The sequence below is a fragment of the Phenylobacterium sp. GW823-FHT02A09 genome (assembly GCF_058797775.1).
Genome location: NZ_JBXAJZ010000001.1, coordinates 326287 through 546850, shown reverse-complemented (window position 1 = coordinate 546850; position 220564 = coordinate 326287). Strand labels below are relative to the sequence as shown.

The following is a 220564-nucleotide window of genomic DNA, read 5'->3' as shown; positions in this document are numbered from 1 at the left end:
CCCGGCCTGCTCCAGGCGCAAGGCGGTCAGCAGCCCCGACATGCCGGCCCCGATCACCAGCACATGCAGCCGGCGCGCGACGGTCTTCAGCTCCGGCGACCAGTTCGGATCCTTCGACGAATGGCCGTCCAGCGCCAACTCGTCGGTCAGGAAATCGCCATAGCCGTCGGGAATGTCGGCGCCAGCGACGAAGCTCATCATCTCGCGGACCATCTCAGGGGACGGCGTCGACGCCATCGGGACCTTGCCGGTCAGGTAGTCGCTGATCGCCGCCTTGGCGAGCTTGCGCATCTTGGTCTGCTCGACCTCGGGTACGCCGGTCTCCCCGCGTGACAGCGGCGTATAGGCTGGCCGCCACTCGGGCCGCAGCCAACTGGGATCGCCGGTGAGGTGCACCAGCGCCGCAGACAAGGCCGGCAGGTGCGCCGTTTCCAACGCCTGGTCGAGAGGCCCGAGGTCCACGGCCATGACACGTCTCCACCCTGGTTATCGTTGTTATGCGAGAAGACTACGCCTCTCGCGGCCCAGGGAAAGGGCGCCGTCGCGTCAGCTAGGCATGAATGCGGACCGGCAGCGTCTCGTAGCCCTTCACGAAGCTGGAGCGCACCCGGCGCGGCTCGCCGACCACCTCCACGTGCTTGAAGCGCTTGAGGATTTCCTCCCAGACGATGCGCAGCTGCATCTCCGCCAGGCGATTGCCGACGCAGCGGTGGATGCCGAAGCCGAAGGACAGGTGCTGGCGCGCGCGCTCGCGGTCGATGACGAAGGCGTCGGGGTTGGCGATCACCTCGTCATCGCGGTTGCCCGAGACGTACCACATCACGACCTTGTCGCCCTTTCGGATCGTCTTGCCGCCGACCTCGATGTCCTCCAGCGCGGTCCGCCGCATGTGGGCCAGCGGCGTCTGCCAGCGGATGATCTCCGAGACCATCGACGGGATCAGGCTTTGGTCGGCCTTCAGCTTCTCGTACTGCTCCGGGTTCTGGTTCAAGGCCAGCAGCCCGCCGCTGATCGAATTGCGGGTGGTGTCGTTGCCGCCGACGATCAACAGGATGATGTTCCCGAGGTACTCGTCCGGGCTCATGTTCCGCGTGGCCTCGCCATGCGCCAGCATCGAGATCAGATCGCCGGACGGCGGGGCGTTGACCCGCTGGTTCCAGAGCTCGGTGAAGCTGGCCAGGCACTCCATCAGCTCGGCCTGCCGCGCCTCCTCGGTTTCGCAGAGCGCCCCGGGCATCGGGATGGTGGTCGCGACGTCCGACCAGCGCGTCAGCCGCCGGCGTTGCTCGAACGGATAATCGAACAGCGTCGCCAGCATCTGGGTGGTCAGCTCGATCGACACCCGGTCGACCCAGTCGAAGGTCTCGCCCACCGGCAGCTCGTCGAGAATCCGTCCCGCCCGCTCGCGGATGATCGGCTCCAGCACCTGCAGGTTGGCCGGCGACACCACCGGGCTGACGGTCTTGCGCTGCACGTCGTGCTTGGGCGGGTCCATGGCGATGAAGCTGGGGCGACGCAGGTCCGGCCGCGCATCCCGGATCGTGATCCCGCCCAGCGCCGCTTCCGAAGAGAAGACGCCGTGGTTGGTGTCCACGGCCATGATGTCGTTGAACTTGGTGATCGACCAGTACGGCCCGAACTCGCTGTCGCGGCACCAATGCACCGGGTCCTCGCGCCGCAGCCGCTCGAAATACGGCCAGTGCGTGTCGGTGCGGAAGAGATCGGGATCGCCGGGGTGGAACTCGTCCAGCGGCAAGGAATAGGCCCTGGCCTTGGCCTCGTCGGCCAGCTTCATGGCGCCGTCAGCCATCGCGCGATCTCCCTATGTGATCGACGCCTGGTCGCAGCTGCCGCCCGGCGCCGTTGAGCCGATGAAAGCTCAATCTGCACGCGGTCACAACAACCCTTTGAATCCAAACTAAGTTCGGTTTTCAGCCATCCCGGCGCGCTTTCCAGAGCGCATAGAGCGACGGCCCCTCGCCCGAGATCGGCTGATGGGCGATGTCGATCGCCTGCGCCTCAAGGGGCTGGGCCATCTGGGCGTACACGGCCGCGGTCGAGAGGCCGTAGGGCTCGCCGTCTTCGTTCGAGTAGCAGAAGCGCACCCGGCGCACGCCGGTCATGTGCATCGCCGCCAGGCACATCGGACACGGCTGGCCGCTCGCATAGACGACGCAGCCGTCCAGCCGCGGCGCGCCCAACGCCTGGGCTGCGCGCCGTATCGCCGTCAGCTCGGCATGAGCTGTCGGATCGCCGGTCGCGCCGATCTCGTTGACGCCGACGGCGATCACCTCGCCGTCCTTGACCACCAGCGCCCCGAACGGCCGGCCGCCGTTGTCGAGGACGTTGGCCATCGCCAGATCCACGGCCTGGCCCAGGAAATCGGCATCGCTCCGCATCGCCCTACTCCAGTCCTTGCGCCCGCCGGATCCGCGCCGACACCGCCGGCGACAAGCTCATGCCAGAGGCGGCCAGATTGTCGATCAGATGCGCCATCCGCGTCGTGCCGACAACGGCGCAGGACACGTTCGGATCGGCGAGCACATAGGCCAGCGCCGCCTGAGCCGCCGTCATATCGTCGAGCTGCCGCAGGAAACCGAAGCGCGCGCCCTTGGCGACGTCGGCGCGATGGTTCTTCAGCGCCCGCAGCGCGTACCAGACGTCGCGCGGCGCACGCAGGCGCAGCACCTGCCCGTTGGCATGCCCCATGGCCAGCGCCATGCCCGCCAAGACGCCTTTGCCCTGTTGAGCGGCCTGGGCGATCAGGGCGGCGCGCTCGGGCCGCAGGACGTTGTAGTCGACCATCACGACGTCGAAATCCGGCAGGCCGATGATGTGCTCGATCACCGCCGGATCGAAACTGTTGGCGCCGACCGCGCCGATCAGGCCGCGGCGCTTCAGCGACGCCAACGCCTCCAGCGTGTCATGGTCCAGCTCGGCGACCGCCGGCCCGTGCAGTTGCAGGAGCGGCAGGTGCTCCAGGCCAAGATTGCGCAGGCTGCGCTCGACGCTGGCGATGATCGCCGACGGCCGGAAGTCGCGCGCCACGCGTGCGCCGTCGTGATAGGTCCCGGCCTTGGTGGCGATCACCACGCCATCCAGCGCCCTGCCCTTCAAGGCCCGCCCCAGCCGCGGCTCCGCCTCGCCGCCGGAATAGGCCGCGCCGGTGTCGAAGAAGGTGACGCCGCGATCCAGCGCCGCGTGGACCAGGTTCGTCGCCTGACGCTCGTCGAACGCTTTCTGGCCCCACCAGCTGGCGCAGCCCAAGCCGATCTCGGAGACGGCCAAACCGGTTCGCCCAAGGGCGCGGTAGCGCATAGCGTTGGTGGTCGATTGCAACATCACGTCCGGGACGACGCCTAGAGATCGCTGTGGCGCACGCAACGCCCGCGTTAGTCCCCGCCTGCCTAGCCGCACGCATGACTCCGGCGCAAGTCCAGGCGCGCTCCGAAACGTCGAGTCCTCAACGGTTTGCGCGTTCCACCCTAGCGTCGACAAGCTAGGCTAATGCGTTTTAATTCAAGTTATAGTGGCACCATTACCACGACGATTGAATATTCGATCAATACCGCACTCAATATTTCGCCTTAACTTATATTAACAAGCGAGACTATTGGGCAGGCCCATTTCATCCGATTCTGACGCGCACGTCACGCTTACCTCAGGTCGAAACCCCACGACACCATCGTTCGCCTTGAATACGCAAACCGCAGGTAATAGTAACAGCGTTATCCGACATCGGCACACCCATGCCGCAGCGTCGGAAGGGGGAGAGGAAAGGACGAGGGCCTGTTGAGCCTTCGCGGTGTGGAGGGCTACCCCCTATGCGAGACGTGTTCCCGGACGCCGTCATCGCGCTGATCCCGATGATGCGCGCCTATGCCATGAGTCTCACACGCTCCAGACCGGAGGCCGACGACCTGGTGCAGGACACGCTCGTCCGAGCGTGGCGATTTCGCACGGCCTATGAGCCAGGAACCAACCTCAAGGCCTGGCTCTACAAGATCCTGCGCAACATCTTCTATTCGAACCACGCCCGGCGCCGCCTCGTGGTTCAGGACGTCGATGGAAAGCTGACGGCCCAGCTCGCCTGCACCCCCGACCAGGAATGGCAGGTCGAGTTCGGCGACCTGCTGCGGTCGCTGGATCGCCTGACGCCCGACACCCGAGACGCCCTGCTGCTGATTGTGGTCGCCGGCCTCAGCTATGAGGAAGCGGCCGAGGTCTGCGGCTGCGCGACCGGCACCCTCAAGAGCCGCGTCAGCAGGGCCCGCGCCCGTCTGGCCGAACTGCTCGACTACGACCTGCCCGCCGCACGCCGACATCTTGCGCGCCGCCCCGCGCCGGCGCCCCAGGCCTCGGGCGCATGATTGAACCCTCCAGCCGAGCCTGCCGTTTAGTCGGCGGCCGATGGGTCTCCACAGTCCGGATCGAGCAGATGACCACATCACCATCTCGCGCCCTGCGCCGCCTGACTATCATCGGCGCAGCGGTCGTCAGCCTGGCGATCAGCGCCCCCGCTCACGCCCAGGAAGACATCTCTTCCAAACTCGAGCGTATCGAGGCCCTGCTCGTCGACCAGTCGTCCCGGCTCTCCGCCCAGGAACGCAAGCTCGCCGAGCAGGCCGTGCTGATCCAGCAACAGGACCTGGAACTGCGGGCGCTGCGCGCGACGCGCGACGACCCCCTCGGAGAGATCCGCGCCGGGCGCACCGCCGCGCCCCAGCAGGCCGCGGCTCCGCTCAACCCGCCTCTAGGGCCGGCGGCGACGAGCGCCTCCGCCCAACTGCCGTCACGGCCGGTCGGCGAGGCCCCGCCGCCGGCGACGACCGAGCAGAAGGCCCGGGAGGTCGCCGCCATCCCCGAACGCCTGGGCGTCCTGACCCCACCGGGCCGCTTCGTGTTCGATCCCACGGTCGAATACGTGCGCGCCAGCACCAATCGCCTGACGTTCCGGGGGGTCGAGATCGTCCCGGGGATCAATCTCGGCCTGATCGAGGCCGGTGATGCGGACCGCGATTCCGTCGTCGGCACGCTCGCCGCGCGCTACGGCGTGACCAACCGCCTCGAGGTGGAGGCGCGTGTTCCCTACGTCTATCGCCACGACCGGATCACCACAGTGGCGGCCGCCGACCGGGCCGTCACCCGCACCATGGAACTGGACGCCAACGACCTCGGCGACGTCGAGGTGTCCGGCCGCTACCAACTCAACAGCGGCGACAACGGCTGGCCGATTTTCGTGGCGGGGCTTCGGGTCAAGTCCGACACCGGCGTCGGCCCCTATGACGTCGACTTCGACGACTTCGCCGTCGCCAAGGGCCTGGCGACGGGCTCCGGCTTCTGGGCGAGCGAACTGGGCCTGACGATGCTCTATCCCAGCGATCCGGCGGTGATCTACGGCGGGATCAGCTACCTGCACAACTTCGCGGGCAACGTAGACAAGGCTGTCGGCAACAACATCTTCGTCGGCGAAGTGGACCCCGGGGACGGCATCAACGCCAGCATCGGCTTCGGCCTGGCGCTCAATCCGAAGTTCTCAGTCTCGTTCGGCTACCAGCACCACTACATCTTCCCGACCGACACCGAGATCAACGGCACGACGCAGAGCTCGAACAGCCTTTCGATCGGCGCCCTGCAGATGAGCCTGTCGTATCGGCTGAACCGACGGATCACGCTGATCAACAGCTTCGAATTCGGGGTGACGAGCGACGCGCCCGACATGCGGCTGACCGTGCGGGCCCCCTACTCCTTCTGAGGGTCAGCGTCGCGCGGCGTCGCCGAGCGCCGCGCCGACCGACTCCATCATCCGCATGTTGGCGCGCTCCTGGATCGCCGACTGCTGGAACTGGGTCAGTTCCGGTATCTTCAGGTCGATCTGGACCTCCTGGCGGATGTCGCGATTGTTGGCCGTGTTGACGACGACATTGGCGATCCTCGCGGCGCTCAGTTCGTGCAGCACCACGGTCGAGCCGCCATCGCCGCTCACAGTCACGCCAGGCAACTGCGCAGCCCCGTCGGACAAGGTGATCTGGCCGGTCTGCCCCTGGCTTGCGAGCGCGGGAGCCGCCTCGGACTGCATCGCGCCCTGGTCAGTCCAGACCAGCTTGGTCTCCAGCACCAACGCGCCGTCGACGAAGGTCCGCACCGAGGCGCCGAAGCCGACCTCCATTCCACTCGGCAGCTGGATTCCCCCGCGTTCGACGGCCAGTTCCTCATCGCTCAACGGCGCGCCGAACGCCGGCTCGGCGCTCGCAGCTCCCACGCTGGCGATGAAACCCAGGAAGAGCGCAGCGATGAACGAGACATACCGCATGGCGTCAGAAACCGGCCGCAGGCCGGTTCTCCCAGACCACCTGATAGAGCGGCGGCAACTGCATCGTGAGGGCGGCCAGCGAGTCGTCGGTCATCGGCTGGCCGAACAGCGAGGTGGTGGCCGCAGCCCATTCGTTATCGGCGTTGTAGAGGCCACGGCCGGGCCCGGAGTGGATCCCGAACACGATCCCGTTCCAGACCTTCTCGAACTCGGCCTGCCGATAGGACTTCAGGCCCAGCGCCGGGTCGCCGACGAGTATCCGCCCGTCCCCGGCGCCCTTGACCACCACGAAGTGCTTGTAGGTCCCGACTGTGATCACGGCGATCGACGGCCACTTCGCATGCACCAGAGCGTCGGCGTCGATGCGATAGCCGTCGGCCTTGTATCCGCGGGCCGCCAGGTAGCGCTTCATGTCGAGCAGCGAGAAGCCGACCTTCTGGATCTGGGCCTGATCGCCCCCGGCGTACATCGCCTTGAAGATGTCGCCCTCGGTGACGTCGACGCCGTAGTGGTAACGCAGCAGCGTCGCCAGCGCCGCCGAGCCGCAGCTGTAGTCGTACTGCTGGCGCACGACGGTCTTGAAAGGCATGTCGCGGAAGGTCGTGACGCGGTCTAGCGCGAACAGCGATCCGCCGTCAGTGAAGGCGATCTGGGCGGCCGCCGGGCTCCCCGACGCGCACAGCGCCACGATCGCCGCGGCCAAGACATGTCGACCCCGAGGCGGCATGGCGCTCTGCCTACGGTCCGCCCAGCGTGGCGATGTTGACGCTGATCACGCCCTGGAGGTTGTTGTTGTTGCCGGTGTTGACGACGAAATTGCCGATGCCGGAGTAATCTCCTGTCGAGAAATCGACGTTGCCGGTGGCCACTTGATTGGCCTCGATCGAGCCGGAGTTGCTGGCCGAGAGCTGCTGGTTGGAGAGCGCTTCGACCACCACCGCCTGCCCGCCGCTGATCGCTCCGAGCTCGGCATCTCCGATCGGAGTCGCGTCCGGCGTTCCAGTTGCCGCCGGCGCGGTCGTGGCGGGCGCCTCTTGAGCCATGGCTACGCTGGAAGCGCCCAAGGCCGCCAGAATGAGGCCGCCGAACATCCACCTCGACATCGCTCCCTCCATATCCCCAAAACCTCGAATGCGAGTACGGGCCGGCGCCCGAAGACGCCGGCCCGGGTACGCTTACGGAGCGCCGAAGCTGATGTTGGCGTTCGCCGACAGCGACGTCGCGGCCTGGCCTTGAGCGTTGATGCCGGAGTTGGCGTTCGCGGTTTGGATGCCGCCGAACGCTGCGCCGTCGAACGACGCGTTGCCGGTCGTAATGGAGCCAGTCGCGCCATCGCCGCCGTTGGTGGAAACCGGAGCGCCGGTGACCGTGCCGCTGAGCGTCTGCGTGGACACCGCGGTGTAGGTCGCCGTCGTCGAGTTGTCCGAGTTATCCGAGTTGTCGGAGTTGTCGGTCGTCGAACTGTTCGAATTGTCCGAGCTGTTCGAGTTGTCCGAATTATTCGAGTTGTCCGAGTTGTTCGAATTGTCCGTCGTGGAGTTGTTCGAATTGTCGGTGGTCGAGTTGTCGGAGTTGTCCGAATTGTCCGAGTTGTCGGTTGTGGAGTTGTTCGAATTGTCGGTGGTCGCTTGGGTCACCGTCGCCGTCGACGCGTTGTCGGTCGTCGTATTGTCGACCTGCGCGATAGCCATGGTGCTCATGCCGAGGCCGATCACCAGCGCGGCAGCCGATGTGAGAAGCTTGGATTTCATAAGGTCACCCTCCCAGGGTCGCTAAGAAACTGGAGGCGCCTTGTCCTCCGGCCGCCAGAACCGCTGGAGCGCTGGGAGAGTTCGGATCACATGACCGTGAACCGCATTTGGTGGGGAATGAGGCGTCCCACCGAAGGGAGTGGTGGGCGGCGAGGGGTTCGAACCCCCGACCCCCTGGGTGTAAACCAGGTGCTCTGACCAGCTGAGCTAGCCGCCCTCATAGAATGCGAAAAAGGGCGACCTCCACGTCGGGAGGCCGCCCTCGAACGAAAGCCGCGATGGCGGTCCTTAGTTCAGCGAGCCCTTCAGGCCTTCGCCAACGCGGAAACGCGCCGTCTTCGAAGCCGGACGGCTCACGGTCTCGCCGGTGCGCGGGTTGCGCGCGGTGCCCGCGGCGCGGGTCACCGGCACGAAGCTGCCGAAACCGACGAGTCGAACTTCTTGGCCCGCCTTCAGCGACGCGGTGACGCTGTCGATGAACGCTTCCAGAGCGTCTTTCGCCTGCGCCTTATTGAGGCCCGCCTTGTCGGCGATCGCCGTGACGAGTTCGGCCTTGGTCATTTCTTGTCTCTCCCAGCCCGTTATCTCAAACCGCGAACCTCTCGCGGAAGCGCGAGGCTGCTTCGCGTTGCGCGATTATGGCGGTCGATTCTCGCCCGTCAAACAAAGGCGGCGCGGGGAGGCCCCGCGCCGCCTTATTTTTTCTCAGTTTTCCACCGTTTAGTGGGTGATCATGGCCTCGTCAGAGCCGTCGTCAGCCGCAACCGATACCGCCGGTTGCTCGGCGGGGTTCCATTCGATCGGCGTCAGGGGCTGAATCAGCGCCCGGGCAAGGACTTCATCGACATTGGAGACCGGCACGATCTCGAGCGCCGATTTCACGTTGTCCGGGATATCGGCCAGATCTTTCACGTTTTCCTGCGGGATCAGCACGGTCTTGACGCCGGAACGCAGCGCCGCGAGCAGCTTTTCCTTCAGGCCGCCGATGGCCGTCACCCTGCCCCGCAGCGTGACTTCGCCGGTCATGGCGATGTCCTTGCGGATCGGGATGCCGGTCAGCACCGAGACGATGGCCGTGGCCATGGCCGCGCCGGCGGACGGACCGTCCTTGGGCGTGGCGCCGTCCGGCACGTGGATGTGCACGTCGGTCTTCTCGAAGACTGGCGGCTCGATGCCGAAGTGCGTCGCCCGGCTGCGGACATAGCTCGCCGCCGCCTGGATCGACTCCTTCATGACGTCCTTCAGGTTGCCCGTGATGGACATCCGGCCCTTGCCCGGCATCTTGACCGCTTCGATGGTCAGGATGTCGCCGCCGAACTCGGTATAGGCCAGGCCGGTGATGATCCCGACCTGATCTTCCTCGTCCGTCTCGCCGTAGCGGTACTTGCGCACGCCCGCGTACTTGGCCAGCCGCTCGTCATCGACCGTGATCGAGGTGACGCTTTCACGGCCGAGGTCCCGCACCGTCTTACGCGCCAGGTTGCCCAGTTCGCGCTCGAGCGAGCGGACGCCGGCTTCCCGCGTGTAATAGCGGATCAGATCGCGGATGGTCTCGTCCGGAACGATGAACTCTTCCGGCTTCAGGCCATGGTCCTTGGTCTGCTTGGGCAGGATGTGGCGCTTGGCGATCTCGACCTTCTCATCCTCGGTGTAGCCGGGGATGCGGATGATCTCCATGCGGTCCAGCAGCGGCTGGGGCATGTTGAGACTGTTGGCCGTCGTGACGAACATCACCGGCGAGAGGTCGTAGTCGACCTCCAGATAGTGGTCGCCGAACGTCGAGTTCTGCGCCGGATCCAGGACCTCGAGCAACGCCGAAGCCGGGTCGCCGCGATAATCGCTGCCCATCTTGTCGATCTCGTCGAGCAGGAAGAATGCGTTGGTGGACTTCGCCTTCTTCATCGACTGGATGATCTTGCCGGGCATCGAGCCGATGTAGGTCCGGCGGTGACCGCGGATCTCGGCCTCGTCGCGCACGCCGCCCAGGGAGACGCGCACGAACTCACGGCCGGTCGCCTCGGCGATCGACTTGCCCAGCGAGGTCTTGCCGACGCCCGGAGGACCAACGAGGCAGAGGATCGGGCCCTTCAGCGAGCCGACCCGCGCCTGCACGGCGAGGTACTCAAGGATCCGCTCCTTGACCTTTTCCAGGCCAAAGTGGTCGCGGTTCAGCACCTCCTCGGCCTTCACCAAGTCGATGGTCTTGCCCTTGGTCTTGCCCCACGGAATCGAGAGCAGCCAGTCGAGGTAGTTCCGGACGACGGTGGATTCCGCCGACATCGGGCTCATGTTGCGCAGCTTCTTCAGCTCGCCCTCGGCCTTGGTGCGGGCCTCCTTGGAGAGCTTGGTCTTCTTGATGCGCTTTTCGAGCTCGATCAGCTCGTCGCGCTGATCGTCTTGTTCGCCCAGCTCACGCTGGATCGCCTTCATCTGCTCGTTGAGATAGTACTCGCGCTGGGTCTTCTCCATCTGCCGCTTCACGCGGTTCCGGATCTTCTTCTCGGTCTGCATGACCGAGATTTCGCCCTCCATCAGGGCGTAGACCTTCTCCAAGCGCTTCACGACGTTGAAGATCTCGAGCAGACTCTGCTTCTCGGCGATCTTCACCGACAGATGGCTAGCGATGCGGTCGGCCAGCTCGCCGGGCGCGTCGACCTGCGGCATCGAGGCCAGGGCCTCGGGCGGCACCTTCTTGTTCAGTTTGACGTAGTTCTCGAACTGCTCGACGACCGCGCGCGACAGCGCTTCGGCCTCGGGCGAGGCCGCGCCGTCCTCGGAAATGAAGGCGATCTCGGCTTCGTAGAACTCTTCCTGCGCGGTGAAACGGGAAATGCCGGCGCGCGCCTTGCCTTCGACCAGCACCTTCACGGTGCCGTCCGGAAGCTTGAGCAGCTGCAGAACCGTCGCCACGACCCCGACGTCATAGATGGCCTCGGGCGACGGATCGTCGTCGTCCTTGTCCTTCTGGGTCGCGAGGAGGATCTGCTTGCCTTCACCCCGCATCGCCTCTTCGAGCGCGCGTACGGATTTCTCCCGGCCCACGAAGAGCGGCACCGGTTGATGCGGGAACACCACGATGTCCCGCAGCGGTAGAATGGGAAGGGTCTTAATCTCGGACATGATGCGTTCTTAACTCCTGCCGGCCTGTTGGGGGATCAGGCTCGGCCCCCGGACCGCGGTCACTTCAGACGATGCGTCTGAGTCGGACGGCCCGTCCGCCTTTGAAGGCGGCTTATCGGCTCATTTATGTGGACGCTTCCGACCGTCATTCAAGCGCAGCCGCAAATATGCACGCCATCCATCTAGGGAAGATGACGCGCGATACTCAAGCGCCACCAGAGCGGGCGGCGGCTTCTGCCGTAGTTTTCAACATTTCATCCAGAGCTTTCCGATCGAAATATTGCCCCTTGAGCACCACGCCGCCGATCGCGCGCGTGGCGGTGATGTCGGCGAGCGGGTTGCGATCGAGGATCAGGATGTCGGCGGCCTTGCCTCCGGCGATCGCACCGTAGCGGTCGGCGTGGCCCAGGAACCGCGGGCCGTTGATCACTGAGGCCTGCAGCGCGTGCAGCGGCGAGAGGCCGGCGTCGACATAGATCTTGAGCTCGTCGTGCAGGCCGATGCCCGGATAGTTGAACGAGTTGAGGAAGCCGGCGTCGGTTCCCGCCAGGATCGACACCCCGGCGGCTTGCAGCATCGGCACGAGCGAGGCGTTCTTCTCGTAGATCGCGTGACGCCGCGCGATCGCCGCGGCGTCGTCCTTCGACGCCCGCTCGACCCGCCAGGCGTAGGTCGCCTGAAGGCCCTTGCCGATGTAGGCGAGGTAGGGGTCGTTCTTGTGATCGTCCTGGTCGAGATAGGCCGTGGCCTTGCTGCCGTTCAGGGTCGGCGAAACATAGGTTCCCCGCGCGGCCAGCCGGCGGAAGCCGGCCATCGCCGTCGCCTCGTCGAACGTCGCCAGCGTCTGGATTGTGGCCTGCGCGCCGGTAATCTTGCCGCTCGCGACGTCGCCGGCGATCTGCGCCTCCTGCGGCGAGCCCATCCGCAGCGCATAGCCCATGTGCTCGATCGAGCTGAGACCGGCCTCGCTGGCCATGTCGACGGTGATCGCCGCCGGGATGTGGGCCGAGGTGATCAGGCCGCGCGCCTTGGCCTGCTTGACGGTGTAGACGAACAGCTGCGGCGTCAGGGTGTTTTCGGTGATCTTGACGAAGTCCACCTTGAGGCCTTGCAGCTTGTCGAGCGCCGCGTCGGCCTCAGCCTCGGTCCCGACCTCGATGGTCCCCTTCCACATCGGCTTCACGCCTTCGATCTTCGGACCGGAGGAGAAGATGGTCGGACCGAGCAAGGCGCCCGACGCCACCTCCCCGCGCCAGGCCAGGACCTGTTCGGGCAGGTCGCCCGAGGCGTCCCGCACGGTGGTGATCCCGTGGGCGACGTAGAGCGGCAGCAAGGCCTTGTTCTCGCCGATGAGCTCCGGACCGCCGCCGAAATGCACGTGGTTGTCCCACAGGCCGGGCATCACGAAGCGCCCCTTGGCGTCGATCGTTCGCCCGGCGCTGAACTCCGCCTTGGCCTTGGCCGTCGGCGTCACCGCGACGATCGTATCGCCCCGGACCGCGACCGCCGCGCCCTTGTCCAGCTTGCCGCTCGCCACGTCGATCACCGTCGCATCGACGATCAGCAGATCGACCTTCTCGGCCGCATAAGCCGCGACGGAGCCGCCCATCAGCAGGGCGACGGCGAGTGGAGCTGCACGTGAGAGGTTACGCATGGAGGCCTTCCGGAAAACTGAAGGCGTCGTGTAGCCGCTCAGGGCGCCCACGTCCTCGACATATCGTCGCGCGTCATCCCGTCTTGGGCGCGTACATGAACGTCCCGCAGAGCTCGGCTTCCGGCGATGTCGCGCCAGGCGCCGCCGCGCCGCTGAAGGCGATCACGACCAGCGCCGGCGCCCCGCTGCTGTCGGCGCCGATATCGGCTACCAGATAAGTTGTCGGCGTAGCTCCGCAGAACCCCCCGTTGCGAGCCGTGCCGGCGTCCTGGGCGACAACCTTGAAGACCAATAGGTCCGAGGTCTCCGGCACATTGATCAGACTAGCGAAGCTGGCTTTAGTCGATGCATAGGCGCTCGCCGCCTTAATGGTGGAAACGCCTTCGACGCTGTACGTCTGTCCCTGCGCGAACTTCAGCGTTCCGGCGGAGGCTGTTAGGTCGCCGGTGACACCCATCGCGGTGTTGGAGATCGCGTCAAAGGCTCCCTCTGGCGCCGGGATCGTCACCGCTAGCGTCACCACGGGCGGCGTCTCGCCCTGAGCGCTGGCGGAAGCCGCAGGCTTATCCGTAGCCGGCTCAGCCGGCTTGCGGTCACAGCCGGCCGCCAGCAGCAAGCCCGCACAGGCCAGGACCGCGGCGCGCATCAGTTCAGCTCCACATTGGCGTAGCGGCCGTCGTAGTCGCAGTTGAAGCTGTAGGTCACGCTCCGCGGGCCGACGTCGGCGGCGACATAGCCCTGGACCGAATAGCCGCGCCCCTGCGGCCGCGCATAGGTGATCCGGTCGATGCGCGCCCGGCTGCCGTATCGCGAAGCCTGGTTCATCGCTTCGTTGGAACAACTGTCGACCGCCTGGCGCGAGTCCGCCGACGAACCGCCGCTGCTGTTGTCCTTGGAGCCGGCCGCCAGCGCGCCCAGCAGCAGCCCGCCCAGCAGCAGCCCGCCGACGACCGCCGCGGTGTTGTCCTTGTCCTTCTTGCCGTTGTCGCCGCCGTAACGGTCCTCGACCCGGAAGCGGCCGCGGCAGCCGCGGTCGACCCAGACCCCTCGGCCATCCCAGCCCCAGGTCTGGTTCTCGATGCAGGCGCCGTTGTTGTTGCTGTACTGGTAGTCCAGCCAAACTCGCCCGCGCGAATTGACCGGGCAATAGTTGCGTCCGTAGCCCGACGACGAACAGTCGATGTACGAGTCCGCATAGGCCGGCGTGACCGGGGCGGTCCAAAGACCAAGCACCGACGCCGCGATCATCAAGCCGACACGCATCCCCGACCTCCGATGACTTCCAGCGTCACCCTAACGCCAACAACTCTCCGTTGAGAATAGCGCTTGTCATCGGCCGACAATGGAATTCTCATCGAGACCGTAGCCAGGAGGGGTGATCGACATGCGACGCGGCTTGGTGATGGGCGTAGTCCTCGGCCTCCTCGTAGGCGCCGCACCGGCGTTGGCCGACACCCTCGACGACGCGGCCAAGCGCGGCGCCCTGAAGATCTGCGTCGTGGAAGGCGCGCCCTACGCGCTCAAAACCCCGTCGGGTCGCTGGATCGGCCATGAGATCGACATCGGCCAGCGGCTGGCGACCGACTTCGGGCTCGCGCCGGACTTCGTGTCCGCGTCCTACGCCGACGTGATCGGCCGGCTGAACAAGGGCGAATGCGACCTGATCGCCGCCTCGCTGGCGATTGAACCGGACCGGCTGCGCCAAGCCTGGTTCACCACGCCCTACAGCGAGACCGACGTTTCGATCGTCGTCGCTCAGAAAGGTCCGGTCCGGATGGCCGACCTCGACAAACCCGGCGTGGTCATCGGCGCGGTCGCCGGCGCGCCGGCGATCCTGCTGGCCAAGTCGAAGCTGCCCGCCGCGACCGTCGAGGTGTTTCCCGACCTGCTCGCCGCCGAACGCGCGCTCGAAGGCGGCGCGGTCAACGGATTGGCGCACAAAGCCCCAATTCCCCGGTTGGTCGCCGTGAAGGAGCCCGAAAAGTACGCGGTGGTCGAGGGCGAGCCCCTGGCCCGCACTGCCGACGCCTTCGCCGTCCGCAAGGGCGACGCTGATCTGCTGAACACGCTGAACGGCTGGGTCGAGGCCCGCAAGCGCGACGGGTTCCTCGACCGAACCAACAGCTATTGGCTTTCGACCCTCGACTGGACCGAACGACTGAAGCCGCGCACGGCCGCTGCGAAGTAGCCTAGCGGTCCTCCGCCGGCCCCATCGCGAGGGCTCCGACCAGCCCGGCCGCCGCCGCCGCGCAGGCCGCCGACGCCATGGCGATCTGGTAGGCCTGGGTCATCGTGGCGCCGCTAGCTTCGCCCGGCGCCAGGGCGAAGCCCGCGAGGGCGACCGCCAGCAATCCGCCGACCCGCGCCGTGGCGTTGTTGATCCCTGACGCGGCGCCCTCGTAGGCGCTGGGCACGGCGCCCAGCACCGCATCGGTCAGCGGCGCCACCGCCACGCCCATCCCCAAGGCCAGCAAGGTCAGGCCCGGGAAGACGCCGGTCCAGTAGGCCCCATCCTGCGCGCTCCAGGCGAGACCGGCGAAGCCCGCAGCCGCCAGCAGTGGACCGATTGTCAGCATCGCGCGCACGCCGATCCGGGCCGACAGAATTCCGGCGAGCGGCGAGAGCGCAGCCAGCCCGATCGATAGCGGCAGCAGCGCCGCGCCAGCCTCCGTCGCCGGATAGCCGTGGCCCCGGATCAGCTGAAACGGCAGCAGGAACAATGCGCCTCCGAACGCCGCGTAGAGCAGCAGCGTCAAGACGTTGGCCCCTGAGAAAGCGGCGCTACGAAAGAGGCCCAACGGCACCATAGGGCTAGCGGCTCGATGCTCGATGCGCAGGAAAAGCGCCAGCAGCACGGCGCCCGCCGCGCCTAGGGTCCACACCGCTGTTGATGCGCCGGCGCTTGAGGCCTGCGTCAGGCTCCAAGTCAGGGCGCTGAGCCCCAGGGTGGCGCAGGCCGCGCCGCTCCAGTCCACCGGGCCTGCGGCCGGCTCGCGGCTTTCCCGAGCGCCGGCCAGGATGAACCAGATCGCCAAGGCTGCGAGCGGCAGATTGACTAGGAACACGACCCGCCAGGAGACCGTATCGGTCAGCCAGCCGCCCAGCACGGGACCTAGGGCGCTCATCAGGCCGCTGGCGCCGGCCCAGACGCCGACCGCCCGTCCCCTGCCCTTCTCGTCGAACGAAGCGCCCAGCAAGGCCAGGCTGGCCGGAACCAGCAGCGCAGCGCCAACGCCCTGGAGCGCCCGGGCCATGATCAGCAGCGCCAGGTTGGGCGCCGCGCCGCAGAGCGCCGAGGCCGCCGAGAACAACACCACGCCGACGACAAAGACCCTGCGCCGGCCATAGCGATCGGCCGCCGCGCCGCCGGCCAGCACCAGCGCGCCGAGCATCAGCGCATAGGCGTTCATGATCCACTGCGCGCCGGCCGCGTCGCCGCCGAGCTGCTGTTGGATCACCGGCAGGGTGAGATTTACGGCCGATCCGTCGATGAAGGCCAGGCTCGAGCCCAACACCGTCCCGGCCAGCACGAGCCGCCCGTTCAACGGCCTCTCGGCAGGCTCGGTCGCCGCCACCACGCCGCGATCGCAGGGCGCTGCGCCGATCTGGCTCAGGGCCGCCCCCAAAACGAAAGGGCCCCGCGGCGCATGTCCGCGGGGCCCATGATCATTGGTCGCTCAACCGCCTCAGGCGGCGCCGCCCTTGTCGCGGCGCTCGGCGTAGATGACCAGCGGCTGGGCGCGGCCTTCCACGACCTCGGCGTTGACCACCACTTCCTCGACCCCGTCATAGGTCGGCAGCTCGTACATGGTGTCGAGCAGGATGCCTTCCAGGATCGAGCGCAGGCCGCGCGCGCCTGTCTTGCGCTGGATGGCCTTGCGGGCCACGGCGCTGAGCGCGTCGTCGGTGAAGGTCAGGCCGACATTCTCCATGTCGAACAGACGCTGATACTGCTTCACGAAGGCGTTCTTCGGCTCGGTCAGGATCTTGACCAGGGCGGCCTCGTCGAGGTCGTCCAGGGTCGCGATCACCGGCAGACGGCCGATGAACTCCGGGATCAGGCCGAAGCGCAGCAGGTCGTCCGGCTCCACCTGGCGGAAGATCTCGCCGGTGCGGCGGTCGTCCGGGTCCGACACCTTGGCGCCGAAGCCGATCGAGGTGCCCTGACCGCGGGCCGAGATGATCTTTTCCAGGCCGGCGAAGGCGCCGCCGCAGATGAACAGGATGTTGGTCGTGTCGACTTGCAGGAATTCCTGCTGCGGATGCTTGCGGCCGCCTTGCGGCGGCACCGAAGCGACCGTGCCTTCCATGATCTTCAGCAGGGCCTGCTGGACGCCCTCGCCCGACACGTCGCGGGTGATCGAGGGGTTGTCCGACTTGCGGCTGATCTTGTCGACTTCGTCGATGTAGACGATGCCGCGCTGGGCGCGTTCGACGTTGTAGTCGGCGGCCTGCAGCAGCTTCAGGATGATGTTCTCGACGTCCTCGCCGACATAGCCGGCTTCGGTCAGGGTCGTGGCGTCGGCCACGGTGAACGGCACGTCGATGATTCGAGCCAGGGTCTGGGCCAGCAGGGTCTTACCCGTACCGGTCGGACCGATGAGCAGGATGTTGGCCTTGCCCAGTTCGACGTCGTTGTTCTTCGTCGCGTGGTTCAGGCGCTTGTAGTGATTGTGGACGGCGACCGAGAGCACCTTCTTGGCGTGGTCCTGGCCGATCACGTAGTCGTCGAGGACTTCGCGGATCTCCTTCGGGGTCGGGACGCCGTCCTTCGACTTCACGAAGGAAATCTTGTGCTCTTCGCGGATGATATCCATGCACAGCTCGACGCATTCATCACAGATGAACACCGTCGGGCCCGCGATAAGCTTGCGGACCTCGTGCTGGCTCTTGCCGCAGAAAGAGCAATACAGCGTGCTCTTGGAGTCTCCGCTCGCGGCCTTGGTCATGCTCTTTTCTCACTCTCTCGACGCCGCCGACCGAAGTCTTCGCCGTCGTTCGGCCCTGGGGCGTCCCTGACGCCATCAGTGCAGGATACGTGCCCGGGGTTGTCTAATCCTTGACATTCCCCGATCCGAGCCACGATCACAAGCCTCTGACATACTTCAGTGACATTTGGCGGCGGGGCGCCCGATGGCGGGCATGTCCGAATCCCTAGATGGGATTGTGTTCAAACGGCGCAAGTGAGACGCCCTGGCGCGCTATCCGCCCCTCCCACAACGGCCGGACCAACGCCAGACGCGATGACTTGAGTTGACACGTCACAGAACGCGGCGTGTTGGGGGATCTATGGCTAGACGACAACTGCGGCGCATCGGCGCCTCGCAGGCGGAATCCTTGGACGAGCAGATTGAAGACGCGGGCGTGGTCGCCTTCGACTTCGACGGCACCTTGACCACCCACGACAGCTACACCGCCTTCCTGAAGTGGCGCGCCGGGCCCACGCGGTACAATCTCGGTCTGGCCAAGTTGGCGCCGTCCGCCCTTTCCTACCTCGCGCATCGCAACCGCGGGCGCATCAAGGCGGCGGCCACGCGCGAGTTCCTGGCCGGCGTCTCGCGCGAGCGGCTGGAAGCCGACGCCCGCGCCTTCGCCGAATTGATGGCCCCGCGGATGCTGCGCCCGGATGCGCTGCGCACTTGGCGGCGCTGGGGCCAGCGGCGCGCAAAGCTGGTTATCGTTACCGCCTCGCCTGAAATCGTCGTCGCGCCTTTCGCCCGCGGCCTGGGGGCCGACCTGCTGATCGGCACCGAACTCAAGTTCGACGCCCGTGACCGGGTGATCGGCAGCTTCGACGGCCCCAACTGCCGCGGGCCGGAAAAGGTGCGCCGACTGCAGGAGGTGTTCGGCCCCGACGTGCGGTTGCGCGCGGCCTATGGCGACACAAGCGGAGATCGTGAGATGCTCGCGATCGCCGACGAGCCCGGCTACCGGGTCTTCCAGGAGAAGCCCTGAGCCGCCTGACCACAGGAGGATCCATGACGTCCGTCGTCTCCGGCGCCCAGATCGCCGCCGCCCGGGCCCTCACCGGGGTCAGCCAGGCCAAGCTGGCCCTACGCGCCGGCCTTCAAGTAGGCGCGCTGCAAGCCCTGGAAGGCGCCGGCCATGCGCCGCTGGACCTCACGCTTGAGCTTGAGAAGCTGCTGCTGGCGCTGGACTCCTTCGGCGTGCTGCTGATCGACGATGGGGACGGATTTGGATCGGGCGTCCGCCTGAAGTTCGGCCGCAAGCAGGCCCAGGCCATCGGCGCCTGGGAGGACGAAGGCGGCGTGGTCGGCGACGACGACGTCCCCTGACCATGCGCTTCCGCGTCCAGAAGCTGATCCGCGACCGACTGCCTGAGATCATGCGCGGCCAGGGGCTGGCGGTGTTCGACCGCCAGCTCGACGACGCCGAGTACGTCGCCGCGCTCGGCGAAAAGCTGGTCGAGGAAGCTCACGAGGCCCGCCTGGCCGGTCCCGACGAGATCGCCTGGGAACTGGCCGACGTCCTGGAGGTCGTCTACGCCCTGACCCAGGCACATGGGCTGACCCTGCATGACATCGAGGCCGCGCGGCTGGCCAAGCGCGCCGAACGAGGCGGATTCGACGCGCGGGTCTACAACGCCGCTGTGGAGGCCGCGGACGGTCTGCCCGCGGCGGAGTACTATCTGGCCCGCCCCACCCAGTATCCTCGAGAGGACTAGCGCCGTGAAGCACGCCGGCCGCAGCACGCTCGACGACCTTGAGCCGCTACTGGCGCAGCTGCGCGGCTTGGCCGGCATGGTCGAGAAGAAGCGCGGCGTGTTCTACCGCAAGAGCCAGGCCTTCCTGCACTTCCACGAAGACCCGAAGGGCCTGTTCGCCGATCTGCGCGCGGCGGAGGGGTCGGATTTTGACCGTTTCGACGTCACCGCCCCCGAGGGCCGCGACCGATTGCTGATCGCGACGGCCTCGCGGCTCAAGGCCTAGCCGACCAGGGCGCCACCTGACCAATGACGATCATCGGCCGGTCGCTTCGGACCGCATCGAGCACGCCGTTCGAGATCTCATCGTTGCTCAGCCAGCGCGAGCGGCCGTCGACCACGCGAAAGCCGAGGACCACCTGGCGCAGCCGGCAGTCTGCCAAGCCATCGGCCACGGCCGCCGCCGTCGCCAACCGGTGCGGATGAGCCGGATCGGCGACGCCGCTGCCCAGCACCTGGACCATCCGCCCCCTCACCTGCTCGGCCAGCATCCGCGGCGCGGCGATCTTCAGGGTGTGGAACCAGGCGACCGCCAGGTCGATCGGCCCGTTGCGCTCGATCGCCGCCGCGAGCGCCCGCCCGAAGGCTGCGTCGTCGTGATAGTCGCAGTCGAAGCCGCCTGGATGCTGCGAGGCGCGACGCGACAAAAGCGAAAGGCGCCCGCCGTCGCCGGCGAGCGCCTCCACAAGTCCTGTCAGCATGCCGGTCCCGCCCACGACGAGGACATGGCCGGGCATGGCTGCGCCCTTAGTCTTCGGCGCGACGCTCGATCACGTGGTCGACCAGACCCCACTCCTTGGCCTCTTCCGGGGTCATGAAGGTGTCGCGGTCCAGCTTTTCCTCGACCTCTTCGTACGAGCGGCCGGTGTGCTTGGCGTAGATTTCGTTCAGGCGACGCTTGGTCTTGATGATGTCCTCGGCATGGCGCTCGATGTCCGAGGCCTTGCCCGAGTAGCCGCCCGACGGCTGGTGCACCATGATCCGGCTGTTGGGCAGCGCGATGCGGTTGCCCTTCTCGCCGGCCATCAGCAGGAACGAGCCCATCGACGCGGCCATGCCCATGCACAGTGTCACGACCGGCGAGCGGATGTACTGCATGGTGTCGTAGATCGCGAGACCAGACGTCACCACCCCGCCAGGGGAGTTGATGTACATCTGGATCTCTTTCTTGGGGTTCTCGGCCTCGAGATAGAGCAGCTGGGCGCAGATCAGCGCCGACATGCCGTCTTCCACCGGGCCGTTCAGAAAGATCACGCGCTCCTTGAGCAGGCGCGAGAAGATGTCGAAGGCGCGTTCGCCGCGGCTGGTCTGCTCCACCACCATGGGCACCAGGTTCAGCGCGGTGATCTGCGGGTCACGCATAAAGGGAAGCCTCTCTCATTGATCGACTCTGCGCGCAGAGCCGCGTTCCCCTCCGATATCGCGTGGCGGAGGGGCCAGCGCAAGGTGACCGATAGTCCTAAAGAAAATCCCTCCCGTTTCCGGGAGGGATTTCTGCGTCCTGCCTAGGGGCCGATCAGCGCTTAGGCGCTGTAGCCTTCCGGCATGTCGTCTTCCTTCAGAAGGTCGTCCTTGGAGACCTTCTCGTCCGTCACGGTGGCCTTTTCGACGATCAGGTCGACGACCTTGTCCTCGAAGATCGGGGCGCGCAGCTGAGCCTGCATGCCGGCGTTCTGGCGGAACATGTCGAAGATCTGCTGGGCTTGCTGGCCGTAACGCATGGCTTCCTGGCGCATGGCGTCCAGCAGTTCCTGGTCGGTGACCTGCACGTTGTTGATGCGGCCGATCTCGGCCAGCACCAGGCCCAGGCGCACGCGGCGTTCGGCGATCTTGCGGTACTCGGTCTGCAGCTGGTCGTCCGACTTCTCGGCGTCTTCCGGCGGCAGGCCGCCACGTTCCTTGTCGGCCTGGACTTGTTGCCAGATGGCGTTGAACTCGGCTTCCACCATCTTCGGCGGCAGCGGGAAGTCGTGCTTCTCGTCCAGCACGTCCAGCAGGGCGCGCTTCAGCTTGAAGCGCGACGCGCCGGTGTACTGCGACTCCAGGTTCTGCTTCAGCAGTTCCTTGAGCTTCTCCAGGCTCTCGACGCCCAGACGCTCGGCCAGGGCGTCGTCGGCCTTGGCGTCGACCGGGGCGCGGACTTCCTTCACCGTGGTGGTGAACTCGGCGTCCTTGCCGGCCAGGTTGGCGGCTTGATAGTCGGCCGGGAAAGCCACCTTCACGATGACTTCGTCGCCCGGCTTGGCGCCGACCAGTTGGTCTTCGAAGCCCGGGATGAACTGGCCCGAACCCAGGGTCAGTTCCGAATCCTCGGCGGTGCCGCCCTGGAAGGCTTCACCGTCGATGCGGCCGACGAAGTCGATCAGCAGCTGATCGCCGTCCTTGGCCTTCAGCGACTTGCCGGTACGCGGCTCATAGGTGCGGCTCTGCTTGGCCAGCTCGTCCAGCGCTTCGTCGACTTCGGCGTCGGTCGGCTCGTAGACCGGGCGGGTCAGGGCGATCTTCGACAGGTCGGTCGGCTCGAACTCCGGCATGATCTCGAGCGAGATCTCGTAGGAGAGGTCGGCCTTGCCGTCGATCACCTGGGCGATGTCGCCTTCCGGCTTCAGGTCGGGCTCGCTGGCCGGACGCAGCTTGTTGTCTTCCAGCACCTTCTGGGTGGTTTCCGAGATGGTCTGCTCGACCACTTCAGCCATCAGCGCCTTGCCGTGCACGCGACGGACGTGGGCGGCCGGGACCTTGCCAGGACGGAAGCCCTTGATGTTGAGCTGCGGCATGATCTCGACGATCCGCGCCTCGAGCCGCTCGTTCAGGTCCGCGACCGGGACGGTCACGCCATAGACGCGGCTCAGGCCTTCGCCCGACTTTTCAACGATCTGCATCGACATTCTCGAATTCCGGAGTGCGGCGCGGGCTCGCGCCGGCAGTTCCGCCCTAGGGTGAAAAGGTGGTCGCCGCCGAACAAGCGGCGGCGAGCGGGCGCTCTTATGTCATTTCGCAGGCCCTAGTCCAAGCGCAAAGACGGCTCCGCCCGCCGCGGCAAGGCCTAGCCGGCGCTCGCGGTCTGCGCCACGGCCTCGCCGCCGCGGAGCCGCAGGGCGCCTGGCGACACGCCCAGGTGCCGCTTGAAGGCGCGGCTGAACGCCGGCCCGGACTCATAGCCCAGCCGCCCGCCGACCTCGGCGATGCTCAGTCCCTGCTCGGTCAGCAGCCCGCTCGCCAGGTACATCCGCCAGCGGGCGATGTAGCGCGCCGGCGACACCCCGAGCACGCGGGTGAACCGCTCGGCGAAGATCGACCGCGACAGGCCCGCCGTCCGCGCCAGGATCTCGATCGACCAGTTGTGGGCGGGATCCTGATGAATCGCCGCCAGAGCGCGACCGATCTTTGGATCGCGGATCGCCGCCATCCAGCCTTCGGCCTCGCGGCCGCCGTCGCGCACCCAGGCCCGGATGAGCCGGGTGATGACCACGTCGGCCAGCCGCGACAACACCGTCGCCGCGCCGATGTTCTGGTCGAGCACCTCGTCCGCCATCGCCCCCAGCAGGGCGCCGAGCGTCGGGTCGCTGCGGCCTCCGGCGACTGAAACCACCACCGGCATCAGATCGAGCAGCGGATTGAGGCAGGGCTCGCGGAAACGCACGCTGCAGCAGGCCAGGACGACGTCGCCCTCCCCGTCGCCGTCGAGCTGATAGACCCGGTCGCCGATGGACCGAACCGGCATCTGCGAAATGCAGGTCGCCCGCCCCTCCTCCGTATCGCTCAGGCAGTGCGTCGTGCCCTTGGGCAGCAGCACCGCGTCGCCCGCCGAGAGCGGGATCGGATCCTGTCCCTCCACCCGCAGCCAGCATCGGCCCTCGACCACGAAGTGCAGCCGGGCCGCGCCGTCCTTCGGAAAATTGACGCCCCAGGGCGCTGTCAGGCGGCAGCACCCGTAGGAAACGCCCACGATCCTCAGGTCGCGCAGGATCCGGCTGAGCGGATCTTCGTCCATCGCCCGATGCAGGTCCGAGACCGGCGGACTGAGTTGAGCCTGCAAACTGGCGGCGCCCACGCGACGTACTCCCAAGACTTCCGGCGACGATGAGAGATGTGGGCTCGCGGCCGGAAGAACCATGCCCGGGTCTCCACTTTTCTGTGCCGATCGTCCGGGATCGCCGACTTAAGCGGCGCAGGCGGCCGCCTGCGCCAGGCGACGCCGGCGCAGCGTCAGCACTAGGCAGACCCCGGCGGCGGCCGCCGTCCCGCAGTAGACCGAAGCGCTGAGCACCCCGAAGCGGTCGACCAGCAACCCGCCCGCCACCGCGCCGCTGGCGATCGCCACCTGGAACGCCGCGGTCAGCAACCCGCCGGCCAGTTCCGGCCGATCGGGCACGTCGGCCACCATCCAGGCCTGGAACCCGACCGGCAGCATCGCGAACGCCAGCCCCCACAGGGTCAGCGCGATCGCCGCCAGCCAAGGCGTCGCGCCAAGCAGCACGAGGGCGGCCATGGCTGCGGTCATCAGCGCCGAACCCGTGATGATCGCGAACTTCGGATCGCGCTCGGCCAGGAAGGCGCCGACGAAATTGCCGATGAACCCCGCACAGCCGAAGGCCAGCAGGATCAGCGAGATGGCCGCGACGTCGAGGCGCACCACCTGCTCCAACACCGGCCGGATGTAGGTGAAGCCCGCGAAGTGACCGGAGATCACCACCAGGACCGAGGCCAGCACGAGCATCGCACGCGGCCGCACGGCCACCTCAGCCAAATCCTTCAGGTTCGCCGCCGCGCCGGGCTTCAGCTTCGGCAGGGTGAACCAGAGGCAGGCCAGCGCCGCCACGCCGACCAGCCCAGCGATCAGGAAGGTCGCCCGCCAGCCTAGGAGGTCTCCGACATAGGCGCCGACCGGCGCGGCCGAGACCGTGGCGACCGTGACCCCGGTGAAGACGATCGACATCGCGCGCGGCAACACCGGCATCGGCACCAGCCGCATCGTCGTCGCCGCAGCCATCGACCAGAAGCCGCCAAGACTGACGCCGAGCACGACTCTCGCAGCCAGCAGCATTGGCAGGTTGACCGCCGCGGCGGTCATCAGATTGGACACCCCGAGCAGCAAGAGCAGGCCCAGCAGCACCAGTCGTCGGTCCCAGCGGCTGGTGACGACAGGCACGAGCAGCGCCGCGAAGGCGCCGACCACGGCCGTGGCGGTGACGGCTTGCCCCGCCGCGCCGAGGCTGACGCCGAGATCGTTCGCCAGCGGCGTCAGCACGCTCGGCGGCAGGAACTCGGCCGTGACCAGACCGAAGACGCTGAGCGAGAGCGCGGCGACGCCGCTCCAGGCTGGCCGGTCGGGCTGGGCGAGGTCTTGGTCGGCGGGATGGGCGTCAAGCATGCGGTACTCCGGTTCAGCGCCCCGAGGTAGGCGGCGGCGACCGGCGTCTCAATGTCAGGATATCCGGAAGAACTGGCCGTTCGTCCGGCCCGGCGACGACGCGCGGGCCGGCCAATGAATGGTGCGGGCGAGAGGACTCGAACCTCCACGCCTTGCGGCGCTGGAACCTAAATCCAGTGCGTCTACCAGTTCCGCCACACCCGCAACGCCCGCTGCATAGGGCGTAGCGCCCTGCGAAGGCAAGCCCTGCCCGCAAGCCCGCCCGCGCGCATTGGGCGCAGGCCGAAGGGCGGAAGTCGGGTGGCCGCCCGGACGCGATCGGGCTATCGACGTGGCGGGGGCGCGTTGCGCGTGGGTCAAGTTTGGCCCGGCGGCGAGTAGCCGGCGCGCGTTCTGACGGAGTTTTCCATGTCCGGGATCGAGCGTCTTGAGGCGCGCGCCAAGGCGCGCCAGAGCCGAGTTGCGCCCCGCACAGCAGTGATCCTGGCTTTAGTCGGCTTTCTCGCGATGTGCGCCGCCCTTGAACTGGCTGGTCATGGTCAGGCCCCGCCGATCGACGGGCAACAGCCGCAACCCGCCACAGCGGAGTAGATCGGAACACCGGCCCCGGACATCGCGTTCAATCTGCGAACCGGAGCCGGACCATGGAAACCGTCAAAGAGCACCGCGGAGCCTACGAGAAGACTGGACGCAGCACCGAGCACGCCGTGCTCCTCGTGCTTCTGCTCGCCTTTTCGGGCCTATTCGCAGGATTTTCGGTCGCCACCTTCATCGGCGTGCTGTCGGGCGCGGGCTGATCGCCCGCGCCCTTCTCGTCAGTAGGTCGCCCGCAGCGAAAGGATGACGCTGCGCGGCTCGCCGTAATAGTTGCCGCGCCCGACGCCGCTGATCCGGGCGTAGTAGATCGTGTCGAAGAGATTGTTGACGGACAGGCGCAGGAGCATCTGCTCGTTCACGCGGTAGCCGACATTGAGGTTCGCGACCGCATAGGCCGGCTGGCGAACCGAGATCGGCGGCGTTCCGCCGACCATCTCGCCGTAGGCGCTGATCCCCGCGCCCACGTCGAAGCCCTTCAGGGCTCCGTCGGTGAACTTGTAGTTCGTGTAGAGCTTGGCGCTGTGCTCGGGGCTGATCAACGTGAATGGCTTGCCGCCGTTGGTCGCGTCTTTCTCGTATTCGTTCTTGTTGTAGGCGTAGCCGGCGCTAAGGCTCCAGTTGTCGCTGATGCGGCCGGTGGCCTCTAGCTCGACGCCCTTGGAGACCACCTCGCCGGTGGCGATGTAGAAGCCCTCGTGGTCGGGATCGGCCTGGGCGCGATTGACCTGATTGATCCGATAGATAGCGGCCGAGAGCAGCAGCCGGTTGTCCAGCACCTCGCCCTTCACGCCGGCCTCGTACTGCCGCCCGACGATCGGATCGAGGAAGTCGCCGTCCACGGTGCGCGAGCTCTGCGGCGTGAAGCTGTCGGCGTAGCTGGCGTAGATCGACCAGTTTTCGCTGACGTCCTGCACAATCCCGACGTAAGGCGTGAACTCGTGCTCGACCTCGTAGGTGCTCCAGGCGCCGTAGGTCCAGGGCTGCGGCGGGTTGGTCGGCGTCGCCCGCGTGCCGCCCGAGCGGCTGGAGTTCTCGTACCAACTGAAGCGGCCGCCCAGGATCACCGTCGTGCCGTCGAACGGCCGCAGGCGGGCGTTGGCGTAGACCCCGTACTGCTCGATCTCCGACTGGCCGCCGCCGTTCGGCTTGTAGTCGGGCTCCGGCACGTTGGTCACCGGATTGAACACGTCGATCCGCGCGAACGAGCTGTGGCGCCATTCGACGTACTTGTTGGTGTAGGTCTGGTAGTCGGCCCCGATCAGCAGGTCGTGGGTGCGGCCGAACAGGTTGACCGGCCCGCCGACGTTCACGTCGAAGCTGTTGCGGCGGGTGAAGTTCTCGCCCCAGTACGCGATCTGGTTGGTCCAGCCGTTGGTCGGGGTCACCGCGCCGTTGCCGACATAGGCGTACTTGTCCATCCGCTCCTGCTGGCCGGTCTGGGCCGTGGCGCGCAGCCGCCAATCGTCGCCCAGGTCATGCGCCAGCTCGACGAAAGCGACGGTGTCCTTGGTCTGGAAGCGGTTCCAGTCGGCGCCGAGGAAGGTCGAGCGACGGACCTTCAGCAGGCCGCCGGTGGTGTAGCCCGGCAGACCGGTCTGGTTGGCCGGCTGGAAGTCCTGGTAGTGCGCCCCGACCGTCAGGGTGGTGCTCGGCGTCAGGTCGTAGGCCAGCGCGCCGTACACGATCGCCCGGCTCTTGTGCGCCACGTCGTAGAACATGTCCTGGTCCTGGTAGGAGGCGACAAGCCTCCCGCGCAGACGGCCGTCCTGGGCCAGCGGCCCGGAGACGTCGCCCTCGACCCGGTAGTTGCTCCACGACCCGACCAGCGCCGCGCCGGAGGCCTGGAATTCGGCCGTCGGCCGCTTGCGCACCAGATTGACGCTGCCGGCCGGGCTGGCCGTGCCGCTGTACATGCTGGCCGCGCCACGCAGGACCTCGACCCGTTCGTAGATGGCCAGGTCCGGAGTCGAGCCGGGATAGCCGATGCCCGCGACGCCATCGATCAGATAGGCGTCGATCGAGAAGCCGCGCGACAGGAAGGACGGGCTTTCCGGCGAGATGCCCGTGGTCGTGATCCCCGGGGCCTGGGCCATCAGGTCCTCGAGGGTGAAGAGGTTCTGCTCCTCGATCCGCTCGCGCCCGACGACGGTGACCGTTTGCGGGATCTCCTTGATCGGCGTGGCCGCCTTGGCGCCGGCCGCCGAGTCCTTGGCGCCGACCAAGACCAGCTCCGACACCGTGTGCACGGCCTCCTCGGCCTCCGCCCGCGCCTCGCCCGCCGCCAGACTGGCGGCCAGCACCCCGGCGCCGACCAGGGCGCGGTTGAATCGTCCAAATTGTTGCATTGCACAAACCCCGAGAAACTTGGCCGCGGGCTCTACCTGGAGTCATATGCAGTTGCAACTCATTTGCATTTATGAGTGAACACGATCACGCGGTCACCCGACATAACCCTATTCTTTCATGACCTTAGATCGGTCGCCTTCCGCGCCGGCCGAAGCCGGCGCGGCCGTCATTAGCGGCCAGCGAACAGCTCCAACGCCACCGGCACGAGCGACAGAACCAGCAGCATGGCCATGCCGACATTGAATGCGCGCAGCACCGCCGGACGATCGAGGAAGCGGCGCAGGCCGACCCCGAACCCCGTCCAACTGGCGACGCAAGGCAGATTGATCGCGGTGAAGATGACCGACACCACCAGGATGTTCGTCATGTGGCCGTCGCGGGGCGCATAGGCCGTCACCGCGCCAAGCGCCATGGCCCAGGCCTTGGGGTTCACCCACTGGAACGCCGCCGCCTGCAGGAAGGTCTGCGGCCGGGCGCCCGCCTCCCCCATCCCCAGGCCCGAGGATGTCGCGATCTTCCAGGCGAGCCAGAGCAGGTAGAGGCCGCCGGCGACCGCCAGGATGTCATGCAGCTCCGGATATGCGGCGAACAACCCGCCCAGCCCGAGCCCGACGGCCACCACGAGCAGCAGGAAGCCCCCCGACACGCCCATCATGTGCGGGATCGATGCGCGGAAGCCGAAGTTGGCGCCCGAGGCCATCAGCATCGTGTTGTTCGGTCCCGGGGTGATGGAAGAGACGAAGGCGAACAGCGCCAGCGCCGCCAGCAATTCAGGGGTAAGCGAGGACATGGGAGGCTCCATCGGATGGCGATCCGGCGGCGGACAAGGGCCTCAAAAGCAAAACCCCTCCCGTCGCCGGGAGGGGTTTTCTGCTGCGTCAGGTCCGGTATCGAACCCTATACGCCCCTGCCCTCCCATACGCGCATGATCACCCGTCCGGCGATTACCGGACGGCCGATAGCCACGATGGCGGCGGCGCGATGGAGGTTCGAGGTCATCACGACGGGCGTTAGCACGACCGCCAGGGGCTGACCACCGCCTAGCCGAGGCGTCCTTCGTAAAGCCGGCGCAGGACGCTGGGCGCCAGGCCCGGCAGGTCCTCGGCGATCAGGCCCGGCCCATGCAACTCGGCCGCCTCCGCGTGAATCCAGGCGCCCGCACAGGCGGCCTCGAAGCTCTCCATGCCCTGGGCGATCAGCGAGCCGATGAAGCCGGCCAGCACGTCGCCCGAACCGGCCGTCGCCAACCACGGCGAACCGTTGGTGTTGACGCAGGCCCGCCCGTCGGGCGCTGCGATCACGGTGTCGGCGCCCTTGAGCAGCACGATCGCGTCAGCCTGCTGCGCCGCCCGGCGGGCCGCAACGATGCGGTCCGGCGCCTCCTTCAGCAGCCCTGGGAACAGCCGGTCGAACTCGCCCGGATGCGGGGTCAGCACGTCGTCGACGTCGAGAACCGAGAACAGCTCCTCCGGATCGTCGCGGAAGACGGTGATGGCGTCGGCGTCGATGACCAGCGCCGCACCGGTCCGCGCCAGGGCCATGACGTTGACCAGGGTGTTCTCGGTCACGCCGGCCGCCGGACCGATAATCGCCGCATCGACGTCGGCGGCGGCCTGCTCCAGCTCGGCCTCGGTGTCGAAGCCCTTGAGCATCACCGCTTCCAGGTGCGCGGCGTTCACCGACAGCGCCTCACTGGGCGACAGCAAGGTCACCAGGCCAGCACCCATCCGCAGTCCGGCGCGCGCCGACAACCGCGCCGCGCCGGTGTTCCAGGCCTCGCCCGAGACCACCACGAGGCGGCCCCGAGCATGCTTGTGGGAATTGGGCTTGGGCCAGGGGAAATGGGCGAGCCAGGCTTCCGGGCCGTTCTCAATCAGATCGCCGCCCGGTTCGGCCAGGCCGATGTCGGCGACCACGACCTCGCCGCAGAGCTCGTGGCCCGGCTGCAGCACGTGGGCCGGCTTCTTAGCGTGGAACGTCACGGTCAGGCCGGCGACCACCACCGGCCCGCGCGGATCACCGGTGTCGCCTGGCAGGCCAGACGGAACGTCGATCGCCACCACCGCCTCGGGATGAGCAGCCAAATACGTCGCCATGACCGCAGCTTCGCCGCTCAGAGGACGCGTCAGGCCGGCGCCGAACATCGCATCGATAAACAGGCGCGCCTCGAGCGGCGCGGTCCAGGCGGTCAGGCCGCCGTCCCACAGCGCCGCCGCGGCCTTGGCGTCTGCGCTCTGCGGCGCGGCCAGCGCCCGCACCTCCACCGGCCAGCCTCGCGCCTTGAGCAACCGGGCGACGACATAACCGTCGCCGCCGTTGTTTCCCGGTCCGCACAGCACGCAGACCGACCGCTGTGAGAAGCGCTCGGCGATGGCGTCGGCCACAGCCGCCCCGGCGCGTTCCATCAGCTCGACGCCGGGCGTGCCCGCCGCGATGGCCGCACGGTCGGCCGCAGCGATTTCCGCGACCGTGAGAATCTTGCGCGCAGCCACGGCCGCTCCTCGTCTGACCTTAAAGGACCTGCGTAGAGGCTTCGCGCCCCCGCTCCACCAAGGTCAAGCGCTCGCCATCGGTTTCGAGGGTCGAGATCGAGGCGTGATCCGGGCGGAAGACGAGAACGCGCTCGTCGCCTTCCAGATGCGAGATCACCGCGTTGATCGCCACATAGTGCGAAAACACAGCCGCCCCGCCCTTGGCCTGCAGCGCCTTCACGACGTCGCCGCGCCAGGCGTCGTAGTCGAGATCCCCTTCGACGTCCTTCCAGCGGCCCTGGAACACGCCCCGCAGCCAGGCCGGCCGCTCTTCGGCGCTCAGCGCCTTCGGAGTCGGGATCTCGCCGACGAAGGGGTCGATCTCGACCTCCACGCCCAGCGCGGCGGCCGTCGGCGCCGCCGTCTCGCGGCAGCGGCGCAGCGGCGAGCTGAACACCCGCTTAGGGCGCTCGGCCTCCGGTAGGCTCATCAGATGGTCGCGCGCGGCCTCGGCCTGCGCCTGACCCGCCGCGTCGAGACCGGGGTCCTCGTCGGCCTCGCCCCAGACGGCGGCCGGCTTGCCATGGCGGATCAGGTACAGTCGGGACATCAGATCAATCCGGTACGAAGATGTTGCGGCTTCCGTCTTCGGAACGGCTGACGGTTCCGGTGCGGCCGACCGCTTCCTTAGCCTCAAGTCCGGCCAACGTCGCCTCATCCGTCGGCGTATTGGCGACGAAACGGCGGCCTTCGGAGTCGCGGCCGACGACGATCCCCATCATGTAGCCCTCGCGCCCGTGCACCACCGTATAGGTCTCGATAGTGGCCGCGCCGTTTGGCTGTTCGATGACAGCCGGGTGCGGCAGAGCGTCGATCTGCGCCTGGATGATCTTCGGATCCTGCCGATCGAACGGCCCCTTCGGCGGGGTGGTCGAATAGACGCCCGTCGACTGCTTGGTCAGGAACCAGCCGTTCGCCGTCACCAGGCCGTAGGCGCCCGGATCAGCGCGCAGCCGCTGCATCATCACGGCGATCGAGTGCATGGCGTAGTTGTTGCCCGGGCCGCCCATGTACGGCAGACCGCCAGTCACCGTCAGGCCGCGCGGATCGTCGAGCGCCAGGCCCAGTTCCTCGGCCCCGACCTCCACCGCCACCGGGAAGCACGAATAAAGGTCGATGTGGCCGATGTCGGCCAGGCTCACGCCCGCCATCTCCAGCGCCCGCTTGCCGGTCAGCCGCATGGCCGGGCTGGAATGGAAGTTCTGGCGGTCGAGCGGATACCAGAGGTCCGAGGCGTCGGCGCAGCCGTGCAGATAGACCAGCTTGTCCTCGGGGACCCCGAGCTCGCGCGCCGTCTTCAGGCTGGCCACCAGCACCCCGGCGGACTGGTCCACGTCCATGATGGCGTTCAGGTACTTGGTGTAGGGAAAGCCGACCATGCGGTTGCGATCGCTCACCTCGACCAGTTCCTGCGCCGAGCGCTCGATCGGGAACCAGGCCTCCGGGTTCTGGGCCGCGACCTTCGTAAAGGGCGCGAACAGCTCGCCCAGCCGCATCTGGTGATCGGGGATCGAGCGGCCGTCCCGCGCCCGCAGCGCGTTCTCGAAAAGCGGGTAGCAATTGATCGGCCGCCCCAGCCCGTGCTTGGCCTCGTACGGCGTCACCCCCGGGCGCGGATCGCCGATCCGCTCCGGCTCGGGCAGTTCCTCGGCGTCGTCCCAATCGGCGAAGCCCAGGCCCTTGGTGAGTCGCTTGGTGGCCGAGCCGAGGAACTCGCAGCCGACCACCAGGGCCAGGTCCGTTTCGCCCTTGGCGATCCGCTCGCTGACGATGTTGATCAACTGCTGCGGGCTGTTGCCGCCCATGTGGGAATAGACCGCGTGCTTCGGCTCGGCGCCGATGCGCTTGGCCAGGGTCGCCGGCGGATTGGTCGAGTGCGGCACCATCCGCCCGCCCCCTGGCGCGTCGATCGTAAAGCCGACGACGGCCAAGGTATCGATCTGCGACAGCTTTTCCGGGGCCAGGCCCGCATCCTGCGCGGCGCGTTCCGCTGCAATCTTCAGCAATGCCGTCGGGGAAGGCGAAGAGCCAGGATCGCCCCGATAGGTGAATTGGCCCGCTCCGATGAGAACTGGGGTCCGCTCGTCCATCATTTCCCTCCCCTCGGCGATCGTTCGGCGACACGGGGGCCGCCGAACAGACGCGAACAGTATGTTTCCGGCAATGATCGTGATTTGGGCGCCGGGCGCCTAAAAAGGCATCATTCACATCATCGCACGCTCCCGCGACGGAACCGCAAGCCCATCCCTCTTGTGACTCCGCTCCGGACCGTGCTCGTAGCCGCCAACCGCTTCGGCGGCGCCGCGCATCAAGTGAGGCCAGTGAGCTTGGAATGAAAAAGATCGAAGCCATCATCAAGCCGTTCAAGCTGGACGAAGTGAAGGAGGCCCTGCAGGAGCTGGGCGTCCAAGGCATGACCGTGATCGAAGCCAAGGGCTACGGTCGCCAGAAGGGCCACACCGAGCTCTACCGCGGGGCCGAGTACGTCGTGGACTTCCTGCCGAAGATCAAAATCGAGGTCGTCGTCGCCGACGACCAGCTCGAAGCCGCGCTCGAAGCCATCGTGGGCGCCGCCCGCACCGGCCGGATCGGCGACGGCAAGATCTTCGTCTCGGAAATCACCGACGTTCTGCGCATCCGCACCGGTGAGACCGGCGCCGCAGCCGTCTAACGAATTTATCGCTATCGGACTTCTTCAAGGGGATTAGACCATGGCCACGACCGCCAAGGACATTCTGGATCAGATCAAGGAAAAGGACGTCAAATACGTCGACGTCCGCTTCACCGACATTCGCGGCAAGATGCAGCATGTCACCTTCGACATCGACCTGGTGGACGAAGAGTTCCTGACCGACGGCACCATGTTCGACGGCTCGTCGATCGCCGGCTGGAAGGCCATCAACGAGTCGGACATGAAGCTGCGTCCGGACCTCGAGACCGCGATCATCGACCCGTTCTATCAGCAGACCACCCTCTGCCTGATGTGCGACATCGTGAACCCGGACACCGGCACCCCGTACAACCGTGACCCGCGCTCGATCGCCAAGGCCGCGCTCAACTACGTGAAGGCCTCGGGCATCGGCGACACCGTGTTCTTCGGCCCGGAAGCCGAGTTCTTCATCTTCGACGACGTGCGTTGGAACACCCAGCCGCACAACACCGGCTATTCGTACGACTCGAGCGAGCTGCCGGCGAACACCGGCAAGGAATATCCGGAAGGCAACATGGGCCATCGCCCGGGCCCGAAGGGCGGCTACTTCCCGGTCAACCCGGTCGACAGCTGCCAGGACCTGCGCGGCGAAATGCTGGCCGTCATGGGCGAGCTGGGCATGAAGCCGGAAAAGCACCACCACGAGGTGGCGCCCGCCCAGCACGAGCTCGGTCTGAAGTTCGACACCATGATCGTCATGGCCGACCGGATGCAGCTCTATAAGTACGTCATCCACAACGTGGCCGCGGCCTACGGCAAGTCGGCCACCTTCATGGCCAAGCCGATGTTCGCCGACAACGGTTCGGGCATGCACGTCCACCAGTCGATCTGGGCCGACGGCAAGCCGCTGTTCGCCGGCGACAAGTACGCCGGCCTGTCGCAGATGTGCCTGTGGTACATCGGCGGCATCATCAAGCACGCCAAGGCGATCAACGCCTTCTCGAACTCGACCACCAACTCCTACAAGCGTCTGGTGCCCGGCTACGAAGCCCCGGTGAAGCTGGCCTACTCGGCCCGCAACCGTTCGGCCTCGATCCGCATCCCGCACGTCGACTCGCCGAAGGCCAAGCGCATCGAAGCCCGCTTCCCGGACCCGATGGGCAACCCGTACCTGACCTTTGTCGCCCTGCTGATGGCCGGCCTCGACGGCATCATCAACCAGATCGACCCGGGCGCGGCCCAGGACAAGAACCTCTACGACCTGCCGCCGCGCGAGCAGAAGAAGGTTCCGGAAGTCTGCGGCTCGCTGCGTGAAGCCCTGGAAAACCTCGATAAGGACCGCGCCTTCCTGAAGGCCGGCGGCGTCATGGACGACGACTTCATCGACTCCTACATCGAGCTGAAGATGCAGGAAGTGATGCGCCTCCAACTGCATCCGCACCCGGTCGAATTCGACATGTACTATTCGTGCTGATCGAAGCCGCCTGAGGCGATCTTAGAGGGGGCCGCGGAGCAATCCGCGGCCCCTTTTCGCTGGGCGGCGAAGCTTCACATTGACGAACTACGTTCGGTTGTTTCGTCATCCCGACACACCCCGCGAGTCGAAGCGGGGATCAGTTCGGGGAAACGCCATGAAAAAGCTGCTTCTGAGCACGGCCGCCTGCGCGCTGGCCGCGGGACTCGCCTCCAGCGCCGCCGCCTACGAGGCGCAGATCGTGCGCACCAAATACGGCATCCCCCACGTGACCGCGAAGGACTTCGCCGGGCTCGGCTATGGCCAAGCCTACGCCTTCGCCCAGGACAACCTCTGCCTGCTGGCCGACAAGATCGCTACCGTGAACGGCGAGCGGACCAAGCACTTCGGTCCGGACGCGACCAACGTCGTGGCCTTCACCGACATCAAGAACCTTGAGAGCGACTTCTTCTTCCGCTCCAACATCGATGTCCCGGCCCTGCGCGCCAAACTCGACAAGGGGCCGGCCGACTATCGTGATCTGGTCCGGGGCTACGTCGCCGGCTACAACCGCTATCTGGCCGATACGCCGAAGGACAAGCGCCCGGCCGATTGCCGCGACGCCGCCTGGGTGCGGCCGATCACCGTCGACGACGTCGTGCGCCTCAACGAGGAGCGCATGATCCAGGCCAGCGGCGGGGCGTGGCTGCGCCAGACCAACGCCGCCGCCCCGCCCGCGGCGGAGGCTCCGGCCAAGGCCGCATCCAACGTCGGCCTGCCGAACATGGCCGAGCAGATCGGCCTGGGCTCCAACGGCTGGGCGTTCGGCCGCGACGTCACCACCAACAAGTCCGGCCTGCTGCTCGGCAACCCGCACTTCCCGTGGGAGACGACCAACCGCTTCTACGAGGCGCACCTGACGATCCCCGGCAAGTTCGACGCCATGGGCGTGACCATCGCCGGCGCGCCGGGCCTGTCGATCGGCTTCAACAAGGACGTCGCCTGGACGCACACCGTCTCCACCGATCGCCATTTCACCCTGTTCGAGCTGGCGCTCGATCCGGCCGACCCGACCGCCTACCTCGTCGACGGCAAGCGCCACGCGATGGAGCGCAAGTCGGTGAGCATCGACACGTCGGCGGGGCCGCAGACCCGCACCTACTACACGACGCTCTACGGCCCGGTGGTGGTGATGCCGCAGGCGGGCCTGGCCTGGACCAGCAAGACCGCCTACGCCCTGCGCGACGCCAACAAGGGCAACAGCGCCGCGGCCGGGACCTGGCTGGACATCGCCCGCGCCAAGTCGGTGGGCGAGATCCAGGCGACCATCACCAAGTCGCTGGGCATTCCGTGGGTCAACACCATCGCCGCCGACCGCCACGGCGATGCGCTCTATGCCGACATCACCGCCACGCCCGACGTCTCGGCCGACAAGCTGAAGACCTGCGCCCCCAGCCCGGCCGCCGCCAAGCTGGCCGCCGCCTCGCGCGTCTATGTGCTCGACGGGTCGCGGGCCGCCTGCGACTGGGGCTCGCCCGGGCTGATGGCCGGGGCGACCATGCCCTCGATGATCCGCCAGGACTACGTCGCCAACAGCAACGACAGCTACTGGCTGACCAACGCCAAGGCCCCGATGGCGGCGGTCTCGCCGATCGTCGGCCTGACCGACGTGCCCCAGAACCTGCGCACCCGCTCGGGCATCGTCGAGATCGACGCGCGGCTGGCCGGAACGGACGGCCTCCCCGGCAAGGGCTTCGACCCGACGGCGGTGAAGACCATGCTGTTCTGGAACAAGAACCACGCGGCCGAGCTCTTCCTCGACGATACGCTGAAGGCCTGCGGGACCGGCGGCGCGGTCGCCTTGGCCGACGGTCAGAGCGTGGACCTCACCGCCGCCTGCGCGATCCTCGCCAAATGGGACCGCCGCATGGACAACGACAGCGTCGGCGCCCTGCTGTGGATGGAATACTGGCGCCAGGCCCAGAAGATCACCGGTGTCTACGTGACGCCCTTCGACGCCGCGGACCCGGTGCACACGCCCCGCGGCCTGAAGACCGACGCCGACACCGTCGGCAAGCTGCGCCAAGCCCTGGCCGGCGCGGTGCAGCTGATGGCCAAGCAGAACATCGCGCTGGACGCCCCCTACGGCGCCTATCACTTCGCGATCCGCGGCGAGCAAAAGATCCCGGTCCACGGCGGCGAAGGCTCCGACGGGGTGCTCAACGCCCAGCAGGCGCACTTCAACGCCAAGGCGGGCGGCTACGTGCCCTATCACGGCTCCAGCTACATCCAGGTCGTGACCTTCGACGACAAGGGTCCGGTGGCCGACGCGGTGCTGTCCTATTCGCAGTCAACCGACCCGGCCTCCCCGCACTACGCCGACCAGACCTGGCTCTATTCCAAGAAGGGCTGGCACCGCCTGCCCTTCCATCCCGCCGACATCGCCGCCGACGAGCCCAGCGCGCCGCTGGTGCTGAAGGGGAACTGATCGCGGCCACGGGCCAGGCCCCCGCGCCTGGCCCGTTTCGGCACATCCGCGCCGCAACGACGCGCACGCCGCACCCGGCGCATCGCGACAACGCCCATAAAATACGGCCACTTACGGTGACATCGAACTGGCCCGCGCCTTGCTCCCTTCGGCCCGAGGGACAGATGCGCCGCAGGACGGCGCGTTGGGGCAGGACGGGGCCGTATGCGCAAGTCGTCGAGAATAACCAAGAGGACGCTTTTCGGGCTGATGGTCGCGACCATCGCCCTGCCGTTGCCGGCGATGACGCCGGGCCTGCTGTCGAGCGCGATCGGCGCCATGGCGCTGGTCGGCGTTCCCAGCACGGCGCCGTCCGCCACCCCGATGGTTCCAGTCTACTTCAAGCCCGCCCGCGGCCGCCCGGCCAAGGCGATGACGCCCGAGCATGAGCTGGCGCGGCTGGCCGAACCGCGCCAGGCGCTGTTCGAAAACGTCGCCGAGCCGCAGACGCCGACCGAAGACCTCAAGCTGATCGCGCTCTACGACATCCAGCCGCGCATGCCGACGCCCTGGGACTGGCTGATCGCGCCCGACGAGCCGGTCACCACGGGCGTTCGACGGCCGCTGCCGCGGAGCGCGACGCCGGTGCCCGAGCCGTCGACCTGGGCGATGATGATCACCGGTTTCGGCCTGGCCGGCGCGTTCATTCGCCGCCGTCGCCACGCCGTGACGATGACCGGCCCGCAGGTCGCATTGATTTAGAGGCCGTCGCGATTCATATGGGGCGGTCTCGAATCGTTCCATTTTCAGGTCGCATGTCCCAGGCCTCTACTCCCCAAGCTTCCCTCTTCGACGACGCTCTCAACCCCGCGCCGGCCGCGCCGCTGGCGCAGAGCCATGAGCCACGCCCGGATCCGGCGGTGCTGACCGAGAAGCCGGGCGGCGGCTATTCCGCCAAGGACATCGAGGTTCTCGAAGGCCTGGAGCCGGTCCGGAAGCGGCCCGGCATGTACATCGGCGGCACCGACGAACGTGCGCTGCACCACCTGTTCGCCGAAGTGCTCGACAACGCCATGGACGAGGCCGTCGCCGGTCACGCCAAGATCATCGAGGTCAAGCTCGACGCCGACGGCGTCCTGAGCGTCAAGGACGACGGCCGCGGGATTCCCGTCGATCCGCACCCGAAGCATCCGGGCAAGTCGGCCCTGGAGGTCATCATGACCGTCCTGCACTCGGGCGGTAAGTTCTCGGGCAAGGCCTACGAGACCTCCGGCGGTCTGCACGGGGTCGGCGTCTCGGTGGTGAACGCGCTGTCCGAGCGCGTCGACGTCACCGCCTGGAAAGACGGCTTCGAGTGGCGCCAGTCGTTCAGCCGCGGCAAGCCGCTGGGCTCGATCGAAAAGCTCGGCGCGACCCGCAAGAAGGGCACCGCCATCGCCTTCCTGCCGGATGAGCAGATCTTCGGCGAAGGCTGCGCCTTCAAGCCGGCGCGCCTCTACCGGATGGCGCGCTCCAAGGCCTACCTGTTCGGCGGCGTCGAGATCCGCTGGAGCTGCGATCCCTCGCGCATTCACGACCAGACCCCGGCCGAGGCGGTGTTCCGCTTCCCCAACGGCCTGGCCGACTTCCTGGCCGAACGGGTCAAGGACATCGAGACCGTCACGACCGAACCGTTCGCGGGCCGCTACGAGCGCCCCGGAGAGACCGGCAAGGTCGAATGGGCGGTCACCTGGACTCCCGCCGGCTTCGGCGAGGCCGACAGCTTCATGCAGTCCTACTGCAACACCGTGCCGACCCCGGAAGGCGGCACGCACGAGGCTGGCTTCCGCGCCGCGCTCACCCGCGGCCTCAAGCAGTACGCCGAACTGACGGGCGAGAAGCGTGGCGGCCTGATCACCGCCGAGGACGTGGTGGCCCAGGCCGGCGCCCTGGTCAGCGTGTTCATCGCCAACCCGGAGTTCCAGGGCCAGACCAAGGAAAAGCTCTCCTCGTCGGACGCCCAACGCCTGGTCGAGAACGCCCTGCGCGATCCCTTCGACCACTGGCTGACCGCCCAGCCGAAGTCCGCCAGCCTGCTGCTGCAGTTCGTCATCGACCGGGCCGAGGAGCGGCTGAAGCGCCGCCGCGACCGCGATGTCCAGCGCGCCTCGGCGACGCGCAAGCTGCGCCTGCCGGGCAAGCTGGCCGACTGTTCGGGACAGGCCACCGACGGCACCGAAATCTTCCTGGTCGAAGGCGACTCCGCCGGCGGCTCGGCCAAGCAGGCGCGCAACCGTCGGACCCAGGCGATCCTGCCGCTGCGCGGCAAGATCCTGAACGTGGCGTCGGCTTCGGTCGACAAGCTGGTCGCCAACAAGGAACTATCCGACCTGCTGCTCGCCCTCGGCGTTCAGCCCGGCAAGAAGTTCAAGGAAGAGGACCTGCGCTACGAGCGCGTGGTGATCATGACGGACGCCGACGTCGACGGCGCCCACATCGCATCGCTGCTGATCACCTTCTTCTATCGCACCATGCCGGACCTGATCCGCGCCGGCCGGCTCTATCTCGCCCTGCCCCCGCTCTACCGCATGAGCCACGGCGGCAAGACCATCTACGCCCGTGACGACGCGCACCGCGAAGAGCTGCTGCGCACCGAATACAAGGGCAAGAAGCCCGAGATCGGCCGCTTCAAGGGTCTCGGCGAGATGATGCCCGGCCAGCTCAAGGAGACCACCATGGATCCGGCCACCCGGACCATGGCTCGTGTCACCCTGCCGCGCGCCGAGGAGACGGTCGAGGACCTGGTCGAGGCGCTGATGGGCCGCAAGCCGGAACTGCGCTTCCGCTTCATCCAGGAAAACGCCGAGTTCGCCGCCGACGACCTCGACGTGTAGCGCCCAACCGCGGCCTGGACGCACCTTCCGGAACCTCTCGCGGCCCCCCATATCGCGGCGCGAAGCTCTCCGCTCAGGCTGCGACACCCAAAGCGCAGCCTACGAACTTGCGTGAAGCTTACGCCTCCCCTTGAACTGCAAGGGGCAGAACGCGTTTGACTTGACGCTATGTCTCCGTATCTTCCGCGTCGCGCGACGATCGCCGTCCGCGCCGCCGCGGTTCGCTAGCTCGTCTTCGGGCGAGCCCCCCGCCCCCATTGCTGCTGAATGACCGAATTTTCCGAACTGGGCCTGTCGCCCGCGACGCTCCAGGCAGTTGCCGACACCGGCTACACGACCGCTACGCCGATCCAAGCCCAGGCCATTCCTGTGGCGCTCCAAGGTCGCGACGTCCTCGGCATCGCCCAGACCGGCACCGGCAAGACCGCCGCCTTCACTCTGCCGATGATCGATCGCCTGGCGGCTGGCCGCTCGAAAGCGCGGATGCCGCGCTCGCTGGTCATCGCCCCGACCCGTGAGCTGGCCGACCAGGTCGCCGCCTCGTTCGAAAAGTACGCCAAGGGCCAAAAGCGCACCCTGTCGTGGGCGCTGCTGATCGGCGGCGTCTCGTTCGGCGACCAAGAGCTGAAGCTCGATCGCGGCGTCGACGTCCTGATCGCCACCCCGGGCCGTCTGCTCGACCATTTCGAACGCGGCAAGCTGCTGCTGACCGGCGTTCAGATCATGGTGGTCGACGAAGCCGACCGCATGCTCGACATGGGCTTCATCCCGGACATTGAGCGCATCTTCAAGCTGACCCCGGCCAAGAAGCAGACGCTGTTCTTCTCGGCGACCATGCCGCCGGAAATCACCCGGCTGACCAAGCAGTTCCTCAACGATCCGCAGCGGATCGAGGTCGCGCGCCCGGCGACGACCGCCGACACGATCACGCAGCACCTGGTCCGTCTGCCCACGTCCGACCCGAAGGCCAAGCGCACCGCCCTGCGCATGCTCATCGAAAAGGCCGAGGTCGATACCGGCATCGTGTTCTGCAACCGCAAATCCGAAGTCGATATCGTCGCCAAGTCCCTGAAGAAACACGGCTTCGACGCCGGTCCCATTCACGGTGATCTGGATCAGGCGACCCGGATGCGGACGCTGGAAAGCTTCCGCAAGGGCGAGCTCAAGCTGCTCTGCGCCTCCGACGTCGCCGCGCGCGGCCTCGACATCCCGGCCGTCAGCCACGTCTTCAACTACGACGTCCCGCACCACGCTGACGACTACGTGCACCGCATCGGCCGGACCGGCCGCGCCGGCCGGTCCGGCGAGGCGTTCATGATCGTCACCCCGGCCGACGCCAAGAACATCGACAAGGTGCTCAAGCTGATCGGCAAGACCCCGGAAGAGGTCGTGCTTGAGGGCGTCGACTTTGCCGCCATCAAGGATGAGCGCCGCGCCGGCAGCAGCGGCAGAGACCGCGGCGGTTCGCGTGAACGCGGCGGCCGCAGCGAACGCGGGTCCCGCGAGCGCTCGCGTCCGATCGCGCCGCATGGCGAGGTCGCGTCGATGGAGCCCGTCGTCGCGGCCCCGGCGAGCGAACTGGGCGAGGCCGAGGCGCCCAAGCGCCGCAGCCGCGCCCGCGCCGAGGCTCCCACCGAGCCGAAGGCGGCTTCGAAGCCCGCGCCGAAGGCTTCGCCGCCCGCTCCGACCCCGGCTGCAGCCGAACCGGCGCGTCGCGATCGCCCGCGCCGCGACAACCGGGACCACCGTGACAACCGAGAAGACCGCGACAGCGTGGTCGGCTTCGGGTCCGACATCCCGGCGTTCCTGCTGCGCGCGCCCCCGCGCTCGACGACGCCCGAATAGTCGACTTTACATTTTTAACGGCTCGTTCGGCTCTCCCCGGTAACCTTCTCCACGGGACATGAGTGCTGCTGCGAAAAATTCGCGGCGCCTTCGAGGATTCGGGGAAGACAGTATGTCGGGCGACATCGAAACCAAGCTGCGGGGTCCGGGCGCCTATGCCCTGGCCCGGCAGACCATGGACGCCATGGAGGCGAACAAGGTCTGGCCGACTGCGGTGAACTTCGAGCTCTGGACCCACTTCATCGCCGCGCCCGACAGCGCCCTGGGCCGCGAGATCGCCCGGATGCTCTCCACCGGGGAAGCGTTCACCGACAATGTCGCCGACGAACTGGCCGCCGCCTACCTGCCTAAGGCCAAGCTCAACGATCAGATCCGCGACGCCGGCGACGCCCTGACCAAGGAACTCGCCGCCGTCAGCCGCGCCATCGAGACCGCCCAGAAGTCCAGCGAGGCTTACGGCGAGACCCTGGCCGACGCCTCCAAGACCCTCACCGCCGCCGGCAGCGCCGCCGACCTCAAGGCGACCGTCGAGACGCTCGTCACCGCCACCAAGCGCGTCCAGCGCGAGAACAAGTCTCTCGAGCGCCGACTGAGCGAATCCACCGATCAGGTCTCCAAGCTGCGCGAGCACCTTGAGCAGGTCCGCCGCGAAGCGACCACCGACGGCCTGACCAACCTTGCCAACCGCAAAGCCTTCGACGAAGAGCTCGAGCGCGCCTGCGCCGACGCCGAGGAACAGGCCCAGAGCCTGACCCTGGCCGTCATCGACATCGACCACTTCAAATCGTTCAACGATACCTGGGGACACCAGACCGGCGATCAGGTCATCCGCTACGTCGCCAGCGTCATCGGTCGCGTCGGGGCCCCGCCTCGCTTCGCGGCCCGCTACGGCGGCGAGGAATTTGCGCTGATCTTCCCGCGTGAGCGCGCCGAACTGGCGGCCATCGTGCTGGAAGAAATCCGCGAGGAAGTCTCCTCCCGGATGCTGAAGCGTCGCTCCACCAACGACGACCTCGGGGCGATCACCGTCTCCGCCGGCCTAGCCGAACTGCGGCCCGGAGAAAGCGCCCACGGCCTCATGGAGCGCGCCGACAGCGCTCTCTACGTCTCCAAGCGCTCGGGCCGGAACCGGGTGACCAGCGCCGAGTCCGTCGCCGCCGCGGCCTGACCCGGGGCGTTTTTCCCCTAGCCTGACGCGGCGACATCCCTCTTTAAGTTCCGCCAGGACCTTGAGGGAGGACGCCATGGCCTATTCGAAGATCAAGACTTCGGTCGCGGACGGGATCGGCGTCATCACGCTGGCGGACCCCAGCACGCTGAACGCGGCAGGACTCGACCTCATGGACGAGTTGCAGCAGGCGTTCGACGGCATGAAGGCCGACGCGTCCGTTCGCTGCGTGGTGCTGACCGGCGAAGGCCGCGGGTTCTGCTCGGGCGCCAACCTCTCCGGCCGCGGCGGCGCGGCTCCCGCCAACCCCGATCCGGAGGGGCCGGACGCCGGCGCGGCGCTTGAGAGCGTCTACAATCCCTTCGTGAAGTCGCTCCGCGACTACCCCCTGCCGATCGTCACCGCGGTGAACGGCGTGGCCGCCGGCGTCGGCTGCTCGCTGGCTCTGATGGGCGACATCATCGTCTGCGCCGAGAGCGCCTACTTCCTGCAGGCGTTCCGCCGCATCGGTCTGGTCCCGGACGGCGGCTCGACCTACCTGCTGCCGCGCCTCATTGGCAAGGCGCGGGCCATGGAGATGGCGCTGATGGGCGAGAAAGTGCCCGCCAAGACCGCTGTGGATTGGGGTCTGGCCAACCGGGTGGTGCCTGACGACCAACTGATGGCCACGGCCATGGAGTTCGCGCAGAACCTGGCCACAGGTCCGAAGGCCCTCGGCGCCATCCGCAAGCTGATGTGGGAGAGCCTGGACGCCGAATGGGCCGACCAGCTCCAGGCCGAGCGCGTCGCGCAGAAGCATGCCGGCCGCACCGAGGACAACCGCGAGGGCATCCTGGCCTTCCTTCAGAAGCGCCCGGCCCTGTTCAAGGGGCGCTGACGCCCTGCAGCTCGCGGCGCCGCCAGAACGACTCCCAGGCGGCGACCGCGAACATGATCAGCGACGCCGCCAGGCTGAGCATTGCAGGCGTCAACCGCATGGACACCGGCGCCAACAGGGCGAGCGCCAGCAGACCAGCCAGATGCGACCGCGGCGTGCCGCTGTCGGTCGTCCGGCGGAACAAGAGGTCGCCGGCCAGATAGAGCGCGGGGCCCGTCAGCAGCACGATAGCGGTCTTCAGCTCCATGTGCCCGTCGGGATGGGCCAGGGCGAGCTCGTCGCCGACCGCGCTGACCACGATGCCGGCCACGAGCGGCACGTGCATGTAGGTGTAGGCCAGGCGCGCCAGCCGTCCTGGATCTTCCGAGGCGGCGATCAGCCGACTGGCGCGCTCGGCGCCGGCGTCGAAATAGATCCACCACATGGCGACGCTAGCCAGAAATGCGGCGCCGAAGGCGGTCAGGACACCAGGGCTCATCGGAAGTTCGGCGAAGGTCGCGCCGGTCACCAGGATCGATTCCCCCAAGGCGATGATCACGAAGAGGGCGTAGCGCTCGGCCATATGCGCGCCCTCGACGTCCCAGTCGGTGGTCACCGAGCGGCCCAGCCCAGGTGTCCAGAACCCCCAGGCCGGCGACCCAGCCTCCAGCGCCACGGCGACGGCCCAGAAGGCTAGCCGCGCGCCCTCGCTCGCCAACCCGCCGGCGATCCAGAACACCGCCGACAGGGTCAGCCAGGCGGTGATCCGCAGGTAATTTCGGTAGTTGCGAAGATTGTAGGGCCGCAGGGCCCAGAGCATGAACAGCGAACGGCCGACCTGCATGCTTACGAAAGCGGCGGCGAAGATCAGCCCCTTGTCGCCGAATGCGTCCGGCAGCGAGGTCGACATCAACAGGCCGGCCAGCATCAGCACCAGCAGCATCAGACGGACGGCGCGCTGCTCCGGATCGATCCAGTTGGTCAGCCAACAGGTGTAAGTCCAGACCAGCCACACCGCCAGAAACAGCAGCCCGGTCTCGACCGCGCCCATCGGCGTGAGATGCTTGAGCAGGCTGTGCGACAGCTGGGTGACGGCGAAGACGAACACCAGGTCGAAGAACAGCTCGACATAGGTGACGCGCTCATGGCCCTGGCGCGTACGCTGCAGGTCCACCCGCGATCCAATCATGCTCGCGCCTCCGTTCCCTCTGCCGACTAGGCCGCCGCCGAGGGCTTGCGTCCACTTCCTTACGGTGTAAATTTACAAGACGTGCAAGGGGGCTTTTGATGCTGACCGTCCATCACCTGAACAACTCGCGCTCGCAACGCGTGCTCTGGCTGCTGGAGGAGTTGGGCGTTCCCTACGAGATCAAGCCCTACCAACGCGACGCCGCGACCATGCTGGCGCCGCCCGAACTGCGCGCCGTCCACCCGCTGGGCAAGTCGCCGGTGGTCAGCGAGGGCGACGTGACGGTGGCCGAGACCGGCGCCATCGTCGAATGGATCCTCGAGCGCTACGGCCAGGGCCGGTTAGCCCCACCGCCAGGCTCGGCCGAGCGCCTGCGCTGGACCTACTGGCTGCACTACGCCGAGGGCTCGGCCATGCCGCCCCTGCTGCTGAAGCTGGTGTTCGGCCGGCTGCCGAGCAGCGCCCCTGGCCTGCTGCGCCCCATCGTCAACGCCATCGCCGGCAAGGCGCAGGCGAGCTTCATCGACCCCAATCTGAAGACGCATTTCGACTACTGGGAAGCCGAACTCGGGAGGTCGGAATGGTTCGCCGGCGACCAGCTCAGCGCCGCCGACGTAATGATGAGCTTTCCCGTCGAAGCCGCGGCCGATCGCGCCGGGGCCCTGAACGGACGCCCTCGCCTCGCCGCCTTCCTGCAAAAGATCCACGCCCGCCCGGCTTATCGCCGGGCCCTGGAGCGTGGCGGGCCGTACGCCTACGCCGACTAGGCGTCGGCGGGCTTGGCCGGCTCGATCGTCACGCTCTCGCCGCAGCCGCAGGCGTCGGTCTCGTTCGGATTGCGGAACTGGAACTTGGCCGAGAGCTTGGTGGTCACATAGTCGATCTCGGTGCCGACCAGGAACAGCACGGCCTTGGGCTCGATCAGGATCGTGACGCCCTTGTCCTCGACCACCTCGTCCAGCGGACCGGCTTCCTCGGCATATTCCAGGATGTATTCCTGGCCGGCGCAGCCGCTGTTCTTCACGCCGACCCGCAGGCCGACATAGGGCTTCTCGGACTTCGCCATGATCGCGCGCACGCGCTCGGCGGCCGCATCCGTCAAGGTGACGACCTTGGGCCGCGGACGGCGCGCCCGAGGCGCGGGTGTCAGGTTCAGATCGCTCATGCTCCCCTCCATATGGGGTCAGAACATGTTGAGTTGAAGCTTGGCCTCGTCGGACATCCGCGAGGAGTCCCACGGCGGGTCGAACACCAGCTCGACGGTCACGTTGCGGATGCCGGGGATCTCGCGCACCGCGTCCTGCACCCAGCCCGGCATGTCGCCGGCCACCGGGCAGCCGGGCGCGGTAAGCGTCATGTCGATCGCCACGTCCTTCTCGTCGGACACGTCGACCTTGTAGATCAGGCCCAGCTCGTAGATGTCGACCGGGATTTCCGGGTCGAACACCGTCTTCAGCTTCTCGATGAGCTGATCGGTCAGGGCGTCCAGCTCAGCTTGCGAAAGCGGCGTGGTCGCGGTCGGCTCGATGGCGGCGGCGTCGTCCATGTTCAAACTCAAGCGAAGAAGGCCTGGGTGCGGGTCAGCGCGTCGACGAATGCGTCGGCCTCCCCTTCCGTATTATATAGGGCGAAAGAAGCTCTGGCGCTCGCCGTCAGGCCGAAACGCCGCATCAGCGGTTCGGCGCAGTGGGTGCCGGCGCGCACGGCGACGCCATAACGGTCGAGAATCTGAGCCACGTCGTGAGCATGCGCGCCATCGACGGTAAAGGCCATGATCGCGCCCTTGCCGGGCGCATCGCCGATCACCCGCAGCCAGTTGTAGCCCTTCAAGCCCTCGCGGACGCGGGCATAGAGCCTGGCCTCGTGCTCGGCGGCGGCCTTGCGGTCGATGGTGTTCAGCCACTCGATCGCCGCGCCTAGCCCGATCGCCTCGATGATCGGCGGAGTGCCGGCCTCGAACCGATGCGGCGGGTCGGCGTAGGTGATCGCCTCGAGGCGCACTTCGCCGATCATCTCGCCGCCGCCCTGGTAGGGCGGCAGGGCGGCCAGCGCCTCTTCCTTCCCGTAGAGCACGCCGATCCCGGTCGGGCCGTAGAGCTTGTGGCTGGAGAAGACGTAGTAATCGACGTCCAGCGCCTTCACGTCGATGTCCAGGTGGACGACGCCCTGACATCCATCGACCAGCACCTTGGCGCCGGCCGCATGCGCTATGCGGGCGATCTCGGCCACCGGGTTGATCGTGCCCAGCACGTTCGACATCTGCGTCAGGGCGACGACCTTGGTGCGGGGCGTCAGCAGATCGGGGATCGCGGCCAGGTCCAGAGACCCGTCGTCCAGCACCGGCACGAACTTCAGCACCACGCCCTTGCGCTCGCGCAGGAAGTGCCAGGGCACGATGTTGGCGTGATGCTCCATGACCGTCAGGAGGATCTCGTCGCCCTCTGCCAGGCTCGCGCCCAGGCCCGACGCCACAAGATTGATCGCCTCGGTGCCGCCCTTGGTGAAGACGATCTCGTGCTCGCCGGCGTTGATGAACTTGGCCACCGACTTGCGGGCCGCCTCGTAAGCGTCTGTCGTCTCGTTGGCGAGGGTGTGCAGGCCGCGGTGAACGTTGGAGTACGAGCCCTCCATCACCGCGGTCATGGCGTCGATCACCGCCCGCGGCTTCTGGGCCGAGGCGGCGCTGTCCAGATAGACCAGCGGCTTGCCGTTCACTTGGCGGCTGAGGATCGGGAACTGCGCCCGCACCGCCTCGACGTCGAAGGCCATGGTCAGACCTCCAGCCGCTGGGCGGCCCAGGCTTGGGCGGCCTCGCGCACGGCGGCGTGCTCGATGCGCTCGATCACCTCGCCGACGAACGCGGCGGTCAGCAGCGCGCGGGCCAGGTCCTCGGGCATGCCGCGCTGCTCGGCGTAGAACAGCGCGTCCTCGTCCAGCGCCCCGACCGTATTGCCGTGCGCGCACTGCACGTCGTCGGCGAAGATCAGCAGTTCCGGCTTCGCGTCGATCTCGGCCTTGTCCGACAGGATCAGCGCGTGGTGGCCCATGCGCGCGTCGGTGCGGTCCGCGCCCTCGGCGACGACGATGCGGCCCTGGAACACGCCGCGCGACTGGTCGCGCACGACGCCCTTGGTCAGCTGGCTGGTGACACCGTCGACGCCCAGATGCTCGACCACGGTGGTCAGGTCCGCGTTGTGCTGGCCTTCGAGCAGATAGGCGCCGTCCAGCCGGACCTGCGCATGCGCGCCCGGATGGGCCACCCGCGTCTCGATCCGTTGACGGCGCGCGCCGGTGGTCAGCACGGTCTGCGCATAGTTCGCCTCGGCGGCCAGTTCGACGGTCGCATCGACCACGCACACGCCCTCGGCGTGATCGGCCGCAAACACCACCCGTTCGACGCGGGCGCCCTTGGCGAGGCGGAAGTTGAGGTTGGCGTTAGCCAGATAGCCGCCGGCCGCGCCTTCGTAGCTCTCGACCAGGGTTAGGACCGCGCCCTCGCCCACCGAAACCCAAAGCTCGGCGGTGTGAGAACCGGCCTCGGCGCTCGACAGGAAGCGATAGGCGACCAGCCGCGTCTCGCCCGCCGGCACGTCCAGGTCGCTCGGCCCGCGGCCGTTGACGATGTCGACGGCCTCGACACTCTGCGCCAAGGGATGATCCCAGCCCCACGCCTGGCCCTGCGGCGAGGCGGCGGGCATCTGACGGATCAGGCCGCGCAGGTCGGTCCAGCGCCAGTCCTCGTCGCGCCGTCCCGGCAGCAGGCCGGCGTCGCCGGAACTGATGGCCTCGGTGACGCTCACGCGGCCCTCGCGTACTTGTCGTAGCCTTCGCGCTCGAGTTCGAGCGCCAGCTCCGGCCCGCCGGATTCCACGATCCGCCCGGCCGACAGCACGTGCACCCGGTCGGGTTTGATGTAGTCGAGCAGGCGCTGATAGTGGGTGATCACCAGCATGCCGCGCTCGGGCGAGCGCATCGCGTTGACCCCGTCCGACACGATCTTCAGCGCGTCGATATCCAGGCCGGAATCGGTTTCGTCCAGGATCAGGAAGCGCGGCGAAAGCATCGCCATTTGAAAGATTTCCATGCGCTTCTTCTCACCACCTGAGAAGCCGACGTTCAGCGCACGCTTGAGCATGTCGAAGTCGATCTTCAGCGACGCAGCGGTCGCCTTGGCCAGCTTCAGGAACTCCGGGGCGCTCACCTCGGGCTCGCCGCGCGCCTTGCGCTGGGCGTTCATCGCGGTGCGAATGAAGGTCAGCGCCGGGACGCCTGGAATCTCCAGCGGATACTGGAACGACAGGAACATGCCCTTGGCAGCTCGCTCGGCCGGGTCGAGGCTCAGCAGGTCCTCGCCGTTCAGGGTCGCAGCCCCGCCGGTGACGTCATAGCCGTCGCGGCCGGTCAGCACATAGGACAGCGTCGACTTGCCGGCGCCGTTCGGCCCCATGATCGCGTGCACCTCGCCAGCCGGAACTTCCAGCGACAGGCCCTTCAGGATCTCGTTGCCGTCGACTTCGGCGCGCAGGTTGGAAATCGAAAGCATCAGTCGGTCTCGTCGGCCAGGAACTGGGCCATCACATCAAGGGCTTCGTCGGGGGTGTTCACGAACTGCTGTTTGCGCGGCGCGGCGGTGGAGGTCGTCGCGGTGCGCTTGTCGGCCGAGCGCACGTTGATGCTCCCGGACTCGAAGTAGGCGTCGATCAGGAAGTCGTCGTGGTTGAGCGTGACCGTGTAGCGGCGCAGGCCCAGCGTCAGCCCCTTCTCGCGCAGGAAACTCTCGTCTTCGGCCAGCGCGTCATAGAGCTGCTGGGCGCGCGCCAAGTCCTCTTCCTGCTGCTTGCGCTCGGCCTCCTCGCGGGCATGGCGAACCGCGTCGCGGCGGGCGTGCTCGGCGTCGAAGGCGCGGCGAAGGGACATGGAGCGGGTCTCTGAGCTGAGAAGGGTCATCCGACGGAGCCCTCAAGGGAGATGGCGACGAGCTTCTGGGCTTCCACGGCGAATTCCATGGGCAGCTCCTGCAGTACGTCCTTGACGAAACCGTTGACCAGCAGCTGCACGGCCTCTTCCTGCGAGAGCCCCCGCTGCATGGCGTAGAACAGCTGGTCTTCGGACAGCTTTGTGGTCGTGGCCTCGTGTTCGAACACGCTGCTGCCGTTGCGCGCCTCGACATAGGGCACGGTGTGGGCGGCGCAGGCCTTGCCGATCAGCAGGCTGTCGCACTGGGTGAAGTTGCGCGAACCCTTGGCCTTCGGGTGCGCCGAGACCAAGCCGCGATAGGTATTCGACGACTTCCCGGCGCTGATGCCCTTGGAGATGATCCGCGACCGCGAATTGGCGCCCAGATGGATCATCTTGGTGCCGGTGTCGGCCTGTTGGCGGCCGTTGGTGATCGCGATCGAATAGAACTCGCCGACGCTGCCCTCGCCGCGCAGCACACAGGACGGATACTTCCAGGTGATCGCCGAACCGGTCTCGACCTGGGTCCAGGAGACCTTCGAGCGGTCGCCGCGGCAGTCGGCGCGCTTGGTGACGAAGTTGTAGATGCCGCCCTTCCCGGTCTCCGGATCGCCGGGGTACCAGTTCTGCACGGTCGAGTACTTGATCTCGGCGTCGTCCAGCACGATCAGCTCGACCACCGCGGCGTGCAGCTGGTTCTCATCGCGCATCGGCGCGGTGCAGCCTTCCAGGTAGGAAACGTAGGCGCCCTTGTCGGCGATGATCAGCGTGCGCTCGAACTGCCCGCTGTTCTCGGCATTGATGCGGAAATAGGTCGACAGCTCCATCGGGCAGCGCACGCCGGGCGGCACGTAGACGAAGCTGCCGTCCGAAAACACCGCCGCGTTCAGGCAGGCGTAGTAGTTGTCGGAGACCGGCACCACCGAGCCCAGGTACTTCTGGACCAGCTCCGGGTGCTCGCGGATCGCCTCGCTCATCGAGCAGAAGATCACCCCGGCCTCGGCCAGCTCCTTCTTGAAGGTGGTCACCACCGAGACGCTGTCAAACACGGCGTCGACGGCGTAGCGCGGCGCGCCCTGCACGCCGGCCAGCACTTCCTGTTCGCGCAGCGGAATGCCCAGCTTTTCATAGGTCGCCAGGATGTCGGGATCGACTTCGTCCAGGCTCTTGGGGCCGTCCTTGCCCTTCGGCGCGGCGTAGTAATATGAATCCTGGTAGTCGATCGGCGGGAAGTCGACCTTGGCCCAGGTCGGCTCGTCCATCGCCTGCCAGCGCTCGAAGGCGTCCAGGCGCCATTGCAGCATCCACTCCGGCTCGTCCTTCTTGGCCGAGATGAAGCGCACGATGTCGGTCGACAGCCCCTTGGGCGCGAACTCCTGGTCGATCTCGGTGACGAAGCCGTGCTTGTACTTTTCCAGGCTTTCGACGTGTTCGACGGTCTGCTTGACGGCGGCCATACTCTTACCTCCTCACGCCGCCGGCGCGCGGCGACGCGCGGCGTGACGGGACTGAACTTGCTCCCAGGCGGTCGCGAACGCCGCCCAGTCTTCTTCCTTGGTGGCCCAGCCGCCCGAGACGCGGATCGCGCTTCCGGCGAGGTCGGTCAGGCCCATGGCGGTCAGCACGTGACTGGCCTTCACCTTGCCCGATGAACAGGCCGATCCGGCGCTGACCATGATCCCGGCCAGGTCCAGCGCCATCACCTGCAACTCCGCGCCCCAGTCGGGGGTCGCCACGCAGAGGGTGTTGGCCAGCCGCGGCGCGGCCTCGCCGATCACCACGGCGCCGGACGCCTTCAGGCGCTCGGCCGCGGCGTCACGCCAGGCGGCGTCGATGTCGCGGTCGCGCAGGGCGGCCAGGGCCGCGGCGCCGAATCCGGCGATGCCGGCGACGTTCTCGGTGCCAGCCCGACGCCCACGCTCCTGCCCGCCGCCGTGCTGGCGGCGCACCAGGGTGGCGCGCGGCCCGAAGGTCAGGGCGCCAACGCCCTGCGGCCCGCCCAGCTTGTGGGCCGACGCCACGAGGGTGTCCGCGCCCAGAGCGCGGCTGTCGGTGATGATCTTGCCGGCGGTCTGGATCGCATCGACGTGCAGCCAGCCTTCGGCGCTGCGCACGATCTCAGAAGCCTCGCGCACCGGCTGGATGACGCCGGTCTCGTTGTTGGCGTGCATTAGCGCGACAAACGGCCGCCCGTCAGCGGCGTCCCAGCGCCCCAGGCGCTCCGCCAGCCACGCGAGGTCGGCGACGCCGTCCGCCGTCACCGGCAGATGTTCGACCGCCGCGCCGCTGGCCTTGGCGCTCTCCAGCACGCTGTCGTGCTCGATGGCGCTGACGATCAGGCGCTTCGATCCGGTCGCCACGGCGCTGTCGATCGCCAGGGCATTGGCCTCGGTCCCGCCCGAGGTGAACACCACCGTGGAGGCCGGACCGCCGATCAGGGCGGCGACGGCGTTGCGGGCGTCCTCGACGATGGCGCGCGCGGCGCGGCCGCTGGCGTGAACGGAAGACGGATTGCCGCCGACCGCGAAGGCGCGCGCGACCGCGTCAGCCGCCTGCGGGCGCACCGGCGCGGTGGCGTTGTAATCCAGGTAAACCCCGCTCATGCAGCGGCCTCGTGCGGCGCAAAGCGGCCGTTCACCAGGTCGGCCAGGCTGACCGAGGCCAGATAGCTGTGCAGGTGCCGGCCCATGTCCTCCCAGAGGTCATGGGTGATGCAGCGCTCGCCCTTCAGCATGCAGCCCTTGCCCTGCACGCCGCAGCGGGTGGCGCGCAGCGGCTCGTCGACGGCCAGGACGATGTCGGCGATGTTGGTCTCTTCGGCGCTCTTGGCGAGGCGGTAGCCGCCGCCCGGACCGCGCAGGCTCTTGACCAGCCCCCGGCGGCGCAGACGGGCGAACAGCTGTTCCAGGTACGAGAGCGAAATCTGTTGCCGGGCGGCGATTTCAGCCAGGGTGACGGCGCGATCGCCTTCCGCCAACGCGGCCTGACGGCGCGCGAGGTCGGCCATGGCCATCACCGCATAACGTCCCTTGGTCGAAAGGCGCATAGCGCTCCTTGAAGCTCTCAGCAGCCCGATTGCTTTTTTTCGAGCATTTGCCGGGTCCCATATGTTACAGGCCCCCGCTTGCACGGGGCTTGTCGCCGGAACCGGCCGACGGTCGCGACTTAGGAAGACCGAGCGCGTTAGTCAAGTATTCGGACGCCGCGCCTGACGAGAGGAATGGCATGCCAGAAGTGGTTCTGACCGGCGCGGCCGGGCGGATCGAGGGTCGATACACCCAGGGCAAGAGCCCGACGGCGCCAATTGCGCTGATCCTGCACCCGCACCCCAAGGCTGGCGGGCAGATGAACCACCCGGTGGCGGTGCAACTCTTCCACCTGTTCATGAAGCGCGGCTTCTCGACCCTGCGGTTCAATTTCCGCGGCGTCGGCCGCAGCCAGGGCGAGTTCGATTCGGGCATCGGCGAGCTGGCCGACGCGGCCACCGCGCTCGATTGGTTGCAGTCGACCAACCCCGCCGCCTCGCAGTGCTGGGTCGCCGGCTACTCGTTCGGCGCCTGGATCGGCATGCAGCTGCTGATGCGCCGGCCTGAGACCGACGGCTTCATCAGCGTCTCGCCGCCGACCAACATGTACGACTTCAGCTTCCTGGCGCCCTGCCCGGCCTCGGGCCTGATCCTGCACGGCGGCGCCGACACCGTCGTCCCGCCGGTCGAGGTCGAGCGCGTGGTCTCCAAGCTGCGCACCCAGAAGGGCATCGTCATCGACCACGAGGTCGTCGATGGGGCCAGCCACTTCTGGGCCGAACACCTTCCCGAGGTCGAAAAGCGCGTCGGCGCCTATCTCGACAAGCGCATCGAGGCCGACCCGATCTGATCGGGCGCCCAGCGCAGAAAGTTCAAAGGCCGGAGCTCACGCCCCGGCCTTTTTCTTTGGCTACTTCGCCGCCAGGTAATCCAGCGCCAGCAGCGCCTGGGCGCGCACGCCGGTCTCCATCGCCTTCTCGTCGACGTCGAAGAACGGCGAGTGGTTGCCGCCCTTCGGGTTGCCGACGCCGAGGTGGTAGAAGAACCCCGGCACTTCCTTCTGGAAGTATGAGAAGTCCTCGGCCCCCATGATGTAGTCGATGTCGTCGGCGACCTTGCCCTGAGCGGCGCGGGTCAGGGTCGGCTTCATCTGGGCCGAGAGCGCGCGGTTGTTGTCGGTCACCGGGTTGGGCTGGCCCCAGTCGATCTTACCGCTGGCGCCGTAGCGCTCGGTGATCGAGGCCACCGCCTTGTCGGCGCGGGCCATGACATCGGTGCGCATGCCGGGATCGAAGGTCCGCAGCGTCCCGGTCATGGTCATGTCTTCGGGGATGATGTTGTAGCGCATGCCGCCCTGCAGGGTGGCGATGGTCAGCACCGTCGGCGTCTTCGAGACGTTGATCTGCCGCGAGGTGATCTGGTTGAAGGCGGTGACGATGTCGGCGGTCAGCGACGACATGTCGATGCCCTGCCACGGCATCGAACCGTGCGCCTGCTTGCCCTTCAGATGGATCTCGAAGCGGTCCGAGGCGGCCATCATCGGGCCCGGACGCCAGACCAGCATGCCCACCGGGCCGGGGAACGCGTGCAGGCCGAAGATCGCGTCGACCTTCGGGTTGGTCAGCACGCCTTCCTTGACCATCAGCGGCGCGCCGCCCTCCTCGCCCGGGGGCGGGCCTTCCTCGGCCGGCTGGAAGATGAAGACCACCGTGCCTTCGATCTGGTCCTTCATGCCGGCCAGGATCTCGGCCGTGCCCATCAGGATCGCCACATGGCTGTCATGGCCGCAGGCGTGCATCACCGGCACCGTCTGGCCGAGATACTTGCCCGTCGCCTTCGAGGCGAACGGCAGGCCGGTCTGCTCGGCCACCGGCAACGCGTCCATGTCGGCCCGCAGAGCGACGACCTTGCCGGGCTTGCCGCCCTTCAGGATGCCGACCACGCCGGTCTTGCCGACGCCGGTGCGGACTTCAAAGCCCAGCTTGCGCAGATGGTCGGCGACGATCTTGGCGGTGCGGACCTCGCTGTTGGACAGCTCCGGATGCTCGTGGAAGTCCCGCCGCCAGGCGATCACCTTCGGCTGCAGCGCCGCGGCCTGGGCGAACACCGCCGCGTCGTAGGGCTTGGCGGCCGGCGCTTCCTGAGCCGACGCAGTCCCCGTCATCGCCACCGCCGCGGCGACGCCCGCCAGCCAAACCCGTTTCGACATGTAAGCTCCTAAACTCTAGCGGTTCGGGCGGACGATACGCCCGCCAGTCATCGGCGCAGCGACGCCGGTGGTCTTGGGAAATGAGATCGGCAGCCCCCGCGCGGTGCGCGCCGCCAGATAGGCGAAGGCCTCGGCCTCGATCGAGTCGCCGCGCCAGCGGTGATCCTCGGCCGTGGTCACCGGCACGTCCAGCCGCTCGGCGAACGCCGCCATCAGGGTTGGATTGCGCCGCCCGCCGCCGCAGACGATCAGCTCGGTAGGCGATCCGCCCATGACCCCGAAGCCGAGCTTCAGCGCCTCGGCCGTGAACGCCACCAGGGTCGCGGCCGCATCCTCCAGCCGCAGCGGCTCCAGCGGCTCCAGCGAGAAGTCGTAGCGGTCCAGCGACTTCGGCGGCGGGGCCTGGAAGTAGGGATGCGCCAGCAGCCCGCTCAGCACCACCTCGTCCGCCTTGCCGACGCTCGCGTACTTGCCGCCCTCGTCGAAGCGGCCGGCGCCGCGCGACTGCATCAGCAGGTCGATCATGCCGTTGCCGGGGCCGGTGTCGAAGGCGGCGATGTCCTCGCCGCCCGACCAGAAGGTGACATTGGCCACCCCGCCTACGTTCAGCACCGCCAGCGGCGCGGACATACCCGCGCTCTGGGCCCGCGCCAGGTGATAGATCGGCGCCAGAGGCGCGCCCTCGCCGCCCGCCGCGACGTCCGCGGTGCGGAAGTCGAACGCCACCGGCACGCCGCTCGCATCGGCCAGCCACTGGGCGTCGCCCAGTTGCACCGTGCGCCCGACGGCGCCGTCCTGCGGCCGCTCGTGCAGCACCGTCTGGCCATGCATGCCGATCAGGTCGATGTCGGACCAAGTCAGGCCGTTCTGCGCCAGGAATTCCTCGGCCGCGGCGAAGTGCTCGCGCGCCACCGCCTCGGCCGCCGGCGCGAACGAGTCCGGCTCCGGCTCGCCCCGCTCCCAGGCCATCGCCGCATGGGTCGCCTCGAGCACCGCCGCGCGGGTTTCCTCGCTCAGCTTTCGCTCGCCGGCCGGCCCGAAGGCGAAGATCGTCTCGCCGTCGGTCTCCAGGATCGCCATGTCGCAGGCGTCGAGGGACGTGCCGGTCATGAAGCCTAGAACTCGCATGCCAGCTTGACTGCCACGGCGTGCGGGCCGTAGCTAGAGCCCATGATCACCCGCGCATCCATCGCCGGCCGCTATTACCGCCTGCCCTAGAGCAGGCGCGGAACGATCTCTTGCGCCACCCGTAACGGTCGGCGCCCGCACCCAAGGAAAAGACGGTCTCCGGCCAGCAGCCGCCTAGGAGCCTGTCAGATGTCCCTCGAACTTGCAGACAATCGCGTGCTAGAGCGCGCCTCTGAATCCCCGACGCCAGAAGAACGCCCCATGTCCGAACAGCCGTTCAAGTCCGAGTTCCTGCGCACCATGCAGGAGCGCGGCTACATTCATCAGATCACCCACCCGGCCGAGTTGGACGAAGCGGCCGCCAAGGGCGCGATCACGGCCTACATCGGCTTCGACGCCACCGCCGCGTCGCTGCACGTCGGTCACATGATCCAGATCATGATGCTGCGCCGGCTGCAGCAGGCCGGGCACAAGCCGATCGTGCTGATGGGCGGAGGCACCACCAAGGTCGGCGACCCGACCGACAAGGACGGCCAGCGCCCGCTGCTCACCCACGATCAGATCCAGGACAACATCGCCACCATCAAGGGCACCTTCCAGCGCTTCCTGACCTTCGGCGACGGGCCGACCGACGCGGTCATGCTCGACAACGACACGTGGCTGTCCAAGTTCGGCTATGTCGAATTCCTGCGGAACTACGGGGTTCACTTCACGGTCAACCGCATGCTGGCCTTCGACAGCGTCAAGGCGCGGCTCGAACGCGAGCAGCCGATGACCTTCCTCGAGTTCAACTACATGCTGATGCAGTCGGTCGACTTCCTGGAACTCGAGCGGAGCCACGGCTGTCTGCTGCAGATGGGCGGCTCGGACCAGTGGGGCAACATCGTCAACGGGGTGGAGCTGATCCGCCGCGTCGACCAGAAGCCGTCCTTCGGCCTGACCACACCGCTGCTCTCCACCGCCTCGGGCCAGAAGATGGGCAAGACGGTCGGCGGCGCGGTCTGGCTCAACGCCGACATGCGCAGCCCGTACGACTACTGGCAGTTCTGGCGCAACACCGAGGACGCCGACGTCGGCCGCTTCATGCGCCTGTTCACCGACATGCCGCTGGACGAGATCGCCCGCTACGAGGCGATGCAGGGCGCCGACATCAACGAGGCCAAGAAGGCCCTCGCCAACGAGACCACGCGGATGCTGCACGGCGAGGAGGCCGCCGCCGCCGCCGCCGAGGCCGCGCGCGTGGCCTTTGAGGTCGGTTCGGTGTCCGGCGACATGCCGACCCACGAGGTGCCGGCCGCCGAGCTCGAAGCCGGGATCATGCTGGCGGCTCTGGCCACCGACGCCGGCTTGGCCGGATCGCGCGGCGAAGCGCGCCGCCTGGCCCAGGGCGGCGGCCTGCGGGTCAACGACAAGGCCGAGGCGGACGCCGGCCGCATGATCACCAACGCCGACCTCGTCGACGGCGTGGTCAAGCTGGCGGCCGGCAAGAAGAAGATCGTCCTGGTGAAGCCGGTCTAAGGAGCACCGTCATGTCCGCACTGACCGAGGGCGCAAGCGCCCCCGACTTCGAACTGCAGGGCGCCCAAGGCCCGGTGAAGCTGGCCGATTTCGCCGGCAAGCCGCTGGTCGTCTATTTCTATCCGAAGGACGACACCTCCGGCTGCACGAAGGAGGCCCAGGAGTTCACCGTCCTGGCCGCCGACTTCGCCAAGGCCGGCGTCGCCCTGCTCGGCGTTTCCAAGGACAGCGTCGCCAGTCACGCGAAGTTTACAGCCAAGTACGACCTCGCCGTGCCGCTGGCGTCGGACCCCGAAGGCGCGATGATCGAGGCCTACGGTTCCTGGGTCGAAAAGAACATGTACGGCCGCAAGTACATGGGCATCGAACGCTCGACCTTCCTGGTCGGCGCGGACGGCAAGCTGGCCCGGATCTGGCGCAAGGTCCGCGTCCCGGGCCATGCCGCCGAGGTGCTGAAAGCCGCTCAGTCCCTTTGATTGTTAAGCTTGACGCGCTGCGGCCGCTCGCCGCAGCGCGACGCCCTGACACGCGGGAGCGACGGAACCGCCGGCCTCGCCCGCTGTTGTAGATTTGTCGCGCCGACCCTTTATCCAGCCAAGGTTCGGAGCCTCCCATCCTCGTGATCTAGCGTGGCCGTTCAGGCCCTGTTAACCACGATCAGCGAAACTTGTTCGCCGCTCGGCCCGCGTACGTTGCAGCGTGAAGACGCTTGCACGCGCGCCAATTCTCATTGCATATCGCGCCGTTCCCCCGAGTTCGTAGCCGATACGGTGAGAATGACACGCTTCGCGCGCCTTCGCCGATCGCTTGTAGAGCTGTTCCCAGAGCGGCACCTCTACATCCGCTCTGGCGGTGAAATGCGTTCCTTCGTCCTGACCACCGGCCGCCAGATGGCGATCGCCGGCGGGGTCGCGGCCGGCGCCCTCTGGATGGGCGTCAGCACCGCGGCGATGATGGTCAACGCCATGGCTGTCTCCAGCCATGACCAGCAGCTGGCCCGCATGCAGGCCAAGTCCGAACGCCTCGTCGCCGACCGTGAAGCGCGCCTGAACAGCGCCATGGTCCAGCTGAACCAGGCCGAGGGCGGCATCGGCGCCCTGGCCGCCAGCGTCGAGAACCGCCACGCCGCGCTCGCCATGCTGCTGACCGAGTTCAAGGGCCAGCCAGGCGCTCAGGCCGCCCTCGCCCCGGCCATCGCCAAGGCCACCAGCGCCTCGGCCGAAGTCGGCCCCCTGCGCCGCATCGAACTGGTGCGCGCGGGCCAGGAACGCCTGATCGACGCCGCCGACGACTTCGCCAAGACCCGCGCCGACCGGCTGCGTCTGGCCTTCCGCCTCGCCGGCCTGACGCCGTCCTCCTACGTGCCCAAGGGCGGCTCCCTGGGCGGCCCCCTGATCGAGGCCAAGGATCCGCGCGCCCTGGCCGCCGTGCTCGACGTCGACGAAGACTTCGCCGAACGTATCCAGCATGCGGCGACCAATCTTTCCGAGGCCGGCGCGCTGGTCGACGCCGCCGCCAAGCTGCCCTTTGCCCGCCCGACCACGGCCGCGGCCCAGACCAGCAGCTACGGCGTGCGGTTCGACCCGTTCACCCGCCGCCCCGCGTTCCATTCGGGCCTCGACTTCGCCGGCCCGACCAACACGCCGATCTACTCGACCGCGCCGGGCGTGGTGTCGTTCACCGGCGTCCGCTCGGGCTACGGCAACACCATCGAGATCGACCACGGCCGCGGCTTCAAAACCCGCTACGCCCACTTGCAGGCCATCGGCGTGCGCCCGGGCGAGCGCGTGACCGTCGGCAGCCGGATCGGCGGCATGGGTTCCACGGGCCGGTCCACCGGGCCGCACCTGCATTACGAGGTCTGGGTCAATGGTAGGGCCCAGAACCCGTCGCGTTTCGTAAAGGCTGGCGATTATGTTCTCCAAGGCGGCTAAGCCCGAGAAGACTTCCGACGCGTCCCTGTCGGCGACTAGCGAACGCAAGGCCCCCAAGCCCGCCTCCCTCATCAGCCAGGACCTGACCCTCGAAGGCGGCATCGTCGGCGAAGGCGAACTGCACGTCGACGGCGTGATCCGCGGCGATGTGCGCGTCGGCCGCCTGACCCTGGGCGACACCGGCCATATCGAAGGCTCGGTCCAGGCTGAGAGCGTCGACATCCGCGGCCGCATCATCGGCACCGTCAGCGCCAAGCAGGTTCGCCTGTTCGGCACCGCCTATGTCGACGGCGACATCACCCACGAGCAGCTGTCGGTCGAGACCGGCGCCTTCTTCCAGGGCCGCAGCCTGAAGTTCCAGCGCCCTGCCCCGGTCGCCCTCGCCGCGCCCGAGCCGGAAGTCCAGAGCGCCTGACGGCTAGGCGACGTTCTCGTAGGCGCCGTTCTTCAGCAGCGGCGTGCAGTGGCTGACGTTCAGCTCGGCGGCGATATCGACGTCGAGCGCGTGTTCCTTCTCGATCAGCTCCACGCCAGAGCGGCAGGTCCGCAGGGTCGCTTCCAGGTGCGGGCGCGCGCTCAGGAACGCATGGCGTGCGACGACCGCCTCGGGTTCGCCGTCGAAGCCGATCGCCTCGATCACCGCCCCGGCGCCCAGCAGGTCCTCGATCGCCGGGCGCAGCGAACCGTCAGGCCATAGCTCTCCGGCCGGGATGACCGCGATGTCCCGCCCTTCGGCGAGGCTCACCGCCTTGGCCGCCACCGCCGCGGCGTTGCGCAGGCAGCCGGCCATCACCGTCGCCCGGCCGCAGGCCAGCGACAGCCGCGAACCGTTCGGCGACGGCAACAGCAGCCGCTCGCCCGGATTGAGCTTCATCAGGCTGGCGGGCGAAAGGCTCAGCTGCCCGCCAGCCTTGCGGCTGGCCGCCAGCCGTGCGCCCACCCGCTCGGCCTCGGCCCGGGCGGCGTCCTCGTCGCCATAAGGAAAGGGATGGATCCGCGCCTGACGATGGACCGCCACATCGACCGCCGTCGAGAACGACAAGACATCGACGATCACCACGACTGCGACGCGGTCGCGCAGCAACTCGACGCCCTTCAGCCCCCACTCGCAATGAACCTTCTGCATCACGCGCCTCCGTTCGCGATCGAACGCCGATCCGTGCGCGAATGCAAACGTCGCCGTGCGGCGGACGCCGGAGAGCGGGGGAAGAAGAGGCGGGAGGGGGCTAGGCCCCCGCCCCCTCGCGGGTGTTGCCGACGCGCTGCGCCAGCGAGGCGCCCATGAACTCGTCGAGGTCGCCGTCCAGCACCCCTTGGGTGTCGGAGGTTTCGACGTTGGTCCGCAGGTCCTTCACCATCTGATACGGCTGCAGCACGTAGCTCCGGATCTGGTGACCCCAGCCGATATCGGTCTTCTGCTCGTTCAGGGCGGCGGCCTCGGCCTCGCGCTTCTGCAGCTCCAGCTCGTAGAGCCGCGCGCGCAGCATCTTCCACGCTTCTTCGCGGTTCTGGTGCTGCGAGCGGCCGCTCTGACAGGCCACCACCACGCCGGTCGGGGCGTGCGTCAGGCGAACGGCCGAGTCGGTCTTGTTGATGTGCTGACCGCCCGCGCCGGAGGCGCGGTAGGTGTCGGTGCGCACGTCGGCCGGGTTGATCTCGATCTCGATGGTGTCGTCGACCACCGGATAGACCCAGACCGAGGCGAAGCTGGTGTGGCGCTTGGCGGCGGCGTCATAGGGTGAAATCCGCACCAGGCGATGGACCCCGGCTTCGGTCTTCAGCCAGCCATAGGCGTTCGGCCCCTTGATCTGCAGGGTGACCGATTTGATGCCGGCCTGCTCGCCCGAGGTCTCTTCGAGGAAATCGACGCTCATCCCGTGAGCGGTGGCCCAGCGGGTGTACATCCGCATCAGCATCCCGGCCCAGTCGTTGGACTCGGTGCCGCCGGCGCCGGAGTTGATTTCCATGAAGGCGTCGTTGCCGTCGGCTTCACCGGACAGCAGCGCTTCCAATTCGGCGCGTGCGGCGCGCTCCTTGATGGCCTTCAGCTGTTCGCGGGCCTCGTTGAGGGTGGCTTCGTCGCCCTCCTCGTCGGCCATTTCGGCGTAACCGATCGCATCGGCTAGGTCGCGCTCAAGCGACTGCACCGCCTCGACCGAGGCGGCCAGCTTGGATCGTTCGCGGGTGATCGCCTGGGCGGCGGCGGCGTCGTCCCAGAGGGTGGGGTCTTCGACGCGCGCATTCAGCTCATCGAGCTTTCTTAGGGCCGGTTCCCAGTCAAAGTCGCCTCCTGAGCAGTTCGATCGACTGCTCGATGTCGGCCTTGGAGGCCTCGACATCCGCTCTCATGGGAATCTCCGAACCAGAAAAATTCTGGAAGTCGCGGCAGATAGCGCGGGCGCGCCCGCCTGACAATGGCGGGCGGCTAGTAGAGCCCGCTCATGTCGTCTTGCTTCTTCGGCGGCGGGGCGGCCGCCGGCGCAGGGCTGGTCAGCTGTCCGTCCGGCCAGACCTGGTTGTAGGGCTGGGGTCCGTCGACCGGCATCCCGCCCGCCGGCGCCAAGATCACCTTCGGTTCAGTGCCCGGGCGGAACGCTTCGCGGATGCCGCGCACGGTCGCGAACTTGGCGTTCTTCGGCGCCTTGAACTCGTCCTTCGGCAGGTCCCTGGTCGCCGCCTGCATGAACTCGATGAAGATCGGCACCGCGGCCTGGGTGCCGGTCTCGCCCTCGCCCAGGCTGCGGTTGTCGTCGAAACCGACGAACACGCCGGCCACGATCTGCGGCGTGAAGCCGACGAACCAGGCGCTGCGGTACTCGTTGGTGGTCCCGGTCTTGCCGCCGACCGGGCGGTTCAGCACCAGGGCCGAGGTCGCCGTGCCGCGCTGGACCACGCCCTGCAGCATCGAGGTCACCTGATAGGCGGTGATCGGGTCCATGACCTGCTCGCCGCCGGGCGCGATCCGCGGGCTCTCGTCGCCGTTGAAGCCGGCCAGGCAGCGCGGGCAGTCGCGTTTGTCGGCGCGGAAGATGGTCTCGCCGTTACGGTCCTGGACCAGCTCGATCAGGTGCGGATCGATCCGTCGGCCGCCGTTGACGAACGACGCATAGGCCGCCGTCAACTTGAACGGCGTCGTCTCGCCGGCGCCGAGCGCCATGGCCAGCACATTGTCCATGCGCTTGGCGACGCCCATCTTGACGGCTAGGTCGCTGATCTTGCGCATGCCGACGCCCTGAGCCAGGCGCACCGTCATGGCGTTGCGCGACAGCTCCAGGCCGCGACGCAGGGTCAGGGCGCCATAGTAGCGGCGGTTGTAGTTTTCAGGCGTCCAGTTCTGGCCGCCGGCGCCGCGCAGGGTGATCGCCGAGTCCATCACCACGCTCGACGGCGTGTAGCCGTTCTCCAGCGCCGCGGCATAGACGATCGGCTTGAACGCCGAGCCGGGCTGGCGCATCGCCTGGGTCGCACGGTTGAAGTTCGACAGCGAGAACGAGTAGCCGCCCACCATCGCCAACACGCGGCCGGAATAGGGCTCCATCGCCACTAGCGCGCCGTTGACCGCCGGAATTTGCCGCAGCCGCAAGCCAGAACCGCCCTCGACCGGTTCGACATATACGAGGTCGCCGGACCGCAGGCCCTTGCCGGCCCGCGCCCAGGCCACGTCCTGCCCGACGATCGAGCCGGTGGTCCCCTCGCCGGCCACGCGCACCCGGACGTTCCCGCCCGAGACGTCGGTGACCAGCGCCGCACGCCAGCCGCGCCGTTCCGACGGCGGGCTCTTCTGCTTGGCGACCGCTTCCCAGCCCTCGGCGGTGTCGACGTGGCCCCAGGCGCCGCGCCAGCCATGGCGACGGTCGTACTGTTCCAGGCCGTTCATCAGCGCCACCCGCGCAGCCGTCTGCAGCTGCGGATCGAGGGTGGTGCGCATGTAGTAGCCGCCCTCGTTCAGGCGTTGGCCCATCGTCGCCAGGCCCCGCCGGCGCACTTCCTCGACGAAGAAGTCGGCGTCGCGGTACTTGGCCCGGGTCGGCGCCTTTTGAACCTTCAGGTCCTCGCGCTTGGCGGCCTCGGCCTCGGCGCGGCTGACCCAGCCCAGTTCGGCCATCTGGTCCAGCACCCAGTTGCGGCGGGCCATGGCCTGCGCCTTGCGGCGGATCGGATGGTAGTTGTCGGGGCCCTTGGGCAGCGAGGCCAGATAGGCGCATTCGGCCAGGGTCAGGTCGCTGATCGACTTGCCGAAGTAGTTGTAGGCGGCCGCACCGACCCCATAGGAGCGATAGCCGAGCCAGATCTCGTTCAGATAGAGCTCGAGGATCTGCTCCTTGTTCAGCGTCTGCTCCAGACGCCCGGCAAGGATGGCTTCCTTGAGCTTGCGCCCGACCGTCGCGTCGCTGGTCAGCAGGACGTTCTTGGCGACCTGCTGGGTGATGGTCGAACCGCCCTCGAGGCGGCGGCCGTTCACCGCGTTCATGACGTTCTTCATCATCGCCCGGGTCAGGCCCATGGCGTCGACGCCGCCGTGGCTGAAGAAGTTGCGGTCCTCAGCGGCCAGAAACGCCTGGGCCAGCTGCGGGGGCATGTTGTCGTACGGCACGTAGATGCGGCGTTCGCGCGAAAACTCGCCGATCAGCACCCCGTCCCAGGCGTAGGCGCGCGTCGCCGTGGGCGGACGATAGTCAGCCAGGTCCGAGGCGTCGGGCATGTCGTGGAACAGCCAGGCGGCATAGATGGCGATGGCGAATCCGGCCAGCGCAACTGCGCTCAGCACGGTCACCCCGGCGATCGCGATCCATCTCTCGGGGGGCTTCAAACTGACCGACCTCCGCGGGGCGCGCCCCGTCCGCTCAGGCTGGTCTAGCGTGCATCGCGCCGGGCGCCAACGGCCCTGCGTCGGCGTGGCGCGGCGCCGTTAGTTCGAGGCGAGCTTGGTGGGCTGGCCGAAATAGTCGTCGATCGCTTCGGCGACCGAGCCCATCAGCCGCGTGCGCTTGCCCGGATCGCGCAGCACCGCCTCGTCGGCGGCATTGGTCAGGAAGCCCATTTCCAGCAGCACGGCCGGAACGTCCGGGGCCAGCAGCACGGCCAGGCCCGCCTCGCGGTGGCTGCGGCGCAGCAGCGGCTGATGGTCGCTGACCCGCTCGAGCAGCACCTCGGCGAAGGTCGCCGAGCGGTTGCGGGTCATGCGTTGAGTCAGGTCCAGCAGAATGGTCGAAACCCCATGATCGCCATGGCTCCCGGCCTGCATGAACCAATCGTCCTTGCTGACGAACTTGGCCGAGCGGGAGGTGGCGCGGTCGGCGAGCGTGTAGACGCTCGCGCCGCGCAGCGACGGGTCGGTGCCGGAATCGGCGTGCAGCGAGATGAACAGGTCCGCATCGGCCCGGCGCGCGATCTGCACGCGCACGGCGTGGTCGACATAGACGTCGGCGTCGCGGGTCATGACGACCTTGTAGCGGCCGCTCTTTTCCAACTGACTCTTCAGCGCCCGCGCCGCGGCCAGGGTGACGTCTTTCTCGTTGCCGTCGGCGCCCTTGGTTCCGGGATCCTTGCCGCCATGGCCGGCGTCGATGACGATGACCTTCTTGAGCGGCAGCGCGGCCTTGGTCGACTTGACCGGCGCGGAGATGAAGCGCGGACCGGCCGACGCCTGGGCGACCTTCGCGGTCGACGGCGCCTTGGAGGCCAGATCGATCACATAGCGATAGTTGGCGACGCCGTCGGCCGGCGGCAGCAGGAAGCGGCGCTTGATCACCGCGTCTTCGGCCAGATCGATGCGCAGGCGCGCGCCGCTGGCGGCGTCGTCCACGACCCAGGCCTTCACCAAACCGAGTCCGCCGCCCTGCAACTGGCTGTCGACGGAGACGCCGGGCAGGTTCACGACGACTCGCCGGTCGTCCTGCCCGTCGGAAGCGACCTTGCCGGTCGCCGACTTGTCGAGATCGATGACGATGCGGGTTTCGGCGCGGTCGCCGCCCAGGCGCACCTTGAGAATGTCGGCCTTGGCCCCTGCGGCCTGCGCTCCGGCGACGATCGCCAGGCAGCAAACCACCGCGCCGACAGCCGCCAGCACGCTTCGTCCGCCGATCCTGAACCTGCCGCCCATACGCGCAGCCCCGTTACACATTCTATACAGTCATACCCATATAGACGGCAGTGGCGTGGACAAACGGTTAACCGTCTCCTTACGCTATCGCATTGCGGCGCGGCGGCTTTCCTTTTCGCCTCCAGTGTTGCAATGTCCGCCCGCGCTGGACCGTGCGCGCCTTGCGTCGCAAGGTTGCGGCCCGCGCGACACAACCCCGCGTCGGCTTCGCCACTTTCGGCGACCACGCGCCATCCGATCCGCGCTTAACGTTAGGCGCGCCTGGGAACACACCAATGGGCAGCGCCGCTCGAGCCCAATTTCGGCCTACCGCCCGCCTTGCCGGTTTCGGCATTGCGATGGGCGGTGGCGTGCGCGCCCTCCTGACAGACCGGCGGCGCCCGAGCCGAGAGCTCGCGGCGCGCCTCGGAGACGTACTTGATGTCCAAGAAGATGTTGATCGACGCCGCACACGCCGAAGAGACGCGTGTCGTGGTGGTCGACGGACCGCGTGTTGAAGAATTCGATTTCGAGAGCCAGAACCGCAAACAACTCAGAGGCAATATCTATCTCGCCAAGGTGACGCGCGTTGAGCCGTCGCTGCAGGCTGCCTTCATCGAGTACGGCGGCAATCGCCACGGCTTCCTGGCCTTCAACGAAATCCACCCCGACTACTACCAGATCCCCGTCGCCGACCGCGAAGCGCTGATGCGCGAAGAGGCCGACGATGAGGACGAGGTCGAATCGCGCGCCCGTTCGGGCGACGACGAGGACGAAGACGCCGTCGACGCCGACGACGACGACGTCATGGAAGAAGAAGTCGCGCGTCGCCGCCGCCGGCTGATGCGCCGCTACAAGATCCAGGAAGTGATCCGCCGTCGGCAGATCATGCTGGTCCAGGTCGTCAAGGAAGAGCGCGGCAACAAGGGCGCGGCCCTGACCACCTACCTCTCGCTGGCCGGCCGCTACGGCGTCCTGATGCCGAACACGGCCCGCGGCGGCGGTATCAGCCGCAAGATCACCGCGGCCACCGACCGCAAGCGCCTGAAGGGCGTGGTCCAGAGCCTGGATGTGCCGGACGGCATGGGTCTGATCGTCCGCACCGCCGGCGCCAAGCGCACCAAGGCCGAGATCAAGCGCGACTACGAGTACCTCCTGCGCCTGTGGGAGAATATCCGCGACACCACCCTGCATTCCGTGGCCCCCGCCCTCATCTATGAGGAAGAGGATCTGGTGAAGCGGACCATCCGCGACCTCTACGACAAGGACATCGACGAGGTCTGGGTCGAGGGCGAGGCCGGCTTCAAGGAAGCGCGTGAATTCATGCGCATGCTGATGCCGTCCCAGGCCAAGAAGGTTCAGCCGTACCGCGAAGCGACGCCGCTGTTCGTCAAGCACCGGGTCGAAGACCACCTCTCGCAGATCTATTCGCCGGTCGTGCCGCTGCGCTCGGGCGGCTATCTGGTGATCAACCAGACCGAGGCCCTGGTCGCCATCGACGTGAACTCCGGCCGCGCGACGCGTGAGCGGAACATCGAGGCCACCGCCCTCAAGACCAACATGGAAGCGGCCGAAGAGGCCGCCCGCCAGCTGCGCCTGCGCGATCTGGCCGGCCTGATCGTCATCGACTTCATCGACATGGATGAAGGCAAGAACAATCGCGCCGTCGAAAAGAAGCTGAAAGACGCGCTGAAGGACGACCGCGCCCGCGTCCAGATGGGCAAGATCTCGACCTTCGGCCTCATGGAAATCAGCCGCCAGCGCCGCCGCTCCGGCGTGCTGGAAGGCACCACGCACGTCTGCGAACATTGCGCCGGCACCGGCCGCGTGCGCTCGGTCGAGTCGAGCGCCCTGTCGGCCCTGCGTGCTGTCGAGATCGAGGCCCTGAAGGGCGGCGGCGAAGCCACCCTGAAGCTGCCGCGCGCCGTCGGCCTCTACATCCTCAACGAGAAGCGCAACCACCTGGCGCGCATCCACGAGAGCCTGGGCCTCTTCATCACCATCGTGATCGACGACGCCCTGGCCCACGCCGATCACGAGATCGAACGCACGGCCAGCGAGACCCGGCCCGAGCATGCGGCCGTGCATCACGTCCCGCTGCAGCCCTATCAGCCGGTTGAAGACGACTTCGACGACGAAGCCTTCGAGGACGAAGAAGACGTCGAGGAAGACGAAGAAGACGCCGATATCGAGCGCGAGGCCACCGACGACGACGAGGCCGAGCAGCGCTTCCAAGACCATGAGGCCGAAGGCGACGATCGCAACGGCCGTCGCGGCCGCCGCCGCCGCCGCCGCGGTCGGCGCGACGGCGAGCCGGTCGAAGCCCGTGAGGGCGGTGAACAGCCGCCTCGCGAGCCCCGTGAGGCGCGCGACGAGGCCGACGACGGCGGACGCCGTCGTCGTCGTGGTCGCCGCGGCGGTCGCCGGATGCGCGACGACGGTCGTCCGGCGGACATGTTCGCCTGGACCCGGCCCTGGGTGCCGTATGGCGACGATCCCTTCGTCTGGCACGACCCGTCGGAAGACTTCCCCTCGGCCCGTGCTCCGGCTCCCGCGCCGGCCAATGACGTCGCTCCGGCTCCGGCCGCCGCGGCCGAGGCGCTCGCTCCCGCGCCCAGCGTGAGCGACGACCAGCCCCACGTCGAACTGGACGTTTGGGTCGAACTGCCTGCGGTCGAGGACAAGCCGAAGAAGAGCCGCTCGCGCCGTGGTCGCGGTCGCGGCAAGGCCGAGGCGGCCGAAGCCGAGGTCGCCGCCGAAGCGCCCGAGGCGGTCGAGGTCGTCGAGGTCGTGGAGGCTGTCGCCGAACCGGAACCCGTCGCCGAGCCTGTCGCCGCCGAGCCGGAGGCCAAGCCCGCCAAGAAGCCGCGCGCGCGTCGCACCAAGGCCGCCGCCGCGGCTGAAGCGGCCGCCGCCGAGCCGGTGATCGAGTCCGCCCCGGTCGAGATCGCGCCGGTCGAAACCGTCGTTGAAGCCGCGCCCGAACCCGCTCCGGAGCCGGAATCGGCGCCTGCGCCCGTCTCGCGTGAGCCTGATCCGAACGAGATCGTCGCGCCGCCGCCCGTCCCGAAGAAGGGCTGGTGGCGCCGGGGCTAACCCTGGGCTGTGACAAAGGAAACCGGCTCGCGCCCAGCGAGCCGGTTTCCAGTCCGTCGGAAGCGCGTTAGGCTTCGAACACTGGGGCTTTGCGGGGGGCGCTTGGAGTTGTTCGGCATGGTGTCCCCTGCCCGTTCGGTCTCGAGAATCGCTCTGGCCGCTGTGACGGCGCTAAGCCTGACGCTGCAGGCCGCGCCGGTCCGGGCCGAAGAGAGCATGTCGCTCATTCGCGACACCGAGATCGAAGAGATTCTCCGCAAGGACTCCGAACCGATCTTCAAGGCCGCCGGCGTCGATTCCAAGTCGATCGAGATCCTGCTGATCGGCTCGAAGGACCTCAACGCCTTCGCCGGCCCGGGCACCATGGGCGTCTTCACCGGCCTGATCCTCGAATCGGAAAATCCCAATCAGCTTCAGGGCGTCATCGCCCACGAAGTCGGCCACTTGGCCGCCGGCCACTCGGCCCGCTCGGGCGAGATGACTTCGGCCGGCATGAAGCCGTTCCTGCTGACCATGGGCCTGGGCGTGCTCGCCGCCCTCGCCGGCTCGGGCGAAGGCGCCGCCGGTCTGATTGGCAGCGCCAGCTACTTCGGCACCCTGGGCGCCATGGGCTACAGCCGCGAACAGGAAAGCCGCGCCGACCAGGCGGGCGCTGCGATCCTCGAACGCGCCGGCCTCTCTGGGAAGGGCCTCGTCGAGTTCTTCGACAACTTCCGCTACCAGGAAGTCTTCCAGGAAGCGCGCCGCTTCGCCTACTTCCGTTCCCACCCGCTGTCGTCCTCGCGGATCGAGGCGCTTCGCCACCGGGTCGAACAGAACGCCCACTACGACACTCCGGACACGCCCGAAGCGATCTCCGAGCACGCGATCATGAAGGCGAAGCTCGACGGGTTCATCAACCCGACCATCGCCATCACCAAGTACGACGAGAAGGACAAGTCCTATCCGGCGCGCTACGCCCGGGCGATCGCCTACTATCAGATGAAGCAGCCCGATCAGTCGGTGAAGCTGATCGACGCCCTGCTCGCCGAGCAGCCGAACAACCCCTACCTCTGGGAACTCAAGGGTCAGGTGCTGTTCGAGTTCGGTCGCGCCCAGGAGGCCGAGGCCCCGCAGCGCAAGTCGGTCGAACTGAAGCCCGACGCGCCGCTGCTGCGCATCAATCTCGGCCAGACCCTGATCGCGCTCGAGGACAAGGCCAAGGTCGAGGAAGGCGTCGGCGAACTGCGCAAGGCCCTGACCCAGGAACACGACAACGCCACCGCCTGGCGGATCCTGGCCCAGGCCTACGACAAGCAGGGCAAGGAGGGCCTCGCCCGCCTGGCCACAGGCGAATACTTCTTCGCGACGGGCGATGCGACCCAGGCGCGGGTCTTCGCCATGCGCGCCCGCGAAAAGCTCGACAAGGATACGCCCGAATGGCGGCGCGCCACCGACATCGTCCTGACATCCAACCCGAGCAAGGACGACCTCAAGGACCTGGCGTCCGAGGGCTCGATCAACCGCCGCTCCTCGCGTTGACCGGGCCGAAAAGCCTTCGCAAAGCCACGCTTCTCACCTAATTGGCCTGACATGACCAAGATTTCCCGCGGCGTCCTCGTCGCCTGCGCCGCCCTCGCACTGCCCCTCGCCGCCTGCCAGAAGCAGGAGGACGACTTCGGCCAGAAGGTCCGCGCCTACCTGCTCGCCCACCCTGAGGTGATCGAAGAGGCGGTCGTGAAGCTGCAGGAAAACAAGCAGGCCGCCGCCCAGGAGGCCGCCAAGGCCTCGCTCGGCAAGTTCCGCGACCAGCTGGAACGCGATCCCCGCGACTTCGTCGCCAATCCGAACGGCACGGTCACGGTCGTCGAGTTCTTCGACTACCGCTGCGGCTACTGCAAGGTCAGCGCGCCCGAGGTGCTGAAGCTGATCAAGGAGAATCCTGACGTCCGCTTCGTGTTCAAGGAGTTCCCGATCTTCGGGGCCGAGAGCAACATCGCCGCCGAGGTCGCCCTGTCCCCCGCGGGCATGCCCAAGAACATCGAGCTGTTCGAGCGCTTCATGGCCGAGAAGGCCCTCGACGAAGCGGCGATCGACCGACACCTGCGGGCCGTCGGGGTGGATCCGGCCGCGGCTCGCGCCGGCGGCGCCAGCGCCGAGGTCAAGAAGCACATCGCCGACACCCGCGCGCTCGCCCAGGCCCTGGCCATCGAGGGCACGCCCGCCTTCGTCGTCGGCGACCGCATCATCCCGGGCGCCGACATCCCGGCCCTGCGGGCGGCGATCGCCGAAGCCAAGACCGGCAAGCTCAAGACCGTCCCCTCGCCGCAGATCGACAAGGGCTAAACCCCCTCGCCAAACTCGGGCTTGCGCCGCACCGCGACGCAGCTAGGCTCCTCAAGAGTGCCTTGAGAGTCTGTCCGTCCGACTACGGCGAGCCGAATGCACGAGCGAGTGCTGATCATCGGAGCTGGTATCGGCGGCCTGTGTTCGGCGCTGGCCCTGGCGCCGACCGGCCGCGATATCGTCATTCTCGAACGTGATCCGGCGCCGCCGCGCGGCGACGCCGATCACGCATTCACCGATTGGACCCGCCGCGGAGTCGGCCATCTGCGCCACAGCCACGCCTTCCTGGCGCGGCTGCGCACCATCATCCGCAACGAACACCCCGAACTGCACGCCGACCTGCTGGCCGCCGGCTGCCGCGAGCTCGGCTTCGAGCGAATGCTCACCGACGTCCACCGCCAGGATTACCGGCCCCAGCCCGCCGACCGCGACTTCGTGGTTCTGACCAGCCGCCGCACGACCCTCGAACTCGTCATCCGCCGCTATGTCGAACGCTATCCGAACGTGCGGATCGATTCGGAGACCTTCGTCCGCCGTCTGCTGACCCAGCGCGACCCGCAGGGCCTGCGCGTGGTCGGGGTGTCCGTGGCCGACGCCGCCGGCGCGCGCGACATCATCGGCGATCTGGTGATCGACGGCGGCGGCCGCACCTCGTCCTGCATCGAGCAGCTCATCGAGGAAGGCGCGAGCATTCCGGAGGAGAGCGAAAGCGCCGGCATCGTCTACTTCACCCGTCACTATCGCCTTCGCCCTGGCGCTCAGGAACCGCAGCGCACCAAGGCCGGCGGCACAGGCGACCTCGGCTTCCTCAAGTTCGGGCTGTTTCCGGGCGACAACGGCTGCTTCTCGATCACCCTCTGCACGCCCGAGCCCGAGCTTGAGCTGCGCAAGGCCATCGTGCGGCCCGAGGTGTTCGACGCCATCTGCGCGCGCCTGCCGGGCCTGGCGCCCTGGGTGGATCCAGCCGTCGCCGAAGGCGTCAGCCGCGTGTTCGGCATGGGCGAACTGCAAAGCCGTTGGCGTGAGATCGCTGGCGAGGGCGTTCCACCGCTGCTGGGCTACTTCCCGGTCGGCGACGCCCTGGTCCGCACCAATCCGCTCTATGGCCGCGGCTGCTCATTCGCCGCCGTCACCGCCTACGCCTTGCGCGACGTGCTCGTCTCGACGGGCGATCCGGCTGACCGCGTGCTGGCCTTCCAGGCCAAGGTCACCGACGAACTGCGGCCCTACTATCTCAACATGCGCGACCAGGACCGCGCCGCGATCCGTCGATCGCGCCAGCACCTCACGCCCGGCTATCGTCCCAGCCTGCGCAGCCGGGTGATCAAGAGCTTCCTTGAGGACGGCGTGAACATCGCTATCCGCTCGGACGCCAACCTGCTGCGCGAGGCCCTCCGGGGCTTCCATATGCTGGAGCATCCGTCCGCTTGGCTGAAGCGCCCCGACAACCTCGCCAAGGTGCTGCGCTACTGGGCCACCGGCCGGGACCGGAAGGCGCACGTCTATCCGCCGACGCCCGGGCCGAACCGCGCGGATATGTTCCAGCAGCTGGGCCTGCCGGCCGAGGCCGACATGATCCCTAAGGCGGCGCGTTGAACAGCCCGCCCTGGGCCATCTGATCGCGCACCGCTTCCGGCGTCAGGGTCGCGGCCTTGTCCAGTTCGACCAGTTCCGGCGGCACGTACCAGTGCAGCTTGTCGGCGTGGTAGGCCGCCCAGACCGCCTTGGCGACTTCCACCGGCGGGATGGCTCGGAACATGCCCTCTTTGGGCGCCGCCTCGGCCACGCCCGGCGGCAGGATCGGCGTGTCGATCACCCCGGGCAGCACGTCCGCCACCCGCACCCCATAGGCCTTGAACTCGACCGACAGCGCCTCGGACAGACCCTTCACCGCATGCTTGGTGGCCGAATAGACCGCGATGTTGGCCATGCCGAAGGTCGCCGAGGACGACGAGGTCGTGAAGCACAGAGAGTTGGGAGTCGCCTTGAGCAGCCCGATCGCCTCATGGATGCCGATCAGCACGCCTATCAGGTTGACCTGCACGACCGCGATCACGTCCTCGAACGGCTGCTCGGCGAACGGGCCGCCGCGGCCGATGCCGGCGTTGTTGTAGAGCAGGTCCATCTGCCCGCCGGTCGCCTCGGCGAAGCCTGCGAGCGCCGCGCGGTAGTCATCACGGTCGGTGACATCCAGCCGGCGGACCACGCAATTGTCGGGGCCAAGCTCGGCCTTCAGCGCCTCCAGGCCCGCCTCGTTGACGTCGTAGCCGCCGACGAACCAGCCCTGGCCGGCGAACAGCCTGGCCGTCTCGCGGCCCATGCCCGAGGCCGCGCCGGTGATGAAGATGGACTTGCGGCCGTTGGACTTGCCCATGCGCCCCTCCCGTTTTCCGGGAGCCTAGAGCGCCTTCCGTCACGGAACGCCGCTGAATTTTTCAGGCGCGCTTCTGCAGGCCGCGCTGCTTCATGCGCCACACCAGCACGTCGAAGCGATCCTGACCGAAGAAGGGCTCGCCGTCGAAGACCATGGTCGGCACGCCCCAATGGCCGCTCTCGCGGTGGGCGACCTGGTTGGCCTCGATCTCGGCGGCGATCTCGTCCTGCTTGCCGGCGGCCTCGGCCTGCAGCTGCGCCATATCCAAGCCCGCCCGCTCGATGGCCCGCGCCAGCTTGTCGCCCTCGTTCCAGGGCATGTCCTGGCCGTTCCAGATCAGCCGCGAGACCTCGTCATAGAAGGCCAGCGCCTGCGGCTTGTGGGCGGCGATCGCGCCCAGCGGCATCAGCAGGTCCAGGTGCGGCTGCTCCGCCGCCCCGTTCAGGTTCTGCCCGATGACCACGGGGTCGGGGTTCGGCCAGACCAGCGGCAGGCCCAGGAAGTCCCCGAGCCGCCGAACGTCGCGTACCAGATAGGGCACGAACAGCGGGTCCTGCTTGGTGAAGAAGCCCTCCGAGCGCACCGCCAGCGGATAGACCGGCCGCATCCGGACGTCGACGTCGTAGGTCTCAGCCAATTCCCGCAAGCGCGGGACCACCAGGTAGGAATAGGGGCTGCGGAAGGACCAGTAGACGTCGACGCCAAGGCTCATCAGATCAGACCGGATAGCGGGGATGATGGCTCAGCATACATACGTTTTGGCATACGTCCTGCCAAAAATGCTTCCCGCCCCGCGATCACGGCATGCTTCATGGCTACGGCCATGCGGATGGGGTCTTTGGCCCCGGCGATGGCGGTGTTCATCAGCACCGCGTCGCAGCCGGTCTCCATCGCCAGCGTGGCGTCCGAGGCCGTACCGACCCCGGCGTCGACCAGCACCGGCACCTTGGACTGCTCGATGATCAGCCCCAGGTTCAGGAAGTTCTGGATGCCGCGGCCGGAGCCGATCGGGGCCGCCGCCGGCATGATCGCCGCCGCGCCCGCGTCCTCCAGCTTCTTGGCGTAGACCGGGTCGTCGCTGCAGTAGACCATCACCTGGAAGCCGTCGGCGACCAGCAGCTTCAGCGCCCGCAGGGTCTCTTCCATGTCCGGCAGCAGGTGCTTGGTGTCCGACAGCACCTCCAGCTTCACCAGGTCCCAGCCGCCGGCCTCACGCGCCAGGCGCAGCGTGCGGATGGCGTCCTCGCCGGTGAAGCAGCCCGCGGTATTGGGCAGGAAGGTGAAGCGGTCGGGCTTCACATAGTCGACCAGCATCGGCTGGTTCGGATCGGACAGGTTCACGCGGCGCACCGCCACGGTGACGATTTCCGCGCCTGCCGCCTCGGCCGCGGCGGCGTTCTCTGCGTAGTCCTTGTACTTCCCCGTCCCGACGATCAGCCGCGAGGTGAAGGTCCGGCCCGCCACGCTCCAGGTGTCTTCCTTGTGGGTAGACCCGTCCATGTCAGCCGCCTCCGATAAAATGCACAATCTCGATGCGGTCGCCGTCGGCGAGCGCGGTCTGTCCATAGGCCGATCGCGGTACGATCTCCAGGTTGCGCTCCACCGCCACCTTGCGCGCATCCAGGCCCAGTTCCGCCACCAGGGCGGCCACGCTCGACACCCCGCCGAAGGCCCTTTGTTCCCCGTTGATGGTCAGCGTCATGACGCCCTCGTGAAGCTTGGAGTTTCCGAATGCTTGTGACCCCCGCCGCCGCCCGTTACAAGACGGCGGAATCGACGGCGGAGCCGAATGTCGAAACCGATCTATGTGCTTAGCGGGCCCAACCTCAACCTCTTGGGGGTCCGGGAGCCGGAGATTTACGGAAAGGAGACGCTGGAGGACGTCCGCACTCGTTGCGAACGCCGCGCCGGCGCCCTCGGTCATGCCGTGGTCTTCCGCCAATCCAACCATGAAGGCCAGCTCATCGACTGGGTGCAGGAAGCCCGGACCGAGGCCTGCGCCGTCGTGATCAATCCTGCGGGCTATGGTCACACGTCCGTGGCCCTGCTGGACGCCCTGAAGACACTCGATATTCCTGTCGTCGAATGTCACCTGTCCAACCCGGCGGCGCGCGAAGCGTTCCGTCGTGAAACCTATGTGTCCCTCGTCGCCACCGGGGTCGTCTCCGGCTTCGGCGGGGCGAGCTACGAACTGGCCGTCGAGGCCGCCGCGGGCCTGGCCCGTCAAAGCCAAAACTAAGGATTATCAAATGGCTAGCAGTCCGAAGGCCCCCGCCGATCCGATCGACGCGCGGCTGGTGCGCAAACTGGCCGACATTCTCACCGAGACCGGCCTGACCGAGATCGAAGTCGAGCACAACGACCTCAAGATCCGCGTCGCCAAGACCGCCGCCCCGGCGGCCGTCCAATACGCCCCGGCTCCGGCCGCCTACGCGGCCGCTCCGGCCGCCGCTGCGCCGGCCGGCGAAGCCGCGCCCGCCGCCGTCGAACGCAAGGGCGATGTCGTGAAGTCGCCGATGGTCGGCACCGTCTACCTGCAGCCGCAGCCCGACGCTCCGGCCTTCGTGAAGGTCGGCGACACGGTCACCGCCGGTCAGACCCTGCTGATCGTCGAAGCCATGAAGACGATGAACCCGATCCCCGCCCCGCGTGCCGGCAAGATCGTCGAGATCATCGTCCAGGACGCTCAGCCGGTCGAATTCGGCGAACCGCTGATCGTCATCGAGTAAGTCGATGTTCGACAAAATTCTCATCGCCAATCGCGGCGAGATCGCCCTGCGGGTCCACCGGGCCTGCAAGGAAATGGGCATCTCCACCGTGGCGGTCCATTCCGAGGCCGACACCGGCGCCATGTGGGTGCGGCTGGCCGACGAAAGCGTCTGCATCGGCCCGGCCCCCGCCGCCAAGTCGTACCTGAACATCCCCTCGATCATCGCCGCGGCGGAGATCACGGGCGCCCAGGCGATCCACCCGGGCTACGGCTTCCTGTCGGAGAACGCGCGCTTCGCCGAGATCGTGGCCGCGCACGGCTTCACCTTCATCGGTCCGACCGCCGAGCACATCAAGATGATGGGCGACAAGATCACCGCCAAGCAGGCGGTGAAGGAAGCGGGCATCCCGGTGGTGCCCGGCTCCGACGGCGCCGTCACGACCGAAGAAGAGGCCTTCGCGGCGGCCAAGGAAATCGGCTTCCCCGTGCTCATCAAGGCCGCCGCCGGCGGCGGCGGGCGCGGCATGAAGGTCGCTCAGACCGAGGAAGACCTCTACGAGGCGGTCTCCACCGCCCGCGCCGAGGCCAAGGCCGCCTTCGGCGACGACGCGGTCTACATGGAGCGCTACCTCCAGACTCCGCGCCACATCGAGATCCAGGTCATCGCCGACAAGTTCGGCAATGTCTGCCATCTGGGCGAACGCGACTGTTCGCTGCAGCGCCGTCACCAGAAGGTGCTCGAGGAAGCCCCCTCGCCCGTCATCGACGCCGCCGGCCGCGCCAAGATCGGCAAGGTCGTGGTCGACGCCATCAAGGCCATCGGCTACCTCGGCGTCGGCACGATCGAGTTCCTGTACGAGAACGGCGAGTTCTTCTTCATCGAGATGAACACCCGCCTGCAGGTCGAGCACCCGGTCACCGAGGCCATCACCGGCATCGACCTGGTGCGCGAGCAGATCCGCATCGCCGCGGGCCTGCCGCTGTCGTTCAAGCAGGAAGACGTCGTGTTCGAGGGCCACGCCATCGAATGCCGGATCAACGCCGAGAACCCGAAGACCTTCATGCCGTCGCCCGGCCTGGTCACGGACTTCCACGCGCCCGGCGGCCTGGGCGTGCGCCTCGATAGCGCGCTCTACGCCGGCTACTCGATCCCGCCCACCTACGACAGCCTGATCGGCAAACTGATCGTCCACGGCCGCGACCGCGAAGAGTGCATCGCTCGCGTCAACCGCTGCCTGAACGAGATGGTGGTCGGCGGCATCGAGACCTCGATCCCGCTGTTCCAGGAACTGCTGCACCAGCCCGACTTCCTCGCCGGCGACTACAACATCCACTGGCTCGAACGCTGGATGAAGTCGCAGCAGGAAGAAGCCTGACCCTGACATCCTCCTCCGCTAGCGCGGGGGAGGAAAGTCCCGGCCAAATCCAATAGACTGCCGCCATGAAACGCTTCGGCCCCCGCGAGCTCCTTGAGTGCTACGGCCGCGGCGTGTTCCCCATGGCCGATGCGCGCGAAGACGACCGGGTCTTCCTGATCGATCCCGAAAAGCGCGGCGTCGTCCCGCTCGACGGCTTCCACATCTCGCGCCGCCTGGCCCGCACCGTGCGGGGCGATCCCTTCGACATCCGCATCGACACCGCCTTCTCGCGCGTGGTCCTCGAATGCGCCGCGCCCAAGCCTGGCCGCACCGAGACCTGGATCAACGGGGTCATCGAGGACCTCTACGCCCAGCTGTTCGAGATGGGCCACGCTCACAGCGTCGAGTGCTGGCTCGGCGACGAACTGGTCGGCGGCCTTTATGGCGTCTCGCTCGGCGCCGCCTTCTTCGGCGAGAGCATGTTCAGCCGCCGCACCGACGCCTCCAAGGTGGCGCTGGTGCATCTGGTCGCGCGGCTGCTCAGCGACGGCTACCGGCTGCTCGACGCCCAGTTCATCACCGACCACCTGTCGACCTTCGGGGCGGTCGAGATCCCGCGGGCGGAGTATCACCGCCGCCTGGCCCGCGCGCTTGAGGCGCAGGCGTCGCTTCAGCGCGCCGCGGTCGGAACCGGCGCAGCCGCCCTGCAGGTGATCAGCCAGGCGTCGTAGATCGGGTGTTCCAACGGGTTCAGGCCCGGCGAGGACGCGTACATCCAGCCGCGGAACGCTTGGCGCGGTGGCGGGGTCGGCTTCCCGGGCGCGGCGCGCGGCTGGGATTCCACGGTCACATGCGCGACCGAGTCCTCGACCGCCTCATCGGCCGCCGAGCGTTCGCAGGCCTTCACCGTGAAGACGAGGTTCTTGTAGCGCACCGGCCGGCCGACAGCGGCCTCGAAGCGCATGGATTCCGCCGAGACCTTGTCCAGCGCCTGGATGACGGCGACGTCGTAGCGGGCGCGCTTGGCCGCCTCGGCGGGCTTGGCCGCGACCTGAGCCTTCGGCGGCGGCGCTTCCTCGACCTCTTCGGCCGCGATCGGCGGGGCCGCGACGGGCGGCGGCGGGGCCACCTGGGCGGGCGGAGCCTCCTCGCGAACGGGCGGCGGCTGCGCGACCGGCGGCGTTGCGGTTCCATTGGGGGCCTGCGTCGGCGGGGGGGCCGGCGGCGGCTGCAGCAGCGGCGGTTGGGCGGGCTGCTGGCTCGGAGATGTCGGCTGCGCGCGCACCACGCCGGCGCCCGCCAGGGCGCTCAGCACCGCCAATCCGGCAAGGGTGCGGCCGCGCGACATGCCTATTCGGGCCGCCAGGCCTCGTAGTCGCCCGACGCCTTCTGACGCTCGCCGCCCCGGGCGATCGAGCCCTGCGGCTTCCAGGCGTGCACGGTGCCGGTCAGGTTCGGCAGGTGATCCTTTTCCCACTCCTGGCGCTTCAGCGGCGCCGTGGTCGGCGGTTCGTCGAAGGTGTAGTGCAGCCAGCCGTGCCAGTCGGCCGGGACCTTCGAGGCCTCGGCATAGCCGTTGTAGATGACCCAGCGCCGCTTGCGGCCCTTGTCGTACGACTTCCGATCGTCCCGGGCTTCGTAGTAGCTGTTGCCCAGCTCGTCCTTGCCGATGAACACGCTGCCGCGAACCGTGTTGCGGATGCCGATGGTCGCGCCGTTCCACCAGGTGAAGATATTCTTGAGCACGTTTGGGAATTCCAGACAGACAGGAAGCGGCCGGACTATAGGCGCCCGGCGCTTCACCGTCCAGCCGCACGAAATCCGCAATATGTTGGGGATAGGCGCCCCACGAACCGCAACATCTATTGCCCGCGTTAACGACGCTGCTAGACTCGCCCGACGGGAGAGCCGGATATGGGTGCAGAAGCGGCAAGGATCGAACGGCGGACGCTCGAGCGCGCGTCCAGCGTAGCCGACGTTCTGGCCCCCGCGTCATGGACCGACGCGCGGGTCGAGGCCTGGCTCGACTGGCTGGGCGAGGACGCCGACCTGCCCGCCGCCGTGTTCCGCTTCGCCGAAGACCTCGTGCAGCGCGGCGATTCGGCGGCGCTGTTCGAGACCGCCCGCGCCCGGGCCGCCTTCCGTCGCGATCTCGGCGCGGCCATGTTGGCTGGCCAGATCGCCATGTCCTGGCCGCGGGTCGACGCGGCGACGCCCGTCGTCAAGCTTGGCGACGCCTGCGCGCCAGCGCTGTCCGCCCTGCGCGCCCAGCGCCGCGGCCGCGCGATGGCGCGCGCCGCCGCCCGCGAGATGGGCGCCCGACTCCAAGCGGTCATGGACTCTATCCTGCGCTGCGAAGGCGATCCGGCCGCCTGCGCCGACCTGCGCGCCAACGCCAGCCTCGCCCGCAGCGCCGAGGCCGCCCGTCCCGCCGGCGCCACCGATGCGATGATCCTCGACGCCATCGCCCTGGCCAAGGCCGGCGAACTCGAATGGGCCGCCGCCGATCCGGATTTCGGCGCCGTCGAGGACCTGGAACTGATCTGTGTCGCCGCTGGCGCGCCCGAGCCGTCGCTCGCCGCGGCGGCCTGGGAGACCGGCGCCCTCGCCGTCGCCATCACCCCCGATATCGCCCACGGCGTCGCCCGCGCCTGGGGCGGCGCACGGGGCGCCGTGAACCTGATGAGTTTCGGGTCGGGGCCAGACTTCGACGCCGCCGCCTTCGCCTCGGCCGTCGCGCTGTTGGCGGCCGCATTGGCCGCGGTCGGCGGTGAGCGCCCCGCGTCGCTGGGCCTGGCCGGTGTCGCCGACTGGCTCGTCGCCCAGGGCCTGACCTACGACTCCGACGCGGGCCGCACGGCCGTCCGGGACCTATACCGGCACGCCGCCTCCGCATGCGTCGCCTCAGGCGCCAAGCTCAACGGCGGCCTGGCGATCTTCGACGATCCGGATCTCGCCCTGCGGCTCGGCGGGGCCAGCGCCTCGGCCGCCCCCTGGCTGGGCCCCGTCACCGTCGCCCAGACCGAGGACGGCGTGCTGACCCGGGTGATGACCGAGTCCGCGCTCAGCGGCCTGGCCGCGCTCGGTGCGGACCTATCCCAGGCGCGCGCCTGGCTGCTTGGCGGCCAGGACCTCTCGGAGGCCCCCGGCGTCGACCACGCCGCCCTCGCCGCCCGCGGTTTCACCGATCACGAGATCGCCCAGGCCGAGGCCGCCCTGCCCTTCGCCGCGACCCTCGCCGAGGCCTTCTCCGCCATCGACGCCGGCTTCCTCTGCGACGTGCTCGGCGCCACCGACGCCGATCTCGCCGATCCGGGCCTCAATGTGCTCAAGCTGGCCGGCTTTGGGGACGAGGAGATCGCCCAGGCCGAGGCCTACGCCATGGGCTCCGGCGCGCTCTCGCAGGCCGACTTCCTCACCGCCGCCCAGCAAGCGGTGTTCGAAACCGCCGACGAGTTGGGGCCCGAGCCCTACTTCGCCGTGCTGGCCGTCATCGCCCACGCCCTCGCTGTGCCGGCCATGGCCGACCTGGAGCTGGAATGGGACACCACCCCGGCCGACGCCGCCGGCGTGATCGCCATGGCTGTCCACGCCAAAGCCCCGGCTCTGCGCATGCGGCGCGCCGCCGCCCCGGCCGACATGGTGCTGGACCTGCCCAAGGCGAGCGAGCCGCCGCCCCGCACGGTCCGCGAACCAGAGCCCGAGGCCCGCGCCCCGCAACCCGAACGGATCGTCGAGCGCATCGTCGAGCGCGACCGCACCCGCCGCAAATTGCCCGACCGCCGCAAGGGCTACATCCAGAAGGCCAGCGTCGGCGGCCACAAGGTCTACCTGCACACCGGCGAATACGAGGATGGCGAGCTCGGCGAGATCTTCATCGACATGCACAAGGAAGGCGCCGCCTTCCGCTCGCTGATGAACAACTTCGCCATCGCGATCTCGATCGGCCTGCAGTACGGCGTGCCGCTCGACGAGTTCGTTGAGGCCTTCGTCTTCACCCGCTTCGAGCCGGCCGGCCCGGTCACGGGCAACGACTCCGTGCGCTCGGCGACCTCGATCCTCGACTACCTGTTCCGAGAGCTCGGCGTCTCCTATCTGGGCCGCAACGACCTGGCCAACGCCGATCCGGACGAGCTCAACGCCGACGGGCTGGGCGACGGCAAGAGCGACGACGAGGACGGCCCCCAGCCGGCCAGCCACTTCATCTCCCGCGGCTTCGCCCGCGGCGCGGCGCCCGACAACCTGGTCTTCCTGCCCAGCGCAGCCGCCCGGCCTCCGGCGGCCGAGGCGGACGTCTGTGCGGCCTGCGGCGACATCGCCGTCGTCCGCAAAGGCGCCAGCCTGATCTGCGAGACCTGCGGAACCCGGGCGACGCCGCAGGGCGGCGACATGACCGGATGACGCCGTTCGGCGGCGGTCACCTCGCCTTAAAGCTTCACCGCTAAGCAAGGAGCCCTTGTCGGAGGGCTCCTCATGAAACCGCTCGTCGCGATCGGCATCCTCGCCGCCCTCGCCGTGGCTGCGCCTGCCAGCGCTCAGAACGCCGGCCAGATCGGCCAGGCGCGCCGGGGTGCCAGCTGCCCCAAGTGCAATCTCTTCCAGGCCGACATGGCCGGGCTGGAGATGCGCGGCCAGAATTTCGCCGGTGCTCGACTGCGCCAGGCCGACCTGTCCCTGGCGGTGATGAATCGCGTGAACTTCTCCGGCGCCGACCTGCGCGACGTCGAAGCCTATGGCGGGGTGTTCTCCAGTTCGAATTTCGCGGGCGCCGACCTCACCAATTCGAGCTTCGTGGGCACGCACCTCAGCGGGACGAATTTCGCCGGCGCCAAGCTCGACGGGGCCAATTTTTCCGGAGCCGAGCTCGATGGCGCACGCGGCTTGTCTCAAGCCCAGCTGAACCGCGCCTGCGGGGATGGTTCGACCCAGCTGCCCGGCGGCCTGCGCATCCCCAGCTGCTAGCTAAGCTGCTGACAATTACCGCGAATTAAGTAGCGTCCACAGGGTGTCGAGAGCACATGCTCACATCATGGACCAACAACGCCAAGCTTCGATGCCTCGTCTGACGCGTTCCCTGCCCGCCCTCTCGGCCCTGGTCGCCGTGGCGCTCGCCGCCGTTCCCGGCATGGCCAGCGCCAATATGGGCGACAAGGACGTGGCGCGGATGGTCTCGTTCGGCGGCGCCTGCGCCAAGTGCGAGCTGTCGGGCCGCAAGCTGGCCGGCGCGCAGTTCGTCGGCGCCAACTTCGCCCAGGCCGCGCTGGTCGGTTCCGACCTGCGCGACGCCCGCTTCCTCGGCGCCAACTTCAGCGGCGCGGACCTGTCGCGCGCCGACCTCAGCGACGCCCAGATGGTCGGCGCCAACTTCACCACCGCGGTGCTGACCGACGCGCGGCTGCGCGGAGTCGAGGCCCGCGGCGTCAACTTCGCCGCCGCCAACCTCGCCCGCGCCGATCTGCGCGACGCCGCCGGCGCCGGCTCCAACTTCAGCAAGGCCAATCTCTCCAACGCCTCGCTGCGCGGGGCCGAATTGCGCGCCGCCAACTTCTCCAAGGCCAACGCCCGCGCCGCCGACTTCCGCGACGCGGCGCTGACCGGAGCCAATCTGGGCTCGGGCGCCTTTGACCACGCCTCGTTCCGCGACGCCGATCTTTCAGCGGCCAGCCTCACCGGCGCGACCTTCGTGAACACCGACTTCCGCGGCGCGACCATGAGCGGCGCCAACATCGCCGGGGTCGACCTCTCCCGCGCCAAGGGCCTGGAACAGGACCAGCTCGACAACGCCTGCGCCGACGGCGCTACGCGCACGCCGGCCGGCCTGGTCGCCAAGGCCTGCCATCGCGGCGCCCGCGTCCGCGTCGTCAGCCGCAGCCCAGCGCCTCCGGCTCCGCCAGCGCCCCCCGCGCCGCCGGCCCCGCCGCGCTACTTCGCCTCGGTCGACTGAGGACACAAAAAAAGGGGGCCGCCGGCCCCCCTTTCCGTATCTGTCGTCTGGCCTCAGACCTTGATCGGCGGGGCCAGGCGGATGTGCAGTTCCTTGAGCTGCTTCTCCAGCACCTCAGACGGCGCGTTCATCAGCAGGTCCTGGCCCTGCTGGTTCAGCGGGAAGGCGATGACCTCACGGATCGCGGTCTCACCAGCCAGCAGCATGACGATCCGGTCGATGCCGGGCGCCAGGCCGCCGTGCGGCGGCGCGCCGTGACGGAAGGCGTTCAGCATGCCGCCAAACTCTTCCTCGACGACGTTGGAGCCGTAGCCGGCGAGTTCGAACGCCTTCACCATCACCTCGGGAAGGTGGTTCCGGATCGCACCCGAGCACAGCTCGTAGCCGTTGCAGACGATGTCGTACTGGAACGCGCGGATGGTCAGCGGGTCCTGGTTCAGCAGCGCGTCGAGGCCGCCTTGCGGCATCGAGAACGGGTTGTGCGAGAAGTCGACCTTCTGCTCTTCCTCGCTCCACTCGAACATCGGGAAGTCGACGATCCAGCAGAACTTGAACTGGTCCTCGTCGACCAGCTTGAGGTCCGTGCCGACCTTCGTCCGGGCGGAGCCCGCGAACTTCGCGAACACTTTCGGATCGCCCGCCACGAAGAAGGCCGCGTCGCCCTGCCCCATGCCGATACCGCTCATCAGCGCGGCGGTCGCATCCGGGCCCAGATTCTTGGCGATCGGGCCGCCCCAGCCGCCCTGGTCTTCCGACCAGAAGATGTAGCCCAGGCCCGGCTGGCCTTCGCCCTGCGCCCAGCTGTTCATGCGGTCGCAGAACGCGCGGCTGCCGCCCTTCGGCGCCGGGATCGCCCAGACGGCGTTCTTGGCGTCTTCCAGGATGCGCGCGAACAGGCCGAACCCGCCGCCGCGGAAGCGCTCGGAGACGTCCTGCATGACGATCGGGTTGCGCAGGTCGGGCTTGTCGGTGCCGTAGCGGGCCATCGACTGCACGTAGGTCAGGCGCTCGAAGCCCTGGTGCTCGATGGTCTTGCCGAAGTCGTCGACGTAGGACATCGACTGGTCGATCGGCGAGACGCGCTTGCCGCCGCCGAACTCCACGAACACCCCGTGCATCACCGGCTCGATCGCCGCGAACACGTCCTCTTGGGTCACGAAGCTCATCTCGACGTCGAGCTGGTAGAACTCGAGCGAGCGGTCGGCGCGCAGGTCTTCGTCACGGAAGCACGGCGCGATCTGGAAGTAGCGGTCGAAGCCCGAGACCATCAGCAGCTGCTTGAACTGCTGGGGCGCCTGCGGCAGCGCGTAGAACTTGGTCGGGTGCATCCGCGAGGGCACCAGGAAGTCGCGCGCGCCTTCCGGCGACGAGGCCGTCAGGATCGGCGTCTGGTACTCCAGGAAGCCCTGGTCGATCATGCGGTTGCGGATCGAGTGGATCACCTTCGAGCGCAGCACGATGTTCCGGTGCAGCGTCTCACGGCGCAGGTCCAGATAGCGGTGCTTGAGGCGGATCTCTTCCGGATAGTCCGGCTCACCGAAGACCGGCAGCGGCAGTTCGGCGGCTTCCGACAGCACTTCGACGGTGCGCACACGAACCTCGACCTCGCCGGTCGGCAGGTTTGCGTTCACGGTTTCCGGGCTGCGGGCCACGACCTCGCCGTCGATGCGGATGACGCTCTCGGCGCGCAGGCGCTCGATGACGTCGAAGCCGGGGGTCTCCGGGCTGATGACCAGCTGGGTCAGACCATAGTGGTCGCGCAGGTCGATGAAGACCAGACCGCCGTGGTCGCGCTTGCGGTGGATCCAGCCCGAAAGGCGGACAGTCTTGCCCGTGTCGGCGGCGCGAAGAGCGCCTGCGGTATGGGTGCGGTAGGCGTGCATGGGGAGTCGCTAAGGCTCTGAAAATCGAGCGCGGAAGGGCGCATGCGAGGCCCTGAAAGTCAAGGCGCGAGCACGTGGCGGCGCAGCAGCGCCTCCAGCCAAACCGAGAAGACTTTGAGCCGTTCGGGCGCCTGTCGGCGATGCGGATAGAGCAACGTCATCTGCATCGGCTGTGCGCGATGCTCATCCATCACCCGCACCAGTTCGCCGGCCGCCACATGGCCCGCCACGTCATAGGCCGGGATCTGGATCAGGCCCAGGCCGGCCAGACAACAGGCGATCAATCCCTCGGCGCTGTTCACGCAGACGGTCCCGCGCATCGGCAGCGTCCGCACCGTCTCGCCGTCCATCCACTCCCACGGTTCGACCCGGCCGCTCGAGGGCGACGCATAGTTCACCGCCAGATGACGCCCAAGGTCCTGCGGCCCGCGCGGCGCGCCGTGCCGCGCCAGATAGGCTGGGCTCGCGACGTTGATCAGGTCGAGGTCGCCGATCCGCCGCCCCACCAATCCGGAGTCGCCCAGGGGCCCCACGCGCAGCACGCAGTCGGCTCGCTCCTCCACCAGATCGACCGCGCGATCGGTCATGCCCAGGTCGATTTCGATCTCCGGATAGGCCAAGAGGAACTCCGGAAGCGCCGGCGCGATCACCAGCCGCCCGATCCTGCCGGGGACGTCCACCCGAAGCCGACCGAACGGTCGGCCGCCAGCGTTGCGGAACAGGTCCTCGGCCTCCTCCATGTCGGACAGCAGGCGCACGCAGCGCTCGTAGAACACCGCGCCGTCCTCCGTCACCGAGACACGCCGGGTCGTCCGGTTTAGCAGGCGCGCGCCCAGTCGGGACTCCAGCATCTGCACCGCCGCCGACACCGAGGAGCGCGGCAGGCCGAGGCTATCGGCCGCGCGGGTGAAGCTGGTGCATTCCACCACCCGGGCGAACACGCGGTAGAGGTCCATGCGGTCCATCGCCCGGCCCTTTATCCAGAATTCCCGATCAGTGATGTCATGCGGCGCGCATTTATCCAACAATTGCGCACGGTAACGTCGATCCATCAGCAGTATGGAGATCGGCGCATGGCCAACCACGACATCAAGGGAAAGACCGTCCTCATCGCAGGCGGGGCGAAGAACCTGGGCGGCTTGCTCGCCCGCGACCTCGCGGCCCACGGCGCGCGGGCCGTGGTCATCCACTACAATAGCCCCGCGACCGCCGCCGACGCCGAGGCCACGGTCCAGGCCGTGCGCGCGGCCGGAGCCGAGCCTCTGGCCCTCCAGGCCGATCTCACCAGCGCCGAGGCCATGGAAAAGCTGTTCGACGATGCGGCCGCCGCCTTCGGCCGCCCGGACATCGCGATCAACACCGTCGGCAAGGTGCTGAAGAAGCCGATGGCCGACATCACCGAGGCCGAGTTCGACGAGATGAGCGCCGTCAACGCCAAGTCCGCCTTCTTCTTCCTGCGCGAAGCCGGCCGGATGCTCAACGACAACGGCAAGGTCTGCACCTTGGTGACCTCGCTGCTCGGGGCCTTCACGCCGTTCTACGCGGCCTATGCCGGGATGAAGGCGCCGGTGGAGCACTTCACGCGGGCGGCGGCCAAGGAATTGGGCGGGCGCGGGATCTCGGTCACCGCCATCGGTCCCGGACCGATGGACACACCGTTCTTCTATCCCGCCGAAGGCGCCGACGCGGTCGCCTATCACAAGGGCGCCGCGGCCCTCTCGGCCTTCTCGAAGACCGGGCTCACCGACATCGAGGACGTCGTGCCCTTCATCCGCTTCCTGGTGTCGGACGGCTGGTGGATGACCGGCCAGACCGTCCTGGTCAACGGCGGCTATACGACGAAGTAGGGCCTACTTCGCTGGATCGACGAGGGCCTGGTAGACCAGCGTCCTCGTCAGCCCGCCCAGGTCCGGCCCGCCGGTGCCGCCGTAGCGCTGGATCATGCCGACGAAGATCACGTCGTTGGTCGGATCGACCCAGAACCAGGTGCCGGCCGCCCCGCCCCAGCTCATCGTGCCCTCGCCTTCCAGGCTGCCGGCCTTGCGCGGGTCGTTGACGACCATGACGTCCAGCCCGAACCCGACCGCCTCGTTGAACGACGACGCCGTCGAGCCGTTGGACGACACCAGCGCCGCCTGCGGGATCACGTTGGTGCCCATCAGCTCCACCGCTGCGGCGAGAGGATTCGCACCCCGTCCAGCTCGCCGCCGTTGGCGATCATCTGGGCGAAGCGGGCGTAGTCGCGGGTGGTCGAGACCAGCCCGCCGCCGCCCGACTCCAGCCGCGGCTTGTCGACGAAATTCTGGATCGGCTGGCCAAACAGCGTCTTGGCCTCTTCGATCTTCCCCGTCTCCGGATTGCCGATGTAGGGCGTCGCCAGGCGCGAGGCCTTGGCCGCGCCGGTGTAGAAGCCGGTGTCGTTCATCTTCAGCGGCTTGAAGATCCGGCTCTCCATGAAATCGCCCAGGCTCTGGCCCGACAGTCGCTCGATCACCGCCCCCTGCAGGTCGACGGCGACCGAATAGCTCCACTGCTCGCCCGGCTGGTACATCAGCGGGATCGCGGCGGTCTTGGTCGTCAGGTCCTTCAGGTCCGCCGCGCCCAAGATCCGCCCGTCGCGGAACATGCGATCGACCGGATGCTTGTCGCTCAGGCCATAGCCGAAGCCGGCGGTGTGGCTCATCAGCTCGCGCATGGTCGGCGCCCGCTTCACCGGCTCCAGGATGGGCTGGCCCCTGGCGTCGACGCCCTTCCAGACCTTCAGGTCCTTCATCTCAGGCAGATAGGTCGTGATCGGGTCGTCGAGCCGCCAGCGGCCTTCCTCGAACAGGATCATCATGGCCACGCCGGTCACCGGCTTGGACATCGAATAGATGCGGAAGATGGCGTCCTTATCGAGCGCCGCGCCGGTCTCCAGGTTCTCTTTGCCGTAGCTGTTGAACGCCACCACCTGGCCATGCCGCGCCAGCAGGATCTGCACGCCGGCCACCCGGCCGTCGGCGACCGCCTTGGCCATCGCCGCATCCAGGCGCTTCAGCCGCGCGCTGTCGAACCCGACCGCCTCGGGCCCCGCCGCCGGGGCCAGCGCCATGGCGGGCTCCTTGGCCGTGGCGACAGGCGCGGCGGCCCAGCTCAGCGAAACCGCGGCCAGAGCCGTCGCCAGCCGATGGCGCTTCATGAAACTTCCCCTCCCGAACATCGGTGGGGAAGCTTAGCGTTGCACCCGACACCTACAAGGTGTCGCGACGCCTATTTCGGCTTGAACCGCTTGCTGGTCGGGAAGCCCTTGGGCGCCAGCTTGCCGGCCGCAGCGCGCCGTCCCAGCCACTCGCGCCACTCGCCCCAGACACGGGTGCGTCCGGCGGTGTCGATCCAGGTCGCACCTTCCTCGGCGTTGAACACCACCGCGTCGCGCAGCCCGCCCTCGCGGTAGGTCTGCAGCTTCACGCCCTTGCCGCGCGGCATCTCCGGCAGCTCCGACAGCGGGAAGATCAGGATCTTGCCGTTGTCGCCGATCACCCCGAAGTGGTCGCCGCTCATCGGCATGGCGAAGGCCGCGCCCTTGGCCCCGGCGTTCAGCACCTGCTTGCCGGCGCGGCGGAAGCTGACCGCCTCCTCCTCGGGCAGGATGAAGCCGTAGCCCTCCTTCGACGCGATGACCCGCTTGGTCCCCGGCTTGTGCGGGAAGATGTCGATGATGTCGGTCTTGTCGTCGAGGTCCAGCATCAGTCGGAGCGGCTCGCCATGGCCCCGCGCGCCCGGCAGCTTGTCGCAACCGATGGTGAAGAACCGGCCGTCCGAGGCGAAGATCAGCAGCTTGTCGGTCGTCTCGGCCGGGACGATGAAGCCCAGCTTGTCGCCTTCCTTGAACTTCAGTTCCGACGGGTCCTCGACCTTGCCCTTGGCGGCGCGGATCCAGCCGCGCTCGGACAGGATCACGGTGATCGGCTCGCGCACGATCATCGCCTCCATCGCCGCTTCGGCGTCCACCACTGGGGCGGTGTCGAAGGTCGAGCGGCGCTTGCCGAGGTTCGTGTCCGGTCCGAGGATCGCGCGCACGTCCTTCAGGCCGACGCCGACCAGACGCCACTGCGCGCGGTCCGAGGCCAGCATCTTCAGCAATCCGTCGCGTTCCTCGGCCAGCTCGGCGTGCTCGCGCCGTAGCTCCATCTCCTCCAGCTTGGCCAGTTGGCGCAGCCGGGTGTTGAGGATGGCGTCGGCCTGGATGTCGGTCAGCGCGAAGGCTTCGATCAACTTGGCCTTGGGTTCGTCCTCGTAGCGGACGATGCGGATCACCTCGTCCAGGTTCAGGAAGGCGATGACCAAGCCGTCCAGGATGTGCAGGCGCGCTTCGATCTTATCCAGGCGGAACCGCGCCCGGCGCACCACCACCTCGCGGCGGTGATCGAGGAACGACTGCAGCAGCTGGCGCAAACCCATGACGCCGGGCGCGCCCTTGGCGTCCAGCACGTTCATGTTGACCGGGAAGCGGCTCTCCAGCGCCGAGAGCTTGAACAGGCTCTCCATCAGCACTTCGGGCTCGACGTTGCGGTTCTTCGGCTCGAGGACCAGACGCACGTCCTCGGCGCTCTCGTCGCGCACGTCGCCCAGCAGCGGCGCCTTCTTCGTCTCGATCAGGTCGGCCAGTTGCTCGACCAGATCGGCCTTCTTCACCTGATACGGGATCTCGGTGACGATGATCTGGTAGGTCCCGCGACCGGTGTCTTCCTTCTCCCAGCGCGCCCGGACCCGCACCCCGCCACGGCCGGTGGCGTAGGTTTCCAGCATGCTCTCGCGCGGCTCGACGATGATGCCGCCGGTCGGGAAATCAGGGCCCTGGACGTGGTCCATCAGCCGCGAGGTCTCGACGTTCGGGTCTTCCAGCAGCACCAGGCAGGCGTCGATCAGCTCGGCGGCGTTGTGCGGCGGGATCGAGGTCGCCATGCCCACGGCGATGCCGCTCGAGCCGTTGGCCAGCAGGTTCGGGAACCCGGCCGGCAGCACCACCGGCTCTTCGTCTTCGCCGTCATAGGTCGGGCGGAAGTCGACAGCGTCCTCGTCGATGCCGTCCAGCAACAGCTGCGCGGCGACGGTGAGCTTGCACTCGGTGTATCGCATGGCCGCGGCGTTATCGCCGTCGATGTTGCCGAAGTTCCCCTGCCCGTCGACCAGCGGATAGCGCTGGGCGAAGTCCTGGGCCAGACGCACCAGGGCGTCGTAGACCGCTGTGTCGCCGTGCGGGTGGTACTTACCGATGACGTCGCCGACCACGCGGGCGCACTTCTTGGCCGTGGTGTTCGGGTCCAGTCGCAGCTGGCGCATGGCGTACATCAGCCGCCGGTGCACCGGCTTCATGCCGTCGCGCACGTCGGGCAGCGCCCGTCCGGTGATCGTCGAGAGCGCATAGGCCAGGTACCGACGCGACAGCGCCTCGGTCAGCGGCTCGTCGATGATGCGGTCGCCTTCGCCGTCGCCCGGCGGTGGGGTGTGCTTGGTCATGGTCGAATCAAACTCGCAGTTCAGTCCCGTTCTAACGGGCGGCGCGACGGAAGTCGCCGCGGCCGATGGGGCCTACAGCCGCTCAGCCTCGCCCAGCCGCTCGACCAGCCACACCCGCGCCGGCGGAAGCGGCTTGTTGATGGGTCCGAACACGAACAGCTCCAGGAAGTGAGCCGTCAGGTCCAGTCCCGCTCTGACGTCCCCCGCCGCCAACCCGGTCTGCGCCGAGAGCATGAACGGCGGCAGCGGCAACAGGCGGTCCTTGTAGGGCTCGCCCGCCTTGCGGCTCACCGCCCGCCCGGTACGCGGGCTGACATAGATGAGATCGTCCACCTCGCCGGTCGCCGCGCACTTCGACAGGTCCATGCCAAAGCCCAGCTCCTGCAGCAGACCGGCCTCGAAGCGCACGAACACCGCCGGCCAGATCTCCGGCAGCATCAACGCCGCGGTCAACGCCTCGAAGGCCAGGAACACGCCGGGATGCGGCTCGCGCTCCGGCAGCGCCGCGGCCGCCACCGCCGCAGCGGCCGACAGGCCGGCCAGCGCCATACGGTCGTCGAACAGCGCCGAGGGCCCCTCGCCCACCGGCTCCAGCTGCGCCGAGCCAAGCTGGTCGGAGACCCGCGCCCGGTATTGCACGATGGTCCGCGCCCCCGCCTGCAGGAAGGGCTTCATCCGACGCGAGGCGCCGCCGGCCACATGTGCGGCGTACTTGCCGTGCCGTGCGGTCAGCAGCTCGACGATCGCGCCGGTCTCGCCATAGGCGCGCGCCGACAGCACATAGGCGTCGTCTTCGAATTCCATCAGCCGCGAGCCGCCAGGATCATGACGCCCAAACTAGGGTGCTAGGCGTCGAAATCCAGGCCCACGTCGCCGTAGAACTCGCGCTTGTCGGCCCAGCGCTCGTCGACCTTCACGTGCAGGAACAGGTGCACCGGCCGGTCGAACAGTTCGATCAGCTCCTCGCGCGACTTCTGGCCGATCCACTTCAGGGTCTGGCCGTTCTTGCCCAGCACGATCGGGCGCTGGCTCTCGCGCTCGACATAGATCGACTGCTCGATACGCACCGAGCCGTCCTTGCGTTCCTGGAACGCCGTGGTCTCGACGGCGGCCGCATAGGGCAGTTCCTCGTGCACGCGCAGGAACAGCTTCTCGCGGGTGATCTCGGCGGCCAGCAGCCGCGCCGGCAGGTCGGCGGTCTGCTCTTCCGGATAGAGCCAGGGCCCCTCCGGCATCAATTCGGCCAGCCGCGCCTTGAGGTCGTCCACGCCCTGGCCGTCGGCGGCCGAGATCATGAACACCTCGGAGTAGACGCCGGTGTCGTAGAGCTCCTTCACCAGCGCCAGCATCCGCTCGCGCTTGACGCCGTCGATCTTGTTGAGCGCCAGGATCACCTTCTTGCCGGCGGTCTTGAGGCCCTCGACGATCAACTGGACATCGGCGGCCGAGCGCTTGTCGGCCGACTTGGCGCCCGGCTCGGCGGCCGCCAGTTCGGCCTGGACGTCGACCAGATGGACGGTGACGTCGGCCTCGTCGGCGCCGCCCCAGGCCGAGCGGACCATCGCCCGGTCCAGACGGCGGCGCGGCGAGAAGATGCCGGGGGTGTCGACCAGGATGACCTGCGACTCGCCCGCCATGGCGACGCCGCGCACGGGGAAGCGTGTGGTCTGGACCTTCTGGGTCACGATCGTGACCTTGGCCCCGACCAGTCGGTTGGTCAGGGTCGACTTGCCCGCATTCGGGGCTCCGATAATCGCGGCGAAGCCGGCGCGGGTGGTCATTGAGGTCCTTCGCGTTTGAGCAACATCACCGTGGCCGCGGCCTTCTCGGCCTCCTGACGGGAACGGCCTTCGGCAAGTTCAGGTTCATAATCGCCGACGCTCACCGACACGGTGAACGAGGGGGCGTGGTCGGGGCCTTCGCGGCCGACCACCTTGTAGAGCGGCAACGCCAGGCCGCGGCCCTGCGCCCATTCCTGCAACTGGGTCTTGGGATCCTTGACCTGAGGGGCGTCCAGCCCCTCGAACTCCTCGGCCCAGAACTCCAGGAAGAAGGCGCGGGACGCCTCCAGCCCGTCGTCGATATAGATCGCCCCGATCAGCGCCTCGCAGGCGTCGCCCAGCACGGTGTCCTTGTCGCGCGCGCCGATCTTGCTGGCGCTCGGCGCCATGCGCAGGGCATTGGGCAGTCCGATCCGCCGGGCCACCCGGGCGCAGGCGTGGTAGTTGACGAGGCTCGCCATCAGCCGGCTCATCTCACCTTCACGGGCTTCTGAATTCAGCGCCATCAGCCGCTCGGCCGCGAGCAGGTTCAGCACCCGGTCGCCCAGGAACTCCAGCCGCTCGTAATGACGCACCTTCAATGCGCCGTCGCCGACGCTGGCATGCGTCAGCGCGCGCTCCAGAAGCTCGCGGTCGTGGAAGACGTGGCCGATGCGGCCTTCCAGTTCGGCGACCGCGACTTCTCGTTTGTTCATTGGAGGATGTTGAAGAACCGGCTGGGCCGGGCGTTCATGACCCAGGTCCAGGGCTTGAACAGCGACGCTCCAGGGTTCCAGGACAGCAGGATGATCTGCGCCTTGCCGACCAGGTTCTCGGCCGGGACGAAGCCCACCCCGATCTCGGCCGGCACGCGGCTGTCGAGCGAGTTGTCGCGGTTGTCGCCCATGAAGAAGTAGTGGCCTTCCGGCACCACGAAGGTCGGCGTGTTGTCCACGTCGCCGTCGGGCCCGAAATCATAGGTGATGAAGGTGCGGCCGCCCGGCAGCGTCTCCTGGAAGCGCTGGACGTTGCGGGTGAAGCCGTAGCCGGAGTCGATCATCACCGGCGGCAGTTCCTTGTCGACGACTTCCTTGCCGTTGATCCACAGGCGGCCCTGGCGCATCTGCACCCGGTCGCCCGGCAGGCCGATCAGCCGCTTGATGTAGTCTGTGCGGCCGTCGCGCGGCAGCTTGAAGACGATGATGTCCCCGCGCTCGGGCTTCTGCTCCATGATCCGGCCCTTGAACAGCGGCGGGCTGAACGGGATCGAGTGGCGCGAGTAGCCGTAGGAGAACTTCGAGACGATGATGTAGTCGCCTTCCAGCAGCGTCGGCTCCATCGAGGCCGACGGGATCGTGAACGGCTGGAAGAACAACACGCGCAGGAACAGCGCGATCAGCAGCGCGTAGGCGACGGTCTTCACGATCTCGACGAAATCGTTCACCCCGCTGGCCTTTTCAGAAGCGGTCTCTGCGCGGTCAGTCATCTTCAATCCTTAGCCCGAAGCAGCGGACAGTTCGCCTAGCTAGACGTTGCATTGGCCTTGAGCAAGCGCGCGACGGAGGACTCTCCTCGTGGCGCGATACGGCCATTTTGCGGCCGATCAAGCAAACTCCAGGCCAGCATTGAGCTTTCCTTCGCGCGCGCGCCTGCGACGAGATATCCAGCGCCCCTGACGATCGCCCACAACTTTCCTGCATTGCCCGGCGACCGCCCAGGAGTATCACGAGCCCATGACTCGTCCTGGCCTGCCGCTGACCCATGTGCTGCTCGCCCTCGCCGTCGTCGCGGTGTGGGGCACCAACTTCGTGGTCATCCGCATCGGCCTGGACCACCTGCCGCCGCTGACCTTCGCGGTGCTGCGCTTCACCTTCGCCCTGCTACCGGCGGTGCTGTTCCTCAAGAAGCCGGCCGTCCCCTGGAAGAACCTCGCAGCCTACGGCGTGCTGATCGGCGCCGGCCAGTTCGGCCTGCTCTACATCGCCATCAACGGCTTCATCTCGCCGGGCCTGGCCTCACTGGTGGTGCAGACCCAGGTGTTCTTCACTATCGGCCTGGCCATGTGGCTGGCCAAGGAGCGCCTGCGCAGCTTCCAGGTCGTCGCCTTGGCCCTGGCCGCCATCGGACTGGTGGTGATCGTCAGCCACAACACGGACGCCTCGGTCACCCCGCTCGGCCTGGCCCTCGTGCTGGCCGCTGCGGCCAGCTGGGCCGGCGGCAACGCGTTCTCGCGGGCGGCGGGCCAGGTGAACATGCTCGCCTACGTGGTCTGGGCCAGCCTGTTCTCGGTTCCGCCGCTGCTTGTGCTGGCGCTGGTCTTCGAAGGTCCCGCGGCGATGATCGAGGGCGTCCGCGCCGCCGACGCCGCCACCTGGGCCGCGGTGCTCTGGCAGTCGGTCGGCAACACCCTTTTCGGTTACGCCGCCTGGGGCTGGCTGCTGTCGCGCCATCCGGCTGCGACCATCACTCCGATGGCCATGTTGGTCCCGGTGTTCGGCATGGGCGCCTCGGCGGTGTTCCTGGGCGAGAGCCTGCCGGGCTGGAAACTGCTGGCCGCCGCCCTGGTGATGAGCGGCCTGGCGCTGAATATCTTCTGGCCGCGGCTGGAACGGCGTCTCGTCCGAGCTTAGCTATCTGGGCGAGGAGATCGCCCATGCCCGCACGCGCGACCATCGACGCCTTCACCGCCCAGGTCCTGTCCGGCGACCATGTCGGGGCCATCCGCGACTGGTATCACGACGACGCCTCGATGCAGGAGAACCAGGGCGAGCCGCGCGTCGGCCGCGACCTGCTGATGGACGGCGAAGCCCGCACCCTGTCCCGCGTGGCCCGCGTCGAGACCGAGCTGCTGGCCCCGCCGCTGGTCGACGGCGACACTGTCGTGATCCGCTGGCGCTTCACGTTCGTGCCGCACGACGGACCGTCCAAGGCCATGGAGGAAATCGCCTGGCAGACCTGGCGCGGCGACAAGATCGCCCGCGAGACGTTCTTCTACGATCCGCGTCAGATGGCCTGAGGCCGCCTACTCCGGCACCGCCTCGATGATCACGAAGGCCTGCGCATAGGGGTGGTCGTCGGTCAGCGACAGGTGGATCACCGCCTTGTGGCCCGGCGGCGTCATCTTGGCGAGCCGCTCGGCCGCGCCGCCGGTCAGCGCCATGGTCGGTTGGCCCGAGCGCATGTTGACCACGCCCATGTCGCGCCAGAACACCCCCGCCCGCAGGCCCGTGCCCAGCGCCTTGGCGCAGGCTTCCTTGGCCGCGAACCGCTTGGCGTAGCTCGAGGCCCGGTCCGGCTTGCGCTCCGATCGCGTCCGCTCGATCTCGGTGAAGATGCGGTTGGTGAACCGCTCGCCGAACCGCTCCAGCGTCTCGGCGACGCGGCGGATGTCGGACAGGTCGGAGCCGATGCCGATGATCACGCCGCTTTCCCCACCCGCGCTTCGTCCATCAGGGCGCGCATGCGATGGATCGCCGGCGACAGGCCCACGAAGATCGCCTCGCCGATCAGGAAGTGGCCGATGTTGAGCTCCGTCACTTCCGGGATCGCCGCGATCGGCTTTACGGTCTCGTAGTCGATCCCGTGGCCGGCGTGGACTTCCAGCCCCAGCCGCCCAGCCTCCGCCGCAGCGGCGCGCAGACCTTCCAGCAACGCCGGGGCGTCGGGCGAGCGCTCGCGCACGGCGTCGCAATAGGCCCCGGTGTGGAACTCCACGACCTGCGCGCCCATCGCCTTGGCGGCTGCGGCCTGGGCCGGGTCGGCGTCGATGAAGCACGAGACCCGCACCCCGGCGGCGACCAGCTTGCTGACCACCGGCGCGATGTGGTTGTGGCCGCCGACCACGTCGAGCCCGCCCTCGGTCGTGCGCTCCTCACGGCGTTCGGGCACCAGGCAGGCCGCGTGCGGCAGGTGGGCGATCGCGATGGCTTCCATTTCCTCGGTGACCGCCATCTCGAAGTTCAGCGGCCGCCCACGCTTGCGGGTGATCGCCGCCAGCGCCTCGATATCGGCGTCCGAGATATGGCGCCGGTCCTCGCGCAGGTGGGCGGTGATGCCGTCGGCGCCCGCGGCGATGGCCAGTTCGGCCGCCCGCACCGGATCGGGATAGCTGCTGCCACGGGCGTTCCGAATGGTCGCCACGTGGTCGATGTTCACGCCCAGCCGCAGCTTGCTCACTTGCTCAGTCTCCGGCTGCCGGGGTCCTCGACCGGAATCGCCGCCAGTTCGGGCGGCAGTTGGTCGGCCGGATAGGCCGGCACGTCCAGCCGGGCCAGGGCGACGAACGGCGCGCCCGGATCGGCCCGGCCGCCCGAACGGTCGACGATGCAGGCCGCAACCACCACATCGCCGCCGGCCTTCTTGATGGCTTCCACGCACTCGCGCGATGACAGGCCGGTCGAGACGATGTCCTCGACCATGGCGATCCGTGCGCCCGGCGGGATCTCGAACGCCCGGCGCAGCTTGAACTCGCCGCCCTCGCGCTCGACGTACATCGACGGCACGCCCAGCTGCCGCGCGGTCTCGTAGCCCGGGATGATCCCGCCCACGGCCGGCGAGATGCAGAGGTCGACCTCGCCCACCGCTTCCTTGATCTTGTCGGCCAGCGCCTTGCACAGCCGCGCCGTGCGCTCGGGATACTGGAACACCAGGTTCTTCTGCAGGAACGTCCCCGAATGCAGGCCGCTCGACAGAACGAAGTGGCCTTCGCGCAGCGCGCCCGAGGCGCGGAATTCTTCCAGGACGTCTTCAGTGTTCATGTGAGGTCTCCTGATCTTGCGGATTATCGAACGCCCGGCATGCTGTCATCGACCAATTCGCGTCGGGAGGACGGACCGGTGAAGCTGTTCCAAACCTATGACTCGCCGTTTCCCAGCCGGGTGCGCCTGTTGCTCTACGCCAAAGGGATAGAGGTCGAGATCATCCATCCTCCCGGCTTCGGCGCGTCGGAGGAAACCAAGGCCGAGTATCTAAAGGTCAATCCGATTGGCCGCGTGCCGACCCTGGTGCTCGACGACGGCCGCGCCCTGCCGGAGTCGGAAGTGATCTGCGAGTACCTCGAAGACGCCTACCCAGAGCCGGCCCTGCGGCCGTCCGATCCCTGGGCGCGCGCGCAGATGCGGCTGCTCTCGCGCATCTGCGACTTCTACGTAGTCATGGCCATGGTCCCGCTGTTCACCCTGGCCGGCCGCTCCCGCCGTCACTGGGAGCCGGCCGTCGTCGAGGCCGCCGCCGGCAAGCTGGCCGAAGCCCTGGCCTACCTGGAAGACTTCATCGGGACGGACGGCTATGCAGTGGGCAAGGGCTTGACCCAGGCCGACGGCGCCATCGCCCCGCAGCTGGTGCTGGCCAGCGAGTGGATCCCCGGCGTCTTCGGCACGCCCGATCCGCTGCTCGCCCTGCCCCGCCTGGCCGCCTACTGGAAGGCCATCCAGACCGATCCGATCGTCGCCCGCATCCTGGACGAAACCCGCCAGGGCATCGTGGTCCAGCAACAGACGGCCCGCGATCGCGCGGCCAAGGCCGTCTGACCGGCTACCGCCAGGAGTTGAACTCACGCGCCCGTCTCGCCACATGAGCGCCACGAACCGGCCGCAGATAACGGCGTCGTGCGGATTCGGTTTGGCGTTCAAAACAGGCTTGGGTGATGGTGATGCGTAGCAAGGTCCTTCTCGCAGGGGCGCTCGGCGTGGTCGTCATCTCCACCTTATCCCTGGCCGCGGAGGCCGCAGCCGCAACCCGTCGCCCCGTCGTGCTCGACCGCTTCGTCTACGGCGCCGAGGCCTGGGGCCGCTGGGGCCTCCAGAGGATCAAGCCGGGCCGATTGACGGAAGCCACGCGGCTGGCGCGCTGGACCCTGTCCCTGCGCCACCAGAGGATCGACATCTGCAGCATCAAGATCTTCTGCCGGTCCAAGCCGGCCGAAGAGGTCAAGACCGCCGAGGCGGCGCAGCCGAAGCTAAAAGGCGCTGGCCGTATCGCACCGGGCCTGCCGGTCCGCGTTCACTACGGCGCGCCCTAAGCTCCGAACCCCGTCAGATCGGGCCGCCGGCCGTTCCAACCAGACACCGTCTCGAAGGCCGCCGCCAGGGCGACGACCGAAGTCTCGTCCCCCATGCGGCCCATGAACTGCAGCCCGGCCGGCAGGCCCGCGTCGGTCAGTCCCATCGGCACGTTGGCGGCCGGCAGGTCCAGATAGTTGCCGGCCCGGGTCATGGCCGAGAACGGCGAGGCGGTCTCGTCGACGTCGTCGATCGGCGGCGCCTGGATCGGCAAGGTCGGCGAGAGCAGCGCGCCGTAAGGCGCCATCCAGTCCTGGAACTCGCGCTGGTCGGCGGCCCGCCGCGCCAACGCCCGCGACAGCTCGGCGTCGGTGACGCTCCGCCCCGCTTCGAACCGCTTGACCACCCAGCGGTCCATCACTTCGCCATTGGCCGCGATATGCGCGCCACGCACGCGCCAGCCCTCCGCCGCCATCAGCCAACCATTCGGGATGAAGTAGTCGGCGAACGGCCGCGGCGTGCGCGCCGTCTCGATCTGCACGCCCAGGTCCGCCAAGCGTCCCATGGCGGTTCGATAGAGCTCGGCGACCTGCGGATCGATCGCCGGCATCGCCTCCATGGGCAGCACGGCGACCTTCCAGCCCCGAACGTCGCTGGCCAGCGCCGCGGCGGCGTCGAAGCGTGGACGCACCGCGCCGCCGCCGTCCGGACCGGAGATGATCTCCAGCACCCGCGCGGCGTCGGCGACCGAACGCGCCAGCGGCCCCAGCGTGTCGAGGCTGGGCGCCAGATCGTGCCCGCCCTGCGTCGAGACCAGTCCCCGGCCCGGCTTCAGTCCGACCACGCCGCAGGCCGCCGCCGGGATCCGGATCGAGCCGCCGGTGTCGGTGCCAAGGGCGACATCGCAGAGGCCGGCCGCGACGGCCGCCGCCGAGCCGCTGGACGAGCCGCCCGGCGCCCGATGCACCGCCGTGTCCCAGGGGTTCCACGGCGCGCCGACCGCGCGGTTGGTGCCCCAGCCGCCGAACGCCAGCTCCACGGTGTGGGTCTTGCCGACTGCGACGTAGCCGGCGTCCAGCAGCCGCTCCACCGCCAAGGCGTGCCGCGCCGGCGCGGCGTCCAGCGGAACCACGCCGCCGCCGCCGGTCGGGACGCCGGCCACGTCGATCAGGTCCTTGACGGCGAAGGTCGGTCCGCCGCCTTCGCCCAGCGGCGGATCGAACACCTGGGTGAAGGCGTGCAGCCGCCCTCCCAGCCGGCGCCGTTGGTCGATGTTCACCACGTCCAGCTCCAGTCCTTCGCGCTTACCCGGCAGCCGCCGTCGCTCCAGCCAGTCCAGCCGCGCCCGCGCACCACCTGGCCGCCCAGCTGCCCGGTCGGCTCGCCGTCCTTCAGGGCCTGCTTGCCGTTGACGAACACGTCGCTGACGCCGACCGCGAACTGCTTGGGGCTTTCGTAGGTCCCGACGTCGCCGATCGTCGCCGGGTCGAACACCACCAGGTCGGCATAGTAGCCGGCCTTCAGCATCCCGCGGTCCTTCAGACCCAGGTTCTGGGCTGGAAACGCCGACAGCCGGCGCACCGCGTCGGCCAGGCTCGTGGTCTTCTCTTCGCGCACGTACTTGCCGAGCAGCCGCGCGAAGTTGCCATAGGCCCGCGGATGGGTGCTCGACTTCAGGAACACCCCCTCCGGCGCCTGGGCCGAAGCGTCTGATCCGAAGCTCATCCACGGCAGCGCCGTCTGGCGCGCCACGTTCTGCTCGGACATCAGGAAGTAGACCACCTGCACCCGGCTGCCGTCCTCGATCACCAGGTCGATGGCCGCGTCCTCGGGCGAGACGCCGCGATCCTTGGCCACCTGCGCCAGGGTCTTGCCGGTCAGCCCCTTCATCGCCGGGTTCTTGAACCCGACCAGCAGCGTCCCCTCCGCGCCGGCATGGCGATAGAGGTTCTCGAAGTCAGGTTTCTCCTGGCGCATCTCGGCGATGACCTTGGCGCGGGTCGCCGGGTCCTTCATGCGGCCGATCCAGGTCTCGACCCCGCCGGCCTGCACCCACGGCGGCATGGCCGCGTCGAGCCCGGTCGAGCCGGCGGTGTAGGTGTACATGTCGGCGGTGATCCGGTGGCCAGCGGCGCGCGCCGCCTCGATGCGGGCGATGGCCGGGTCCAGCTTGTCCCAGTTGGCCTTGCCGGCTTGCTTCAGGTGATAGATCTCAGCCGGCGCGCCGGACTGCTTCGAAATCGCGATCAGTTCGTCGATGGCTTCGAGCAGCCGGTCGGCCTCCGAGCGCATGTGGCTGATATAGATCCCGCCGCAGCGCCCGGCCTCGGTGGCCAGCGCCACCAGCTCCGGCGTCTCGGCGTAGCTGGCCGGCGCATAGATCAGCGACGAACCGACGCCCAGCGCCCCGTCCTGCATCGCCTCGACCACCAGCTTGCGCATCGCAGCCAGTTGCTCGGGCGTCGGATCGACGTCGCCCTCGCCCAGCACGTGCTCGCGGACCGTGGCCGCGCCGACGAACGAGGCGACGTTCAGCGCCGATCCGCGCTTGGTCAGCCAGGTCAGGTATTCGTCCAGGCTGGTCCAGCCGATGTCGTACTTGATGTCCCCCATGCGCTGGGTTTCCAGCCGCTTCATCTCCGGGCTCAGCGGGCCCATCGAGGTCCCCTCGCCCATCACCTCCAGCGTCACCCCCTGCTTGAGGTCCGACAGCCCCCGCGGGTCGGCGATCAGGCTTTCGGTCGCCCAGGACAGCATGTTGATGAAGCCCGGCGACACCGCCTTGCCGCCCGCGTCGATCACCGTGCGCGCGCTCTCGGGCGCCTTCGGGCCGACATAGGCGATGCGGTCCGCGGCGATGGCGACCTCGCCCTTGAACGGCGCCTGGCCCGAGCCGTCATAGATCTGCGCATTGCGGATCAGCACGTCGTAGGCCGGGGGCGAACTCGCCTGGGCGGCGGTGGTGGCGAGCAGGACGGCGGCGAGCGCGAGCGGCTTGTGCATGCGCGACATGTGACGGGAGAATCCTCGCCGTGTCAGGCCCCGCAGAACGTGCGTCAGCGCATTTGTTCCACCTGACCGGGAACCGACACGCGCCTGCGTGGTTATCAGACATGTCTACGGACAGCCCGATCCCCGAAACGCAAACTCGAGATCGGCTCAGAGCCCAGGAGTGCGGACCGGCCTCCTGGGCTTTTCATGTCCGCTTCGTCCCCCCGCTGATTTTTATCTCCCATCCCGGAACCCACCGGCTCGGTCGCCCGTTGATTAGACGGTTGGAGATGAAAATCGAAAACCAGCCCGACAAATCAGCCAGCAATGGAAAACGATAGTCGGACTTGAAGCCCGGCGGGTCCTCGACCCCCGGGCTTCGCTGTTTTGGGGCCCATGCCTGCGCCCTAGGAACACCCGCCGTCCCCGGCCGTTTGCCGCAGAGGCCGGCCCGCGTCGCCGGCTCCCCCAGGTACGGAGTCCCGACATGAAAGTCGCCGATTGCATGACCCGCAACGTCAAGATGGCCAGCCCGCAGGAGTCCCTGCGCGACGCCGCGCGGATGATGGCCGAGCTCGACGCCGGCATCCTGCCCGTCGCCGACGGCGACCGGCTGGTCGGCATGATCACCGACCGCGACATCTGCGTGCGCGGCATCGCGCTGGGCAAAGGTCCGGACGCCAAGGTGGCCGACGTGATGAGCCGCGAGGTCAAATACTGCTTTGAGGACGACGACAGCGACGCCGTCCTGCGCAACATGGGCGATATTCAGGTGCGCCGCCTGCCCGTGCTCAACCGCGACAAGCGGCTGATCGGCATCGTGTCGCTGGCCGACCTGGCCTCCATTGGGCAAACCTCGCGCACCGGCGAAGCGCTCGGCGGCATCGTCCGGCCCGGCGGCGAACACTCGCAATCGGTCCACTGACCACGGGCGGCGCTCTGCGAGCGCCGCTCCCTCACCCCTTGGCGCGGTCGACCGTCTCGATGCTGGGATAGGCGCGCAACGCCGCGGCGATGTTGGTCAGGTGCTTGGCGTCCTTCACTTCGACGTCGAAATCGACGTCGAAGAAATCCGACTGCCGTCGATGCATGCGCAGGTTGACGATGTTTCCGCCAGCCTCGCCGATCGCCGTGCAGGCCTGGCCCAGCACGCCCGGCGCATTACGGATCGTCGCCGTCAGCTTGGACAGCGTCACCGTGTTGCGCTCGGCCTCCGGCGTCCATTGCAGGTCGCGCCAAAGCTCCTCGCGGTCCTCGAACTCGGCGAGACGCGCGCAGTCGATGGTGTGAACGGTCAGGCCCGTGCCGTCCGGCTCCAGAATGCCGACGATGCGGTCGCCCGGCACCGGCGTGCAGCACTGGCCGAAATTCAGCGACACGCCCGGCGTCAGTCCGCCGCCGCGCACGTAGAGCCGCGCGCCCTTGCCGCCTTCGATCCGACGCGTCGCCGCCGCCGCCTCGCGCTCAGCCGCCTTCAATCCGGGGAAGATCACGTCCAGCACCTGGGTCGGCGCGATGCGCCCGCGCCCGACCAGCTCGAACAGGTCTTCCTCGCTCGGAACCGCAAAGCGCTCCAGCGACGGCTTCAGCACCACGTCCTTGCGTGACTTGCCGGCCCGCTCGAAGGTCTGGTCGAGGCTCGCCCGCCCAAGCCGCACGAACTCGTCGCGCTCGGTCTGACGGATATGCCGGCGGATCGCCGAGCGCGCGCGCCCGGTGACGGTCAGCGAGCGCCAGTCCGGCGGCACCACGGGTTTGGGACCGCGGATCACCTCGACCACGTCGCCGTTCTGCAAGGTAGCGCGCAGGGGCTTCAGCTCGCCGTTGATCTTCACGCCGATGCAGGTGTCGCCGACGTCGGTGTGGACGGCATAGGCGAAGTCCAGCGGCATCGCCCCGCGCGGGAGGCTGACCAGCCTGCCCTTGGGCGTGAACACGAACACCTGGTCGAGATACATCTCGAGCTTGGCGTGCTCGACCAGTTCCTCGACGTCGCCGCCGTGCTCCAGCACCTGGACCAGGTGGCGCAGATTGACCAGAGGGTCGCGCCCGCCGCCGGCGGCCTGGTCTTCCGGATCGAAGCCGTAGGACGAGTTCTTGTAGCGCCAGTGGGCCGCCACGCCGTCCTCGGCGATCCGGTCCATGGTCTCGGTGCGGATCTGCATCTCGATCCGCATGCCCTTCGGGCCCACCACCGTCGTGTGCAGCGAGCGGTAGTTGTTGCGTTTGGGCGTCGAGATGAAGTCCTTGAAGCGCTCGGGAACGCTCGGCCAGGCGCGATGTATCACGCCCAGGGCCGCATAGCAGTCGGCCTCGGAATCGACGATCACCCGGAACGCGTAAATGTCGGAAAGCTGAGAGAATCCAATCGATTTGCGCTGCAACTTGCGCCAGATCGAATAGGCGTTCTTCTCACGTCCGAAGACCCGCGCCGGAATGCCCGCGGTCTCCAGCTTGGCGGCGATTTCGCCGGAAACGATCGAGACCGCCGCCCCCTGCTCGATCCGCAGCGCTTCCAGCCGCCGGCCGATGGCGTCGCGCGCCACCGGATTCAGATGCTCGAAGCACAGCTCTTCCAGCTCGGTGCAGATGCGGTGACAGCCGATCGAGCGCGCCAGCGGCGCATAGATGTCCAGGGTCTCGCGGGCGATCCGCTCGCGCTTGGCCGGGCTCGAGATGTAGTGCAGCGTCCGCATGTTGTGCAGGCGGTCGGCCAACTTGACCATCAGGACCCGCACGTCCTTGGAGATGGCCAGGATGAACTTGCGCAGGTTCTCGGCCTGCTTGGTCCGCTCGCTGTTCAGTTCAAGCTTGGTGAGTTTGGTCACCCCCTCGACGAGCTCGGTGATCTCCGGGCCGAACAGGCCGCGGATGTCGTCGGGCGTGACCGGGGTGTCCTCGATCACGTCGTGCAGCAGGGCGGTGACGATGGTGGCGGTGTCCAGCCGATAGTCGGTCAGGATCCCCGCCACCTCGATCGGGTGGGCGAAATAGGGGTCGCCGGACGCGCGCTTCTGCGACCCATGCATCCGCATGGCGTAGACATAGGCGCGGTTCAGCACCGCCTCGTCGGCGGTCGGGTCGTACGAGCGGACCTTCTCGATCAGCTCGTACTGACGAAGCATCTTCGGCCGCTGCTTGGCGACCGGCGCATCGGTTTTGTCGGCGGGCGGTTGTTGAGGCGCCGCCGTGACAGTGAGGGGTTCTGCGCCTTCCGGGCTCAGTACCGCTCCTCCTGGCCGCCGTCACGGTCGCTCTGAAGCGCGCGAACCAGTTCCAGCTCGCTCATCTGCATGTGGGTCGGATCCGACAGCAGGGCCAGGGTTTCGGCCTCTTCCTCGGCTTCCGAACGCTCATCAACGCGCTGCAGCGTGCCGATCAGGTTTTCCCGCAGCTCTTCGGCGTCCACCACGTCGTCGGCGATTTCGCGCAGCGACACGACCGGGTTCTTGTCGTTGTCGCGGTCGACCAACAGCGGAGCGCCGGCCGAGATGGCGCGCGCGCGGTGCGCAGCCAGCAGCACGAGGCTGAAGCGGTTGGGGACCTTCTCGACGCAATCTTCGACGGTGACGCGGGCCATGGAATCCTCAGAGGTGCGGTAGAACCGAACAAAATAGAGGCTTCGCGGCGATTGTGCAACGCCGCAAGGCTGGCAGGTCTCGGGTTAGATGCCGCAGAGCCCGGCTTCGCGCAGCACGTCGTCCGTGGTTTCGAACATCACGCTGGGCCGCTGCGCCTGCAGGATCTCCGGCGTGGCGTAGCCCCAGGTCACCGCCCCTGCCGCCAGCCGCACCTTCCGCGCCGCCTCGATGTCGCGCACTTCATCGCCGACGCTCAGCACGTCCGCGTCGGCCACGCCGGCCGCGCGGATCACCTGGCGGAACTTGGCGGCCTTGCCGAAGATCGACGCGCCGCAGCCGTAGTGCGCGACCAAGCCGGCCAACTCGCTCCCCAGCACCCGGCGCACCACCGCTTCGCTGTTCGAACTCACGATCGCCACCTTCACGCCGCGCGCGGACAGGCGGCGCAGCATGTCGGCGACCCCGGGAAACAGGTCGATCGAGGGCGCGGCGTCAGCCGCCAGCTTGCGCAGGTGCGCGGCGATGAACGGCAGCTTCCAGGGGCTGACCCGCAGGGCCTGCATGATCTCGCGGCTCGGCCGCCCGCGCAGGCGCGCCATTTCGGCGAGGTCGATCTCGCGGAAACCATAGCGTCGCGCCACGCCGTTCAGCGCGCCGGCGAACCAAGCGGCGCTGTCGGCCAGCGTGCCGTCGAAGTCGAAAATGATGAGCCGATAGCCCACGGGCTGTTCCTGCGTCTCGCAAGGGGCCGCGCCGTATACCTACCTGACGGGTGCGTCAACTTCGTGCGCGCGCCTGCGACACTTAAAGCGGTGTCGCGTCCAGTCCGACCGTGGCGCTGGCCGCCAGCTCCGAGGCCGTGCGCCCCAGCACCGGGTGGCGCCAGTCGGGCGCGATCTGCGCCAGCGGTCCCATCACGAACAGGCGCTCGTGCGCCCGCGGGTGCGGCAAGGTCAGCTCAGGGTCGTCGGAGACGATTCGGCCATGGGCGATGAGGTCGAGATCGAGGGTGCGCGGAGCATTCCGGACGCTGCGCATGCGGCCGAATTCGTTCTCCAGCATGAACAATGTTCGGATAAGCGCCTGGGGCGAAAGCCGAGCCTCGACAACCACAACGCCGTTGCGATACTCCTGATCGCTCGGGTCGGGCCAGGCGGCGGAGCGCCACCAGGACGACCGACGCAGGATGGGCAATCCCGCCTCCGCGAAACGAGCGAGCGCCGCCTCGAGAAGGGCTTCGGACGATCCATAGTCGCCGGCGACATTTCCGCCCAAGGCGACAACAGCAGCATCGTTCGGATTTACGCCCAGAGACATTTTCGCAGGATTATTCGCACTCATGACTTTCTACCCCACGGACAGGCTGGCGCTCTTCATTGACGGGGCGAACCTGTACTCCGCCGCCAAGGGGCTGGGCTTCGATATCGACTATCGCAAGCTGCTGGAAGAGTTCCGCAAGCGCGGCGTGCTGGTGCGGGCCTACTACTACACCGCCCTGGTCGAGGATCAGGAGTACTCGCCGATCCGTCCGCTGGTCGACTGGCTCGACTACAACGGCTTCCGCCTGGTGACCAAGCCGGCCCGCGAATACACCGACGCCCAGGGCCGCAAGCGCTGGCGCGGCGACATGGACGTCGAGATCGCCGTCGACATGATGGAAATGGCCAGCCACGCCGACCATCTGGTGCTGTTCTCCGGCGACGGCGACTTCCGCGTCCTGGTCGAGGCCGTGCAGCGCCGGGGCGCCCGGGTCACGGTGGTCTCCACCGTCAAGTCGCAGCCGCCAATGGCCTCCGACGACCTGCGTCGCCAGGCCGACAACTTCGTGGATCTGGCGGACCTCGCCGACATCATCGGCCGGCCCTCGCGTCTGCCGCGCTTCATCCAGGAAAGCCGCGCCGCGCGCGACGAACACGACGTCGACGCCGAACTCTGATGTCGGTCGAACTCTGGGGCGCCGAGCCGCCCCGCGACTGCCCGCTGTGCCCGCGCCTGGTCGCCTATCGCCAGGCGAACGCCGCCCAGAACCCTGACTGGTGGAACGGCCCTGCGCCCTCCTTCGTCCCGGTCGGCGGGCCGCAGAGCGTCCGCCTGCTGGTGGCGGGCCTCGCCCCAGGCCGCACCGGCGCCAACCGCACCGGCCGCCCGTTCACCGGCGACCATGCCGGCTGGATGCTCTACGACACCCTCTTCAAGACCGGTTTCGCCAACGACAAGTTCGACGCCCGCATCGACGACGGGCTTGAGCTGTACGAGTGCATGATCACCAATGCGGTCCGCTGCGCCCCGCCCGGCAACAAGCCCGAGACCAGCGAAGAGAACACTTGCCGCCCGTTCCTGACCCAGCGGTTCAAGGACCTGCCGAACCTCAAGGTCATCGTCACCTTGGGCGACGTTTCACGGCGAAACATCCTGAAGGCGCTGGGCCTGAAGGCCTCGGCCGGCATTCCGGGCCACGGCACCGAGTTTCAGGCCGGCCCCTACGTCGTGCTGAACAGCTATCACTGCTCGCGCCTCAACACGAACACCGGCCGCCTCACCGCGCAGATGTTCGAGACGGTCTTCCGCCGCGCCCGCGAGCTGATCGACGCCTAGAGCGGCTGGCTCCAGTAGAGATACCGCCAGGCCTTGGTGAACCCGGCGCGCCGGTAGAGGCTGCGCGCGCCGGTGTTGCCTTCCTCGACCTGCAGGAACACCCGCTCCACGCCGCGCGCCTGAGCCGCGCCCGCCAGGCCCGCCAGGACGCGCCCGGCCAGCCCCTGCCCGCGCCGCGAGGCGTCGGTGCGCATGCCGTGCACGCTGGCCCAGCCGTAGCCGAATGCCGCCACGCCGACCGCCAGGGTCCGGTCGCCCTCCGATATTCCACCATAGACCGCGTCGGGCGACCGGGTCAGCGCCGCCACCCGGTTGCGGCCGTCGGCCTCGTCGAACCCCTCGCTCGTGAACACGCTCGCCCAGCCCGCGTCCGGCGCGTCGGCGATTCTGGCCGCCTCGCCGCGCGCCGCGGCGATCATCCCGGCCGCGGCCCCGACCTTCACCAGGGTCGGCTGCTCGAAGCGGTAGCCGCGCCGCGACAGCTCGGCCTGCACGCTTTCCAGGCCAGGCGAGTCGGCGATGCGGAACGCCGGCGCCAGGCCGCGCTCGACGAACGCCGCCTCGATCTGATCGATGACGCCTGGGTCGGCCCCCAACGCGTGGCTCAGCGGCGCAGCGCTGGCCGCGCGGCGGATGGTCCCCTCGTTAAGGGCGATCAGCCAGCCGCCGATCTCCAGCACCTCGCGCGGCGCCACCGCCGCGACGGTCGCCCGTTCGATGGCCTCGACGTCAGCCACGATCGCGCAGCAGCCGGGCCTTGTCGCGCGCCCAGTCGCGCTCGGCGGTGGCTTCGCGCTTGTCGTGCAGCTTCTTGCCCTTGGCCAAGGCGATCTCCAGCTTGGCCAGCCCCTTGTCGTTCCAATAGAGCTTGGTCGGGATGATCGTGCGGCCTTCGCGCGTCACGGCCCCGATCAGCTTGTCCAGCTGCTTGCGGTGCAGCAGCAGCTTCCGGTGCCGCCGCGGCTCGTGGTTGAAGCGGTTGGCCTGGGCGAAGGGCGGGATGTCGGCGTTGATCAGCACCACCTCGTCGCCTTCGACCGAGGCGTAGGATTCGGCGATATTGGCCCGCCCGGTGCGCAGCGATTTGACCTCGGACCCGGTCAGCATCAAGCCCGCCTCGAAGGTCTCCTCGAGGAAGTAGTCGTACCGCGCGCGGCGGTTCTCTGCGATCAGCTTGCCAGCCATCAGATGACGCCGGCTTCCCTCATCCCGGCCAGGACTTCGGCGCGCGAGGCTTCCGACGCCGGCACGATCGGCAGGCGCGCGTCCTCGGCGCAGAGGCCAAGATGCGAGAGCGCGAACTTGGTCGGGGCCGGCGAGGCGTCGGTGAACAGCGAGCGGTGCAGCCGGAACAGGCGGTCCTGCCAGTAAAGCGCCGTCTGCCAGTCGCCGCCCAGCGCGGCGTTGTAGAACGTGGCGCACAGGTCCGGGGCGATGTTGGAGGTCACCGAGATGCAGCCGTGACCGCCGTGGGCCATGTAGCCCAGTGCGGTCAGGTCGTCGCCCGACAGCAGCACCCAGTCGTCGCCGCACAGCTGGCGCTGCACGGTGGCGCGGGTCATGTCCGCGGTGGCGTCCTTGATCCCGACGATGTTGGGCAGCTTGGACAGCCGGCCCAGGGTGTCGTTGCTGATGTCCACCGACGTGCGTCCGGGCACGTTGTAGACCAGCACCGGCAGCTGAACCGCCTCGTTGATCGCCGCATAGTGGGCGTAGAGGCCTTCCTGGCTCGGACGATTGTAGTACGGCGTGACCACAAGGGCGGCGTCCGCGCCGATGGTCTTGGCGTGCTGGACCAGTTCGATCGCCTCGTCCGTCGAGTTCGAGCCCGCGCCGGCGACGACCGGCACGCGGCCGGCGGCGGTCTTCACGGCCAGCTCGACCACCCGGCGGTGCTCGTCGTGGGAAAGGGTTGAGGTCTCGCCTGTCGTGCCCACGGGCACGATGCCGTGGACTCCGCCGGCGATCTGGCGCTCGACGAGAGCGACGAACGCTTTCTCGTCGACGGCGCCGTCGCGGAAGGGAGTCACCAGGGCAGGCATCACGCCCTTGAACAAGGAATCTGACATGGTCTGCAAAAAGCCGTGAAAGCGAGGCCAGTTGTTGCGGCCTCATGATTTGGCCGGACAATATGGCGGGGCGCCCCCGCGCCGCAACATAGTTTCATCCTTCCGCGAATCTGGAGTTCGTCACCTTGCCGTCCAAGGCCCGTAAAGCGTTTCTGACCACCGCCTCGCTCGCCTTGTTGGCCACCATGGCCAACGCCCAGGCGCCGACAGGGGGCGCGCCGGGTCAGGGCCCCTACCGGCCGTTCTCAGGCGCAGAGCGGCCGCCGGCCGAAGGGCCGCGCCCGATCGAACTGACCCAGACCCCGCCGACGGCCTATCGCCAATCGCTGTCGATGACCGACTCCGCCACCCTCTCCTCGGCGCTGGCCGCGGCCAAGCGGGGCGACGTGACCACCGCGCGGTCGGGCATCGCCGCGCTCTCCGACCCGATCGCCAGGAAGCTCGCCACCTGGGCGCTGGTCGATTCCGCCGTGGAATCGATGTCATTCTTCGAGGTCGATCAGGCCCGCCGCGACCTCGCCGGCTGGCCGCGCGCCAATCGCCGCCAGCTCGGCGCCGAGAAGCTGCTGGAGACCTCCGGCCAGACGCCGCAGCAGGTCATCGCCTGGTTCGGCGGCTCCGAGCCCCAGACCGCCGAGGGCGCCATGGCCCTGGCCAGCGCCTACCAGGCCAGCGGCCGCCAGAAGGACGCCGAGGACCTGATCCGCCGCTTCTGGCGCGACAAGCTGTTCGAGGTCACGCCCCAGCGCACCATGCTGGCCCGGTTCGGGTCGATGCTGACGCCCGAGGACCACGTCCGCCGGGCCGACATCCTGCTCTACGGTCCGCAAGGTCCGGCCGCGCGCGAAATCCTCCCGCTGCTGCCGCCCGACCGGCTCCAGGTCGCCCAGGTGCGGATGGCCTATCGCGCCGGCTCATCGGCCGCCAACGACCAGGCGAACGCCCTGCCGGGCAATCTCTCCAACGATCCGGGCGTCGCCTTCGAACGCGCCAGCTACTATCGCCAGCGCAACCTTGAGACCCTGGCGCTCGCCAATCTCCGCTACTTCCCGACCGATCTGGCGCACGGCGACATGGCCGACCGCATCTGGGCCGAGCGCTATCGCCTGATCCTCTACGCGCTGCGCAACAGCGACTCCGCCGGGGCCTACGCCGCCGCGGCCAACAGCGGCCTGACCACGGGCGCGCCCGCCGCCGACGCCGAGTTCTATGCCGGCTGGATCGCCCTCACCCGGCTGAAGAGGCCCGACCAGGCCGCCGTCCACTTCGCCAACCTGGAAAAGATCGGTCAGTCGCCGATCACCCGCGGCCGCGCCTTCTATTGGCAGGGCCGCACCGCCGAGGCGCGCGGCGACCAGAACGCCGCCAAGGGCTTCTATGCGGCCGGCGCCAAGTTCAACACCACCTTCTATGGCCAGCTCGCCACCGAGAAGCTCGGCCAGCCGCTGGTGCTGGGCGGGGATCCGCAGGTGACCCAGGCCGATCGCGCCCGCTTCGAAAGCCGCGACACCGTCCGCGCCGCCCGGCTGCTCTACGAGATCGGCAACCGCGACCTCTTCAAGACCTTCGTCCTGGCTCTCGACGACATCCTGCCGACCGTCGAGGAACAGGCCCTCCTGGTCGACCTAGCCCGCGGCTACGGCGACCAGGACACCTCGATGAAGGTGGTCCGCACCGCCGCCCAGCGCGGCTTCATCCTGCCCGAGCGCGGCTATCCGCTGCGCAATCCGCCGCCGGTCGCCGGCGCGCCGGAACCGGCCCTGACCCTGGGCATCACCCGCCAGGAAAGCGGCTTCGATCCGATGGCTCGCTCGGGCGCCGACGCCCGCGGCATGATGCAGCTGCTGCCGGCCACCGCCGCCAGCACCGCCCGCGGCCTCGGCATGAGCTACGAGGTCTCCATGCTCTGGCAGCCCGACTACAACATGCAGCTGGGCCAGGCCTTCCTCGGCCGGCAGATCAACAACTTCTCGGGGTCGTACCCGATGGCGATCGCCGCCTACAACGCCGGCCCCGGCCGCCCGCCGCAGTGGGTGCAGTTCTGCGGCGATCCGCGCGGCGGCTCCACCGACCCGATCGACTTCGTCGAGTGCATTCCGTTCTCGGAGACCCGCAACTACGTCATGCGGGTCATGGAGGGCATGCAGGTCTACCGCGCCCGCCTGGCCGGCGGCTCGGCGCCGATCACGCTGACCACCGACCTCAAGCGCGGCTCCTACGGCGGCTATGCCGGCCCCGTCGGCCCCCAGCCGCCGCTGCCGATCGGCGGGGCCAGCACGCCGGTCCCCAACCCCTAACGGGGATTAGTGCCCGCCGCCTGGTCCGGCCGCCCGCTTGGGCCGCGGGGCCAGCCAGATCGTCGTCGCGGCGATGGCGAACACCACCGCCGTGGTCAGGAACATCAGGTTGGTCGACAGCATCACGGCCTGGCTCTGCACCAGCCCTTCCAGCTGGCGCAGCGCCTGGTCGGGCGAGAAGCCCTGGGCGACCATGCGGTCCAGCGTCGACTGCGGCTGGTTCAGCGCCCCGACCAGTTCGGCACGCTTGGCGCTGGCCTGGTTCTCCCATGACGTAGTCATCAGCGAGGTCGCGAACGCGCCGGCCACCACCCGCAGGAAGTTGGCGATCCCGGCGGCCGCGGCGGTCTCCTCCTCGTCCACGGCCCCCAGCGCGATGCTCTGGGTCGGGATGAAGAAGAACGGCATGGCGAAGCCCAGTGCCAGCTGCGGCAGGGCGATGGTGATGAAGTCGGCGTTGGTGGCGAAGTGGCTGCGCCAGATGGCGATCCCCGCCATCCAGAACACCCCGAACGAGACCAGCGCCCGTGGATCGCGCTTGGCGACCTGGCTGGCGACGATCGGCGACATCACCACGGCCAGCACGCCCTGGAAGGCGGCGGCGTAGCCGGCCCAGGTGGCGGTGTAGCCCATGTTGGTCTGCAGCCAGAGCGGCAGGATCACCACGCTGGCGAAGAACGCGCCGAATGTCAGGCTGAGCGTCGTCACGCCTATGGTGTAGCCGCGGTGTCGGAACACCCGCAGGTTCACGATCGGGTTCTCCGCCGTCAGCTCCCAGATCAGGAAGGCCACGAAACCGACCGCCGCGACGATCGCCAGCCCGACGATGAACGGCGAGGCGAACCAATCGTGCTCCTTGCCGGTGTCGAGCATGACCTGCAGCGCCCCGACCCAGACGATCAGCAGCGTCAGGCCCATATAGTCGACCGGCACGCGGCGCGTAGCGCCCTGGCGGCCGATCAGCGCCCGGTAGGCCAGGAACGCCACGCCGAAGGCGACCGGGATGTTGATGAAGAAGATCCAGTGCCAGCCGATGGTGTCGGAAATCGTGCCGCCCAGGATCGGCCCGGCGATCGGCCCGACGACCGTGGTCATGCTCCACAGGCCCAGCGCCTGGGGCGCCTTTTCCTTGGGGAAGATCTGCAACAGCAGGGTCTGCGACATCGGCATGATCGGGCCGCCGCACAGGCCCTGCAGCACGCGGGCGAACACCAGGAAGCCGAAGGTCGGCGCCAAGCCGCAGAGGATCGAGCAGACCCCGAACCCGACCAGCCCGAACACGAACACCTTCACCGCCCCGAACCGCTGGGCCAGCCAACCGGACAGCGGCACGGTGATGGCCTCGGCCACCGAGTAGGAGGTGATGACCCAGGTGCCCTGGCTGGGCGACACGGCCAGGCCGCCGGCGATATGCGGCACGGCGACGTTGGCGATGGTGATGTCCAGCACCACCATGAAGTTGGCCAGCCCGAGCAGCAGCCCGGTGACCAGCAGCGCCATCCCCGTCAGGGGCGCCGGCGCCGGCGTCGATTGGCTCTGGCTCACGGGCCGCGCCCCTTACTTCGAGATGTCGATCACGGCTTCCATGGACAGGCCGACGCGCAGCGGATGCTCGGCCAGCTCCTTGGGATCCAGGGCGATGCGGACCGGCACGCGCTGCACGACCTTGATCCAGTTGCCGGTGGCGTTCTGGGCCGGGATCAGCGCGAAGGCCGAGCCGGTGCCGCCGCCGACGCCGGCGACCTTGCCGTGGAACTTCACGCCGCTGCCGTAAAGATCGCTGGTCAGCTCGACCGGCTGGCCGGGCCGCACCTTGCGCAGCTGCACTTCCTTGAAGTTGGCGTCCACATAGGCGGTCTGGATCGGCACGATGCTCATCACCGGCGCGCCGTTGGCGACCTTCTGGCCGACCACCACGCTCTTTCGCGCCACCACGCCGTCGACCGGCGAGCGGATCGTGGTGCGGGCCAGGTCCAGCTCGGCCTGAGCCAGCTTGGCGCGGGCCGCGGCGACCTCGGGGTTGTCCTCGACGTTGGTCCCGGCGACCAGGGCGTTGGCGGCCTTCTGCTGACCGGCCGACTGGGCGGCGGCGGCCTTGGCCTGGGCCAGGCCCGCCTGGGCGGCGGCCAGCGCGGCCTTGGCGGCCTGATAACGGTTCTCGGCCTGGGTCAGCTCGTCGCCCGACACCGCGCCGGAATCGGCCAGGTTGCGGCGGCGGCCGTACTCGACCTCGGCCCGCGAATAGTCGGATCTCGCGCTGGCCAGCATCGCCTCGGCGCGGGCGATGTCGGCCCCCCGGGCGGCGGTCTGGGCGCCCAGCGCCTCGTCATTGGCGAAGTACTGACCGACCCGGCGCTGCGCCTGGCCGAGCTCGGCGCGGGCGCGGTCGACGGCCAGCTTGAAGTCGGCCGGATCGATCACCGCGATCACCTGCCCGGTCTTGACCACCGTGGTCTCGCCGACCGGCGCCTGCACGATCGGCCCGGCGACCAGCGCCGTCACCTGGGCGGTGTCGGCGTTCACATAGGCGTTGTCGGTGGTCACGTGACGCGAGCCGACCAGGAAATAGTACAGCCCCCAGATCACGGCGCCGGCGAGCACCACGCCCCCGAGGATCATGAACAGCCGCTTGCGGCGCGCGCCGTTGGCCGGCGGGGCGGTCGTGGCGACCGCCGCGGGTTGGGGATGCGATCCGATGTCGTCGGGCATGGGAGACCTTTCCGGGGGAGGACGGAAACGGGTTGGGGTCAGGCGGCCCGGAAGCCGCCGCCAAGGGCGCGGACCAGGGCTGCATCAAGGGTGAGCGCGCGCGATTCCAGGTCAGCGGCGGCCCGCCGCTGCAGGATCACGGCGTTCTCGGCGGTCAGCACCGAGGTGTAGGAGTTCAGGCCGCCTTCGTAGCGCAGGCGGGCGATGCGATAGGCTTCCTCGCCCTTGGCCAGGGCCTCGCGCGCGGCCTCTAGCCGGACGGCCAGCGCACGTTCGCTGACGGCGGCGTCGGCCACCTCCTTCAGCGCCTGGGTCAGGGTGGCGTCATAGGCGCCGACCGCGGCGTCGTACTCGGCCCGCGCGCCGCGATAGGCGCCCGACAGCCGTCCGCCCTGGAAAATCGGCAGGCTGAGCGCCAGGCCCGCCTGGCCGATGTCCGAGCCGCTCTCGGTCAGCATGTTCAGGCCGAGCGACTGAGCGCCGATGAAGCCGGCCAAATTCACGTTCGGATAGAAGGACTTGCGCGCGACATCGATGCGCTTTCCGGCCGCCTCGGCGCGCAGCCGCGCCGCGACGATGTCGGGACGACGCCCGATCAGGTCGGCCGCCAGGTTCGACGGCAGCCCGAACTCGCGCGCCGCCGGCGCCTGCGGCTTGGCGATCGCCAGGCCCCGGTCGGGACCGGCGCCCAGCAGGGCGGCGATCGCGTCGCGGGCCAGGCCGACCTGTTCCTGCGCGGCGGCCAGTTCCTGGTTGGCGCTCGCCAGCCCGGATTCTGCCTGCCGCAGTTCGCCCTTGTTGGCCGCGCCGTTCTCGACCTGCTGGGCGACCAGCTTGCGGGTGGCTTCGCGGTTGGCCTGGGCCTGCACGGCCGCGTCCTCGACGGCGAAGGCGCGCGACAGTTCGGCATAGGCGCCGACCACCGAGGTGGTCAGCATCAGCCGCGCCTGGGCCGCGTCCATCTCGGCGGCGGTGGCTTCCGACGTCGCCGCGGCCAGCGCCGCACGGTTCTTGCCCCACAGGTCGAGGTCGAAGCTCAGGTCCAGCGTCGCGCGGCCGGTGTCGTTGTAGCCCTCGGGCACGAAGGCCGGCGGAATGCCGTTGTTGTAGCTCTGCTTGGTCTCGGCGGCCTGGGCGTTCAGCGCCGCGCTGGGCAGCAGCGCCGCGCGGCTCTGTTGGGCCCGCGCCTGCGCCGCGCGCACCCGCGCCTGCGCCTGCACCAGGCTCGGAGACCCGGCCAGCGCCTCATCGACCAGGGTGTCGAGCTGGGCGTCGCCATAGCTCTTCCACCACTGGTCGGCCGGCCACTCGGCGGCCGGGGCGTCGAAGCTCGAGGTTGCGGCATAGGCCTGCGCAGGGCGGACCTGGGGGGCTGGACCCAGGTTTGGTACGGCCGCGCAGCCCGCCAACAGGAGGGCCGCCGTCACGGGGGGGAGAATCAGGCGTGCCATGCCGCGTCTCGAGAATCGACTGAGGAGAAGTACCGCCTGGAAAACCGTACGGTACGGTCATATGTTCCCGACACTGGATTTCGTCAAGGACAAACCGTACAGGATGGTCAGATGACAGCCGCCCCCATGAGCCGGCGCGAAGAACGCCGCGATGAACGCCGTGACGGCATTCTCGACGTCGCGCGCGACTGCTTTCTGGCCGACGGCTACGCGGCCACGTCGATGTCCAGCATCGCCGCGCGGCTGGGGGGGTCCAAGGGCACGCTCTACAACTACTTCAAATCCAAGGAAGAGCTGTTCGAGGCGGTCATGCAGCGCCAGTGCGGCGCCCTGGCCGAGACCCTGTTCGACGTCGAGCACGAGGGCGACGACGCCCGCGAGCGGCTCGAGCACTTCGGCGCGGCGTTCCTGAAGCTGCTGCTGACCCCGGAATCGATCGGCATCCACCGCGTCGTGGTCGGCGAGAGCGGCCGCTTCCCTGAGCTTGGCCAGACCTTCTACGACATGGGCCCGAAGGTGATCCTGACCAAGATCGCCGGCTACCTGTCGGACCTGATGGACCAGGGCGCCCTGCGCCGCGCCGACCCGTTCGTCGCGGCCCAGCAGTTCAAGGACCTGACCATCTCCGGCGTCCTGCAGCCGCGGACCTGGGGCGTGATCTCCGGCGAACTGACCGACGCCGAGGTCGAAGTCCAGGTGAACAACGCCGTCGACACCTTCCTGCGCGCCTACCGGCCGGACTGACCCCCTACCCCACCTTGGTCAGCGGCGGCGGCGGCCACTTGCCCTGCCGCGCCTCCGACGACGGCCCATAGAGCCGGAAGACTACGTTGAACGGGCCCGTGGCCGGGCTGGGCAGCCAGTTGGATTCCTTGTCGGGTCCGGGCGACGTCGCCTGGACATAGAGCGTCAGCGACCCGTCCGGCCCGTACTTCAGGTTGCTGCGGTCGCCCAGCGAGTAGCGCTTGATCGGGTTCTCGACCAACAGCCTGTCCGGCAGGTTGTACATGGTCACCGACCAGAAATACGCCGCTGGCGGCAGCTGCGCCTTGGTCAGACGGACCTCGTAGCGGTTGGCGCCGTCCAACGGCGCGCCGCTCGCGTCCCGCATCGTGCCGACATAGACGGCCTCTTCGGCGGAATTGCCGTAGATGCCCATGGCGGCCGCCACTGCGCGCTTCATGATGTAGTTGGAGCCCAGTTGCTCGCGCGAGCCGAACAGGCCGATCGAGCTCGTGGTCCTGGCGACCTCGGCCTCCAACGCCGCCGCCCCGTCCGCCGCGCCGCCGACCACCGCCTCGCGCGCCTCGGGGGTCATGGCCACCAGGTCGAACGGCTTGCCGGGGCCGACCCCGATCGCCGCGAACCGCGCCATCAGCGGGACTTCGACCGCCGGCGTCGGCTGGCTGAACTGCAGCAGGAAATTCAGATAGCCGCCGAAGTCCGGCCCCAACGCCTTGGCCTTGTCCCAGGGCGGAAAGCTGATCGCCGGCGCCGGCGCGGGCGCCGGGGTCTTGGCGAAAGCCGACAGCGGCTGCAGCTTGTACTGCGCCTGGAACGCCCGAACGGCGGCGGCGTCCTGCGGCCCCGACATGCTCGTGCGCGCCAGGTTCAGCACCAGGTCGCTCTCCGACCTCAGCACGCCGTTGACCCCGCGCGGCGTCGGCCCGGTCCAGCCGGGGCCGGCGATCAGATAGCTGCCCGCGTCGCGCCCCGTCGCCCGCACCCCGACATAGCCGAAGATCTGGGTGAACAGATCCATGAACTGATGGACGTAGTAGCGATCGCGCGGCGCGGCGGGCACGCTCAGCACCCAGGGCTCGGCGCGCAGGTCGAGCCAGGCCCAAGAATAGGGCGTGTCGTTGTTCGGCGTGACGATGTCGCGGTTGGCGGGGGTGAAGAACTGGCTGTAGTGACGGAACTTGCCGAACCCGACGTACTCCGGACTCTTCGGATCCTGTGTCTGCTTGACCAGGGTCTGGTAGTTCATCAGCCCCGGATAGGCGTAGAGCCACGCCTCCTTGGCGATCGCCCGGGGCGCGTCGGCCGCGTTCACGGCGCCCGGCGCCGGAGCCGCATTCTTCTCCCCTTCAGCAGTCTGGCGACCGCAGCCGGCCAGCAGCGCGGCGCCGCCAAGACTGGCGACGGAGCCGAGCAGCCACCGGCGCGTCTGCACGCCGGATTTGGGAGCCAGGAACGATTGGGTCATGGGCGGGCCTCGCCTGTCGGACAGGCTCCCACCCTCGCCTCAGACGAGTACGCCGCGTATTGGGGCGAACCCTGAAGCCGCGCCTTGTAACGCTGGAGCGGACTAGTCGGCGACCAGGCCGTGCATCAGGCCGTCGAGCGTGACGTGGATCAGCTCGTCGGTCGGGGCCCAGTCGAAGTTCGGCCGGGCGATCATCATGCTGACCACGCCGTGGCAGGCGGTCCACAGCGCCTGGGCGGCGCTGTCGGCGCTGCCGGTGCGCAGCCGGCCTTCGGCGGCGATCTCGCGGACCACGCCGGAGAACACCTGATAGCACTGGTCGCCGAGGTCGGCGGTCATCGGCTCGTCGCCGATCATCGCGATCAGCCGGGCGGCGTTGCAGAACACCAGCTCGTAGGCGTTCGGATGCTCCAGGCCCCAGCGCATGTAGGCGTCGAGCATCAGCTTGACGCGGTTGGCCGCGTCCATCGGCTTGGCGGCGATCTCGGCGTTGCGCTCCAGCAACTGGCGGATCGTGCCCTGGCAGATCTCCAGCAGGATGCAGCTCTTGTCCGGGAAGTGCATGTAGAGCGCCGTGGAGGACACCCCCACTTCGTCGGCGATCTTGCGGATCGTCGCGCCCTCGTAGCCCTCGGCCACGAAGATGCGCTCGGCGGCCTCCAGGATCTCTTGCCTGCGGAGGTGGCCGTCGCCCTTGGGTTTCCGGGCTGAGCGCCGCGTCGTCACTGCGATGGTCACAGCTATCCTTCCGAGTCCGTCCTGTAACAAACGGAAACCAAAACCACCGCGGTTGCAAGCCTGTACTAAAGAAAAGCCCAGCTGAATCCGAGACTAAGGGCGCCCCTGCGTAAGCTCTTGCGCAGGTGATCGCCGCCAAACGGCAGCGTTTCGACCGTTCAGGCGTTTCTTTCGGGCGAATGGATGAGGGAGCGGCCATGAGACTGCCCGACGACCAACTGCAACGCCTGGCGCTGCACAGCGCCTTCGGACTTCACCTCGTCGCCAAGTGGATGGCGACGCGCACCGACGTCGATCCGGAGATTCGCGATCGGCTCTCGGTCCACATGGCCGCCCTCGACGGCGTGCTGTCGGCCAACGGCCACGACTGGATCAGGGAAGAGATCGAGGGCACCGAAGCGGCCCTGCAGGGGCGCTGAACCCTCGCAGGACTGGACCGCAAGCCTGCGAACCGGCTAGTGGGCGGCCATGACCAAGACCGCCCCCGTCGTCGCGGAGCTGCCCGGCGCCATGCGCACCACCGGCTGGGCCGACTACGCCCTGCTGGACTCTGGCGGCGGCCGCAAGCTCGAACGCTACGGCCCCTACACCGTCGTGCGCCCCGAACCCCAAGCCATGTGGGATCCGCGGCTGCCGGCCGCGACCTGGGACAAGGCCGACGCCGTCTTCGATCCGTCCGACGAGGAAGATGCCGGCAAGTGGCGCTTCCGCGGCAAGCCCAAGGAAAGCTGGCCGATGGCCTGGGGCGACGTGCGTTTCCACGCCCGCTTCACCGCCTTCCGCCACCTGGCCTTCTTCCCGGAGCAGGCCGCCAACTGGGCCTGGCTGGATCAGCGCGTGCGCGCCCTGCCCGATCAGCCGCGCATCCTCAACCTGTTCGGCTACACCGGCGTCGCCAGCCTGGTTTGCGCCGCGGCCGGGGCTCATGTCACCCACGTCGACGCCTCCAAGAAGGCCATCGCCTGGGCCCGCGAGAACGCCGCCCTCTCCGGACTCGACGACCGCCCGATCCGCTGGATCTGCGAGGACGCACGCCGCTACGTCCAACGCGAGGTGCGCCGCGGCTCGCGCTACGACGGCATCATCCTCGATCCGCCGAAATACGGCCGCGGCCCCGACGGCGAGGTCTGGCGCCTGTTCGAGAACCTGCCCGAGCTCTCGGCCCTATGCGCTGAACTGCTCGGGGACAACGCCTCCTTCCTGCTGCTCAACGCCTATGCCGAGCGGATCTCCGGAGCGGCCCTGTCGTCGCTGTGCGCCGCCAAGCTTGGCGGCCGCGGCGGAGCCATCGACTGGGGCGAACTGACCCTGGTCGAGGACGCCGCCGACCGCCAGATCGGCATGTCCTTCTACGGCCGGTGGTCGGCATGAGCCGCCTCGTCACCTCGCTGACCAATCCCACCGTCAAGGCCGTCCGCGGCCTGCACATGCGCAAGGAGCGCGAGCAGTCGGGCCTGTTCGTGGCCGAGGGCCTGAAGATCGTCACCGAGGCCGTCGAGCTCGGCCATGCGCCGCGCATCCTGATGTACGGCAAGGACGCCGAGGGTCATCCGCTGCTCAAGCGCGCGATCCAGGCGACGCTGGCCGCCAGCGGCGAGGTCATCGAGGTCACCCAGGACATCCTTGCCAAGGTCTCGCGGCGCGACAACCCGCAGGCCGTCGTCGCCGTCTTCGCCCAAGTGTTCACGCCGCTGACCTCGCTAGACCCGGCCGCGGCGACCTGCATCGTCGCCCTGCACCGGGTGCGCGATCCGGGCAATCTCGGCACCATCGTGCGCACCGCCGACGCGGCCGGCTGCAGCGCGGTGATCCTGGTCGGCGACTGCTGCGACCCGTTCTCGGTCGAGGCGGTCCGCGCCACCATGGGCTCGATCTTCGCTGTCCCGATCGTCAAGGCGAGCGAGGCCGAGTTCGCGGACTGGCGCGCGTCGTGGCCGGGTTCGGTGGTCGGCACCCTGCTCACCGCCGAGGTCGACCACCGCCAGGCCAGCTACGCCAAGCCGGCGATGATCCTGATGGGCAACGAGCAGCAGGGCCTGACGCCGGACATGGCCGCGCTCTGCGACGTCAACGTCAAGATTCCGATGCGCGGCCGCGCCGACAGCCTGAACCTGTCGGTCGCCACCGGCATCATGATCTACGCCGCCACCTAGCCTCCTCCCCCGTCTGCGCGCTCCCTCGCGAGCGCCTTGACGTCAATTTATATAGCTATGTATATACCTTGCTATATTCACCCTCGCGGAGCGGCCAGATGACCCCCGACACCTTGTCCGACCTTGGCGTGATGTTCCTCGGCAGCCGCCTCAAGCGCCTCGGCGATCGGCTGCAGACCGAAGCAGGCGCTATCCTCCAGGCGATGGACCTGCCGGTGCAGCCGGCCCAGCAGCCGCTGCTGGCGGTGCTCCGCCGCGAGGGCCCGCTCACGGTCGGCGCCGTCGCCCAGCACCTGCGCGTCAGCCAGCCGACCACGACCCGCGCCCTGCAGGCGTTGATCGAACAAGGCCTCGTCGAGGTCGGCAAGGACGGGCGCGACCAGCGCCAGAAGATGCTCTCGCTCACCCCCGCGGGCGGAGCGCTGATGGACCGGCTCGAAGGCGACCTCTGGCCGCGGGTCGAGGCCGCCGCGATCTCGCTCTGCGACGGCCGCCATCAGGAGCTCATGGACGCCATCGCCCGGGTCGAGGCGGCCCTCGACCAACGGTCGCTGACCGAACGGACGCTCGCTGAACCGGCCCTGGCCCCCGACATGGCCGTTCGCGACTTCACCGACGACTTGGCCGAGGCCTTCTACGCGATCAACGCCGAGTGGATCGAAGAGATGTTCTCGCTGGAGGCCAACGACATCGACCTGATGTCGAACCCCCGGGCGCGGATCGTCGATCAGGGCGGCGCGATCCTGTTCGCCGAAGCTCAAGGCCTCGGCGTCGTCGGGACCTGCGCGATCATGAAGGCCAAGGACGGCTGGTACGAGCTGACCAAGATGGGCGTCTCCAGGTCCGCCCGCGGCCGAAAGGTGGGCGAGTTCCTGCTGGCCAAGGCGATCGAGCGCGCCCGCGCCATGGGCGCCGCCGACCAGCTCTACCTGCTGACCAACACCAAGTGCGGCCCGGCCATCCACCTCTACGAAAAGCTCGGCTTTGAGCACGACGCTGAGGTCATGGGCCTGTTCGGCGCCCGCTATGAGCGCTGCGACGTCGCCATGCGCTTCCGGCCTTAAGTCCCGCGCGGCTTGGCCCGCGCGGTCGGGGCGGTGTTGGCCGGATCCTCGGGCCAGACGTGCTTGGGGTAGCGCCCGCGCATGTCCGACCTGACGTCCTTCCACGATCCGCCCCAGAAGCCCGGCAGATCCTTGGTGGTCTGGATCGGGCGATGCCCCGGCGACAGCAACGACAGGGTCAGCGGCGCGCCGCCCACTCGCGGATGCTCCTTGAGGCCGAACACCTCCTGCACGCGGACATCGACCCGCGGCCCGCCCTCGGCGGCATAGTCGATGGCGAAGCTGTTGCCGGTCGGCGCCGTCCAGCGGGCCGGCGCGCTGGCCTCCAGCCGGCGCTGCTGATCCCAGGGAACCAGCGCCCGCACCGCGCCGTCCAGCACGTCCGGCCTCAAGGCGCCCAGCGAGCGCACGCCGCTCAAAAGCGGCGTCAGCCAGTCGTCGAGCTGTTCGATCAGCGCCGCATCGCTGAGGTCCGGCCAGTCCTGCCCCTGGGCGCGGAGGAACGCCGCGCGCTCGCGGAACGACCGCGCCGCCTCGCCCCACGGCAGCTGGCCCAGGCCCTCGGCCCGCACACGGCCCGCCAGCGCCGCGGCGATCAGCGCCGGGTCGGGGCTCTCGTCGATCTCCTCGCGCACGGTCACCTTGCCCAGCCGCGTCAGCCGCTTAGCCCGCAGCCGCCCGCCGCCGCTCTCGTCGAGCCGGTAGTCAGTCTGCATCTGCCCCCTGAACGCGGCGACCAGCTCGCCCTCGTCCACCGGCGCGGCCAGCAGGATCCGGTCCCGCCGCTCGCCGCCGCCCATCTCGGCGATCGCCAGCCACTTCTCGCGCGCCAGGGCGTCGGTCGGCTCGACGAAGGCGCCGCGGCCGCTGACCAGCTGGAACTCCCCGCTCCCGCCCCGCGCCTTGGCGATCCGCTCCGGATAGGCGAAGGCCAGCAGCAGCCCGTCCTCCAGCGGCTCGCCCTTGCCGGGCTTGCCCGCCAGCCGCGCCCAGCGCTCGGCCAGGGCGCGCGCGTCGCGGGCCCGCGGCGAGCGGTCCCGGCCCAAGCCCTCCAGCCGGTGGCGCAGATCGGCGTCGCGCCCGCCCAGCCCGCGCTCGGTCACCAGGGCGGCGATCTGCGCGGCCCGCTCGGCCTGCCCGGTCTCGCCGGCCTTCAGCACCATGTGCGCCAGCCGGGGGGCCAGCGGAAACTCGCTCAGCGTCTCGCCGTGCCCGGTCAGCACGCCGTCGTCGCTCAGCGCCTCCAGCCGCCGCAGCAGCGTCCGCGCCTCGTTGAAGGCCGCGGCCGGCGGCGGATCGAGGAACGCCAGCTCGCTCGGGTCGCGCGCGCCCCAGCGCGCCAGGTCCAGCGCCAGGCCCGACAATTCGGCGTCGAGGATTTCCGGATCGGCGAAGGCCGCCAGCGCCCGGGTCTCGGCCTCGTCCCACAGCCGGTAGCCGACGCCCGGCTCGGTTCGCCCCGCGCGGCCGCGCCGCTGGTCGGCGGCGGCGCGGCTCACCCGCACCGTCGCCAGCCGGGTCAGGCCGCTGGCCGGATCGAACCGCGGCACACGCGCCAGCCCGCAGTCGATGACCACCCTCACGCCCTCGATGGTCAGGCTGGTCTCGGCGATCGAGGTCGCCAGCACCACCTTGCGCACCCCGGCCGGCGCCGGGCTGATCGCCGCGTCCTGTTCGGCCGGGTCCAGCGCGCCATAGAGCGGCGCGATGCGCACGTCGGGCCGCCGCACGCGTTCGGCCAGCAGCTCGGCGGTCCGCCGGATCTCGCCCTGCCCGGGCAGGAACACCAGGATGCTGCCGCTCTCCTCGGCCAGCGCCCGTTCGACCGCGCGCACCACCCGGTCTTCCAGCCGCAAGCGCTCGTCGCGGCCCAGATAGCGAGTATCCACAGGAAAGCTGCGGCCCTGGCTCTCGATCACCGGCGCGTCGTCGAGCAGCCGCCCGACCGCCGCCCCGTCCAGGGTCGCCGACATCACCAGGATGCGCAGGTCCTCGCGCAGCACCCCCTGCGCGTCCCGCGCCAGGGCCAGGCCGAGGTCGGCGTCCAGGCTGCGCTCGTGAAACTCGTCGAAGATCACCGCGCCGACGCCGTCCAGGCTCGGATCGGCCAGGATCATGCGGCTGAAGACGCCCTCGGTGACCACCTCGATACGCGTGCGGGCCGAGACCTTCGACTGCATCCGAACGCGATAACCGACTGTTTCGCCGACCTTTTCGCCCAAGGTCTTGGCCATGCGCTCGGCGGCCGCGCGCGCCGCCAGCCGCCGCGGCTCCAGCATCACGATCTTGCGGCGCTCCAGCCACGCGGCGTCCAGCAGGCGCAACGGGACCAGCGTCGTCTTGCCCGCACCCGGCGGCGCCACCAGCACCGCCGAGGTCCGCGCCTCGAGCGCCGCCTGCAGGGCGGGCAAAATTTCCTCTACCGGAAGCATGCCGTGGTCTAGCCGCGCCTGCGCGCCGGGCCAAGACGGACGCTCATCCCGCGGGCGCCCGCTTTGGCGCAAAGGTCAGCGACGGCTTGGCGCTTGACCGCAAGGTTACGAAGAGGCCACGTAACGCCCAATCAGACCGCGCGGCGGGGGCCGCACGGGTTTTCCTGGAGGAAATATGTGGCGAGTTAAATCGCTCGACGCGATTCTCGCGACCGCAGAGAAAAAGTCTCTGCACCGGTCGCTGGGCGCGTTTCAGCTTACCATGCTTGGCATCGGGGCCATCATCGGCACGGGGATCTTCGTACTGACCGCCGAGGCGGCCCAGAAGGCCGGCCCCGGCATGATCGCCAGCTTCGTCATCGCTGGCTTCGTCTGCGCGGTCGCCGCGCTCTGTTACGCCGAAATGTCTTCCATGGTCCCGGTTTCCGGGTCCGCCTACACCTATAGCTACGCCGTCATGGGCGAACTGCTGGCCTGGATGGTCGGCTGGGCGCTGATCCTCGAATACGCCGTCGCCGCGGGCGCGGTGTCGGTGGGCTGGTCCGGCTACGTCGTCGGGCTTATCGAGCACGCCTTCCACATCGAGATCCCCCTCGCCTTGGTCCGCGGACCAATGGACGGCGGCATCGTCAACCTGCCGGCCGCGATGATCGCCCTGGCGGTGACGGGCCTGCTGGTGATCGGCACCAAGGAATCGGCGACCGTCAACGCCATCCTGGTCGCGGTGAAGGTCGCGGCCCTGACCCTCTTCATCTTCCTGGCCCTGCCGGTGATCAAGATGGAGAACTTCCACCCCTTCGCGCCGCTCGGCATCGGCGGCGTCTCGGCGGCCGCGGCCTCGATCTTCTTCGCCTATGTCGGCTTCGACGCGGTCTCGACCGCGGCCGAAGAAACCAAGAACCCACAACGCAACATGCCCATCGGCCTGATCGGCTCGCTCGGCATCTGCACCATCTTCTACATCCTGGTCGCCTCCGGCGTGATCGGCACCGTCGGCGCTCAGCCGATCACCGACGCCTCTGGCGCCGGCCTGCGCCCCGGCAGCCCCGAGCTGGCCGCCGCCTGTAAGGCCGCGGCCGACAACGCCGTGGTCTGCTCGAAGGAAGCCCTGGCCTGGACCCTGCGCTCCATCGGCTGGCCGCAGATCGGCAACCTGATCGGCCTCGCCGCCGGCCTGGCCCTGCCCTCGGTCATCCTGATGATGATGTTCGGCCAGACCCGCATCTTCTTCGTCATGAGCCGCGACGGCCTGCTGCCCGCCGTGTTCTCGAAGGTGCACCCCACCTTCAAGACGCCGTACGTGATCACCATCATCACCGGCATCTTCGTCGCCCTGTTCTCGGCCTTCTTCCCGGTCGGCGTGCTGGCTGACATCTCGAACTCGGGCACCCTGTTCGCGTTCGCGATGGTGGCCATCGCGGTGCTGGTGCTGCGTCGCACGGACCCGGGCCGCAAGCGTCCGTTCCGGGCCCCGGCGATCATCATCGTCGCGCCGCTCGCGGCGGTGGGCTGCGTCTACCTGTTCTTCAGCCTGTCGACCGAGACCAAGCTGCTGTTCCTGGGCTGGGCGCTGATCGGCCTGGTGGTCTACTACCTCTACGGCTATCGCAAGAGCCACGTCGGCCGGGGCATCATCGATGTCCCCGAACTGTCGCCCGACGCGCCTCCGGGACCTGTCGCGCCGATGCCCGGCGCGCCGGCGCCCGGCGATCGCCAGCACTGACTTGGAGAGGCCCGGGTTCGTCCCGGGCCTTTTCTTATCGTCCGTCAGGCCCGATGTTAGAGACCATGAACGCCGAGCCCCCCATCCGCGCCGTCATCGCGCCGGTCACCCCGCTGCAGCAGAACTGCACCATCGTCTGGTGCGCCAAGACCCTGAAGGCCGCCGTGATCGATCCGGGCGGCGAGGTCCCGCGCCTGCTCGAAGCCCTGAAGTCGCAAGGCCTGACGCTCGAGAAGATCTGGATCACCCATGGCCACCTGGACCATGCCGGCGGAACCGCCGCCCTGCAGGAGGCCACCGGCGCCGCGATCGAGGGTCCGCACCCCGACGACGCGTTCTGGATCGACGAGATCACCGCCTCGGGCGCCAAGTGGGGCATGCCCGACGCCCGCTCCTTCACCCCTGACCGCTGGCTTTCGGACGGCGACACGGTGTCGCTGGGCGAGACGGAGTTCGAGGTCTACCACTGCCCCGGCCATACCCCCGGCCACGTGGTGTTCTTCCACCGCCAGGCGCGCTTCGCCCAGGTCGGCGACGTGCTGTTCCAGGGCTCTATCGGCCGCACCGACTTCCCGCGCGGCAACCATCAGCAACTGATCGATTCGATCACCGGCAAGCTCTGGCCGCTCGGCGACGACGTCGCCTTCGTGCCCGGCCACGGCCCGATGTCGACCTTCGGACAGGAGCGCCGCACGAACCCGTTCGTCGCCGACGAGGTCCTGGCCGGCGCGTAATGCTTTCAGTCGTGAAATCTGCGCGTTACGCGGGCGCGTGAAAATGCCCCGGATGGATACACGTAGCGAACAGTCCGGAGCGGGCTCCAGCGCCCGCATTCTGATGGTCGACGACGATCCGGGCATCCGGGACGTCGTGTCCGACTTCCTGGGCAGGCACGGCTATCAGGTCGAGACCGCCGGCGACTCCCGCGAGATGGAGCAGGCCCTGGAGCGCGGCCCCATCGACCTGATCGTGCTCGACGTCATGCTGCCGGGCGAGGACGGCCTGGCCATCTGCCGCCGCCTGGCCGTCGGCGAAGGCCCGCCGATCATCATGCTCTCGGCCATGGGCGAGGACACCGACCGCATCGTCGGACTGGAGCTCGGCGCCGACGACTACCTCTCCAAGCCATGCAACCCGCGCGAACTCCTGGCCCGCGTCCGGGCCGTGCTGCGCCGCGCCGAGCTGCGCGGCCAGGCCGCCTCGACCAGCGCCGGCTGCGAGTTCGCCGGCTGGCGCTTCGATCTGGTCCGCCGCGAGCTGCGCTCGCCGCAAGGCGTGGTGGTCAACCTCTCCACCGGCGAGTTCTCGCTGCTGCGCACCTTCGTCGAGCGGCCGCAGCGGGTGCTGACCCGCGATCAGTTGCTGGAATTCGCCCGCGGCCCGGACTCCGAGGCCTTCGACCGGGCCATCGACGTCCAGATCAGCCGCCTGCGCCGCAAGCTCGACGACGGCGGCGGCGGCCAGGACCTGATCCGCACCATCCGCAATGAAGGCTACATGTTCACCGCCAAGGTGAAGCGTCTGTGACTGCGCCCTGGGCCGGGCGGCCGACCGCATCCCTCTTCGGTCAGCTGCTCGCCCTGATCGGGCTCAGCCTGGTCGCCGCCCAGGCCATCAGCCTGTTCCTGCTGTTCAACCTGCCGCCGCCGGCCCCGGACTTCTACCGGATCGGCGAGATCGTCCAGACCCTGCGCGGCGCGCCGCCGACCTTCACCGAACGCCACCCTCTCACCGTCACGGTGACCAGGACCCCGCCGCACCTGGTGATGGAAGGGCGGATGACGCCGAAGATCCGCGCCCAGATCGCCGCGGGCCTCGGCGTGCCGGTCGAGCGTGTGCTGGTGGCTTCGACCTCGCGCTTCCCGTTCTCCGACCGCCGCGTCTTCCGGGTCATCCGCGATCGGATGGCGCGCGAGGGCGGCGAGGTCGAAGACCACTTCATGATCGCCCCCTTCAAGGTCGCCGTGCAGCAGCCCGACGGCCGCTGGAAGGTGCTCTCGCCCGAGCGCGGCATCGGCCTGGACGCCTGGCAGCAGCGGATCGTGCTGCTGTTCCTGCTCTCGGCCCTGGCCATGACCCCGGTGGCCTTCGTCTTCGCCCGCCGGCTCTCCGCGCCCATCAGGCTTTTCACCGATGCGGCCGAGCGGCTCGGCCGCGACCCACGCGCGCCGCCGCTGTCGCTCAAGGGCTCGGCCGAGATCAGCGTCGCGGTGAAGGCGTTCAACGACATGCAGGAGCGTCTGCGCCGCTACGTCGAGGACCGCACCGCGATGGTCGGCGCCATCGCACACGACCTGCGCACGCCGCTTACCCGCCTGCGCTTCCGCATCGAGAACGTGCCCGAGGACGTGCGCGTGAAGATGGCCGCCGACATCGACCAGATGGAGGACATGATCTCCGCCGCCCTGACCTTCGTGCGCGACACCAGCCGGCCGGGCGAGCGGACCCTGTTGGAGCTCTCCTCGCTGCTGGAAAGCGTCTGTGACGAGATGGCTGACACCGGCGCCGACACTCAGGTCGAACGTGGAAAGAAGGTGGTGCTGGAGGGCGATCCCCTGGCCCTGCGCCGCCTGTTCGCCAACCTGCTCGAGAACGCGATCAAGTTCGGCGACCGCGCCCGCGCTCGGGTCTATCGCGACGGCGCCAGCGCCATCGTCGAGATCGAGGACGACGGCCCCGGCATCCCCCCCGAGGAGTTCGAGCGGGTGTTCGAACCCTTCTATCGGCGCGAGCCCTCGCGCAGCCGCCAGACCGGCGGCATCGGCCTGGGGCTGGCCGTCGTCCGCTCGGTCGCCCGCGGCCACGGCGGCGACGTGGTGCTGGTCAATCGCCCCGGCGGCGGCCTCACCGCCCGCGTCCAGCTGCCGATCTGACCGCTCCGCAAAATTTTAACAGCGCCTGCGCGGCGCACGGCCCCGCCGCTATCCCCTGTCAGTCCACGGACACCGTGTCCGGACAAAGCTTTGCGGTACGAAACGTCGCAGGCGCCAATCGCATTTTGCGCGCAACCTCCTTCGCCCTTGGCGAGTTTGCTTGACCGTAAGGACAGCGAGGCGTCGACCGCCCTCCCCCCGACGGTCGGCGCGCAGAGGAGCCGCTCATGGATCTTGAACCCACCGCCAAGCCGAAATCCCGCCGCGGATTTGCAGCAATGAATCCGGAACGCCGCCGCGAGATCGCGCGCAAGGGCGGCGCCAGTGTTCCGGGCGAGAAACGTAGTTTCGCCAAGGACCGCGATCTGGCCGCCTCCGCTGGGCGCAAGGGCGGTGAGTCCTCGCGTGGCGGCGGCCGCAGCCGCGGCGAGCGTCTCGAGAGCTGAGACGCCGAGGCGCCTGCCGATTCCAAGATCGGTCAGGCCCTCAGCAGCACCACTGCGAAGCTCGGGGCGGAGCTTTCCCAGCTCCGCTCCAGCTTCCAGCCGGCCTCTGCGGCCAGCGCGGCGAAGCCGTCCATCGTGAACTTGTAGGAGTTCTCGGTGTGGATGCTCTCTCCCGCCGCGAAGCGGAACGAACGCCCCGCCACACTCACGAACTGGTCGCGCTCGCTGACCAGATGCATCTCGATCCGGCCCTGATCAGCGTTCCAAACCGCCTGATGGCGGAAGGCCGACAGATCGAAATCCCCGCCAAGCTCGCGGTTGATCCGCGCCAGAAGGTTCAGATTGAACGCCGCCGTCACGCCTTGCGCGTCGTCATAGGCCGCGGTCAGGACGGCCTCGTCCTTGGCCAGGTCGATGCCGACAAGGAACCGGGCGTCATCGCCCAGCAACCGTCGCGCGCCTGACAGGAAGGCGACGACCTCGTCCGGCGTGAAGTTGCCGATCGTCGAGCCGGGGAAATAGCCGACCCGCGGATGGGTCGCCGCTTCCGGCAGCTCCAGCGCCTTGGTGAAGTCCTCGACCAGCGGCGCGACCGTCAGCTTCGGATAGTCCCGACCGATCGAGGCGGCCGCTGCGTCCAGCGCCGAGGCGCTGATGTCGATCGGCGCGTAGACCGCCAGCTGCGGCGCAGCGTCCAGCAGCAGCCGGGTCTTGGTGCTCGCCCCGCTGCCGAACTCGACGAGGCTTGCGCCCGCCGGGATCGCCGCGGCCATCTCGCCGGCCCGCGCGCGCATCAGCGCCAGTTCGGTGCGGGTCGGATAATACTCCGGCAGCTCGGTGATCGCCTCGAACAGGTCCGAGCCGGTCGCGTCGTAGAAGTACTTCGCCGACAGCGCCTTCTGCGGCCGGGACAGGCCCGCGACCACGTCGCGTGCGAACTCGCCGTCCGGCGCGCCCTCCGCCGGCTGCGGAACGCCGTCCCAAGCCAGCCGCACGCCCGAGAACATCCAGCGCTGCTGCGGATAGAAGAAATTGCGGTAACTGGCCCGCACATGCCCGGTCGGCGTCGCGCAGCAGCCGCCGCGCAGCACCATCTGGCCGATCATGAACTTGCCGTTGTACTCGCCGACCGCTCCGCCCGCCGGGTGGAAGCCCGGATAGGGCGAGTAGGCGCTGCGCGTCCATTCCCACACGTCGCCGAACATCTGGCGCAGGCCCGCGGCGGACTTGGCGGCCGCCGGCCCGAACTGCAGCTGCTCGCGCATGTTGCCGCTCGCCGCCAGGCCTTGGGCTGCGTGCTCCCACTCGGCCTCGGTCGGCAGCCGCGCCCCCGCCCAGGTGGCGTAGGCGTCGGCTTCGAAGAAGCTGACATGGGTCACCGGCGCGTGCGGGGCGATCGCCCGGCGCCCTTGCAGGGTCATGGCTAGCCAGCCGCGTTCGCCCTGCTCCCAGTAGAGCGGCGCCTCCCAGCCCTCGGCCTGGACCCGCGCCCAGCCCTCCGACAGCCACAGCTCGGGCCGCCGGTAGCCGCCATCGGCCATGAAGGCCAGCCACTCGCCGTTGGTCACCAGCCGGTCGGCCAGCCGGTAAGGCTGCAGATAGACCTTGTGCCGCGGGCCTTCGTTATCGAAGGCGAAGCCCTCGCCGTCGTGGCCGATCTCGACCACCCCGCCGTCGAAGGCGACCTCGCCCGCCGGCCCGGGATCGCGCCCGACCGGCAGGGCCGGCGCCGGCACATAGGCCGGCTTCAGCGGCGACTGCGCGAACAGGTGCAGCACGTCCATCAGGATCAGCTCCTGATGCTGCTCCTCGTGGGCCAGACCCAGCTCGACCAGTTCGCCCATGCCCTCGAACGGCGCGGCCAGCAGCCGGCCCATCGCCTCGTCGACGTGCGCCCGATAGGCCAGCACCTGGGTCAGGGACGGGCGGGTCAGCAGCCCGCGCTGCGGACGCGGCTGCCGCGGCCCCAGCGTCTCGTAGTACGAATTGAACAGATAGCCGAACGCCGGATCGAAGGCCTGATAGCCCGGCAGGTGCGGGATCAGCAGGAAGGTCTCGAAGAACCAGGTCGTGTGCGCCAGGTGCCATTTCACCGGGCTGGCGTCGGGCATCGACTGGGCGGTCTGGTCCTCGGCCGAGAGGTGCGCGGTCAGCGCCAGGCTGGCGTCGCGCACCTTGCGATAGGGGTCCGGGGCGCCTCGCGCCCGTGCAGCCCGGGCTGGCGCTGGCGCGAGTCCAGCCTTGTCGAATGACGCCATCGTCCCGCTCCACTCTGCTTCAGATTGTGCCGGAAATCGCCATGCCCGGCGAAGCCGTGCTCGCCTCGCCAAACGTCGGACCTGGAACGCAGTTCCTTGCATTTGGGGGCTCGGGGCGATCCCGCAACCCGGAACAGTTGCCCCAAGGACGCGTTGAGTTGCCACGAAAAGTGCGAGGCCCGTGAGGGGACCGGGCGTTTCGAGGACAGCATGGGCGGTGACACCGAGTGGCGCAACGAGGTGGTGGCGATGATCCCCGCCCTGCGCGCCTTCGCTTGGTCCCTCAGCCACAACGGGTCAGACGCCGACGATCTGGTGCAGGACACCCTGATCAAGGCCTGGTCCAACCGCGACAAGTTCGAGCCGGGCACCAACCTGCGCGCCTGGCTGTTCACGATCCTGCGCAACACCTACTACACCCAAGTAATCCGCCGCCGCCGCGAGGTCCGCGACGAAACCGGCGAGTACGCCAACAACATGCGCACCCCGCCGACCCAGGACTGGAGCATCGCCATGCGCGCGCTTCAGGCGGCCCTGGCCCAACTGCCCGACGAACACCGCGAGGCGCTGATCCTGGTCGGCGCCGCCGGCCTCTCCTACGAGGAGGCGGCCGAGATCTGCGGCTGCGCGCTCGGCACCATCAAGAGCCGCGTCAACCGCGCCCGCGCCCGGCTGCTCAAGATCATGGACGCCGAAGAAGCCGCCGACGTCATGGCCCTCGACCACGCCGAGGCCAGCCGGGCCTAGTCGCAAGGCAAGCCGCCGCTACTATGCCGGGCGACTCGTTTCGCCTGGAGTATCCATGTCCCGTTCCCTGCCCGCCGCCGCGCTCGCGCTGTCCGTCCTGATCGCCGCGCCGGCGCTCGCCGCGCCGAAGGACGACGCGGCCAGGATCGTCGCCAGCCCGGCCTTCAAGGCCGCCGCCGCCGTGCTCGACCGCGAGCATGACCGCACCGTGCAGGACATCATCACCCTGACCGAGATCCCCGCCCCGCCCTTCAAGGAAGAGGCGCGCGGCAAGGCCTACAAGGCGATGCTCGAAGCCCACGGCCTGACCGACGTCGAGATCGACGCCGAGGGCAACGTCATGGGCCTGCGCAAGGGGACCAAGCCCGGCCCGCTGGTCGTTGTCTCCGCCCACCTCGACACCGTCTTCCCGGAAGGCACCGACGTGAAGGTCCGCCGCGAAGGGACCAAGCTGTTCGCCCCGGGCGTCGCCGACGACACACACAACCTCGCGGTCCTGCTGGCCTGGATCCGCGCCCTCGACGCGGCCAAGATCAAGACGAACAGCGACATTCTCTTCGTCGGCACGGTCGGCGAAGAAGGCGCCGGCGACCTGCGCGGCGTCCGCTACTTCTTCAATCAGGGCAAGTACAAGGACCGCACCAAAGCGTTCTTCTCGGTCGACGGCCTCGACCCCAGCGGCATCACCCATGTCGGCGTCGGCTCGAAGCGCTACCGCGTGACCTTCAACGGCCCCGGCGGCCACAGCTACGGCTCGTTCGGCATCGTCAATCCGATGGCCGCCATGGGCAAGGCGATCGCCGACTTCTACGAGGTCCAGGTCCCGACCAGCCCGAAGGTCACCTATTCGGCCTCGGTCACCGGCGGCGGCACCTCGGTCAACGCCATTCCCAACAAGGTCTTCACCGAGTTCGACATGCGCTCGGCCGACGCCGGCGAGCTCGCCAAGCTCGACACGCGCTTCAAGGAGATCATGCAGGCCGCCGTCGAGCATGAGAACAAGGCCCGCTCGACCCGCGTCGGGGCGGTCAGCGTCGAGATCAAGCCGATCGGCGACCGCCCGGCCGGGCAGACCGCCAAGGACACGGCCCTGGTCGCCGGAACCGCCGCGGCCATCACCGCGCTCGGCTACACGCCGCAGTACGACGCCTCCTCCACCGACGCCAATGCGCCGATGGCGCTCGGCATTCCGGCCATCACCATCGGCGGCGGCGGCTCGGGCGGCCGCGCCCACTCGCTCGACGAATGGATCGACGTGGAAAAGTCCAACAGCGTCCGCGGCATGAGCGTCGGCCTCGCCGCCGTCCTGGTCGCCGCCGGGATGAACTAGCGGCTGAACACCGAGAGCAGGCCCTTCAGCCAGCTCACCAGCCCTTCCCAGAGGCAGGCCAGCCACGACGTCGGCGTGGCCGGCTTCTCGGGAACGAACCAGCTCGGCGCGGCCGGCGGGGCGCAGTTCATGTTCATGCCCACGCCCTTCAGATAGCCGCGCCGCACGCCGCCGGCCTTGATCGCCGCCTCCACCGCCTTGCGGTGGCGGTCCGCGCCGCTCAGCTTGCGCACCCAGCCGCGGAACGGCAGCAGATCCTGGGTCTCGCCGCGCACCTCGGCCACCGCCGCGGCCTTGGCCTGCGCGCCCAGCTTCTGCATCCGCGTGCGCTGGTCGGGGGCCGGCGCCTCGTCCAGGTCCGGTCCCAGCACCGCGTCCAACCGGCCGATCTCCGCGGCGATGGCTTCGCAACGGCTCGGTGCGACCTGCTCGTACGGGTCGGCGACCGCCCGGAGCAGCACGTCCGGGATCTGCGCCTGCTTGAGGTTCAGGTCCTCGAGCGGCGCGGTCACCGCCCCGCGGAAGCCCTCGTCCACCTGGGTCGTGCCGCGGTCGACCGCGCCCGCAGGGCTCGCCGCCAGCAGCGCCGCGGCGCTCAGCCAGATCAGTCTCGTCGTCATCGCCCCAACCTAGCGCCTGCAAGCGCTTTCGCGCTGCGGCGTTTCGCGCGCCGCGGGGCGCAGCCATCGCCCGAGTCGACCGCCGCGGCGACGGAACACCCCTCCGGCCCCGTCGTTTCCGAACTAGGGAGCCACGAAGGAGCAGGTCCATGCCCAATCGCCAGACCCCGTCCGATCAACCGCGACCGCCCCGGCGACGCAACGACGAGACCGCGCAAGACGGACCCGAACCGCGCAGCTTCGGCGAGGAAGGCCGCTTCTCCTCGGATCAGGCCCGCTACTACGGCGCCGACACCCGCGCGTTCGACGCGTTCGGCGCGCACCGTCCCAGCGACGAGCGCCCTGACTGGCGGCGCGGCCGCTACGAAACCGGCCGCGACAGCGCCCCCGACGTGCCCTTCGACGAGGCCGACGCCCTGGCCCGCGGCTACTACAGCCTCGATGCGCCCCACGGCGGCCAGGAGTACGGGATCGAGCCGCACGGCTATCGCCAATCCATCGTCCGCCGCCACGCCCGCCCGTCCGCCGCAGCCGCGACCGAGGCCCAACTCGCGCCCTACGGCGACCAGCCGCTGGATCCGCGCGATCTCGGGGTCCGTGAATTTGGCCCCCCGGCCGACTACGCCTATCACCCCGAGACCGAGTTCGAGCTTGAGTATCTAGACTGGCGCGAAGCCCGGCTCTCCGCCCACGATCGCGACTACGCCGCCTGGCGCGAGGCCCAGCAGCGCAAGTACGACGCCGAGTACCGCGCCTTCCGCGGCGAGTGGCAGGCGCGCTTCGATCGCGGCTTCGCCGAGTGGCGCAGCTTGCAGGACGCTCAGGACCCGCTCAGCGCTCCGGCCAGCGAAGGATCGGCCCCGCCCGACGATCGCGTCTGAACTCGCGCCATACGCGATCACTTCGCGGCTTACGCGAAACAACGTTCACAGAACGCAATTTGCGATCCCTCAACGGCCTCGAATAGTCCTATCGGCCAGATGACTCGCCTCCCCGAAACCCATACTAGCGCTGGGGAAAATTGATCGGGCGGCGCGAGGCGGCCGCCAGGGGGTGCGTGATGCGTGTGGTCGTGGTGAGCAGACAACCGCTTTGGCGGGACGCGCTGAGCGCCCTCGTGGCGGCCCAGCTCCCGGCCGACCCGGTGGTGTCGCTCGACGACGTCTCGCAGCTTGCGGCCGTTGCTCCGCATGCCGACGACCTGATCCTGCTCGATCCGCCGGCCCAGACCGATCCGGGCGAATGGATCGAGCGCCACGCCGAGCACCTCACGACTGGGCGCCTTGTGCTGCTGCCGCCGCACAAGAACGTCCGCTGGGCCAAGATCGCCTATGCCCGCGGCTTCCGCGCCCTGGTGCCCAAGGACACCGCCTCGGACCTGATGGTCGCCGTGCTGCGGCTGGTCGTGGTCGGCGGCGAGTACTTCCCCTGCTTCGAGGAACTCGGCGCCATTCCCGATCCGGCCCCCGGTCATGGGCCGCGGCTGTCGCCGCGCCAGATCGAGGTCCTGCGCGAGCTCGAACGCGGCCGCACCAACAAGGAGATCGCCGAACAGCTCGGCATCGCCATCGCCACGGTGAAGCTGCATGTCCAGGCGATCCTCAGCGCCACCGGCGCACGCAACCGCACCGAGGTGGTCAGCCGCATGGCGTCCGGCCAGTCCCGGCCTCAGAACTAGCCGATCAGCCAATCAAATATAGTTCCAACGCACTATTTAGATTACACACATCACTATACTTTTCTATTACTTCTGATATTTGACATTTTAGGACATCGTTAACAACAACGCGTCCAGCGTCACGCCCAATACAACGGGGGCCTGACATGTCTACATCTGCGCAGCTCGGTGAACGACTAAGCTTCATGCGTATGGACGACCTCGCCTGCGAGAGTCTCCGCGACATCAAACCCATTATCATGAGCGCCCTGCCCGGCGCCCTCGACACCTTCTACGGTCAGGTCGCCGAGCGCCCCGAGACGCGGGCCTTCTTCTCCGGCGCCGGCCACATGGGCGCGGCCAAGCGCCGGCAGATCGACCACTGGGAGACGATCTCCAGCGGCCGGTTCGACGACGGCTATGTCGCCGCCGTCACCACAGTCGGCGAGACCCATGCCCGCATCGGCCTGGAGCCGCGCTGGTACATCGGCGGCTACGCCCTGGTGCTCGAGACGCTGATCGCATCGGTCACCGCCGCCCGCTGGCCGCGCGGCGGCGTGCTGCGCCGCAGCCCGTCGCCGGAAAAGGTCTCCGCCGAGCTCGGGGCCCTGGCCAAGGCGACCCTGCTCGACATGGACTATGCGATCTCGGTCTACCTCGCGGCCGCCGACGCCGCGCGGCGCGAGGCCGAGACCCAGGTGCTGGCGGTCGAGCGCGCCGCCATCGTCCAGACCATCGGCGCGGGCATGAGCGCCCTGGCCGACGGCGACCTCGGCTACCGGATCGAGACAGACCTCGCCGCCGAGTACGCCCAGATGCGCGAGGACTTCAACGGCGCCCTGGTCCGGCTGGAGGACGCCATCGCCTCGGTGGCCGGAAACGCCGCCGGGGTCGAAGCCGGCGCCGACGAATTGGCCCGCGCCTCCGACGACCTCTCGCGCCGCACCGAACGCCAGGCCGCCGCCCTGGAGGAGACCGCCGCGGCGCTCGACCAGATCACCGCCACGGTGAAAGCCACCGCCGACGGGGCGCGTCAGGCCGGCGAGGTCGTCGCCGCCGCCAAGGCCCAGGCCGAGCTCTCCACCACCGTGGTCGATCGCGCGGTCGGCGCGATGGGCCAGATAGAACACTCGTCCGGCCAGATCGGCCGCATCATCGGCGTCATCGACGAGATCGCCTTCCAGACCAACCTGCTGGCGCTCAACGCCGGGGTCGAGGCCGCCCGCGCCGGCGAGGCCGGCCGCGGCTTCGCGGTCGTCGCCTCCGAGGTTCGCGCCCTGGCCCAGCGCTCGGCCGACGCCGCGCGTGAGATCAAGGACCTGATCGGGGCCTCGGCCGGCCACGTCGACGAGGGGGTCGGGCTGGTGCGCGAGACCGGCGCGGTCCTGCAGGCCATCGCCGCCAAGGTCGGCGAGATCGACGAGGTCGTCGCCGGCATCGCCGCCTCCACCCAGGAACAGGCCTCGGGCCTGGCCCAGATCAACACCGCGGTGAACCAGATGGATCAGGGCCTGCAGCAGAACGCGGCGATGGTCGAACAGGCCGCCGCCGCCACCCGCGCCCTGCGCGGCGAGGCGGCCGAACTCACCGGTCTGGTCGCCCGGTTCCGGCTCTCAGGCCAGGACGGCGACGCCGGCCCGGTCGCGGCGACGCCCCGGCCCCTGGCTGTCTCCGGCGGCCGGCTGGCCCATGGTTGAGGACCGCCTCGAACGCGTACAGCGGCTGGCCAACGCCGGCGCCTGGGAGTGGACCGCCGCCGGCGGCGCCCTCTCCTGCAGCGAGCCGGCCCTGCGCCTGCTCGGCCTGCCGCCAGGCCCGTGCACCGCGGGCGAAGCCCTGGCGCGGATCCCGGCCGACGATCGTCGCCGCGTCGAGGACGCTGTCCAGCGGGCGCTCGACACCGGCTGCGCCTACGCCCTCGACCACCGGGTCAGGCTGCCGGACGGCGCGGTCCGGATCCTGCGCCACCAGGGCGCGCCACGCTTCGACCGCGACGGCGCAGCCATCGGCCTGGCCGGCGCGCTGCAGGACGTCACGCCGCTGCGCGCAGCGGAGGCCGCCTCACACCGCAGCCAGCAGATGCTGGCCGGCATGCTGAAGATCTCGCCCGAGGCGATCGTCGTCGCCGACTCCGAGGCCCGGATCATCCTGTTCAGCGCCGGCGCCGAGGCGATGTTCGGCTACAGCGCCGAGGAGGCCCTCGGCCGCAGCGTCGAGGACCTGATGCCGGCCCGTTTCCGCGAGCGCCACCAGCAGGCCGTCTACCGCTTTGCCTCCGGCACGCGGCCCAGCCTGCGGATGCACGAACGCTCGGAGATCCTCGGCCTGCGCCGCAACGGCGAGGAGTTCCCGGCCGAAGCCTCCCTCGCCCGCCTGGAGACGCCGGCGGGCACGGCCTTCACCACCATCGTCCGCGACCTCTCCGAACGGAAGGCGGCCGAGACCCGCCTCGTCCAGGCGCTCGAGGAGGCCGAGGAGGCCAGCCGCGCCAAGTCCACCTTCCTGGCCAATATGAGCCACGAGATCCGCACCCCGCTGAACGGCGTGCTCGGCGTCGCCGGCGCGCTGGCCCGCACCGATCTCGACGATCCCCAGCGCGAGATGGTCCAACTCATCGAGACCTCCGGCCGCGCCCTGCAGGACCTGCTCAGCGACATCCTCGACCTCGCCAAGGTCGACGCCGGCCGGATGTGCATCCGCGATGATCCCTTCGACCTGGCCGAGATGGTCCGCGCCGTTTTCGCCCTCTTCCAGGCCAGCGCCGCCGAGAAGTCCATCGGCTTTCGCCTGGAGATCGACCGGGAGGTCTGCGACCGCTTTCACGGCGATGACCTGCGCATCCGCCAGGTGCTGTCGAACCTGCTCTCCAACGCCGTGAAGTTCACCGCCCGCGGCGAGGTGCGCCTCAAGGTGCTGTCGCGCGGGCTGGCCGGCGACGTCCGCCGCGTGCGCTTCGTGGTCGAGGACACCGGCGTCGGCTTCCCGACAGAGGTCGCCGAGGCGCTCTTCGACCGCTTCGAGCAGGCCGACTCCTCGATCACCCGCCAGTTCGGCGGCACGGGCCTCGGCCTCGCCATCTCAAAATCGCTGGTCGAGCTGATGGACGGCGAGATCGTCGCCGCCTCGAGCCCCGGCGAGGGCGCGACCTTCGCCTTCGAGCTGCCCCTGCGCCGCGTCGCCCGCGACGCCGCCCCGCAGCCGCCCGCGCCGATCCAGGCGCCGCCGCCGATCGACCGCCCCGTGCGCGTGCTGCTGGCCGAGGACCACCCGACCAACCGCCGCGTCGTCGAGCTGATCCTCGGCGGCCTGCCGGTCGACCTGACCTGCGTCGAGAACGGCCAGCTGGCGGTCGAGGCCGCCGCCGAGCAGACCTACGACCTGATCCTCATGGACATGCAGATGCCGGTGATGGACGGGGTCACCGCCGTCAGCCGCATCCGCGCCGCCCGCCCGCTGCGCCTGGGCCCGCGCATCTGCATGCTGACCGCAAACGCCATGCCCGAACACCGCGAAGCCTCGCGCCGCGCCGGCGCCGACGCCTTCCTGGTCAAGCCCCTCGACGCCGCCGAGCTCATCGCCGAAGTCATGGAAGCCCGCGACGCGCCGCCCGAACCTCTGGCCTAGTTGTCGATGGGAGCCCCACAATCGGCCCGCTCCCTGACACGGAGGGAGCGGACCCCGACCCCCTTTCCAGGTGTGGATGAGGGGGATAGAGGGCCGGTGCGCGACTCGGGGGGATGCCGCGCCAGCAGACGATCCCGCCCCACTGCCCTTAGGTCAAGCTGCTTGGCGTTGATAGCGCCGTCGACCTGTGCGCAAGACTGGCCGCCCGCGCAGCAGGAGCCCGCATGGACACGGCCGAGACGAGCAACGCCGCCACGGCCGAGCGCATCCTCGACTCCGCCCGCGTCCGGCTCGCAGCCGGCGGCTTTCGCGACCTGACCCTGCGCCCGCTGGCCGGGGCCAGCGGCTCGACCGTCGCGGCCCTCACCTACCATTTCGGCTCCAAGGGCGCGCTGATCGGCCGGCTGGTCGCGGCCGAGCGCCAGGCCGACGCGGCCCGCCACGCCGCCTTCCTGGCCCGCTTCGCCGATCTGCCGCGCCTGGCGCCCGCGGCCCTCGCCGCCCTGCTCGAACAGTATCTGGACGCGGCCGCCGGCCCCGAGCGGGTGACCAGCCTGATCTGGTGCGAGTTGCTGCTGGCCGCGGTCGGAGACGAAGAAGCGCGCGACCTGGTCGCCCCCTGGATCGCCGAGCGCCGCGCCTTCTGGCTGGCGCTGCTTGAGGGCCGCATCGACGATCCCGCCGTCTGGGCCCGCGCCTGCATGGGCTACGTCACCGACGAGACCGCCCATGGCCTGGCCCAGCAGGACAACCCCGACTATCGGCTGATGCGGGCCATGACCCTCGAACGGCTGGCCAGCCGCGGCGCCGGCCTTGGCCTCTCCGATCCTCAGTTCTTCGAGGCGGTCGTCCACCGGCTCGATCCGGCGCTCGAGCTTCCAGGTCCCGCCTCGCAGGCGCCCTATGCCGGGCGCGCGCTGGAGATCGCCCAGGCCGCCGGCGAGGTCATCGTCGCGCGCGGCGCAGAGGGGGCGACCCACCGCGCCGTCGGCGAGCGCGCCAAGGCTCCGGCCTCGTCCGTCGCCTACCACTTCCGCACCCGCCTGGACCTGCTGCGCGCCGGCCTGACGGTCATCTACCTCGTCGCCCAGGGCCGGCTGACGCCGCGCCAGGACCAGGCCGAGATCGAGGCCTTCGTCGCCCGCGGCACGGTGTCGGTGGCCCTGGCCGCCGCCCGCGAGCCGGAGCTGGCTCCCTACGCCGTCGACCTGCGCCGGCTGCGCGGCGAGAACCTGCGCCGGCGGGTCGCCCAGCGGCTCGGCCGCGACCTCGACCTCTGCGCCGCGCAAAGCGCTTCGATCGCGCGGTTGGGCGCCACCCTGCTGGCCCGCGCCGAAGGCGCCCCTCCGCCGAGCGCCGAGCTCGTGAACTGGATGCTCGGAGAGCTAAACTGAACATTTGTTCTGCTGAGTGACGAAAAGCGCCTAAGCGCGTCGCAAATATTTCGCACAACTGTTTTCCTGAGAACCCCTGAGACCCCCTAGAAGGCCGGCGTCCGAGCCACAGGGGATCACAGATGCTCAAGACCACCCACGCCCGCCGCCTGACGCTGCGCGCGCTTCTGGCCATCGGCGCCAGCGCCCTCGCAACTGAACAAGCGTTCGCCCAGGCCGCCGCCGCCGACCCGTTGGCGCTCGAGGAACTCGTCGTCACCGCCCAGAAGCGCGAGCAGAAGCTGAAGGACGTGCCGATCTCGATCGCCGCCTTCGGCGCGGACAATCTCGAGCAACAGAACTTCACCGACTTCGAGCGGCTTTCGACCCGCACCCCGGGCTTCTTCGTCCAGCAGCAGACCGATTCCTCGGCCAGCTTCGTGATGCGCGGCATCGAGGCCGGCAACGCTGGGGCGGTCGCCGAGCCCAGCATCTCGTTCTTCCTGAACGACGTCGACACCAGCCGCTCGCGCGGCATGCTCAAGGAGCTGTTCGACATCGAGCGGGTCGAGGTCGCCAAGGGGCCGCAGGGCACGCTCTATGGCCGCGGCTCGCAGATCGGCGCCATCGCCGTGGTCACCCGCCGCCCCGACCTCTCCGGCATCGGCTGGTCGGCCGAGGGCCAGTACGGCTCGTACAACCTCTACAGCCTCACGGGCACGGCGAACGTTCCGATCATCGAGGACGAGTTGGGCCTGCGGGTCTCGGTCCGCCGCCGCGAGCGCGAGGGCTATGTGACCAACCTCGTCGGCGGCAAGAAGCTGAACGACGACGACCTCTGGGCCGCCCGCGCCTCGCTGCGCTGGGCGCCGAGCGAGGACCTGACCTTCGACCTGATCCTCGACCACCAGGCCGACAACGACGCGGCCGCCGCGACCAAGGCCATCAACGTCGCCTCGCCCGGCGGCGACACTGGCTGGTTCAGCGACGCCGGCCAGAACCGCTATCAGCCGCCGCAGAAGCGCCGCCAGACCGGCGCGACCCTGCTGGCCGACTGGGACCTCGCCGACGGCTGGAACCTGAAGTCGATCAGCGCCTGGCGCGAGGTGGACTTCGCCGAGTCCTGGGACGTCGACGGCACCACCTACGAGTTCCTGATCGGCCGCAACAATGTCGACGACCAGAGCATCCTCAGCCAGGAATTCCGCCTCACCTACGACCACGGCGGCCCGTTCCGCGCCGTCGGCGGGATCAGCTACTACAAGGACAAGACCTTCAATCAGTCGGAGTTCGTGATCAACGAACAGCTGCTGCTGGCCGGCTTCCCGCGCAGCACCACGCCCGTCACCCGCTTCCCGGTCCCGGGCACGAGCCTGGTGCTGCCGGTCACCACCGGCAACTCGACCCTCTCCAACACCCGCAACAACCGCGAGAGCTGGTCGGCCTACATCAACGGCGGCTACGACCTCACCGACCGCCTGGTGCTGGACGCCGGCGTGCGCGTCACCCACGACGAGGCGACGGTCCGCAACTCCTCGCTGGTCACCACCGTCGACGGGGTGCGCCCGATCGCCCTGCCGAACGGCCTGTCGAACTCGCTGGGCCAGGAGTTCTCCAACAGCCGCGACTACGACATGGTCCAGCCGCGGGTCGCGCTGACCTACCGCCTCACCGACCAGGTCAACATCTATGCCGGCGCCTCGCGCGGGCTGAAGGCCGGCTACCCGCAGACCACCTTCGGCGCCCCGGTCAACGGCCGGCCGACCCCGACCTTCAGCGAGGTGAAGACCGAGGAGGTCGTCAACTTCGAGGTCGGCGCCAAGGGCACGCTCATGGACCGCCTCTATTTCGAGGCCGCCGCCTTCACCTATGACTACAACGACTTCCAGACCCGCGCGGTCGACCTAACCCTCGGAGTCGTCAACGCCGGCAAGGCCTCGGCCTGGGGCGTCGAACTGAACGGCGGGCTGAAGGTCACGCCCGAGCTGACCCTGTCGGGCGCCTACGCCTACCTGCACACTGAGTACGACGAGTTCCGCGAAATCGTTGGCGGCCAGCCGGTCGACCGCTCCGGCAACGTGTTCCGGATGGCCCCCGAGCACACCGCCTCGGTCAGCGCCGACTACCGCCGCCCGGTGTTCGGCGACTGGGACGGCTTCGTGAACGCCAACTACGCCTGGCGCTCGAAGTACTTCCTGAACAACGACAACCTCGAGAGCGAGATGCAGAAGGCCTTCGGCCTGGTCGACCTGCGCCTCGGCGTCGAGAGCGCCGACGGCGTGTTGCTGGAAGCCTACGCCGAGAACCTGCTCGACCAGGACTGGGTCCGCGACGTCGGCAACGGCGGCAAGTTCTTCGGCGTCCCGACCTCGATCCGCGCCAGCCCGCGCATGGTCGGCGTCCGCGTCCGCATCACCCGCTAGATCCGAGAGTTCCCATGAAGACGCTGATGACCAGCCTCGCCGCCCTGGCGTTCGCCTCGACCGCCGCAGCGGCCCCGGGCGACGACCTGAAGCTCAACCAGATCCAGGTGGTCGGCACCCACAACAGCTACAGCCAGCCGGCCGACCCGCGGGTGTTCGCGGTGATGAAGCCGCTGATCCAGCCGACCCTGGATGGGATGATGAAGATGATGCCGCCGGCCATGGCCGCGCGCTTCGCCGACGAACACCCCAATCCGCTCGGCGCCGACCTGCAGGCGGGCCTGGAATACGTCCACCCGCCGGTCGAGATGCAGCTGCGCGCCGGCCTGCGCAGCCTGGAGTTCGACCTCAATGTCGACCACGAGGGCGGCCGGTTCTCCGATCCCCTCGCCTACCGGCTGCTGCGCGAGAAGGGCGCCAAGGACTTGGCGCCGCTCTATTCCGACGCGCTGAAGGAGCCGGGCCTCAAGACCCTGCACGCCGCCGACATCGACTTCCGCAGCAGTTGCCCGACCTTCCGCCTTTGCCTGCAGCAGATGCGGGCCTGGTCGGACGCCAATCCCGGCCATTCGCCGGTGTTCGTGCTGCTGGAGCCGAAGTTCAACAGCCTGGCCGCCTTCGCGCCCGGCGCCACCAAGCTGATCCCGTTCGACGCCAAGGCCTTCGCCGAGATGGACGCCTCGATCGGCGAGATCATCGGCCGCGACAAGGTGATCGCCCCCGACGACCTGCGCGGCCAACACGCGACGCTAGAAAAGGCCGCCCTGGCCGGGGCCTGGCCGACCGTGGGCCAAGCGCGCGGCAAGTTCGTCTTCCTGATGATCGTGCCGGGCATGAACCTCACCGCCTTCAAGCCGTATCTCGACGGCCATCCCAACCTCGAAGGCCGGCTGGCCTTCGTGCAGGGCGAGCCCGAAATGGCCCACGCCGCCTTCACCATGGTCGACAACGCCCTGACCCGCGGCGACGAGATCCGCGAACTGGTGAAAAGCGGCCGCTTGGTCCGCTCGCGCAGCGATATCGACACCTACGAGGCGCGCCAGAACGACACCGCCCGCCGCGACGCGGCCCTGGCCAGCGGCGCCCAGGTCGTCTCCACCGACTACCCCTGGGCCCCGAACATCTTCGGCAACGTCTATGCCGTCGCGCCCTTCGACGGCGGCTTCCGCTGCAACCCGGTGAGCGGCGCCAGCCCCAAGGCGCCCGCCCGCTGAGGAGCGGCTGCCGGTCCTTCCCCCGGGGACCGGCGGCCGCTCACCCCGACCGGCTCGCCGCAAGCAGCTCGCGAACGTCGTGCAGATCTCGGACGACGAGAACGCCGAGCGCGCGGATCTCGTCCGTCGGCGCCATCAGGTCGGGCGCCATGACCGTCATCATCCCGGCCGCCGCCGCCGACCTGACGCCGACATGCGAATCTTCCAGCGCCAGGCACAGCCGCGGCGCGACCCCCAGCCGCTCGGCCGCCTTCAGGAACGGATCGGGCGCCGGCTTGCCCGCCGCGTAGTCGCCGCGGCAGACGATCGTCGCAAACCTGCCCGTCAGGCCGTTCGAAGCCAGGTGGCGCTCGACGCTCGCGCGCGACGACGAGGTGGCGATCGCCCGCGGCAGCGCAAGCTGGTCCAGCAGGTCCAGCAACTCCGGCACGCCCGGCTTCATCGCCGTGCGGCCCTCGGCGACCCGCCAGAAGTGCCGCCGCCAATCGGCGTGGAAGTCCTCGAAGGCAAAGTCCTCGCCCAAGTGCGAGCGGAACAGGTCCCCGCATTGCGAGCGCCGCACGCCGATCGATCCGTCATAGACCTCGGCCGGAACCTCGAACCCGGCCTCCGCAGCGGCCGCCAGCAGGCCCTCCTGCCAGAGCGCCTCGGTGTCGAACAGCAGCCCGTCCATATCGAACACCACGGCGCTCGGCCGCTGGGGCAATGTCATGTCGCGCTCCTGGCGCGCCACCCGGCGAGCGGCTTCAAGGTGGCGCAGGACGGTCCGCCGTCCTTGTCGCGCCCTGGGAGCGTGGCCTCCAGGACGTCGCCGGAGAGCGCCCGCTCCAGCAGCGCGGCCGGCAGGTCGTGGACGTCCACCTTCACCCGGCGGCTCCATGGCGAAGCAGCATCGCCCGCCTGGGCCCCGACGGCGATGTAGACGAACCGGCGCTCCGGCCCCTCGCGGCGGACGAAATCGCCAAGCAGCCGCGGCCCCGGCGCGAGCCTGACCGGCACGTCGAACGAGATCGGCGCCTCGGCGGCGACCAGCGCCCCGACCGGCGCGCTCTTGGCGTCCTGCAGGCTGTAGGCGACCCCGGCGACCGGATCGTCGATGGTCAGTCTCAAGGTGATCGGTTGACCTGCGGCCATGCTCTTCGCGCTCCGCCGCCATCGGGGGCTGGGCGAGCATCAGCTTGCGGCCGGAATTTCTCAAGCCCGGCGAGGCTTGCGCGAACGGGCGAGCGCCGAGCATCCTGCGCCCATGGCCCGACTGAAGGACATCGTCATCGATGCGGACCACCCGGCCGCCCTCGCCCGCTTCTGGGCCGCGGCGCTGGAGGGCTACGCGGTCGCGCCGTACGACGACGCGGAGATCGCGCGCCTGGCCGCCCTCGGCCTGACGCCGGAAACCGACACCTCGGTCATGGTCGAAGGCCCCGGCCCCCGGCTCTGCTTCCATCTGATGGGCGGACCGCGTCCCGAGCGGAACCGCATTCACCTCGACATCGCCGCCGCCGATCCGCAGGCCGAGATCACCCGGCTGGTCGCGCTCGGCGCCGCGCTCTCCCGGCAAGGCGAGGGCTACACGGTCCTTCGCGATCCGGAGGGAAATCCGTTCTGCGTCGTCCAGGCCTAGGCCGGAGCGTCTGACTTTGCTGAGGAAGAATGGCGGTGACGCAGGGATTCGAACCCTGGATACGCTTTCACGTATGACGATTTAGCAAACCGTTGCCTTCAGCCACTCGGCCACGTCACCAGCCCGACCAGCCGCGCACGGGGCGCGCTCCAAATCGGGTCGCATTCCATAGCGAAACCGGGCGCCGGGAGCAACGGGGGCGCGGAAAAGAAAAACGTCCGTCGGCGCGCGATCGTGCGCCGCTCGCCAAAATGTGCGGCGCGCTGCCGGTTTCATCGCTTAAGGTTAAGCGACGGGAGGCTGGCGACGAGCGTGAGCGGTTCACTGCACGAGCGATTGGACGCCAAGATCGGCGAGCTGCGGGCCGCCGGCGTGGCGATCACGCGAATCGACGCCAGTCCCCAGGCCATCGAGCAGCTGTTCGTCGCAAAGGGCGAAAGCGCCATCCTGTTCGACGCCGACCCGGCCCGCGACACCGCCTGGTACGGCGACGTCGAACTGCAGGCCTGCGCCGAGCCTGGCGCCCGGCTTCTGGTGGTCGGCGCCGACGGCCCGCAGAACATCGAGATCTGACGGCACGGGGCTTGCTGCGCGGTCCCTGAGTGGAACACTCGCGCACCAAAACGAGCCCATCGTCCCAGTGCGCGCGCCGGCGCCTCACGCGCCGGCAAGGCGGGGGAGCGCGCCATCGCCGGCGCGCTCCCCTAGTCTCTTCCGATCAGGTCGGGCTCTTGGCGTAGCGGCGCGAACCGCGCGCCGCGTCCAGGCACTCGGCATAGGTGTCCAGCAGCCATTTGCGGCTAGCCAGCTTGTCCTTGCCGCCCCGCGTCAAGGCCACGCCCTCCAGGTCGGCGACCCGCTCCAACAGCTGATAGGCGATGTGCTCTGGAGTGTTCTCCACCGCCCGCGAAATCGGTAGATCGATCATGGCGTTTTCAGGCTTCCTGACGGACATTGAACGCGCCCCCTCAGTCACGCTTGTTGTGCGGCTCAACGCGCTGGTCGCGGTACTGTTGCATTATCCGTTATCCACCCCACCCCGAGGCCACTTGCGGACGAATGAACATGCGCCCGCTCCTGCTCGCCCTGCTGGCCCTCGCGCTCGCCGCCTGCGACGCGCCTACGGCCGCCGCCGCCGACCCCAGCGCCGGCCCGGAGCTGCTGGCCCGGCTGCCCGACGGGCGGAAGCTGAACTTCCGCTGCGCCGGGACCGGCGCGCCGACCGTGCTGCTCGAAGGCGGCTACGCGGCGGACTCGCTCGGATGGGGCAAGGTCAAGGCCGCGCTCGCAAAGTCCTACCGCGTCTGCAGCTACGATCGCGCCGGGGCCGGCTTCTCCGATCCCGGCCCCCTGCCGCGCGACGGCGCGGCCATCGCGCGCGATCTGGAGCGCGGCCTGTCCGCGGCCCGCATCGCGGGGCCCTACGTCGTCGTGGGCCATTCGGCCGGGGCGCTCTACATGCGGCTGTTCTCCAACCGCCGGCCGCAGGATGTGGTCGGGATGGTGCTGGTCGATCCGTCGGTCGAGCACCAGGATCGCCGGTTCGCGGCGATGTTCGGCGAAGGCGCGGCCGGCGTCGGGGCCCTGCGGGCGCGCGCCGCCCAGTGCCTGGCCGCCGCCGAGGCCAAGACCCTGCCCGCGACCGAGCCCCCGCTCGACCGCTGTGTTCCCGCCGCCCGTCGCGGTCAGGATCCGGCCGCCGCCGCCGCGCGCCGGGCCGAAGCGCTGCGTCCCTCGACCTGGCAGGCGCGGATTTCCGAACTCGACACGCTCTGGGGCGCGACCTCCGACCAGCTCGACGCCGGACGGCAGAGCTACGGCGACCTGCCGCTGATCGTGCTCACCGCCGACGGGACCTACGCCGCCGCGCCCGAGGCCGCGCGCCAGCCGCTGGCCAGCCTGTGGTGGGGCCTGCACCGAGAACTCGCCCGCCGCTCGGACCGCGGGGTCAGCCGCGTGATCGAGGGCAGCTCGCACATGATCATGAACGACCGCCCCGACACCATCGTCGCGGCCGTCGACGAGGTCGCCTCCCAGGCGAATATGCTTAAGCGCAGGTGAACAATTCACCCACAGGTTGTTCGCTCTTACCAAGCATCTTGTAGTGTGAATGACAGTTGTCGAGACGCACTCGCACCCCCGAGATTGATTCAGTCATCAGTCTGTTCGCAATTGGGGTGCGTGGCGGGTGCGAATAGTTTACAGATGTCGTTATAGAACGCGTGTACGTTAACTGCTCACACAGAGGCCGTGTGGCAGTGTGCTTCCCCGTTATCGCGATAAACCGGTCCCTGATGTCTTTCGCCGCCCCGTTCAAGCCCAGCTCGTTGGCTGACCGCCGTGCACGCCGTCAGGCCGAATCCGACGCCGCAGCCGCCGCGTGGGCCGATCCCGGCCGCGACCGCCGCGGCCCTCTGCGTCCGGACAAGCTCACCCCGACCCGGCTGCGCATGTCGGGCCGGCTGCTCACCCGCTTCTTCCAGGCCGGCGACGCCCTGGCGCTGATTCTCGGCAGCCTGATCGCCGTGGCCCTGACCCATGGCGCCAGCGTGCTGCTGATCTACGGCGCCTCGACGGTCGCCACCTTCGCCAGCCTGCGCCTGTTCGACTGCTACAAATTCGGCCGCCGCGAAGATCTGGCCATGCATCTGATGCGGGTCACCGTGGCGTTCGCCGTCGCGGTCGCGATGTGCTTCGCGATTCTCACCCATTTCGTCGGCGCAATCATGCTGACCGCCTCGCTCGGGGTCTGGACGCCGATGGCGTTCCTCTGCGTAGCCGCCGCGCATGGCCTCTGGTGGGCCAACGTCAAGCGCTGGCGCTCCAACGGCCGTCTGACGCCGAACCTGGTGATCGTCGGAGCCACCGGCGCCGCCGACCGCCTGATCGCCGCCATCCTTGAAACCCGCGAGGCGCACGTCCTCGGCGTGTTCGACGACCGCGCCGAGCGCACGCCCGCCGGCCTGCACCGCGTGCCGCTGCTGGGCGGCACCGACGAGCTGCTGGCCCACCGGATCATGCCGTACGTCGACCGCATCGTGATCACCGTGCCGGCCCATGCGCGCGAGCGCGTGCACGCCCTGCTCGAGCGGCTGAAGGTGCTGCCCAACGAGATCACCCTGCTGCTGGACCGCGAGGGCCAGTCCGAGGAAGCCGACGCCATCGACCGGATCGCCAGCATCCCGCTGGCCCGCGTCTCGGGCGCCGAGATCGACCAGGGCAAGGCGCTGGCCAAGCGCGCTCAGGACTTGATCATCAGCGGCGTCGCGCTGTTCGTCGCCACCCCGATCATGTTGCTGGTCGCCCTGGCGATCAAAATGGACAGCCCCGGCCCGGTGTTCTTCCGCCAGCGCCGCCACGGCTTCAACAACGAAGAGATCGTGGTCTGGAAGTTCCGCTCGATGCGCACCGAGGCCGCCGACGCCAAGGCCGCGCGCCAGATCAGCGCCGACGACGACCGCGTCACCAAGGTCGGCAAGTTCATCCGCAAGACCAGCCTCGACGAGCTGCCGCAGCTGTTCAACGTGCTGACCGGCGAGATGTCCCTGGTCGGTCCGCGCCCGCACGCCATCGGCATGAAGACGGGCGCCGTCGAAAGTTCGCGCCTGGTCGCCGAATACGCTCACCGCCACCGCATGAAGCCGGGCATGACCGGCTGGGCCGCCATCAACGGCTCGCGCGGCGCGGTCGACACCCCCGAACTGGTCCGCCGCCGCGTGGCGCTGGACGTGGAGTACATCGAGCGCCAGTCCTTCTGGCTCGACCTCTACATCATGTTCATGACCGTCCCCTGCCTGCTGGGCGACTCCGAGACGGTCCGCTAGCGGTCCCAGACTCGGCTCAGCCTCCCGCTCATCCCGGCGAAGGCCGGGACCCAAGCGGAGTATCCGTTTGCGCCAACGTCTGAAGTGCTGCGCCCGATCCTGCTTCAGCTGGGGTCGCGCTAGAAGGGCCACGCCCTTCCCCAACAGCAAAAACTCCCGCGCGTTTAACGGTTTGCAACCGGTCCTTGCGTCATCCTGCGCCTGAAGGCGGCGTCCTGCCGCCATGTGCGCTTGGGAAGGAACGGCCGGATGTTCTGGCGTGGCGTGGTCGGCTACCTGCCGGTCAATATCGTTCAGGGGCTGGTCGGCCTGCTGACGATCGTCACCTTCACGCGCCTGCTCTCGCCCAGCCAGTTCGGCGACTACGCCCTCGGCTTCACGGTGATGAGCCTCGTGCACACCGCGGTCTTCACGTGGAACGAGGCGGCCTTGGCCCGCTACTGGGCCGGCGAGGAGCCCCGCGACGGCGGACGCGACCTGGCCGCCACCGTCTACCGCAGCTGGCTGGTGCTGCTGGGCGCCCTGCCGCTCGCCTGCGCCCTGGTGCTGGTCCTGCCGCTCAATCCGGGCCTGAAGTTCGCCACCCTCTGCGGCCTGCTGGCCGTCCTGCCGCGCACCTTCGCGCGCCTGGCCCAGGAGCGCCGCCGCGCCGCCGGCGAGGTCGCCGGCGCCGCCAATATCGACCTGGTCCAGACACTCGGCGCCTTCGCGCTCGGCGCCGTCCTGGCCTTCGCCGGCCTGGGCGGCGCGGCCCCACTGATCGGCATCGGCGTCGCTGCCGCCCTCTGCGCCGCCTGGTGCTTCGCCTCCGAGTTCGGCAAGGGATCGGGCGGCCGCTTCGAGCCGGCCCGCATGCGCCGCCACGCGACCTACGGCGTGCCCGTCGCGCTGTCGCTGATCCTGGCCCTGGTGCTCTCCAGCACCGACCGCTTCCTGCTCGCCGCCTTCCTCGACGAGGCGGCGGTCGGCGTCTACCACGCCGGCTACAGCCTCGCGAACCGCACCCTCGACGTGGTGTTCATCTGGCTCGGCGCGGCCGGCGGCCCGGCCCTGATCATGGCCCTGGAGCGCGGCGGCAAGCAGGCCCTGATCCCCGCCGCGCGTGAACAGGCCTCGCTGATGCTGCTGCTCACCGTCCCGGCCGCCGTGGGCCTGGCCCTCGTCGCCGCGCCGCTTTCCCAGCTGATGGTCGGCCCGGCCCTGGCCCAGGGCGCGGCGCAGGTCACGCCCTGGATCGCCGCCAGCGGCCTGCTGGCCGGCCTGACCACCTACTACTTCCACCAGGCCTTCACGCTGGGCCAGCGCACGGTCTTCCTGCTGGCCGCCATGGCTCTGCCGGCCCTCGCCAACCTAGTCCTGAACCTGCTGCTGATCCCGAATCTGGGGCTGCAGGGGGCGCTGATCGCGACCCTGACCAGCTACGCCCTGGGCCTGGCCGCCTCGGCCCTGCTCGGCCGGCGGCTGATGGCCCTGCCGGTGCCCTGGCTGACCCTGGCCCAGGCGCTCGGCGCCAGCGCCCTGATGGCGCTCGCCGTCACCCGCATCCCCGCCCTCGGCGGCCTGCCCGAGCTCGCCGCCAAGGCGTCCCTCGGGGCTCTCGTCTACGGCCTGGCTGTCTACCTCCTCGACGCCGGAGCCCTGCGCAGCCGCGCCGGCCAGGCCCTTCGCACCCTCCGCGCCCGGAACGCCGCATGATCACCCAGGACAGCGCCTTCATCGTCGACAACGCCGCCTGGTATCGCGGCGGCGCCAAGCTCTCGGTGCTGATCCCGTTCAAGGGCGACGACCCGATCCCGCTGCTCGCCGCCCTCGCGCGCGAGGCCGGCGCCTGCGCCGAGATCGTCATCCTCGACGACGGCAGCGAGGACCAGAACCTGTCGTATGAGGTCGAGGCCGCCATCGGCCTCCTGCCGCTGCCCGCCCGCTTCATCCGCCTGGCCCGCAACGAGGGCCGGTCCAAGGGCCGTAACCGCCTGGTCTCCCACGCCCGCGCCGGTCACTTCCTGTTCCTCGACAGCGACATGCTGCCCGACGACCCGCACTTCCTCGGCCGCTGGCTGGACCTGATCGCCCGCGAAAACACCCCCGTCGCCTTCGGCGGCTTCTCGCTCAAGCAGGTCCCGCCGCGCCGCGACCAGGCCCTCCACCGCAGCATGGCCGCCCACAGCGACTGCCTGGACGCCGCCGCCCGCAGCCAGCACCCGGAAAAGCACGTCTTCACCTCCAACCTCCTGGTCCGCCGCGACGTCTTTGCGACCGAGGCCTTCGACGAGGGCTTCGCCGGCTGGGGCTGGGAGGATGTCGAGTGGGGCATGCGCGTCGCCCGCCGCTGGCCGATCCTGCACCTCGACAACACCGCCACGCACCTGGGCCTCGACACCGCCAGGACCATGGCCGCCAAGTACGAGCAGTCGGCCGCCAACTTCGCCCGCGTGGTCGCCGCCCATCCGGCCGTGGTCAGCGGCTATCCTAGCTACCGGGTCGCCAAGGCGCTGAAGCGCGCGCCGCTGCGCGGCCTCTGGCGGCCGATGCTCAAGCAGTACGCCCTGGCCGAATCCGCCCCGCTCGGCAGCCGCGCCCTGGCCATGCGGCTCTACCGCGCCGCGCTCTACGCCGAGGCGGTCTGATGTCCTACGAGGGCGCCTACAAGGCCGACTCTTCGCTGACGGGAAAGCTGCGCCGCCGCCTGGCGCGCCTGGCCCATCGCCGCCCGCTGGCCGCCGCGCCGGGCCGCCCGATGCTGTCGATCAGCTTCGACGACGCCCCGCTCACCGCCTGCGCGGCCGGCGCGCAGATCCTCGAGGCCCGCGGCCTGCGCGGAACCTACTACGTTTCCGCCGGCCTCGCGGGTCAGGACGCGCCGATGGGCGTCTGCGGCCAGGAGGCTGACTATCGCCGCCTCGCCGCCGCCGGCCACGAGCTTGGCTGCCACACCTTCTCCCACCTCGACTGCGGCCGCGCCTCAGGGCCGGCCGCCGCCGCCGAGGCCGACCACAACGCAGACGTCCTGGCCGCCTGGGGCGCACCGAACCTGGAAAGCTTCGCCTATCCCTACGGCGACGTCGCCGCCGGCCCCAAGCAGGCCCTGGCCCATCGCTTCTCCACCCTGCGCGGCCTGCACCACGGCGTCATCGACAAGGGCGTCGACCTCAACCAGGCGCCCGCCGTCGGCATCGAGGGCCCTGACGGCGAGGCGACCGCCCGCCGCTGGCTCGGCGAGGCGAAGTCCCGCAAGGCCTGGCTCATCCTCTACACCCACGACGTCGCCGACGATCCCTCCCCCTGGGGCTGCACGCCGGGCGCCCTGGCCGCGCTCATCGACGAAGCCCAGGCCGCCGGCTTCGAGATCGACACCGTCGGCGCGATCGCCCGCAGGCTCGCGGCCTAGCCACGTCCAAGACTGTCATCCCGGTTTCGGCGCAGCCGAAGACCGGGCCCCATGAACACCTGATTGGTCAGAAGTCGGCTCGCCCTCGCCACATGCTGCATGTCGGCGCGCATGGGTCCCGGTCTTGCTTCGCAAACCGGGATGACAGCTGAGCCGTCCGCCCCCCTACTCGCGCACTTCCCGGTCCGGCCAGACCAGCTTGGTCGCCACCATCACGAACATCATCCAGCGGAAATCGTGGAACGTCACCGCGATGCTCTCGGTCAGGGTCATCAGCGTGTAGACGATCAGGAACGGCACGGCGAAGTACGCGCCCTTGTCGCGGAACAGCGCCACCACCGCCAGCATCAGGGTCTGCACGTACATCAGCGCGAACGCCGCCAGCCCGAACACGCCCAGCCCGATCCACTGCTCGATCCAGGCGCTGTGGGCGTGGATCGGGGTGAAGCCGGCGCTCTTGACGATGTGGGACATCGGGCTCCAGGCGCCCTTCGCCTCCCAGATCACCCCATAGCCGTAGCCGGTCCACGGCCGCAGCCGGATCTGCGCCATGGCCGCGTCCCAGATCTTGGTCCGGCCGGTCAGGGTCGCGTCCTTGCCCAGCACCTCGAAGAACAGGTCGGCGGCGAACAGGAACAGCCCGGCGATCATCGCCACGGCCAGCGCCGCCAGCCAGATGGTCGCCACGCCCGAGGCTGGATGGCGGCGGATCAGGGCCACGAAGGCGATCCCGCCCAGCCCCAGCATCAGCGAGACCAGCGAAGTCTTCGAGGTCGACATCAGCACCAGCAGCAGCGCCAGCCCCGCGAACGGCAGCCACACCACCGCCCGGCGCGGGTTCAGCACCGCCGCCGCGGTCAGCACGATGAAGCCCAGCGCCATGATCCCGCCCAGGGCGTTCTTCTCCGGCCACACCCCGCGCCAGGCCCCGGGGAACAGCTCGCTCATCACCCCGATCGACGGGACCGCCACCGAGACGGCGATCGCCACCAGCGTCAGGAAGGCGAACGCGGCGGCCAGGATCTCCAGCAGGCTGGCCCAGCGGTGTCGCGCGGCCAGCACCACCCCGCCCAGGGTCGTGAAGCTCAGCGCCACCACCCGCGTCAGCGTCTTGTCCGGGGCGATCGACCACAGCGTCGAGGCCAGGCAGATCGCAAGCAGCGCGATCAGGAACGGCTGGCGCAGCAGCGCCAGCAGCGTCGCCCGCGGGCTCAGCATCAGCAGCAGCGCCGCAACCCCATAGGCCGGCAGGTAGAGCGCCCGGATCAGCCCGCTGGCGGCCGGATTGCCGGCGTCGCCCAGCAGCGGAAACACCCAGAACTGGCTGTAGATCAGGAAGATCCCGGCCGAACCGACCAGGGTCGCCAGCCGCCAGGCGGTCAGGCGCGGCGCCGCCGGAGCCATCGCCCCGCCGCCGGCCAGGGCCTGGGTCACGGCAGCAGCGCCTTCATGAACTTCGGGACCTCGACGACGGCGCGATTGAAGAACAGGCCCGTCACCTGCCCGCCGGCCCCGACGATGGCGTCGCGCAGCTGGGCCGGCGCGCGCACGTCGGCCTGGTCGGCCGACACCACCAGCACCGTCTGGTCCATGAACGGGGCGAGCGCCAGCGCCGCGCGCGAGCGGTCGGGCGCGGGCCCGTCGACGATGATCACCTCGGCGAAGCGGCGCAGCGCGTTCCAGTAGTCGGCGGTCGGAACCAGCCGCACGCTCTGGCGGCCGACCAGCCGCTCGCGCTGGAACCGCGTCACCCACCAGCGGGCCGAGCCGACGCGGTGCGCCGCCAGGTATCCGCCGTCCGGCCAGACCTCCCCGTCTGAGGTCTGGGCCGGCGGCTCGACGGTGAAGAAGGCTGAGCCGTCGGGGCTGGCCTGCACCGGGCCGCTCAGCTCGCCATAGCGGCCGGTCTGCGCCGACAGCGCCGCGTGCTGGGCGGCGGTCACCAGGTCCAGGTCGACCAGCCACACCGAGCGCCCGGCCTTGCGCGCCGCATAATGCGCCAGCTCGCGGGCGACGGTGGAGGCGCCCTCCCCGGTCCGCGCGGCGGTGATCTGGATGACGCGCGAGCGGCCGGCCGCAGGCGACCCAAGGGACGCCCACAGATCGGCCATCTCGGAACTCAGATCGACCATGCTCGAATCGCGCCGCCCAATTGCGTCCAGGCTAGCGCAAACCGAGCGTCACTGCGCCTTCAAGGGCGCAGCCCCCAGCACCGGCAGGTCCAGCGTGCGCGCCGCCGACTGCGGGGTCGGCAGGCCCGGGCGCAGGAACATCGCCAGCAGCCCGGCGCAGAGGGCCGTGAAGCCGGCGAACAGGAAGGCCAGCACCACCACCGGCTTGCGCAGGCTCTTGCCCTTGATCGGCGGAATGGCGCGCTGGACGATGCGGATGTTGTCGTTCGAGTGGGCGGCGATCTCCTGGGCCGCGCGGCTCTGCTCTTCCTTGACGGTGAAGTCGCGGACGCTGGTCTGCAGCACGTCGCGGTTCAGCGACAGCTCCTGGAAGCGCGGCTCCAGCGCCGTCAGCCTCAGCCGCCGCTCGGTCAGCCGGTTGATCTGGTCGGCCAGTTCGGCCTGCGAGCGGCGCAGCGCCCCGACCTCGGACGTCAGCTGGATCTTCTCGGTCTGCAGGGTCTGGAAGACCGGGTTGACCCCGATCCGCTTGGCGCCCTCGCCCAGGGTCCGGCCCGCGGCCATGCCGGCCTCCAGCTGGGCGATCTGCGCGTCCAGCTCCTGCACGGGCCGCGCGTCGGCGCGATAGCGCGACAGCAGCTCCTCGCGCTGGACCTTCAGGCCGACCAGCTTCTCGCCCGGAGCGCTGGAGATGTCGCGATAGATCCCGACCTCGCGCGACACCTGGCCCATCTGGGCGTCGAGGCTGGCCAGGCGGCCGAGGCGGTCCTGCAGCTGGGCGTCGGTCTGGTACTTCTGCTGCTCGATCTGCGCCTGCAGCTGCGACAGCGAGGCCTTCTCGGCGACGAAGTCTCCGATCCGGTTGCTGGTCAGGAACTCCTCATAGGCCGCGTCGGCGTCGGCCAGCCGCGTCTCGAACAGCTGGCGCTGCTGCTCCAGCGCCGGCGAGCTCGGGTCGACCAGCACCGTGCGGCGATAGATCAGGTATTCCTCGAGCAGGGTGTTGAGGATCAGCGCCGCGGTCTGCGGATCCTTGTGGCTGAACCCGATCCGCACGATCGGCGTGTCCGGCGCCGTCTCGATCTTAAGGTTCTGCTCGATGGCCCGGATGGCCATGCTCATGATGGTCTTCTTCTCGGCCGGCGTCGCCTTGGCGTACTTTTCAGCCAGGTCCGGATAGGTCCGCGACAGGCCCAGCCGCTCGATCACCCGCAGCTTCAGCGGCGCGGCGCCCAGGATCTCGGTCTCCGACTGGATGACCGCGTCGGAGTCGAGCACCGCCCCGCGCCCGGCGTCGCCGGCCCGCGGCTCGTAGACGTACTCCTGGCCCAGCCGCACCAGCACGCTCGAATAGGCTTCGTAGCTGGTCTTCATGGTCAGGGCCGCGGCGACGCCCAGCACGAACAGGGTCAGGAAGATCGCCAGCATCAGATAGCGCTCGCGCCACAGCAGCACCGGGAAGTCGCTCAGCGCATAGCGCGGCCGCCCCGCCCAGGCGAACCCCGGCCCGGCGTCGTGCGTCGCTGCTGTCCACGCGGCCTGCGTCACTGAAAGAATCTCGATCCCCGAACTTCAGCCGACCGTGCGAGGGCGCGATTAACACTCCGTTACCCATTCTCCTTAACCTTTGCGGCCATGCTTCAGAGGCGCCGCCGTCCTGCCCCGATGATCGCCGCTTGCGCGGGCCTGGCCCTCGCCGGCTGCGCGACGCCGCGGACCTACGACGTGATGGGCCGCTGGCAGCCGCCTGAGCCAGCTCCGGCCGAGCAGGCGTTCAGCAACATCCCCTACGCCACCTGGACCGATTACGAGCCGGACTACCGGTTCTATCCGGGCGACGAGATCGAGGTCGCCGTGCCCTCGGCGCCGGAACTGACCAAGACCCTGGTGGTCCAGCCGGACGGGCGCATCACCCTGCCCCTGGTCGGCCCGGTCATGGCCGCCGACCGCACGATCCCGGAGCTTGAAGGCGCCGTCGCCCAGGCCTACTCGACCCAGCTGCTGCGCCCGCATGTCGAGGTCTCGGCCAAGGCCGCGCCGCTCAAGGTGTTCGTCGGCGGCGAGGTCGGCAATCCGGGCGTCATCGACCTCAACGGCGACGCCGACGCCCTGCGCGCGATCATCCAGGCCGGCGGCTTCAAGTCGAGCGCCGACGCCGGCGCCGTGTTCATCATCCGCCGCGGGCCCGACGGGCGCGGCATGATCCGCCGCGCAGACCTGCTGCGCGGCCTGCGCCACGCCGAGACCGACCTCGTGCCCCTGCGCCGCTTCGACGTGATCTACGTCCCGCGCACCGGCGCCGCCAATGCCGGGCTGTTCATGCAGCAGTACTTCCGCGACCTGCTGCCGGTCTCGTTCAGCTACGCGCTCGGCGCCCAGGCCGTCCAGTAGACGTCCTGCGCCCGCCGCCTCACCAGTCTAGGGCGTCGGGGTTCTCGATCACCCTACCCGATTGCGAATCCACTGCGACGCGCTCCAGCCGGCCGTCTTTCAGGACTCCGATCATGTAGGCCTGGACCTCCGAAGTGGGGTTGGAGGCGCTTCTTGCAATGCCGGCCACGACCGCCGGTGCGCCCCTCTGCTTGGCTTCAGCCGTGCCGATCGCGTCGGCCAGCGAAACCTTGGCGACCTTGACGGCGGTGGCGCGCCGTTGGGCCTTCCAGTTCAACATCCACGCCGGAATGGACGCACCCATCAGCTCGACGACGTCACTGGTCGGACTGTCGAGCCGCCAGAACCTGACGTCCGATCCATTCAGCACGATGGCGGCGTAGCCCGGCGCGCCGGCGATGTTGTCAAAGGTTATCGCAGCCACTCGCCCGCCGTTCAGCGACTCGATCTTGGTCGCCATGTTGGACAGGATCTTCGGATCGCCGCTAAACCCGGTGACGTCGATGCTGACGTCTGGGTTCACCTTCAAGGTCTGGGCGAGAGATGGCGCCGCAGCGGCCAAGCTGCCGATGGTGGCCAGCGCGAGCAGAAGAGCACGCATGGAGGTCTCCCAGAGGATGTATTCCCTCCCCGCTTTACACCCCTAGGCAATTGCAAAGTCATGCGCGCCGGTACCTGAGCATGGGCGGCGATTGACCTGAGAGCGGACCCAGCGAATGTCCGCGAGGGGTGGAGAGCGGACATCCGGTGCGTTCGTCGGGGTTTCCACCCATTGAGCGCCCATGGATTGGTAGCCCAAGGTTTTGGGGTCTCTCTGGAGCAACCCGATGACCACATCGCCCTACCAATTCCAAGGCGGCTACCCGACCGCCGAGACCATCCAGCGCGCCTATGACGACGCCGACCTCGCCAGGGCGGTCCAGGCCTACAAGTTCTTCTATCCCACGGTGTCGTTCGAAGGCACCTGGCGGGGCAACATCGCGGAGGGCGCCGTCGCCAATCGTGTCTTTCCCCTTCTGGAGGGCACGCCGCGCCAGTTGGTCTTCACGCCCAACTCCGACACGCCCTACTCTGGCCTGCCGCTGGACCTGACCCAAGGCCCGATGGTGGTGGAGTTGCCGCCGGGTCCGCTGATGGGCGCGGCCAACGATCTCAATCAGCGTTGGGTGTCTGATCTCGGCTTGCCAGGTCCTGATGCGGGTAAGGGCGGCAAGCATCTGTTCCTGCCGCCGGGGTACGATCGCCCCATACCCGAGGGCTATCACGCCGCTGTCGCCACCATGAACCGCGTCCTGGTCCTTATCCGCGCCATTCCGCCGGGCGGCGACATCGAGGCGGCCAACGCGATGATGCAGACCGTCAAGGTCTACCCGCTCGACGGCCGAGTGGATTCGCCGGAGCCGTCCTGGGTGCGCTTGGAGCAAGGCGACTTCACGCCCCTGCAATGGGAGACCAACCTCGGCTACTGGCAGGTGCTCCACGAGGTCATCGACCTGGAGCCTGCCTACGCGGCCTACCGCCCCTACTACGGCGAGCTTGCCGCGCTCGGCATCGTCAAGGGCCAGCCGTTCGCGCCGGATGCGCGCATGTCGGCGATCCTCGAAAGGGCCGCTGTCCTCGCCAATGGCCAGATGCGGGTCCAGTCCTTCGCCGACCGCCGCGCCGACCGGGTGGCCTGGCCCGACCGGCAGTGGGAATGGGCGACGCTGCGTCCAGAGAACGGCACGTTCGACGCGGCCACCTATGTCGATCTCGAAGCCCGCGAGAAGTGGTTCTACCAAGCGCAAGTGGAGTCGCCCGCCATGTTCCGCCGCACGGCGGGGGCGGGCTCGCTCTACTGGCTCGGCACGCGCGACGCTTCAGGCGCCTTCCTCGACGGGTCGAAGGCCTACCGGCTATCGGTGCCGCAGCCTGTGCCAGGCAAGCTTTTCTGGTCCGTGACGGTCTATGACACCGAGACGCGCTCGGAGATCAGCACCGATCAGGGCCATTCGGCGCTTCGCTCGCTCTTCGAACTGAAGGATGCGGCTGGCGCGAACGTCGACCTTCATTTCGGCCCGCAGGCTCCAGCTGGACAGGAAGGACAATGGATCAAGACGATCCCCGGCAAGGGCTGGTTCGTCTATTTCCGAATCTACGGCCCTGAAGCAGCCGCCTTCGACGGCTCGTGGAAGCCCGGGGATTTCGAACGTATTGAGTAGAAATCGCCAAAAGTCCGCAACGGGTCGTTTGCGGTCATACGCCTCGGTCCTGACAATTGGCCGCAACGACGTCAGCGGACTATGCACGGCCTTGGTAGGGGGCATGGCCGAACCCGCCGATCGGACGTAACCGGCGTCAGCCGTGCAGAACGATTCCGCCATAGCCGGAGATATGGCCGAAGATCGCCGCTACGACGCCGACGGCGACCGACACTATGCCGGCCACGAAGATCCGCACCGCCCTTTCGTAGTTGGCGACGAGCATCGACTTCACCGCCAGCAGATCGACCAGCGCCTTGATCTGCAGGGCGACGCCAACGGTGATGGCCGTCACGGCGAACAGATCGGACGTCTCCCAACGCCCCGGCAGTCCGCTCCAGCGAACCAGGAAGGCCAGCGAGAAGCCGAGCACCACCCCGATCGCGGTCATCGAGCCTGAGCGGAAAATTCCCTCGACGCGTGCAGGCTCGTCTGTGGTGGGCGTCGCCGGGGCGGTGGGCGGCGTGCGGGCCATGGCGGAGGGCCTTTCTGCTGAGCAGGCGCCGCCAACTCTAACCGCAATCGGCGGGCGCGGCATCGCCCACGAACCGGGGACGCGCCAATCCGCAACCGGCGATGCCTCCGCGACGGCACGCGACCAACGGACATCGGCGCCGCGCCACAGAGCGAGCGCCTTGGCCGAGCAGCCTACCGCGGATAGCCTCCCCGCAAATCAGGGTTGAATCGATAGGCTGCAATGACCGCAAACCAGTTCCCCGCTTCGCGTCCCCACCTGGGCGGCGTCGAATCGTTGCGCGCCTATGCGGCCCTCGCGGTCATCGTCTTCCACATCATCCACCTGGCCCAGTTCGACCCGCCCCAGAGCCTCATGGCCCTCAAGTGGCATCTCGGACGCGGGGTGCCGCTGTTCTTCGCGGTCAGCGCCTTCAGCCTGGCCTACGGCTATTTCGGCCGCCTCGGCGAGGGCTCCCAACAGCGCGAGTTCTATCTGCGGCGGCTGTTCCGGATCGCGCCGCTCTACTATCTCGCGACCTTCTTCCAGCTGGCGCTGAACTATCCGCCGCTGTGGGCGCTGCATAACCCCGTCGACATGCTGCTCAACCTGACCTTCCTGTTCGGGCTGTCGCCGAACCATGTGGAAGGCATCGCCCTGGCGTCGTGGTCGATCGGCGTCGAGATGCTGTTCTATGCGATCCTGCCCCTGGTGCTGTTCCTGGTCCGCGGCCTGCGCAGCGCGATCGCCTTCACGGTGATGAGCTCGCTGGCCGCCGTGATCTACTTCGTGGCGCTGTCGGGCATGCCTGGCGTGCCGCACGCCTTCATCCAGCACGGCTTCGTCTTCAACCTGCCCTACTTCGCCTTCGGCCTGCTGGCCTTCTTCGTCTGGAAGGCCGCCTCCCCGCGCGCCTTCTGGGCGGCGCTCGCCGCCGCCCTGGCCGGGATCGCGGCGCTGCTTTGGGCGGCCGAGATGTTCGGGGCGCTGGTCAACACGCCGCTCGGCAGCGCGGTCTATCAGACGCTGTGGGGCGCGCCGCTGGCCCTGCTCTGCCTGGCCCTGGCCTGGCGCGACGGCCCGCCGGTGTCGTGGCCGGTCACCCGCTTCCTCGGCAAGATCAGCTTCAGCCTCTACCTCGCCCATCCGCACGTGCTGGCGCTGCTGGACGCCACCGGCGTCTACGCGCGCGTCAAGGCGCTGCCGGGCGGCTCGGGCGTGCATCTCCCGATGGCGTGCGCCGTCACCCTCGTCGTGCTGGTCCCGATCTCCTACGGCCTCTACCGGCTGGTCGAGGCGCCCGGCATGACCCTCGGCCGCGCCACCGTCGCCCGCCTGCGCCCTGCCCCCTCGGGCGTTTGATTGGACCGCCCGCCGTCTTCGATCCCATCGCGGTGACGACCGCCAGGAAGGATCACGGCATTTCAACGCGGTGAGAAACCTCAGCCGTGTCTCCGGGTTATCTCCCAGCAGCGCCTCAGGAGAGAGCGCTCCCCCCTGGGTCGCGAGACCCGCCGTAAGGAGACCGCATGCCGCTCGATGACGTCATCCCTAAGGCCGACCCCCGCGTCGCGACCGGTGTTCCAGGTCTCGACGAGATCTTGGGGGGAGGATTGACCCGCGACCGCATCTATCTGGTCGAGGGCGCGCCGGGCTCGGGCAAGACGACCCTTGCCCTGCAGTTCCTGCTGAAGGGCCGAGAACTCAACGAAAGCGGCCTCTACATCACCCTGTCGGAAACCGAGACCGAGCTTCGCGCCGCGGCCGCCAGTCACGGCTGGTCGCTGGACGGCGTCGACCTCTTTGAACTGGTCAGCGAAGAAGGCCTCGATCCCGACAGCGAACAGTCCGTGCTCCATCCCTCCGATGTCGAGCTGGGGGAGACGACCAGAGGCGTGATGGCCCAGGTCGAAAAGACCAAGCCCTTGCGCGTCGTCTTCGACAGTCTCTCCGAGATGCGTCTGCTGGCGCAGAATCCCTTGCGTCACCGTCGCCAGATCCTCGCCCTCAAGCAGTTCTTCTCGACGCGCAAGTGCACCGTCCTGCTGCTCGACGACCAGACCTCCGAGGACGGCGATCTGCAGCTGCACAGTATCGCGCACGGGGTCATCAATCTGGAACGCACCGCTCAGGAGTACGGCTCTCAGCGTCGGCGGATGGAGATCGTGAAGATGCGCGGCATCAAGTACCGCGGCGGCTTTCACGACTTTGAACTCGACACGGGCGGCATCAGAATATTCGAGCGCCTGGTGGCCGCTCACCATGCCGCTCATTTCACCGAGGAGCTGGTCTCCACCGGTACGCCCAGACTCGACAAGCTGATTGGCGGCGGCCTTTCGCGCGGCACCAACACCCTGATCAGCGGACCGTCCGGCGCGGGCAAGACGACCACCGCCGTGGCCTGCACGCTCAGCGCCCTCAAGCGCGGCGAGAAGGTGGCCTACTACCTGTTCGACGAGGGCCTGCCCACCTTGCTCGCCCGCTCGAAGGCCCTTGGCATGGAGTTGCAGCCCTACCTGGATACCGGCCAGCTTGCGATCCGCGCCATCGACCCGGCCGAGCTCTCGCCCGGCGAGTTCGCCTTCCTGGTCCGCGACGCAGTAGAGCGCATTGGCGTCGGCACGGTCGTGATCGACAGCCTCAACGCCTACCTCCAGGCCATGCCCGGCCAGAAGTTCCTGCTGCTGCAGATGCACGAGCTCCTGACCTACCTGAACCAGCAGGGCGTCGTCACTCTGCTCATCCTCGGCCAGCACGGCTTCATAGGCGAAGTGCGCAGCGACATAGACCTCAGCTATCTCAGCGACAGCATCCTGCTGTTCCGATTCTTCGAGGCCGCAGGATCCGTGCGCACCGCAATTTCCGTGGTCAAAAGCCGAACGACAGCGCACGAAAAGACCATCCGCGAGATCCGCCTGACGAGCCATGGGATCGAGGTCGGCGAAGCCCTCACCGACTTCCGGGGCGTCATGTCGGGCCTGCCGTCCTACAACGGCAAGGTCGAGATGCTCGGCGCCGATACGCCTGCCGCAAATGGATGAGCGAATCCTGATCCTGGCCCCCCGGGGCCGCGACGCGGCCGTCATCGCCGAGACCTTGGCCGGCCTTGGCCAGCGCATGCTGATCTGCGCCGACGTGGGCGCCTTGGCCGAGGCGCTGGAGCAACGAGCCGGCGCCGCGATCCTTACCGAGGAGGCGCTCGCCCAGTACGGAAGCTCCGTGCTGACGGACTGGTTGTCGGCCCAGCCGCCATGGTCGGACTTTCCCTTCATCGTTCTGGTGACCAAGCAGCCCGGCCGGAGGACCCAGGCCGACGCCGCGCGCCTGCAGGCCATAGGCAACATCGTGTTGCTGGAACGCCCCATCAACGCAGAGACCCTGGTCAGCGCGGCTCGGTCGGCTTTGCGCGCGCGCCGGCGCCAGTACCTGGCCCGGGACGACCTCGAAAATCGGATCAAGGCCGAGGAGCAGCTGCGCTTCGCCCTTGAAGCTGGCCATCTGGGCGCCTGGGATTTGGATATTGAGACCCATGGCCTGACGACGTCTCCCACCGTGAAAGCCCATTTTGGCCGCACGGCCGACGAGGCCTTCAGCCTGGCCGACGCGTTGGACGCCGTGCATCCCGAAGACGCATCTCGGCGCCGCGCCGCCCTTGAACGGTCCATTGCGGAAGGCGGCGACTACCAGGTCGAGTACCGCGTCATCTGGCCCGACGGATCGGTTCACTGGCTTCAGGTGCGCGGTCGCCCCAACGCCCGCGCGCAGGGCGCCTCTCGACGGATATCGGGCGTGACGCTGGACGTGACGGCGCGCAAGGCCGCCGAAGCGGCGCTGATTTCGATGAACGAAACGCTCGAGCGGCGGGTGGACGAGAGCATCTGGGAGCTCAAGCGCTCCAATGCGCGCCTGGTCAGCGAGATCGCGGAACGCGAGCAGGCCCAGGCGGCGCTGCTTCAAGCCCAAAAGATGGATGCGATCGGCCAGCTAACCGGCGGCATCGCCCACGACTTTAACAATCTCCTGACCGCGATCGTCGGGAATGTCGACATGATCGAGCGGCGCAGCGACGACCCGCGCGTCGCACGCATGGCGGCCAATGCCCGTGAAGGCGTCGAACGCGCCGCCAAACTGACGGCCCAATTACTGGCCTTTTCGCGCAGCCAGCAGCTCGATCTGCAGGCTGTAGAGGTCGATTCCCTGATCGCCGGGATGGACGACCTGCTGACGCGGACCTTGGGACATAAGGTCGAGGTCAAGACCGACCTTCGCGCGGGCGCTGCGCGCGCCACCGCAGATCCCAACCAACTGGAACTGGCGATCCTCAACCTCGCGATCAACGCCCGCGACGCCATGGCGGAAGGAGGTGTTGTCACGATAGGCAGCCGTCTCGCCGATGACTGGCACGAGGGCCTGCAGCCAGGCCGGCACGTGGTCATCTCGGTCAGCGACACCGGCCATGGCATCCCGGCCGAGATGATTCACAAGGTGTTTGATCCCTTCTACACCACCAAGAGCGTCGGCAAGGGCACCGGTCTCGGGCTCAGCCAAGTCTATGGCATCGCCACCCAGTCGGGGGGAACGGTGCGGATCGACAGCACCGTCGGGATCGGTACGGTGATCGAGATCTGGCTGCCGCTCAGCGATGCCGCCGAACGGCTGCGTGCCGGCGAAGTCCTGGAGAACGAGACCCCGCTCAGCCAGGGCGAAAGGGTCCTTGTGGTCGATGACGACCCTGGGGTTCGCCACTTCATCGTCCAGTGCCTGAAGTCCCTCGGGTACGCCGTCACCGAGGCGACCAGCGGCAAGGACGGGCTCGACCGCATCGACGCCGATCGGCCGAATCTGCTGATCGTGGACTTCGCCATGCCCGGTATGACCGGCGCGCAGGTGGCCACCCAGGCCCGGCTGGCCTTCCCAGACTTGGCCGTACTCCTCGTGACCGGCTATGCGGACGCCCGCGCCATCGAGGATCTCGTGAGTTCCGAGGCCGTGCTGCGCAAGCCGTTCAGAGTCAGCGATCTGGCGATCGCCGTACGTCATGCGCTGGAAGGAGGCGACGTCGTGGAGGCGTGACCGCCCCTGACGGTCGTCGTCGGTGCGCCCGACAGACCCCGTGCGGCCTCAGCCGTGGGCCAGCCACTCGCGGGCCTGGCGCTGGGCTTCGGCGACCTCGTCCGAGGCCATCTCCTGGCTCAGTTCCTTGCGGTAGACCTTGGCCTCGACCGAGCCGCGCATCGCAGCCAGGTTGAACAGCATGTGCGCCGAGACGTAGTCCAGCGGCGCGCCGCCCTGACCGGTCGAATAGAGCAGGCCCATCTTGAACAGCTCGTCCCCCGTCGACTCGGCGGTCGGCAGCGGCATTCCATCGTTTTCCACGCTCGTAAGCATGACTTCGTTTCCCTAGCCCCGTCGGTCCGTCCCCGTTCTGGGTACCGATCCCGACGTTCCTGAGGCTAAGAAAGTCGATGCGCACTGAAGATAGGGTTAACTCGAAAAACGTCGTGATTTTTCTGCGCGGGTTTTGACTATTCGCGATTTTTACTGAACGGAAAGCTCCGTAGCCAGAATCTTAAGGGCGCGCGTTTCTCGCCCCAGCCTGCGATCGGCGCCTTCCTGCCAGGCGGCGGCGAAAACCTGCCGCTCGATCCCCAAATACGAAGCTATCGGCGCCCAATGCGAAGCTGACAGGCCCGTTCAGGTCAAGTTCAGCCGCCTACCGTCAGGTTTGCCGATATCGAGTACGAAAGCTTTGGAGCCAGGAGGCCCGCCATGAAACGCCTGATCTTGAGCCTTGCCGCAGTCGCCGCGGTCGCCGGCCCGATGGCGTTCGCCGCGACCTCGGCCTACGCCGACAATGATCGCGGCCGAGGCCGCGATCGTCACGAGCAGCGCTGGGATCGTCACGACGATCGTCGCGACTGGGACCGCCGGGGCGACAATCGGCGCGACTGGGATCGCCGGGACGACCGTCGCGACTGGGGCCGCCACGACAACGGCCGCCACAACGGCTGGGATCGCGGCCGCCACAACGGCTACTACTACAACAGCCGCTGGTACTACGGCCCGCCGCCGCAAGCCTACTACGGCAATCCGTATTACCGTCCGGGCTACGCCGCTTGGCGCCGCGGGGCGCATCTGCCGCCCTACTACCGGGGCTATGTGGTGAACGACTATCACCGCTACCACCTGCGCCAGCCGCCGCGCGGCTACGCCTGGTACCGGGTCGGGGATGACTACCTGCTGGCCGCCCTGGCCACCGGCATCATCTTCGATATCATCAACAACTAGCTGATCTAAAAAGAGAAACGCCCCGGATCGCTCCGGGGCGTTTTGCTATTCGATGCCCAGCTTGGCCTTGAGCAGGCCGTTGACGGCGCCGGGGTTGGCCTTGCCGCCGGTGGCCTTCATGACCTGGCCGACGAACCATCCGATGGCCTGCGGCTTTTCCTTCACCGAAGCCGCCTGCCCCGGATTGGCGGCGATCAGTTCCTCGATGATCTTCTCGAGCGCGCCGGTGTCGGAAACCTGCTGCAGGCCCTGCTTCTCGACGATCTCGCGCGGGCGGCCTTCGCCGGCCCACATGCGCTCGAAGACGTCCTTGGCGATCTTCGAGGAGATCACCCCCTCTTCGATCAGCGCCACCAGCTCGGCGATGGCGTCAGGCTTCAGCGGGCTGTTCTCGATGTCCAGGCCGCCGGCCGTCAGCTTGGCGGCCAGTTCGTTGGTCACCCAGTTGGCGGTCAGCTTGGCGTCGCGGCCCTTGGCGGCCGCCTCGAAGTAGTCGGCGCGGGCCTGCTCGGTGATCAGCACGCCGGCGTCATAGGCCGAGAGGCCGTACTGCGACTGTAGCCGCGCCTTCTTGGCGTCCGGCAGCTCGGGCAGCTGCGCCTCGATCGCGTTCACCCACGCCGGGTCCAACTCCAGCGGCAGCAGGTCCGGATCGGGGAAGTAGCGGTAGTCGTGCGCCTCTTCCTTCGAGCGCATCGAGCGGGTCTCGCCTTTGTTCGGGTCGAACAGGCGGGTCTCCTGGTCGATCTTTCCGCCGTCCTCGAGGATCTCGATCTGGCGGCGGGCCTCGTACTCGATCGCCTGCTGGATGAAGCGGTACGAGTTGACGTTCTTGATCTCGCAGCGCGTGCCGAGGTGGCCGAAGTCGCCGGTCTCGCGGAACTTCTCGTAGTCGCCGGGCCGGCAGACCGAGACGTTCACGTCGGCCCGAAGGTTGCCCTTCTCCATGTCGCCGTCGCAGGTGCCCAGGTAGACGAGGATCGTGCGCAGCTTCTTCACATAGGCCGCGGCCTCGGCGGCCGTGCGCATGTGCGGGCGCGAGACGATCTCCATCAGCGCGGTGCCGGCGCGGTTCAGGTCGACATAGGTCGAGTTCGGATCCTGGTCGTGCAGGCTCTTGCCGGCGTCCTGCTCAAGGTGCAGGCGCTCGATCCCGACCGTGAAGGTCGTGCCGTCGTCATGCTCGACGATGACCTCGCCCTCGCCGACGATCGGGTCCTTAAACTGGCTGATTTGGTAGCCCTGCGGCAGGTCCGGATAGAAGTAGTTCTTCCGGTCGAAGTGGCTCTTCAGGTTGATCTGCGCCTTGAGGCCCAGGCCCGTCTTCACCGCCTGCTCGACGCAGTGCTTGTTGATGACCGGCAGCATGCCCGGCATGGCCGCGTCGACCAGCGAAACCTGCTGGTTGGGGCCGGCGCCGAAACCGACCGCCGCGCCCGAGAACAGCTTGGCGTTCGAGGCGACCTGAGCATGAACCTCCAGGCCCAGAACCATTTCCCATTGGCCGGTGCGGCCGGCGATCTGCTTCGACGTATCAGTCATGGCCGCTTCCTAGCGCCCCTCGCGCGCGAGCGAAAGCCGGCCCCTCGAAATCCCTTGCGCAAAAGGCGGAACTGGCGCTGAAATCCGCGCCGCAAAACTGGGGATGAGGAAACACCCACCATGATGAAAACGTTTACTGCCGGCCTCGTCGGTCTGTCGCTCTCGCTCGGCGCCATGGCCGCCCCGGCCCTCGCCCAGGACGCCCACGCCGGCCACGCCGCGGCCCTGTCGGCTGCCGACACCCCGATCGAAACCATCGCCGCGACGCCGGAAGGCAAGGCCGCCCTGGACAAGAACCTCCCGGGCCTGACCACCCACGAGGCCTACGAGCAGTTCAAGGGCATGAGCCTGAAGCAGGTCCAGCCGATGAGCGGCGGCGCCATCAGCGACGACGCCCTGAAGGCCCTGCAGGCCGACCTCGACAAGCTGAAGAAGTAAGGCCCAGCGCCGAACGAACGAGGCCCCCGCCCTTCGCAGGACGGGGGCCTTTTTCATTGCTGAGGTTGGGCGTCAGCGCCCTACCACCACTTGGCGGGCTTGGCCTTGAAGTCGGCGGCCTTCTCGATGGCGCCGCCGATCGAGAACAGCGTGCCCTCGTCCAGCGCCTTGCCGATCAGCTGTAGGCCGAGCGGCAGGCCGTTGGCGTCGACGCCGGCCGGGATGCTCATGCCTGGCAGGCCGGCCAGGTTCACCGTCACCGTGAAGATGTCGTTCAGGTACATCGCCACCGGATCGTCGGCGTTCTCGCCCAGCCCGAACGCCGCCGAGGGCGCGGTCGGGGTCAGCAGAGCGTCAACTTTCTGGAAGGCCTGATCGAAGTCGTCGGCGATCCGGCGACGAACCTTCAGCGCCTTGACGTAGTAGGCGTCGTAATAGCCGGCCGACAGCACGTAGGTGCCGATCAGGATCCGGCGCTTCACCTCGGCCCCGAAGCCCGCGGCGCGGGTGTTCTCGTAGGTCTCGGTCAGGTTGCCGCCGTTCTCGCGCAGGCCGTAGCGCATACCGTCATAGCGCGCGAGGTTCGACGAGGCCTCGGCCGGAGCGACGATGTAGTAGGCCGGCAGAGCGTACTTGGTATGGGGCAGGGAGACCTCGACGATCTCGCAGCCGGCCTCCTTGAGCCAGGCGATCCCCTGCTCCCACAGCTTCTCGATCTCGGGCGGCATGCCGTCGACGCGGTATTCCTTCGGAATGCCGATCCGCAGGCCCTTGACCGACTTGCCGACGAAGCTCGGGAAGTCGGGGGTCTCGATGGCCAGGCTGGTCGAGTCCTTCGGGTCGTGGCCCGACATCGACTTCAGCAGGATCGCGGCGTCCTCGACGGTCTTGGCGATCGGGCCAGCCTGGTCGAGCGACGAGGCGAAGGCGACCACGCCCCAGCGCGAGCAGCGACCGTAGGTCGGCTTGATCCCGACCGTTCCCGTGAAGGCGGCCGGCTGGCGGATCGAACCGCCGGTGTCGGTCGCCGTGGCGCCCAGGCAGAGGTCGGCGGCGACAGCCGCGGCCGAACCGCCCGACGAGCCGCCCGGGGTCAGCTTGGCGTTGGAGCCTTCCGACCGCCACGGATTGATCACCGGGCCGAAAGCCGAGGTCTCGTTGGACGAGCCCATCGCGAATTCGTCGAGGTTCAGCTTACCCAGCATCACCGCGCCGTCGCGCCACAGGTTGGCGGTGACGGTCGACTCGTAGGTCGGAACGAAGTTGCCGAGAATGTTCGAGCAGGCGGTCGAGCGGACGCCCTCGGTGCAGAACAGGTCCTTAATGCCCAGCGGCGCGCCGTCCAGCGCGCCGGCCTCGCCCCTCGCCCGGCGGGCGTCGGAGGCCTTGGCCATCTCGATGGCCTTTTCCGGGGTCTCGAGGATGTAGGCGTTCAGCGGTTTGGCGGCGGCGACGACGTCGATGTGCGCCTTGGTCAGCTCTTCCGACGAGAACGACTTGTCGGCCAGGCCGTCGAGGGCGGCCTTCAGGGTCAGGGAGGTGAGCGCGCTCATTATTCTACCACCTTCGGCACGACGAAGAAGCCGTCCACGGTCTTGGGCGCGTTCGACAGCACCTTGGCCGGGTCGCCACCATCGGTGACCACGTCCTCGCGCATCGGCAGCGTCACGGCCACGGCCGAGGTCATCGGCTCGACCCCGTCGGTGTCGACTTCGCCCAGCTGCTCGATCCAGGTCATGATCCCGGTCAGCTCCTTGGCGAGCGTTTCCAGCTTGTCCTCGGGCTCGGCGATCCGCGCGAGCCTCGCGACCTTACGAACGGTCGCGGCGTCGATGGCCATGGGGCCCTCCTAATGGTTCGAGGCAGGGGTTAGCCGTGTGGGCCTCCCTTTGACAAGTAATGACCGCTAAGAAGCGGCATGGCCGTCGTCGATCTGACCGAACTCCCCGCGCTTCTGCCGCGATATTCCGCCTTGCTCGGACTGGATCTGGGCGAAAAGACCATCGGCGTGGCCGTCTCCGACGTCACCCGTATGATCGCCTCGCCGCTGGAGCTTATCCGCAAGACCAAGTTCACGGTCGAAGCCAACCGGCTGTTCGCCCTGATCGACGAGCGTGAGGTCGGCGCCATCGTCATCGGCCTGCCCGTCAACATGGACGGAACCGAGGGAACACGCTGCCAGTCCAACCGCGCCTTCGCCCGCAACCTGCTGCGGCTGCGGGACATACCTATCGCCTTCTGGGACGAGCGGATGTCGACCATGGCGGTCAACCGCGTGCTGGTGGAGGAAGCCGACGTCACCCGCGCCCGTCGGGCCGAGCTGGTCGACAAGATGGCCGCCGCCTGGATTCTGCAGGGCGCGCTGGACCGGCTCAGCGCGCTGGACGGTTAGCCCAGCACCGAAATCCGGATCTGGCGCAGGACCTCGCCCAGACCTTCCTGCGGCTGGTCCAGATCGTAGGTGCGGACGGTGCGCACGCCCACTTCGGGCGGCCGGCGCCAGGCGACCTGCACCTCGCGTCCCATGCCCGTCACCAGGTCCAGAATGCAGAAACTGTCGGGCGCGGGCTCATCGCCCGGCAGGTTGATCCGCAGCCCGCCTTCCGAGCGGTCGAGGATCACGCACGGTCGCTTGCGGCCGTCCTCCTCGACCAACAGGGCCGGCAGCAGCACAGGCTCGCGCGGCGTGGCCCGCCGCTCAATTCCGCCATTGGCCCGCGACCAGCGTTCGGTGATCGGCGACGTCGCATCAGGTGGTGTCATTGGGAACTCCGCGGAACGAGCCTATCCTGAGTCAGCGCCCAATCCACAGGGCTGCGCCCCGCCCTGCGCCTCGCCCCTTGGCGCCCGTCTCCGGCTCCCATAAGAGGGCGCTTTAATGACCGCAGCACCGACCGGCCTGAACGAAGTCCTTGGCAGGACATTCCCTTTTCCCAAGCGCCACTTCCTGTCCGTGGTCGATCTCAACCCCGTGGAAGTCACCGGGTTGCTTGATCTGGCCGACAGTTTCGTCGCGCTGAACCGCCAGCACTCGAAGAAGCTCGACCTGCTCAAGGGCAGGACGCTGATGAACCTCTTCTTCGAGAACTCGACCCGGACCCAGAGCTCGTTCGAGCTGGCCGGCAAGCGGCTGGGCGCCGACGTCGTCAATATGAGCCCGCGATCCTCGTCGATCTCCAAGGGCGAGACCCTGATCGACACCGCGGTGACGCTGAACGCCATGCAGCCGGACTTGCTGGTGGTTCGCCACTCGTCCTCGGGCGCGGCCTCGCTGCTGTCGCAGAAGGTCACCTGCTCGGTGATCAACGCCGGCGACGGTCAGCACGAGCACCCGACCCAGGCGTTGCTGGACATGCTGTCGATGCGCCGCGCGTTCGGCCGCGTCGCCGGCCTGCGCATCGCCATCTGCGGCGACGTGCTGCATAGCCGCGTGGCGCGGTCCAATATCGGGCTGCTGCAGATGATGGGCGCCGAGGTGCGGCTGGTCGGTCCGCCGACCCTGATGCCGGCCGACGTCGACCGCTGGAACGTCCAGGTCTTCCACGACATGCGCAAGGGCATCGCCGGCTGCGACGTGGTGATGATGCTGCGCCTGCAGCTCGAGCGGATGGACGGGGTGATGGCCCCCTCGCAGCGCGAGTACTTCCGCTTCTTCGGCCTCGACCGCGAGAAGCTGGCCTTCGCGTCCGACAACGTCCGTGTCATGCATCCGGGACCGATGAACCGCGGCGTCGAGATCGACTCCGACGTCGCCGACGACCTCAACGTCTCGCTGATCCAGGACCAGGTGGAGATGGGCGTGGCCGCCCGCATGGCGGTGCTCGCCGCGCTGGCCGCGCGACTGGACAACGACTGATGAGCGCGCTGACCTCGGTCTGCATCTTCTGCGGGGCCAGCCCCGGCGGAGACGTCGCCTACCGGGCGGCGGCCGAGGCCATGGGCCGGGCGATCGTCGGTCGGGGCCTGCGGCTGGTCTACGGCGGCGCCAAGGTCGGGCTGATGGGCGCGGTGGCCGATGCGGCGCTCGCCGCCGGCGGCGAGGTGATCGGCGTGCTGCCGCACGCCCTGACCGACAAGGAGATCGCCCACACCGGTTTGACCCGGCTGGAGGTCGTCGCCTCGATGCACGAGCGCAAGGCGCGGATGGCCGAGTTGTCTGACGCCTTCGTCGCCCTGCCCGGCGGGGCCGGCACCCTGGAAGAGATCTTCGAGATCTGGACTTGGGGCCAGCTCGGCTTCCACGCCAAGCCGGCCGGCTTCCTCAACGTGCGCGGCTACTACGACGGCCTGCGCGGCTTCGTGGACCATGCGGTGGGCGAGGCGTTTCTGAAGGCGCCCCACCGCGACATGCTGATTTTCCGGGAGGACTGCGGCGAGATGCTGGACGCGATCGCCGCCTACAAGCCGCCCGTCGTCGAGAAATGGATCGGACGCCCCGAACTATGACCCAACGCCCGACCGCCTTCGTCAACGCCCGCCTCGTCGATCCCGCCAGCGGCTGGGACGGCCCCGGCGCCCTGCTGGTCCAGGACGGCAAGATCGCCGACGTCGCGCTGGGCCGCGACCTGGGCGCGCTGTCGGCCGACATCGAGGTGATCGACGCGGCCGGCGCCATGCTGGCCCCCGGCCTGGTCGACCTGCGGGTCAAGACCGGCGAACCCGGCGCCGAGACCAAGGAAACCCTGAAGTCCGCCGGCCTGGCTGCGGCCGCCGGGGGCGTGACGTCGATCGTGCTGCAGCCGGACACCAATCCGGTCGTGGACGAGGCCTCGGTGGTCGACTTCATCCTGCGCCGCACGCGCGATATCGAGCTGGTCCACGTCTATCCGGCCGGGGCGGCCACCAAGGGCGCCAAGGGCGAGCGGATGGCGGAGATCGGCCTGATGCGCGAGGCCGGCTGCGTCTATGTCACCGACGCCGACCGCCCGATCGTGAACTCCAAGGTGCTGCAGCGCGTCCTGGCCTACGCCAAGAGCTTCAACACCCTGGTCGCCCACCGCCCGGCCGATCCGTGGCTGTCGGCCGGGGCTGCCGCCACCTCGGGCGAGTTCGCCGGGCGCATGGGCCTGCCGAGCGTGCCGGCCATCGCCGAGAAGATCATGCTGGAGCGCGACCTGGCGCTGGTCGAGCTGACCCGCGCGCCGTTCCTGGTCGACCAAGTCACCACCGCCGCGGCGTTGGAGAGCCTGGCGCGCGGTAAGGCCAAGGGCCTGCCGGTGACCGCCACCACCTCGATCAACCACCTGTCGTTCAACGAGGTGGACATCGGCGACTACCGGACCTTCCTGAAGTTCGACCCGCCGGTGCGCAGCGAAGACGACCGCCAGGCGACCATCGAGGCCCTGGCCAGCGGCCTGATCGACATCGTCGTCTCGGCCCACGCTCCTGCCCCGGCCGAGGACAAGCGCCTGCCGTTCGACGAAGCCGCCCCTGGCGCGGTCGGCCTGCAGACCCTGCTGCCGGCCCTTCTCTCGTTCCAGGATCGCATCCCGCTGATCGACCTGATGCGCACCGTCACCAGCCGCCCGGCCGACCTGCTCGGCCTGCCGGCCGGCAAGCTCGCCAAAGGCGCCCCAGCCGACTTGGTGCTCTGCGATCTCAACGCCCCCATCGTCATCGACCTCGACAAGCTGAAGTCGAAGTCGCGCAATTCGCCCTTCGACGGCCGCCGGCTGTTCGGCGAGGTGAAAATGACGGTGGTCGATGGGCGGGTCGTCTACCAAGCCTAGCCCAACAAAGTTCTCCTATTGTTCGCGCAATTCGCGTAATGGTGGCGCGCCGAACTTACGCTCTGCGCCGGAGCGGGGCTGCACAAGCTCGCTTGGCCGAAGCGCCGCTCAAGGCTACGACAAGGTCAAACTGGGGGAACGCCGATGCTTGACCAACTCAGCCCTGTGCTGATCGCCGCCGCCGTCGTCGGCGGGTATCTGCTCGGATCCATCCCGTTCGGTGTCATCGCCACTCGGCTGGGCGGCGCCGGCGACGTGCGCAACATCGGCTCGGGCAACATCGGCGCGACCAACGTGCTGCGCACCGGCCGCAAGGACCTGGCGGCGATCACCCTGCTGGGCGACGGCGGCAAGGGCGCGGTGGCGGTGTTCATCGCCTGGCTGCTGACGCGCCATTCCGGCCCCCAGGCGCAAGCGACGCTGACCGCGCTGGCCGGCGGCTCGGCCTTCCTCGGCCACCTGTTCCCGGTCTGGCTGAAATTCAAGGGCGGCAAGGGCGTGGCGACCTTCTTCGGCACCCTGCTGGCGGCGGCCTGGCCGGTCGGCATCGCGGCCGGCGCGACCTGGATCGTCATGGCCTTCCTGTTCCGGATCTCTTCGCTGGCGGCGCTGACCGCGGCGGCTCTGGCGCCGATCTATGTCTTCCTGCTGGACCGCCCCTATCCGATCGCGGTGATGGCGCTGTTCATGGGCGTGCTGATCTACCTCCGCCACAAGGACAATATCGGCCGGCTGCTGAAGGGCCAGGAGCCGAAGATCGGCAAGAAAAAAGACGCCGCGTGACGCTCACCGCCGCAGCCCGTCGCGACTGGCTGCGGCTGGCGCGCACAGAGAACGTCGGCCGGGTCGCCTTCGCGCAGCTCATCACCCGCTATGGCGAAGCCTCGCTGGCGCTGGCCGCCCTGCCCGATCTCGCCCGCCGCGGCGGGCGGGTCTCGCCGCTGGGCGTGCCGCCGGTCGACGAGATTTTGCGCGAACTGGAGGCCGGCGAAGCCTTGGGCGCGCGTCTGATCGCCGCCTGCGAGCCGTACTTCCCCACCGCCCTGGCCGCGCTCGATCCGCCGCCGCCGGTGATCTGGGCGCGCGGAGACGCCGCGCTGCTGAAGCGCTCCAGCGTCGCCGTCGTCGGCGCCCGCGTCGCCTCGGCCGGCGGCCAGCGGTTTGCGCGGGGCCTCGCTGCCGAGCTCGGCGGCGCAGGTCACGTCGTCGTCTCAGGCATGGCCCGCGGCATCGACGGCGCGGCGCACGAGGGATCTCTGCCGACCGGGACGGTGGCGGTGCTGGGCGGTGGGATCGATGACGTCTATCCGCACGAACATCGCGATCTCTACGAGCGGATCGTCGCCGAGGGTTGCGTGGTCTCGGAAAACGCCCCTGGACGCACCGCCACCGCCCGCGACTTTCCCCGACGCAACCGCATCATCGCCGGCCTCGCGCGCGCCGTGGTCGTGGTTGAAGCCGAACTGCGCTCCGGCTCGCTGATCACCGCCCGGCTGGCCGCCGAGCAGGGCCGCGAGGTGCTGGCGGTGCCGGGCTCGCCGCTGGATCCGCGGGCGCGCGGGACCAACGATCTGATCCGTCAGGGCGCAGCGCTCTGCGAAGGCGCCGAGGACGTGCTGCGGGCGCTCGAGGGCATCGGCGGCCTGCGCGAGCCCGAGCATCCCTTTGCGCCGCCGCCGGCCGCCGACGCCGAGGTCGACGCGGTGCGCGAACGGGTCGCCTCCCTGCTGTCGCCTACGCCGGTTTCGCGCGACGAACTGGTCCGCGCCGCCGGCGCGCCGACCCACATCGTGCTGGCCGCCTTGACCGAGCTGGCCCTGGCCGGCCGCGCCGAGCTGTTGCCGGGCGGGCTTGTCGCGGGTCTCGGATGAGGCCATTGACAGCGCCTAGGCGCCGCCCTCACCTTTCGCGCCCTTGATTTTCGGGCGATCCGCCCAAGACGCCCCATATAGAGCGACCATGAACCTCCTCGTCGTCGAGAGCCCGGCCAAAGCCAAGACCATCAACAAGTACCTGGGTTCGGACTATACGGTCCTGGCCTCGTACGGCCACGTCCGCGACCTTCCGGCCAAGGACGGATCGGTGAAGCCCGACGAGGACTTCGCCATGTCCTGGGACGTCGACGCCAAGGCGGCCAAGCGCCTGAGCGACATCGCCGAGGCGGCCAAGAAGTCCGACCGCATCATTCTGGCCACCGACCCCGACCGCGAGGGCGAGGCGATCTCCTGGCACGTGCTGGAGGTCCTGCAGAAGAAGAAGGTCCTAAAGGACAAGAAGGTCGAGCGGGTGGTGTTCAACGCCATCACCAAGTCGGCCGTGACCGAGGCAATGAAGTCGCCGCGCGACATCGACATGGAGTTGGTCGAGGCCTACCTCGCCCGCCGCGCCCTGGACTACCTCGTGGGCTTCACGCTTTCGCCGGTGCTGTGGCGCAAGCTGCCGGGCTCGCGCTCGGCCGGCCGCGTGCAGTCGGTGGCGCTGCGCCTGGTCGTCGACCGCGAACTCGAGATCGAGCGCTTCAAGACCCAGGAGTACTGGACCGTCGAGGCCGACGTCTCGGCCGGCGCCGAGCCGTTCCTGGCCCGCATGGTCAAGCACGAGGGCAAGCGGCTCTCCAAGTTCGACCTTGGCAACGAAACCAGCGCCCTTGCCGCCAAGGCGGCGGTTGAGGCCGCGACCTTCACGGTGGCCGGCGTTGAGAAGAAGCCGGGCCGGCGCTCGCCGCCCCCGCCCTTCACCACCTCGACCCTGCAGCAGGAAGCCTCGCGCAAGCTCGGCTTCTCGGCCCAGCGCACCATGCAGGCGGCCCAAAAGCTGTACGAAGGCATCGACATCGGCGGCGAGACCGTCGGTCTGATCACCTATATGCGGACCGACGGCGTGCAGGCCGCGCCGGAAGCGCTGGACGAAGCGCGCGTCGTGATCGGCGGCGTCTACGGCAAGGAATACGTTCCCGAGACCGCCCGCATCTACAAGACCAAGGCCAAGAACGCCCAGGAGGCGCACGAAGCCATCCGCCCGACCAGCCTGGCCCGCAATCCCGGCTCGCTGCGGCTGGAGAGCGATCTTGGCCGGCTCTACGAGCTGATCTGGAAGCGGATGATCGCCTCGCAGATGGAGTCGGCGCGGATCGAGCGCACGACGATCGAGCTCGACAGCGCCGACGGCAAGACCGGCCTGCGCGCCACCGGCCAGGTGGTGCTCTTCGACGGCTATCTGGCGGTCTACGAGGAAGGCCGCGACGACGCCGACGACGAGGAAGGCGGCCGCCTGCCGCAGGTGAACGAGGGCGCTTCGGCCCGCGTTATCGCCGCGCGGTCCGACCAGCACTTCACCGAGCCGCCCCCGCGCTACTCGGAAGCCAGCCTGGTCAAGAAGATGGAAGAGCTCGGCATCGGCCGGCCGTCCACCTACGCCTCGGTGCTGACCGTGCTGCGCGACCGCGAATACGTCCGCATGGACAAGAACCGGTTCATCCCCGAGGACAAGGGCCGCTTGGTCACCGCGTTCCTCGAGCAATTCTTCGCGCGCTATGTGGAGTACGATTTCACCGCCGCGCTGGAAGAGAAGCTCGACCTGGTTTCGGCCGGCGAAATGGACTGGAAGGCGCTGCTGCGCGAGTTCTGGCAGGACTTCCACGCCGCGGTCGGCGAGATCGCCGAACTGCGCGTCACCAACGTCCTCGACGCCCTGAACGAGGCCTTGGGCCCGCACATCTTCCCGGCCAAGGAAGACGGCTCCGATCCGCGCGCCTGTCCGACCTGCGGCACCGGCCGCCTGTCGCTGAAGACCGGCAAGTTCGGGGCCTTCATCGGCTGCTCGAACTATCCGGAATGCCGTTTCACCCGCCAACTGGCCCAGTCGGACGACGAGGCGGCCCAGGAGAGTGGCGACCGCGAACTGGGCGTCGATCCGGTGACCGGCGAGACCGTATTCCTCAAGGCCGGCCGCTTCGGCCCCTATGTCCAACTCGGCGAAGCCGACAAGCCCAAACGCTCCAGCCTGCCCAAGGGCTGGTCGGCGGCGGCCATGGATCTGGAAAAGGCGCTGCGGCTGCTGCGACTGCCGCGAGAGGTCGGCGCCCACCCCGAGGACGGCGGCATGATCACCGCCGGCATCGGCCGGTTCGGTCCGTTCGTGCTGCACAACGGCACCTACGCCAACCTGCCGAACGTCGATGAGGTGTTCGAGGTCGGCCTGAACCGCGCTGTCGCCCTGCTGGCCGAGAAGCGGGCCGGCGGCGGCCGTCCTGGACGCGGCGAGTCTGCGGCGCTGAAGGACCTGGGCGCGCACCCGGCCGACGGCGCGCCGGTGAAGGTGCTCGCGGGCCGCTATGGGCCCTACATCAAGCACGGCTCGACCAACGCCAATGTCCCCAAGGGCAAGGACCCGCAGGATATCACCCTTGAGGAAGCGGTCGCGCTGATCGCCGAGCGCGAAGCGAAGGGCGGCGGCAAGAAGAAGGGCAAGGCCGCGGCCAAGCCCAAGGCGGAAAAGGCCCCGGCCAAGAAGGCCGCAGCCAAGAAACCGGCCGCCACGAAGCCTGCCGCGAAGAAGCCGGCCAAGACCGAGGCGGAGCCCGCCCCCGCTGACGGCGCCGCGCCTTGGGACGACGAGTGACGGCGGGGACCAAATCCCCGCCACCGCTTCGCGATTCCTGCGTTACAAGGCGGAATGGCTAAAGCCCGCATTCCGAAGACCGCTCGCTTCAATACCAAGTCCGTCCGGCCGCCCCAGGGGCTGCCGGATCGCGAGACCTTGCTCAAGTTCATCCGTGAGGCGGGCGAGACCGACAAGGCCGACATGGCCAAGGCCTTCGGCCTCAAGGGCAATGACCGCCGCGCCCTGCGCGACATGGTCAAGCAGTTGCAGGCCGAGGGCGCGCTGGGCAAGCGCGGCCGCAAGGGCTTCTCCGAGGCCGGCGCCCTGCCCGAGGTCGGTGTCGTCGACGTGGTCGAGCGCGATCCGGACGGCGACCTGCTGGTCAAGCTCACCAAGGGCGAGGACGCGCCGCTGGTGCGGCTGGCGCCCGATCGCGCCGGGGCGATCGGCGGCGCGCCGGGCCTCGGCGACCGACTGCTGGTGCGGTTCGAAACCCTCGAGAACGGCGAGACAGAGGCCCGTGTCATCAAGCGCCTGGGCCAGAGCGCCCACCGCATCCTCGGGGTGATCCGAAAGGCCAACAAGCAGGTGCGGGTCGAGCCCGTCGACCGTCGCTCCAAGGAAAGCCTGACCCTGGTTCCGGCCGAGGCCGCCAACCTGCACGACGGCGACCTGGTCCTGGCCCAGGTCACGGTCGAGGCCCGCTATGGCCCTAAGCGCGGCAAGGTGCTCGAGGTGGTCGGCCGCGAGGACCAACCGCGCGCCGCCTCGCTGATCGCCATTCACAGCCACGGCATTCCGACCGGCTTCAGCCAGGACGCCGAGGCCGAGGCCGAAGCGGCGCAGGAAGCGACCCTGAAGGGCCGCGAGGACCTGCGCGCCGTGCCGCTGGTGACGATCGATCCGCCGGACGCCCGCGACCACGACGATGCGGTCTACGCCGAGCCGGACACCGATCCCAAGAACGAGGGCGGCTGGATCGTCTGGGTCGCCATCGCCGACGTCGCCGCCTATGTCCGCCCGGGCTCGGCCCTCGATAAGGAAGCGCGCGACAAGGGCAATTCGACCTACTTCCCCGACCGCGTCGAGCCGATGTTGCCCGAGCGGCTCTCCGCCGGCCTCTGCTCGCTGCGCCAGGGCGAGAACCGCGCCTGCATGGCGGTGCGGATGGTGTTCGGGGCCGACGGCCGCAAGCGCTCGCACAAGTTCGTCCGCGGGCTGATGCGCTCGGCCGCCAAGCTCTCGTACGAACAGGCCCAGCGGGCGATCGACGGCTTCCCGGACGATCAGACCAACCCGCTGCTGGGGCCGATCCTGAAGCCGCTCTGGGCCGCCTACGAGACCATGCTCAAGGGCCGCAAGGCCCGCTCGCCGCTGGCCATCGAGAGCCAGGAGCGCAAGATCGTCCTCAACGCCGAGGGCGAGGTCACCTCGATCACGCCGCGCGCTTCGCTGGAGGCGCACAAGCTGATCGAGGAGATGATGGTCCAGGCCAATGTCTGCGCCGCCGAGACCCTCGAGCAGAAGAAGAGCCCGCTGATCTACCGGATCCACGATGCGCCCAGCCAGGAGAAGGTGCAGTCCCTGGCCGAGTTCCTGCAGACCATCGGCATCGCCTGGAACAAGGGCGAGGCGCCGCGCACCGACCGGTTCAACAAGCTCTTGGGCGAGACCCGCGAGGGGCCGCACGCCGAGATCGTCAACGAGGTGGTGCTGCGCACCCAGATGCAGGCGATCTACTCGACCGAGAACATCGGGCACTTCGGCCTGAACCTCGTCCGCTACGCGCACTTCACCTCGCCGATCCGCCGGTATGCCGACCTGGTCGTGCACCGGGCGCTGATCCGTGCGCTGGGCCTGGGCGACGATGGCCTGACCGACCGCGACATCGCGCAGATGAAGGACACCGCCGAGCGGATCACCGGCACCGAGCGCCGCTCGATGGCCGCTGAGCGCGACGCCACGGACCGCTACGTCGCCGCCTTCCTGGCCGACCGCGTCGGCGCGGAGTTCGCGGGGCGGATCACCGGCGTCACCCGCTTTGGCCTGTTCATCCGGTTGGACGAGACCGGCGCCGACGGCCTCGTGCCGGTGTCGAGCCTGGGCGGCGAGTTCTTCGTCCACGACGACAAGGCCCACGCCCTGGTCGGCGAGCGCACCGGCCGGCGTTGGCCGCTGGGCATGCGCGTGCAGGTCGAGCTCAAGGAAGCCACGCCGATCACCGGCGGCCTGCTGTTCGAGATGATCAGTGATCCCCTGCCCGTCGACCCGACCGCGCCACGCCCACGCCTGGGGGTGCGCGGTCGCGCGCCGTTCACGGGACCGAAGCGTGGCGGCGGCGCGGGCAAGGCGCCGCCGAAGCGCGGAAAGCGCCGCTAGGCCGGCACGCAGGCGACCGCCAGCCCGATGCAGACGTCGTTGTGCGTCTGCCGGGCCGCCGACAGCCTGACCGAGACGTGGCCCTGCTCACGGACGAGGAACTCGATCGTCCCGCCATGGTGCTCTGCGCGCCCCTGCATGACGCCGTTCATGGATTGCGCGAAGTCGTGCCGAGACGGCGGAGCCACGAAATCAACGAGCCGCGCGCCGAGCACCTGCGACTGCGAGAAGCCGACCAAGTCGCAGAACGCCGCGTTCGCCTCCTCGATGAACCCCATGGCGTTGACCGCGAGTTGGGAGACGAGGCCCAGCCTGTCGATGGCCTGATTCCGCGCCCGACTGATCTCGGCGTCGCGCCGGAGATCCAGCAATTCGGTCAGCTGCGAAAACGTCACCCCGACGCCACCCTGGAACGGGAAGGCTTTGCTCTCGAAGTAGCGATGCGGATTGAAGAAGCCCTTCGATTCGAATTGGACCACTTCGCCGGTCCGCAACACGCGGCGCAGGCGCGCAGCCAGCACCACGCCTTGCTCGCCGAACTCGGCGCTGTCGACAGCCCTGCCGACGAGATCGCGCGGTCCGTGACCCATGCTGGCGACCGCAACGCTGTTCAGGTAGCGCACCCGCAGCTCGGCGTCGAAGCAGACGAAACCCTCGAACATGTTGGCGATGAAATTGTCGCGGCTCGGATCGTCCGCCTCATCTCCAGCGACCGTCTTTTCGCCCGCGTCCGCCGGACCATCGCTCAGGCGTACGAACTCCTCGGCCGACAGCACAACCAGCCGCGGTCGGCCGTGGTGCGTGACCAGCACAGGGCTCTGCATGGCCCGATCCTGCCAATGGCCGAAATTCCGACTGATCTCAGCCGCAGTCGTTCTAGCCCCCGGCTTATCAAAGCGCGTCAGCACGTGTTGCCCCCTCCGGTTCACCCCAACCGTGCGGTGAAGGTTGTTCAACGGATCGCACTTGACACTGCGCCCTAGGGTCGCAGGATGTTATCTTTATAATTCATAATGTTGCAGACGAACTGCACGTTCGAACTTGATCAGCGAACAGCGGCCGATTCGCGGAGACGCCGCTCCGGTCGCAAGCAGCGCCGGATAGGCTAAGCTCGCCCTCAAGAAACGAGGAGGGACGCGATGCACGACAGCCCAGCCCCGCCGACCGGCGCCCAGGCGGTGCCCGACAGCCGCGGCCTCAATCTCTATCGGGCCGATCCCGACCTGCAGCGGCTGGCCGAACTCTACCTCCCGGGCGGATTGGCCGCTCACCTTGAGCCGCATCTCGATCGGCTGGGCGCCCTGGCCGGCGGCGAGCTCGACGACCTGGCCAGCATCGCCGACCACAACCCGCCGGTGCTGCGCCCGCGCACCCGGCGCGGCGAAGACGCCCAGCGCATCGACTACCACCCGGCCTATCGACAGCTCGAACAGACGGCGTTCGGCGACTACGGCCTGGCGGCGCTGTCGCATCGGCCCGGCGTGCTGGGCTGGAACGCGGCCATGCCGGCGGCCGCCAAGTACGTGATCACCTACCTGTTCGTGCAGGCCGAGTTCGGCCTCTGCTGCCCGGTGAGCATGACCGACAGTCTGACCCGGACGCTGCGCAAGTTCGGGTCTGAGGACCTGATCTCGCGCTACCTGCCCGCCCTGACCAGCCAGGATCTCGACGTCCTGAACCAGGGCGCGATGTTCATGACCGAGCAGGGCGCCGGCTCGGACGTCGGTGCGACGGTGGTCACCGCCTCTCCCCAGACGGACGGGACCTGGTCGCTGCGCGGCGAGAAGTGGTTCTGTTCCAACGCTGACGCCGAACTGGCCATGGTGCTGGCCCGTCGGGAGGGCGGCGAACCTGGCCTCAAAGGCGTGTCGCTATTCCTGTTGCCGCGCACGCTCCCCGACGGGAGCGCCAACCGCTACCGGATCGTGCGGCTGAAGGACAAGCTGGGCACCAAGTCGATGGCCAGCGGCGAGATCTCGCTGGAAGGGGCGACGGCCTGGCTGGTCGGCGACCCAGGCGCGGGGTTCAAGCAGATGGCCGACATGGTCAACAACTCGCGCCTGTCGAACGGGGTACGCGCGGCCGGCCTGATGCGCCGGGCGAGCACAGAGGCGCTCTACATCGCCCACCGGCGCGAGGCGTTCGGCAAGCGGCTGATCGCGATGCCCCTGATGCGCCGCCAGTTGCTGAAGATGCTGATCCCGGCCGAACAGGCGCGCAGCATGATGTTCCAGACCGCCGAGGCGCTGCGAAGATCCGACGGCGGCGACGAGAGCGCCTATCCGCTGCTGCGCATCCTGACGCCGCTGATCAAGTTCCGCGCCTGCCGCGACGCGCGCAAGGTGACCGGAGACGCCATGGAGGTGCGCGGCGGCTGCGGCTACATCGAGGAATGGTCCGACGCCCGGCTGGTGCGCGACGCCCACCTGGGCAGCATCTGGGAAGGCACCAGCAACATCGTCGCCCTCGATGTCGTCCGCGCCGCCCAACGCGAAGGTTCGCTGCCGGTGCTGCGCGCGCATATCGCCGGCCTGTGCGCCGATAGCGACGCGCCGGTCGAGCTGATGCCGGCGCTCGACCGGGCCATCGCCCTCGCCGAAACCGCCCAGGGCGACGTCGCCCAGACGCGCCAGGCGGCCAGCGCGCTCTACCACCTGACCTCGGCCGCGGCCCTGGCCTGGGAGGCGCGGCGCCTGGACGCGCCCCATCGCCTGGCCCTGGCGCGGGCGGTTCTGGCCCACCGCGTCCTGCCGCGCGATCCGCTGACGGCGACGCCGGCCGAGGATCGCGACCTGGCGCCGCTGCTTGGCGATCCCGGCGCGGACTAGGCTGCGGCCGGCTGCAGCGCCGCGAGGAACCCCTGCTTGGTCAGGGTGATGCGCTCCTGATCGAGGTCGCGCATGCAGTCCTTGGCGCGCAGGGTCTGGGACGCATGATCGAGCCGCTCGGCGTTATAGCCCCGCAGCACCGCGGCCTCATGCACAGCCGCCCAAGAGATCGCCTCGCCCGGCCATATGTCGAAGCTGCGGACCGCCGCCAGGACGGCGCGCTCGGCGTCGTCGAGGATGAGCAGGCGCGGCGCGCCGGCCGCGAACTCCATGACGTCGCCCGCCGGCTCGGCCGATTCGCCGGCCGGGATCTCGTCCTCGAGCATGCCGCGGGCGATTTCGACCTCCCCCATTACGATGCGGTCGGCTCCGTGGGCGATGAGGTGCGCGGCCTCTTCGTCGGAGTGAGCCCGAGCGATGATTTCCAGGCCGGGATTGGCCTTGCGCGAGTGATCGACGACGCCGCCGCACTCGAAGCCGTCGGCCACCGCGACGTACATTCGCGCCGCGCGCGGCACGCCCGCGGCCTCCAGCACCCGCGCCTCGACCGCCGATCCGACCACGACTTCGTATCCCTGCTCAGCCGCCTTCGCCGCGAACTCCGGCTCGGACTCGATCAGCACGAACGGCTTGGCCTGATGCTTCAGGCCTGCGGTCACCGACTGACCGACACGGCCATAGCCGACGACGACGATGTGTCCGCTGAGCGCGGTGGGCGCGAGATCGTTGGCCGCCTCAGGTTCAGGCGCGGTGGGCGTCGGCGCGACCGGCTCGACCGGCGCGGCCTTCGGCGGTCGCAGCGCCACGGCGAAGATGAGCGGGTTCAGCATGATCGAGATGATTGCGCCGGCCAGGATCAGGTCGCGGCCTTCCCGCGGCAGGATCTCAAGATCGACGCCCAAGCCCGCGAGAATGAACGAGAATTCGCCGATCTGGGCCAGGCTGGCGGCGACCGTGATCGCCGTCGTGTTGGACCGCTTGAACAGCTTGAGGATCGCATAGGCGGCCAGCGACTTGCCGATGATGACGATGGCCAGCACCGCCAGGACGGTGAGCGGATTGGCCAGCACCACGAACGGGTTGAACAGCATCCCGACCGAAACGAAGAACAGCACGGCGAACGCGTCGCGCAGCGGCAGGGTCTCCTCGGCCGCGCGGTGGCTGAGCTCGGAGTCGGCTAGGATCATCCCGGCGAAGAACGCGCCCAGTGCGAACGAGACGCCGAACAGCATCGCCGCGCCGAACGCCACGCCCAGCGCGATCGCGAACACCGCCAGCCGGAACAGCTCACGCGATCCGGTATGGGCCACGTAGTGCAGCAGCCACGGCACCGCCCGCCGCGCCACGATCAGCATGAAGGCCACGAAGCCGCCGACCTTCAGCAGGGTCAGGCCCAGCGGCACCCCATACGCGGTGAGCGGGTCGGCTGACCCGGCCCCGGACTTCATCGCCCCGGCCACGGCCGGCAGCAGCACAAGCGCGAGGACCATGGCCAGATCCTCGACGATCAGCCAGCCGACCGCGATCTTGCCGCGCTCGGTCTGCACCAGCCGCCGCTCCTGCAGCGCGCGCAGCAGCACCACCGTCGAAGCCACCGAAAGCGCCAGGCCGAACACCAGGCCCGAGATCAGCGGCCAGCCGAGCAACGCCGACAGCGCAATGCCGAGGACCGTCGCCACGCCCATCTGCGCCAACGCGCCAGGCACCGCGATCTTGCGGACCGCCATCAAGTCCTTGACCGAGAAGTGCAGGCCCACCCCGAACATCAGTAGGATGACGCCGATCTCCGCCAGTTCGTTGGCGATCTTCTGATCGGCGACATAGCCAGGCGTGAACGGCCCGACGATGACCCCCGCCAGCAGATACCCCACCAATGGTGAAAGCCTCAGGCGCTGCGCGAGGGCGCCGAGGGCGAATGCGGCAACGAGGCCGGCGACGATGGTGGCGATCAGCGGCGTATGATGGGGCATGTGCCTCCGTGGAGAGTTGTCAGGGGTTCCCACCGTGGAAATTGCGGTCCGGGGCCCTCAGATCAACCAGAAATGATCACTCCACCCGGACACATCGGCGTCATCACATGCGTTGGCGTCAGTTTTCGCGCGGCGCGGTGAGAGCCAGGAGCAGCCAGGCCGCCAGCGCCCAGCTCGCGCCCAGCACCCAGCCCCCCAGCACGTCGGTCGGCCAGTGCACGCCCAGATAGACACGGCTGACCCCGACTCCCAGCACGGAGACGATCGCCAGACCGTAGATCAGCGCCTTGGTGCGTCGACGCGGCTCGACGCTGGCCACCACCGTCGCCAGAGTCAGGAACACTGCCGCAGCCATGGCCGAGTGACCGGACGGGAAGCTGTGCGAATAGACATAGCTGCCGTGCGCCACCAGGGACGGGCGCTCGCGCTCGTAGAACGCCTTGAGCAGCTGGCTCGACGCCTGGGCGGCGATGACCGTCGCGGCGAAGATCAACGCCTCGCGCCGGCGCCGTTGGAAGATCAGCAGCACGGTCGCCACGATGGTGAGAAGGGTCAGGATCGTAAAGCCACCGAGCGCCGTGATGTCGCGGACCGCCTCCTCCAGCCATTGCGGCCCGAGCGGATCGGACGGCTGGCCGGGCGTGCGCAGCGCCAGCAGCAACTGGCGGTCGAGGGCGTCGGTCCCGCCTTCGGACACTTCACCGGCCACGAGCAGAAACAGCCATGAGGCTCCGGCCAACGCCACCAACAGCGCCAGGGTGCGCGTCTCGAGCTTGCCGATGAGGGATTTCAAGCGTTCGATCATGCCGTGTTCGCGCGGGGGTGAGGTCGATGACATCTTCATGGCAGCTTTGGGCGTTGCTGTCGGCGGGGTTTGCGGCCCTGACCGCTGTGTTCGCCAAGGTCGGGGTGGAGAACATCAACTCCGACTACGCGACCTTGATCCGCACGCTGGTGATCCTGGCGATCGCCGCCGGCATCGTCACCGCGACCGGGGCCTGGAAGCCGGCCGGCGAGGTCAGCCCTCGCACCTACATGTTTCTGGTCCTGTCGGGGGCGGCCACCGGCCTCTCCTGGCTCTGCTACTTCCGAGCGTTGAAACTCGGCGACGCCGCGCGCGTGGCCCCGATCGACAAGCTGAGCGTCGTGCTGGTCGCGGTGTTCGCCGCGATCTTTCTCGGTGAGCGCCTCTCAGTCGTAAGTTGGGCGGGGGTCGCGCTGATCGCGGCCGGCGCCGCGCTGGTCGCGTGGGGAGGTTGACGCTACGTCGCCGTTCCCAGGACTCAGATCGGGTCATACAGTTGTTTCATGACCACGACCGCAGTTCCGACCAACCGCCCCCCTGAAGGCGGCCGCATGCGCCCCGAGGGCGCCCGCGCCGTGAAGCCGCGCAATGCCGCGACCCTGATCATCGTGCGCCGCGACCGCAAGAAGCCTCAGGTGCTGATGGGCAAGCGGCACGGCGGGCACGACTTCATGCCGAACCTCTGGGTGTTCCCGGGCGGACGCATCGATCGCAGCGACTTCCGCGCGCCGTTCGCGACCGACCTGAAGCCAGAGGTGGCCGCCCGGTTCGAGGCGCACATTCCGATGAACCGCGGCCGGGCCCTGGCGCTCACCGCGATCCGCGAAACCTACGAGGAGGCCGGCCTGCTGCTGGCCAAGCAGGCGCCTGTCCGTCCCCTGGCCGGCCCCTGGCGCGAATTCGCAGCCGAAGGCGCGGCCGCCGACCTGGACGCGCTGGAGATCGTGGCCCGCGCCGTGACCCCGCCGATGCTGGCCAAACGCTTCGACACCTGGTTCCTGATGGCCGACGCCGAGCGCCTGATCAGCCTCGAACGCAAGCCCGACTGCGGAGAGCTCGAGGAGATCGCCTGGGTCGACTTTGACGAGGCCATCGCCCTGCCCCTGCCCTCGGTCACCAGGACCGTGATCGGCGAGGCGATCCACCGGCTGGAGGATCCTGAGCGTCCGCGTCCGTTCATGCGCTTCGGCGCCGGCGCGACACGACTGAGCCACCTCTAGGCGTCCGAACATTTCAAATGCGAATTGTTCTCAACTAACTTGCGTTGAGCGCAACCCCTTGTTAGTGCGAGCCACTATCAGCACTTGCGGGGACTAGCAGTTTGTCGGCTTCGGAGCTCGTGGACGCGAAAGCGGCCATCGACGAGGAAAAGGCCAAGGCCAAGCGTAAGGCCCAGCGCCGTGCCGCCCTCATGCGCCAGATGGTCAAGTGGCACTGGATCAGCGCCGCGGTCTGCCTGGTCGGCATGCTGCTGTTCGCGATCACCGGCATCACGCTGAACCACGCCGGAGCCATCGAGGCCAAGCCGAACACCGTCGAGACCGAGGGCCAGCTCCCGGCTGAACTCTTGAGCGTGGCCAAGGCCGCCCAGGCCGAGCAAGGCGCCCTGCCCGAGCCGATCCGCGCCTGGCTGGCCAAGGACATGGGCGTGAAGGCCCCCAAGGCCGCCGCCATCGAGTGGACCGACGAAGAAGCCTATGTCTCCCTGCCCCGCCCGGGCGGCGACGGCTGGGTGACCTTCGACGCCGGCACCGGCGCCGTCGTGCACGAGAGCACTAGCCGCGGGCCGGTGGCCTATCTCAACGACCTGCACAAGGGCCGCAACACCGGCGCGGTCTGGAGCCTGTTCCTCGACGTCTTCGCGATTGGCTGCGTGATCTTCTGCCTCACCGGGCTGGTGCTGCTGCAACTGCATTCGAAGGCCCGCAAGATCACCTGGCCGCTGGTCGGGCTGGGCCTTGCGGTCCCGCTGATCCTCGTTCTCATCTTCCTTCACTGACCGGAGCACCTATGCGTCTGCCGATCTACACCGCCGCCTTCACGGGCCTGATGGCGGGTCCCGCCCTGGCGGCGGACCTGGAGCTGAGCGTGGAAATTCCGCGGCTGACGGTCGCCGAGTACCATCGCCCGTACGTCGCCGTCTGGATCGAGAACCAGGACAAGACCGCGGTGAAGACCCTGGCCGTCTGGTACGACGTCAAGCTGAAGAACCAGGAGGGCCAGAAGTGGCTGAAGGACATGCGCCAGTGGTGGCGCCGTGCCGGCCGCGACATGAGCCTGCCCGCCGACGGCGTCAGCGCCGCGACGCGCGCGCCCGGCAAGCATCAGGTCGTGTTCAAGGGCGGCGCAGCACCGCTCGGGAACCTGCCGGCCGGCCAGTACAACATCGTCGTTGAAGCGGCTCGCGAAGTCGGCGGCGTCGAGGTGGTCCGCGCGCCGTTCCAATGGCCGCCCAAGACCCGCACGACGTCCTCCGCCAAGGGGACCAGCGAACTCGGCGCCGTGAGCGTCACCGTCAAGCCGTAGAGGACAGAAGCATGCAAAAGATCCGCCGCGGCGCCCTGGCCGCCGTCTCCGTCGTCGCCATCCTGGCGATCCCGGCCGCCGCCAGCGCGCACCGCCAATGGTTGCTGCCCTCGGCCACCGTGCTGTCGGGAAACGATCCCTGGATCACCGTCGACGCCGCCGTGTCCAACGACCTGTTCTACTTCGACCACGTGCCGATGCGCCTCGACGGCATCTCGGTGATCGCGCCGGACGGCTCGAAGGGCGAGATCAAGAACGGCGCGACCGGCAAGTACCGCAGCACCTTCGACGTGCAGCTGAGCCAGCCCGGCACCTACAAGATCGCCAATGTCAGCGACGGCGTCGGCGCCTCGTACAAGCAGGGCGGCGAGCAGAAGCGTTGGCGCGGCTCGGCCGCCGATCTGGCGACGGCGATCCCCAAGGACGCCACCGACGTCAAGATCATGGAAAACGCGCGCCGGCTTGAAATCTTCGCCACCCGCGGCTCGCCGACCAAGGAAGCCCTGAAGCTGACCGGCAAGGGACTCGAGCTCGATCCGGTCACCCATCCGAACGACCTGGTGGCCAGCGAACCGGCGACCTTCAAGCTGGTCATCGACGGCAAGCCGGCGGCCAATGTCGAAGTCGAGGTCGTCGCCGGCGGCAACCGCTACGCGGGCAAGACCACCGAGCTGAAGCTCAAGACCGGCGCCGACGGCGCCTTCACGGTGAACTGGCCGGCGGCCGGCATGTACTGGCTGGAAGCCTCCGTCCGCGGCGGCCAGAGCAGCATTCCGAACGCCGAGCGCAGCGCCGCCTACGTGACGACGCTGGAAGTCCTTCCCGACTGATGAGTCGGGTCGCCGTCCCACTGGACCTCTCGCCGCGCGCCCTTCGGGCCCGCGGCGAGCGATCGGTCGCCTTCAGCGGCCCGACCATGGGGGTCTCCTGGAACGTCAAGGCGTTCGCTCCAGCCGGGCTCGACCTGGCGAGCATCCCCGCTCAGATCCAGATCCTGCTCGACGGCCTGATCGCCCAGATGAGCAACTGGGAGCCGCACTCCCACATCTCGCAGTTCAACCGCGCGTCGGCCGGCGGCTGGCTGGACCTTGCGCCGGGCTTCGCCCACGTCATGGACCGGGCGCTGCACTGGGCCGACCTGAGCGGCGGCGCCTTCGATCCGACTACAGGCCGGCTCGTCGACCTATGGGGCTTCGGACCGTCAGGACCGGCGCTCCCGCCCAGCCATTCCGACATCGAGGCGGTGCGGGCCGACTGCGGCTGGGACCGGCTGGCCCGCGACGGCGCGCGCATGTTCCAACCTGGCGGCCTGCATCTCGACCTGTCCGGCATCGCCAAGGGTTTCGGCGTGGACGAGGTCTCGCGAGCGCTCTCCCACCTCGGGCTGGCGGATCACCTCGTGGAGATCGGGGGCGAACTGCGCGGCGCCGGCGTCAAGCCGGACGGCCAGCCCTGGCTCGCCGACATCGCCTCCCCGCCGGGCGCGAGCCTGCCGGGCGGTCCGATCCGCGTGGCGCTGCACGGCCTCTCGCTCGCCACCTCCGGCGACTATCATCGCTTCCTCGACCACGACGGACGGCGCTACAGCCACACGCTGGACCCGCGTACCGGACAACCCGCCGCCAACGGTCTGCGGTCGGTCAGCGTCGTCGCCCGCGACTGCATCGACGCCGACGCGCTCTGCACCGCGATCGGCGTGCTGGGACCGGAGGAAGGCCGCGCCTTCGCCGTCCGACACGACGTCGCCGCCCTGCTGCTGGTGGACAAAGGCGACGGATTGCGCGAAATCGTCACCCCCGCCCTTGAGGCGATGCTGGCCTGAGCCAGGACATCCGCGGATTTTCCCAAGGCCGCATTGACTTTGGGTTCGAGATTCGTATTGTCCGCGGCTCTTTAGAACACCTGCCGGTCCGACCGGCCCCGCGAGGACCGACCATGGCGAAGCCCGCCTCCATCAAGATCCGCCTGAACTCGTCGGCTGACACCGGCTACTTCTACGTCACCAAGAAGAACGCCCGCACGAAGACCGAAAAGCTGGTCATGAACAAGTACGACCCGATCGTGCGCAAGCATGTCGAGTTCAAAGAAGGCAAGATTAAATAAGCCTTCCCCAGACTCTCCAGTCTGTGAAAACGCCCGGCCGGCTGGCCGGGCGTTTTTCGTTGTGCGGCGCGCGGCGCTGCGTGTCATGTCGCCGCTCCGCGTGCTGGGCTAACATGCAGCCATGACGGCCCTGGATTTCAACATCCGCAGCTATGGCGAGGACCGCGGTCCGGACAGCCACAGCTTCGACCAGCTGGTGCTGCCGCTCAGCGGCGCGCTGGAACTGGACATCGCCGGCCGAGGCGGCCGGCTGGCTTCTGGGCGCGCCGCGTTCGTCGTCGCCGAGACGCCGCATTCGACGATGAGCGACACGGCCAACCGCTCGATCATCCTCGACCTGCACCTGGCGCGCCAGGCCCCGCAGATGGCCGAGCGGCTCGCGCGCGCGCCGTTCGTGAGCCTGACGCCAACGGCCACCAAACTGATCGACTACATGGGGCTGATGATCGGCGACGGTCGCGCCACGCCCGCCGTCGTGGCGCTATGGACGCCGCTGCTGATCGACGCCCTGGGCCAGGCCCCGGCCAGCGCCGCCTCGCGCTTGGCGCGACTCGCCGCGCAGATCGAAGCCGAGCCCGCCCTGCCCTGGACCACGACGATGATGGCCGAGCGCGCAGCGGTCAGCGTCAGCCGGCTGCACGCCCTGTTCCAGTCGGACTTGGGCATGAGCCCAAGGGCCTGGCTGAGCGAAGTGCGCCTGCGTCAGGCCCGCGACTGGCTGTCATCCTCTCCGGCCTCGATCGCCGAAGTCGCCCATCGTTGCGGCTATGGCGACCAGAGCGCGCTGACCCGGGCGATGCGCCGCGCCACCGGCATGACACCGGCGGCCTATCGTCGGCAGGAACGCGAGACGCGGACCAAAACGCAGTAGTCCGCGCCAAGACCTCGACGGCGTTCCATGGCAATTGCCAGATCATGACAGGACAAGGCCGGACACTGCTGGGCGTCGGATGCGGAGTGGCCGCGGGCGCGTTCTGGGGACTGGTGTTCCTGGCGCCGGAGCTGGCGTCGGAGTTCACGCCGCTGCAGCTGGCGGCCGGTCGCTACCTGGCCTACGGCGCGATCGCCGCCGTCCTGCTGGCGCCCCGCTGGCGCGCGGTCAGCGCCGCCGTCGGCCGGCGCGAGTGGGTGGCGCTGTCGTGGCTCAGCGTGTTGGGCAACACCCTCTACTACGTGCTGCTGGCCAGCGCCGTGCAGACGGGCGGCGTGGCGATGACCTCCGTCGTCATCGGCTTCCTGCCTGTGGCGGTCACGATGATCGGCAGCCGCGATCATGGCGCCGTCCCGCTGCGCCGGCTGCTTCCGTCCCTGGCCGTGGGCGCGGGCGGCGTCGCCTGCATCGCCTGGCAGTCGCTGCATGCAGCCGCGCCGGGCTCTGAGAGCCGGGCCCTGATCGGCCTGGCCTGCGCGATCGGCGCGCTGGCCTCGTGGACCGCCTACGCGGTCTGGAACGGCCGCTGGCTGGCGCGCGTGCAGCACGTCTCCGCTCACGACTGGAGCCTGCTGACCGGGGTGGCGACGGGGGCCCAGGCGCTGGTCCTGGCGATCCCGGCGGCGCTGATCGGCGCGAGCGCCCACGCGTCCGACCAGTGGATTCGCTTCATCGCCGTCTCGGCCGGCGTCGCCATCTTCGCCTCGATCGTCGGCAACGCCTTCTGGAACCGCGCCAGCCGACTGCTGCCGCTGACCCTGGTCGGCCAGATGATCCTGTTCGAGACCCTGTTCGCCCTGCTCTACGGCTTCCTGTGGGAGCAGCGCTGGCCGACCACAGCCGAACTCGCCGCCATCGCCCTGATGGTCGCCAGCGTCGTCACCTGCGTGTCGGCGCACCGCCCGCGCCAAGGAGCCGCCCATGCACAAGATCAGCACGCCTGACGAACCCGCCGCCGCGCAGATCGTCTTCGACGACTTCGCCAAGGTGGACATCCGCGCGGGTGTGATCGTCTCGGCCGAGCCGTTTCCGGAGGCCCGCAAGCCGGCCTACCGCCTGGCGATCGACTTCGGTCCCGCGGTCGGCGTGAAGAAGAGCTCGGCCCAGATCACCGAACGCTACACGCTTGAGGAGCTCGTCGGCCGTCAGGTGATGGCGGTGGTGAACTTCCCGCCCCGCCAGATCGGCCCGGTGCGCTCGGAGGTGCTGGTGCTGGGCTTTCCGGACGAGGACGGCCACATCGTGCTGGCCGCGCCGACCGGCGCCGTCCCCAATGGCGCGCGGCTGGCCTGAGCGCTAGCTACGGCGCGACGGGCCGGACAGTGAGGCGTTAGGGAATGTAGAGCGCGAGGTCCAGCGGGCCTGACTGGTACCAGGACACCGGCAACTGCAGCCCCTCGACTTCAACGCCGTAGCTCGGACCGAATGTCGCCGCCATCTGACGCGCGTCCTCAGCGACCAGTTTGGAGACCGCCCCGCGATATTGGGCCGGTCCGACCAGGGTCAACTGCCAGCTGCTCTTGAAGAGAATTTCGGTCCGGCCGACCTTCTGAGCACGTTCCACGAACGCCTTGATCCGCGGTGGCGGCATCGAACGTATCTGCGTCTCGAACCCCGGTCTTTATGACCAGGGCGGCTCGGCTCGTATCTGCCTTCGCGTCGGGCTCGATCACCGCGTCGAGCATGGTCTCGTCAAACTGTCCAACGACCTCGTCCCCGAAACCCAGCGCAATGGACTTATCGTCGGCCGCCGCTGACCAGAGCAGCCATCATACCGGCAACCGCTGCGAACTTCATTTCCGCCCCCGCGTCACCCCTGACGCGCACCATAGGTTGGAGACGGCGAGAGGTCACGCGGCGCGGGCGACGACCTTGTTGCGGCCGTGGGCCTTGGCCTCGTAGACGGCCTCGTCGGAGCGCTTGAGCAGGGCTTCGGGCCGGTCGCCCTCGCCGAGGGTGGCGGCGACGCCGACCGAGATCGTGACCGTCAGTAGTTCGCTGCCGCCCATCACCCGGAAGGGCGAGCCGGCGACATGCAGCCGAATCCGCTCGGCGATGCGCTCGGCGTCTTCCAGCTTGGTGTCGGGCATGACCACGACGAACTCTTCGCCGCCGTAGCGGCACGGCAGGTCGATGGCCCGGACGTTGGAGGCCAGGCGCACGGCGAACTCGCGCAGCACCTCGTCGCCGACGTCATGGCCGTAGCCGTCGTTGATCTTCTTGAAGTGGTCGATGTCGATCAGCAGGCAGGCGACCGGATCGCCGCCATGCGTCGCCCGGCGCACCAGCGCCTCGAGCTGTCCGTTCATGTAGCGGCGGTTGTGCAGCCCGGTCAGCTGGTCGGTGACCGCAAGCTCCAGCGAGTGGTCGAGGTTGTCGCGCAGATAGTCGGTGTAGCGCTTGCGCCGGATCTGGGTGCGGGCGCGGGCCGCCAGCTCCTGCGGGTCGATCGGCTTGGGCAGGATGTCGTTGACGCCGATCTCCAGCGCCTTCACCAGCCGCGGTCGCTCGTCGAAGTCGACCACCGCCAGCACCGGCAGGTGCCGCGTCGCTTCGTCCGATCGCAGCTGGGCGGCGAAGCGCAGGCCGTCGAAGCCGCGCGCCGTGGCGTTGACAATGATCAGATCGACCGGCCCCTTGGCGGTCATCAGCGCCTTTTCGGGATCGGCCTCGATGATCGGCCGATGCTCGATGGCCAGCTCGGTGGCGACGCGCTGGGCCTGCCGTTCGTGGTCGTCGACGATGAGGATCCGCCCGCCCGTCCCGCCCAGGCGCGAGGCCGCGCCGGCGATGACGCCCATGCGGCGGCCCGAAGCCTCGCGGTCGCGCAGTTCGTCGATGACCATCTTGAGCCGGGTCAGGCTGCGCACGCGGGCGAACAGCATGACGTCGTCGATGGGCTTGGTCAGGAATTCGTCGGCGCCGGACTCCAGCCCGGCGATGCGGTCGGCGCGGCCGTCCAGGGCGGTGACCAGCACCACCGGCACGTGGCGCGTCTCGGGATCGTCCTTCAGCCGGCGGCAGACCTGGAAGCCGTCCATGCCCGGCATCATCACGTCCAGCAGGACGATGTCCGGCTTTTCCTTGGCCGCGATCGCCAGCGCGGTCGGCCCGTCGCTGGCCGTCAGGACATCGTAGTACTCGGCCGTCAGCTTGGCTTCCAGCAGACGCACATTGGCTTCGATGTCGTCGACGACGAGGATGCGGGCGGACATAGGCGAACTAGCTCAACAATCGCCGGATGGTATCGAGAAAGTGCGACACTGAAATTGGTTTCGACAAATAGGCCTCGCAGCCGCCTTCGCGAATCCGTTCCTCGTCGCCCTTCATGGCGAACGCCGTCACCGCCACGACCGGAATCGCGGCCAGCTCGTCGTCCTCCTTCAGCCACTTGGTGACCTCCAGACCGGAGATCTCGGGCAGCTGGATGTCCATCAAGATCAGATCGGGACGATGCTCCCGCGCCAACGCAAGCGCCTGCAGCCCCTCGCGGGTCTGTAGGGTTTCGTAGCCTTGGGCATCGAGCAGATCATGAAACAGCTTCATGTTCAGCTCGTTGTCCTCGACGATGAGGACCTTCTTGGCCATTTTCGTCTCGACGATGCTTCGAGAGCCCGCGAATCGACCGCTGACCCCACCTTTGGATCGTTAATCTCACGGATATCCTTAAACTCGCGTTAGTCGCACCGGAGGGCCCTTTGGCCAGCGTTTCACCTCAACTGCCGCCGCCGCGGGCGCCCAACCTGCTGGAACTGGGCGTCGATCCGCATCGGCCGCTGCTGCTGGTCGACGTGGATGAGGTGCTGGGCCTGTTCATGCAGGGCTTCGGCCGCTTCCTGGAAGGCCGCGGCCTGGAGTTTCGCGTCGACCGCTTCGCGCTGTTCCAGAACATCTATCGCCCCGGAGAGACCCAGCACCTGCCGGTCGAGGAAGGCCGCACGCACTTCGACGACTTCTTCCGGCTCGGCTGCGGGGACATGGAGCCCGCCCCCGGAGGCCCCGAAGCGCTGCGTGCGCTGTCCCAGCGCGCCAACGTCGTGATCCTGACCAATGCGCCGGGACCGGCCCGCATGGCGCGGGCCCGCTGGCTGGGCCGCCATGGCATGGACTACCCGCTCGTGCTCAACACCGGACCGAAGGGGCCCGTTGCGGCCATGATGGCCCGACAGGTGAAGGCGCGAGCGGCGTTCATCGACGACCTGATCTCGAACCTGGATTCCGTCGCCGAAAGCGCGCCGGGCGTGAACCGCTTCCAGATGGTCGCCGATCCACGCCTGCAGCCGCTGGCCCCGACCGCCCCCGAGCGCCACACCAGGATCGACGACTGGCGGGCGCTGCGCGAGGCGATCGAAGCGGCGGTGTTCTAGGCCGCGGGCTTGGCTGGGCCCGGCTGGGTGAACTCGGCCTCGATGATAATCTCGACCTCGTCGCTGACGCCGAAGTTCGTCCCCGCCGCCGGCACGCCGTAGGCGATCCCGAACTCCGAACGCTTGATCTCGCCCTTGGCCGAGAAGCCGATGCGCGCGCCGCTGGGGTCCATGCCGCCGGCCGCATAGCCGCCGTTGAAGGTGACGTCCAAGGTCAGGGGCCGCGTCACGCCGTGCAGGGTGAAGTCGCCCGTGACCTTGGCGGTGTTGGCGCCGGTCGGTTCGACCTTGGTCGACTTGAAGGTGATGGTCGGGAACTTGCCGGCGTCGAGCCACTTGGGACCGGCGAGTTCGGCGTCGAAGTCCGGCTCGTCCAGCGGGAAGTCGGTTTCGAGCGACTTCGGATCGACGCTCGCCTCCACGCTCATGGCCGCGGGGTTGGCGGGATCGAAGTTCAGCTTGCCGGAGATGTCGGTGAACCGCGCCGTATAGCGTGACAGCCCCAGGTGATTGACCCGGAAGGAGACGCTGGCGTGGGTGTTGTCCAACTTGTACTCGCCCGCAGGGGCGGTGTTCTGGACCGCCGGCGCAGCGGCCGTCGGCGCGGGCGGCTCGGCCGCCTTCTTCTCGGCCGGCGGCTGCGAACAGGCGGCGACGGTAAGGGCGGCGAACGCCCAGGCGGCACGCTTCATGGGTCCGATCCTTCGAGTGTGTCTGGCCACAACTGAGCGTCGCACCAGCCGGGCTGGGGCGCCAACCGAATTCGCCGCAGCGCCCATTGCACAGGCGCGCAAAACGGAACAAACCATGACCTCATGATCCGGATCGGCGTGGACTTCGGCGGCACCAAGATCGAGGCTGCAGCGCTGGACGCGCAGGGCCGCTTCCAGGCCCGCGTGCGCGTCGCCTCGCCCCGCGACTACGCGGCCGGCCTCGAGGCGGTTCGCGAGTTGGTCCGCGAAGCCGAGCGTCAGGCGGGCATAAGCGGCGCCAGCGTCGGCGTCGGCGTCGGCGGGCCGGGCTCGCCCTCCCCCGCCACCGGCCTCATGCGCAACGCCAATTCGACCGAACTCAACGGCCGCCCATTCCCGGCCGATCTCGCCCGCGTGCTGGATCGCCCGGTGCGCTACGCCAACGACGCCAACTGCCTGGCGCTGTCGGAAGCCGTCGATGGCGCGGCGGCCGGTCATCGCGTGGTCTTCGCCGCAATCCTGGGGACCGGCTGCGGCGCCGGCGTGGCGGTCGACCGTACGATCCTCGAGGGCCGCAACGCCTTCGCCGGCGAGTGGGGACATATGCCCCTCCCCTGGCCGACGGACGCGGAACATCCCGGGCCTGCCTGCTGGTGCGGGCGGCGCGGCTGCATGGAGCTCTGGGTCTCCGGTCCTGGCCTTACCAAGGACCACGGCGGCGGACTTTCGGCCGAGCAGATCGTCGGCGCGGCCCGCAACGGCGAGCGCGCGGCGGCCGAAGCGCTCGACCGCTATGTCGACCGCCTCGCCCGCGGGCTGGCGGTGGTCTGCAACGTGCTCGACCCGGACATCATCGTCCTTGGCGGCGGCATGTCGAATGTCGGCGAACTCTACGACCGCCTGCCGGCCGCCATCGCGCCCCTGGTGTTCTCCGACCTGTTCGAGACCGAGATCCGGCCGGCCATGCACGGGGATTCCTCCGGCGTGCGCGGCGCCGCCTGGCTGTGGCCGCTGACGCCATGAGCGCCCTCTGCCGCGACTGCCTCAAGCGCGGCGATTTCGAGCGCCGTTGTCCGGGCTGCGGCTCGCCGCGGATCGTGGCGCACGCAGAGCTCGAAGCGCTTTCGATCGCCCATATGGACTGCGACGCCTTCTACGCCTCGGTGGAGAAGCGCGACGATCCCTCGCTGCGCGACCAGGCTGTGATCGTCGGCGGCGGCAAGCGCGGCGTGGTCACCACCTGCTGCTACATCGCCCGCATCAGCGGTGTGCGTTCGGCCATGCCGATGTTCAAGGCGCGCCAGCTCTGCCCCCAGGCGGTGATCATCAAGCCGGACTTCACCAAGTACCGCACCGAGAGCCGGCGGATCATGGAGATGGTGCGCGACCTGACCCCGCTGGTTCAGCCGCTGTCGCTCGACGAAGCCTGGATGGACCTGTCGGGCACCGAACGTCTGCACGGCGCGCCGCCGGCCGAGACCCTGGCCCGGCTGCAGGCGAAGATCGAGGCCGAGGTTGGCATCACGGTTTCGATCGGCCTGGCCGCCAACAAGTTCCTCGCCAAGATCGCCTCGGACCTCGACAAACCCCGCGGCTTCTCGGTGATCGGCGCGGCCGAGGCGCAGAGTTTCCTGGCGTCCAAACCCGTCGGCATCATCCCCGGCGTCGGACCTGCGATGATCAAGTCTCTAGAGGGCGCGGGATTCAGCAAGGTCGGCGACCTGGCCCGCGCCGACCTCAAGATCCTGGCGCAGCGCTTCGGCGCCCAGGGCCTGAGGCTGCACGATCTCGCGCACGGGCGCGACAACCGTAGCGTCAACCCGAACGAGGAACGCAAAGGCATCAGCGCCGAGACCACCTTCAACGAGGACTTGTCCTCGCGCTCCGACCTCGAGGACAAGCTCGCCCCTCTGTGCGAGCGGGTGGCGCGTCAGGCTCGCGCCGGCGGCGTGGCCGGCCGGGTCGTTACGCTCAAGCTGCGGCGGACGGACTTCAAGATCATCACGCGCCGCCGGGCCCTGCCTGTGCCGACCCAGACCGCGAAGACGCTGTTTGCGGTCGGCCGCGAACTGCTGGCCAAGGAGGTCGACGGTCGTCCCTGGCGGCTGATCGGCATCGGGGTCGCCGAACTGATCGACGCCGATGCTGTAGAGCATGACTTTTTCGCCGGCGCTGAGCAGAAGGCGCTGGTCGAGGAACGCGCCGTGGATAAGCTACGGGCGCGATTCGGCCCCGATGTCGTCACATCCGGACGGGCATTGGGGGCGAAACGTACCTCCCATGATTGAGGGTTGCCGTGTTCCCCCGCATTCGGGGTGACAAAAACGCGCGGTTAGACGGGTTGGAGCCTTTGGGCGACATTTCAACCCTTCCATACGGCAGCCTTTTCCATATCTAATCCATTGTAGAGAGGGCGGCTGCCCTCAGGAGACCTGTTCGATGGCCGAGCGCAAGCAAGGTGATCAAGATACGGGCGTCCGGTCGACGGTCATCACTCAGACCAAGCCGAAGACGCAGAAGCCGTCGATGTATCGCGTGCTCATCCTGAACGATGACTACACGCCGATGGAATTCGTCGTCTACGTGCTTGAGCAATACTTTAACAAGTCGCGCGAAGACGCGACGCGGATCATGCTGCACGTTCACCAACATGGTGTCGGCGTGTGTGGCGTGTTCACATACGAAGTGGCGGAAACGAAGGTGGCCCAGGTGGTTGATACCGCTCGCCGGCATCAGCACCCGCTGCAATGCACAATGGAAAAGGATTGAGGCTCAGTGCCGTCATTCTCGCGCCAGCTTGAAGAATCTCTCCACCGCGCGGTGGCTTTCGCAAACCAGCGTAAGCACGAGTACGCGACGCTAGAGCACCTGCTGCTCGCCCTCATCGACGATGAGGACTCGGCTGGTGTGATGCGCGCGTGCGACGTGGACCTGGCCGCCCTGCGCACCACGCTCACCAATTACGTGGACAACGAGCTCCGGTCCCTGGTCGTCGACGACGGCGAGGACGCCAAGCCGACCTCGTCGTTCCAGCGCGTCATCCAGCGCGCCGTGATCCACGTCCAGTCCTCGGGCCGTGAGGAAGTGACCGGAGCCAACGTGCTCGTGGCCATCTTCTCCGAGCGCGAGAGCCATGCCGCCTACTTCCTGCAGGAGCAGGACATGACGCGGTACGACGCGGTGAACTACATCGCCCACGGCATCGCCAAGAAGGCCGGGGCCGACCAGCCGAAGACCGTCAAGGGCTCCGACGAAGAGGACAAGCCTGCGGTGAAGACCGGCGGCGAGGCCCTCGAGGCCTACTGCGTCAACCTCAACGAGAAGGCCAAGCAGGGCAAGGTCGACCCGCTGATCGGGCGTCATGCCGAGGTCGAGCGCTGCATCCAGATCCTCTGCCGCCGGACCAAGAACAACCCGCTGCTGGTCGGCGACCCGGGCGTCGGCAAGACCGCCATCGCCGAAGGCCTGGCGCGGAAGATCATCAACAATCAGGTCCCGGAAGTCCTGGCCGGCGCGACCATCTTCTCGCTCGACATGGGCTCGCTGCTGGCGGGCACCCGCTATCGCGGCGACTTCGAAGAGCGCGTGAAGCAGGTCGTCAAGGAACTGGAGAACCACCCGGACGCGATCCTGTTCATCGACGAGATCCACACGGTGATCGGCGCCGGCGCGACCAGCGGCGGGGCGATGGACGCCTCCAACCTGCTCAAGCCGGCCCTGGCCTCGGGCACCCTGCGCTGCATGGGCTCGACGACCTACAAGGAGTTCCGTCAGCACTTCGAGAAGGATCGGGCCCTGGTCCGTCGCTTCCAGAAGATCGACGTGAACGAGCCGACGATCGAGGACACGATCAAGATCCTCAAGGGTCTGAAGACCTACTACGAGGAGTTCCACAAGCTTCGCTACACGGGCGACGCCATCAAGGCGGCGGTCGAGCTGTCGGCCAAGTACATCACCGACCGCAAGCTGCCGGACAAGGCGATCGACATCATCGACGAAGCCGGCGCCAGTCAGATGCTGCTGCCTGAGGGCAAGCGGAAGAAGACCATCGGCGTGAAGGAGATCGAGACGGTCGTCGCCAAGATCGCCCGCATCCCGCCGAAGTCGGTCTCCAAGTCCGACACGGTGGCGCTGAAGGAACTCGAGGTCGATCTGAAGCGAGCCGTCTACGGTCAGGACGACGCGATCGAGCAACTGTCCGCCGCCATGAAGATGGCGCGGGCCGGCCTGCGCGACGCGAACAAGCCGATCGGCTGCTACCTGTTCTCGGGCCCCACCGGCACCGGCAAGACCGAGACCGCCCGCCAGCTGGCCTCGACCATGGGCATCGAGCTCCTGCGCTTCGACATGTCGGAGTACATGGAGCGCCACACGGTCAGCCGCCTGATCGGCGCGCCTCCCGGCTATGTCGGCTTCGATCAGGGCGGCCTGCTGACCGACGCTGTCGATCAGCACCCGCACGCGGTCGTGCTGCTGGACGAAATCGAGAAGGCTCACCCCGACGTCTTCAACATCCTGCTGCAGGTCATGGACCATGGCGTCCTGACCGACGCCAACGGCAAGAAGGTCGACTTCCGGAACGTGGTCCTGATCATGACCACCAACGCCGGCGCCTCTGACGCCCAGCGCAACGCCATCGGCTTCGGCCGCGGCAAGCAGGACGACGAGGTCGACGAGGCCCTGAAGCGCCTGTTCACGCCGGAGTTCCGCAACCGCCTGGATGCGGTGGTCCAGTTCAAGCCGCTGACGCAGGAAATCATCCGCCAGGTCGTCCAGAAGTTCGTCATGCAGCTGGAAGCCCAGCTCGCCGATCGTCACGTCACGATCGAGACGACCGAGGAAGCGGCGGACTGGCTGGCCAAGAACGGCTTCGACGAGCTCTACGGCGCCCGGCCGCTGGCCCGGGTCATCCAGGAGCACATCAAGAAGCCGCTGGCCGACGAGATCCTGTTCGGCAAGCTGGTCAAGGGCGGCCACGTCAAGGTGGTCCTCAAGGACAGCAAGCTGGGCTTCGAAATCGAAGGCGACGACCGCGAACCGGGCGCCCCGATCATCGAGGATCCGGCCGAGGACGCCGCGCCCGAGCTGGCCGACTAACCCGCTTCGAAGGCCTCAAATGCGAAACCCCGGAGCTTCGGCTCCGGGGTTTTTCTTTGCCGTCGTTCGGGGGCCTAGGAGATCTTCGCGGCGATCAGCTCGGCCAGCGCCTTCAGTTCGGCGGGATCCGCCATTCCGCCCGCGCCATGACGGCCGAGTTCCAGCCCCGCCCAGCGCGGGATGATGTGGAAATGCAGATGGTAGATCGTCTGACCGGCCGGCGCGCCGTTGTACTGGGCGACCATGATCCCGTCGGGGTTCAGGGCCGAACGCACGGCTCGGGTGATGCGCTGGACGCCCAACATCAGCGGGGTCAGCACCTCCGGCTCCACCTCCAGCAGATTGCGCGCCTGGGAGTGCTTGGGGATCACCAAGGTGTGGCCCTTGGACTGCGGGAAAACGTCCATGAAGGCGAGGATCTCGCCGTCCTCGAAGACCTTCGCCGCCGGCGCCTCGCCGCGCAGAATCTTGGCGAAGATATTGCCGTCCTCGTAGGTCCCGTCCAGGCTCATGGGGCGCTCCTTCAAACTCGTCGCACGGTGGTAGCGCATTGCCCCGGACGACGGAACACGGCCGTTGCGCCAGCGACGGGTTTACGCCTCCTCGCCTTGCGATAACCTGCTCGGACAGACGGCCAGCAAAGGCCGCGGAGGGAGGGAAGCGATGTATCTCGCCGATCACGCGCGGCTGACGCCCGACAAGCCGGTCATGATTTCCGCCGACACGGGCCAAGTCGTGACGTTCGCCGAACTGAACGAGCGGTCGAACCGCCTGGCGCAGTTTCTCCATGCCCAAGGCCTGCGCCGCGGCGATCACATCGCCGTTCTGATGGAGAACAACCTCGCATTCATGGAGCCGGTCTGGGCGGCGTTCCGCTCGGGCCTCTACGTCACGAGCATCAACCGCTACCTGCCGCCGGACGAGGCCGCGTATATCGCCGACGACTGCGGGGCCAAGGCGCTGATCACCTCCTACGCCAAGCGCGACACGGCGGCCGAGCTCCTGAACCTGATCCCGAACTGCCCTATCCGGCTGATGGTGGGCGGCGTCATCCCGGGATGGACCTCCTACGAGGAAGCCGTCGCGTCCGGCTCGCCCGAACCGCTGGCCCAGGAGTGGATGGGCGATTCCATGCTCTACTCGTCGGGCACCACCGGCCGCCCGAAGGGAATTCTCCGCCCCCTGCCCGACATCACCCCGGCCGAGGGCTTCGACGCGCGGCAGATGGCTAATCGCTACGGGCTGTCGGCGGAGAGCGTCTACCTCTCCCCGGCCCCGTTATATCACGCCGCGCCGCTGGCATACGTGCTCACGGTGCAGTCCTTCGGCGGCACTGTGGTGATGATGGAGCGCTTCGATCCGGAACAGGCGCTGCAACTGGTCGAGACCCACCGCGTCACCCACAGCCAGTGGGTGCCCACCATGTTCGTGCGCATGCTGAAGCTGCCTACTGAGGTTCGGACCCGCTACGACCTTTCAAGCCACAAGGTCGCCGTTCACGCCGCCGCGCCCTGCCCGGTCGAGGTCAAGCGCCAGATGATCGAGTGGTGGGGACCGATCCTCTACGAGTACTACGCTGGCACCGAGGCCTCGGGCTCGACCTTCATCACAAGCGAGGACTGGCTGGAGCACCCCGGATCGGTCGGACGAGCGGCGCTGGGCGTGCTGCATATCTGCGACGAGGACGGCGAGGAATTGCCGATCGGCGAGACCGGTCTCGTCTATTTCGAGCGCGAGGCCCCGACCTTCGAATACCACAACGATCCGGCCAAGACGGCCTCGGCCCGCCACCCCAAGCACCCGAACTGGAACGCCCTCGGCGACGTCGGCTATCTCGACAAGGACGGCTATCTCTACCTCACCGACCGCAAGGCCTTCATGATCATCTCGGGCGGCGTGAACATCTATCCCCAGGCCATCGAGGACGCGCTGGTCACCCATCCAAAGGTCGCAGACGTGGCCGTCTTCGGCGTGCCCGACGCCGAGATGGGGGAAGCGGTGAAGGCCGTGATCGAGCCGGCGCCAGGCCAGGCGCCCAGCGACGATCTGGCGGCCGAACTGATGGCCTATGCCCGCGAGCGGCTGGCCCACTACATGGCGCCGCGCTCCATCGACTTCATCGAGGAGATGCCGCGCCTGCCGACCGGCAAGCTCTACAAGCGGTTGTTGCGCGACGCCTATTGGCAGGACCGGAAGATCTGAAACGCCGCGGCCGTCAGCCCTGGCGGAAAGGCGAATACTCCTCGGCGAGCCATTCCATCTCGCCGTTCACCGCCTCGCGCTCGCGACGCAGGAAGTCGTCCACCGGGCCGCGCAACCGCGTGTCGGCGATGTAGTGGGCCGAGTAGACAGGCGCCGGCAGATAGCCGCGAGCGATCTTGTGCTGGCCCTGGGCGCCAGCCTCGACCCGCGCCAGCCCTCGGTCGATCGCCCACTCGATCGCCTGATAGTAGCAAAGCTCGAAGTGCAGGAACGGCACGTCCTCGATGCAGCCCCAGTTGCGGCCGTAGAGGCAGTCGTCGCCGATCAGGTTCAGCGCCCCGGCGATCCATTGTCCGCCGCGCCGCGCCATAACCAGCAGCACGCGATCGGCCATGCGTTCGCCGAGCAGCGAGAAGAACAGCCGGTTGAGATAGGGCCTGCCCCACTTGCGTGACCCGGTATCCATGTAGAAGCCGAAGAACGCGTCCCAATGGTCCTCGGTGATCTCCGCGCCCGTCAGGGCGACGATCTCGACCTCGGCCTGGGCGTCGCGCCGTTCGCGGCGGATGGTCTTGCGTCGCCCCGACGACAGCGCCTCGAGGAACCCATCGAAGCTGGCGTAACCTTGGTTCAGCCAGTGGTACTGCTGGCCCTGGCGCTGCAGCAGCCCGCGCTCGCCGAACCACTCCCACTCGGCCTGCGTCGGGAAGTTCACATGCAGGGACGAGACCTCGTACTGCTCGCACACGGCCAAGGCGCCGCCCAGCAGGATGCGGCGCGCCTCCTCCAGGTCGATATCCGGCCGCACCAGCAGACGCGGCCCGGTCACCGGGCTGAACGGCGCCGCGGAGATCAGCTTCGGATAGTACTGCCCGCCGGCCCGCTCATAGGCGTCGGCCCAGGCATGATCGAAGACATATTCGCCCTGGCTGTGAGACTTCAGATACAGCGGCGTCACCGCCGCGATCTGGCCGGCCTCGTCTTCCACCGCCAGGTGCTGCGGTCCCCAGCCGGTGCGCTCGACCGCGCAACCGGCCGCCTCGGCGATGTCGAGGAAGTCGAACGACACGAACGGGTTGCCGCGATGGTCGGGATGGCTGGCGCAGGCGTCCCACGCCTCGCGCCCGATCTCGGCGATTCGGCGGCTGATCTGCACCGCCGGCTTCAGCTTCACGCCTCGAAACCCTCGAAGATCAGGTTGTCGCAGTAGTCCTTCACTGCGTCCCACTGGCCGGGCTCGCGCACCGTCCAGGCCACGACCGGCATCCCGTCCTCGCGGAACTTCGCGGCTCGCTCGTCGGGCAGCATGCCGATGTGCAGCGCCAGGAAGTGCGGGCGGGCGATCGACACGTGCTCCAGCCGGGCGAAGGAGTCGCGCTGCGCCTCGTTCATGCTCGGCGCCTGCTTGTAATCGTAGCTGTCCAGGCCGCGCAGGACGCCCGGGAAGCGATCGGCGAACCAGGCATGGGAGTACGGATTGAAGCCGATGACGCAGGTCGGACCAGCGTGATCGATCAGCAGCTCATGGACGCGCTGCTCCAGCGGCCCGACCTCGCCATAGGGCGTCTTGAGCTCGATGTGCACCATCGCCCGCCGGCCGATCAGGGCCAGGGTCTCGCGCAGGGTCGGGATCTTCTCGTCGGTGCCCTTGAGCGACAGGTCGCCCAGGTCGGCGGCCGTGCGGTCGCGCAGCTTGCCCTCGACCCCGGTCATCCGCTTCAGGTCGTCGTCGTGGAAGACCATCGCCTCCCCGTCCGACGACAGATGGACGTCCAGTTCGACGCCGTAGCCCGCCTCGCAGGCAGCCTGGAAGGCGGCCAGCGAATTCTCAGGCGCGCCGCCGCGGGTCCACAGCCCCCGGTGCGCCACCGGCGGCTGGAACAGCAGGTCCCAGGCCTCGCCGAACGGATTGCTCACCGAACCTGCACCACGGCGTCGACCTCGACCGAGAAGCCGAGCGGCAGGCGATAGACGCCGACCGCCGAACGGGCGTGCTTGCCGGCGTCGCCGAAGGCCTCGACCATCAGGTCCGAGGCGCCGTTCACGACCTGCGGGATCTCCAGGAAGCTCGCGCCAGCCTGCACGAAGCCGCCCAGCTTGACCACGCGGACCACGCGGTCGAGATCGCCGTCGCAGGCCGCTTTCATCTGGGCGATCAGGTTGATTCCGCAAAGCCGCGCCGCAGCCTTGGCGGTCTCCAGGTCGACCTCCTCACCCACCGTGCCGCGAATCCCGCCGCCGGCGTCGAGCGACACCTGGCCCGAGATGTGGACGAGATCGCCGGCCCTCACGAAGGGGACGTAGTTGGCGACCGGCGGATTGGGCTGCGGCAGGGTGAGCCCGAGCGCAGACAGGCGTTCTTCGACCTTCGACATGCCGAAGGTCTAGCGCTGCGCTCTGAACCCGAAAAGAGAAAAGGCCCGCGCCTGGGCTGGCGCGGGCCTTTTCCGTTCGGACACCCCGCCGGAGCGGGGCGACTGGGAGCTCTTAGCGAGCGGCCTGCAGGCGCTCGACGGCGGCGGTGACGCGCTCGTTGAGCGGCTTGACCGCATCCTTCACCGACGACGACACGATGTCCGACATCTTCGAAACTTCGGCGATGTAGGCGTCGAGGGCCGACTTGGCGTAGGTGGTCTGAAGCTCGATCACTTCCTGCACCGACTTGGCGCCCGAGAGCGACTTGGCGGCGGCGACGTGATTTTCCACGGCCTTCTTGGAGTAGGCCATGGCCTGGGCGCCCAGGGCTTCAGCGCCCTTGGTCGAGGCGGTCACCGAGGCGATGACGGCTTCCAGGTTCTTCTTCGAATGGGTGTTCATCTCGTTCAGTTGAGCGAGCGACTTCTCGACGGCGTCCTTGAAGGCGACGTTGCCGGCGGTGGTGAACTGTTCGACGGTGTTCTTGACGGTCTCAGCGGCGGCCATGGGCGGGCTCCTGGGGTCGGGATGGGGCGGTGATACCGCGACGCAAACGTGGACGGGGACTTGCCTTGAACTCGCCCGTCATTTCCCATGTTGCAGTGCAGCAGTCAAGCGGATTTTGTGCAGTGCACAATTTCCTGCCCGTTCGCTAGGCGCCGGGCGTTCACGCAAGAGTTGAACGGATCAGGCGCGACAAATGGGCCCGTTCAAGTCCTGTTTACCATCGCGCAAGGCTACCGCTGGCATGCTAGGACTCATCTGGAGTGGCCCGGGGGGCCGCTTAACCCTTTGTATCGACGGACGAACCGTATGTTCGAGCGCGCCCGCCGCCTGATTGCGTCCCTTGCCCTCGCCGCCGCGACCGCCGTCGCGCCGGTGGCGGCTTCGACCGCACAGGCTCAGGTTCCCTACCTTCAGCTGCCCGCCAGCCAACCCAAGTACGCGGCCATTGTGGTCGATGCGAAGACCGGCGAGGTCATGTACGCCAAACGCGCGGACAGCCCTCGGTATCCCGCCTCGATCACAAAAGTGATGACGCTGTACCTGGCGTTCGAGGCGCTGGCGGCCGGCCGCATCCATCTGGACGACCCGGTGGTGATCTCGCCCCGCGCCGCGGCCCAGGCGCCGACCAAGCTAGGCCTGCGCCCCGGCGAGACCCTGACCGTCGAACAGGCGATGCAGGCGCTGGCGATCAAGTCGGCCAACGACATCGCAGTCGCCCTGGCCGAAAAGCTCGGCGGCTCTGAAGCCCGCTTCGCGGCGATGATGACCCTGCGCGCCGAAGAGCTCGGCATGCAGAACACCCGCTTCGTGAACGCCTCCGGCCTGCCCGACAGCCGCCAGGTCTCGACGGCTCGCGACATCGCGATCCTGTCGCGCGCGGTGATGCGCGACTACCCGCAGTACTACAAGCTGTTCAGCCAGCAGAGCTTCACGTTCCGCGGCGTGACCATGCGCAACCACAACGGCCTGCTCGGCCGCATGCCCGGCGTCGACGGCCTGAAGACCGGCTTCACCAACGCCTCGGGCTTCAACATCGCCGTGTCGGCGGTGCGCGACAATCGCCGCCTGATCACCGTGGTGCTCGGCGCGCCGTCGACCGCCGTGCGCAACAACAACGCCGAAGACCTGATCCTGACCGGCTTCGACGTCATGGCCCGCCGCGACCGCGGCGAGAAGATCACCGTCGCCCAGAACCTGTTCGAACCCGAGCCCACCGGCCCGATCGTTCGTCCCTCGGTGGAGCAAGGCGACAACGAGCAGGACGGCCTGAAGATCGTGCTCGCCTCGGCCAGCCCGACACCCGCCGCCGCCCGCACCAAGATCGTCGAGCCGTCGAAGAGCGCCCTGCGCGACAAGAAGGCGGCCGGCAAGTGGTCGGTCCAGGTCGGCGCGTTCAAGTCCAAGTCCGACGCCAAGGAACAGCTGGCCCTGGTCTCCAAGCGGTTCGGCAAGCACTTCAGCGCCGCCAACGGCGAAGTCGGCGGCAAGGCTGGCGCTTATCGGGCGCGGTTCTCGGGCTACACCGAAGCCTCGGCCAAGGACGCCTGCCAGGCCCTGAAAGCCAAGCGCCTGGCCTGCATGGTCGTCCGTCCGGCCTGACGGACTACTTCTTCAACAGACGATCCCTGGCCGCGTTCAACTGCGCGGCCAGGCCGCTGGTCCCACCCTTGTCCGGGTGGGCCATGCGCATCAGGCGGCCATAGGCTTCCCTGATTTCGGTCTCGGTGGCGTTCGGCCCGACTCCGAGAATGGAGCGCGCCTCGCTGTCGCTGATGCGCCCGGCGGTCGGTGGAACCGCCATGCCGGTCCGGCGCGTCGAGACCGCCAGCCAGAGCCCCATGACCACCAGGACGATGGACTTGCCCCATCCACCGCGCACGCCGACATAGGCCGCCGCGGCGAAGCAGACGATCGCCAGCGCGCCGGCCAGGAACCGCCACTCGCGCCGCTTCAGCACGGGCTTGCCGCGAGTGATCCACACCAGCAGGAACAGCGACAGGCAGCCAAGGGCGAGATAGAGCATCTGGACCGGGCTATTGCGCCGCGAGCAGCTCTTCGCCGTCCAGCCCCGACAGACCGAGCGAGCCCATCAGCGCCCGCAGCTCCTGGCGCGCGGCCACGTGCTGCAGCGACATCGCCACCGGACGGATCGTCGGCGACAGGTCGGCGATGGTCAGGCCGAACGGGAACAGCTCACGATAGATGACCCGGTCGCGCAGACCCGGCCCGACGCGGAACCCGACCCGACGCGACAGGGCCTGAACCCGCTCGTCCAGGCGCTTGCGGTTGCGCGCCTCGGTCGGCGCCAGGCGATTGCGCAGCACCACCCAGTCGATCGACTTGCCGGTCGCCACGGCCCGGACCTTGCGGCTGTTCCAGACCGTCTCCGAGTAAAGGCTCGGGCGCTTGAGCTCCAGGGTCACCGGATCGACCACGCCCAGCATGTCGAAGTCGACGAAGCTGTCGTTCATCGGCGTGACGACCAGGTCGGCCTGTCCGTGCGCGGCGCGGCCGATGGCCGTGTCGCTGCCGGGCGTGTCGATCAGCACGAAATCCGCCTGCTCGGCCGCCCGACCGAACGCGTCCTCGAACTGAGCCAGCGCGTCGGCGTCGGCGGCCTTGGCCAGTTCGGCCGGCAACTGGAACTCCAGCGGCATCGGGGCCTCCGCGCCGTTGGCCTCCAGCCAGGCCCGGCGGTGGGCGAAAAAGTGCGCCATCGACTGCTGGCGCACGTCGAGATCCAGGGTCGCGACCTTGGCTCCCGCATGCAGCAGGGCGGTCGCGACGTGGATGGCGATGGTGGACTTGCCCGCCCCGCCCTTCTCGTTCCCGACGACGATCACCTTGGCTTGTGACATCGATTCTCAACTCCAAAACCGATTCGGCGACATCGCACCGATTCTATTGGTTAACAGGAACCTTCACCACGACGCGGCGTCAACGTAAGGCGCCGCTACGGCTGTGGATGGAATGGACGACGCCAGTCGACCGCGCCATAAGCCCCACACCCTGCTTAGCGAGTACATCATGCCTCAGATCGCCATCGTCCGCACTGTCGCCGACCTCCGCGCCCAGGTGGCGGCCTGGCGCCGCGCCGGCGAACGGGTCGCACTGGTCCCGACGATGGGCGCGCTGCATGAGGGCCACCTGTCGCTGATCGCCCTGGGCAAGACCAAGGCCGACCGCGTGGTCGCCAGCGTATTCGTCAACCCGACCCAGTTCGGCCCCAACGAGGACTTCGACGCCTATCCGCGCGGCGAGGCGCGGGACGCCGAACTGCTGGCCGGCGCCGGCTGCGACCTGCTGTTCGCCCCGACGGTCGGCGAGATGTACCCGCAGGGCTTTTCCACCACCGTCAACGTGACGGGCGTGACCGAGCCGCTGGATGGCGCCGCCCGCCCCGGCCACTTCGCCGGCGTCGCCACGGTGGTCAGCAAGCTGCTGCTCCAATGTGGGCCCGACGTGGCGATCTTCGGCGAGAAGGACTTCCAGCAGCTTCAGGTCATCAAGCGCGTGGTCCGCGATCTGGACATTCCGGTCGAGATCGTCGGGGCTCCGACCTCACGGCTCGAGGACGGCCTCGCCCGCTCCTCGCGCAACGCCTATCTCAGCGACGCCGAGCGCGAGGTCGCCGGCCGCATGAACGTCGCCCTCGCCGACGCTGTCCGCCGCCTGCAGGCCGGCGAGAGCGTCGAGCGGGTGGAGGCCACGGGTCTCGCCGCCCTCGAGCGCGCCGGCTTCCAGCGCATCGACTACTTCGAGGTCCGCAATGCCGACGACCTCAGCCATCCGGGCCAAGGCCCGCTGACGGTTCCCGGCCGCGTACTGGCCGCCGCGGTGATCGGCAAGACCCGGCTGATCGACAACATGGCCGTCTAGCGGCGCGCCGCTACCAGGCTCCAGCTTCGCGCAACTGCCGCGCCAGCTCGGGCGGAATGTCGCCGTCGACGCCGCCGGCAAGGTCTGGCGGTGCGTCCTTGGCGTCGAGATAGCGCCAGCCCTGGAAGGCGCGCCGGGGGGTCGGCGTCACGCGGATGATTTCCGGATCGACGGTCACCTGGCAGCGCGCGGTGACGCCCTCGCCCACCGTGTCGACGGCCAGGATGGTCTGGCGGCACATGATCACGCCCTTGAACACCCGATAGAGCGATCCGCCGTCCAGCAATTCGGCCGCGCGCTTGGGGGTCTGGCGGGTATGCATGATCCAGGGCCGTCCCGCCTCGTGCCAGGCGAGCAGGTCCTCGATGGTGTCGCACCCCACCACCAGCTTGATCATGTGCAGCGACATGGTTTCTAGGCCAGCCAGTTGGGTTTGCGCTTCTCAAGGAAGGCTCGCACGCCCTCCTGCCCCTCGGCGCTGACCCGCACGCGGGCGATGCGCCGCGCCGTCTCTTCCATTACGTCTTCGACCGGACGATAGGCCACGTCCTCGACCAACTTCTTGGACTGGGCGACCGCCTCAGGACCGCAGGCCATCATCTCCTGGGCGATCCGGTCGCGCGCTTCGGTCAGCTGGGCGCCGTCGGCGACCACCTCGCTGATCAGGCCGACCTTCTCGGCGTAGGCGGCGTCGAACACCTTGCCGGTGGCGAACAACGCGCGCGCCTCGCGCGGGCCGACCGCCTGGACGACATAAGGGCTGATGGTCGCCGCGATGAGGCCGAGCCGCACTTCGGAGAAGCTGAACTTCGCGTCGGCGGTGGCCACCGCCATGTCGCACGCCGCCGCCAGGCCGGCGCCGCCGCCATAGGCCCCGCCCTCGACCAGCGCCACCGTCAGGGCCGGAATGTCCCACAAGCTCTTGAGCATCCGCGCCAGCAGCATGGCGTCGTCGCGGTTGTCCGCTTCGGTGCGGTCGACGGCCTCACGCATCCAGTCGAGGTCCGCGCCGGCGCTGAACGTCGAACCGGCGCCGCGCAGGAACACCACCCGCACGCCTTCGGCGCCCTGGAGGGTCTCGAACGCCTCGTGCAGCGCCGCGATCAGTTCGGCGTTGAAGGCGTTGCGGCGGATCGCCCGGTTGAGCGTCACGGTCGCCACGCCCTCCAGGGTCGCGTCGATGTCGACGAGGCGGGAATCGGCGTCGGTGTCGGTGATTTCGACCAGCGGGTCGGCGATCGGATTGGTCATGGTTGCGGTCTCCTGGATCCTTCAACAACGCTGGACCGGAACTTTGGATCAGGCCAAGCCATAGCCCCCCGGGGCGACGCAAGCTAGGCTGCCGGCGTGGTCAGCTTGCCTGATATTCCCAGCGAATCGTCGCTAGCCCGTCTCTTCTACGAAGAGCGCGGCCACGGCGAGGCGACCTGGTTCTCCCTGCCGGGCGGCGCGACGCTGTTTCAGGCCGGCGAACCCGCCGACCATCTCTACTTCCTGCGCGCCGGACGCCTGGGCGCCTTCCGCAAGGAAGAGAACGGCGAGCCGCAGTTCCTGGGCGTGATCCGACCGGGCGAGCCGGCCGGCGAGATGTCGCTGATCACCGGCGCCCCGCACAGCGGCACGGTCGTCGCGCTGCGTGACTCCGAGATCTTCGCACTCCCGCGCGAGGCGTTCTTCGAGGCGGCCGAGACCGACGCCTCGGTGATGACCGAACTGGCGCGTCTGATGATTCTGCGCAGCCGCCAGGCGGTGAGCAAGACCTCGATCGGCGAGCCGTCGGTCTACGGGTTTGTCGCCACCGGCGGCCCGGTCGCCGTTCGCCCCCTGCTCGACAGGATCGCCCGCGAGATCGGCCAGATCGGCTACTCGGTGACCGTCGTCGGCAGCGAGGCCCAGCACGCCCCCACCGAATGGTTCTCGGAGGTCGAGCGCGACTACGACTTCGTGCTCTACGCGGCCGAGGCCGAAGACATCGGCTGGAAGCAAGTGGTCGGTCGCCAGGTCGACCGTCTATTCCGGGTCGCTCGCGGCGACTCGGCGCCGCCGCCCGAGGGCCTCGCCCATGGCGAGCCGCTGCAGGCCCAGGGCCTGGTCGACCTGATCCTGGTTCAATCCAGGAGCTGCAAGGCGCCGAAGGGGTCTCAGGCCTGGGTTGACGCACTGCGGCCCGCCCGCCTGTTCCACGTGCGTCGCGACAACGCCGACGACGCGCGGCGGATCGCGCGGCTGCTGACGGGGCAGTCGGTCGGCCTGGTGCTTTCCGGCGGCGGCGCGCGCGCCTACGCCCACGTCGGAGCGATCAAGGCCCTGCGCGAGCGCGGCGTGCCGATCGACTTCGTCGGCGGCGTCTCCATGGGGGCGATCGTCGGGGCCGGCCTGGCGGTCGGCTGGGATGGCGAGGAGATGGAGCAGCGCATCCGCGACGCCTTCGTCACGACCAGTCCGCTCGACGACATCGCCCTGCCGCTGCTCGCCATGACCCGCGGCGAGAAGGTGCGCGAGCGCCTGGCCAAGCACTTCGACGACATCCAGATCGCCGACCTCTGGCTGCCGTTCTTCTGCGTGTCGTCCAACCTCACCACCGGCGCCTATCAGTTGCACAAGAGCGGCCTGCTGCGCGAGGCGCTGCGCGCGACGATATCGCTGCCTGGCGTTCTGCCGCCGGCCACCACCGAGGACAACAATGTGCTCGTGGACGGCGCGGTGATGAAGAACTTCCCCGCCGACATCATGCGGCTGACCCAGCTAGGCCCGATCGTCGGCGTCGACGTCAGCCGCGGGCGCTCGATCACCGCCGACGACGTGGCGCGACCGGAATCGGTGTGGCGCTGGATCCGCTCGGGCCAGTGGCGCAAGGGCCCGCCGATCGTCTCGCTGCTGATGCGGGCTGCGACGGTCTCCACCGGGCGCGACCTGGCCGCGGCGCGTGAGGCCACGGACGTCCTGATCACGCCCGACCTGACCGGCGTGGAAATCCGCGATTGGTCCGCCTTCGAACCCGCCGTCGAGGCCGGCTATCGCGCCACGATCGAGGCCCTCGACAAGCTGTCGCGGCCGGTGACGGAGCTACGCCGTCGGGCCGGCCGCGACGAAGATGGGGTTGTTCAGGCCGTCACGCTCGCTTGATCGGCGACGAAGGGGTTTGCGAACCTGAAAAACCGTCCCATATTGAAGATCCTGTTCAACAGCTGAAAGGAGGTGACCCAGTGTCTCATTGTCCTCATCCGAGTGTGGAAGCCGCGACCCGGGTCGCCGCTTACGAGGTCTCCAAGTAAGCGCCGAGTTGCGGGCCGCACTGCGGTCCGACAATGGAAGGGCCGGTTCTCGAAAGGGAGCCGGCTCTTTGTCTTTCAGCGCGTCATTACCTGGCAGGTCATGGAGCCCGCGCTTCGGCGCCGCTAATCTCTCGCCCATGATCGCGACAGCAACCGCGGTGGGCGACCACCTTCGTCAATGGCGTCAGCGCCGCCGGCTCAGCCAGCTCGACCTGGCCCTCGACGCCGAGATCTCCACACGCCATCTCAGCTTCCTGGAAACGGGCCGCGCCCAACCCAGCCGGGACATGGTGCTGCGCCTGGCTGAGCACCTGGAAATCCCGTTGCGCGAGCGGAACACCATCCTGGTCTCCGCCGGCTTCGCCCCGGTGTTCCCGCAACGCTCATTGGACGACCCCGCCCTCGCCGCTGCGCGGCGGGCTGTCGAGGTCATCCTCGCCGGCCATGAGCCCTACCCCGCCCTGGTCGTCGATCGCGGCTGGAATTTGGTCAGCGCCAACCGGATGATCGCGCCGATGATGGCGGGCGCCGCGCCGCACCTGCTGTCCGGCCCCTTGAACGTGTTGCGTCTGACCCTGCACCCGGAAGGCCTGGCGCCGCGGATCTCCAATCTTCACGAGTGGCGCGCCCACCTGCTCGATCGCCTGCGCCGCGAGGTCGAGCTGACCGCCGATCCAGGGCTCGCAGAGCTGCTGACCGAACTGAAGGCCTACCCGATCCCCGGCGGCCAGCCGCCGCGCAAGCCGTCGGACGAGTTCGGCGGCGTCGCCATCCCCTTCCGCCTGCAGACGCCTGTGGGCCTGCTGTCGTTCTTCTCGACGACCACCGTCTTCGGCACGCCGGTCGACGTGACGGTATCGGAACTGACGCTGGAGACGTTCTTTCCCGCCGACGCGCAGACCGGCCAGGCGCTGCGCGCCTTGGCCGACAGCCTGCCGGCCTAGAAGTCCACGCAGGCGGGCTGCGTGACCAGCAGCACCGACTCCTGGTGGAACCGCGCCTTATAGGCCTTGCGCGCGGCGTTGAGCTTCAGGTTCGCCTCGATCCCGTTGGGCAGGACCAGAACCACCACCTTGGAGGCCTCGCGGATGAGCTTGTTCTCGTCGCCCTTCCACTGGCCGCCGCCCTCAAGCACGGTCAGGCCGCTCGGAAACCGCGGCGTCAGTTCGTCGTCCACGAACTTCCGAAAATCCGCCTCGGAAACGCCAGGTTTGCCGCCGATGTTCTGGCCGAAGAAGAGCTGAGCCGTGCGCATCGGCTCCTGCCCGGCGGGGCAGCTAGGCCCCATCAGACTGGCGCAGCCCCCGAGCGCCAGGACGCTCAGGGCTGCCGTAACGGTAACGACGCGCTTCATGTGACATGGTTAGCACGCGTCGCGGCTAAGGCGGAACGGCCCCGTGGCTATTCGTCGCGCTCGAGAACGGCGTCCACGTGCTCGATGTCGGGACGGCCGAGGCGGTCGAGGATCATGTAGACCGCGACCCCGATCAGCCCGACGCCGCCGATGCCCGCCAGCCAGACCACCGTTCCCGGGTTCACCGCACTCACGGTCTGCGGCTGCGGCATGTTCAGCGCCCAGAACAGGCAGCCGCCGAACAACGTCACGCCCGCCCCGGCCAGCCCGAGCGCCGGCGCCAGCCCCGGGCGCTTAGCCGCGGAAACGACGTCGTCGGCGGGCGGCTCCACCTCGAGAGCGGCCGGCTCGAGGACGGCCTCGACCTCGGGCGCGCTTTGAACGGGCGCTTCCTCGAACAGGCTCGGTTCGGCGACAGGTTCGGACTCGTTGGCGGCGACCAGTTCCAGCTTCGGAGCCTCGTAGGCCTCGGGCGCGGCGAACTCTTCCTCCACCGGCGGCGTGAGCACGAACGCCGGCTCGGCCGCTGGCTGCGGGAACGCGGCCGTCACGGGTCCGGGCTCGTCGATGACCAGCCGCGGCGACGGCTCGACCACCGGACCGGTCGACAGCGGCTCGCTGAAGATGCTCGACAGGCGCGACGACACCGATGCGGCGGCCGCGGCGGCGGGGCTTTGCTGGTCGTCCTCCAGGACGCCGGCGGCCGGCCGCTCCTGCTGGATCTCGTCGCGTTCGACGACGACCTTGGCGCCGTGCATCGGCGTGTTCAGCGCGGTGGGCGCCTGGCGCGGCACGACGCCCAGGGCGTCGAGGTCGATATTGGGACGCACGATTGGCGACGGGGCCGGAACCCAGCCGTTCATGGGCGTCAGAAACAGGGTCTTCTCCGCCGAGCGGCGGCGAACGAGGGCGTCGACGACGATCGTCTCGCCCTCGAACTCGGCCTTGCGCCAAAGCTCCATCGCGCACGCGGCTTGGATCAGGCTGCCCTCGTTCAGCCGCCGCAGCACCGACGAGCGTCGGAAGTTCTCGAGGCCGATGTTGAAGGCGAACGCCGTCAGGGCGTCGAACTGGTTCTGGTTGAGAGGCGTGAAGACCCACTCGTTGATCGAGTGCGAAACGGCGATCAGGTCGTAGAGCAGCAGCGCCTCGGCGTCCTGTTCCGAGACTTCGGCGCCCTCGCGGGCGGTCTGGGTGTGGCCATGACCAATGGTCCAGCGCCCGTCGGGCAGCTGGGCGGATTTCCGGCGGTAGCCTTCGAAGCGCTTGATCAGCTCGATCGCCGATCTCGACACCTGGTTACGCGGTTTCATGGCCGATTGACCCATCCTGACACATGGGCGCATGCGCCCAGGGCTTAGCCGGCAAGATAGAGGCCGGTTACAGCAGGATCACTGCGGCGAGGCCGAGGAAGGCGAAGAAACCTGTGAAGTCCGTGGCGAAAGTCACGAAAACTGAGGATGAAACCGCCGGGTCGCGGCCCATCCGCTCAAGCACCAGCGGCGCCAGCACCCCGGCCAGCGAGGCGACGAACAGGTTTATGATAAGCGCGAGCCCAAACGTGACGCTCAGCATCAGGTCGCGGAACAGGAAATAGATCACCCCGCCGGTCACCGCCGCCAGCGCAGCGCCGTTGGCCAGGCCCACCGCCATCTCGCGGAAAACAGTCCGATAGGCGTTCACCGAGGACAGTTCCTTGCTGGCCAGCGCCCGCACGGCGACGGCCAGGGCCTGGGTGCCGGCGTTGCCGCCGAGCGAGGCCACGATCGGCATCAGCACGGCCAGCGTGACCAGCTTGGCGATCTCGCCCTCAAAGGCGCGGATGACGCTGGCCGCCAAGGCCGCGGTCACGGTGTTGAGCGCCAGCCAAGGCAGGCGCGCCCGGATGATGTCCAGCACGTCGGCGTTCCGGCCGGCGTCAGACACCCCGGCCAGGGCGAGGATGTCTTCCTCGCTCTCTTCCTGGATGACGCCGACGATGTCGTCGACGGTGATCTGGCCGACCAACCGCCCGCCCGGCTCCACCACCGGGGCCGAGATCAGGTGGTACTTGTCGAAGATGTAGGCGACCTCTTCCTGGTCCATCCCGACCGGGATTTCCGTCACCGGCTCCATCAGCTGGGCCAGCGGCGTGCTGCGCGGCGCGCGCAGCAGGTGGCTGACCGGCGCGGCGCCGACCGGCTTGTAGCTCGGGTCCACGACATAGACGTCGAAGAACAGCTCGGGCAGGTCGTCGGCTTCCTTGCGGAAGTGGTCGATGGTCTGGCCGACGGTCCAGAACTGCGGCGCGGCGACGACCTCGCGCTGCATGATGCGGCCGGCGGTCTCGTCTTCGTAGGCCAGCGAGGTCTCGATGGCGGTCCGCTCGGTCTCCGGCATCGCCGCGAGCACCTGGACCCGCTTGTCGTCCTCCAGGTCGTCGACGACGTCGGCCGCGTCGTCCGAATCGAGCTCCTCCAGCACCTTGGCGAGAGTCGCGGGCGACACGGTCTCAAGCACCTCCTCGCGAATCTCGGTGTCGAGCTCGGAGAGGATTTCGGCCAGCGCCTCGGGCGCCAGGTGGGCCAGAACGTCGTCGCGATATTCGGCCGACAGAAATCCCATCAGGTCGGCGACGTCGGCCGGATGCAGCGCCCCCAGCAGTTCGCGCAGGCGCTCGGCGTCGCCGCGATCGGCGGCGTCCACCACCATGGCCACAAATGCGGGATTTAGCGCGTAGTCCTCGCCTAGAGCGAGGTCTTCAAGGTCTTCTTCGAGCTCAGGAGCAATCTTGTCGCCAGCTTCGGACAGGTCGGCCGTTTCGCGGCTCATGCTGACCTCCCTAGACGTCGGACGAAGATGTGCTCAATCGCTGTTGAAGACCCTGATTCACTGGTGCGGTCGAGAAGACTCGAACTTCCACGGGTTGCCCCACAGCGACCTCAACGCTGCGCGTCTACCAATTCCGCCACGACCGCTCGTGGTGAGGCGCGGCAGGTAGCAAACCCCCGCAGCTTTGTGAAGCCCTACTGACCGCCTGCCATGAAGTCATACACATCTGCCGCACGTGTGACGGCGATCGAGATGCGATCTTCGTTGATCTGAATCTCCCCGCGAGCGACGGGATGGTTGTTCGCCAGGATCCAGACTTCCTCGTTCACGCCGGCGTCCAGCGGAATCACGGCGCCGCGGCCCATGCGCAGAAGCTGCTGCATCGGCAGGGTCGATCGGCCCAGCAGGACCGATATTTCGACGTTGACCTCGTTGACCTGACCCAAGACGCAAAGCCTTTGAAATACTAGACACATCGCGGGACG

The 220564-nt window shown here is 68.5% G+C and carries 213 protein-coding genes, 4 tRNA genes and 2 pseudogenes (1 of these 219 cut by a window edge); 106 read left to right on the top strand and 113 right to left on the bottom strand.

Annotated elements, in window-relative coordinates; translation table 11 throughout:
• The 4 genes from AC1Q87_RS02840 to AC1Q87_RS02825 all read right to left on the bottom strand — a co-directional run.
• Positions 1-468, bottom strand: the start of a protein-coding gene (locus AC1Q87_RS02840) for a flavin-containing monooxygenase (protein ID WP_492607488.1). The gene continues 1452 nt to the left of window position 1, outside the view; 468 of the gene's 1920 nt are visible here — the first part of the coding sequence; it begins with the start codon at positions 466-468; the stop codon falls past the left edge of the window.
• An 82-nt stretch (positions 469-550) separates the two neighbouring features.
• Positions 551-1810: a cytochrome P450 gene (locus AC1Q87_RS02835; RefSeq protein ID WP_492607487.1), complete on the bottom strand. Its 1260-nt coding sequence runs from the start codon at positions 1808-1810 to the stop codon at positions 551-553.
• Positions 1811-1931: 121 nt separating this feature from the next.
• Positions 1932-2399: a nucleoside deaminase gene (locus AC1Q87_RS02830; RefSeq protein ID WP_492607486.1), complete on the bottom strand. Its 468-nt coding sequence runs from the start codon at positions 2397-2399 to the stop codon at positions 1932-1934.
• 4 nt (positions 2400-2403) lie between these two features.
• A complete protein-coding gene (locus tag AC1Q87_RS02825; RefSeq protein WP_492607485.1) occupies positions 2404-3342 on the bottom strand; it encodes an aldo/keto reductase in 939 nt (312 codons plus the stop codon).
• A 482-nt stretch (positions 3343-3824) separates the two neighbouring features.
• On the opposite strand from AC1Q87_RS02825, the gene AC1Q87_RS02820 reads away from it, so the two are divergent.
• Positions 3825-4370 carry a sigma-70 family RNA polymerase sigma factor gene (locus tag AC1Q87_RS02820; RefSeq protein ID WP_492607484.1) on the top strand — a complete coding sequence of 182 codons (546 nt, stop codon included), beginning with the start codon at positions 3825-3827 and terminating at the stop codon, positions 4368-4370.
• Positions 4371-4438: 68 nt separating this feature from the next.
• Entirely contained in the window at positions 4439-5755 is a 1317-nt protein-coding gene (locus AC1Q87_RS02815; RefSeq protein ID WP_492607483.1) for a transporter, read from the top strand.
• Between the two features lie 3 nt (positions 5756-5758).
• On the opposite strand, the gene AC1Q87_RS02810 is transcribed toward AC1Q87_RS02815, so the two are convergent.
• The 10 genes from AC1Q87_RS02810 to AC1Q87_RS02765 form a co-directional block, all read right to left on the bottom strand.
• Positions 5759-6313, bottom strand: coding sequence for a hypothetical protein (locus AC1Q87_RS02810; RefSeq protein ID WP_492607482.1), 555 nt, complete (start codon positions 6311-6313; stop codon positions 5759-5761).
• A gap of 4 nt (positions 6314-6317) precedes the next feature.
• The gene (locus tag AC1Q87_RS02805; RefSeq protein ID WP_492607481.1) at positions 6318-7016 is read right to left on the bottom strand and encodes a C39 family peptidase; all 699 of its coding nucleotides are present in this window, start codon (positions 7014-7016) and stop codon (positions 6318-6320) included.
• Between the two features lie 34 nt (positions 7017-7050).
• Positions 7051-7404: a hypothetical protein gene (locus AC1Q87_RS02800; RefSeq protein WP_492607480.1), complete on the bottom strand. Its 354-nt coding sequence runs from the start codon at positions 7402-7404 to the stop codon at positions 7051-7053.
• A gap of 84 nt (positions 7405-7488) precedes the next feature.
• Positions 7489-8064, bottom strand: coding sequence for a hypothetical protein (locus AC1Q87_RS02795; RefSeq protein WP_492607479.1), 576 nt, complete (start codon positions 8062-8064; stop codon positions 7489-7491).
• 140 nt (positions 8065-8204) lie between these two features.
• Positions 8205-8281 (bottom strand) — tRNA-Val (locus AC1Q87_RS02790).
• Positions 8282-8352: 71 nt separating this feature from the next.
• Positions 8353-8625: an HU family DNA-binding protein gene (locus AC1Q87_RS02785; protein ID WP_056018577.1), complete on the bottom strand. Its 273-nt coding sequence runs from the start codon at positions 8623-8625 to the stop codon at positions 8353-8355.
• A 159-nt stretch (positions 8626-8784) separates the two neighbouring features.
• The gene (lon, locus tag AC1Q87_RS02780; RefSeq protein ID WP_492607478.1) at positions 8785-11184 is read right to left on the bottom strand and encodes an endopeptidase La; all 2400 of its coding nucleotides are present in this window, start codon (positions 11182-11184) and stop codon (positions 8785-8787) included.
• A gap of 205 nt (positions 11185-11389) precedes the next feature.
• Positions 11390-12838 carry an amidohydrolase family protein gene (locus tag AC1Q87_RS02775; protein ID WP_492607477.1) on the bottom strand — a complete coding sequence of 483 codons (1449 nt, stop codon included), beginning with the start codon at positions 12836-12838 and terminating at the stop codon, positions 11390-11392.
• A 73-nt stretch (positions 12839-12911) separates the two neighbouring features.
• Positions 12912-13484, bottom strand: coding sequence for a hypothetical protein (locus tag AC1Q87_RS02770; RefSeq protein WP_492607476.1), 573 nt, complete (start codon positions 13482-13484; stop codon positions 12912-12914).
• Positions 13484-14101, bottom strand: a complete 618-nt coding sequence (locus AC1Q87_RS02765) for a DUF3011 domain-containing protein (protein WP_492607475.1) — start codon at positions 14099-14101, stop codon at positions 13484-13486. The genes AC1Q87_RS02770 and AC1Q87_RS02765 overlap by 1 nt, the downstream gene beginning before the upstream one ends.
• A gap of 121 nt (positions 14102-14222) precedes the next feature.
• On the opposite strand from AC1Q87_RS02765, the gene AC1Q87_RS02760 reads away from it, so the two are divergent.
• A complete protein-coding gene (locus AC1Q87_RS02760) occupies positions 14223-15026 on the top strand; it encodes an ABC transporter substrate-binding protein (protein ID WP_492607474.1) in 804 nt (267 codons plus the stop codon).
• Between the two features lies 1 nt (position 15027).
• Here the strand turns inward: AC1Q87_RS02760 and AC1Q87_RS02755 are convergent, their stop codons facing one another.
• Complete coding sequence (locus AC1Q87_RS02755) at positions 15028-16383, bottom strand: DHA2 family efflux MFS transporter permease subunit (protein ID WP_492607473.1); 1356 nt, start codon at positions 16381-16383, stop codon at positions 15028-15030.
• A gap of 141 nt (positions 16384-16524) precedes the next feature.
• Positions 16525-17787 carry an ATP-dependent Clp protease ATP-binding subunit ClpX gene (clpX, locus tag AC1Q87_RS02750; RefSeq protein ID WP_183770171.1) on the bottom strand — a complete coding sequence of 421 codons (1263 nt, stop codon included), beginning with the start codon at positions 17785-17787 and terminating at the stop codon, positions 16525-16527.
• A 340-nt stretch (positions 17788-18127) separates the two neighbouring features.
• On the opposite strand from clpX, the gene AC1Q87_RS02745 reads away from it, so the two are divergent.
• From AC1Q87_RS02745 to AC1Q87_RS02730, 4 genes are read left to right on the top strand one after another with little or no spacing between them, the layout of a single operon-like run.
• Entirely contained in the window at positions 18128-18793 is a 666-nt protein-coding gene (locus tag AC1Q87_RS02745; protein ID WP_492607472.1) for an HAD-IB family hydrolase, read from the top strand.
• Positions 18794-18816: 23 nt separating this feature from the next.
• Positions 18817-19134, top strand: coding sequence for a DNA-binding protein (locus tag AC1Q87_RS02740; protein ID WP_492607471.1), 318 nt, complete (start codon positions 18817-18819; stop codon positions 19132-19134).
• A 2-nt stretch (positions 19135-19136) separates the two neighbouring features.
• Complete coding sequence (locus tag AC1Q87_RS02735; RefSeq protein ID WP_492607470.1) at positions 19137-19523, top strand: pyrophosphohydrolase domain-containing protein; 387 nt, start codon at positions 19137-19139, stop codon at positions 19521-19523.
• Positions 19524-19527: 4 nt separating this feature from the next.
• Positions 19528-19788 carry a hypothetical protein gene (locus tag AC1Q87_RS02730; RefSeq protein WP_492607469.1) on the top strand — a complete coding sequence of 87 codons (261 nt, stop codon included), beginning with the start codon at positions 19528-19530 and terminating at the stop codon, positions 19786-19788.
• Here the strand turns inward: AC1Q87_RS02730 and AC1Q87_RS02725 are convergent.
• The 6 genes from AC1Q87_RS02725 to AC1Q87_RS02700 form a co-directional block, all read right to left on the bottom strand.
• Positions 19778-20299 (bottom strand): Rossmann-fold NAD(P)-binding domain-containing protein, encoded by a 522-nt coding sequence (locus AC1Q87_RS02725; RefSeq protein ID WP_492607468.1) that lies wholly within the window; start codon positions 20297-20299, stop codon positions 19778-19780. The genes AC1Q87_RS02730 and AC1Q87_RS02725 overlap by 11 nt on opposite strands.
• Before the next feature lie 10 nt (positions 20300-20309).
• A complete protein-coding gene (locus AC1Q87_RS02720) occupies positions 20310-20924 on the bottom strand; it encodes an ATP-dependent Clp protease proteolytic subunit (RefSeq protein ID WP_183770180.1) in 615 nt (204 codons plus the stop codon).
• Positions 20925-21085: 161 nt separating this feature from the next.
• Positions 21086-22444, bottom strand: a complete 1359-nt coding sequence (gene tig / locus AC1Q87_RS02715; RefSeq protein WP_492607467.1) for a trigger factor — start codon at positions 22442-22444, stop codon at positions 21086-21088.
• 164 nt (positions 22445-22608) lie between these two features.
• Positions 22609-23616 (bottom strand): AraC family transcriptional regulator, encoded by a 1008-nt coding sequence (locus AC1Q87_RS02710; RefSeq protein WP_492607466.1) that lies wholly within the window; start codon positions 23614-23616, stop codon positions 22609-22611.
• Positions 23617-23724: 108 nt separating this feature from the next.
• Positions 23725-24936, bottom strand: a complete 1212-nt coding sequence (locus AC1Q87_RS02705; protein ID WP_492607465.1) for an MFS transporter — start codon at positions 24934-24936, stop codon at positions 23725-23727.
• A gap of 119 nt (positions 24937-25055) precedes the next feature.
• A tRNA-Leu gene (locus AC1Q87_RS02700) sits at positions 25056-25140 on the bottom strand.
• Between the two features lie 204 nt (positions 25141-25344).
• Here AC1Q87_RS02700 and AC1Q87_RS02695 point away from each other — a divergent pair.
• A complete protein-coding gene (locus AC1Q87_RS02695) occupies positions 25345-25527 on the top strand; it encodes a hypothetical protein (protein ID WP_492607464.1) in 183 nt (60 codons plus the stop codon).
• A gap of 53 nt (positions 25528-25580) precedes the next feature.
• Positions 25581-25733 (top strand): hypothetical protein, encoded by a 153-nt coding sequence (locus tag AC1Q87_RS02690; RefSeq protein WP_492607463.1) that lies wholly within the window; start codon positions 25581-25583, stop codon positions 25731-25733.
• Positions 25734-25751: 18 nt separating this feature from the next.
• Here the strand turns inward: AC1Q87_RS02690 and AC1Q87_RS02685 are convergent, their stop codons facing one another.
• The 5 genes from AC1Q87_RS02685 to AC1Q87_RS02665 all read right to left on the bottom strand — a co-directional run bounded on the left by AC1Q87_RS02685 (position 25752) and on the right by AC1Q87_RS02665 (position 32500).
• Complete coding sequence (locus AC1Q87_RS02685) at positions 25752-27878, bottom strand: TonB-dependent siderophore receptor (protein ID WP_492607462.1); 2127 nt, start codon at positions 27876-27878, stop codon at positions 25752-25754.
• A 170-nt stretch (positions 27879-28048) separates the two neighbouring features.
• Positions 28049-28669 (bottom strand): LysE family translocator, encoded by a 621-nt coding sequence (locus AC1Q87_RS02680; protein WP_492607461.1) that lies wholly within the window; start codon positions 28667-28669, stop codon positions 28049-28051.
• A gap of 250 nt (positions 28670-28919) precedes the next feature.
• Positions 28920-30371, bottom strand: a complete 1452-nt coding sequence (locus AC1Q87_RS02675) for an NAD(P)H-hydrate dehydratase (RefSeq protein ID WP_492607460.1) — start codon at positions 30369-30371, stop codon at positions 28920-28922.
• Between the two features lie 19 nt (positions 30372-30390).
• Complete coding sequence (locus AC1Q87_RS02670) at positions 30391-30960, bottom strand: histidine phosphatase family protein (RefSeq protein ID WP_492607459.1); 570 nt, start codon at positions 30958-30960, stop codon at positions 30391-30393.
• A gap of 4 nt (positions 30961-30964) precedes the next feature.
• Positions 30965-32500 carry an acetyl-CoA acetyltransferase gene (locus AC1Q87_RS02665; RefSeq protein ID WP_492607458.1) on the bottom strand — a complete coding sequence of 512 codons (1536 nt, stop codon included), beginning with the start codon at positions 32498-32500 and terminating at the stop codon, positions 30965-30967.
• Positions 32501-32742: 242 nt separating this feature from the next.
• Here AC1Q87_RS02665 and AC1Q87_RS02660 point away from each other — a divergent pair, with 242 nt between their 5' ends.
• The 8 genes and pseudogenes from AC1Q87_RS02660 to AC1Q87_RS02625 all read left to right on the top strand — a co-directional run bounded on the left by AC1Q87_RS02660 (position 32743) and on the right by AC1Q87_RS02625 (position 43743).
• Positions 32743-33081, top strand: a complete 339-nt coding sequence (locus AC1Q87_RS02660; RefSeq protein ID WP_183770192.1) for a P-II family nitrogen regulator — start codon at positions 32743-32745, stop codon at positions 33079-33081.
• A gap of 40 nt (positions 33082-33121) precedes the next feature.
• Positions 33122-34534 carry a type I glutamate--ammonia ligase gene (glnA, locus tag AC1Q87_RS02655; protein WP_492607457.1) on the top strand — a complete coding sequence of 471 codons (1413 nt, stop codon included), beginning with the start codon at positions 33122-33124 and terminating at the stop codon, positions 34532-34534.
• A 157-nt stretch (positions 34535-34691) separates the two neighbouring features.
• The gene (locus tag AC1Q87_RS02650; protein ID WP_492607456.1) at positions 34692-37001 is read left to right on the top strand and encodes an acylase; all 2310 of its coding nucleotides are present in this window, start codon (positions 34692-34694) and stop codon (positions 36999-37001) included.
• A gap of 624 nt (positions 37002-37625) precedes the next feature.
• Positions 37626-37742, top strand: a pseudogene (locus AC1Q87_RS02645) (PEPxxWA-CTERM sorting domain-containing protein); the annotation flags it as partial.
• 53 nt (positions 37743-37795) lie between these two features.
• Complete coding sequence (parE, locus tag AC1Q87_RS02640; RefSeq protein WP_492607455.1) at positions 37796-39853, top strand: DNA topoisomerase IV subunit B; 2058 nt, start codon at positions 37796-37798, stop codon at positions 39851-39853.
• A gap of 267 nt (positions 39854-40120) precedes the next feature.
• Positions 40121-41698: a DEAD/DEAH box helicase gene (locus AC1Q87_RS02635; protein ID WP_492607454.1), complete on the top strand. Its 1578-nt coding sequence runs from the start codon at positions 40121-40123 to the stop codon at positions 41696-41698.
• A 112-nt stretch (positions 41699-41810) separates the two neighbouring features.
• Positions 41811-42866, top strand: coding sequence for a GGDEF domain-containing protein (locus AC1Q87_RS02630; protein ID WP_492607453.1), 1056 nt, complete (start codon positions 41811-41813; stop codon positions 42864-42866).
• 76 nt (positions 42867-42942) lie between these two features.
• Positions 42943-43743, top strand: a complete 801-nt coding sequence (locus AC1Q87_RS02625) for an enoyl-CoA hydratase/isomerase (RefSeq protein WP_492607452.1) — start codon at positions 42943-42945, stop codon at positions 43741-43743.
• On the opposite strand, the gene AC1Q87_RS02620 is transcribed toward AC1Q87_RS02625, so the two are convergent.
• Positions 43730-44911, bottom strand: coding sequence for a low temperature requirement protein A (locus AC1Q87_RS02620; RefSeq protein WP_492607451.1), 1182 nt, complete (start codon positions 44909-44911; stop codon positions 43730-43732). The genes AC1Q87_RS02625 and AC1Q87_RS02620 overlap by 14 nt on opposite strands.
• Positions 44912-45009: 98 nt before the next feature.
• Between AC1Q87_RS02620 and AC1Q87_RS02615 the strand changes: the two genes are divergently transcribed.
• Positions 45010-45678 carry a glutathione S-transferase gene (locus tag AC1Q87_RS02615; RefSeq protein WP_492607450.1) on the top strand — a complete coding sequence of 223 codons (669 nt, stop codon included), beginning with the start codon at positions 45010-45012 and terminating at the stop codon, positions 45676-45678.
• Here AC1Q87_RS02615 and AC1Q87_RS02610 read toward each other — a convergent pair.
• The 9 genes from AC1Q87_RS02610 to AC1Q87_RS02570 are packed head-to-tail and all read right to left on the bottom strand — an operon-like array spanning position 45675 to position 52913.
• A complete protein-coding gene (locus AC1Q87_RS02610; RefSeq protein WP_436061200.1) occupies positions 45675-46076 on the bottom strand; it encodes a HesB/IscA family protein in 402 nt (133 codons plus the stop codon). The genes AC1Q87_RS02615 and AC1Q87_RS02610 overlap by 4 nt on opposite strands.
• Before the next feature lie 18 nt (positions 46077-46094).
• The gene (locus AC1Q87_RS02605; RefSeq protein ID WP_492607449.1) at positions 46095-46457 is read right to left on the bottom strand and encodes an SUF system Fe-S cluster assembly protein; all 363 of its coding nucleotides are present in this window, start codon (positions 46455-46457) and stop codon (positions 46095-46097) included.
• Positions 46458-46465: 8 nt separating this feature from the next.
• The gene (locus tag AC1Q87_RS02600) at positions 46466-47680 is read right to left on the bottom strand and encodes an aminotransferase class V-fold PLP-dependent enzyme (protein ID WP_492607448.1); all 1215 of its coding nucleotides are present in this window, start codon (positions 47678-47680) and stop codon (positions 46466-46468) included.
• A gap of 2 nt (positions 47681-47682) precedes the next feature.
• Complete coding sequence (sufD, locus tag AC1Q87_RS02595; protein WP_492607447.1) at positions 47683-48711, bottom strand: Fe-S cluster assembly protein SufD; 1029 nt, start codon at positions 48709-48711, stop codon at positions 47683-47685.
• Positions 48708-49454: a Fe-S cluster assembly ATPase SufC gene (sufC, locus tag AC1Q87_RS02590; RefSeq protein ID WP_492607446.1), complete on the bottom strand. Its 747-nt coding sequence runs from the start codon at positions 49452-49454 to the stop codon at positions 48708-48710. The genes sufD and sufC overlap by 4 nt, the downstream gene beginning before the upstream one ends.
• The gene (locus AC1Q87_RS02585; protein ID WP_492607445.1) at positions 49454-49828 is read right to left on the bottom strand and encodes a hypothetical protein; all 375 of its coding nucleotides are present in this window, start codon (positions 49826-49828) and stop codon (positions 49454-49456) included. The genes sufC and AC1Q87_RS02585 overlap by 1 nt, the downstream gene beginning before the upstream one ends.
• A 26-nt stretch (positions 49829-49854) precedes the next feature.
• Positions 49855-51324 carry a Fe-S cluster assembly protein SufB gene (gene sufB / locus AC1Q87_RS02580; RefSeq protein ID WP_492607444.1) on the bottom strand — a complete coding sequence of 490 codons (1470 nt, stop codon included), beginning with the start codon at positions 51322-51324 and terminating at the stop codon, positions 49855-49857.
• Between the two features lie 12 nt (positions 51325-51336).
• Positions 51337-52470, bottom strand: coding sequence for a cysteine desulfurase family protein (locus AC1Q87_RS02575; protein WP_492607443.1), 1134 nt, complete (start codon positions 52468-52470; stop codon positions 51337-51339).
• On the bottom strand, positions 52467-52913 hold the full coding sequence (locus AC1Q87_RS02570; RefSeq protein WP_492607442.1) for an Rrf2 family transcriptional regulator: 447 nt from the start codon (positions 52911-52913) through the stop codon (positions 52467-52469). The genes AC1Q87_RS02575 and AC1Q87_RS02570 overlap by 4 nt, the downstream gene beginning before the upstream one ends.
• A gap of 179 nt (positions 52914-53092) precedes the next feature.
• Between AC1Q87_RS02570 and AC1Q87_RS02565 the strand changes: the two genes are divergently transcribed.
• Positions 53093-53743: an alpha/beta hydrolase gene (locus tag AC1Q87_RS02565; RefSeq protein ID WP_267233802.1), complete on the top strand. Its 651-nt coding sequence runs from the start codon at positions 53093-53095 to the stop codon at positions 53741-53743.
• A gap of 60 nt (positions 53744-53803) precedes the next feature.
• Here the strand turns inward: AC1Q87_RS02565 and AC1Q87_RS02560 are convergent, their stop codons facing one another.
• The gene (locus AC1Q87_RS02560) at positions 53804-55102 is read right to left on the bottom strand and encodes an amidohydrolase (protein ID WP_492607441.1); all 1299 of its coding nucleotides are present in this window, start codon (positions 55100-55102) and stop codon (positions 53804-53806) included.
• Between the two features lie 15 nt (positions 55103-55117).
• Positions 55118-56230, bottom strand: a complete 1113-nt coding sequence (locus AC1Q87_RS02555; RefSeq protein ID WP_492607440.1) for an anhydro-N-acetylmuramic acid kinase — start codon at positions 56228-56230, stop codon at positions 55118-55120.
• Between the two features lie 189 nt (positions 56231-56419).
• Between AC1Q87_RS02555 and tyrS the strand changes: the two genes are divergently transcribed.
• From tyrS to AC1Q87_RS02535, 4 genes are all read left to right on the top strand, one after another.
• Positions 56420-57748 carry a tyrosine--tRNA ligase gene (tyrS, locus tag AC1Q87_RS02550; RefSeq protein WP_492607439.1) on the top strand — a complete coding sequence of 443 codons (1329 nt, stop codon included), beginning with the start codon at positions 56420-56422 and terminating at the stop codon, positions 57746-57748.
• 11 nt (positions 57749-57759) lie between these two features.
• Positions 57760-58224: a peroxiredoxin gene (locus tag AC1Q87_RS02545; RefSeq protein WP_492607438.1), complete on the top strand. Its 465-nt coding sequence runs from the start codon at positions 57760-57762 to the stop codon at positions 58222-58224.
• Between the two features lie 294 nt (positions 58225-58518).
• On the top strand, positions 58519-59682 hold the full coding sequence (locus AC1Q87_RS02540) for a M23 family metallopeptidase (RefSeq protein ID WP_492607437.1): 1164 nt from the start codon (positions 58519-58521) through the stop codon (positions 59680-59682).
• On the top strand, positions 59663-60097 hold the full coding sequence (locus tag AC1Q87_RS02535; protein ID WP_492607436.1) for a bactofilin family protein: 435 nt from the start codon (positions 59663-59665) through the stop codon (positions 60095-60097). The genes AC1Q87_RS02540 and AC1Q87_RS02535 overlap by 20 nt, the downstream gene beginning before the upstream one ends.
• Positions 60098-60100: 3 nt before the next feature.
• Here AC1Q87_RS02535 and AC1Q87_RS02530 read toward each other — a convergent pair whose 3' ends face one another.
• From AC1Q87_RS02530 to AC1Q87_RS02515, 4 genes are all read right to left on the bottom strand, one after another.
• Positions 60101-60808, bottom strand: coding sequence for a 2-phosphosulfolactate phosphatase (locus AC1Q87_RS02530; protein WP_492607435.1), 708 nt, complete (start codon positions 60806-60808; stop codon positions 60101-60103).
• Positions 60809-60908: 100 nt separating this feature from the next.
• A protein-coding gene (prfB, locus tag AC1Q87_RS02525; protein WP_492607434.1) for a peptide chain release factor 2 occupies positions 60909-62031 on the bottom strand; the annotation gives its coding sequence in 2 pieces (ribosomal slippage) (positions 60909-61961 and positions 61963-62031; 1122 coding nt in all).
• 76 nt (positions 62032-62107) lie between these two features.
• Positions 62108-64492 carry a penicillin-binding protein 1A gene (locus tag AC1Q87_RS02520; protein WP_492607433.1) on the bottom strand — a complete coding sequence of 795 codons (2385 nt, stop codon included), beginning with the start codon at positions 64490-64492 and terminating at the stop codon, positions 62108-62110.
• Between the two features lie 99 nt (positions 64493-64591).
• Positions 64592-65752 carry an N-acetylmuramoyl-L-alanine amidase family protein gene (locus tag AC1Q87_RS02515; RefSeq protein ID WP_492607432.1) on the bottom strand — a complete coding sequence of 387 codons (1161 nt, stop codon included), beginning with the start codon at positions 65750-65752 and terminating at the stop codon, positions 64592-64594.
• Between the two features lie 453 nt (positions 65753-66205).
• Between AC1Q87_RS02515 and AC1Q87_RS02510 the strand changes: the two genes are divergently transcribed.
• The 4 genes from AC1Q87_RS02510 to AC1Q87_RS02495 all read left to right on the top strand — a co-directional run bounded on the left by AC1Q87_RS02510 (position 66206) and on the right by AC1Q87_RS02495 (position 72781).
• Entirely contained in the window at positions 66206-68860 is a 2655-nt protein-coding gene (locus AC1Q87_RS02510) for an Rne/Rng family ribonuclease (RefSeq protein ID WP_492607431.1), read from the top strand.
• Positions 68861-68977: 117 nt separating this feature from the next.
• On the top strand, positions 68978-70381 hold the full coding sequence (locus AC1Q87_RS02505) for a M48 family metalloprotease (RefSeq protein ID WP_492607430.1): 1404 nt from the start codon (positions 68978-68980) through the stop codon (positions 70379-70381).
• Positions 70382-70432: 51 nt separating this feature from the next.
• The gene (locus AC1Q87_RS02500) at positions 70433-71185 is read left to right on the top strand and encodes a DsbA family protein (protein ID WP_492607429.1); all 753 of its coding nucleotides are present in this window, start codon (positions 70433-70435) and stop codon (positions 71183-71185) included.
• Positions 71186-71281: 96 nt separating this feature from the next.
• Positions 71282-72781: an FAD-dependent oxidoreductase gene (locus AC1Q87_RS02495; protein ID WP_492607428.1), complete on the top strand. Its 1500-nt coding sequence runs from the start codon at positions 71282-71284 to the stop codon at positions 72779-72781.
• On the opposite strand, the gene AC1Q87_RS02490 is transcribed toward AC1Q87_RS02495, so the two are convergent.
• The 4 genes from AC1Q87_RS02490 to thiS form a co-directional block, all read right to left on the bottom strand.
• A complete protein-coding gene (locus AC1Q87_RS02490; RefSeq protein ID WP_492607427.1) occupies positions 72765-73559 on the bottom strand; it encodes an SDR family oxidoreductase in 795 nt (264 codons plus the stop codon). The two genes, AC1Q87_RS02495 and AC1Q87_RS02490, sit on opposite strands and share 17 nt — an antisense overlap.
• A 61-nt stretch (positions 73560-73620) precedes the next feature.
• Entirely contained in the window at positions 73621-74271 is a 651-nt protein-coding gene (locus AC1Q87_RS02485; protein ID WP_492607426.1) for a 2-hydroxychromene-2-carboxylate isomerase, read from the bottom strand.
• Positions 74271-75059 carry a thiazole synthase gene (locus AC1Q87_RS02480; RefSeq protein ID WP_492607425.1) on the bottom strand — a complete coding sequence of 263 codons (789 nt, stop codon included), beginning with the start codon at positions 75057-75059 and terminating at the stop codon, positions 74271-74273. The genes AC1Q87_RS02485 and AC1Q87_RS02480 overlap by 1 nt, the downstream gene beginning before the upstream one ends.
• 1 nt (position 75060) lies before the next feature.
• Positions 75061-75261 (bottom strand): sulfur carrier protein ThiS, encoded by a 201-nt coding sequence (thiS, locus tag AC1Q87_RS02475; RefSeq protein WP_267234209.1) that lies wholly within the window; start codon positions 75259-75261, stop codon positions 75061-75063.
• Positions 75262-75348: 87 nt separating this feature from the next.
• Here thiS and AC1Q87_RS02470 point away from each other — a divergent pair, with 87 nt between their 5' ends.
• The 4 genes from AC1Q87_RS02470 to aat all read left to right on the top strand — a co-directional run bounded on the left by AC1Q87_RS02470 (position 75349) and on the right by aat (position 78358).
• Positions 75349-75798, top strand: coding sequence for a type II 3-dehydroquinate dehydratase (locus tag AC1Q87_RS02470; RefSeq protein ID WP_183770249.1), 450 nt, complete (start codon positions 75349-75351; stop codon positions 75796-75798).
• 10 nt (positions 75799-75808) lie between these two features.
• Entirely contained in the window at positions 75809-76288 is a 480-nt protein-coding gene (gene accB, locus AC1Q87_RS02465; RefSeq protein ID WP_492607424.1) for an acetyl-CoA carboxylase biotin carboxyl carrier protein, read from the top strand.
• A gap of 4 nt (positions 76289-76292) precedes the next feature.
• Positions 76293-77645, top strand: a complete 1353-nt coding sequence (accC, locus tag AC1Q87_RS02460; protein WP_492607423.1) for an acetyl-CoA carboxylase biotin carboxylase subunit — start codon at positions 76293-76295, stop codon at positions 77643-77645.
• Positions 77646-77710: 65 nt separating this feature from the next.
• Positions 77711-78358: a leucyl/phenylalanyl-tRNA--protein transferase gene (gene aat, locus AC1Q87_RS02455; RefSeq protein ID WP_492607422.1), complete on the top strand. Its 648-nt coding sequence runs from the start codon at positions 77711-77713 to the stop codon at positions 78356-78358.
• On the opposite strand, the gene AC1Q87_RS02450 is transcribed toward aat, so the two are convergent.
• Together AC1Q87_RS02450 and AC1Q87_RS02445 are read right to left on the bottom strand one after the other, a co-directional pair.
• Positions 78298-78975 (bottom strand): DUF2155 domain-containing protein, encoded by a 678-nt coding sequence (locus AC1Q87_RS02450; protein ID WP_492607421.1) that lies wholly within the window; start codon positions 78973-78975, stop codon positions 78298-78300. The two genes, aat and AC1Q87_RS02450, sit on opposite strands and share 61 nt — an antisense overlap.
• Before the next feature lie 2 nt (positions 78976-78977).
• Positions 78978-79373 carry an NADH:ubiquinone oxidoreductase subunit NDUFA12 gene (locus AC1Q87_RS02445; protein ID WP_492607420.1) on the bottom strand — a complete coding sequence of 132 codons (396 nt, stop codon included), beginning with the start codon at positions 79371-79373 and terminating at the stop codon, positions 78978-78980.
• Between the two features lie 168 nt (positions 79374-79541).
• Here AC1Q87_RS02445 and AC1Q87_RS02440 point away from each other — a divergent pair, with 168 nt between their 5' ends.
• The 3 genes from AC1Q87_RS02440 to AC1Q87_RS02430 all read left to right on the top strand — a co-directional run bounded on the left by AC1Q87_RS02440 (position 79542) and on the right by AC1Q87_RS02430 (position 83571).
• The gene (locus tag AC1Q87_RS02440) at positions 79542-82028 is read left to right on the top strand and encodes a TSCPD domain-containing protein (protein WP_492607419.1); all 2487 of its coding nucleotides are present in this window, start codon (positions 79542-79544) and stop codon (positions 82026-82028) included.
• A gap of 72 nt (positions 82029-82100) precedes the next feature.
• Positions 82101-82589, top strand: a complete 489-nt coding sequence (locus tag AC1Q87_RS02435) for a pentapeptide repeat-containing protein (protein WP_492607418.1) — start codon at positions 82101-82103, stop codon at positions 82587-82589.
• A gap of 91 nt (positions 82590-82680) precedes the next feature.
• Positions 82681-83571, top strand: a complete 891-nt coding sequence (locus AC1Q87_RS02430; RefSeq protein ID WP_492607417.1) for a pentapeptide repeat-containing protein — start codon at positions 82681-82683, stop codon at positions 83569-83571.
• 53 nt (positions 83572-83624) lie between these two features.
• Here AC1Q87_RS02430 and aspS read toward each other — a convergent pair whose 3' ends face one another.
• Both aspS and AC1Q87_RS02420 read right to left on the bottom strand, forming a co-directional pair.
• Positions 83625-85454: an aspartate--tRNA ligase gene (aspS, locus tag AC1Q87_RS02425; protein WP_492607416.1), complete on the bottom strand. Its 1830-nt coding sequence runs from the start codon at positions 85452-85454 to the stop codon at positions 83625-83627.
• Between the two features lie 59 nt (positions 85455-85513).
• Positions 85514-86506 carry a LysR family transcriptional regulator gene (locus AC1Q87_RS02420; protein ID WP_492607415.1) on the bottom strand — a complete coding sequence of 331 codons (993 nt, stop codon included), beginning with the start codon at positions 86504-86506 and terminating at the stop codon, positions 85514-85516.
• 21 nt (positions 86507-86527) lie between these two features.
• Here AC1Q87_RS02420 and AC1Q87_RS02415 point away from each other — a divergent pair, with 21 nt between their 5' ends.
• A complete protein-coding gene (locus AC1Q87_RS02415; protein ID WP_492607414.1) occupies positions 86528-87301 on the top strand; it encodes an SDR family oxidoreductase in 774 nt (257 codons plus the stop codon).
• 3 nt (positions 87302-87304) lie between these two features.
• Here the strand turns inward: AC1Q87_RS02415 and AC1Q87_RS02410 are convergent, their stop codons facing one another.
• The 7 genes from AC1Q87_RS02410 to lepB form a co-directional block, all read right to left on the bottom strand.
• Complete coding sequence (locus tag AC1Q87_RS02410; RefSeq protein WP_492607413.1) at positions 87305-87613, bottom strand: hypothetical protein; 309 nt, start codon at positions 87611-87613, stop codon at positions 87305-87307.
• The gene (locus tag AC1Q87_RS02405; RefSeq protein WP_492607412.1) at positions 87613-88632 is read right to left on the bottom strand and encodes a serine hydrolase domain-containing protein; all 1020 of its coding nucleotides are present in this window, start codon (positions 88630-88632) and stop codon (positions 87613-87615) included. Before AC1Q87_RS02405 ends, AC1Q87_RS02410 begins: the two co-directional genes overlap by 1 nt.
• A 71-nt stretch (positions 88633-88703) precedes the next feature.
• On the bottom strand, positions 88704-90953 hold the full coding sequence (parC, locus tag AC1Q87_RS02400; protein WP_492607411.1) for a DNA topoisomerase IV subunit A: 2250 nt from the start codon (positions 90951-90953) through the stop codon (positions 88704-88706).
• A 72-nt stretch (positions 90954-91025) separates the two neighbouring features.
• A complete protein-coding gene (gene recO, locus AC1Q87_RS02395; RefSeq protein WP_492607410.1) occupies positions 91026-91757 on the bottom strand; it encodes a DNA repair protein RecO in 732 nt (243 codons plus the stop codon).
• Between the two features lie 41 nt (positions 91758-91798).
• Positions 91799-92734, bottom strand: a complete 936-nt coding sequence (gene era, locus AC1Q87_RS02390; RefSeq protein WP_492607409.1) for a GTPase Era — start codon at positions 92732-92734, stop codon at positions 91799-91801.
• Positions 92731-93429: a ribonuclease III gene (rnc, locus tag AC1Q87_RS02385; RefSeq protein WP_492607408.1), complete on the bottom strand. Its 699-nt coding sequence runs from the start codon at positions 93427-93429 to the stop codon at positions 92731-92733. Before rnc ends, era begins: the two co-directional genes overlap by 4 nt.
• Entirely contained in the window at positions 93426-94199 is a 774-nt protein-coding gene (gene lepB / locus AC1Q87_RS02380) for a signal peptidase I (RefSeq protein WP_492607407.1), read from the bottom strand. Before lepB ends, rnc begins: the two co-directional genes overlap by 4 nt.
• 247 nt (positions 94200-94446) lie before the next feature.
• Here lepB and AC1Q87_RS02375 point away from each other — a divergent pair, with 247 nt between their 5' ends.
• Together AC1Q87_RS02375 and AC1Q87_RS02370 are read left to right on the top strand one after the other, a co-directional pair.
• The gene (locus AC1Q87_RS02375; RefSeq protein WP_492607406.1) at positions 94447-95343 is read left to right on the top strand and encodes an EamA family transporter; all 897 of its coding nucleotides are present in this window, start codon (positions 94447-94449) and stop codon (positions 95341-95343) included.
• Between the two features lie 23 nt (positions 95344-95366).
• The gene (locus tag AC1Q87_RS02370; RefSeq protein ID WP_492607405.1) at positions 95367-95729 is read left to right on the top strand and encodes a nuclear transport factor 2 family protein; all 363 of its coding nucleotides are present in this window, start codon (positions 95367-95369) and stop codon (positions 95727-95729) included.
• Positions 95730-95735: 6 nt separating this feature from the next.
• On the opposite strand, the gene acpS is transcribed toward AC1Q87_RS02370, so the two are convergent.
• Genes acpS through pyrE form a run of 3 tightly spaced genes read right to left on the bottom strand, consistent with a single transcriptional unit; the run spans position 95736 to position 97470 of the window.
• Positions 95736-96134: a holo-ACP synthase gene (gene acpS, locus AC1Q87_RS02365; RefSeq protein WP_436061159.1), complete on the bottom strand. Its 399-nt coding sequence runs from the start codon at positions 96132-96134 to the stop codon at positions 95736-95738.
• The gene (locus AC1Q87_RS02360) at positions 96131-96889 is read right to left on the bottom strand and encodes a pyridoxine 5'-phosphate synthase (RefSeq protein ID WP_492607404.1); all 759 of its coding nucleotides are present in this window, start codon (positions 96887-96889) and stop codon (positions 96131-96133) included. The genes acpS and AC1Q87_RS02360 overlap by 4 nt, the downstream gene beginning before the upstream one ends.
• On the bottom strand, positions 96886-97470 hold the full coding sequence (pyrE, locus tag AC1Q87_RS02355) for an orotate phosphoribosyltransferase (RefSeq protein WP_492607403.1): 585 nt from the start codon (positions 97468-97470) through the stop codon (positions 96886-96888). Before pyrE ends, AC1Q87_RS02360 begins: the two co-directional genes overlap by 4 nt.
• 39 nt (positions 97471-97509) lie before the next feature.
• On the opposite strand from pyrE, the gene AC1Q87_RS02350 reads away from it, so the two are divergent.
• The gene (locus tag AC1Q87_RS02350; protein ID WP_492607402.1) at positions 97510-98241 is read left to right on the top strand and encodes a glutathione S-transferase family protein; all 732 of its coding nucleotides are present in this window, start codon (positions 97510-97512) and stop codon (positions 98239-98241) included.
• A 122-nt stretch (positions 98242-98363) separates the two neighbouring features.
• Positions 98364-98732: a hypothetical protein gene (locus AC1Q87_RS02345; RefSeq protein WP_492607401.1), complete on the top strand. Its 369-nt coding sequence runs from the start codon at positions 98364-98366 to the stop codon at positions 98730-98732.
• Here AC1Q87_RS02345 and AC1Q87_RS02340 read toward each other — a convergent pair.
• Both AC1Q87_RS02340 and AC1Q87_RS02335 read right to left on the bottom strand, forming a co-directional pair.
• A complete protein-coding gene (locus AC1Q87_RS02340) occupies positions 98729-99991 on the bottom strand; it encodes an amidase (protein WP_492607400.1) in 1263 nt (420 codons plus the stop codon). The genes AC1Q87_RS02345 and AC1Q87_RS02340 overlap by 4 nt on opposite strands.
• Positions 99988-101715 carry an N-acyl-D-amino-acid deacylase family protein gene (locus AC1Q87_RS02335; RefSeq protein WP_492607399.1) on the bottom strand — a complete coding sequence of 576 codons (1728 nt, stop codon included), beginning with the start codon at positions 101713-101715 and terminating at the stop codon, positions 99988-99990. Before AC1Q87_RS02335 ends, AC1Q87_RS02340 begins: the two co-directional genes overlap by 4 nt.
• Positions 101716-102190: 475 nt before the next feature.
• On the opposite strand from AC1Q87_RS02335, the gene AC1Q87_RS02330 reads away from it, so the two are divergent.
• On the top strand, positions 102191-102628 hold the full coding sequence (locus tag AC1Q87_RS02330) for a CBS domain-containing protein (RefSeq protein ID WP_492607398.1): 438 nt from the start codon (positions 102191-102193) through the stop codon (positions 102626-102628).
• Positions 102629-102659: 31 nt separating this feature from the next.
• On the opposite strand, the gene AC1Q87_RS02325 is transcribed toward AC1Q87_RS02330, so the two are convergent.
• The 4 genes from AC1Q87_RS02325 to folK all read right to left on the bottom strand — a co-directional run bounded on the left by AC1Q87_RS02325 (position 102660) and on the right by folK (position 106601).
• Positions 102660-104828, bottom strand: a complete 2169-nt coding sequence (locus AC1Q87_RS02325; protein ID WP_492607397.1) for a RelA/SpoT family protein — start codon at positions 104826-104828, stop codon at positions 102660-102662.
• 95 nt (positions 104829-104923) lie between these two features.
• Complete coding sequence (gene rpoZ / locus AC1Q87_RS02320; protein ID WP_492607396.1) at positions 104924-105283, bottom strand: DNA-directed RNA polymerase subunit omega; 360 nt, start codon at positions 105281-105283, stop codon at positions 104924-104926.
• Positions 105284-105367: 84 nt separating this feature from the next.
• Positions 105368-106006, bottom strand: coding sequence for an HAD hydrolase-like protein (locus tag AC1Q87_RS02315; RefSeq protein ID WP_492607395.1), 639 nt, complete (start codon positions 106004-106006; stop codon positions 105368-105370).
• 82 nt (positions 106007-106088) lie between these two features.
• Positions 106089-106601, bottom strand: coding sequence for a 2-amino-4-hydroxy-6-hydroxymethyldihydropteridine diphosphokinase (folK, locus tag AC1Q87_RS02310; RefSeq protein WP_492607394.1), 513 nt, complete (start codon positions 106599-106601; stop codon positions 106089-106091).
• A gap of 22 nt (positions 106602-106623) precedes the next feature.
• Here folK and AC1Q87_RS02305 point away from each other — a divergent pair, with 22 nt between their 5' ends.
• Both AC1Q87_RS02305 and AC1Q87_RS02300 read left to right on the top strand, forming a co-directional pair.
• Positions 106624-107220, top strand: coding sequence for a LabA-like NYN domain-containing protein (locus AC1Q87_RS02305; RefSeq protein ID WP_183770301.1), 597 nt, complete (start codon positions 106624-106626; stop codon positions 107218-107220).
• A complete protein-coding gene (locus AC1Q87_RS02300; RefSeq protein WP_492607393.1) occupies positions 107220-107879 on the top strand; it encodes a uracil-DNA glycosylase in 660 nt (219 codons plus the stop codon). The genes AC1Q87_RS02305 and AC1Q87_RS02300 overlap by 1 nt, the downstream gene beginning before the upstream one ends.
• Here the strand turns inward: AC1Q87_RS02300 and AC1Q87_RS02295 are convergent.
• Genes AC1Q87_RS02295 through dapA form a run of 3 tightly spaced genes read right to left on the bottom strand, consistent with a single transcriptional unit; the run spans position 107876 to position 109948 of the window.
• A complete protein-coding gene (locus AC1Q87_RS02295) occupies positions 107876-108616 on the bottom strand; it encodes a GNAT family N-acetyltransferase (protein ID WP_492607392.1) in 741 nt (246 codons plus the stop codon). The two genes, AC1Q87_RS02300 and AC1Q87_RS02295, sit on opposite strands and share 4 nt — an antisense overlap.
• Entirely contained in the window at positions 108609-109064 is a 456-nt protein-coding gene (gene smpB / locus AC1Q87_RS02290; RefSeq protein ID WP_492607391.1) for an SsrA-binding protein SmpB, read from the bottom strand. The genes AC1Q87_RS02295 and smpB overlap by 8 nt, the downstream gene beginning before the upstream one ends.
• Positions 109064-109948 carry a 4-hydroxy-tetrahydrodipicolinate synthase gene (dapA, locus tag AC1Q87_RS02285; RefSeq protein WP_492607390.1) on the bottom strand — a complete coding sequence of 295 codons (885 nt, stop codon included), beginning with the start codon at positions 109946-109948 and terminating at the stop codon, positions 109064-109066. The genes smpB and dapA overlap by 1 nt, the downstream gene beginning before the upstream one ends.
• A gap of 125 nt (positions 109949-110073) precedes the next feature.
• Here dapA and AC1Q87_RS02280 point away from each other — a divergent pair, with 125 nt between their 5' ends.
• Positions 110074-112245, top strand: a complete 2172-nt coding sequence (locus AC1Q87_RS02280; protein ID WP_492607389.1) for a lytic transglycosylase domain-containing protein — start codon at positions 110074-110076, stop codon at positions 112243-112245.
• 6 nt (positions 112246-112251) lie between these two features.
• On the opposite strand, the gene AC1Q87_RS02275 is transcribed toward AC1Q87_RS02280, so the two are convergent.
• The 3 genes from AC1Q87_RS02275 to AC1Q87_RS02265 are packed head-to-tail and all read right to left on the bottom strand — an operon-like array spanning position 112252 to position 116381.
• On the bottom strand, positions 112252-113790 hold the full coding sequence (locus tag AC1Q87_RS02275; RefSeq protein WP_492607388.1) for a DHA2 family efflux MFS transporter permease subunit: 1539 nt from the start codon (positions 113788-113790) through the stop codon (positions 112252-112254).
• 12 nt (positions 113791-113802) lie between these two features.
• Complete coding sequence (locus tag AC1Q87_RS02270; protein WP_492607387.1) at positions 113803-114954, bottom strand: HlyD family secretion protein; 1152 nt, start codon at positions 114952-114954, stop codon at positions 113803-113805.
• Positions 114955-114992: 38 nt separating this feature from the next.
• Positions 114993-116381 carry an efflux transporter outer membrane subunit gene (locus tag AC1Q87_RS02265; protein ID WP_492607386.1) on the bottom strand — a complete coding sequence of 463 codons (1389 nt, stop codon included), beginning with the start codon at positions 116379-116381 and terminating at the stop codon, positions 114993-114995.
• A 135-nt stretch (positions 116382-116516) separates the two neighbouring features.
• On the opposite strand from AC1Q87_RS02265, the gene AC1Q87_RS02260 reads away from it, so the two are divergent.
• Positions 116517-117149, top strand: a complete 633-nt coding sequence (locus tag AC1Q87_RS02260) for a TetR/AcrR family transcriptional regulator (protein ID WP_492607385.1) — start codon at positions 116517-116519, stop codon at positions 117147-117149.
• Positions 117150-117153: 4 nt separating this feature from the next.
• Here the strand turns inward: AC1Q87_RS02260 and AC1Q87_RS02255 are convergent, their stop codons facing one another.
• Positions 117154-118614: a DUF1254 domain-containing protein gene (locus AC1Q87_RS02255; RefSeq protein ID WP_492607384.1), complete on the bottom strand. Its 1461-nt coding sequence runs from the start codon at positions 118612-118614 to the stop codon at positions 117154-117156.
• Positions 118615-118716: 102 nt separating this feature from the next.
• A complete protein-coding gene (locus AC1Q87_RS02250; RefSeq protein WP_492607383.1) occupies positions 118717-119352 on the bottom strand; it encodes a TetR/AcrR family transcriptional regulator in 636 nt (211 codons plus the stop codon).
• Between the two features lie 197 nt (positions 119353-119549).
• Here AC1Q87_RS02250 and AC1Q87_RS02245 point away from each other — a divergent pair, with 197 nt between their 5' ends.
• The 4 genes from AC1Q87_RS02245 to AC1Q87_RS02230 all read left to right on the top strand — a co-directional run bounded on the left by AC1Q87_RS02245 (position 119550) and on the right by AC1Q87_RS02230 (position 122569).
• A complete protein-coding gene (locus AC1Q87_RS02245; protein WP_492607382.1) occupies positions 119550-119771 on the top strand; it encodes an RING finger protein in 222 nt (73 codons plus the stop codon).
• Positions 119772-119820: 49 nt separating this feature from the next.
• On the top strand, positions 119821-120723 hold the full coding sequence (locus AC1Q87_RS02240) for a class I SAM-dependent methyltransferase (protein ID WP_492607381.1): 903 nt from the start codon (positions 119821-119823) through the stop codon (positions 120721-120723).
• The gene (locus tag AC1Q87_RS02235) at positions 120720-121505 is read left to right on the top strand and encodes a TrmH family RNA methyltransferase (protein WP_492607380.1); all 786 of its coding nucleotides are present in this window, start codon (positions 120720-120722) and stop codon (positions 121503-121505) included. The genes AC1Q87_RS02240 and AC1Q87_RS02235 overlap by 4 nt, the downstream gene beginning before the upstream one ends.
• A gap of 98 nt (positions 121506-121603) precedes the next feature.
• Positions 121604-122569 carry a bifunctional helix-turn-helix transcriptional regulator/GNAT family N-acetyltransferase gene (locus AC1Q87_RS02230; protein WP_492607379.1) on the top strand — a complete coding sequence of 322 codons (966 nt, stop codon included), beginning with the start codon at positions 121604-121606 and terminating at the stop codon, positions 122567-122569.
• Here the strand turns inward: AC1Q87_RS02230 and hrpB are convergent.
• The gene (gene hrpB, locus AC1Q87_RS02225) at positions 122566-125001 is read right to left on the bottom strand and encodes an ATP-dependent helicase HrpB (RefSeq protein ID WP_492607378.1); all 2436 of its coding nucleotides are present in this window, start codon (positions 124999-125001) and stop codon (positions 122566-122568) included. The two genes, AC1Q87_RS02230 and hrpB, sit on opposite strands and share 4 nt — an antisense overlap.
• A gap of 175 nt (positions 125002-125176) precedes the next feature.
• Here hrpB and AC1Q87_RS02220 point away from each other — a divergent pair, with 175 nt between their 5' ends.
• From AC1Q87_RS02220 to AC1Q87_RS02200, 5 genes are all read left to right on the top strand, one after another.
• Positions 125177-126724, top strand: a complete 1548-nt coding sequence (locus tag AC1Q87_RS02220) for an amino acid permease (protein ID WP_492607377.1) — start codon at positions 125177-125179, stop codon at positions 126722-126724.
• Positions 126725-126789: 65 nt separating this feature from the next.
• On the top strand, positions 126790-127458 hold the full coding sequence (locus AC1Q87_RS02215; protein ID WP_492607376.1) for an MBL fold metallo-hydrolase: 669 nt from the start codon (positions 126790-126792) through the stop codon (positions 127456-127458).
• 52 nt (positions 127459-127510) lie between these two features.
• Positions 127511-128251: a response regulator gene (locus AC1Q87_RS02210; protein WP_492607375.1), complete on the top strand. Its 741-nt coding sequence runs from the start codon at positions 127511-127513 to the stop codon at positions 128249-128251.
• Positions 128248-129597 carry an ATP-binding protein gene (locus AC1Q87_RS02205; protein ID WP_492607374.1) on the top strand — a complete coding sequence of 450 codons (1350 nt, stop codon included), beginning with the start codon at positions 128248-128250 and terminating at the stop codon, positions 129595-129597. The genes AC1Q87_RS02210 and AC1Q87_RS02205 overlap by 4 nt, the downstream gene beginning before the upstream one ends.
• A 227-nt stretch (positions 129598-129824) precedes the next feature.
• A complete protein-coding gene (locus AC1Q87_RS02200) occupies positions 129825-130043 on the top strand; it encodes a con-10 family general stress protein (RefSeq protein ID WP_492607373.1) in 219 nt (72 codons plus the stop codon).
• A 32-nt stretch (positions 130044-130075) separates the two neighbouring features.
• On the opposite strand, the gene egtB is transcribed toward AC1Q87_RS02200, so the two are convergent.
• A complete protein-coding gene (egtB, locus tag AC1Q87_RS02195; protein WP_492607372.1) occupies positions 130076-132301 on the bottom strand; it encodes an ergothioneine biosynthesis protein EgtB in 2226 nt (741 codons plus the stop codon).
• 210 nt (positions 132302-132511) lie between these two features.
• Between egtB and AC1Q87_RS02190 the strand changes: the two genes are divergently transcribed.
• On the top strand, positions 132512-133048 hold the full coding sequence (locus AC1Q87_RS02190) for a sigma-70 family RNA polymerase sigma factor (RefSeq protein WP_492607371.1): 537 nt from the start codon (positions 132512-132514) through the stop codon (positions 133046-133048).
• A 55-nt stretch (positions 133049-133103) separates the two neighbouring features.
• A complete protein-coding gene (locus AC1Q87_RS02185) occupies positions 133104-134378 on the top strand; it encodes a M20/M25/M40 family metallo-hydrolase (RefSeq protein ID WP_492607370.1) in 1275 nt (424 codons plus the stop codon).
• Here AC1Q87_RS02185 and AC1Q87_RS02180 read toward each other — a convergent pair.
• A complete protein-coding gene (locus AC1Q87_RS02180) occupies positions 134375-134998 on the bottom strand; it encodes a hypothetical protein (RefSeq protein ID WP_492607369.1) in 624 nt (207 codons plus the stop codon). The genes AC1Q87_RS02185 and AC1Q87_RS02180 overlap by 4 nt on opposite strands.
• Positions 134999-135147: 149 nt before the next feature.
• Here AC1Q87_RS02180 and AC1Q87_RS02175 point away from each other — a divergent pair, with 149 nt between their 5' ends.
• The 7 genes from AC1Q87_RS02175 (at position 135148) to AC1Q87_RS02145 (ending at position 145289) form a co-directional block, all read left to right on the top strand.
• Entirely contained in the window at positions 135148-135879 is a 732-nt protein-coding gene (locus AC1Q87_RS02175; protein ID WP_492607368.1) for a hypothetical protein, read from the top strand.
• A 179-nt stretch (positions 135880-136058) separates the two neighbouring features.
• A complete protein-coding gene (locus tag AC1Q87_RS02170) occupies positions 136059-136676 on the top strand; it encodes a helix-turn-helix transcriptional regulator (protein WP_492607367.1) in 618 nt (205 codons plus the stop codon).
• A 146-nt stretch (positions 136677-136822) separates the two neighbouring features.
• Complete coding sequence (locus AC1Q87_RS02165) at positions 136823-138352, top strand: methyl-accepting chemotaxis protein (RefSeq protein WP_492607366.1); 1530 nt, start codon at positions 136823-136825, stop codon at positions 138350-138352.
• Positions 138345-140279 carry a PAS domain-containing hybrid sensor histidine kinase/response regulator gene (locus AC1Q87_RS02160; RefSeq protein WP_492607365.1) on the top strand — a complete coding sequence of 645 codons (1935 nt, stop codon included), beginning with the start codon at positions 138345-138347 and terminating at the stop codon, positions 140277-140279. Before AC1Q87_RS02165 ends, AC1Q87_RS02160 begins: the two co-directional genes overlap by 8 nt.
• Positions 140280-140503: 224 nt before the next feature.
• Positions 140504-141673 (top strand): TetR family transcriptional regulator, encoded by a 1170-nt coding sequence (locus AC1Q87_RS02155; RefSeq protein WP_492607364.1) that lies wholly within the window; start codon positions 140504-140506, stop codon positions 141671-141673.
• Between the two features lie 122 nt (positions 141674-141795).
• A complete protein-coding gene (locus AC1Q87_RS02150) occupies positions 141796-144075 on the top strand; it encodes a TonB-dependent receptor (RefSeq protein ID WP_492607363.1) in 2280 nt (759 codons plus the stop codon).
• Between the two features lie 14 nt (positions 144076-144089).
• On the top strand, positions 144090-145289 hold the full coding sequence (locus tag AC1Q87_RS02145; protein WP_492607362.1) for a Ca2+-dependent phosphoinositide-specific phospholipase C: 1200 nt from the start codon (positions 144090-144092) through the stop codon (positions 145287-145289).
• Positions 145290-145329: 40 nt separating this feature from the next.
• Here AC1Q87_RS02145 and AC1Q87_RS02140 read toward each other — a convergent pair whose 3' ends face one another.
• Together AC1Q87_RS02140 and AC1Q87_RS02135 are read right to left on the bottom strand one after the other, a co-directional pair.
• Complete coding sequence (locus AC1Q87_RS02140) at positions 145330-146001, bottom strand: HAD family hydrolase (RefSeq protein ID WP_492607361.1); 672 nt, start codon at positions 145999-146001, stop codon at positions 145330-145332.
• On the bottom strand, positions 145998-146423 hold the full coding sequence (locus AC1Q87_RS02135) for a DUF5990 family protein (RefSeq protein ID WP_492607360.1): 426 nt from the start codon (positions 146421-146423) through the stop codon (positions 145998-146000). The genes AC1Q87_RS02140 and AC1Q87_RS02135 overlap by 4 nt, the downstream gene beginning before the upstream one ends.
• A 112-nt stretch (positions 146424-146535) precedes the next feature.
• On the opposite strand from AC1Q87_RS02135, the gene AC1Q87_RS02130 reads away from it, so the two are divergent.
• The gene (locus AC1Q87_RS02130) at positions 146536-146910 is read left to right on the top strand and encodes a VOC family protein (RefSeq protein WP_492607359.1); all 375 of its coding nucleotides are present in this window, start codon (positions 146536-146538) and stop codon (positions 146908-146910) included.
• A 30-nt stretch (positions 146911-146940) separates the two neighbouring features.
• Here the strand turns inward: AC1Q87_RS02130 and AC1Q87_RS02125 are convergent.
• Positions 146941-147030: transfer RNA gene (locus AC1Q87_RS02125), tRNA-Ser, on the bottom strand.
• A gap of 192 nt (positions 147031-147222) precedes the next feature.
• Here AC1Q87_RS02125 and AC1Q87_RS02120 point away from each other — a divergent pair.
• Positions 147223-147483, top strand: a complete 261-nt coding sequence (locus AC1Q87_RS02120) for a hypothetical protein (protein ID WP_492607358.1) — start codon at positions 147223-147225, stop codon at positions 147481-147483.
• 145 nt (positions 147484-147628) lie between these two features.
• Here AC1Q87_RS02120 and AC1Q87_RS02115 read toward each other — a convergent pair whose 3' ends face one another.
• A complete protein-coding gene (locus AC1Q87_RS02115; protein WP_492607357.1) occupies positions 147629-147838 on the bottom strand; it encodes a hypothetical protein in 210 nt (69 codons plus the stop codon).
• Positions 147839-147975: 137 nt separating this feature from the next.
• Between AC1Q87_RS02115 and AC1Q87_RS02110 the strand changes: the two genes are divergently transcribed.
• From AC1Q87_RS02110 to hfsH, 5 genes are all read left to right on the top strand, one after another.
• A complete protein-coding gene (locus tag AC1Q87_RS02110) occupies positions 147976-148971 on the top strand; it encodes an alpha/beta fold hydrolase (protein ID WP_492607356.1) in 996 nt (331 codons plus the stop codon).
• A gap of 233 nt (positions 148972-149204) precedes the next feature.
• Positions 149205-150734 (top strand): polysaccharide biosynthesis protein HfsE, encoded by a 1530-nt coding sequence (gene hfsE / locus AC1Q87_RS02105; protein ID WP_492607355.1) that lies wholly within the window; start codon positions 149205-149207, stop codon positions 150732-150734.
• Positions 150735-150983: 249 nt separating this feature from the next.
• Positions 150984-152429, top strand: coding sequence for a polysaccharide biosynthesis protein HfsF (gene hfsF / locus AC1Q87_RS02100; protein ID WP_492607354.1), 1446 nt, complete (start codon positions 150984-150986; stop codon positions 152427-152429).
• Positions 152426-153361, top strand: a complete 936-nt coding sequence (gene hfsG, locus AC1Q87_RS02095; RefSeq protein WP_492607353.1) for a polysaccharide biosynthesis protein HfsG — start codon at positions 152426-152428, stop codon at positions 153359-153361. Before hfsF ends, hfsG begins: the two co-directional genes overlap by 4 nt.
• Positions 153361-154122 carry an oligosaccharide deacetylase HfsH gene (hfsH, locus tag AC1Q87_RS02090; protein ID WP_492607352.1) on the top strand — a complete coding sequence of 254 codons (762 nt, stop codon included), beginning with the start codon at positions 153361-153363 and terminating at the stop codon, positions 154120-154122. The genes hfsG and hfsH overlap by 1 nt, the downstream gene beginning before the upstream one ends.
• Positions 154123-154287: 165 nt before the next feature.
• Here hfsH and AC1Q87_RS02085 read toward each other — a convergent pair whose 3' ends face one another.
• The 3 genes from AC1Q87_RS02085 to AC1Q87_RS02075 are packed head-to-tail and all read right to left on the bottom strand — an operon-like array spanning position 154288 to position 157802.
• Positions 154288-155556 (bottom strand): O-antigen ligase family protein, encoded by a 1269-nt coding sequence (locus AC1Q87_RS02085; protein ID WP_492607351.1) that lies wholly within the window; start codon positions 155554-155556, stop codon positions 154288-154290.
• A complete protein-coding gene (locus AC1Q87_RS02080; protein WP_492607350.1) occupies positions 155553-156254 on the bottom strand; it encodes a P-loop NTPase family protein in 702 nt (233 codons plus the stop codon). The genes AC1Q87_RS02085 and AC1Q87_RS02080 overlap by 4 nt, the downstream gene beginning before the upstream one ends.
• A 48-nt stretch (positions 156255-156302) precedes the next feature.
• Positions 156303-157802, bottom strand: a complete 1500-nt coding sequence (locus AC1Q87_RS02075; RefSeq protein ID WP_492607349.1) for a GumC family protein — start codon at positions 157800-157802, stop codon at positions 156303-156305.
• Positions 157803-157982: 180 nt separating this feature from the next.
• Between AC1Q87_RS02075 and AC1Q87_RS02070 the strand changes: the two genes are divergently transcribed.
• Positions 157983-158645: a polysaccharide biosynthesis/export family protein gene (locus AC1Q87_RS02070; RefSeq protein WP_492608262.1), complete on the top strand. Its 663-nt coding sequence runs from the start codon at positions 157983-157985 to the stop codon at positions 158643-158645.
• 19 nt (positions 158646-158664) lie between these two features.
• Here the strand turns inward: AC1Q87_RS02070 and AC1Q87_RS02065 are convergent, their stop codons facing one another.
• Positions 158665-159246, bottom strand: a complete 582-nt coding sequence (locus AC1Q87_RS02065) for a hypothetical protein (RefSeq protein WP_492607348.1) — start codon at positions 159244-159246, stop codon at positions 158665-158667.
• A gap of 226 nt (positions 159247-159472) precedes the next feature.
• On the opposite strand from AC1Q87_RS02065, the gene AC1Q87_RS02060 reads away from it, so the two are divergent.
• On the top strand, positions 159473-160846 hold the full coding sequence (locus AC1Q87_RS02060; RefSeq protein WP_492607347.1) for a DUF1254 domain-containing protein: 1374 nt from the start codon (positions 159473-159475) through the stop codon (positions 160844-160846).
• A 136-nt stretch (positions 160847-160982) separates the two neighbouring features.
• Here AC1Q87_RS02060 and AC1Q87_RS02055 read toward each other — a convergent pair whose 3' ends face one another.
• Entirely contained in the window at positions 160983-161360 is a 378-nt protein-coding gene (locus AC1Q87_RS02055; RefSeq protein ID WP_492607346.1) for a hypothetical protein, read from the bottom strand.
• 222 nt (positions 161361-161582) lie between these two features.
• Between AC1Q87_RS02055 and AC1Q87_RS02050 the strand changes: the two genes are divergently transcribed.
• From AC1Q87_RS02050 to AC1Q87_RS02040, 3 genes are all read left to right on the top strand, one after another.
• Complete coding sequence (locus tag AC1Q87_RS02050; RefSeq protein WP_492607345.1) at positions 161583-162701, top strand: acyltransferase family protein; 1119 nt, start codon at positions 161583-161585, stop codon at positions 162699-162701.
• Between the two features lie 167 nt (positions 162702-162868).
• Entirely contained in the window at positions 162869-164380 is a 1512-nt protein-coding gene (locus AC1Q87_RS02045; protein WP_492607344.1) for an ATPase domain-containing protein, read from the top strand.
• Positions 164373-166412: an ATP-binding protein gene (locus tag AC1Q87_RS02040; protein WP_492607343.1), complete on the top strand. Its 2040-nt coding sequence runs from the start codon at positions 164373-164375 to the stop codon at positions 166410-166412. Before AC1Q87_RS02045 ends, AC1Q87_RS02040 begins: the two co-directional genes overlap by 8 nt.
• A gap of 48 nt (positions 166413-166460) precedes the next feature.
• Here the strand turns inward: AC1Q87_RS02040 and AC1Q87_RS02035 are convergent, their stop codons facing one another.
• Positions 166461-166727 (bottom strand): sel1 repeat family protein, encoded by a 267-nt coding sequence (locus tag AC1Q87_RS02035; protein ID WP_436061088.1) that lies wholly within the window; start codon positions 166725-166727, stop codon positions 166461-166463.
• A gap of 381 nt (positions 166728-167108) precedes the next feature.
• Here AC1Q87_RS02035 and AC1Q87_RS02030 point away from each other — a divergent pair, with 381 nt between their 5' ends.
• On the top strand, positions 167109-167627 hold the full coding sequence (locus AC1Q87_RS02030; protein WP_492607342.1) for an RcnB family protein: 519 nt from the start codon (positions 167109-167111) through the stop codon (positions 167625-167627).
• 45 nt (positions 167628-167672) lie between these two features.
• Here AC1Q87_RS02030 and gatB read toward each other — a convergent pair whose 3' ends face one another.
• Complete coding sequence (gene gatB / locus AC1Q87_RS02025; RefSeq protein WP_492607341.1) at positions 167673-169169, bottom strand: Asp-tRNA(Asn)/Glu-tRNA(Gln) amidotransferase subunit GatB; 1497 nt, start codon at positions 169167-169169, stop codon at positions 167673-167675.
• Between the two features lie 123 nt (positions 169170-169292).
• Between gatB and AC1Q87_RS02020 the strand changes: the two genes are divergently transcribed.
• Positions 169293-169607, top strand: a complete 315-nt coding sequence (locus AC1Q87_RS02020) for a hypothetical protein (RefSeq protein WP_492607340.1) — start codon at positions 169293-169295, stop codon at positions 169605-169607.
• Positions 169608-169687: 80 nt separating this feature from the next.
• Here the strand turns inward: AC1Q87_RS02020 and gatA are convergent, their stop codons facing one another.
• Together gatA and gatC are read right to left on the bottom strand one after the other, a co-directional pair.
• Positions 169688-171160, bottom strand: coding sequence for an Asp-tRNA(Asn)/Glu-tRNA(Gln) amidotransferase subunit GatA (gene gatA, locus AC1Q87_RS02015; protein ID WP_492607339.1), 1473 nt, complete (start codon positions 171158-171160; stop codon positions 169688-169690).
• Complete coding sequence (gene gatC, locus AC1Q87_RS02010; protein WP_492607338.1) at positions 171160-171447, bottom strand: Asp-tRNA(Asn)/Glu-tRNA(Gln) amidotransferase subunit GatC; 288 nt, start codon at positions 171445-171447, stop codon at positions 171160-171162. The genes gatA and gatC overlap by 1 nt, the downstream gene beginning before the upstream one ends.
• Before the next feature lie 78 nt (positions 171448-171525).
• On the opposite strand from gatC, the gene ruvX reads away from it, so the two are divergent.
• Positions 171526-171999, top strand: a complete 474-nt coding sequence (ruvX, locus tag AC1Q87_RS02005; RefSeq protein ID WP_492607337.1) for a Holliday junction resolvase RuvX — start codon at positions 171526-171528, stop codon at positions 171997-171999.
• Here ruvX and AC1Q87_RS02000 read toward each other — a convergent pair.
• A complete protein-coding gene (locus tag AC1Q87_RS02000) occupies positions 171996-172370 on the bottom strand; it encodes a PilZ domain-containing protein (protein WP_492607336.1) in 375 nt (124 codons plus the stop codon). The two genes, ruvX and AC1Q87_RS02000, sit on opposite strands and share 4 nt — an antisense overlap.
• A gap of 115 nt (positions 172371-172485) precedes the next feature.
• Between AC1Q87_RS02000 and AC1Q87_RS01995 the strand changes: the two genes are divergently transcribed.
• From AC1Q87_RS01995 to rnr, 7 genes are all read left to right on the top strand, one after another.
• Positions 172486-173463, top strand: a complete 978-nt coding sequence (locus AC1Q87_RS01995) for an aspartate carbamoyltransferase catalytic subunit (protein WP_492607335.1) — start codon at positions 172486-172488, stop codon at positions 173461-173463.
• Positions 173463-174053 carry an LOG family protein gene (locus AC1Q87_RS01990; protein ID WP_492607334.1) on the top strand — a complete coding sequence of 197 codons (591 nt, stop codon included), beginning with the start codon at positions 173463-173465 and terminating at the stop codon, positions 174051-174053. The genes AC1Q87_RS01995 and AC1Q87_RS01990 overlap by 1 nt, the downstream gene beginning before the upstream one ends.
• On the top strand, positions 174050-175336 hold the full coding sequence (gene pyrC, locus AC1Q87_RS01985; protein ID WP_492607333.1) for a dihydroorotase: 1287 nt from the start codon (positions 174050-174052) through the stop codon (positions 175334-175336). The genes AC1Q87_RS01990 and pyrC overlap by 4 nt, the downstream gene beginning before the upstream one ends.
• A 144-nt stretch (positions 175337-175480) precedes the next feature.
• Entirely contained in the window at positions 175481-176119 is a 639-nt protein-coding gene (gene plsY / locus AC1Q87_RS01980; protein WP_492607332.1) for a glycerol-3-phosphate 1-O-acyltransferase PlsY, read from the top strand.
• Positions 176116-177207: a DNA-processing protein DprA gene (gene dprA / locus AC1Q87_RS01975; protein WP_492607331.1), complete on the top strand. Its 1092-nt coding sequence runs from the start codon at positions 176116-176118 to the stop codon at positions 177205-177207. Before plsY ends, dprA begins: the two co-directional genes overlap by 4 nt.
• A gap of 88 nt (positions 177208-177295) precedes the next feature.
• Positions 177296-179956, top strand: coding sequence for a type I DNA topoisomerase (gene topA, locus AC1Q87_RS01970; protein ID WP_492607330.1), 2661 nt, complete (start codon positions 177296-177298; stop codon positions 179954-179956).
• A 54-nt stretch (positions 179957-180010) separates the two neighbouring features.
• A complete protein-coding gene (rnr, locus tag AC1Q87_RS01965; RefSeq protein ID WP_492607329.1) occupies positions 180011-182317 on the top strand; it encodes a ribonuclease R in 2307 nt (768 codons plus the stop codon).
• Here the strand turns inward: rnr and AC1Q87_RS01960 are convergent.
• Entirely contained in the window at positions 182314-183225 is a 912-nt protein-coding gene (locus AC1Q87_RS01960) for a type II toxin-antitoxin system prevent-host-death family antitoxin (protein WP_492607328.1), read from the bottom strand. The genes rnr and AC1Q87_RS01960 overlap by 4 nt on opposite strands.
• Positions 183226-183456: 231 nt before the next feature.
• Between AC1Q87_RS01960 and AC1Q87_RS01955 the strand changes: the two genes are divergently transcribed.
• Positions 183457-185145: an acyl-CoA dehydrogenase family protein gene (locus tag AC1Q87_RS01955; RefSeq protein ID WP_492607327.1), complete on the top strand. Its 1689-nt coding sequence runs from the start codon at positions 183457-183459 to the stop codon at positions 185143-185145.
• Here the strand turns inward: AC1Q87_RS01955 and ybaL are convergent.
• Complete coding sequence (gene ybaL / locus AC1Q87_RS01950) at positions 185142-187115, bottom strand: YbaL family putative K(+) efflux transporter (RefSeq protein WP_492607326.1); 1974 nt, start codon at positions 187113-187115, stop codon at positions 185142-185144. The two genes, AC1Q87_RS01955 and ybaL, sit on opposite strands and share 4 nt — an antisense overlap.
• Before the next feature lie 118 nt (positions 187116-187233).
• Entirely contained in the window at positions 187234-187920 is a 687-nt protein-coding gene (locus AC1Q87_RS01945; protein WP_492607325.1) for a phosphatase PAP2 family protein, read from the bottom strand.
• Between the two features lie 26 nt (positions 187921-187946).
• On the opposite strand from AC1Q87_RS01945, the gene AC1Q87_RS01940 reads away from it, so the two are divergent.
• The 10 genes from AC1Q87_RS01940 (at position 187947) to AC1Q87_RS01895 (ending at position 194773) form a co-directional block, all read left to right on the top strand.
• On the top strand, positions 187947-188375 hold the full coding sequence (locus AC1Q87_RS01940) for an EamA family transporter (protein ID WP_492607324.1): 429 nt from the start codon (positions 187947-187949) through the stop codon (positions 188373-188375).
• 48 nt (positions 188376-188423) lie between these two features.
• A complete protein-coding gene (locus tag AC1Q87_RS01935; RefSeq protein ID WP_492607323.1) occupies positions 188424-189140 on the top strand; it encodes an NUDIX hydrolase in 717 nt (238 codons plus the stop codon).
• 119 nt (positions 189141-189259) lie between these two features.
• Positions 189260-189919: a PepSY-associated TM helix domain-containing protein gene (locus AC1Q87_RS01930; protein ID WP_492607322.1), complete on the top strand. Its 660-nt coding sequence runs from the start codon at positions 189260-189262 to the stop codon at positions 189917-189919.
• An 11-nt stretch (positions 189920-189930) separates the two neighbouring features.
• Positions 189931-190446 carry a DUF2271 domain-containing protein gene (locus tag AC1Q87_RS01925; protein ID WP_492607321.1) on the top strand — a complete coding sequence of 172 codons (516 nt, stop codon included), beginning with the start codon at positions 189931-189933 and terminating at the stop codon, positions 190444-190446.
• Positions 190447-190457: 11 nt separating this feature from the next.
• A complete protein-coding gene (locus AC1Q87_RS01920) occupies positions 190458-191276 on the top strand; it encodes a DUF4198 domain-containing protein (protein ID WP_492607320.1) in 819 nt (272 codons plus the stop codon).
• The gene (locus tag AC1Q87_RS01915; protein ID WP_492607319.1) at positions 191276-192268 is read left to right on the top strand and encodes an FAD:protein FMN transferase; all 993 of its coding nucleotides are present in this window, start codon (positions 191276-191278) and stop codon (positions 192266-192268) included. The genes AC1Q87_RS01920 and AC1Q87_RS01915 overlap by 1 nt, the downstream gene beginning before the upstream one ends.
• 113 nt (positions 192269-192381) lie before the next feature.
• Positions 192382-192549 (top strand): 50S ribosomal protein L33, encoded by a 168-nt coding sequence (rpmG, locus tag AC1Q87_RS01910; RefSeq protein ID WP_183770461.1) that lies wholly within the window; start codon positions 192382-192384, stop codon positions 192547-192549.
• A 121-nt stretch (positions 192550-192670) separates the two neighbouring features.
• Positions 192671-193420, top strand: a complete 750-nt coding sequence (locus AC1Q87_RS01905; RefSeq protein ID WP_492607318.1) for an AraC family transcriptional regulator — start codon at positions 192671-192673, stop codon at positions 193418-193420.
• A 44-nt stretch (positions 193421-193464) separates the two neighbouring features.
• On the top strand, positions 193465-194424 hold the full coding sequence (locus tag AC1Q87_RS01900) for a DMT family transporter (protein ID WP_492607317.1): 960 nt from the start codon (positions 193465-193467) through the stop codon (positions 194422-194424).
• Positions 194402-194773 carry a tRNA-binding protein gene (locus tag AC1Q87_RS01895; protein WP_492607316.1) on the top strand — a complete coding sequence of 124 codons (372 nt, stop codon included), beginning with the start codon at positions 194402-194404 and terminating at the stop codon, positions 194771-194773. Before AC1Q87_RS01900 ends, AC1Q87_RS01895 begins: the two co-directional genes overlap by 23 nt.
• A gap of 37 nt (positions 194774-194810) precedes the next feature.
• Here the strand turns inward: AC1Q87_RS01895 and AC1Q87_RS01890 are convergent, their stop codons facing one another.
• Positions 194811-195044 (bottom strand): hypothetical protein, encoded by a 234-nt coding sequence (locus AC1Q87_RS01890; protein WP_492607315.1) that lies wholly within the window; start codon positions 195042-195044, stop codon positions 194811-194813.
• A 7-nt stretch (positions 195045-195051) separates the two neighbouring features.
• Here AC1Q87_RS01890 and AC1Q87_RS01885 point away from each other — a divergent pair, with 7 nt between their 5' ends.
• A complete protein-coding gene (locus AC1Q87_RS01885) occupies positions 195052-195237 on the top strand; it encodes a hypothetical protein (protein ID WP_492607314.1) in 186 nt (61 codons plus the stop codon).
• A 93-nt stretch (positions 195238-195330) separates the two neighbouring features.
• Here the strand turns inward: AC1Q87_RS01885 and AC1Q87_RS01880 are convergent, their stop codons facing one another.
• Together AC1Q87_RS01880 and AC1Q87_RS01875 are read right to left on the bottom strand one after the other, a co-directional pair.
• Positions 195331-196695, bottom strand: a complete 1365-nt coding sequence (locus AC1Q87_RS01880; RefSeq protein WP_492607313.1) for a PleD family two-component system response regulator — start codon at positions 196693-196695, stop codon at positions 195331-195333.
• Positions 196696-196702: 7 nt separating this feature from the next.
• Positions 196703-197068, bottom strand: coding sequence for a response regulator (locus tag AC1Q87_RS01875; RefSeq protein WP_056018205.1), 366 nt, complete (start codon positions 197066-197068; stop codon positions 196703-196705).
• A 110-nt stretch (positions 197069-197178) separates the two neighbouring features.
• Between AC1Q87_RS01875 and AC1Q87_RS01870 the strand changes: the two genes are divergently transcribed.
• Positions 197179-197847: a hypothetical protein gene (locus tag AC1Q87_RS01870; RefSeq protein WP_492607312.1), complete on the top strand. Its 669-nt coding sequence runs from the start codon at positions 197179-197181 to the stop codon at positions 197845-197847.
• Here AC1Q87_RS01870 and AC1Q87_RS01865 read toward each other — a convergent pair.
• On the bottom strand, positions 197844-198539 hold the full coding sequence (locus tag AC1Q87_RS01865) for a YceI family protein (RefSeq protein ID WP_492607311.1): 696 nt from the start codon (positions 198537-198539) through the stop codon (positions 197844-197846). The two genes, AC1Q87_RS01870 and AC1Q87_RS01865, sit on opposite strands and share 4 nt — an antisense overlap.
• Before the next feature lie 123 nt (positions 198540-198662).
• On the opposite strand from AC1Q87_RS01865, the gene AC1Q87_RS01860 reads away from it, so the two are divergent.
• The 4 genes and pseudogenes from AC1Q87_RS01860 to clpA form a co-directional block, all read left to right on the top strand.
• Positions 198663-199562, top strand: coding sequence for an ROK family protein (locus AC1Q87_RS01860; protein ID WP_492607310.1), 900 nt, complete (start codon positions 198663-198665; stop codon positions 199560-199562).
• Positions 199559-200827, top strand: a complete 1269-nt coding sequence (locus tag AC1Q87_RS01855; protein WP_492607309.1) for a DNA polymerase IV — start codon at positions 199559-199561, stop codon at positions 200825-200827. Before AC1Q87_RS01860 ends, AC1Q87_RS01855 begins: the two co-directional genes overlap by 4 nt.
• Positions 200828-200978: 151 nt before the next feature.
• On the top strand, positions 200979-201308 hold the full coding sequence (gene clpS / locus AC1Q87_RS01850; protein WP_056734830.1) for an ATP-dependent Clp protease adapter ClpS: 330 nt from the start codon (positions 200979-200981) through the stop codon (positions 201306-201308).
• A gap of 6 nt (positions 201309-201314) precedes the next feature.
• Positions 201315-203619, top strand: a pseudogene (clpA, locus tag AC1Q87_RS01845) (ATP-dependent Clp protease ATP-binding subunit ClpA); the annotation flags it as partial.
• A 91-nt stretch (positions 203620-203710) separates the two neighbouring features.
• Here clpA and AC1Q87_RS01840 read toward each other — a convergent pair.
• A complete protein-coding gene (locus AC1Q87_RS01840) occupies positions 203711-204148 on the bottom strand; it encodes an HIT family protein (RefSeq protein ID WP_492607308.1) in 438 nt (145 codons plus the stop codon).
• Between the two features lie 151 nt (positions 204149-204299).
• On the opposite strand from AC1Q87_RS01840, the gene AC1Q87_RS01835 reads away from it, so the two are divergent.
• Positions 204300-205838: an acyl-CoA synthetase gene (locus AC1Q87_RS01835; protein WP_492607307.1), complete on the top strand. Its 1539-nt coding sequence runs from the start codon at positions 204300-204302 to the stop codon at positions 205836-205838.
• Between the two features lie 13 nt (positions 205839-205851).
• Here AC1Q87_RS01835 and AC1Q87_RS01830 read toward each other — a convergent pair whose 3' ends face one another.
• The 4 genes from AC1Q87_RS01830 to AC1Q87_RS01815 all read right to left on the bottom strand — a co-directional run bounded on the left by AC1Q87_RS01830 (position 205852) and on the right by AC1Q87_RS01815 (position 208760).
• Positions 205852-207012 carry a GNAT family N-acetyltransferase gene (locus tag AC1Q87_RS01830; RefSeq protein ID WP_492607306.1) on the bottom strand — a complete coding sequence of 387 codons (1161 nt, stop codon included), beginning with the start codon at positions 207010-207012 and terminating at the stop codon, positions 205852-205854.
• Complete coding sequence (locus tag AC1Q87_RS01825) at positions 207009-207755, bottom strand: glycerophosphodiester phosphodiesterase (RefSeq protein ID WP_492607305.1); 747 nt, start codon at positions 207753-207755, stop codon at positions 207009-207011. Before AC1Q87_RS01825 ends, AC1Q87_RS01830 begins: the two co-directional genes overlap by 4 nt.
• Complete coding sequence (locus AC1Q87_RS01820) at positions 207752-208213, bottom strand: RidA family protein (protein ID WP_492607304.1); 462 nt, start codon at positions 208211-208213, stop codon at positions 207752-207754. Before AC1Q87_RS01820 ends, AC1Q87_RS01825 begins: the two co-directional genes overlap by 4 nt.
• Before the next feature lie 112 nt (positions 208214-208325).
• Positions 208326-208760 carry a phasin family protein gene (locus AC1Q87_RS01815; RefSeq protein WP_312166461.1) on the bottom strand — a complete coding sequence of 145 codons (435 nt, stop codon included), beginning with the start codon at positions 208758-208760 and terminating at the stop codon, positions 208326-208328.
• A gap of 306 nt (positions 208761-209066) precedes the next feature.
• Here AC1Q87_RS01815 and AC1Q87_RS01810 point away from each other — a divergent pair, with 306 nt between their 5' ends.
• Positions 209067-210359, top strand: coding sequence for a D-alanyl-D-alanine carboxypeptidase (locus AC1Q87_RS01810; protein WP_492607303.1), 1293 nt, complete (start codon positions 209067-209069; stop codon positions 210357-210359).
• Positions 210360-210363: 4 nt separating this feature from the next.
• Here AC1Q87_RS01810 and AC1Q87_RS01805 read toward each other — a convergent pair whose 3' ends face one another.
• A complete protein-coding gene (locus tag AC1Q87_RS01805) occupies positions 210364-210783 on the bottom strand; it encodes a J domain-containing protein (protein WP_492607302.1) in 420 nt (139 codons plus the stop codon).
• Between the two features lie 10 nt (positions 210784-210793).
• Positions 210794-211618, bottom strand: a complete 825-nt coding sequence (locus AC1Q87_RS01800) for a division plane positioning ATPase MipZ (RefSeq protein WP_492607301.1) — start codon at positions 211616-211618, stop codon at positions 210794-210796.
• Between the two features lie 169 nt (positions 211619-211787).
• Here AC1Q87_RS01800 and panC point away from each other — a divergent pair, with 169 nt between their 5' ends.
• Positions 211788-212639 (top strand): pantoate--beta-alanine ligase, encoded by an 852-nt coding sequence (panC, locus tag AC1Q87_RS01795; protein WP_492607300.1) that lies wholly within the window; start codon positions 211788-211790, stop codon positions 212637-212639.
• 10 nt (positions 212640-212649) lie between these two features.
• Here the strand turns inward: panC and AC1Q87_RS01790 are convergent, their stop codons facing one another.
• Both AC1Q87_RS01790 and AC1Q87_RS01785 read right to left on the bottom strand, forming a co-directional pair.
• On the bottom strand, positions 212650-213048 hold the full coding sequence (locus AC1Q87_RS01790) for a DUF1489 domain-containing protein (RefSeq protein WP_492607299.1): 399 nt from the start codon (positions 213046-213048) through the stop codon (positions 212650-212652).
• 5 nt (positions 213049-213053) lie between these two features.
• Positions 213054-213890: an enoyl-CoA hydratase-related protein gene (locus AC1Q87_RS01785; protein ID WP_492607298.1), complete on the bottom strand. Its 837-nt coding sequence runs from the start codon at positions 213888-213890 to the stop codon at positions 213054-213056.
• Between the two features lie 96 nt (positions 213891-213986).
• Between AC1Q87_RS01785 and AC1Q87_RS01780 the strand changes: the two genes are divergently transcribed.
• On the top strand, positions 213987-215765 hold the full coding sequence (locus AC1Q87_RS01780; RefSeq protein ID WP_492607297.1) for a patatin-like phospholipase family protein: 1779 nt from the start codon (positions 213987-213989) through the stop codon (positions 215763-215765).
• Between the two features lie 286 nt (positions 215766-216051).
• Positions 216052-216858 carry an MmyB family transcriptional regulator gene (locus tag AC1Q87_RS01775; protein ID WP_492607296.1) on the top strand — a complete coding sequence of 269 codons (807 nt, stop codon included), beginning with the start codon at positions 216052-216054 and terminating at the stop codon, positions 216856-216858.
• Here the strand turns inward: AC1Q87_RS01775 and AC1Q87_RS01770 are convergent.
• The 5 genes from AC1Q87_RS01770 to AC1Q87_RS01750 form a co-directional block, all read right to left on the bottom strand.
• Complete coding sequence (locus AC1Q87_RS01770) at positions 216855-217268, bottom strand: DUF3574 domain-containing protein (RefSeq protein WP_492607295.1); 414 nt, start codon at positions 217266-217268, stop codon at positions 216855-216857. The two genes, AC1Q87_RS01775 and AC1Q87_RS01770, sit on opposite strands and share 4 nt — an antisense overlap.
• 47 nt (positions 217269-217315) lie before the next feature.
• Complete coding sequence (locus tag AC1Q87_RS01765) at positions 217316-218581, bottom strand: lysozyme (RefSeq protein WP_492607294.1); 1266 nt, start codon at positions 218579-218581, stop codon at positions 217316-217318.
• Between the two features lie 67 nt (positions 218582-218648).
• On the bottom strand, positions 218649-220079 hold the full coding sequence (gene mgtE, locus AC1Q87_RS01760; protein WP_492607293.1) for a magnesium transporter: 1431 nt from the start codon (positions 220077-220079) through the stop codon (positions 218649-218651).
• A gap of 61 nt (positions 220080-220140) precedes the next feature.
• Positions 220141-220225 (bottom strand) — tRNA-Leu (locus tag AC1Q87_RS01755).
• A 48-nt stretch (positions 220226-220273) separates the two neighbouring features.
• Entirely contained in the window at positions 220274-220555 is a 282-nt protein-coding gene (locus AC1Q87_RS01750; protein WP_183770511.1) for a FliM/FliN family flagellar motor switch protein, read from the bottom strand.
• Positions 220556-220564: the final 9 nt, after the last annotated feature.

What these genes read in the sequence shown, in the direction of transcription:
- AC1Q87_RS02350 (WP_492607402.1), top strand. Translation starts at nt 97,510, where the DNA reads ATGCTGTCATCGACCAATTCGCGTCGGGAGGACGGACCGGTGAAGCTG.
- AC1Q87_RS02160 (WP_492607365.1), top strand. Translation starts at nt 138,345, where the DNA reads ATGGTTGAGGACCGCCTCGAACGCGTACAGCGGCTGGCCAACGCCGGC.
- rnc (WP_492607408.1), bottom strand. Translation starts at nt 93,429, where the DNA reads ATGAACAAACGAGAAGTCGCGGTCGCCGAACTGGAAGGCCGCATCGGC.
- AC1Q87_RS02680 (WP_492607461.1), bottom strand. Translation starts at nt 28,669, where the DNA reads ATGTCCTCGCTTACCCCTGAATTGCTGGCGGCGCTGGCGCTGTTCGCC.
- AC1Q87_RS02110 (WP_492607356.1), top strand. Translation starts at nt 147,976, where the DNA reads ATGCGCCCGCTCCTGCTCGCCCTGCTGGCCCTCGCGCTCGCCGCCTGC.
- AC1Q87_RS02405 (WP_492607412.1), bottom strand. Translation starts at nt 88,632, where the DNA reads ATGAAGCGCCATCGGCTGGCGACGGCTCTGGCCGCGGTTTCGCTGAGC.
- pyrE (WP_492607403.1), bottom strand. Translation starts at nt 97,470, where the DNA reads ATGAACACTGAAGACGTCCTGGAAGAATTCCGCGCCTCGGGCGCGCTG.
- AC1Q87_RS02210 (WP_492607375.1), top strand. Translation starts at nt 127,511, where the DNA reads ATGGATACACGTAGCGAACAGTCCGGAGCGGGCTCCAGCGCCCGCATT.
- AC1Q87_RS02545 (WP_492607438.1), top strand. Translation starts at nt 57,760, where the DNA reads ATGTCCGCACTGACCGAGGGCGCAAGCGCCCCCGACTTCGAACTGCAG.
- AC1Q87_RS01750 (WP_183770511.1), bottom strand. Translation starts at nt 220,555, where the DNA reads ATGTGTCTAGTATTTCAAAGGCTTTGCGTCTTGGGTCAGGTCAACGAG.
- glnA (WP_492607457.1), top strand. Translation starts at nt 33,122, where the DNA reads ATGGCCACGACCGCCAAGGACATTCTGGATCAGATCAAGGAAAAGGAC.
- AC1Q87_RS02815 (WP_492607483.1), top strand. Translation starts at nt 4,439, where the DNA reads ATGACCACATCACCATCTCGCGCCCTGCGCCGCCTGACTATCATCGGC.
- AC1Q87_RS02305 (WP_183770301.1), top strand. Translation starts at nt 106,624, where the DNA reads ATGACTTTCTACCCCACGGACAGGCTGGCGCTCTTCATTGACGGGGCG.
- AC1Q87_RS02765 (WP_492607475.1), bottom strand. Translation starts at nt 14,101, where the DNA reads ATGCGTGTCGGCTTGATGATCGCGGCGTCGGTGCTTGGTCTTTGGACC.
- AC1Q87_RS02020 (WP_492607340.1), top strand. Translation starts at nt 169,293, where the DNA reads ATGAAAACGTTTACTGCCGGCCTCGTCGGTCTGTCGCTCTCGCTCGGC.
- AC1Q87_RS02820 (WP_492607484.1), top strand. Translation starts at nt 3,825, where the DNA reads ATGCGAGACGTGTTCCCGGACGCCGTCATCGCGCTGATCCCGATGATG.
- sufC (WP_492607446.1), bottom strand. Translation starts at nt 49,454, where the DNA reads ATGCTTTCGATTTCCAACCTGCGCGCCGAAGTCGACGGCAACGAGATC.
- AC1Q87_RS02685 (WP_492607462.1), bottom strand. Translation starts at nt 27,878, where the DNA reads ATGCAACAATTTGGACGATTCAACCGCGCCCTGGTCGGCGCCGGGGTG.
- AC1Q87_RS02450 (WP_492607421.1), bottom strand. Translation starts at nt 78,975, where the DNA reads ATGTCGCGCGGCCGCACCCTTGCCGGATTGGCGGTGCTGAGCGCCCTG.
- AC1Q87_RS02000 (WP_492607336.1), bottom strand. Translation starts at nt 172,370, where the DNA reads ATGACACCACCTGATGCGACGTCGCCGATCACCGAACGCTGGTCGCGG.
- AC1Q87_RS02575 (WP_492607443.1), bottom strand. Translation starts at nt 52,470, where the DNA reads ATGAGCGGGGTTTACCTGGATTACAACGCCACCGCGCCGGTGCGCCCG.
- sufB (WP_492607444.1), bottom strand. Translation starts at nt 51,324, where the DNA reads ATGGCCGCCGTCAAGCAGACCGTCGAACACGTCGAAAGCCTGGAAAAG.
- AC1Q87_RS02830 (WP_492607486.1), bottom strand. Translation starts at nt 2,399, where the DNA reads ATGCGGAGCGATGCCGATTTCCTGGGCCAGGCCGTGGATCTGGCGATG.
- AC1Q87_RS02570 (WP_492607442.1), bottom strand. Translation starts at nt 52,913, where the DNA reads ATGCGCCTTTCGACCAAGGGACGTTATGCGGTGATGGCCATGGCCGAC.
- AC1Q87_RS02440 (WP_492607419.1), top strand. Translation starts at nt 79,542, where the DNA reads ATGGGTGCAGAAGCGGCAAGGATCGAACGGCGGACGCTCGAGCGCGCG.
- AC1Q87_RS02585 (WP_492607445.1), bottom strand. Translation starts at nt 49,828, where the DNA reads ATGTCCCTTCGCCGCGCCTTCGACGCCGAGCACGCCCGCCGCGACGCG.
- AC1Q87_RS02690 (WP_492607463.1), top strand. Translation starts at nt 25,581, where the DNA reads ATGGAAACCGTCAAAGAGCACCGCGGAGCCTACGAGAAGACTGGACGC.
- AC1Q87_RS02140 (WP_492607361.1), bottom strand. Translation starts at nt 146,001, where the DNA reads ATGACATTGCCCCAGCGGCCGAGCGCCGTGGTGTTCGATATGGACGGG.
- AC1Q87_RS02030 (WP_492607342.1), top strand. Translation starts at nt 167,109, where the DNA reads ATGAAACGCCTGATCTTGAGCCTTGCCGCAGTCGCCGCGGTCGCCGGC.
- AC1Q87_RS02300 (WP_492607393.1), top strand. Translation starts at nt 107,220, where the DNA reads ATGTCGGTCGAACTCTGGGGCGCCGAGCCGCCCCGCGACTGCCCGCTG.
- AC1Q87_RS02695 (WP_492607464.1), top strand. Translation starts at nt 25,345, where the DNA reads ATGTCCGGGATCGAGCGTCTTGAGGCGCGCGCCAAGGCGCGCCAGAGC.
- plsY (WP_492607332.1), top strand. Translation starts at nt 175,481, where the DNA reads ATGCTTGACCAACTCAGCCCTGTGCTGATCGCCGCCGCCGTCGTCGGC.
- lon (WP_492607478.1), bottom strand. Translation starts at nt 11,184, where the DNA reads ATGTCCGAGATTAAGACCCTTCCCATTCTACCGCTGCGGGACATCGTG.
- AC1Q87_RS02800 (WP_492607480.1), bottom strand. Translation starts at nt 7,404, where the DNA reads ATGTTCGGCGGCCTCATTCTGGCGGCCTTGGGCGCTTCCAGCGTAGCC.
- AC1Q87_RS02720 (WP_183770180.1), bottom strand. Translation starts at nt 20,924, where the DNA reads ATGCGTGACCCGCAGATCACCGCGCTGAACCTGGTGCCCATGGTGGTG.
- tig (WP_492607467.1), bottom strand. Translation starts at nt 22,444, where the DNA reads ATGCAGATCGTTGAAAAGTCGGGCGAAGGCCTGAGCCGCGTCTATGGC.
- AC1Q87_RS02770 (WP_492607476.1), bottom strand. Translation starts at nt 13,484, where the DNA reads ATGCGCGCCGCGGTCCTGGCCTGTGCGGGCTTGCTGCTGGCGGCCGGC.
- AC1Q87_RS02625 (WP_492607452.1), top strand. Translation starts at nt 42,943, where the DNA reads ATGGCCTATTCGAAGATCAAGACTTCGGTCGCGGACGGGATCGGCGTC.
- AC1Q87_RS01800 (WP_492607301.1), bottom strand. Translation starts at nt 211,618, where the DNA reads ATGTCACAAGCCAAGGTGATCGTCGTCGGGAACGAGAAGGGCGGGGCG.
- mgtE (WP_492607293.1), bottom strand. Translation starts at nt 220,079, where the DNA reads ATGAGCCGCGAAACGGCCGACCTGTCCGAAGCTGGCGACAAGATTGCT.
- AC1Q87_RS02325 (WP_492607397.1), bottom strand. Translation starts at nt 104,828, where the DNA reads ATGCTTCGTCAGTACGAGCTGATCGAGAAGGTCCGCTCGTACGACCCG.
- era (WP_492607409.1), bottom strand. Translation starts at nt 92,734, where the DNA reads ATGACCACCCGCGCCGGCTTCGCCGCGATTATCGGAGCCCCGAATGCG.
- AC1Q87_RS01855 (WP_492607309.1), top strand. Translation starts at nt 199,559, where the DNA reads ATGAGCGCCCTCTGCCGCGACTGCCTCAAGCGCGGCGATTTCGAGCGC.
- rpmG (WP_183770461.1), top strand. Translation starts at nt 192,382, where the DNA reads ATGGCGAAGCCCGCCTCCATCAAGATCCGCCTGAACTCGTCGGCTGAC.
- AC1Q87_RS02135 (WP_492607360.1), bottom strand. Translation starts at nt 146,423, where the DNA reads ATGGCCGCAGGTCAACCGATCACCTTGAGACTGACCATCGACGATCCG.
- AC1Q87_RS02180 (WP_492607369.1), bottom strand. Translation starts at nt 134,998, where the DNA reads ATGACGACGAGACTGATCTGGCTGAGCGCCGCGGCGCTGCTGGCGGCG.
- AC1Q87_RS02190 (WP_492607371.1), top strand. Translation starts at nt 132,512, where the DNA reads ATGGGCGGTGACACCGAGTGGCGCAACGAGGTGGTGGCGATGATCCCC.
- AC1Q87_RS02660 (WP_183770192.1), top strand. Translation starts at nt 32,743, where the DNA reads ATGAAAAAGATCGAAGCCATCATCAAGCCGTTCAAGCTGGACGAAGTG.
- AC1Q87_RS01860 (WP_492607310.1), top strand. Translation starts at nt 198,663, where the DNA reads ATGATCCGGATCGGCGTGGACTTCGGCGGCACCAAGATCGAGGCTGCA.
- AC1Q87_RS02470 (WP_183770249.1), top strand. Translation starts at nt 75,349, where the DNA reads ATGTCGAAACCGATCTATGTGCTTAGCGGGCCCAACCTCAACCTCTTG.
- AC1Q87_RS01925 (WP_492607321.1), top strand. Translation starts at nt 189,931, where the DNA reads ATGCGTCTGCCGATCTACACCGCCGCCTTCACGGGCCTGATGGCGGGT.
- AC1Q87_RS02495 (WP_492607428.1), top strand. Translation starts at nt 71,282, where the DNA reads ATGCACGAGCGAGTGCTGATCATCGGAGCTGGTATCGGCGGCCTGTGT.
- egtB (WP_492607372.1), bottom strand. Translation starts at nt 132,301, where the DNA reads ATGGCGTCATTCGACAAGGCTGGACTCGCGCCAGCGCCAGCCCGGGCT.
- AC1Q87_RS02670 (WP_492607459.1), bottom strand. Translation starts at nt 30,960, where the DNA reads ATGTCCCGACTGTACCTGATCCGCCATGGCAAGCCGGCCGCCGTCTGG.
- accB (WP_492607424.1), top strand. Translation starts at nt 75,809, where the DNA reads ATGGCTAGCAGTCCGAAGGCCCCCGCCGATCCGATCGACGCGCGGCTG.
- AC1Q87_RS02500 (WP_492607429.1), top strand. Translation starts at nt 70,433, where the DNA reads ATGACCAAGATTTCCCGCGGCGTCCTCGTCGCCTGCGCCGCCCTCGCA.
- AC1Q87_RS02375 (WP_492607406.1), top strand. Translation starts at nt 94,447, where the DNA reads ATGACTCGTCCTGGCCTGCCGCTGACCCATGTGCTGCTCGCCCTCGCC.
- folK (WP_492607394.1), bottom strand. Translation starts at nt 106,601, where the DNA reads ATGTCTCTGGGCGTAAATCCGAACGATGCTGCTGTTGTCGCCTTGGGC.
- AC1Q87_RS01810 (WP_492607303.1), top strand. Translation starts at nt 209,067, where the DNA reads ATGTTCGAGCGCGCCCGCCGCCTGATTGCGTCCCTTGCCCTCGCCGCC.
- AC1Q87_RS02050 (WP_492607345.1), top strand. Translation starts at nt 161,583, where the DNA reads ATGACCGCAAACCAGTTCCCCGCTTCGCGTCCCCACCTGGGCGGCGTC.
- AC1Q87_RS02220 (WP_492607377.1), top strand. Translation starts at nt 125,177, where the DNA reads ATGTGGCGAGTTAAATCGCTCGACGCGATTCTCGCGACCGCAGAGAAA.
- clpX (WP_183770171.1), bottom strand. Translation starts at nt 17,787, where the DNA reads ATGACCAAGGCCGCGAGCGGAGACTCCAAGAGCACGCTGTATTGCTCT.
- lepB (WP_492607407.1), bottom strand. Translation starts at nt 94,199, where the DNA reads ATGACTGACCGCGCAGAGACCGCTTCTGAAAAGGCCAGCGGGGTGAAC.
- AC1Q87_RS02070 (WP_492608262.1), top strand. Translation starts at nt 157,983, where the DNA reads ATGGGCCGCTGGCAGCCGCCTGAGCCAGCTCCGGCCGAGCAGGCGTTC.
- accC (WP_492607423.1), top strand. Translation starts at nt 76,293, where the DNA reads ATGTTCGACAAAATTCTCATCGCCAATCGCGGCGAGATCGCCCTGCGG.
- AC1Q87_RS02740 (WP_492607471.1), top strand. Translation starts at nt 18,817, where the DNA reads ATGACGTCCGTCGTCTCCGGCGCCCAGATCGCCGCCGCCCGGGCCCTC.
- AC1Q87_RS02420 (WP_492607415.1), bottom strand. Translation starts at nt 86,506, where the DNA reads ATGGATCGACGTTACCGTGCGCAATTGTTGGATAAATGCGCGCCGCAT.
- AC1Q87_RS01770 (WP_492607295.1), bottom strand. Translation starts at nt 217,268, where the DNA reads ATGAAGCGCGTCGTTACCGTTACGGCAGCCCTGAGCGTCCTGGCGCTC.
- AC1Q87_RS02055 (WP_492607346.1), bottom strand. Translation starts at nt 161,360, where the DNA reads ATGGCCCGCACGCCGCCCACCGCCCCGGCGACGCCCACCACAGACGAG.
- AC1Q87_RS01865 (WP_492607311.1), bottom strand. Translation starts at nt 198,539, where the DNA reads ATGAAGCGTGCCGCCTGGGCGTTCGCCGCCCTTACCGTCGCCGCCTGT.
- tyrS (WP_492607439.1), top strand. Translation starts at nt 56,420, where the DNA reads ATGTCCCTCGAACTTGCAGACAATCGCGTGCTAGAGCGCGCCTCTGAA.
- AC1Q87_RS02535 (WP_492607436.1), top strand. Translation starts at nt 59,663, where the DNA reads ATGTTCTCCAAGGCGGCTAAGCCCGAGAAGACTTCCGACGCGTCCCTG.
- AC1Q87_RS02530 (WP_492607435.1), bottom strand. Translation starts at nt 60,808, where the DNA reads ATGCAGAAGGTTCATTGCGAGTGGGGGCTGAAGGGCGTCGAGTTGCTG.
- AC1Q87_RS02175 (WP_492607368.1), top strand. Translation starts at nt 135,148, where the DNA reads ATGCCCAATCGCCAGACCCCGTCCGATCAACCGCGACCGCCCCGGCGA.
- parC (WP_492607411.1), bottom strand. Translation starts at nt 90,953, where the DNA reads ATGACCAAGCACACCCCACCGCCGGGCGACGGCGAAGGCGACCGCATC.
- AC1Q87_RS02415 (WP_492607414.1), top strand. Translation starts at nt 86,528, where the DNA reads ATGGCCAACCACGACATCAAGGGAAAGACCGTCCTCATCGCAGGCGGG.
- AC1Q87_RS02560 (WP_492607441.1), bottom strand. Translation starts at nt 55,102, where the DNA reads ATGTCGAAACGGGTTTGGCTGGCGGGCGTCGCCGCGGCGGTGGCGATG.
- AC1Q87_RS02795 (WP_492607479.1), bottom strand. Translation starts at nt 8,064, where the DNA reads ATGAAATCCAAGCTTCTCACATCGGCTGCCGCGCTGGTGATCGGCCTC.
- AC1Q87_RS02565 (WP_267233802.1), top strand. Translation starts at nt 53,093, where the DNA reads ATGCCAGAAGTGGTTCTGACCGGCGCGGCCGGGCGGATCGAGGGTCGA.
- AC1Q87_RS01880 (WP_492607313.1), bottom strand. Translation starts at nt 196,695, where the DNA reads ATGTCCGCCCGCATCCTCGTCGTCGACGACATCGAAGCCAATGTGCGT.
- AC1Q87_RS02215 (WP_492607376.1), top strand. Translation starts at nt 126,790, where the DNA reads ATGAACGCCGAGCCCCCCATCCGCGCCGTCATCGCGCCGGTCACCCCG.
- AC1Q87_RS02235 (WP_492607380.1), top strand. Translation starts at nt 120,720, where the DNA reads ATGAGCCGCCTCGTCACCTCGCTGACCAATCCCACCGTCAAGGCCGTC.
- rnr (WP_492607329.1), top strand. Translation starts at nt 180,011, where the DNA reads ATGGCTAAAGCCCGCATTCCGAAGACCGCTCGCTTCAATACCAAGTCC.
- AC1Q87_RS02735 (WP_492607470.1), top strand. Translation starts at nt 19,137, where the DNA reads ATGCGCTTCCGCGTCCAGAAGCTGATCCGCGACCGACTGCCTGAGATC.
- AC1Q87_RS02240 (WP_492607381.1), top strand. Translation starts at nt 119,821, where the DNA reads ATGACCAAGACCGCCCCCGTCGTCGCGGAGCTGCCCGGCGCCATGCGC.
- AC1Q87_RS02810 (WP_492607482.1), bottom strand. Translation starts at nt 6,313, where the DNA reads ATGCGGTATGTCTCGTTCATCGCTGCGCTCTTCCTGGGTTTCATCGCC.
- AC1Q87_RS01920 (WP_492607320.1), top strand. Translation starts at nt 190,458, where the DNA reads ATGCAAAAGATCCGCCGCGGCGCCCTGGCCGCCGTCTCCGTCGTCGCC.
- AC1Q87_RS02335 (WP_492607399.1), bottom strand. Translation starts at nt 101,715, where the DNA reads ATGCACAAGCCGCTCGCGCTCGCCGCCGTCCTGCTCGCCACCACCGCC.
- AC1Q87_RS02045 (WP_492607344.1), top strand. Translation starts at nt 162,869, where the DNA reads ATGCCGCTCGATGACGTCATCCCTAAGGCCGACCCCCGCGTCGCGACC.
- AC1Q87_RS02665 (WP_492607458.1), bottom strand. Translation starts at nt 32,500, where the DNA reads ATGGACGAGCGGACCCCAGTTCTCATCGGAGCGGGCCAATTCACCTAT.
- panC (WP_492607300.1), top strand. Translation starts at nt 211,788, where the DNA reads ATGCCTCAGATCGCCATCGTCCGCACTGTCGCCGACCTCCGCGCCCAG.
- AC1Q87_RS02480 (WP_492607425.1), bottom strand. Translation starts at nt 75,059, where the DNA reads ATGGACGGGTCTACCCACAAGGAAGACACCTGGAGCGTGGCGGGCCGG.
- AC1Q87_RS01990 (WP_492607334.1), top strand. Translation starts at nt 173,463, where the DNA reads ATGAGCGCGCTGACCTCGGTCTGCATCTTCTGCGGGGCCAGCCCCGGC.
- hfsH (WP_492607352.1), top strand. Translation starts at nt 153,361, where the DNA reads ATGTCCTACGAGGGCGCCTACAAGGCCGACTCTTCGCTGACGGGAAAG.
- AC1Q87_RS02775 (WP_492607477.1), bottom strand. Translation starts at nt 12,838, where the DNA reads ATGCGTAACCTCTCACGTGCAGCTCCACTCGCCGTCGCCCTGCTGATG.
- AC1Q87_RS02230 (WP_492607379.1), top strand. Translation starts at nt 121,604, where the DNA reads ATGACCCCCGACACCTTGTCCGACCTTGGCGTGATGTTCCTCGGCAGC.
- clpS (WP_056734830.1), top strand. Translation starts at nt 200,979, where the DNA reads ATGGCCGAGCGCAAGCAAGGTGATCAAGATACGGGCGTCCGGTCGACG.
- thiS (WP_267234209.1), bottom strand. Translation starts at nt 75,261, where the DNA reads ATGACGCTGACCATCAACGGGGAACAAAGGGCCTTCGGCGGGGTGTCG.
- AC1Q87_RS02485 (WP_492607426.1), bottom strand. Translation starts at nt 74,271, where the DNA reads ATGAGCCTTGGCGTCGACGTCTACTGGTCCTTCCGCAGCCCCTATTCC.
- AC1Q87_RS01820 (WP_492607304.1), bottom strand. Translation starts at nt 208,213, where the DNA reads ATGTCGAAGGTCGAAGAACGCCTGTCTGCGCTCGGGCTCACCCTGCCG.
- AC1Q87_RS02705 (WP_492607465.1), bottom strand. Translation starts at nt 24,936, where the DNA reads ATGCTTGACGCCCATCCCGCCGACCAAGACCTCGCCCAGCCCGACCGG.
- AC1Q87_RS01785 (WP_492607298.1), bottom strand. Translation starts at nt 213,890, where the DNA reads ATGACCAATCCGATCGCCGACCCGCTGGTCGAAATCACCGACACCGAC.
- AC1Q87_RS02785 (WP_056018577.1), bottom strand. Translation starts at nt 8,625, where the DNA reads ATGACCAAGGCCGAACTCGTCACGGCGATCGCCGACAAGGCGGGCCTC.
- AC1Q87_RS01805 (WP_492607302.1), bottom strand. Translation starts at nt 210,783, where the DNA reads ATGCTCTATCTCGCCCTTGGCTGCCTGTCGCTGTTCCTGCTGGTGTGG.
- AC1Q87_RS02835 (WP_492607487.1), bottom strand. Translation starts at nt 1,810, where the DNA reads ATGGCTGACGGCGCCATGAAGCTGGCCGACGAGGCCAAGGCCAGGGCC.
- AC1Q87_RS02435 (WP_492607418.1), top strand. Translation starts at nt 82,101, where the DNA reads ATGAAACCGCTCGTCGCGATCGGCATCCTCGCCGCCCTCGCCGTGGCT.
- aat (WP_492607422.1), top strand. Translation starts at nt 77,711, where the DNA reads ATGAAACGCTTCGGCCCCCGCGAGCTCCTTGAGTGCTACGGCCGCGGC.
- AC1Q87_RS02825 (WP_492607485.1), bottom strand. Translation starts at nt 3,342, where the DNA reads ATGTTGCAATCGACCACCAACGCTATGCGCTACCGCGCCCTTGGGCGA.
- AC1Q87_RS02490 (WP_492607427.1), bottom strand. Translation starts at nt 73,559, where the DNA reads ATGGGCAAGTCCAACGGCCGCAAGTCCATCTTCATCACCGGCGCGGCC.
- rpoZ (WP_492607396.1), bottom strand. Translation starts at nt 105,283, where the DNA reads ATGGCCCGCGTCACCGTCGAAGATTGCGTCGAGAAGGTCCCCAACCGC.
- AC1Q87_RS02620 (WP_492607451.1), bottom strand. Translation starts at nt 44,911, where the DNA reads ATGATTGGATCGCGGGTGGACCTGCAGCGTACGCGCCAGGGCCATGAG.
- AC1Q87_RS02630 (WP_492607453.1), top strand. Translation starts at nt 41,811, where the DNA reads ATGTCGGGCGACATCGAAACCAAGCTGCGGGGTCCGGGCGCCTATGCC.
- AC1Q87_RS02605 (WP_492607449.1), bottom strand. Translation starts at nt 46,457, where the DNA reads ATGGACGACGCCGCCGCCATCGAGCCGACCGCGACCACGCCGCTTTCG.
- hfsF (WP_492607354.1), top strand. Translation starts at nt 150,984, where the DNA reads ATGTTCTGGCGTGGCGTGGTCGGCTACCTGCCGGTCAATATCGTTCAG.
- dapA (WP_492607390.1), bottom strand. Translation starts at nt 109,948, where the DNA reads ATGTCAGATTCCTTGTTCAAGGGCGTGATGCCTGCCCTGGTGACTCCC.
- AC1Q87_RS02270 (WP_492607387.1), bottom strand. Translation starts at nt 114,954, where the DNA reads ATGCCCGACGACATCGGATCGCATCCCCAACCCGCGGCGGTCGCCACG.
- AC1Q87_RS02165 (WP_492607366.1), top strand. Translation starts at nt 136,823, where the DNA reads ATGTCTACATCTGCGCAGCTCGGTGAACGACTAAGCTTCATGCGTATG.
- AC1Q87_RS02060 (WP_492607347.1), top strand. Translation starts at nt 159,473, where the DNA reads ATGACCACATCGCCCTACCAATTCCAAGGCGGCTACCCGACCGCCGAG.
- AC1Q87_RS02615 (WP_492607450.1), top strand. Translation starts at nt 45,010, where the DNA reads ATGCTGACCGTCCATCACCTGAACAACTCGCGCTCGCAACGCGTGCTC.
- AC1Q87_RS01995 (WP_492607335.1), top strand. Translation starts at nt 172,486, where the DNA reads ATGACCGCAGCACCGACCGGCCTGAACGAAGTCCTTGGCAGGACATTC.
- AC1Q87_RS02610 (WP_436061200.1), bottom strand. Translation starts at nt 46,076, where the DNA reads ATGAGCGATCTGAACCTGACACCCGCGCCTCGGGCGCGCCGTCCGCGG.
- AC1Q87_RS01955 (WP_492607327.1), top strand. Translation starts at nt 183,457, where the DNA reads ATGCACGACAGCCCAGCCCCGCCGACCGGCGCCCAGGCGGTGCCCGAC.
- AC1Q87_RS02040 (WP_492607343.1), top strand. Translation starts at nt 164,373, where the DNA reads ATGGATGAGCGAATCCTGATCCTGGCCCCCCGGGGCCGCGACGCGGCC.
- AC1Q87_RS02330 (WP_492607398.1), top strand. Translation starts at nt 102,191, where the DNA reads ATGAAAGTCGCCGATTGCATGACCCGCAACGTCAAGATGGCCAGCCCG.
- AC1Q87_RS02260 (WP_492607385.1), top strand. Translation starts at nt 116,517, where the DNA reads ATGACAGCCGCCCCCATGAGCCGGCGCGAAGAACGCCGCGATGAACGC.
- AC1Q87_RS01945 (WP_492607325.1), bottom strand. Translation starts at nt 187,920, where the DNA reads ATGATCGAACGCTTGAAATCCCTCATCGGCAAGCTCGAGACGCGCACC.
- AC1Q87_RS02080 (WP_492607350.1), bottom strand. Translation starts at nt 156,254, where the DNA reads ATGGTCGATCTGAGTTCCGAGATGGCCGATCTGTGGGCGTCCCTTGGG.
- AC1Q87_RS02370 (WP_492607405.1), top strand. Translation starts at nt 95,367, where the DNA reads ATGCCCGCACGCGCGACCATCGACGCCTTCACCGCCCAGGTCCTGTCC.
- gatA (WP_492607339.1), bottom strand. Translation starts at nt 171,160, where the DNA reads ATGAGCGCGCTCACCTCCCTGACCCTGAAGGCCGCCCTCGACGGCCTG.
- recO (WP_492607410.1), bottom strand. Translation starts at nt 91,757, where the DNA reads ATGGAATTCGAAGACGACGCCTATGTGCTGTCGGCGCGCGCCTATGGC.
- hfsE (WP_492607355.1), top strand. Translation starts at nt 149,205, where the DNA reads ATGTCTTTCGCCGCCCCGTTCAAGCCCAGCTCGTTGGCTGACCGCCGT.
- AC1Q87_RS01935 (WP_492607323.1), top strand. Translation starts at nt 188,424, where the DNA reads ATGACCACGACCGCAGTTCCGACCAACCGCCCCCCTGAAGGCGGCCGC.
- AC1Q87_RS02035 (WP_436061088.1), bottom strand. Translation starts at nt 166,727, where the DNA reads ATGCTTACGAGCGTGGAAAACGATGGAATGCCGCTGCCGACCGCCGAG.
- AC1Q87_RS01835 (WP_492607307.1), top strand. Translation starts at nt 204,300, where the DNA reads ATGTATCTCGCCGATCACGCGCGGCTGACGCCCGACAAGCCGGTCATG.
- AC1Q87_RS02200 (WP_492607373.1), top strand. Translation starts at nt 129,825, where the DNA reads ATGGATCTTGAACCCACCGCCAAGCCGAAATCCCGCCGCGGATTTGCA.
- AC1Q87_RS02145 (WP_492607362.1), top strand. Translation starts at nt 144,090, where the DNA reads ATGAAGACGCTGATGACCAGCCTCGCCGCCCTGGCGTTCGCCTCGACC.
- AC1Q87_RS02430 (WP_492607417.1), top strand. Translation starts at nt 82,681, where the DNA reads ATGCCTCGTCTGACGCGTTCCCTGCCCGCCCTCTCGGCCCTGGTCGCC.
- AC1Q87_RS02760 (WP_492607474.1), top strand. Translation starts at nt 14,223, where the DNA reads ATGCGACGCGGCTTGGTGATGGGCGTAGTCCTCGGCCTCCTCGTAGGC.
- aspS (WP_492607416.1), bottom strand. Translation starts at nt 85,454, where the DNA reads ATGCACGCCTACCGCACCCATACCGCAGGCGCTCTTCGCGCCGCCGAC.
- AC1Q87_RS02115 (WP_492607357.1), bottom strand. Translation starts at nt 147,838, where the DNA reads ATGATCGATCTACCGATTTCGCGGGCGGTGGAGAACACTCCAGAGCAC.
- parE (WP_492607455.1), top strand. Translation starts at nt 37,796, where the DNA reads ATGTCCCAGGCCTCTACTCCCCAAGCTTCCCTCTTCGACGACGCTCTC.
- AC1Q87_RS01765 (WP_492607294.1), bottom strand. Translation starts at nt 218,581, where the DNA reads ATGAAACCGCGTAACCAGGTGTCGAGATCGGCGATCGAGCTGATCAAG.
- gatC (WP_492607338.1), bottom strand. Translation starts at nt 171,447, where the DNA reads ATGGCCATCGACGCCGCGACCGTTCGTAAGGTCGCGAGGCTCGCGCGG.
- AC1Q87_RS02185 (WP_492607370.1), top strand. Translation starts at nt 133,104, where the DNA reads ATGTCCCGTTCCCTGCCCGCCGCCGCGCTCGCGCTGTCCGTCCTGATC.
- ybaL (WP_492607326.1), bottom strand. Translation starts at nt 187,115, where the DNA reads ATGCCCCATCATACGCCGCTGATCGCCACCATCGTCGCCGGCCTCGTT.
- AC1Q87_RS02150 (WP_492607363.1), top strand. Translation starts at nt 141,796, where the DNA reads ATGCTCAAGACCACCCACGCCCGCCGCCTGACGCTGCGCGCGCTTCTG.
- AC1Q87_RS02130 (WP_492607359.1), top strand. Translation starts at nt 146,536, where the DNA reads ATGGCCCGACTGAAGGACATCGTCATCGATGCGGACCACCCGGCCGCC.
- AC1Q87_RS01900 (WP_492607317.1), top strand. Translation starts at nt 193,465, where the DNA reads ATGACAGGACAAGGCCGGACACTGCTGGGCGTCGGATGCGGAGTGGCC.
- hrpB (WP_492607378.1), bottom strand. Translation starts at nt 125,001, where the DNA reads ATGCTTCCGGTAGAGGAAATTTTGCCCGCCCTGCAGGCGGCGCTCGAG.
- AC1Q87_RS02510 (WP_492607431.1), top strand. Translation starts at nt 66,206, where the DNA reads ATGTCCAAGAAGATGTTGATCGACGCCGCACACGCCGAAGAGACGCGT.
- AC1Q87_RS02255 (WP_492607384.1), bottom strand. Translation starts at nt 118,614, where the DNA reads ATGACCCAATCGTTCCTGGCTCCCAAATCCGGCGTGCAGACGCGCCGG.
- AC1Q87_RS02065 (WP_492607348.1), bottom strand. Translation starts at nt 159,246, where the DNA reads ATGCGTGCTCTTCTGCTCGCGCTGGCCACCATCGGCAGCTTGGCCGCT.
- smpB (WP_492607391.1), bottom strand. Translation starts at nt 109,064, where the DNA reads ATGGCTGGCAAGCTGATCGCAGAGAACCGCCGCGCGCGGTACGACTAC.
- AC1Q87_RS01895 (WP_492607316.1), top strand. Translation starts at nt 194,402, where the DNA reads ATGCACAAGATCAGCACGCCTGACGAACCCGCCGCCGCGCAGATCGTC.
- AC1Q87_RS01815 (WP_312166461.1), bottom strand. Translation starts at nt 208,760, where the DNA reads ATGGCCGCCGCTGAGACCGTCAAGAACACCGTCGAACAGTTCACCACC.
- AC1Q87_RS01790 (WP_492607299.1), bottom strand. Translation starts at nt 213,048, where the DNA reads ATGTCGCTGCACATGATCAAGCTGGTGGTGGGGTGCGACACCATCGAG.
- AC1Q87_RS02245 (WP_492607382.1), top strand. Translation starts at nt 119,550, where the DNA reads ATGAGACTGCCCGACGACCAACTGCAACGCCTGGCGCTGCACAGCGCC.
- ruvX (WP_492607337.1), top strand. Translation starts at nt 171,526, where the DNA reads ATGGCCGTCGTCGATCTGACCGAACTCCCCGCGCTTCTGCCGCGATAT.
- AC1Q87_RS02635 (WP_492607454.1), top strand. Translation starts at nt 40,121, where the DNA reads ATGACCGAATTTTCCGAACTGGGCCTGTCGCCCGCGACGCTCCAGGCA.
- AC1Q87_RS02345 (WP_492607401.1), top strand. Translation starts at nt 98,364, where the DNA reads ATGCGTAGCAAGGTCCTTCTCGCAGGGGCGCTCGGCGTGGTCGTCATC.
- AC1Q87_RS02650 (WP_492607456.1), top strand. Translation starts at nt 34,692, where the DNA reads ATGAAAAAGCTGCTTCTGAGCACGGCCGCCTGCGCGCTGGCCGCGGGA.
- AC1Q87_RS02725 (WP_492607468.1), bottom strand. Translation starts at nt 20,299, where the DNA reads ATGCCCGGCCATGTCCTCGTCGTGGGCGGGACCGGCATGCTGACAGGA.
- AC1Q87_RS01905 (WP_492607318.1), top strand. Translation starts at nt 192,671, where the DNA reads ATGACGGCCCTGGATTTCAACATCCGCAGCTATGGCGAGGACCGCGGT.
- AC1Q87_RS01840 (WP_492607308.1), bottom strand. Translation starts at nt 204,148, where the DNA reads ATGAGCCTGGACGGGACCTACGAGGACGGCAATATCTTCGCCAAGATT.
- topA (WP_492607330.1), top strand. Translation starts at nt 177,296, where the DNA reads ATGAACCTCCTCGTCGTCGAGAGCCCGGCCAAAGCCAAGACCATCAAC.
- gatB (WP_492607341.1), bottom strand. Translation starts at nt 169,169, where the DNA reads ATGACTGATACGTCGAAGCAGATCGCCGGCCGCACCGGCCAATGGGAA.
- AC1Q87_RS01875 (WP_056018205.1), bottom strand. Translation starts at nt 197,068, where the DNA reads ATGGCCAAGAAGGTCCTCATCGTCGAGGACAACGAGCTGAACATGAAG.
- hfsG (WP_492607353.1), top strand. Translation starts at nt 152,426, where the DNA reads ATGATCACCCAGGACAGCGCCTTCATCGTCGACAACGCCGCCTGGTAT.
- AC1Q87_RS01915 (WP_492607319.1), top strand. Translation starts at nt 191,276, where the DNA reads ATGAGTCGGGTCGCCGTCCCACTGGACCTCTCGCCGCGCGCCCTTCGG.
- AC1Q87_RS02745 (WP_492607472.1), top strand. Translation starts at nt 18,128, where the DNA reads ATGGCTAGACGACAACTGCGGCGCATCGGCGCCTCGCAGGCGGAATCC.
- pyrC (WP_492607333.1), top strand. Translation starts at nt 174,050, where the DNA reads ATGACCCAACGCCCGACCGCCTTCGTCAACGCCCGCCTCGTCGATCCC.
- AC1Q87_RS01940 (WP_492607324.1), top strand. Translation starts at nt 187,947, where the DNA reads ATGACATCTTCATGGCAGCTTTGGGCGTTGCTGTCGGCGGGGTTTGCG.
- AC1Q87_RS02555 (WP_492607440.1), bottom strand. Translation starts at nt 56,230, where the DNA reads ATGCGAGTTCTAGGCTTCATGACCGGCACGTCCCTCGACGCCTGCGAC.
- AC1Q87_RS02170 (WP_492607367.1), top strand. Translation starts at nt 136,059, where the DNA reads ATGCGTGTGGTCGTGGTGAGCAGACAACCGCTTTGGCGGGACGCGCTG.
- AC1Q87_RS02410 (WP_492607413.1), bottom strand. Translation starts at nt 87,613, where the DNA reads ATGGGCACCAACGTGATCCCGCAGGCGGCGCTGGTGTCGTCCAACGGC.
- AC1Q87_RS01775 (WP_492607296.1), top strand. Translation starts at nt 216,052, where the DNA reads ATGATCGCGACAGCAACCGCGGTGGGCGACCACCTTCGTCAATGGCGT.
- AC1Q87_RS02505 (WP_492607430.1), top strand. Translation starts at nt 68,978, where the DNA reads ATGGTGTCCCCTGCCCGTTCGGTCTCGAGAATCGCTCTGGCCGCTGTG.
- AC1Q87_RS02600 (WP_492607448.1), bottom strand. Translation starts at nt 47,680, where the DNA reads ATGGCCTTCGACGTCGAGGCGGTGCGGGCGCAGTTCCCGATCCTCAGC.
- AC1Q87_RS02155 (WP_492607364.1), top strand. Translation starts at nt 140,504, where the DNA reads ATGGACACGGCCGAGACGAGCAACGCCGCCACGGCCGAGCGCATCCTC.